This window comes from Vibrio gigantis, assembly GCF_024347515.1.
GTDB classification, from domain to species: Bacteria; Pseudomonadota; Gammaproteobacteria; order Enterobacterales; family Vibrionaceae; genus Vibrio; species Vibrio gigantis.
The window spans coordinates 1,729,771-1,960,456 of sequence record NZ_AP025492.1; the positions used below are offsets into that span (position 1 = coordinate 1,729,771).

Annotated in this window: 163 protein-coding genes and 1 riboswitch (1 of these 164 cut by a window edge); of the genes, 85 read left to right on the forward strand and 78 right to left on the reverse strand. The window is 44.9% G+C overall.

Annotated features, from left to right (window positions below; translation table 11 throughout):
- Window positions 1-100: 100 nt before the first annotated feature.
- Window positions 101-907, reverse strand: coding sequence for a substrate-binding domain-containing protein (locus OCV56_RS07925; protein ID WP_086711388.1), 807 nt, complete (start codon window positions 905-907; stop codon window positions 101-103).
- Window positions 908-1,210: 303 nt separating this feature from the next.
- Here OCV56_RS07925 and OCV56_RS07930 point away from each other — a divergent pair, with 303 nt between their 5' ends.
- The 3 genes from OCV56_RS07930 (at window position 1,211) to OCV56_RS07940 (ending at window position 6,571) form a co-directional block, all read left to right on the forward strand.
- Window positions 1,211-2,674, forward strand: coding sequence for a sigma-54-dependent transcriptional regulator (locus OCV56_RS07930; RefSeq protein WP_086711390.1), 1,464 nt, complete (start codon window positions 1,211-1,213; stop codon window positions 2,672-2,674).
- Window positions 2,664-4,691, forward strand: coding sequence for a sensor histidine kinase (locus OCV56_RS07935; protein WP_086711392.1), 2,028 nt, complete (start codon window positions 2,664-2,666; stop codon window positions 4,689-4,691). Before OCV56_RS07930 ends, OCV56_RS07935 begins: the two co-directional genes overlap by 11 nt.
- 260 nt (window positions 4,692-4,951) lie before the next feature.
- Window positions 4,952-6,571: a methyl-accepting chemotaxis protein gene (locus OCV56_RS07940; protein WP_086711393.1), complete on the forward strand. Its 1,620-nt coding sequence runs from the start codon at window positions 4,952-4,954 to the stop codon at window positions 6,569-6,571.
- Between the two features lie 141 nt (window positions 6,572-6,712).
- On the opposite strand, the gene OCV56_RS07945 is transcribed toward OCV56_RS07940, so the two are convergent.
- Together OCV56_RS07945 and OCV56_RS07950 are read right to left on the reverse strand one after the other, a co-directional pair.
- A complete protein-coding gene (locus OCV56_RS07945) occupies window positions 6,713-7,600 on the reverse strand; it encodes a mechanosensitive ion channel family protein (protein WP_048612067.1) in 888 nt (295 codons plus the stop codon).
- Between the two features lies 1 nt (window position 7,601).
- The gene (locus OCV56_RS07950) at window positions 7,602-9,947 is read right to left on the reverse strand and encodes an ATP-binding protein (RefSeq protein WP_086711395.1); all 2,346 of its coding nucleotides are present in this window, start codon (window positions 9,945-9,947) and stop codon (window positions 7,602-7,604) included.
- 451 nt (window positions 9,948-10,398) lie between these two features.
- On the opposite strand from OCV56_RS07950, the gene OCV56_RS07955 reads away from it, so the two are divergent.
- Window positions 10,399-11,982 (forward strand): ABC-F family ATPase, encoded by a 1,584-nt coding sequence (locus OCV56_RS07955; protein ID WP_086711529.1) that lies wholly within the window; start codon window positions 10,399-10,401, stop codon window positions 11,980-11,982.
- Window positions 11,983-12,113: 131 nt separating this feature from the next.
- Here OCV56_RS07955 and OCV56_RS07960 read toward each other — a convergent pair whose 3' ends face one another.
- The 10 genes from OCV56_RS07960 to OCV56_RS08005 form a co-directional block, all read right to left on the reverse strand.
- On the reverse strand, window positions 12,114-14,003 hold the full coding sequence (locus OCV56_RS07960; RefSeq protein ID WP_086711398.1) for a methyl-accepting chemotaxis protein: 1,890 nt from the start codon (window positions 14,001-14,003) through the stop codon (window positions 12,114-12,116).
- 315 nt (window positions 14,004-14,318) lie between these two features.
- Window positions 14,319-14,432: a cytochrome bd-I oxidase subunit CydX gene (gene cydX / locus OCV56_RS07965; RefSeq protein WP_086711400.1), complete on the reverse strand. Its 114-nt coding sequence runs from the start codon at window positions 14,430-14,432 to the stop codon at window positions 14,319-14,321.
- Window positions 14,433-14,458: 26 nt separating this feature from the next.
- Window positions 14,459-15,595, reverse strand: a complete 1,137-nt coding sequence (gene cydB, locus OCV56_RS07970; protein ID WP_086711402.1) for a cytochrome d ubiquinol oxidase subunit II — start codon at window positions 15,593-15,595, stop codon at window positions 14,459-14,461.
- 19 nt (window positions 15,596-15,614) lie between these two features.
- Window positions 15,615-17,189 carry a cytochrome ubiquinol oxidase subunit I gene (locus tag OCV56_RS07975; protein WP_086711404.1) on the reverse strand — a complete coding sequence of 525 codons (1,575 nt, stop codon included), beginning with the start codon at window positions 17,187-17,189 and terminating at the stop codon, window positions 15,615-15,617.
- 155 nt (window positions 17,190-17,344) lie between these two features.
- Window positions 17,345-17,953 (reverse strand): HvfX family Cu-binding RiPP maturation protein, encoded by a 609-nt coding sequence (locus OCV56_RS07980; protein ID WP_086711406.1) that lies wholly within the window; start codon window positions 17,951-17,953, stop codon window positions 17,345-17,347.
- Complete coding sequence (locus tag OCV56_RS07985) at window positions 17,953-18,717, reverse strand: HvfC/BufC family peptide modification chaperone (protein ID WP_086711408.1); 765 nt, start codon at window positions 18,715-18,717, stop codon at window positions 17,953-17,955. The genes OCV56_RS07980 and OCV56_RS07985 overlap by 1 nt, the downstream gene beginning before the upstream one ends.
- The gene (locus OCV56_RS07990) at window positions 18,710-19,594 is read right to left on the reverse strand and encodes a DUF692 domain-containing protein (RefSeq protein WP_086711531.1); all 885 of its coding nucleotides are present in this window, start codon (window positions 19,592-19,594) and stop codon (window positions 18,710-18,712) included. Before OCV56_RS07990 ends, OCV56_RS07985 begins: the two co-directional genes overlap by 8 nt.
- Before the next feature lie 101 nt (window positions 19,595-19,695).
- A complete protein-coding gene (locus OCV56_RS07995) occupies window positions 19,696-20,010 on the reverse strand; it encodes a hypothetical protein (protein WP_086711410.1) in 315 nt (104 codons plus the stop codon).
- Window positions 20,000-20,953: an MBL fold metallo-hydrolase gene (locus OCV56_RS08000; protein WP_086711533.1), complete on the reverse strand. Its 954-nt coding sequence runs from the start codon at window positions 20,951-20,953 to the stop codon at window positions 20,000-20,002. The genes OCV56_RS07995 and OCV56_RS08000 overlap by 11 nt, the downstream gene beginning before the upstream one ends.
- A gap of 387 nt (window positions 20,954-21,340) precedes the next feature.
- A complete protein-coding gene (locus OCV56_RS08005) occupies window positions 21,341-22,171 on the reverse strand; it encodes a formate dehydrogenase accessory sulfurtransferase FdhD (RefSeq protein WP_086711412.1) in 831 nt (276 codons plus the stop codon).
- 418 nt (window positions 22,172-22,589) lie between these two features.
- Between OCV56_RS08005 and OCV56_RS08010 the strand changes: the two genes are divergently transcribed.
- From OCV56_RS08010 to cobB, 11 genes are all read left to right on the forward strand, one after another.
- On the forward strand, window positions 22,590-23,051 hold the full coding sequence (locus OCV56_RS08010) for a DUF3305 domain-containing protein (RefSeq protein WP_086711414.1): 462 nt from the start codon (window positions 22,590-22,592) through the stop codon (window positions 23,049-23,051).
- Entirely contained in the window at window positions 23,041-23,688 is a 648-nt protein-coding gene (locus OCV56_RS08015; RefSeq protein WP_086711416.1) for a DUF3306 domain-containing protein, read from the forward strand. Before OCV56_RS08010 ends, OCV56_RS08015 begins: the two co-directional genes overlap by 11 nt.
- Before the next feature lie 301 nt (window positions 23,689-23,989).
- Window positions 23,990-25,657 (forward strand): 4Fe-4S dicluster domain-containing protein, encoded by a 1,668-nt coding sequence (locus tag OCV56_RS08020; RefSeq protein ID WP_086711418.1) that lies wholly within the window; start codon window positions 23,990-23,992, stop codon window positions 25,655-25,657.
- A gap of 9 nt (window positions 25,658-25,666) precedes the next feature.
- Entirely contained in the window at window positions 25,667-26,299 is a 633-nt protein-coding gene (locus OCV56_RS08025) for a TorD/DmsD family molecular chaperone (protein ID WP_086711420.1), read from the forward strand.
- 78 nt (window positions 26,300-26,377) lie between these two features.
- Window positions 26,378-26,587, forward strand: coding sequence for a twin-arginine translocation signal domain-containing protein (locus OCV56_RS08030; RefSeq protein WP_390903673.1), 210 nt, complete (start codon window positions 26,378-26,380; stop codon window positions 26,585-26,587).
- 10 nt (window positions 26,588-26,597) lie between these two features.
- Window positions 26,598-29,453 (forward strand): formate dehydrogenase subunit alpha, encoded by a 2,856-nt coding sequence (locus tag OCV56_RS08035; RefSeq protein WP_086711425.1) that lies wholly within the window; start codon window positions 26,598-26,600, stop codon window positions 29,451-29,453.
- Window positions 29,454-29,464: 11 nt separating this feature from the next.
- Window positions 29,465-30,073 (forward strand): formate dehydrogenase FDH3 subunit beta, encoded by a 609-nt coding sequence (gene fdh3B / locus OCV56_RS08040; RefSeq protein WP_004742271.1) that lies wholly within the window; start codon window positions 29,465-29,467, stop codon window positions 30,071-30,073.
- Window positions 30,074-30,086: 13 nt separating this feature from the next.
- On the forward strand, window positions 30,087-31,160 hold the full coding sequence (locus OCV56_RS08045) for a formate dehydrogenase subunit gamma (RefSeq protein ID WP_086711427.1): 1,074 nt from the start codon (window positions 30,087-30,089) through the stop codon (window positions 31,158-31,160).
- Window positions 31,144-31,560, forward strand: coding sequence for a hypothetical protein (locus OCV56_RS08050; protein WP_004742273.1), 417 nt, complete (start codon window positions 31,144-31,146; stop codon window positions 31,558-31,560). Before OCV56_RS08045 ends, OCV56_RS08050 begins: the two co-directional genes overlap by 17 nt.
- 383 nt (window positions 31,561-31,943) lie before the next feature.
- Window positions 31,944-33,164 carry an ammonium transporter gene (locus tag OCV56_RS08055; protein WP_086711429.1) on the forward strand — a complete coding sequence of 407 codons (1,221 nt, stop codon included), beginning with the start codon at window positions 31,944-31,946 and terminating at the stop codon, window positions 33,162-33,164.
- Between the two features lie 257 nt (window positions 33,165-33,421).
- The gene (gene cobB / locus OCV56_RS08060) at window positions 33,422-34,156 is read left to right on the forward strand and encodes a Sir2 family NAD+-dependent deacetylase (RefSeq protein ID WP_086711431.1); all 735 of its coding nucleotides are present in this window, start codon (window positions 33,422-33,424) and stop codon (window positions 34,154-34,156) included.
- 124 nt (window positions 34,157-34,280) lie between these two features.
- Here cobB and OCV56_RS08065 read toward each other — a convergent pair whose 3' ends face one another.
- From OCV56_RS08065 to potA, 6 genes are all read right to left on the reverse strand, one after another.
- Entirely contained in the window at window positions 34,281-35,081 is an 801-nt protein-coding gene (locus OCV56_RS08065; RefSeq protein WP_086711433.1) for a GGDEF domain-containing protein, read from the reverse strand.
- An 86-nt stretch (window positions 35,082-35,167) separates the two neighbouring features.
- Entirely contained in the window at window positions 35,168-36,205 is a 1,038-nt protein-coding gene (locus tag OCV56_RS08070) for an extracellular solute-binding protein (RefSeq protein ID WP_008217941.1), read from the reverse strand.
- A 210-nt stretch (window positions 36,206-36,415) separates the two neighbouring features.
- Complete coding sequence (locus OCV56_RS08075) at window positions 36,416-37,450, reverse strand: extracellular solute-binding protein (protein WP_086711436.1); 1,035 nt, start codon at window positions 37,448-37,450, stop codon at window positions 36,416-36,418.
- A 149-nt stretch (window positions 37,451-37,599) separates the two neighbouring features.
- Window positions 37,600-38,370 carry a spermidine/putrescine ABC transporter permease PotC gene (gene potC / locus OCV56_RS08080; protein WP_086711438.1) on the reverse strand — a complete coding sequence of 257 codons (771 nt, stop codon included), beginning with the start codon at window positions 38,368-38,370 and terminating at the stop codon, window positions 37,600-37,602.
- The gene (potB, locus tag OCV56_RS08085) at window positions 38,370-39,227 is read right to left on the reverse strand and encodes a spermidine/putrescine ABC transporter permease PotB (RefSeq protein ID WP_017059630.1); all 858 of its coding nucleotides are present in this window, start codon (window positions 39,225-39,227) and stop codon (window positions 38,370-38,372) included. The genes potC and potB overlap by 1 nt, the downstream gene beginning before the upstream one ends.
- The gene (gene potA / locus OCV56_RS08090; RefSeq protein WP_017059631.1) at window positions 39,211-40,326 is read right to left on the reverse strand and encodes a spermidine/putrescine ABC transporter ATP-binding protein PotA; all 1,116 of its coding nucleotides are present in this window, start codon (window positions 40,324-40,326) and stop codon (window positions 39,211-39,213) included. The genes potB and potA overlap by 17 nt, the downstream gene beginning before the upstream one ends.
- Before the next feature lie 329 nt (window positions 40,327-40,655).
- Between potA and OCV56_RS08095 the strand changes: the two genes are divergently transcribed.
- From OCV56_RS08095 to ttcA, 4 genes are all read left to right on the forward strand, one after another.
- Window positions 40,656-41,471 (forward strand): DUF2189 domain-containing protein, encoded by an 816-nt coding sequence (locus OCV56_RS08095; RefSeq protein ID WP_086711440.1) that lies wholly within the window; start codon window positions 40,656-40,658, stop codon window positions 41,469-41,471.
- Window positions 41,464-42,309 carry a glucosaminidase domain-containing protein gene (locus OCV56_RS08100; RefSeq protein ID WP_086711442.1) on the forward strand — a complete coding sequence of 282 codons (846 nt, stop codon included), beginning with the start codon at window positions 41,464-41,466 and terminating at the stop codon, window positions 42,307-42,309. Before OCV56_RS08095 ends, OCV56_RS08100 begins: the two co-directional genes overlap by 8 nt.
- A gap of 122 nt (window positions 42,310-42,431) precedes the next feature.
- On the forward strand, window positions 42,432-43,082 hold the full coding sequence (locus OCV56_RS08105; RefSeq protein ID WP_086711444.1) for a DUF2987 domain-containing protein: 651 nt from the start codon (window positions 42,432-42,434) through the stop codon (window positions 43,080-43,082).
- Window positions 43,083-43,372: 290 nt separating this feature from the next.
- Window positions 43,373-44,266, forward strand: a complete 894-nt coding sequence (gene ttcA, locus OCV56_RS08110; RefSeq protein ID WP_017059635.1) for a tRNA 2-thiocytidine(32) synthetase TtcA — start codon at window positions 43,373-43,375, stop codon at window positions 44,264-44,266.
- 121 nt (window positions 44,267-44,387) lie between these two features.
- Here ttcA and uspE read toward each other — a convergent pair whose 3' ends face one another.
- From uspE to ccoN, 10 genes are all read right to left on the reverse strand, one after another.
- On the reverse strand, window positions 44,388-45,338 hold the full coding sequence (gene uspE / locus OCV56_RS08115) for a universal stress protein UspE (protein WP_086711446.1): 951 nt from the start codon (window positions 45,336-45,338) through the stop codon (window positions 44,388-44,390).
- Between the two features lie 132 nt (window positions 45,339-45,470).
- On the reverse strand, window positions 45,471-46,217 hold the full coding sequence (locus OCV56_RS08120) for an FNR family transcription factor (protein WP_017632474.1): 747 nt from the start codon (window positions 46,215-46,217) through the stop codon (window positions 45,471-45,473).
- Between the two features lie 86 nt (window positions 46,218-46,303).
- Entirely contained in the window at window positions 46,304-46,978 is a 675-nt protein-coding gene (locus tag OCV56_RS08125) for a sulfite exporter TauE/SafE family protein (RefSeq protein WP_086711448.1), read from the reverse strand.
- Window positions 46,968-47,204 (reverse strand): cbb3-type cytochrome oxidase assembly protein CcoS, encoded by a 237-nt coding sequence (ccoS, locus tag OCV56_RS08130; protein ID WP_086711450.1) that lies wholly within the window; start codon window positions 47,202-47,204, stop codon window positions 46,968-46,970. The genes OCV56_RS08125 and ccoS overlap by 11 nt, the downstream gene beginning before the upstream one ends.
- Window positions 47,204-49,576, reverse strand: a complete 2,373-nt coding sequence (locus tag OCV56_RS08135; protein WP_086711452.1) for a heavy metal translocating P-type ATPase — start codon at window positions 49,574-49,576, stop codon at window positions 47,204-47,206. Before OCV56_RS08135 ends, ccoS begins: the two co-directional genes overlap by 1 nt.
- A gap of 5 nt (window positions 49,577-49,581) precedes the next feature.
- Entirely contained in the window at window positions 49,582-50,061 is a 480-nt protein-coding gene (locus tag OCV56_RS08140) for a FixH family protein (RefSeq protein ID WP_086711454.1), read from the reverse strand.
- Between the two features lie 85 nt (window positions 50,062-50,146).
- Window positions 50,147-51,121, reverse strand: coding sequence for a cytochrome-c oxidase, cbb3-type subunit III (gene ccoP / locus OCV56_RS08145; protein WP_086711456.1), 975 nt, complete (start codon window positions 51,119-51,121; stop codon window positions 50,147-50,149).
- Window positions 51,121-51,297 (reverse strand): CcoQ/FixQ family Cbb3-type cytochrome c oxidase assembly chaperone, encoded by a 177-nt coding sequence (locus OCV56_RS08150; protein ID WP_004742291.1) that lies wholly within the window; start codon window positions 51,295-51,297, stop codon window positions 51,121-51,123. Before OCV56_RS08150 ends, ccoP begins: the two co-directional genes overlap by 1 nt.
- Window positions 51,298-51,306: 9 nt before the next feature.
- Complete coding sequence (gene ccoO / locus OCV56_RS08155; RefSeq protein ID WP_004742292.1) at window positions 51,307-51,927, reverse strand: cytochrome-c oxidase, cbb3-type subunit II; 621 nt, start codon at window positions 51,925-51,927, stop codon at window positions 51,307-51,309.
- Between the two features lie 11 nt (window positions 51,928-51,938).
- Window positions 51,939-53,372 (reverse strand): cytochrome-c oxidase, cbb3-type subunit I, encoded by a 1,434-nt coding sequence (ccoN, locus tag OCV56_RS08160; protein WP_009846707.1) that lies wholly within the window; start codon window positions 53,370-53,372, stop codon window positions 51,939-51,941.
- A gap of 252 nt (window positions 53,373-53,624) precedes the next feature.
- Here ccoN and OCV56_RS08165 point away from each other — a divergent pair, with 252 nt between their 5' ends.
- The 4 genes from OCV56_RS08165 (at window position 53,625) to OCV56_RS08180 (ending at window position 58,748) form a co-directional block, all read left to right on the forward strand.
- Window positions 53,625-53,990, forward strand: a complete 366-nt coding sequence (locus OCV56_RS08165; RefSeq protein WP_086711458.1) for a hypothetical protein — start codon at window positions 53,625-53,627, stop codon at window positions 53,988-53,990.
- Between the two features lie 111 nt (window positions 53,991-54,101).
- Complete coding sequence (locus tag OCV56_RS08170) at window positions 54,102-55,286, forward strand: FIST signal transduction protein (protein ID WP_086711460.1); 1,185 nt, start codon at window positions 54,102-54,104, stop codon at window positions 55,284-55,286.
- Window positions 55,286-57,010 carry an ATP-binding protein gene (locus OCV56_RS08175; protein ID WP_086711462.1) on the forward strand — a complete coding sequence of 575 codons (1,725 nt, stop codon included), beginning with the start codon at window positions 55,286-55,288 and terminating at the stop codon, window positions 57,008-57,010. The genes OCV56_RS08170 and OCV56_RS08175 overlap by 1 nt, the downstream gene beginning before the upstream one ends.
- A gap of 1,135 nt (window positions 57,011-58,145) precedes the next feature.
- On the forward strand, window positions 58,146-58,748 hold the full coding sequence (locus OCV56_RS08180; protein ID WP_086711464.1) for a DUF2971 domain-containing protein: 603 nt from the start codon (window positions 58,146-58,148) through the stop codon (window positions 58,746-58,748).
- 97 nt (window positions 58,749-58,845) lie between these two features.
- Here the strand turns inward: OCV56_RS08180 and OCV56_RS08185 are convergent, their stop codons facing one another.
- The 4 genes from OCV56_RS08185 to matP all read right to left on the reverse strand — a co-directional run bounded on the left by OCV56_RS08185 (window position 58,846) and on the right by matP (window position 61,415).
- Window positions 58,846-60,066: a hypothetical protein gene (locus OCV56_RS08185; RefSeq protein ID WP_086711466.1), complete on the reverse strand. Its 1,221-nt coding sequence runs from the start codon at window positions 60,064-60,066 to the stop codon at window positions 58,846-58,848.
- A 144-nt stretch (window positions 60,067-60,210) separates the two neighbouring features.
- Window positions 60,211-60,522: a hypothetical protein gene (locus tag OCV56_RS08190; protein WP_086711468.1), complete on the reverse strand. Its 312-nt coding sequence runs from the start codon at window positions 60,520-60,522 to the stop codon at window positions 60,211-60,213.
- Window positions 60,523-60,627: 105 nt separating this feature from the next.
- On the reverse strand, window positions 60,628-60,936 hold the full coding sequence (locus OCV56_RS08195) for a DUF3634 family protein (RefSeq protein ID WP_086711470.1): 309 nt from the start codon (window positions 60,934-60,936) through the stop codon (window positions 60,628-60,630).
- 23 nt (window positions 60,937-60,959) lie between these two features.
- A complete protein-coding gene (gene matP, locus OCV56_RS08200) occupies window positions 60,960-61,415 on the reverse strand; it encodes a macrodomain Ter protein MatP (protein ID WP_086711473.1) in 456 nt (151 codons plus the stop codon).
- A 189-nt stretch (window positions 61,416-61,604) separates the two neighbouring features.
- Between matP and OCV56_RS08205 the strand changes: the two genes are divergently transcribed.
- Window positions 61,605-63,257 (forward strand): AAA family ATPase, encoded by a 1,653-nt coding sequence (locus OCV56_RS08205; RefSeq protein ID WP_086711475.1) that lies wholly within the window; start codon window positions 61,605-61,607, stop codon window positions 63,255-63,257.
- A gap of 70 nt (window positions 63,258-63,327) precedes the next feature.
- On the forward strand, window positions 63,328-63,843 hold the full coding sequence (gene fabA / locus OCV56_RS08210; protein WP_017059675.1) for a bifunctional 3-hydroxydecanoyl-ACP dehydratase/trans-2-decenoyl-ACP isomerase: 516 nt from the start codon (window positions 63,328-63,330) through the stop codon (window positions 63,841-63,843).
- A 251-nt stretch (window positions 63,844-64,094) separates the two neighbouring features.
- On the opposite strand, the gene rmf is transcribed toward fabA, so the two are convergent.
- From rmf to OCV56_RS08280, 14 genes are all read right to left on the reverse strand, one after another.
- Window positions 64,095-64,268 (reverse strand): ribosome modulation factor, encoded by a 174-nt coding sequence (rmf, locus tag OCV56_RS08215; protein ID WP_017059676.1) that lies wholly within the window; start codon window positions 64,266-64,268, stop codon window positions 64,095-64,097.
- 161 nt (window positions 64,269-64,429) lie between these two features.
- On the reverse strand, window positions 64,430-66,175 hold the full coding sequence (locus tag OCV56_RS08220) for a DUF3466 family protein (RefSeq protein ID WP_086711476.1): 1,746 nt from the start codon (window positions 66,173-66,175) through the stop codon (window positions 64,430-64,432).
- A 9-nt stretch (window positions 66,176-66,184) separates the two neighbouring features.
- Window positions 66,185-68,101, reverse strand: coding sequence for an ABC transporter ATP-binding protein (locus OCV56_RS08225; RefSeq protein WP_086711478.1), 1,917 nt, complete (start codon window positions 68,099-68,101; stop codon window positions 66,185-66,187).
- Window positions 68,079-68,297 (reverse strand): glutaredoxin family protein, encoded by a 219-nt coding sequence (locus OCV56_RS08230; protein WP_017057231.1) that lies wholly within the window; start codon window positions 68,295-68,297, stop codon window positions 68,079-68,081. Before OCV56_RS08230 ends, OCV56_RS08225 begins: the two co-directional genes overlap by 23 nt.
- A 67-nt stretch (window positions 68,298-68,364) precedes the next feature.
- Window positions 68,365-70,485: a bifunctional 23S rRNA (guanine(2069)-N(7))-methyltransferase RlmK/23S rRNA (guanine(2445)-N(2))-methyltransferase RlmL gene (rlmKL, locus tag OCV56_RS08235; protein WP_086711480.1), complete on the reverse strand. Its 2,121-nt coding sequence runs from the start codon at window positions 70,483-70,485 to the stop codon at window positions 68,365-68,367.
- Window positions 70,486-70,992: 507 nt separating this feature from the next.
- Window positions 70,993-71,541, reverse strand: coding sequence for a cell division protein ZapC (locus OCV56_RS08240; protein WP_050642973.1), 549 nt, complete (start codon window positions 71,539-71,541; stop codon window positions 70,993-70,995).
- 206 nt (window positions 71,542-71,747) lie between these two features.
- Complete coding sequence (gene pyrD, locus OCV56_RS08245) at window positions 71,748-72,758, reverse strand: quinone-dependent dihydroorotate dehydrogenase (RefSeq protein WP_086711482.1); 1,011 nt, start codon at window positions 72,756-72,758, stop codon at window positions 71,748-71,750.
- Window positions 72,759-73,068: 310 nt separating this feature from the next.
- On the reverse strand, window positions 73,069-77,910 hold the full coding sequence (locus OCV56_RS08250; protein WP_086711484.1) for an NAD-glutamate dehydrogenase: 4,842 nt from the start codon (window positions 77,908-77,910) through the stop codon (window positions 73,069-73,071).
- A gap of 228 nt (window positions 77,911-78,138) precedes the next feature.
- Window positions 78,139-78,357: a DUF2835 domain-containing protein gene (locus OCV56_RS08255; RefSeq protein ID WP_086711486.1), complete on the reverse strand. Its 219-nt coding sequence runs from the start codon at window positions 78,355-78,357 to the stop codon at window positions 78,139-78,141.
- A 206-nt stretch (window positions 78,358-78,563) separates the two neighbouring features.
- Window positions 78,564-81,170 (reverse strand): aminopeptidase N, encoded by a 2,607-nt coding sequence (pepN, locus tag OCV56_RS08260; protein WP_086711488.1) that lies wholly within the window; start codon window positions 81,168-81,170, stop codon window positions 78,564-78,566.
- A 218-nt stretch (window positions 81,171-81,388) separates the two neighbouring features.
- The gene (locus OCV56_RS08265; RefSeq protein WP_086711490.1) at window positions 81,389-82,072 is read right to left on the reverse strand and encodes a hypothetical protein; all 684 of its coding nucleotides are present in this window, start codon (window positions 82,070-82,072) and stop codon (window positions 81,389-81,391) included.
- A gap of 322 nt (window positions 82,073-82,394) precedes the next feature.
- Entirely contained in the window at window positions 82,395-84,389 is a 1,995-nt protein-coding gene (gene prc / locus OCV56_RS08270; RefSeq protein WP_086711492.1) for a carboxy terminal-processing peptidase, read from the reverse strand.
- 17 nt (window positions 84,390-84,406) lie between these two features.
- Complete coding sequence (proQ, locus tag OCV56_RS08275) at window positions 84,407-85,030, reverse strand: RNA chaperone ProQ (RefSeq protein ID WP_017057223.1); 624 nt, start codon at window positions 85,028-85,030, stop codon at window positions 84,407-84,409.
- 97 nt (window positions 85,031-85,127) lie between these two features.
- Window positions 85,128-85,619: a GAF domain-containing protein gene (locus OCV56_RS08280; RefSeq protein WP_086711493.1), complete on the reverse strand. Its 492-nt coding sequence runs from the start codon at window positions 85,617-85,619 to the stop codon at window positions 85,128-85,130.
- Window positions 85,620-85,708: 89 nt separating this feature from the next.
- Here OCV56_RS08280 and OCV56_RS08285 point away from each other — a divergent pair, with 89 nt between their 5' ends.
- From OCV56_RS08285 to rsmF, 4 genes are all read left to right on the forward strand, one after another.
- Window positions 85,709-87,505, forward strand: a complete 1,797-nt coding sequence (locus OCV56_RS08285) for an ABC transporter ATP-binding protein (protein ID WP_086711495.1) — start codon at window positions 85,709-85,711, stop codon at window positions 87,503-87,505.
- 78 nt (window positions 87,506-87,583) lie between these two features.
- A complete protein-coding gene (locus OCV56_RS08290; RefSeq protein ID WP_086711497.1) occupies window positions 87,584-88,867 on the forward strand; it encodes a paraquat-inducible protein A in 1,284 nt (427 codons plus the stop codon).
- Window positions 88,854-91,511 carry an MlaD family protein gene (locus OCV56_RS08295; RefSeq protein WP_086711499.1) on the forward strand — a complete coding sequence of 886 codons (2,658 nt, stop codon included), beginning with the start codon at window positions 88,854-88,856 and terminating at the stop codon, window positions 91,509-91,511. Before OCV56_RS08290 ends, OCV56_RS08295 begins: the two co-directional genes overlap by 14 nt.
- Window positions 91,512-91,660: 149 nt before the next feature.
- The gene (gene rsmF, locus OCV56_RS08300; protein WP_086711501.1) at window positions 91,661-93,082 is read left to right on the forward strand and encodes a 16S rRNA (cytosine(1407)-C(5))-methyltransferase RsmF; all 1,422 of its coding nucleotides are present in this window, start codon (window positions 91,661-91,663) and stop codon (window positions 93,080-93,082) included.
- Between the two features lie 297 nt (window positions 93,083-93,379).
- Here the strand turns inward: rsmF and OCV56_RS08305 are convergent, their stop codons facing one another.
- Window positions 93,380-94,288 carry a CvfB family protein gene (locus tag OCV56_RS08305; RefSeq protein WP_190960482.1) on the reverse strand — a complete coding sequence of 303 codons (909 nt, stop codon included), beginning with the start codon at window positions 94,286-94,288 and terminating at the stop codon, window positions 93,380-93,382.
- A gap of 28 nt (window positions 94,289-94,316) precedes the next feature.
- Between OCV56_RS08305 and OCV56_RS08310 the strand changes: the two genes are divergently transcribed.
- Window positions 94,317-95,672 carry a hypothetical protein gene (locus OCV56_RS08310; RefSeq protein WP_086711503.1) on the forward strand — a complete coding sequence of 452 codons (1,356 nt, stop codon included), beginning with the start codon at window positions 94,317-94,319 and terminating at the stop codon, window positions 95,670-95,672.
- 77 nt (window positions 95,673-95,749) lie between these two features.
- Here the strand turns inward: OCV56_RS08310 and OCV56_RS08315 are convergent, their stop codons facing one another.
- Together OCV56_RS08315 and OCV56_RS08320 are read right to left on the reverse strand one after the other, a co-directional pair.
- On the reverse strand, window positions 95,750-96,235 hold the full coding sequence (locus tag OCV56_RS08315) for a PaaI family thioesterase (protein WP_017082222.1): 486 nt from the start codon (window positions 96,233-96,235) through the stop codon (window positions 95,750-95,752).
- A gap of 177 nt (window positions 96,236-96,412) precedes the next feature.
- Entirely contained in the window at window positions 96,413-97,300 is an 888-nt protein-coding gene (locus OCV56_RS08320; RefSeq protein ID WP_086711505.1) for a putative PEP-binding protein, read from the reverse strand.
- 207 nt (window positions 97,301-97,507) lie between these two features.
- Here OCV56_RS08320 and OCV56_RS08325 point away from each other — a divergent pair, with 207 nt between their 5' ends.
- Entirely contained in the window at window positions 97,508-98,566 is a 1,059-nt protein-coding gene (locus tag OCV56_RS08325; RefSeq protein WP_060982093.1) for a 3-deoxy-7-phosphoheptulonate synthase, read from the forward strand.
- Between the two features lie 12 nt (window positions 98,567-98,578).
- Window positions 98,579-99,061 (forward strand): YajQ family cyclic di-GMP-binding protein, encoded by a 483-nt coding sequence (locus tag OCV56_RS08330; protein ID WP_019823223.1) that lies wholly within the window; start codon window positions 98,579-98,581, stop codon window positions 99,059-99,061.
- Between the two features lie 160 nt (window positions 99,062-99,221).
- Here OCV56_RS08330 and OCV56_RS08335 read toward each other — a convergent pair whose 3' ends face one another.
- Window positions 99,222-100,163 (reverse strand): precorrin-2 dehydrogenase/sirohydrochlorin ferrochelatase family protein, encoded by a 942-nt coding sequence (locus OCV56_RS08335; RefSeq protein WP_086711506.1) that lies wholly within the window; start codon window positions 100,161-100,163, stop codon window positions 99,222-99,224.
- Between the two features lie 480 nt (window positions 100,164-100,643).
- Between OCV56_RS08335 and OCV56_RS08340 the strand changes: the two genes are divergently transcribed.
- The 6 genes from OCV56_RS08340 to OCV56_RS08365 all read left to right on the forward strand — a co-directional run bounded on the left by OCV56_RS08340 (window position 100,644) and on the right by OCV56_RS08365 (window position 106,379).
- On the forward strand, window positions 100,644-101,672 hold the full coding sequence (locus tag OCV56_RS08340; protein WP_004733634.1) for an amino acid ABC transporter substrate-binding protein: 1,029 nt from the start codon (window positions 100,644-100,646) through the stop codon (window positions 101,670-101,672).
- A 146-nt stretch (window positions 101,673-101,818) separates the two neighbouring features.
- Window positions 101,819-103,024 (forward strand): amino acid ABC transporter permease, encoded by a 1,206-nt coding sequence (locus tag OCV56_RS08345; RefSeq protein WP_086711508.1) that lies wholly within the window; start codon window positions 101,819-101,821, stop codon window positions 103,022-103,024.
- Window position 103,025: 1 nt separating this feature from the next.
- Window positions 103,026-104,123 (forward strand): amino acid ABC transporter permease, encoded by a 1,098-nt coding sequence (locus tag OCV56_RS08350; protein ID WP_086711510.1) that lies wholly within the window; start codon window positions 103,026-103,028, stop codon window positions 104,121-104,123.
- 22 nt (window positions 104,124-104,145) lie between these two features.
- Entirely contained in the window at window positions 104,146-104,910 is a 765-nt protein-coding gene (locus OCV56_RS08355) for an amino acid ABC transporter ATP-binding protein (protein WP_004742336.1), read from the forward strand.
- A gap of 293 nt (window positions 104,911-105,203) precedes the next feature.
- Complete coding sequence (locus OCV56_RS08360) at window positions 105,204-105,869, forward strand: Bax inhibitor-1/YccA family protein (RefSeq protein WP_086711512.1); 666 nt, start codon at window positions 105,204-105,206, stop codon at window positions 105,867-105,869.
- 180 nt (window positions 105,870-106,049) lie between these two features.
- Window positions 106,050-106,379, forward strand: a complete 330-nt coding sequence (locus tag OCV56_RS08365) for a TusE/DsrC/DsvC family sulfur relay protein (protein ID WP_086711514.1) — start codon at window positions 106,050-106,052, stop codon at window positions 106,377-106,379.
- 59 nt (window positions 106,380-106,438) lie between these two features.
- Here the strand turns inward: OCV56_RS08365 and yccX are convergent, their stop codons facing one another.
- Window positions 106,439-106,726: an acylphosphatase gene (gene yccX / locus OCV56_RS08370; protein WP_086711516.1), complete on the reverse strand. Its 288-nt coding sequence runs from the start codon at window positions 106,724-106,726 to the stop codon at window positions 106,439-106,441.
- A gap of 88 nt (window positions 106,727-106,814) precedes the next feature.
- Between yccX and OCV56_RS08375 the strand changes: the two genes are divergently transcribed.
- Both OCV56_RS08375 and OCV56_RS08380 read left to right on the forward strand, forming a co-directional pair.
- Complete coding sequence (locus tag OCV56_RS08375) at window positions 106,815-108,218, forward strand: methyl-accepting chemotaxis protein (protein WP_086711518.1); 1,404 nt, start codon at window positions 106,815-106,817, stop codon at window positions 108,216-108,218.
- A gap of 129 nt (window positions 108,219-108,347) precedes the next feature.
- Window positions 108,348-109,541: a class I SAM-dependent methyltransferase gene (locus tag OCV56_RS08380; protein WP_086711520.1), complete on the forward strand. Its 1,194-nt coding sequence runs from the start codon at window positions 108,348-108,350 to the stop codon at window positions 109,539-109,541.
- A gap of 71 nt (window positions 109,542-109,612) precedes the next feature.
- Here OCV56_RS08380 and OCV56_RS08385 read toward each other — a convergent pair whose 3' ends face one another.
- Window positions 109,613-139,459, reverse strand: coding sequence for a VCBS domain-containing protein (locus OCV56_RS08385; RefSeq protein WP_261901406.1), 29,847 nt, complete (start codon window positions 139,457-139,459; stop codon window positions 109,613-109,615).
- Between the two features lie 403 nt (window positions 139,460-139,862).
- On the opposite strand from OCV56_RS08385, the gene OCV56_RS08390 reads away from it, so the two are divergent.
- The 4 genes from OCV56_RS08390 to OCV56_RS08405 all read left to right on the forward strand — a co-directional run bounded on the left by OCV56_RS08390 (window position 139,863) and on the right by OCV56_RS08405 (window position 144,469).
- Window positions 139,863-141,170: a TolC family outer membrane protein gene (locus tag OCV56_RS08390; protein WP_390903664.1), complete on the forward strand. Its 1,308-nt coding sequence runs from the start codon at window positions 139,863-139,865 to the stop codon at window positions 141,168-141,170.
- Window positions 141,170-141,787: an OmpA family protein gene (locus OCV56_RS08395; RefSeq protein ID WP_086713399.1), complete on the forward strand. Its 618-nt coding sequence runs from the start codon at window positions 141,170-141,172 to the stop codon at window positions 141,785-141,787. The genes OCV56_RS08390 and OCV56_RS08395 overlap by 1 nt, the downstream gene beginning before the upstream one ends.
- A gap of 135 nt (window positions 141,788-141,922) precedes the next feature.
- Window positions 141,923-142,273 carry a DUF2750 domain-containing protein gene (locus tag OCV56_RS08400; protein WP_086713398.1) on the forward strand — a complete coding sequence of 117 codons (351 nt, stop codon included), beginning with the start codon at window positions 141,923-141,925 and terminating at the stop codon, window positions 142,271-142,273.
- 354 nt (window positions 142,274-142,627) lie between these two features.
- Entirely contained in the window at window positions 142,628-144,469 is a 1,842-nt protein-coding gene (locus OCV56_RS08405; RefSeq protein WP_390903674.1) for a diguanylate cyclase, read from the forward strand.
- On the opposite strand, the gene queC is transcribed toward OCV56_RS08405, so the two are convergent.
- Window positions 144,429-145,124, reverse strand: coding sequence for a 7-cyano-7-deazaguanine synthase QueC (queC, locus tag OCV56_RS08410; protein ID WP_086713396.1), 696 nt, complete (start codon window positions 145,122-145,124; stop codon window positions 144,429-144,431). The two genes, OCV56_RS08405 and queC, sit on opposite strands and share 41 nt — an antisense overlap.
- A 63-nt stretch (window positions 145,125-145,187) precedes the next feature.
- Window positions 145,188-145,856: a 7-carboxy-7-deazaguanine synthase QueE gene (gene queE, locus OCV56_RS08415; RefSeq protein ID WP_315973283.1), complete on the reverse strand. Its 669-nt coding sequence runs from the start codon at window positions 145,854-145,856 to the stop codon at window positions 145,188-145,190.
- Window positions 145,857-146,040: 184 nt separating this feature from the next.
- Between queE and OCV56_RS08420 the strand changes: the two genes are divergently transcribed.
- Window positions 146,041-146,850 carry a Cof-type HAD-IIB family hydrolase gene (locus tag OCV56_RS08420; protein WP_086713394.1) on the forward strand — a complete coding sequence of 270 codons (810 nt, stop codon included), beginning with the start codon at window positions 146,041-146,043 and terminating at the stop codon, window positions 146,848-146,850.
- 73 nt (window positions 146,851-146,923) lie between these two features.
- Here OCV56_RS08420 and OCV56_RS08425 read toward each other — a convergent pair whose 3' ends face one another.
- From OCV56_RS08425 to OCV56_RS08475, 11 genes are all read right to left on the reverse strand, one after another.
- Window positions 146,924-148,336 carry a bifunctional NUDIX hydrolase/phosphatase PAP2 family protein gene (locus OCV56_RS08425; RefSeq protein ID WP_086713393.1) on the reverse strand — a complete coding sequence of 471 codons (1,413 nt, stop codon included), beginning with the start codon at window positions 148,334-148,336 and terminating at the stop codon, window positions 146,924-146,926.
- Window positions 148,337-148,419: 83 nt separating this feature from the next.
- A complete protein-coding gene (locus OCV56_RS08430) occupies window positions 148,420-148,899 on the reverse strand; it encodes a GNAT family N-acetyltransferase (RefSeq protein WP_086713392.1) in 480 nt (159 codons plus the stop codon).
- Window positions 148,900-149,089: 190 nt separating this feature from the next.
- The gene (locus OCV56_RS08435; RefSeq protein ID WP_086713391.1) at window positions 149,090-149,491 is read right to left on the reverse strand and encodes a glycine zipper domain-containing protein; all 402 of its coding nucleotides are present in this window, start codon (window positions 149,489-149,491) and stop codon (window positions 149,090-149,092) included.
- A 219-nt stretch (window positions 149,492-149,710) separates the two neighbouring features.
- Window positions 149,711-150,157, reverse strand: coding sequence for a hypothetical protein (locus OCV56_RS08440; protein WP_086713390.1), 447 nt, complete (start codon window positions 150,155-150,157; stop codon window positions 149,711-149,713).
- A gap of 131 nt (window positions 150,158-150,288) precedes the next feature.
- On the reverse strand, window positions 150,289-152,193 hold the full coding sequence (locus OCV56_RS08445; RefSeq protein ID WP_086713389.1) for a propionyl-CoA synthetase: 1,905 nt from the start codon (window positions 152,191-152,193) through the stop codon (window positions 150,289-150,291).
- A gap of 112 nt (window positions 152,194-152,305) precedes the next feature.
- A complete protein-coding gene (gene prpF, locus OCV56_RS08450; RefSeq protein ID WP_086713388.1) occupies window positions 152,306-153,478 on the reverse strand; it encodes a 2-methylaconitate cis-trans isomerase PrpF in 1,173 nt (390 codons plus the stop codon).
- A gap of 9 nt (window positions 153,479-153,487) precedes the next feature.
- Window positions 153,488-156,142 (reverse strand): Fe/S-dependent 2-methylisocitrate dehydratase AcnD, encoded by a 2,655-nt coding sequence (gene acnD / locus OCV56_RS08455; RefSeq protein ID WP_086713387.1) that lies wholly within the window; start codon window positions 156,140-156,142, stop codon window positions 153,488-153,490.
- Window positions 156,143-156,219: 77 nt separating this feature from the next.
- On the reverse strand, window positions 156,220-157,410 hold the full coding sequence (gene prpC, locus OCV56_RS08460) for a bifunctional 2-methylcitrate synthase/citrate synthase (RefSeq protein WP_086713386.1): 1,191 nt from the start codon (window positions 157,408-157,410) through the stop codon (window positions 156,220-156,222).
- A 159-nt stretch (window positions 157,411-157,569) separates the two neighbouring features.
- Window positions 157,570-158,466 (reverse strand): methylisocitrate lyase, encoded by an 897-nt coding sequence (gene prpB / locus OCV56_RS08465; RefSeq protein ID WP_086713385.1) that lies wholly within the window; start codon window positions 158,464-158,466, stop codon window positions 157,570-157,572.
- A 37-nt stretch (window positions 158,467-158,503) separates the two neighbouring features.
- Window positions 158,504-159,223 (reverse strand): GntR family transcriptional regulator, encoded by a 720-nt coding sequence (locus tag OCV56_RS08470; RefSeq protein WP_086713384.1) that lies wholly within the window; start codon window positions 159,221-159,223, stop codon window positions 158,504-158,506.
- Between the two features lie 376 nt (window positions 159,224-159,599).
- Window positions 159,600-162,773, reverse strand: a complete 3,174-nt coding sequence (locus OCV56_RS08475) for an HD domain-containing phosphohydrolase (protein ID WP_086713383.1) — start codon at window positions 162,771-162,773, stop codon at window positions 159,600-159,602.
- Window positions 162,774-163,145: 372 nt separating this feature from the next.
- Here OCV56_RS08475 and OCV56_RS08480 point away from each other — a divergent pair, with 372 nt between their 5' ends.
- From OCV56_RS08480 to OCV56_RS08580, 21 genes are all read left to right on the forward strand, one after another.
- Window positions 163,146-165,128 carry a type VI secretion system Vgr family protein gene (locus tag OCV56_RS08480; protein WP_086713382.1) on the forward strand — a complete coding sequence of 661 codons (1,983 nt, stop codon included), beginning with the start codon at window positions 163,146-163,148 and terminating at the stop codon, window positions 165,126-165,128.
- A gap of 60 nt (window positions 165,129-165,188) precedes the next feature.
- On the forward strand, window positions 165,189-165,749 hold the full coding sequence (locus tag OCV56_RS08485; RefSeq protein WP_086713381.1) for a DUF6931 family protein: 561 nt from the start codon (window positions 165,189-165,191) through the stop codon (window positions 165,747-165,749).
- 9 nt (window positions 165,750-165,758) lie between these two features.
- Window positions 165,759-166,058: a PAAR domain-containing protein gene (locus OCV56_RS08490; protein ID WP_017110734.1), complete on the forward strand. Its 300-nt coding sequence runs from the start codon at window positions 165,759-165,761 to the stop codon at window positions 166,056-166,058.
- 220 nt (window positions 166,059-166,278) lie between these two features.
- On the forward strand, window positions 166,279-167,724 hold the full coding sequence (locus OCV56_RS08495; protein WP_086713380.1) for a type VI secretion system protein TssA: 1,446 nt from the start codon (window positions 166,279-166,281) through the stop codon (window positions 167,722-167,724).
- A 31-nt stretch (window positions 167,725-167,755) separates the two neighbouring features.
- A complete protein-coding gene (locus tag OCV56_RS08500) occupies window positions 167,756-168,277 on the forward strand; it encodes an Hcp family type VI secretion system effector (RefSeq protein WP_086713379.1) in 522 nt (173 codons plus the stop codon).
- A 19-nt stretch (window positions 168,278-168,296) separates the two neighbouring features.
- Window positions 168,297-168,800: a type VI secretion system contractile sheath small subunit gene (gene tssB, locus OCV56_RS08505; RefSeq protein ID WP_086713378.1), complete on the forward strand. Its 504-nt coding sequence runs from the start codon at window positions 168,297-168,299 to the stop codon at window positions 168,798-168,800.
- Entirely contained in the window at window positions 168,800-170,278 is a 1,479-nt protein-coding gene (gene tssC / locus OCV56_RS08510; protein ID WP_086713377.1) for a type VI secretion system contractile sheath large subunit, read from the forward strand. The genes tssB and tssC overlap by 1 nt, the downstream gene beginning before the upstream one ends.
- Before the next feature lie 37 nt (window positions 170,279-170,315).
- Window positions 170,316-171,710 carry a type VI secretion system contractile sheath domain-containing protein gene (locus OCV56_RS08515; RefSeq protein WP_086713376.1) on the forward strand — a complete coding sequence of 465 codons (1,395 nt, stop codon included), beginning with the start codon at window positions 170,316-170,318 and terminating at the stop codon, window positions 171,708-171,710.
- The gene (gene tssE / locus OCV56_RS08520; RefSeq protein ID WP_086713375.1) at window positions 171,710-172,132 is read left to right on the forward strand and encodes a type VI secretion system baseplate subunit TssE; all 423 of its coding nucleotides are present in this window, start codon (window positions 171,710-171,712) and stop codon (window positions 172,130-172,132) included. The genes OCV56_RS08515 and tssE overlap by 1 nt, the downstream gene beginning before the upstream one ends.
- Complete coding sequence (gene tssF, locus OCV56_RS08525) at window positions 172,125-173,876, forward strand: type VI secretion system baseplate subunit TssF (protein ID WP_086713374.1); 1,752 nt, start codon at window positions 172,125-172,127, stop codon at window positions 173,874-173,876. Before tssE ends, tssF begins: the two co-directional genes overlap by 8 nt.
- A 64-nt stretch (window positions 173,877-173,940) precedes the next feature.
- A complete protein-coding gene (locus OCV56_RS08530) occupies window positions 173,941-174,873 on the forward strand; it encodes a type VI secretion system baseplate subunit TssG (protein ID WP_086713373.1) in 933 nt (310 codons plus the stop codon).
- A 47-nt stretch (window positions 174,874-174,920) separates the two neighbouring features.
- Window positions 174,921-177,533, forward strand: coding sequence for a type VI secretion system ATPase TssH (gene tssH, locus OCV56_RS08535; RefSeq protein ID WP_086713372.1), 2,613 nt, complete (start codon window positions 174,921-174,923; stop codon window positions 177,531-177,533).
- 10 nt (window positions 177,534-177,543) lie between these two features.
- A complete protein-coding gene (locus OCV56_RS08540) occupies window positions 177,544-180,114 on the forward strand; it encodes an MFS transporter (protein ID WP_086713371.1) in 2,571 nt (856 codons plus the stop codon).
- Entirely contained in the window at window positions 180,111-181,109 is a 999-nt protein-coding gene (locus OCV56_RS08545) for an ABC transporter substrate binding protein (RefSeq protein ID WP_086713370.1), read from the forward strand. Before OCV56_RS08540 ends, OCV56_RS08545 begins: the two co-directional genes overlap by 4 nt.
- Window positions 181,096-181,824 (forward strand): type 2 periplasmic-binding domain-containing protein, encoded by a 729-nt coding sequence (locus OCV56_RS08550; protein WP_086713369.1) that lies wholly within the window; start codon window positions 181,096-181,098, stop codon window positions 181,822-181,824. The genes OCV56_RS08545 and OCV56_RS08550 overlap by 14 nt, the downstream gene beginning before the upstream one ends.
- Before the next feature lie 3 nt (window positions 181,825-181,827).
- The gene (locus OCV56_RS08555) at window positions 181,828-182,775 is read left to right on the forward strand and encodes a type VI secretion system-associated FHA domain protein (RefSeq protein WP_086713368.1); all 948 of its coding nucleotides are present in this window, start codon (window positions 181,828-181,830) and stop codon (window positions 182,773-182,775) included.
- Window positions 182,772-183,260 (forward strand): type VI secretion system lipoprotein TssJ, encoded by a 489-nt coding sequence (tssJ, locus tag OCV56_RS08560; protein ID WP_086713367.1) that lies wholly within the window; start codon window positions 182,772-182,774, stop codon window positions 183,258-183,260. Before OCV56_RS08555 ends, tssJ begins: the two co-directional genes overlap by 4 nt.
- A gap of 41 nt (window positions 183,261-183,301) precedes the next feature.
- Window positions 183,302-184,633, forward strand: a complete 1,332-nt coding sequence (tssK, locus tag OCV56_RS08565; RefSeq protein WP_086713366.1) for a type VI secretion system baseplate subunit TssK — start codon at window positions 183,302-183,304, stop codon at window positions 184,631-184,633.
- Window positions 184,633-185,835 carry a type IVB secretion system protein IcmH/DotU gene (icmH, locus tag OCV56_RS08570; RefSeq protein WP_086713365.1) on the forward strand — a complete coding sequence of 401 codons (1,203 nt, stop codon included), beginning with the start codon at window positions 184,633-184,635 and terminating at the stop codon, window positions 185,833-185,835. The genes tssK and icmH overlap by 1 nt, the downstream gene beginning before the upstream one ends.
- A gap of 2 nt (window positions 185,836-185,837) precedes the next feature.
- On the forward strand, window positions 185,838-189,230 hold the full coding sequence (gene tssM / locus OCV56_RS08575) for a type VI secretion system membrane subunit TssM (protein WP_086713364.1): 3,393 nt from the start codon (window positions 185,838-185,840) through the stop codon (window positions 189,228-189,230).
- Window positions 189,220-189,954 (forward strand): protein kinase domain-containing protein, encoded by a 735-nt coding sequence (locus OCV56_RS08580; RefSeq protein WP_086713363.1) that lies wholly within the window; start codon window positions 189,220-189,222, stop codon window positions 189,952-189,954. The genes tssM and OCV56_RS08580 overlap by 11 nt, the downstream gene beginning before the upstream one ends.
- Window positions 189,955-190,032: 78 nt before the next feature.
- Here the strand turns inward: OCV56_RS08580 and OCV56_RS08585 are convergent, their stop codons facing one another.
- On the reverse strand, window positions 190,033-191,262 hold the full coding sequence (locus OCV56_RS08585; RefSeq protein WP_086713362.1) for a hypothetical protein: 1,230 nt from the start codon (window positions 191,260-191,262) through the stop codon (window positions 190,033-190,035).
- Between the two features lie 321 nt (window positions 191,263-191,583).
- Between OCV56_RS08585 and OCV56_RS08590 the strand changes: the two genes are divergently transcribed.
- The 7 genes from OCV56_RS08590 to OCV56_RS08620 all read left to right on the forward strand — a co-directional run bounded on the left by OCV56_RS08590 (window position 191,584) and on the right by OCV56_RS08620 (window position 201,272).
- Window positions 191,584-192,627, forward strand: a complete 1,044-nt coding sequence (locus OCV56_RS08590) for a response regulator (protein WP_086713361.1) — start codon at window positions 191,584-191,586, stop codon at window positions 192,625-192,627.
- A 32-nt stretch (window positions 192,628-192,659) separates the two neighbouring features.
- Complete coding sequence (locus OCV56_RS08595; protein WP_086713360.1) at window positions 192,660-196,316, forward strand: hybrid sensor histidine kinase/response regulator; 3,657 nt, start codon at window positions 192,660-192,662, stop codon at window positions 196,314-196,316.
- Window positions 196,317-196,610: 294 nt separating this feature from the next.
- Entirely contained in the window at window positions 196,611-197,582 is a 972-nt protein-coding gene (locus OCV56_RS08600) for a tripartite tricarboxylate transporter substrate binding protein (RefSeq protein WP_004738325.1), read from the forward strand.
- A 243-nt stretch (window positions 197,583-197,825) separates the two neighbouring features.
- Window positions 197,826-198,326 carry a tripartite tricarboxylate transporter TctB family protein gene (locus OCV56_RS08605; protein ID WP_041472791.1) on the forward strand — a complete coding sequence of 167 codons (501 nt, stop codon included), beginning with the start codon at window positions 197,826-197,828 and terminating at the stop codon, window positions 198,324-198,326.
- A 10-nt stretch (window positions 198,327-198,336) separates the two neighbouring features.
- Window positions 198,337-199,857: a tripartite tricarboxylate transporter permease gene (locus OCV56_RS08610; RefSeq protein ID WP_052878493.1), complete on the forward strand. Its 1,521-nt coding sequence runs from the start codon at window positions 198,337-198,339 to the stop codon at window positions 199,855-199,857.
- A gap of 192 nt (window positions 199,858-200,049) precedes the next feature.
- Window positions 200,050-200,808 (forward strand): sulfite exporter TauE/SafE family protein, encoded by a 759-nt coding sequence (locus OCV56_RS08615; RefSeq protein ID WP_086713359.1) that lies wholly within the window; start codon window positions 200,050-200,052, stop codon window positions 200,806-200,808.
- Between the two features lie 272 nt (window positions 200,809-201,080).
- Window positions 201,081-201,272, forward strand: coding sequence for a hypothetical protein (locus tag OCV56_RS08620; RefSeq protein ID WP_012603791.1), 192 nt, complete (start codon window positions 201,081-201,083; stop codon window positions 201,270-201,272).
- A 167-nt stretch (window positions 201,273-201,439) separates the two neighbouring features.
- Here OCV56_RS08620 and OCV56_RS08625 read toward each other — a convergent pair whose 3' ends face one another.
- The 3 genes from OCV56_RS08625 to OCV56_RS08635 all read right to left on the reverse strand — a co-directional run bounded on the left by OCV56_RS08625 (window position 201,440) and on the right by OCV56_RS08635 (window position 205,945).
- Entirely contained in the window at window positions 201,440-201,853 is a 414-nt protein-coding gene (locus tag OCV56_RS08625; protein ID WP_010438513.1) for a VF530 family protein, read from the reverse strand.
- Between the two features lie 308 nt (window positions 201,854-202,161).
- A complete protein-coding gene (locus OCV56_RS08630) occupies window positions 202,162-205,170 on the reverse strand; it encodes an efflux RND transporter permease subunit (protein ID WP_086713358.1) in 3,009 nt (1,002 codons plus the stop codon).
- Between the two features lie 10 nt (window positions 205,171-205,180).
- Complete coding sequence (locus tag OCV56_RS08635) at window positions 205,181-205,945, reverse strand: efflux RND transporter periplasmic adaptor subunit (protein ID WP_086713357.1); 765 nt, start codon at window positions 205,943-205,945, stop codon at window positions 205,181-205,183.
- Between the two features lie 345 nt (window positions 205,946-206,290).
- Here OCV56_RS08635 and OCV56_RS08640 point away from each other — a divergent pair, with 345 nt between their 5' ends.
- On the forward strand, window positions 206,291-207,451 hold the full coding sequence (locus OCV56_RS08640) for an HD-GYP domain-containing protein (RefSeq protein WP_086713356.1): 1,161 nt from the start codon (window positions 206,291-206,293) through the stop codon (window positions 207,449-207,451).
- Between the two features lie 126 nt (window positions 207,452-207,577).
- On the opposite strand, the gene gnd is transcribed toward OCV56_RS08640, so the two are convergent.
- The 5 genes from gnd to OCV56_RS08665 form a co-directional block, all read right to left on the reverse strand.
- On the reverse strand, window positions 207,578-209,026 hold the full coding sequence (gene gnd / locus OCV56_RS08645) for a decarboxylating NADP(+)-dependent phosphogluconate dehydrogenase (RefSeq protein ID WP_086713355.1): 1,449 nt from the start codon (window positions 209,024-209,026) through the stop codon (window positions 207,578-207,580).
- Window positions 209,027-209,055: 29 nt separating this feature from the next.
- A complete protein-coding gene (pgl, locus tag OCV56_RS08650) occupies window positions 209,056-209,772 on the reverse strand; it encodes a 6-phosphogluconolactonase (RefSeq protein WP_086713354.1) in 717 nt (238 codons plus the stop codon).
- Entirely contained in the window at window positions 209,769-211,271 is a 1,503-nt protein-coding gene (gene zwf / locus OCV56_RS08655) for a glucose-6-phosphate dehydrogenase (RefSeq protein ID WP_167373171.1), read from the reverse strand. The genes pgl and zwf overlap by 4 nt, the downstream gene beginning before the upstream one ends.
- A gap of 410 nt (window positions 211,272-211,681) precedes the next feature.
- Window positions 211,682-212,377 (reverse strand): response regulator, encoded by a 696-nt coding sequence (locus OCV56_RS08660; protein WP_086713352.1) that lies wholly within the window; start codon window positions 212,375-212,377, stop codon window positions 211,682-211,684.
- Window positions 212,378-212,446: 69 nt separating this feature from the next.
- The gene (locus tag OCV56_RS08665; RefSeq protein ID WP_086713351.1) at window positions 212,447-214,099 is read right to left on the reverse strand and encodes a sensor histidine kinase; all 1,653 of its coding nucleotides are present in this window, start codon (window positions 214,097-214,099) and stop codon (window positions 212,447-212,449) included.
- Between the two features lie 616 nt (window positions 214,100-214,715).
- On the opposite strand from OCV56_RS08665, the gene OCV56_RS08670 reads away from it, so the two are divergent.
- From OCV56_RS08670 to OCV56_RS08695, 6 genes are all read left to right on the forward strand, one after another.
- Complete coding sequence (locus tag OCV56_RS08670) at window positions 214,716-214,943, forward strand: hypothetical protein (RefSeq protein ID WP_008220782.1); 228 nt, start codon at window positions 214,716-214,718, stop codon at window positions 214,941-214,943.
- A gap of 221 nt (window positions 214,944-215,164) precedes the next feature.
- A complete protein-coding gene (locus OCV56_RS08675; RefSeq protein WP_086713350.1) occupies window positions 215,165-216,598 on the forward strand; it encodes a TolC family protein in 1,434 nt (477 codons plus the stop codon).
- Window positions 216,599-216,601: 3 nt separating this feature from the next.
- A complete protein-coding gene (locus OCV56_RS08680) occupies window positions 216,602-217,576 on the forward strand; it encodes an HlyD family secretion protein (protein ID WP_086713349.1) in 975 nt (324 codons plus the stop codon).
- Between the two features lie 7 nt (window positions 217,577-217,583).
- Window positions 217,584-218,810 carry an ABC transporter permease gene (locus OCV56_RS08685; protein ID WP_086713348.1) on the forward strand — a complete coding sequence of 409 codons (1,227 nt, stop codon included), beginning with the start codon at window positions 217,584-217,586 and terminating at the stop codon, window positions 218,808-218,810.
- The gene (locus OCV56_RS08690) at window positions 218,807-219,985 is read left to right on the forward strand and encodes an ABC transporter permease (protein WP_086713347.1); all 1,179 of its coding nucleotides are present in this window, start codon (window positions 218,807-218,809) and stop codon (window positions 219,983-219,985) included. The genes OCV56_RS08685 and OCV56_RS08690 overlap by 4 nt, the downstream gene beginning before the upstream one ends.
- 575 nt (window positions 219,986-220,560) lie before the next feature.
- Window positions 220,561-222,102 carry an alanine/glycine:cation symporter family protein gene (locus OCV56_RS08695; RefSeq protein WP_086713346.1) on the forward strand — a complete coding sequence of 514 codons (1,542 nt, stop codon included), beginning with the start codon at window positions 220,561-220,563 and terminating at the stop codon, window positions 222,100-222,102.
- 149 nt (window positions 222,103-222,251) lie between these two features.
- Here the strand turns inward: OCV56_RS08695 and OCV56_RS08700 are convergent, their stop codons facing one another.
- Both OCV56_RS08700 and OCV56_RS08705 read right to left on the reverse strand, forming a co-directional pair.
- Complete coding sequence (locus OCV56_RS08700) at window positions 222,252-222,416, reverse strand: hypothetical protein (protein WP_167373170.1); 165 nt, start codon at window positions 222,414-222,416, stop codon at window positions 222,252-222,254.
- Between the two features lie 323 nt (window positions 222,417-222,739).
- Window positions 222,740-223,474, reverse strand: a complete 735-nt coding sequence (locus OCV56_RS08705) for a chromosome partitioning protein ParA (protein ID WP_086713345.1) — start codon at window positions 223,472-223,474, stop codon at window positions 222,740-222,742.
- A gap of 580 nt (window positions 223,475-224,054) precedes the next feature.
- Window positions 224,055-224,174, forward strand: a riboswitch (glycine riboswitch).
- Window positions 224,175-224,302: 128 nt separating this feature from the next.
- Between OCV56_RS08705 and OCV56_RS08710 the strand changes: the two genes are divergently transcribed.
- The 4 genes from OCV56_RS08710 (at window position 224,303) to OCV56_RS08725 (ending at window position 229,354) form a co-directional block, all read left to right on the forward strand.
- Entirely contained in the window at window positions 224,303-225,673 is a 1,371-nt protein-coding gene (locus OCV56_RS08710) for an alanine/glycine:cation symporter family protein (protein WP_086713344.1), read from the forward strand.
- Between the two features lie 391 nt (window positions 225,674-226,064).
- On the forward strand, window positions 226,065-226,871 hold the full coding sequence (locus OCV56_RS08715) for a winged helix-turn-helix domain-containing protein (protein WP_086713343.1): 807 nt from the start codon (window positions 226,065-226,067) through the stop codon (window positions 226,869-226,871).
- Entirely contained in the window at window positions 226,868-227,329 is a 462-nt protein-coding gene (locus tag OCV56_RS08720) for a hypothetical protein (RefSeq protein ID WP_086713342.1), read from the forward strand. The genes OCV56_RS08715 and OCV56_RS08720 overlap by 4 nt, the downstream gene beginning before the upstream one ends.
- Before the next feature lie 549 nt (window positions 227,330-227,878).
- Window positions 227,879-229,354: an aerolysin family beta-barrel pore-forming toxin gene (locus OCV56_RS08725; RefSeq protein WP_086713341.1), complete on the forward strand. Its 1,476-nt coding sequence runs from the start codon at window positions 227,879-227,881 to the stop codon at window positions 229,352-229,354.
- Window positions 229,355-229,470: 116 nt separating this feature from the next.
- On the opposite strand, the gene OCV56_RS08730 is transcribed toward OCV56_RS08725, so the two are convergent.
- On the reverse strand, window positions 229,471-230,106 hold the full coding sequence (locus tag OCV56_RS08730) for a LysE family translocator (protein ID WP_086713340.1): 636 nt from the start codon (window positions 230,104-230,106) through the stop codon (window positions 229,471-229,473).
- A gap of 305 nt (window positions 230,107-230,411) precedes the next feature.
- On the opposite strand from OCV56_RS08730, the gene OCV56_RS08735 reads away from it, so the two are divergent.
- Window positions 230,412-230,686, forward strand: the beginning of a protein-coding gene (locus OCV56_RS08735) for a carboxypeptidase M32 (protein ID WP_086713339.1). 1,273 nt of this gene lie beyond the right edge of the window; only the first 275 of its 1,548 coding nucleotides appear in the window; its start codon is at window positions 230,412-230,414; its stop codon lies off the right edge, out of view.

Here is a 230,686-nt window from a genome sequence, read left to right on the forward strand (position 1 = left end):
GCCTCATTAACTGTTTAATAAAGCGTAGCGCTAATTGATTAATGTTGAACCTTTAGCGCTACTTTTTACTTAAAGAAAACGACTCTTCACTTACAACAAACTATTCTGCGCTTGCAACAAACAGTTGTTTACCGTGCAGTTTGAAGTCGTTAATCAGTTTCTGGCCTTTAGGGTTAACCAACCAATCACTGAATACTTTCGCTGCTTGGTAGTTAATGCTTGGGTAACGCTCAGGGTTAACAAGAATCACTTGGTAAGGGTTAAATAAGTTTTTGTCACCTTGGAAAAGGATTTTTAGGTCCAGTTTATTTTGGTAAGCCAGCCAAGTACCACGGTCTGTCATGGTGTAACCTTGCATCTCCGACGCCATGTTCAGAGTAGGGCCCATGCCTTGACCAACGCTGCGGTAACCGCCAAAGTTAGGCTCCATCTTAGTTTGAGCCCAGATACCCATTTCTTTCTTATGTGTACCTGAATCATCACCACGAGATACAAACGTCACGTTATTCGTCGCGATCGCTTTAAACACATCAGCTACAGCTTTTTGAGATTCAACTTTCGCAGGGTCACTTTCAGGACCAACGATAACAAAATCGTTGTACATCAGCTTACGAGGAAGTACGCCGTAGCCTTTTTCAACAAAGTTAGCTTCAGCTTTTGGAGCGTGGGTCATCACCAAATCCACATCACCGTTTTCGCCCATGCGAAGTGATTTACCTGTGCCTGCTGCTAAAACATCAACCTTGATACCGGAATCCTTTTCGAACTCAGGCAATAAGTAGTCCAGTAGACCAGAGTGATAAGTACTTGTCGTTGTCGCCAACTTGATATGAGTGATGTCTTCCGCGCTGCTAGCCGTGTAACTGACGATAGATAGAGCTGCAATAGTTAGGGGAATTGCTTTCATTATTATTATGTCCATTCTGTTATAAATGAATGACATGCCTTCAGTTCTAAAGGGCTCAAAAAAAGGCATGTGCATAAGACGCTAATTATTGTAATTAGAAATCTACACCTTATAAGCAATCTTAATGCCAATAAATCATGCATCAGATCTCATTAAATTGCTGTTATTTCGGACAAAACTGCGTCATTTACCTCGTTAAAATGAAACAAAACATGAGCTAGGACAAAATGTCGCACATTGTCCCTGTTGAACAAAAGGTTAATTGGTACACTCTGTCCCAACTTTCCCTAACGGCTGCTCATTATGTCTTTACCTAGTTCAAACGCCTCTAACCTCAATCCAAACACTTTGACCCAATATCAGGCGTTTTCTGTCCTAGTGGTCGATGATGAAATTGGTATGCAGGCAATTTTAAAGAAAGCACTAGGGAAGTTCTTTGGCAAGGTATCCAGTGCGGGGTCGGTAGAAGAGGCTGAAACGCTGCGCTCGAACGAACATTTTGATCTGATTGTTCTTGATATCAACCTACCAGGACGTTCTGGCATTGAGTGGGAAGAGGCGTTTAATGACAATGACAAACGCGCCGATGTGATTTTCATGACGGGTTATGCTGATCTAGAGATGACCATATCTGCACTTAAGCTTGGTGCGTCAGATTTTATTCTTAAGCCATTCAACCTCGAACAGATGATACAAGCGGTTCTGCGTTGTATGGATAAGCGACTCGACCAAAGAATGCAGTACGCGTTAAAGCGTGATGTTAGTCGTCATATCAAGACCGAATTGATCGGCAATTCAGACAAGACCAAACAGCTTAAACTGTTGATCAGTCAATTTGCACCATCAAGAGCATCGGTGTTAATAGAAGGTGAGTCAGGTACGGGTAAAGAGTTGGTTGCGCGTGGTGTACATGAAGCCAGCAAACGCACCGGACCATTTGTACCAATCAACTGTGGTGCGATAGCTCCGGAGCTTCTCGAAAGTGAATTGTTTGGACACACCTCTGGCGCATTTACTGGTGCGAAGAAAAACCGTGAGGGTCTGTTCAGAGTCGCAAGTGGTGGCACCTTGTTCCTTGATGAAATAGGTGAAATGCCACTGCCAATGCAAGCTGCGTTGTTACGTGTGTTAGAACAAAGAACGATTCGTCCAGTCGGTAGCGAGAAGGAAATTGCCGTTGATGTACGCGTGGTGGCAGCAACCAACAGAAATCTTCAGGAAGAGGTTGATAAAGGGCACTTTCGCCGCGATCTGTTCTACCGACTCAATGTACTTAAGATTGATGTTGTGCCACTAAGAGAACGCCCATCAGACTTGATTGAGCTTGTTCCATATTTCACTCGTCTATTGTCGAATGAACTTGGCATGCCCGTTCCCAATTGGGCACATGAAGATATCTTGGCGATGAATGAATACGAATGGCCGGGGAATATACGTGAACTTAAAAACTTAGTCGAACGATGCATTCTTTTAGACAAGCCACCAGCACACTATTGGCGCGAGATTAATGGCGATCCGGTACCTGCAAGCATTTCAGTGACAGTGTCACATGGTGCGGAAATACCAAACTTAAATAATGCAGACGCTGCCGAGGGTTACCCAAACACTTGGACACTGAAAGAAGTAGAGAAATCTCACATAGAACAACTTGTGAGCTTCCATGACGGCAATAAATCAGCGGCTGCGAGAGATCTTGGCGTCGCTCGTAAAACCCTAGAGCGTAAATATAAAGATTGGAACACAGAAGGCTCTGAATATGCCGATTAGACGCCATTGGTGGTCAAAGTGGGCGTTCCGGTTCAAAACCATGGTTCGCTATCGCTTACTATTCCTAACATCTGCTCCGATCATTCTTACGTTGTGTGCGCTTGTGGCTATCACACTGTATTGGTCTGTTCATTACACGTGGCAGGGGGCACTGATTGATGTTGATGAGCGCTTAGACGTGGCAGAGAACAGTATTCACTTGATTCAAAATCAGCAGGCATACAACGTTCGTGCGTTTGCTGAGTCTTATAATTTCCGCGTCAAACTCGGGAGTGATATTTCTAAAAAGGATCTCACGCGTTGGGTTTCTGAAAACAAATCTCGCTATGAGCTCGACTTTCTGCGCTGGCGCAGTGTCGAAAGTATGGCAAAGAAACTCGAATATCTAAATTTGACTCACAAGTCTTCGTTTTTCAGCGTCTTAAGCCGTAGCGAACTCAATCATCTCGATCGGGATCTTGCTAAAAAAGCGGAAGTTCCGATGCTTAATGGCCAAGAAGTTGAGACCCGCGGATTGGTAAGTCGAACCGTCGTATCCGTAAAAGATGGCAATGATAATGTAATTGGTTTTCTTGATGGTGGGATTTTGCTTAATAACAGCACGCAACTTGTCGACCAAATCAGCAATCTTATCTATCCCCAAAGAGAAGACTTTAATCGTCATGTCGGTACCGTCACTGTCTTCCTTGATGATCTTCGTGTGAGCACCAACGTTCCTTTAAGCAGTGAAGACAGTGTAGGGCGGGCCATTGGTACGCGCGTTTCTCATGAGGTTCACTCAAAAGTCCTGAACGAAGGCAAAGAGTGGCTAGATCGAGCGTATGTTTACGATGCTTGGTACATCACGGCTTACCAACCGATCCACGACCAGTTTAATAACGTAATAGGCATGCTGTATACCGGCTATCTAATATGGCCGCTCATTGAAACTTACCTGACTAACCTTGGCGAAATCAGCATTATCATTGTGTTGCTGTTGCTTGCTTCTGGGTTGATCGTTCACCGTGGTGCTCGGGATCTTTTCGACCCAATTGAAAGAATTCATAAAGTGGTGAAGCTCGTGCAATTGGGTAAGGACAAACGTATCGGTACGTTAGGCTTGGATGACCAACACGAGCTTACTCTGCTCGCCAAACAGTTCGACAAGATGCTAGATCTGCTGCACGAACGTAATCAAGAGATTCAACAAGCGGCGTTAGAACTCGAGTGTAAAGTTCACTCTCGTACCGCCAGTTTGAAAGAGAAAACTGAAGAACTGGAACTGCATATCAAGCTTCTCAATCAAGCCCGAGATAAGCTGGTGGTTAATGAAAAGCTAGCAGCACTCGGTGAACTCACGGCAGGCATTGCTCATGAGATCAATAACCCAACGGCAGTTATTCTTGGCAATGTTGAACTGATGAAGTTTGAACTCGGTGATGAAGTGGGCCGTGTCGATGAAGAGGTCCACGCTATCATGGAACAGATTGACCGAATTCGAAATATTACCCGAAGCCTACTTCAATACAGCCGACATGGCGGCGTACAAGACGAAATCACGTGGCAGCATATCAATCCAATTGTGGACGAAAGTATTACGCTCGTAAAAACTGGCGCGAAGAAGAAAGGCATTGTGTATGTCTCGCAATTGAATGCTAGAACCTCCGTAGAAGTGAACCGAAACCAATTGCTGCAGATTCTGGTTAACCTACAAATGAATGCGATTCATGCAATGGATGGACAGGGCACGTTAACGATTTCAAGTGAAGACTGGGTTGAAAATGGCGTGTCTCATGGGGCTATTGTTCATGTCCAAGATGAAGGCTGTGGCATCAAGGAAGAGCAGTTAAAGCGCATCTTCTCACCATTTTATACCACCAAACGCGACGGCACTGGCTTAGGCTTATCAGTATCTCAGAGTATTCTGAGTCAAATTGGCGGCGAGATACGCGTAGAATCTAAAGTGGGTAAAGGAAGCCGTTTTAGTATTTACCTTCAACAAAAAGCGACACCTCAATTATTGGTGTCGAATCTCTAAGTTAATTTTACCGGCTGTCACTCGACAGTTGCACTAAGTGCTTGGCTGTTATTTGAGTTTTCAGCCCAAGCACGAAAATCCCGCACTACTAATCTATCGCAAGCGAGATCTCAACCTCTGCTGATTTGACGAGCACCTCTTTTTGCTTATGTAACACAGTGTATATCTTTCGATCTTGATGCATATCATCTGAACTGTACGAAATTTTGATACCTTGGCCGAAAATCCATAATCAAAACAAATAATAAAGTCAGTCAGCTATGAAATTAAGTAACCTATCTATCAAATCAAAACTCGTCTCCATCGTCATTCTATCGGTTGTTCTCTTGGTAATGGCGTCCACTTTTAATCTAATGCAACAGCGCGCTAGCTCCTTGGAAGAGCGGCAAGATAAACTCAGTGCTCAAGTCGAAACAGCAGTAAGCTTAGCTCAACACTATTATGACCAACGAAATATCCTTGGCGAAGAGACAGCAAAGAAACAAGCACTTCAAGTCATTGAGACGCTTCGCTATGACAGCACCAACTATTTTTGGATCTTAAACCAACAACTCAACATTATTAGTCATCCCCTTAAGCCAGAACTCAATGGCAAGAATGCGGGTAACTTAAGAGACGGTGCGGGCAAGTACCACTGGCGTGAGATGGTGACCATCTCTCAAACTGCACAACAGAAAGGCTTTCTTGACTACCAATGGAAGAGCCCGAATGGAGAGTTAAAAGATAAGATATCGTACGTACAACTTTTTCCTGAATGGAATTGGGTGCTAGGTTCTGGAATATTGGTCGCTGATATTCAAGATGCATTCTACGCGTTGGCGATTAAAGAAGGAATGGTTGCGGTTGTGTTGTCTGGCCTACTGTTTGCAATGGGCTACGCGATATCCAATAACATCCTTGTACCTCTTAATAAGCTTATCGATAACACCCATAAGATTGCCGATGGCGACCTTCGTGTACGTATGAACATGACGCGCAAAGATGAGCTGGGTGATATGAGCCAACAGATCGACACCATGCTTGATAAGCTGCAAAGTACACTACGTACCGCTAATGAATCTGCGGATCTATCGAGCAATATGGCAAGTCACATTGCTCAAGCGAGTGAAGAGGCGGCGACCAGTGTCAACTCGCAACATGCTCAGCTTGAATTATTGTCTACTGCGATGACAGAAATGAGCGCCACTATTTCAGATGTCGCGGTCAACGCAGAGAGCACGGCGGCAAGTACCAATAAAGTCGTCGATCATGCCAACCAAAACGATGACAACATGCAGGTCACTTCTAAAACTATCTCTCAAGTTTCAGAGAACATCTCTACGGCTAACGAATTGGTAAGAGACCTACAATCCGGCGTAAGCGAGATAAGTCAAGTTGTCAGCGTCATTCGTGATGTGTCAGAACAAACGAACTTATTAGCGCTTAACGCAGCAATAGAGGCCGCACGTGCAGGAGAGCAAGGAAGAGGGTTCGCGGTTGTCGCGGATGAAGTCCGTAATCTTGCTAGCCGCACTCAAAATTCAACGAACGAAGTTCAATCCACAATTGAAAAACTGACTCAACAAGCGGAACGCACCTTCAAAGCAATGCAAAGCAGCAATGAGAAGGTTGACCACAGTGTTGTCGCATCTAACGAGACTCGCCAACAACTTGATGTGATTGTGAATGAGCTTCACAACGCCAATGACATGGTCGCACAAATCGCAGCGGCTTCAGAACAGCAAAGTACGGTAGCAACTGAAATGAGTGAAAGTGTCACTGGGATTCACCTAGCTGCAAATGAAGTACTTCAGGCCTCACAATCGCTAGCAGAAGACAGCCAGAAAATGGCCAACACAACAGAGCACCTTACTGAACAGTTGAAATACTTTAAGGTATAAATCTAGCAGCCCTTACTCTTAGCGCAGACAAATCGAATAAAAAAACACCTCCGCACTCGAGATAAGTCCGGAGGTGTTTTCGTTTATTGGTATCTCGGGGATTAATCCAATCTCCGAACGTTAACCTTAAACCAGCTTCAATTAATGCGCTGCCACTGAAATCTTCGGTGGGTTGATGTTGTGCTTTTTGAACTCTTTCATCACACGCAAGGTAATGTCTGTTTCAAACAACTTTTCATAAGCTGTATCGACGACGTAAGCCTTACAAGTTAACTGTATCGCCAGGTAGTTATCCGTAATCGTCTGTTTAACCAGAACCGTAACAGGCTTAGGCAAGTGGATGTAGCGGCTTGAAGACGCAGCTTCTTGAATCAAATCACGGGCTAGGGTGATGTCTTCATCCATTCCTACGTAAAACGGAATCACGACCTGCATATCCAATGCACCATAGTTACCGCTCGTCGTCACTTCATTTAAGAACTTGTTGTTCGGGATGGTAATGATGTCGTCATTCAAAGTTCTCATACGCACAGAACGCAAACCAATAGTGATAATGTCCCCGTAGTTACCTTCGAACGTGACGCGGTCACCAACTTGGAAAGGTCTATCGATCATCACGGTGATACCTGCGATGAATGACGCTGCCAAGTCTTTAAGCGCAAAGCCAACGGATACAGCGAGGGTACCACCAATCAAAGCCAGAATTTGGTCGTTGATTCTAAAACTCATCATGAACACGATAAGACCGGTGCTCACGTAAATAAAGAACTGAGTAAACGACTGCAGTTTCTGTAGCAACATTCGATATTGCACAAACTGACTACCAAAACTGGTCACCATTGAGTTGATGAACTTGAGCAATAACCACATTGCAGCAATAACAATCATGGAGAAGAACACGCCGCTCCACCGCACAAGGCTAGCTATCTTTGAGATGTTTTCTACATTGGCTAACTCTTCCGTCGCAAAGGTCGGGAAGCTGACAGCACTTGCCAAGCCAACAAATAGTAGGATAAATAACTTCTTCATTTTACTTCACCAGTAGATGTTGACGGTCGAGAACGTTCGTAATATGGCGGAACCAGTGCTCAGAAATCCGAGCCTTTTCTTCATGCCAACCAATATAACCACGGCTTTCAAAGTAACGCAGAATACCCGTTATTTCTGCCGTGCTCAGTTGTGTACATTCAGATAAAACTTCCGGAGATGCGATTTCCAATTGCACGATAGAGCGCAATACAGCCAACATCGGTTTCGGCATATTCTCCAGTTCCTGCGCTTCCGGAACATGGAACAAACGCACCACGGCTTGATCTGTCTCTTTATTTCGGTTCAAAGAGAGTCGGAAGAAACGCAACGCAACGGTAGGGTTACCATCAGAGTAGTGCCACAAGATTCGATAGAAGCCTTGGCGTGCACGTTCTTCTTCACTCATATCATCTTGGTCCCATTGCTTAGGAACCACTAAGCCATCGAACGACAACGGCTTTTCAAGCTCCTTGTTAATACGGCTATTCAAAAGCTCACCAACTTGTTTTTCTGTCCAACGTGGAAGGAAACACACCAAGTCAAACAACAGGCGTTCGCCACGCGCTCTATCAACAAACCGCCAGCTCGATTTGGCAATCGATATCACGACACGGTGGTTCTTTTTAGAGCGACGCAGAAGGTTGGTTAAACGAATCAAATCAGACAAGCCACCGACCATTGGTTTCACCAGTCGTTGTGCGTTATCAATCGCAATCAGATACGTCGTATTGCTCTTACGCAAATGCGCCAAGATCTGAATCTCAGTGGCTTCTTCTTCCAAACCAATACTAACGGCAAGATGCGCTAAAAGTTCTTGGTAACCGGCATAAGGACAGCTCACATAAACGGGCTCTGCGTTAGAGACTTTGTGCAATAAAGTATAAAGCAGCGTCGTCGCGCCAACACCACGTTCGCCTGACACAATACAGATAGCAGGGCTGTCCGACATCAAGTAGCGAGACAGTTGCTTAATTTCGTCACCCGCATAATCAATTAGCGTGCTGTCGATATTACCCGGCAGAATGTATTCATAGGTTTGATCGCCTTTGATTCGAACCAAGTTTTGCTGATTTTTATTAAGATCAGACTGCTTAGCCACTTCGATTCTAAACAGATACGCCAAGGCTTGGCTAAACAGCGTGTAATTGGATAGCAATGCCATGATACGGTGTTGGAAGTTGTACACACTCAACCATACGATGCCAATTGCTGTCGCGAGTATATTCAGTAGGAAGGTATCTTTGCGGTTCACCGCCCAATTCACCCATACCGGACGATCGGAGATGTGTTGCAGAGTATCAAAGACTTTCGCTCGCCATAATCTGAGTACCGAAATGGTAACCAGTACAAACCAGAAAAACAGAGCGCTGTAGATCCAACTATAGATAGTGCCTTTGCCTAACGTAATACTCGAAATTTGCAGAGTCACACCCGCAACAATGAAGCTCCATACATAACGGCGAATAGTCGATAGACGAAGCGCGATCACTTCTTTATTAGATGTACGACCCAAGCGGTAGGCCAGTTCAAGAATAAAGCTGATGGCAATCGAACCACCTAGAATCCACCACGTGAAGATCTCGAGGAAAATCAGATGCTGTAGACTAGGGATACTCGAAAGTACCCTGAGTGAAAGGGTAATCGCAATGAGCCAAGCAATCGCACGATCAGCGCGACTGATATACCAGATTACCCTTACTAAGAAAGGAGGGTTCGTTTTCGCTTCAAGAAAATTAATTCTAAACAACTCGATCAAACGGGTGCTGTTAGCAAGCCACCACACTAAACCAAAGTAGATGAATAGCACTTTTAACGATGCACCAATCACTGGCACCGGCGAAATGAAGATGTCTTTAACAAGCGCTTTAAAGCTACGAATTTGGAAGTAAACAAGATACTCAATATTGAGCTTGGTTAATTCCCACTCTTGCTTAAATTGGGTAACACCATAAGGGCCAAAACCGGTTAAGCGCTCTTTGTTTGCAGAGTTTGTCTGTTCTAACAGGTCCTGCTTACTCACGTTCAAGCTATTCAAAGTGACGTAACTGGTTTGAACGGCAAACCATTGATCGGCGTCGTTGTTATCTCGGTAAGCTTTTATCTGTTGCTCGAAGGTTTTGATCTCTTGCTTTTGGACTCGCAGAACTTCGGCAAGTAAAATGTTGACCTGACGTCTATCCGACGCTTCCATAAAGAGAGGGTCGGGTAACGAATCAATTCGCTCATCAAGGGCAACAGCAGAATCGGATACCTGCGGCTGAGATTGTAAGTCATATTCCAAGTTGGCATGACTAGGCCAAGAGAGAATGGCCAAAGTGAGGATTAAGAAGCGCGATAGTGAACGCATAAAAGTCTCTTAGAATTATGAGGTTAGGATTACTATAGTTAGTTAATCTGACTTTGTGAAATCCAATCCGGTATCGGGGGCGAGTACTTTATTCCTGTTTCGACCGATTTTGTCATGAAATTGTCAGGGATTAGGCTAGTCTTGCCTATGTCCGCTGTTGCTTTGGTCAGGTTAGTTTCACCACGACCAATCAGCATGCGATATATTCAATGGTTGGCATGATTTAGGGCGTTATATGCCGCCAATTACAGGGTATTGTTCGATATTTTGTTTTTCTTGAAAATCGACGGATTTTAGGCAGCAAATTGAAAATCAAAAGTGTGAGTTAGCTCAAACTATGATTTGGCTGGGTTATCACTCACTTAATAGCGGGTAAATGCAATCAATACTTGCAGTTAAAGCCCTGAACAAGTAACGTTGCGACGTTTTTCACATTAAGAAGGTAATGGCATTGATCTCCACAGCAAATATCACCCAACAATTCGGCGCTAAGCCACTTTTCGAAAATATTTCAGTTAAGTTCGGCGAAGGCAACCGCTACGGTTTAATCGGCGCGAATGGCTGTGGTAAATCGACGTTCATGAAGATCCTATCTGGTGAACTAGAGCCGACTTCTGGCAACGTAAGCTACGATCCAAACGAGCGCGTTGCTAAGCTAAACCAAGACCAATTTGCTTACGAAGAATTCACGGTAATCGACACGGTTATCATGGGCCACAAAGAGCTTTGGGCTATTAAGCAAGAACGTGACCGTATTTACTCTTTGCCAGAAATGAGCGAAGAAGACGGCATGAAAGTGGCTGACCTTGAAGTTCAGTTCGCTGAAATGGACGGTTACATGGCAGAAGCGAAAGCGGGTGAGCTTCTTCTTGCTGTAGGTATTGAAGAGTCTATGCACTTCGGTCTAATGAGCGAAGTAGCACCAGGTTGGAAACTTCGTGTTCTATTGTCTCAAGTACTGTTTGCAGACCCGCATATCATGCTTCTTGACGAACCAACGAACAACCTGGATATGGACACGATCAAGTGGTTGGAAGATACGCTAAACCAACGTAACTGCACAATGATCATCATTTCGCACGACCGTCACTTCCTAAACTCTGTTTGTACACACATGGCTGACCTTGATTACGGCGAACTTCGTCTATTCCCAGGTAACTACGATGAGTACATGACGGCTGCGACTCAAGCTCGTGAACGTCTACTGTCTGACAACGCTAAGAAGAAAGCACAAATTGCTGAACTTCAAACGTTCGTATCTCGTTTCTCTGCTAACGCATCTAAAGCGAAGCAAGCAACATCTCGTGCTAAGCAAATCGATAAGATCCAACTAGACGAAGTTAAAGCGTCTAGCCGTCAAAACCCATTCATCCGTTTCGAACAGTCTAAAGAGCTATTCCGTAACGCACTTGTGGTTGAAAACCTATCTCAAGGTTTTGAGGAAGATCTTTACAACAAGTTCGATGCCATCTTCGAAGTAGGTGAGCGTGTTGCTATCATTGGTGAGAATGGTGTGGGTAAAACAACCCTGCTTAACACACTAGCGGGCGCTCTTGAGCCTCGCACTGGTGAATACAAGTGGTCTGAAAACTCAAACATCGGTTACTACGCTCAAGATCACGCACACGATTTCGAGACAGACATGAACCTGTTTGATTGGATGAGCCAATGGCGCCAAGAAGGCGAGGACGAGCAGGTAGTTCGTGGCTTCCTAGGTCGTATGCTATTTGGTCAAGACGACATTAAGAAATCTGTAAAGGTTATCTCTGGTGGTGAGCAAGGTCGTATGCTTCTTGGTAAGATCATGATGCATAAACCAAACATCCTGCTAATGGATGAACCAACAAACCACATGGATATGGAATCTATCGAAGCGCTTAACTTGGCTCTTGAGAACTACAAAGGCACATTGTTCTTCGTATCTCACGACCGTGTATTCGTAGACTCGCTTGCAACTCGTATCCTAGAAATCAAAGATGGCAAGATCAACGATTTCCGCGGTACTTACGCTGAGTTCTTGAAAGCACGTGGCTAATGCCGTGTAGCGACAGTTAATACGTAATAACACGTTAGTACGTATCAAAAAATCAGAAAGGCCTCCATCTAATCAATAAGATGGAGGCCTTTTGTTTTTCCTGTCGGTAATAGATTAAGGCGAACAGCGCACTAATACTTAAACTGCGCCACAATCTTTTCAAGTTTCACACTCACGCTCGAGACTTGTTCACTACAACGCACCGAGCCAGAAACCACAGTATAGGTGTCACTCGCAAGATGAGCGATATCAGTAATGTTTCGGTCAATCTCAACTGAAACCATCGATTGCTCTTCAGAAGCGGTTGAAATCTGACTGTTTAAGTCGAACATCTCACCAACTTGGAAGTGTATTCCTTCAATCGCGTTCACCACGTCTTTGGTTTGACTTTTCACAAGCTCAGTTTGTTCTAAGCTCGCTGACATCTTAGCAACGGTTTTATCAATCCCTGTGGTTAAACCATGAATCGTCGATTCTATTTGATGGGTTGAGTCGTTAGTCATTAACGATAGCTCTCTGACTTCCGACGCAACCACAGCGAACCCTCGTCCATGGTCGCCAGCACGTGCCGCTTCGATCGCTGCATTAAGTGCCAGTAGGTTAGTCTGCTCAGCAATACCTTGAATAGTAGTCACCACTTGATTGATTTCACGGCTCTGCTCTTCAAGCTGAACAATTAGAGCTTGCGACTCTGCAATGTTTTCTACCAAGACATGAATACTATCGTTGGTTGACTGTGTCTTTTGCAGCGCTTGATGGGCGTTCTCTTTTATCTTCTCGGCATTGGTTGCCGCATTTTCGATGTTCGCCGTCACTTCATTACTCGTCATGACTAATTCATTGACTGCCGTCGCTACCGATTCAGATTGCTGCTTTTGTTTCTCGGCATTGCTCATGCTTTTAATTGCCGCTTCTTCAGAGCTGCATGAGCTGTCGGTCAACACAGTCATCACGCCAGACAGCTCTTTAATATTGCCATGCAGTTTATTGATGAAGGTATCGAAGGAGTGCGCCAACTGAGCAAGTTCATCATTGCCTTTTGCGTTCATACGCACGGTTAAGTCGCCATCTCCATTCGCAATCGACTCCATCATCACGTTTATCGCTTTGATTCGCGCAAGTATGTTGCGACCGATGAATACCAACAACAAAGAGAGCAGAGCAACGATAGCCGCACCAAAAAGATGCAGCATATTTTTGGTGTGTGTACTTGCCGCTGTAATCGCTTGGCTTATCTGACTTTGTACTTCGTCAATTGCTTCTTCCGTTTGATGAACATTGCTACGCAAGGCGCCTCTAAGCCCCAATTCTGACGACAACCCTAAATTGCTATTAGCAATCAGTAGAGTTTCAACCGCGGCCTTATATTCGGAATACGCTTGCTCTATTGAAATCGATGTTTGGGAGTAGGGTTCAAACTCAACAAGAGCACTAATTAATGCCGCATATGTTTGGCTATTAATATGTGCAAGATAATGAAAGTCTTTTTCGATCAGTTCTAGCAGCGCAAGTTCCAGTGCCAAACTAGATTCTGATTCGATTGCTGATTTCAGTGCCGTTCTTTTTCCATCGAGTACCGCCACAAACCCCAAAGGTGCGGTTGTGCGTTCGATGTCGTTAACTTGATTGACGATCTGGTGGAACTGTTTCTGGTACTGATGAAGGGTATCGGAGATCTTAGTCATTTGCTCGGACAGATGAAGATTGTGCGAAGCTAGTGTTTGATTCAAAGTTACCAGCCTCTGATTCAATGTGTCGGCGGTTTTGTCGAAACGCTCTGCGTATTTTTGATCGTGACGGGATAAGAAATCTTTCTCATGCCGTCTCAGAGTTAACAAATCGACCGAGCTTCTAAGGTTTTCGGTCGCAGAACGCTCTAGCGATTCCAATTTCTCTAAGCTGAACTGCTCGTAGATCGCATATATCAAAACAGACACAAACAGGGTGAGGTTGATTAAAATAAACTTACTACGAATAGAAAGAGACAGCACACGTTGCTGAGGTTCCAGTGGATTGTTCATGGTTAACTCCCTTTAGCCGATGACGTTTTATATCCATCAATGTTTAATAGTTATTAGATATATTTAAATGATGAATATGTAACTAATAGCTTATGAGGTTATTAAAGCAAGGTTCACTGGTAGCAATACAGGCTGATTATCGTTGATTTGCGTTTACTCAGCTATTTGAGGTGACTCTTTTTCAATACGAAATGAAAAAGCCCTCATTAACATTAATGTCGGCAATCTTTAAGACCGCAGGCATCTCATTTAATGAAGGCTTTTGAGTTGTTTTGGTTAGTTTGCTTATTGTTTAACTAACACTTATCAGTGACTTTATCGATCAGTTTTTTGCTCATCTAAAAAGTCGGTGTGCTCTAACCAAAGCGCATTAATGATTCCAAATGCACTCGCTAGTAATACGCCTAACACCCAACATAAATACCACATAGGTTATCCTCCTATTTCATCTTTAATTAATACAGAGACGAGCTGTTATCGTGAATGTATTGACTGTCTATTCGGCCAAACATTTTGTAGTAACACCATGTTGTGTAACCTAAAATAATTGGCACTACGATAACTGCGACAACAGAGATAATACTCAGTGTTAACTGGCTCGATGTTCCGTCCCACAGCGTTAAACTGTGTGAAGGGATCAAGCTAGACGGCATGATCATCGGGAACAAAGCAACGCCTGCAGTTAGGACAATACACGCCAGCGATAAGCTTGATGATACGAAGGCGAACCCAGCACGATTAAGTCGCGTCATCAATGCACAACCCAGCATGCCGATGATACCAAGGGCAGGAATTACCCATAGTAGTGGGTGGGTTTCGTAGTTATGTAGCAGCAAGTCATCAAATTTCACGACATGTTTCAGCAACGGGTTAGAAACCGCATCAGTTACGATAGGGCTTGTAATGAGATAGCCCGGTAACGTGTAAGCAAATAAGCCGCCAGCCGCAAATAGTCCTGCGGTCACAAATGCCATACATGTGATAATTCTTTGTGCACGTAGCTTTAGATCACCTGTCGTTTTCATTTGTAAGAACGCAGCACCTTGAGTGATGACCATTGCTAAGCTCACTAAACCACAAAGGATTGGGAAGGGAGTTAATAGATCCCAGAAACCACCGTGGTATGTCATCATTAACAGTTCGTTAAATTCGAACGGAACACCGATCAATAAATTACCGAAGCCAACACCAAAGATAATCGGAGGAATAGAACCGCTTACTATCAATGCGGTATCACAAGCCTTTTTCCATTTTGGATTATCTATCTTAGCTCGATACTCCATACCTAGCGGTCTTAACCATAATGTCGCTAGAACCAATATCATTGCTAGATAAAACCCGGAAAACGCTGCCGCATAAACGGCTGGCCATATCGCTAGGATTGCACCACCTGCGGTCACCAACCATACTTGATTTCCGTCCCAGTGGGGCGCAATTGAATTAATCATTACTCGGCGATCGACTTCGGATTTCCCTAACACCGGCAGTAACGCAGCAACACCCATGTCGAAGCCGTCGGTAATAATAAAACCGATCAACAACACCCCAATAATTGCCCATGTGAACAGGCGAAGATTTTCATAATCAAACATCTGAATTCCTTAATGAAGATCAATAGATTTGTCTAGCTAGTTCGTTGTTTGATTGTTCATGATGGTAACGACCCGTTTTCAAAGCACTTGGTCCAAGTTTTGCGAATTTAACCATCAAGAACATTTCGACAATCAGGAAGAACGTATAAAGCACGTAAACTAACCCGATAGAGATCCACAAACTCGAAGCGGGTAAGTTAGAAGCCGCCATGTTTACTGGAAGGATTTCACCGATAGCCCAGGGTTGACGACCATACTCAGCCACAAACCAACCCGCTTCACATGCAATCCAAGGCAGTGGAATCGCACATACTGTCGCTTTCAGTAACCAACGACTGGTACCGATTTTACGACGGCAAATTTGGACAAAAGAAAGACCGATTATTGCGAATATCAATACGCCGCACACGACCATAAGTCGGAAGCTCCAGAACAGTGGGGCAACCGTTGGGATAGTATCTTTAGCCGCCTGTTTGATCTGTTGCTCTGTCGCGTCTACAACGGTGTCGCTGTATTTCTTGACTAACAGTCCATAGCCCAAATCGTGCTTAACCGTTTCAAACTCATCGATATTTTGCTGTGATTTGTCACCAGAACGGAGTTTCTCTAACAATCCATACGCTAGGATACCGTTTCGAACACGCTCTTCATTTTTTGCGAGGAGATCATGAATACCGATTACTGGTGTATCCAGAGAACGCGTTGCGATAATACCCATCACGTATGGGATCTTAATTGCGTAGTCCGTCTCCATTGTTTCTTGATTAGGGAAACCAAACAAAGTGAATGAGGCTGGAGCCTCCTCTGTGTGCCATTCTGCTTCGATAGCGGCTAGTTTCACTTGTTGCACATCACCAAGTTCATAACCAGATTCATCGCCAAGCATCACGGTAGAAACGATGGCTGCCATGCCAAATGCACTCGCTACTGCAAATGAACGACGAGCAAATGGTAAGTCTCGTCCCTTCAACATGTAGTAAGCACTGATCCCCATAATAAACAACGCACCCGTTGTGTAACCAGCCGCAACCGTATGAACAAACTTCACTTGGGTTACAGGGTTAAAGATAACTTCGATAAAATCAGTCATCTCCATACGCATAGTTTGAAAGTTAAACTCTGCGCCAACCGGGTTTTGCATCCAGCCATTGGCCATTAAGATCCATAAACCGGAGAAGTTTGAACCTAAGGCAGTCAACCACGTTACAGACAAGTGTTGACGCTTTGAAAGCTTGTCCCAGCCAAAGAAGAACATCCCGACGAGGGTCGACTCTAAGAAAAACGCAACAAGCGCTTCAATAGCGAGTGGGGCACCAAATATGTCGCCCACATAATGAGAGTAATAAGCCCAGTTAGTACCAAACTGGAATTCCATCGTTAAACCAGTAGCAACACCGATGGCGAAGTTGATACCGAATAATTTACCCCAAAACTTGGTCATGTCCTTGTAGATAGTTTTGTTGGTCATTACATACAATGATTCCATCACGGCGAGTAAAACCGAGAGACCAATGGTTAGGGGAACAAAAATAAAATGATAGAGAGCGGTACTTGCGAATTGAAACCGCGACAGATCGACGACATCTGTAAGCATAGAAACTCCTTCCCGCCACCAATGTGACGGGTGAGATTAGAGATTATAAGATGGTAATTAGAGATAACTAATTAGAAGTGATTTACTCAATTCAAAATGCGTTGATCGCCTTTGAATTGAGGTGTTGATATTTAAATTAAGCTTGAAGAATTCAGTTACCAGCGAAGAGCTTTCGTTTGTTTGTTTGCAAAGCGTTTACGTAGCCAGTAATCCACGCTCACGTAACGACCACCGCCGTAAACCAACAGTACAAGTAGCATGACAAAGTAAGTTCCGGCGAATTCCATGCCGTTATTCAGCATTACTGGGTCACCCAGTTCAGTAATGTAGTTATAGCGGCCTGGGAAGTTCACAGATAACCACTCGATAAAACCATTTAGACGAATGGTTGATTCCATACCACCAGTAGCAATAGCGTCCCAACCGTGTTTCCAGTGAACCATCGCACTTGCAACACTCATCATGAAAATCATAGGAATAGAAATCACACGAGTGAAAAGACCTAATGCGATACAAATACACCCTAGTACTTCCGTTGCAGCTGCAAGAAACGCCAATAACTCAGGGAAGGGAAGGTTAAGCCCACCATCTGCGGTTGAAGCACCAAACCAAGCAACCGTACCAGCGAACCCCAAGACTTTTGAGCGGGCACCGACGAAAATCACTGGAATCAGATACAAACGAACGGAAAGAAGGACTAGGTAATCGAATTTTTTACATTTTTCGAAGATTGAATCGAACCAATTGAGTGCTGACTTAATCATTATTTTTCTCCTAAAGAGTGAACACAAAGCAATTCAACTGCTGTGAAGTGTTCAACCCAATTAATAAACTCAAATCTTGCCAACTGTTGAGCTATATTTTCTTTAATATTGGCGAGAGTTTGATTTGGTTGTAGCTGAATCATTTGAATGATCGCCACATCTATTTCTCTTAGTTTTAATGTGTTTACGCGTTGGCTTGAATCTCGATAAATCGCGTAATAAATGGGGTGACGCCTTTGTGTTAAAAACGTCAGCGACTCACCATGGACAAGGAAAGGCACCTGCACGAGCTTCATTGTCTCATTCAGTAACACGTGCAATTTCTGATGATCTTCCTCCCCGAGAAGCTCATCATCCCGACCCAAACGCGACGCTTGTTTTGTTGAGTCGATTTCAACGCCGAACGCGCACCATTCGTATTCCAAGACCGCTAATTGATCGGAAGTCAGCTCGTAACCCGCAATTAAACTAGAGCTGTCTATTGGCTGAGTTCGACGCTGAATAAAACTGACAAACTCGGTCGCAATATGATGAAACTCCGGCTCTGATGCGTAATGCACAACGACAAATTCATCAACCAACATCAATAATTGGTCTTGGTCGACTTGCTGACAAAACAACGGGAAGGTGTTGTTCAACACACTGAACACGTTATCTCTAATAAACTCGCTGTAACGACACAGTGAGTTGTCTTCTAGAGGTGAGCGTATTAAGGCGGTCAAGGCCTCTGTTTGCGTCATCATCATGCTTGGCGGGTTATGCATACACCAACTCCTGATTTGAAGGTCGATGAACAACACCGGAGTCCAACACTTGACTGTGTATAGTTCGCAACTCCTCAGTGAGTACAACCAAAGGCGGTACGTTGTTGTCTCTCTCTAGCAATAACGGTTTACTGCCATGAAGAGAGAAGGTATACCTCGCCAAGTCAATCACAGCTTGCTGCACCTCCATACCATGGGTATCAAGTAGCGAGCTGTTACTTTCAACCGATTTGTCACTCTCCACTAAATGCCCTGCAATGTGGTAATAACGAATGGCTTCACTTGGCAACGTTTTAAGCATCTCAACCGCATCAAAGTGATGGTTTTGGCTATTAACGTAGAGATTGTTTATGTCGACCAACAACTCGCAGCCACTGCGACTTGCTATTTCACTGATAAACTCACCCTCAGGCATCTCGTCTCCGTAATCGTGGTAATAGGAGATGTTCTCCATCACTAGAGGACGTTGAATGATGTCTTGGACTTGCATGATCCTGTCAGCCAAGTAGCCAAGGTTTTCAGCTCGACGTGGCACGGGTAACAGTTCATAGAGATACCCTTGGCTATCGCGAGAAAAGCTCAAGTGTTCGCTATACACTTCGATATTCAAATCATCGAGAAACTGACCAACTTGACGTACAAACTTGGTATTAAGAGGCTGACAATCTCCAATGGATAAGCTTAAACCGTGTGCGATCAAAGGGTATTGCTTCGCTATATCCTGTAGTTGTTCGCGCTTAAGTCCGCCTATGCTCATCCAGTTTTCAGGAGCCAACTCCAAAAAATCAATATCAGGGTGCTTAGGGGAGCAAGCGAGCAATTCAATATGCTCACTTCGCAACCCAATGCCTTTGTCTGTATTTTGAATGGTTCGCACGTTAGGGATTAACTCTCTATTTTTTGAAGTTCGGTTGTTTAGTGCTCTATTACTTGATGAATGAACATCACTCGATGACGAGCCTTTGGCTTTATAGGTTTCTACTGGCCACATACACCACCAGTTACCTTGCTATTCACCAAGATCATGCGTTCTTTACTTGGTGATGTGCCTTCGCCAGTTAAACCACATTTACCATCACGAGCACGTACTAAACGGTCTTGTGGGTTGGTAGTGAGCTCTGCTTTTTCAAAGCGCTTCTCAGTACCACACTTACCTGCGGCACATTTACCACCATGGCCAGACGATGCTTTTGCTTCAACAGGAGCTTCTGCTGGAGCATCGGCAAAGGCCATTGCAGAATGAAGACTTATCGCTGAGGTAAGAGCGATTGATAACGCGATTTTATTGTTCATTTTCTTTATCCTTTACAGCAGACATAGGGAAGCTCGCAAGGTCGCGGCCAGACATGATTGGGCCATCGTAGTATTCACGCACAATCTTCACTGATTCAGACTTAAGCTTGAGTCCTAAACCCATCCAGTGGTTAAGCACCAACATTTTCGGATTGATCTCCTGGGCAATTTTGCCAATAACCGAAGGTTTCGCGTGCATGAATGAAGAGACACCATCGGCTTGTTCATGAATCGCCATTGGCATCATCATGATGTCAGCGCCACGAGCGAAGTCTAAGAAAGCAGGGTTGCTACCGTTTTGGTCTGCTGAAATCACCATCACGCCTTCTTCACTTTCTATTCGATAAGCGAGACAAGGCACATCACCATGAGGAATACCCAGAGCAGTGATCTTCAAACCATCTTTTTCGTAAACGACGGTTGGCACTGTGGATTGGTAGTCAACATCGGTAAGATTGACTGGGAATAAGCCATCGGTTCCATCGTATAAGCCAGCAAGGTAAGCATACGCACCATCTTCTGGGTCGAAATTGGCTTTGAAGTAGTTGCTTAAGCTAGGGAATGCAGAACCTGCTGTTGGACCAGAAATTTCAAGTGGTCTATCTCGGTCGAAGAAATAACCACCTTTAAGAAGTGCAGGTAGATCATTTACATGGTCTGTGTGGAAGTGAGTGATACCCATAAAGTCAAGATCTTCAAGCTTAGCTCCGGCCTGACCAAAGCGAAGGTATACACCGCCACCTGCATCGATCATGACTCGAGATTCTCCTTTCCACCAAACAATCTCTCCAGAAGATGCACGCAAGTCATCAGAGATTGGGCCGCCGGATCCGAGTATCTGTAATGTGAAATCCGTATCAACGGGTTTAACTTCGATAGCGTAACTGTTAGCCGCTAGCGTCAATCCGAGTGCTAACGCTAGCGCTTTTAAAGGCTGTTTCATATTGTCATCCAATTCTTTGTTTCTTATCTGTTTTTCTTTGAAGTGAGCATTCAAAGAAGTGAAACCTAAAACAAGCAGCACGATAAGTGCGTGCTTCGTTCTGTTCACGGAGCACAAGATAAAGAATTGTTAACGTTCGGTATATCCAGTAATTATGAAACCAACGTTAATGAAAACTTAACGAATGTATTAAGCGCGTCCTATTGCTGAATTAATGTTCAGCAAAGAGCTATAAGGTGAACTGGCTATTAAAGCCGTACGAATAGAATTATGTAAAAAGGGCGGAGATTACTTAAGGAGGCAAGTGGTATAGGGGAAACAAAAGAAAAGGTGCAAGCCAGAGCCTACACCTTATCCCAGTTCATCAGAAAATAGGGGGGAGACAACTTACGCTGATTGTTCACCTTTTACATCAAAATCGATCTTGTCTGCGCCCGTGAAGACTTGGAAGCGTAGACCTTTAGCTCGAGCAATCGTGGTGATACCGAACTTCTGCGCCAAATCTAAGCCCATTTGGGTCACGCCAGAACGTGATAGAAGAACAGGAATACCCATCTGCGCTACTTTGATTACCATTTCAGAGGTAAGGCGGCCTGTGGTGTAGAAGATCTTGTCTGCGCCATCTTCTTTGTTAAGCCACATCTCACCCGCAAGGGTATCAACGGCATTGTGACGACCTACATCTTCCACAAACGACAACACTTGGTCATCTTTGCACACCGCACAGCCGTGAACCGCACCCGCTTTCTTGTAGGTGTCGTTATAATGAGTTAGGGCTTCTAGAGCCGTATAGATTTCAGATTGCTTAATCTTGGTTTGAGGCACTTGGTAATCTTCCAACTGCTTCATCACGTTGCCATACATGGTGCCTTGACCACATCCAGACGTGACCGTTTTCTTCTTCAATGCTTGCTCGAGTTGGCTTGTGTCTTCTTTGGTGATAACAGCTGCAGAGCTCGTTTCCCAATCAATAATGATAGATTCAACAGCTTCTGGATCAGACAGGAAGCTTTGGTTTTTCAAATAACCTAAGACTAACGCTTCCGGGCGTGAACCCAATGTCATCAGAGTTACGATCTCTTTCCAGTTCAGCATTACCGTAAGAGGGCGCTCACAAGCGATTTGTTTTGTTAGCTTCTCACCATATTCATCAAACACTTCAACTTCGATGGTCTGAAGTGGGTTTTCACTGGTTTTTATTATGTTTGGTTTTACCACAGTCACGTCCTACTTAATGAGATAGCGATTTTATGAAATGGGCGTTAACAAGAGCAGCATAGCTCTCATTACTAAATGCGCTAGTTTGTATGTGTCGTTATCGCTCACGTTTCAATTATTAAACATGCGACAGCACGGCGAAGAGCGTTTGCAAATCTTATTCCAAAATAACGGGGATTCGTTGAAACATGAAGTATTAGATTAAAATAGCGCAAAATATGAGAGTTCACCGAGACTAGCTGTCTGAAATCAGCGCTATCGACTAACGTTATACAAGTAGCTTACGACAAAAGTAATAGAAACGCCGTAGGGCTCAACCTGTATTGGCGTGTTTATTGCTTTGTAGAGGGGATATGATTGTGCGAAGTACAAAATGTCCTACGTGTAATCAGAATAAAGAAAATCAATTGGGTGCAGTATGTCTGAGATAAAAGAATTCCAAGAACACTATGAAAAAACAGAATCAGCTTGGCCAATAGGTGTCCAAAGAATAGAGAAAGAGATCAAAACCGGCATTTGGGCAACGACTCAATGGGAACTCGTCGGTTTTGAATTGTCACCTGAAAATGAAACCCCAGACGTATGTTTGCTCCAGTTACACAAAGACGAACGTACCGATTACCGCTTCAATCTAAGCTCTCAGCAACCTAAGCTTTTCTTAGTTATGGATAATGTTGACTCTGGTAAACCTGTTATCCAATTGCTGACAGCATCACAAACGGTCGCTGGCCAGTACATGGATGGAGACAACCAAGTATTGTCTTACGACATGCCTTTACCTATACAAGCATGGATGGAAGCCTTTATAGGCCGTCACGGTGAGTTATTAGAAGCAAGACGTAAGAAACGCAAAGGGGCAGGTCGTTCTAATGGCAACTAACTTTTTTAGCCGTTGGTCTCAGCGAAAGCTCGATGAATCGACTGATAAAGCACTTGAAGTGGAACAAACACTTGAGGAAACACCTGTTGTTTCTTCTGATCCTGCTTCTCAAGCGCACGCATCTACTGAACAGCTAGCACCAAATGACCCAACTTCTATCGAGCCAACTGAAGCTTTAGAAGACACTGCTGACACTAGAGAGTCGGCATCAGAGGCTACTGAAGAGCTGTCTATGGCTCAATTATTGGTATCAGAAGCATCAGAAAGCGTAAAAAAAGCCGCATTACGTAAATTATTTCTCTCAGAAGAGTTTAACGTACGTGATGGCTTAGACGATTACGATGACGATTACAGTAATCTTAAGTCACTTTCTGAAGGTGTCGCTGAAAGCTTACGTGATTGGGTAAAAGAGAAGGCAGAAGAAGAAACGTCAAGCGAACAAGAACAAGTTACTGAAAATAAAGAAGAAGATTCAGTTAACAACGCTGAAGAAGCGGAATCAGATCTTGTTGAAAGTGACGAAATTGCGGGGCAACAAAAAGAACTGTATAAAAACACAGTATCGGATAATTTCGACACCGGCGCTATCGAAAATGATCCAAAAGAGGTGGGACAAAATATACCACACAAAGAATAGGTACATTTTGACTAAACACTCAATGAACCGCTTGCGACAAAATGTCCCAAGCGGTTTTTTTATTATCAATATCGATTTAAATTTAATCTAATCCATTGAAAATATTGAATTATTAAATTGGCACGGCATTTGCTAAAACTAGTCCATTATCGACTTTTTTGTAGATAACTCGCGTAAACTTGACGAGTGAATGAATAGTCAACGAGACCATAAGTTGTTAACTGATTACTCAGCAAGTTCTCCAACGCTAACTACAATGAAGATTGAACAGATTATCCATATCCAAAAATGGAACTGAGCAATGCTTAAACAATTATTAGAACAAGCAACTTCAAATAACGCAAAGGCGAGGCTGTATGCGTTTGAGAATACCGTTGAGTTAACAAACCTAATTCCACCGACAGTCAGTTATGAAAGTGGTGGTAATACGCTAATTATTGGTCCAACTGCGATCATCGAAAGTGCTGCGGCTCAATTGCCTCAGTTAACAAGCCTGACACTACTTTCAACAGACGGTGCGAAAACGACCAATGCTGAGTCAGAGCTTTACTATGCAAACGCTGTTCAGGTTTCTGGATTCCTTGGTACGTTCGAAGTTCTAATCGAAAACAAAGGTCTAACCAATAACCTTGCAAAAGTAGCAATCAATCATGACTGTTTTGATGTGGTTCTGGATTTATGTCTGAATAGCTGCATGACAGAAGAAGTGCCTGTTCCTGGTTATTACCCGGTAGGGCGCGGCTATCCAAAACTGGCTGAAGCGTTAGAAGAAATTCCTACGTTAATGGGCACGTTTGATAAGCCTAAGTTCTTCCGTTTGGACACAGACCTATGTGCACACAGTTCTCGTGGTGTTAAAGGTTGTGAGCGTTGTGTTGATGCTTGTCCTGCTGGCGCACTCTCAAGTGAAGGCTCTGATAAGACGGGTCACAAGATTGAGATCAACCCTTACCTATGCCAAGGCGTGGGTACTTGTGCAACGAGCTGTCCTACTGAAGCCATTACCTATGCACTTCCAAACCCTGACGATACTCAAAAGTTCATTGAACGTACGCTAGCTAACTACGAGCAAGCGGGCGGTTTGGATCCAATCGTACTTATCTGTAGCTCACGTCATGAAACCTACAATGTGATGGCGATCAAAGCACTACCGGATAACGTGATTCCGATTGTTGTCGAAGAGCTGCCATCGATTGGTATCGATACTTGGTTTGCAGCATTGGTTAATGGTGCGACTCAGGTTCTGTTTGCAGCGTCTCGCTTTATGCCAGAAACCATCATTCGTGTTCTGAATAATGAAGTAGGGATCGCTCAAGAGCTACTAGACCAAATCGGTATTCCGAAAGAAACCATCGACATTCTGTACTTAGAATCTCTACGTGAAGGTCCTCCAACTCTATGTGTTGACTCGTTCGACCTTGCACTTGGCGATCTTCAAGGCAATAAGCGTCAACGTCTATTCACTGCACTTGATGCGATGTCTTCGTCTCGTATTCCAGTTGAGAACATTGTTGAGCTTCCTTCTAATGCGCCATACGGCACGGTTTCGTGTGAAAGCAAAGATTGTACTTTGTGTATGAGTTGTGTGGCTGTGTGTCCAACACGTGCTCTGCATACCGATGGTGCTTCTCCATCACTTAAGTTTGTCGAACAAGACTGTATTCAATGTGGTCTGTGTGAAAAGGCATGTCCTGAGAATGTTCTCACTCTGACACCTCGTATGAATTGGGTGAAAGAAGAACGTCAACAAGCGGTTGTGATTCATGAAGAGAAAGCCGCGGAATGTTTACGTTGTCATAAGCCATTCGCACCACAGTCTATGATTGACATGTTACAGAATAAGTTACGTGGTCACTCTCATTTCTCAGATGAGACAGCAATTAATCGTATTGCGATGTGTGAAGACTGTCGTGTGGTGGACATGTTCGATTCAATGGCTCAAGACCCATTGAAACAATTGAAATACTAGGAGTTGGCCTTGGATACTCATTTAGAACAAGAACAGACACTAAGAACTGAAATCTATCTGGTTCTTTCTGCATTGTTTCGTAGCGCACCTTCTGAAGAGGTGATCAACTTTCTAAAGACGCTAGACATTGAAGCATCAGAAAGCGCAATGCAGAAAGCTTGGATTGCCATTCAACAAGCGGCAACAGAATCAAACCGCGAAGCACTAGAAGATGAATATCAAGACTTGTTCATCGGCATTGGTCGCGGAGAGGTCGTTCCATTTGGTTCTTGGCATCGCACGGGCGCCATGATGGAAAAACCATTGGCTGACATTCGTCATGATTTAGAGCTTCTAGGCATTGAGCGTGATGATCAAGTGAAAGAGCCAGAAGATCACATCGCGGCACTTTGTGAAGTGATGGCGATGCTAACGGCTGAGGAAGAAGCACTGCAACAAGCGGTATTCAATAAACACCTTGGCCCTTGGTTCAACTCTTTCACGCGCCAGCTTGCAGGGGCAGAAAGCGCGAACTTCTACAAATCGGCCGCTCAGCTTTGTGAAGCATTCTTAACGTTAGAACAAGTGCGTTTTAGCGTGAATACAAAAAGCAGTAAGCACAAATTAAAGATTGATGTGAAAAACGTCACTGATTACGAGTAATCGAGCAGTACGCGATTATATCGATAGAGGGGCATTAAGCCTCCAAAAAAAGATCTACCGTAAGGTAAGGAAGCAATGATGAAAGATAATAAAGATAATAAAGATATAAATACAAGCCGTAGGGATCTACTCAAAGGCTTGACGACTGCAGCCGTTGCTGGTGCCGTTGTCGCTGGTACAACTAAAGTGGCAACCGCTTCAGAAACTGTTGAAATTTCGAAAGAAGACGTGAAGAAGACTGGCTATCGTGAAACGCAACACATTCGCGATTACTACGACACACTTTAGGAGATAACGGATGAAACTTGTCAAACGCTCCGATAGTGTGAGCAAAGAAACCAATCAGCTAGGTGTGTCTCGACGTGCCTTCATGAAAAATACTTCATTAGCTGCTGGTGGCGCAGTCGTAGGCGCAAGTCTATTTGCACCAGGCATGATGAAGAAAGCACAGGCTAAATCAGTCGATCCAGAAGCGAAAACAGAAGTAAAACGTACTATCTGTTCTCACTGTTCTGTGGGCTGTGGTATTTACGCTGAAGTTCAAAACGGTGTTTGGACAGGTCAAGAGCCTGCATTTGATCACCCATTTAACGCTGGTGGACACTGTGCGAAAGGTGCAGCACTTCGTGAGCACGGCCACGGTGAACGTCGTCTTAAATACCCAATGAAATTGGAAGGCGGTAAGTGGAAGAAGCTTTCTTGGGAACAAGCGATTGAAGAGATCGGTAACAAAGCGCTAGAACTTCGTAAAGAGTCTGGCCCTGATTCAGTTTACTTCCTAGGTAGTGCGAAACACAGTAACGAGCAAGCTTACGCATTCCGTAAGATGGCATCGCTTTGGGGCACGAACAACGTTGACCACCAAGCGCGTATTTGTCACTCAACCACAGTAGCCGGTGTTGCAAACACTTGGGGTTACGGTGCAATGACAAACTCGTTCAATGACATGCACAACTGTAAATCGATGCTGTTCATTGGTTCAAACCCTGCAGAAGCTCACCCAGTAGCGATGCAACACATCTTGATCGCGAAAGAGAAGAACAACTGTAAGATCGTTGTTGCGGATCCTCGTCGTACGCGTACTGCTGCGAAATCAGATCACTACGTTTCTCTTCGTCCAGGTTCTGACGTTGCGTTTATCTGGGGTGTGTTATGGCACGTCTTTGCAAACCAATGGGAAGACAAAGAGTTCATAAAACAACGTGTATTCGGCATGGACGAGATCCGTGAAGAAGTTGCGAAATGGAACCCAGCAGAAGTTGAACGTGTAACTGGTGTTAGTGAAAAAGACGTATACCACACAGCGAAACTACTTTCTGAGAACCGTCCGGGTTGTATCGTTTGGTGTATGGGTGGTACTCAACACACGACTGGTAACAACAACACGCGCGCTTACTGTGTACTTGAGCTTGCACTAGGTAACATCGGTAAATCAGGCGGCGGTGCAAACATCTTCCGTGGTCACGATAACGTACAGGGCGCAACTGACCTTGGCGTACTTTCTGACACACTTCCCGGCTACTACGGCTTGTCTGAAGGTTCTTGGCGTCACTGGTCAAAAGTTTGGGATATCGACTTTGACTGGGTGAAAGGCCGTTTCGACGACAACGCATACGGTGGTCAAAAACCAATGAACAGTGCAGGTATTCCTGTATCTCGTTGGGTTGATGGCGTACTTGAAGACAAAGACAAGATTCGTCAGCGCGAAAACATCCGTGCCATGTTCTACTGGGGTCACGCGGTGAACTCTCAGACTCGTGGTCCAGAGATGAAGAAGGCGATGCAGAAGCTGGATATGATGGTTATTGTTGACCCATACCCAACGGTTGCAGCGGTAATGAACGATCGTACCGACGGCGTTTACCTGCTACCAGCAACGACTCAATTTGAAACCTACGGCAGTGTAACGGCTTCAAACCGTTCTCTACAATGGCGTGACAAAGTCGTTGAGCCTCTGTTCGAATCTAAGCCTGACCACGAAATCATGTACCTGCTTTCTAAGAAGCTTGGTTTCTCTGATCAGCTGTTCAAAAACATTCGAGTTGAGAACAACCAACCTCTGATTGAAGACATTACACGTGAATTCAACAAAGGTATGTGGACGATTGGTTACACAGGCCAAAGCCCTGAGCGCCTGAAAGAGCACCAACAGAACTGGCATACGTTCCACAAAACGTCTCTAGAAGCAGAAGGCGGCCCAGCAAATGGCGAGACTTACGGTCTACCTTGGCCATGTTGGGGCACCCCAGAGATGAAACACCCTGGTACACACATCCTTTACGATACGTCTAAGACGGTTGCTGAAGGTGGTGGTAACTTCCGTACTCGTTTCGGTGTTGAGTTTGAAGGTCAAAGCCTACTTGCTGAAGACAGCTACTCGAAAGGCAGCGAAATTAAAGACGGTTACCCAGAGTTCAGTGACAAACTACTTAAACAACTGGGTTGGTGGGATGATCTAACTGCAGAAGAGAAAGCGTCTGCTGAAGGCAAAAACTGGAAGACTGACGTTTCAGGTGGTATCCAACGTGTGGCCATTAAACACGGTTGTATCCCATTTGGTAATGCGAAAGCACGTGCAATTGTTTGGACATTCCCAGACCGTGTACCACTGCACCGTGAGCCGCTTTACACGCCACGTCGCGACCTAGTTGCTGATTACCCAACGTGGGACGACAAAGAAGCGATCTTCCGTGTTCCTACGCTTTACAAGTCGATTCAAGAGCAAGACAAATCTGGTGAATACCCGATTATTCTGACTTCTGGTCGTCTGGTTGAGTACGAAGGTGGTGGTGAAGAGACACGTTCAAACCCATGGCTAGCGGAACTTCAGCAAGAGATGTTTGTTGAAGTGAACCCTAAAGACGCAAACGACATCGGCTTTAAAGACGGTGATGATGTTTGGGTTGAAGGTGCTGAGAAAGGCCGCATCAAGGTGAAAGCGATGGTAACACGTCGTGTTAAACCTGGTTTGGCGTTCATCCCATTCCACTTCGGTGGTAAGTTCCAAGGTGAAGATTTGCGTTCTAAGTACCCAGAAGGCACTGATCCTTACGTTATTGGTGAAGCTGCTAACACAGCAACCACTTATGGTTACGACCCTGTCACGTTGATGCAGGAAACGAAAGTAACCCTTTGTAATATTCGTAAAGCGTAAGGAGTCTTAAAATGGCTAGAATGAAATTTCTTTGTGACACCAAGCGTTGTATCGAATGTAACGGTTGTGTGACTGCATGTAAGAATGAAAATGATGATGCTCTGGAATGGGGTATTCAACGTCGTCGCGTTGTGACATTGAACGATGGCGAACCGGGTGAAAACTCAATCTCAGTAGCGTGTATGCACTGTACTGATGCACCGTGTATGGCAGTTTGTCCTGCAGACTGTTTTGAACACACAGAAGACGGTATCGTGCTTCACAACAAAGATCTTTGTATCGGTTGTGGTTACTGTTTGTTTGCTTGTCCGTTTGGCGCACCTCAATTCCCTAAACAGGAAGCGTTTGGTGAGCGCGGTAAGATGGACAAATGTACCTTCTGTGCTGGCGGCCCTGAAACAGAACCAGGTTCTGTAGAAGAACGTCAGAAGTACGGTGCGAACCGTATTGCTGAAGGTAAACTTCCAATGTGTGCTTCACTATGTTCTACCAAAGCACTGCTTGCGGGCGACGCAGAGAAAGTTTCTGATGTTTTCCGTCAACGTGTTGTTGAACGTGGTGCGAAAGGCGCGGGCTGGACAGACGGTAATGACCTGTCTTACGACGCAACTAAGAGCTAAGTAGGAGAGACATATGCTTACAATGTTTAAGCGTCTCTTCCTTGTTGTGCTGCCAATGTTGGCAGCACTAACAATGCTTTCTCCTATGAGTCATGCATCTGAGACGAACTCATCACAAACTCAAGCAAGCTCAGCTGAAAGAGAAGTGGTTCAACTTGCTGGTGCGGATTACTGGCGACAAGTTAGAGATGGACAATCAGGTTACACCACATCTCAGTCTCCTGAGCATGGCGTACTCATCAGTACTCCAGGTCAAACTTGGTACATCTTAAAAGAGAAGTGGATGTCACCAGCTGGTGCTGTGGCTATCTTTGGCAGTATTGCTTTTGTCACTCTGATGTACGTAGTGATTGGTCCATTGATGCTCAGTGCACCAAGAACAGGCCGTAAGATCAAACGTTGGTCTCGACTGGATCGTGCATTGCACTGGAGCATGGCGTTTACCTTCCTGACACTGGCGTTCAGTGGTTTGATGCTGGTTTATGGTAAACACTTCTTGAAGCCATACATCCCAACGGATCTATGGGGCTTCATCGTTCTACTGGCTAAGCAATACCATAACTACATCGGCCCAATTTTCTATGTGCTGTTGATGGCTGTTCTTATCAAGTGGTGGCGCAAGTCGATCTTTAAGAAAGTGGATATCCAGTGGTTCTTGAAACTTGGCGGTATGGTAGGGAAGCATAAAGGTTCTCACCCGTCTGCAGAGTTCTCAAATGCCGGTGAAAAAGCGCTGTTCTGGCTACTTATCGTTATGGGTAGTGTCGCTGCAATCAGTGGTTTGGTATTGGACTTCCCAATCTTTGGTCAAACTCGCCGTGATATGGAGCTTTCAAACTTAGTTCATATGTTGGCGGCTCTGATCCTTATCTGTGGTTTCGTGTTCCACATCTATATCGGCCTGTTCGGTATGGAAGGCGCACTAGAAGGCATGGTAACGGGTGAAGTTGATGAAACCTGGGCGAAAGAGCACCATGACCTTTGGTACAACGAAGTGATGGAAGAAGAGAAAAACGGTGTTGAACAAAACGCTAATGTCGCAACAGAGAAGAGTGAAGGGGTGAATAAGAATGAACAAACCTCATAAAGGTATTTGGGTTGCTTACATCCTAAGCTGTTTCACACCATTTACTTGTCTTATCTCTGGTGTGATTGCAATTATCTACGCGGGCTATCGTTTGGATAAAGGCGAAGACGGCGAAGTCGTTGATACGCATTACTATGGCTTAATCCGCTCGTTCTTCTTGAACCTAACCTTCTTTGTGGTTCTTATCGTAACGGTAGCAACCTCAAACGGCGTGTTAATCGGCGTGAACGATTACTGGTATCAAAACCATATTATCGATGATATTGCTTACTACATTCCATATGTAGGTATGTTATTCGGTGGGGTTGCGATTGTGGTTTGGTTTATCCGTATGTATCAAGGTATGCAGCGTTTAAGTCAAAATCTACCGCAAAACCCGTCTACAGGACCAAACCTGTAACGCCAGTGCGTTAGCTAAAGCTCGAAAGCAAAGCCCAGTGATTATTTCACTGGGCTTTTTGTTTTTAGGTCTCCGGCTAGAGACATAGCCGTCAGTTGCGTTCGATCTCTATATCCAGACCCACTCATTGATCGCCTCAATATGGTGCAACTCCCTTATTTGGTGCAGTTGGCGTTGTTATTTTTCCGATATTTAAGGTCCATAAAAGTGCACCTAAATATTTAGTCTATAATAATCAGCAGCTTAAAAATAAAATCTGTTGCACGAAAATTACCCTTCACACTTGGAACACATCTTGCGTTCACTGTTGAGTCTTTAATTAATTACAACATTGGATCGCACGATATCAGTGCAAATCAGATAAAGCGAAGGAGAATGCTTTAATGAGTGAAACGGTGACTCAAGTTCATAGTGCAGTACAAACCCTTACCCAAAGTTCAGATACTTTATTCCTACTACTCGGCGCAATCATGGTCTTCTTGATGCACGCTGGCTTTGCTTTTCTCGAAGTCGGTACTGTAAGAAAGAAGAACCAAGTCAACGCGCTGGTTAAGATCCTTTCCGACTTTGGTGTCTCCGCCATCGCTTATTTCTTTATCGGTTATTGGGTGGCTTACGGCGCGCACTTTTTTGCCGACGCTGAAACGCTCTCACAAGGTAATGGATACGAGCTGGTTAAGTTCTTCTTTCTAATGACCTTTGCCGCAGCAATTCCTGCGATTGTTTCTGGTGGTATCGCAGAACGTGCACGTTTCTATCCAATTTTGATCGCGACACTGTTTATCGTTGGTTTCATCTACCCATTTTTTGAAGGCATCATTTGGAACGGTAACTTTGGCTTCCAAGATTGGCTAGAAGGCCAATTTGGTTACGGATTCCATGACTTTGCGGGCTCTGTTGTCGTTCACGGCGTTGGCGGTTGGATTGCATTGGTTGCAGTTTACTTCCTCGGCATGCGTAAAGGCCGTATCCGAGCTGGCAAACACACTAACTTCGCACCATCGAACATTCCTTTCTTAGCGCTTGGTTCGTGGATCTTATGTGTTGGTTGGTTTGGCTTCAACGTGATGTCTGCACAAGCTATCAATGGCATCAGCGGCCTAGTTGCGATGAATTCATTAATGGCAATGGTCGGCGGTATTCTAGCGGCTTTAGTCGCAGGTAAAAATGACCCAGGCTTTATCCATAATGGTCCTTTGGCTGGTCTAGTAGCCATTTGTGCAGGTTCAGACTTAATGCACCCATTAGGCGCGTTAGTGACTGGCGGCGTGGCAGGCGCATTGTTTGTTTACCTGTTCACGTACATGCAAAACAAAACACGGATTGATGATGTATTAGGTGTGTGGCCTCTACACGGCGTATGTGGCGCTTGGGGTGGCATTGCAGCTGGTATCTTCGGTCAACAGGCTTTCTGGGGCCTAGGCGGCGTGAGCTTTGCTTCTCAGGTAGTTGGTACTTTGGCGGGTATCACCGTGGCTCTAGTTGGCGCACTCATTGTTTATGGTGTATTGAGCAAAATGACTGGCTTGCGTTTAAGCGAAGAAGACGAATTTAATGGTGCAGACCTTTCAATCCATAAGATCTCTTCTATCAATGAAGATTAGCACTGGGCACTGCCATTAGTTTTAAGCTCTTCGGTACACATCAGTTAAACCAATACTAGGCGGCTTCGGCCGCTTTTTTGTGTTTATTGAAATCAGTCGGAGAGTTTTATTGAAAAGTTAAGTAAACGACTAGCGAGTTATGTCACAAATAGCCAATGAATTCAGTTGCCTAAGACTATGGTCTAATCCCTAAAACTATTGTTGGAATTTGAACAGTGCTAAGCTGTTACAAAGTGACATATTGAAAAGGACGTTGTATGCATTTCCCATATCGAAATATCGTAATTCTTACTGGCGCTGGCATCTCTGCGGAGTCGGGGATACAAACATTCCGAGCACAAGACGGGCTATGGGAAAACCATAAAATCGAAGATGTCGCGACGCCTGAAGGGTTCGTAAAAGATCCAGACCTAGTGCAAGCTTTCTACAACAAACGTCGTCACGGCTTACAAAGCGAAAGTATCTTACCTAATGCGGCTCACAAAGCCCTAGGGGAGCTTGAAGACAAACTTGATGGCAACGTTACTATCATCACGCAAAACATCGACAACCTGCACGAGAGAGGCGGTAGCAACAACATTATTCACATGCATGGCGAACTTTTGAAAGCACGTTGCAGTGAATCCAATCAAGTTATCGAGCATAAAGGTGACATCGAAACAGGTGAACTTTGTCACTGCTGCCAAATCCCTGCTCAAATGCGTCCACATATTGTTTGGTTTGGTGAAATGCCATTGAGAATGGGTGACATCTATTCAGCACTCGAAGAAGCCGATCTGTTTATCTCAATCGGTACATCTGGTGTGGTGTATCCAGCAGCTGGCTTTGTACATGATGCGAAAATGCATGGCGCGCACACGATAGAAATCAACCTTGAACCGAGTGCTGTAGAGAGTGAATTTGAAGAGAAACGCTACGGTAAAGCGAGTATCGAAGTACCAAAACTGGTGAGTGAGCTGTTGTCGGTTGAGAGAGGCTCTTTAACCGCTTAATCAACACTGTCACTGTTGAATGAATATAAAACGGAAGCAAACGCATGTCTGACTACAAATGAGAGCTCAGAGAAGTGTTTGCTTTTTTATTAACCTGACGGTTTGAAATCTTACCGTGAGCCGATTAAACGTCAGCGGCGACTGAGCGTCGAGCTTCCTTCATCGCATACATGGCTTTATCTGATTCTTCCAACGCTCGTTGAAAGTTCTCTTGGTTCGTCATTTCAATACCGTAAGAAAAAGAGATGTTTTCACCGTGAAGCAGGTTACTGACTTGGCTCACGAACTCACCACCACGACCCAATTGCGCAGTCGCGACAAACTCATCACCACCAACACGAAACACCATCTCATCTTCTAAAACCGCTTGGCTAAGTGCTTGAGAGAAGCGAACTATCATCAAATCACCAACTTTATGGCCTTTACAGTCATTCACCTTTTTTAAACCATCTAAATCGAAATAGATGAGCTCAAATTCTTTCAGTCTTATCGCATCAAACTTCTTACGATTATATAAGCCTGTTAGCTCATCTTGCTTGCTTTGATCTTTCAGTTGAGTGGTAAGTTCGGTAATACCGTAGGCGATAAGCAGAAAGGCGATCTGCAATAAGCCATCTTCGAGGAAAGTATCGAGCAATTCGTTTCTGTCTGCCCATTCATCGAGGTGTTTCAGCTCTGTGGTCACATCATAGAATAGGTTGAAAATAAGCAGCAATGCGCCATAACGAAGGATCTTATGCGGACGAATAGCGTGACGGGCAACATAGTAGATATAAATAGTAATCACGAGAGTGTTCGTTTCGAAAAACAGGTCGTAATTAGACTCTATGTGGATGAATGAGCTCAATCCTAGCATCAAGAATGACGCCACGAGCATCAGAGTCACAACTAATAAGATGGGGTTCGCTGGCATGTTAAATCGCACTTTATACTGTTTATATCTAATGTTATATAAAGTGTAGATAAAAATAAAGCGGCTTACGCCGCTTTAGTAACTAATCAGTAACAAACTTAGTTGTTTACTTTTAGTTTTTGGAAGTACTCGTCATAAATGACGCTCGCTTCGCCAACTTCATCTTGCCAAACGCCGTTATCCATCACTGATTGTGGTGGGAAAACGTTCTTGTCTTCAGCAAATTCTTTTGGAAGAAGAGGGTAAGCGGTTTTCACCGGAGTCGGGTAGCCGATCTCTAGAGCAATTTTAGCTGCGTTCTCTGGGCGAAGAAGGAAGTCGATCATTTTATGAGCCGCTTCGATGTTCTTTGCACCTGAAGGAATAGCTAGGCTATCCATCCAGAAGATAGCGCCTTTCTCTGGCCAGATGATATCAATCGTTGCGCCTTCTTGGCGTGCCATGTAAGCAGAACCATTCCAAAGCATACCAAGAGACACTTCACCTGCAAGGTAAGGGTTCGCTGGGAAATCTGAGTTAAATACCAATACGTTTGGCATTAGCTTACGAAGTTCTTCGTAGGCTTCTTTGATCTCTTCAGGGTTAGTTGTGTTTGGAGAGTAACCCAACTTAGATAATGCGATATGGAAAACCTCACGAGAGTCGTCCATCATCATCAGCTGACCTTCCCACTGTGTATCCCACAGGTCGCCCCAGTTTTTCACTGAAGATTTGTCTAGCATATCTGAGTTGATACCAATGCCCGTTGCACCCCAAATGTATGGGATAGAGTAGTTATTGCTTGGGTCAAATGGCTTATCTAAGTAGTTTGGATCCAAATCAGCAAAGTGGCTTAGCTTGGTTTTATCAAGCTCTTGAAGCATGCCTTCTTTACGCATCTTAGAAACGAAGTAAGTAGAAGGAACAACTAGGTCATAACCCGTACCTTGAGTTTTTAACTTAGCGTACATGCTTTCGTTAGACTCATAAGTAGAGTAATAAACTTTAATGCCCGTCTCTTTTGTGAAGTCTTCTAGCACTTCATTTGGAATATATTCAGACCAGTTGTAAAAATACAATTCTTGGTCAGCTGCGAAAGAGGGTGTAGAAAGTAAAGTAGCAGCACACAATGCGCCGGTATACAGTGTTTTTTTCATTACTGTTCCGTTCATTTGTTTGATTTGGAGCTGGGTAGTGACCCAAAGTAAAAGGATTTCGAAAAATCGCGCTATATTATAGCAGTGAAAAAATAAAATAGGCAGCCTAAGCTGCCTATTCATTGATATTCTTCTTTTTAACTTGTTGATTATCTACATCGTCTTGTTAAGTAAACCTGCGACTTACTCGCGATTAAATAATAAGCTAAGTTACTGGCCTGCTTTAAGTTTCATGAAGTAATCTTCATACTTCACTGTCTTATCACCAACCGCGGCTTGCCATTCAACACGGTCAAGATCTTCTTGCGATGGGAACAGCGCTGGGCTGTCTTTAAACTTCTCGTTAGACGCTTTAACTGCAGTTAGGTAGCCTGTGTCACGAGAAATTTGCTCAGCGATTTCAGGGCGAAGTAGGAAGTCGATCATCTTATGAGCCGCTTCTACGTTTGTTGCGCCAGAGCTGATTGCAAAGTTATCAACCCAACCGATGCCGCCTTCTTTAGGGAACACCAGTTTAATTGGTAAACCTTCGTTTTGAGCCGCTGCTGCAGAACCGTTCCAAAGCATTCCAAGACCGACTTCACCAGACATGTATGGCGCGCCTGGGTTGTCTGAGTTAAATACTAGAACGTTAGGCATTAGCTTTTGTAGCTCAGCGTACGCTTCGTCGATCTCTTTCTCATTAGTTGTGTTACCTGAGTAACCTAACTTACGTAGAGCAATGTGGAACACTTCACGGGTGTCATCCATCATCATTAGTTGACCTTCGAGCTCAGGCTTCCATAAATCAGCCCAGCTTTGAAAATCTTCTGGATCGTACATGTCTGTATTCACAGCAAGACCAGTGATCGCAACAACGTGTGGAATAGAGTAGTCGTTGTTTGGATCGTATGGCTTATCCAAGTAGTTTGTATCCAGATTTTTGAAGTTGTTCAACTTCGTTTTGTCGATCTTTTGTAACATACCTTCGTCGCGCATCTTAGATACGAAGTAAGTCGACGGCACAACTAGGTCATAACCTTTGTTGTGTGTTTTTAGCTTTGCGTACAAGGTTTCGTTAGACTCGTAAGTCGAGTAAATCACCTTGATGCCAGTTTCATCGGTGAACTTTTCTAGGATCTCACTGTTGATGTAAGGTCCCCAGTTCATGAATACCAATTCTTTGTTATCTTTCGCAAAAGACGGTGCAGATAACATTGAAAGCGCACATGCACTACCAGCTAATAGAGTAGCCCATTTTTTCATTGACGTTAGCTCCAAACTAAACGTTGCCCTCAGGCAGTAGATAGAAAAACAGAATGGCGATTTACCATTCTGTTTATGATTAACACTTTTTGTAGAACATGAAGTTTCTCAACTTCTTATCAAGTCAGCCTCGTTAAAGAGTAGGAGGCTTACTTAATTTTCTCTCTCGCTAACAACTGAGAAATAATCACCAATATTAGCGACACCACTAACATCACTGTTGCTAGGGCGTTGACCTCTGGAGAGATACCTACTTTAACCATAGAGTAAATCTTCAGTGGCAAGATTTCATACGTAGGGCCAGTTACGAAAGAACTGATGATCACATCATCTAAAGAGAGTGTGAAGCTCAATAACCAACCCGCAGCAACCGCTGGCTTAGCAAGAGGCAGGATGATCTGCTTTAGAATCGTCCATTCACTTGCACCTAAGTCTTTTGCTGCTTCTAGCATTTTTACATCAAAGCCATTCAAGCGACTGTAAACCGTAACAACAACAAACGGCAGACAGAAGGTAATGTGCGCTGCAAGTAGGGTAAAGAACCCCAGTTGCACACCCATTACTAAGAACAGTGCAAGAAGCGAAATCGCCATTACGATATCAGGTGACATCATTACGATGAACAGCATGCCATTGACTGCGCCTTTACCTTTGAATTGGTAACGGAATAGGGCTACTGCTGTCAGGCTTCCGACAATCGTTGCGGCTGTTGCTGAGAACACCGCTACGTTGATCGAGTGCCACGCAGCCTGCATTAGGCTGTCGTTGTTAATTAGCGCGTCATACCACTTAGTGGTAAAGCCACCCCATTTCATACCAAACTTATTGGCATTAAACGAGTTAGCTATCAATACGATAATAGGTAGATATAGGAAGGCGTATACCAGCGCCATAAAGCTGAACTTAACTGTGCGACCCATTAGTCTAGCTCCACTTTCTTGTTCAATAGCTTACCTGCTCGGTAGTAGGCATACAGCATCACAGCCATTGCCATGGTCAGTGCGATACTCGTCGCTGCGCCAAACGGCCAGTCTCGAGCGTTGAGCACCTGGCTCTTAATCACGTTACCAATCAATAGGTTTTTAGCTCCACCTAATAGGTCAGAGATGTAGAACATGCCTAACGCAGGCAGTAGCACCAACAAGCAGCCGCCGATAATACCTGGCATTGTTAGTGGCAGTACGACTTTCAATAGCGTTTGCAGTTTGTTCGCACCTAAATCTTTAGCCGCTTCTAAGTACGTATCGTCCAGTTTTTCAATCGCTGAATACAGCGGAAGAATCATGAACGGAAGTAGGATGTATACCAAACCGATCATTACAGCGGTTTCTGAGTACATGATACGTAGCGGTTTATCGATGATATCTAGCGCTAACAAACTTTTGTTCAAGACACCTTGCGTACCCAGTACAATTTTCAATCCGTACGTACGAATCAAAGAGTTAGTCCAAAATGGAACAATCACTAGGAACAACATGATTGGACGCCACTTCGCAGGCATTTTTGCCACGATATAAGCGAACGGGTAACCAATAATTAAACAAAGTAGGGTTGCGACAATTGCCATATAGAAAGAGTGCATCAACACTTTAAAATACAGCGGGTCAGCCAAACGCACGTAGTTATCGAGAGTAAAGGTCATCTCGATCAAGTTCGCTTCATCACGAGTTAAGAAGCTAGTACCGATGATCATGATGTTTGGAATCATCACGAACAGCACTAACCAACCTGTGATTAAAGCAACAATTGCGTTTTGTAAATTAAACTTCTTGCTCATCTTCTAATACCACTTCCCAGCTCTCAACCCAAGTTACTGCAACTTTTTGGCCCAGTGAGTGATCAACATCAGGGTCATCTTCGTTGAAGAATTCGCTAACCATGACACGCATACCAGATTCAAGTTCTACGACTGAATCTAATGTCATGCCTTTATAGGTTCGCTCGACAATATGGCCAACAATACCGCGCTGCTCAGACTCTTTAATTTCTTCGATACGAAGATCTTCAGGGCGAAGCAATACTTGCAGTTTTTGACCCGGTGTTACGTCTTTATCGTGATAGATAATGGACTCTTCACCTTCGATTGTCGCAACAATGCGTTTTTCATCTTGACGAGATTTCGCTGTCGCTTCGAATACGTTAATTTCACCAATGAAGCGCGCAACGAATAGGTTCTTAGGCTCTTCGTAGATCTCTCTTGGTGTGCCATCTTGTTCAATCACGCCATCACGCATAACAATAATGCGGTCAGACATAGACAGCGCTTCTTCTTGGTCATGCGTTACAAAAATGAACGTGATACCAAGTTGGCGTTGTAATTGTTTCAGCTCGATTTGCATCTGTTTACGTAACTTGTAATCAAGAGCAGATAGAGATTCATCCAATAGAAGAACTTTTGGCTTATTAACGACAGCACGAGCGATTGCGATACGTTGCTGTTGGCCGCCAGATAGCTGGTGTGGTTTTCGTTGTGCCATTTGTTCTAGGCGCACCATTTTTAAAGCATCCATTACACGAGGTTCAATCTCGCTGTTTGGAACTTTCTGCATGCGTAAGCCAAATGCCACATTGTCGAAAACGGTCATATGTGGGAATAGGGCATAGCTTTGGAATACAGTGTTTACATGCCTTTGTTCAGCAGGAACTTGGGTTACGTTTTGTTCAGCTAATAGTATTTGACCACTATCTGCCGTTTCAAAACCCGCAATCATTCTTAGTACGGTTGTTTTACCACAACCTGATGGGCCTAAAATCGTGAGAAACTCACCATGATTTACGTTTAAATCCAGATTGCCGATGACTTCCTTACCATCGAAACTTTTACTGATGCCAGTTAGCTGTACTACTGGCTTTCCTACTGATTTTTTAGCGTTCAACGTCTGTTTTTCTCCACCTTGGTTCTATTTGAGACCTGTTGCTATACACCTTTAAGGCGCGCATCATAATCACCAAAAACGTGAATTCAAAGCATTTTTTACCTTTCGAAGATAAAAAATTTCGCAGGTAAAAGTAAACATCCTTTACCATACTGTTATTTACTGGGTTTACACCCCGACAAGTGTCTAATTATTAACCATTAAGACGCAAAAGCAAGCCTTGTTACAGATTCATATTTTAGTTTGTATCCGACATATGAGTATAATGAAGGTAATTTTTTATCAATAAGTTAGGTCGCTTAGTTTAATTGGCGCACCTAGGTATCAATATGAACAACGACATCGAAAAAGATTTTAATTTGGGCGGTAGTATCAACCGTGCACTTTCTGGCGATTATGAGCTCAAAGCAACGGCTGTATTCCAAGAAGCTTGGAAACATACGATAAGTCACTTTCTTTCGTTCTCCCCTGCGATTATTGCTTTGATGTTCGTGCAACTGGCTATCTTTTATATCGCACTTAAACTGCAGCTTGGTGATCCCGCGGTTATCTTGGATGCGGTTATCGACCCAGAGTCATTTACGCCACAAATCGTTGAATCGATTTTTATTGCGAACTTTAGCTATGAGGTGATCAGCGCGCCGATCTATGCCGGTATTTGTTTAATGGCAATGAGTCACGCTGCTGGTCTACAAACTAAAGTTCGTCACATCGGAAAAGGTTTGCAGTTTACTGTTCCCGTTATTCTAGTGACTTTGTTTAGCCTAATGCTTCAAGGCATCGCAGGGATGATTCTGCCATTCTTGTCTATCTACTTCTCACTTGCGTTCAGCCATTCGATTCTGCTGATTTGTGATAAGAAAGTGCCGCCAATGCAATCGCTACTCCTTTCATTAAGAGCGGTAAACAAAAAGATCTTCGTAGTCGCGTCTATCTACCTAATGGTTATGTTGATGTTCATCGTGGCTGCGATGATGTATGGCATTGGCTTAATCTTTGTTCTTCCATTCTTCTTCCACGTGAAAGGTATCCTTTACCGTGAGATGTTTGGCATCAAGTTAAAACTGATTGCTTCAGATCGTCCAAAGGGCGATGACGATAACAACGACAGCAATAACAAAAACCCACAGGTGTTCGATGCATAAAAACACACAGGCAGGCGCAAGCAAATCACTTGCGCTTAAAGTGACTGCACTGGCTCTTGTTGGCTCTATTTCACTGGTTGGTCCTTATATTTACCAAGAAGAACGACGACGTACGACAGAGCAGAGCGCAAATTCAACTGATCAATTTGGCGACTTGACGGTTGCTTCGAGCACACCGAACTTCGCGGCTATCGAAGATGTCAACGAGAAAAAGGAGACGTTCTTTTCGTTTCTACGTCCAAGCATCAATATTGAAAACAAACGTATCACCAAAGAGCGCGCGTTTTTAACTAAGCTCTCTGAGTCTGGTTTAAGCCATATTGATTCTGAAGACGCGTCTTATGCGAAAAGGTTAGGGAAGTTGTATAGCTTACCTGTGCCCAGTGAAGGTTTGGATCAAGCATGGCTAATAGAGATGCTTAACCGCGTCAATGTACTGCCAGAAGCGCTCGTACTGACACAAGCAGCGAATGAGTCAGCGTGGGGAACATCGCGTTTCGCCACCAAAGCGAACAACTATTTCGGACACTGGTGTTACACCAAAGGTTGTGGGCTTGTTCCGCTACAACGTAACGAAGGCAGTTCGCATGAAGTCGCAACATTCTCTTCAAGCCAAGAATCAGTACACCGTTATTTCATGAACCTTAATCGCAACCGCGCTTACGCCGATTTAAGAGCGATTCGTGCAAAACTTGCTGCGCAAGGTGACGATCTTTTAACAACCGAAACTGCGACAGATCTCACTAATGGCTTATTAAAATATTCTGAGCGAGGTTCAGAGTATGTGACTGATTTACAAGCTATGATCCGTCACAACAAGGTATACTGGAAAAAGTAACTCGATCAGATAGTCATTTGGTGAGCTTAAACGGTAAGTTTGACCATATAACATCACAAAAAGAGCAGCTCATTGGCTGCTCTTTCTATTTATAAACGCTCAACTTCAACAAGATTATAATAATGAAAAAGACAGCACTCGCTTTATTAGCCTCATTAAGCCTTGGGGTTTCTCTTCCAGCTTCTGCACAAGAATACATGTTCACGTATTCTAAACTTTATACCCAGCTGAAAAACAACACCAAAGAAGGGCACGATGACGTCAAAGTTGCGGTCTTCTTTGTGGACCAACAAGCTCAAACAACCTGTCACATCAGCAAAGCGTGGATGGAAAAAGAAGAGCACTACGAAGAGCTAAAAGTCTCTTCCGCGAATGAACTGCTTCTGCCGGTAGATCAAAACCTGCGTTCAGCTAACCCTCTTATTTTTGTACAAACACAAGAACAAGAGTGTGCGTACTCTTTGGTCGTTATGACGCAAGCTCCTTTAGTTGGAACTGTTGAAGTTGCACAGATAGAAAGCCTATTACCACAGATGCAGGCGATGCTTGAAGACGTCAGCGGCATGTTCTCTGGCTGGTTCACGCCAGATATCCAAGGGTTAACGCTGGAGTTCGCTAATAAGCTTGAAGGCAACATCGAGCTTTCAAACGGCAAGCAAATACCAATCAAAAAAGGGCGAGCGAAATTCACCTTAGCGGAGTTGAATGGAACTGACAGCATCACGCTGCCAGAATCAACAGTTCGCGTATTGCCGTACATTCCCGCGCAATAATTTTTAGCAGAATCATTCCCCTAAGCTTTCATTACATACTTTAAAGCGGCCTAATCGAATAAGAGCAGGCTGCTTTTCTTTATCTGCGATATAAACCGAGATCTTGCTAAGACACGTTTCTCTATCCGCAGAGAGAGCTTATCGCACAATAAAAGCAGAATCTTTCTAATACTCCGCTTGTTTATCCTACCGTTACTATTTCAACATGAAATAAAAATCCGTATAATCCACGCCCTAAAACAGTCCCACTAGCAATCTACAGTCGGTAATACGACGGTGTGAGAGTCGCAATGAACCAAAACGATAATAGAAAAGAAACACTTGAATTCAACAAACTTCAGAAACGTCTGAGAAGAAATGTTGGAAATGCCATCATCGACTACAACATGATCGAAGAGAATGATGTGGTAATGGCATGTATTAGTGGCGGTAAAGATTCATTTGCGATGCTAGATATTTTGCTACGTTTGCGTGAAGCAGCACCAATCAAATTTGATGTTGTTGCTGTAAACCTAGACCAAAAACAACCTGGGTTCCCTGAGCACATTCTTCCTGAATACTTTGAAACGCTGAATATTCCTTACTACATCGTAGATAAAGACACGTACTCAGTGGTTAAAGAGAAAGTGCCAGAAGGCAAAACAACGTGTGGTCTATGTTCTCGCCTTCGTCGTGGTACTTTGTACTCATTCGCAGAGAAGATTGGCGCAACTAAGATCGCACTTGGTCACCACCTAGACGACATCGTTGAGACCATGTTCCTTAACATGTTCCACGGCGCTCGTCTTAAGGCTATGCCACCTAAGCTTCGTTCAGATGATGGTCGTAACGTTGTTATTCGTCCACTGACTTACTGCCGTGAAACGGACCTAATCAAATACGCTGAGCACAAAGAGTTCCCAATCATTCCTTGTAACCTATGTGGGTCACAAGAGAATCTACAGCGTCAGAACATTAAAGCGATGCTAATTGATTGGGATAAGAAAACGCCTGGTCGAGTTGAGAAGATCTTCAAGTCAATTCAGAACGTAAGCCCAAGTCAGCTAGCTGACCGCGAGCTGTTTGACTTCGTGAACCTTCCTCTAGACCGTAGTGAAGACCGCAAAGCATACGAATTCGAAGAAGCTGAAATCTCATCTTCAAACATTGATGAGTCAATGTTCATCGACGTGACGAACGTATAAAAGAACAATCGTTGTAGAGCGATATACGCATTCACAACAGACAAACAAAAACGCCTCAAGCAATCCTTGAGGCGTTTTTTTATGAGTTGAACTTACAGTAAAGCTCGTCTACTTAAACGCATTAACCTTTCGAAAGGTTAGGGTCTAATGGACTCACGTAACCAGACGGTTTAAGAGCCAACACATCACAGTTAATCTTGTCTATAACATGTTCCGCTGTATTACCAATAAACACAGCAGACAAGCCAGTACGACCCGTTGTTCCTAGGATCACCATCGCTGCGTTATTTTCAGAAGCTACTCGAGGAATAACATCTTCGGGTAAGCCTTGCTCAACCACAGTTTGCTCTTCACACATACCGTGCTTCTGGCGTAATGCTTTCATTGCCGTTAAGTGATGACCACGAACGGCGTCGGTATAAGACGTTGGATCAAACTCTGGCAGCTCAATGGTGATATTCGCAGGTGTCACCGGGTAAGCATTCACCAAGAACGGTTCAGCGTCCAGACGACCAGTGATCTCTAGTAACCTGTCGACCATCGTATCATTGAGCTCTAAATGAGCTTCTGTTTCGGAGCCTACGTGAACTGAAGCAAAAATCTTTGCTTGATCTGGCCAGAAATCATTTTTGACAAGTAGAACTGGGCTAGGGCACTTTCTTAAAAGATGCCAATCGGTTGGAGTGAAGATGACGGATTCCAAAGTATCGTGCTTACGCGTACCTTTAATCAAGATATCGTGCTCACCACTGTAAACCTCTGCGATGATCGCTTCATACGGACGGTTATGCCAGACCACTTGTACATTAAATTCAATAGAATCATCTAGGTAAGGTTCTGCGACTTTATTCATCCAAATTTCGCGTTGATGAATTACGCCTTTGCGCATTGCATCTCTCTCATCGATAGAGAGCATAGATGTCATTTCATACGAGAAGTCGTATATCGACAAAAAGAAAGTGATGTGGCTTGTTGAGGTGCTTTTCTTAGCAAGTTGGATAGCACGAACTAGAGCTGGTTGCTCGTCGTGGTTAATGTCTGCGACAACTAAAATTTTGTTATAGATACTCATAACTAAGCCTACTTTTTAGACCGAACATATAAATAATGTAGCGTAGTTATGGAGAGATTAAGAGAAATATAAGAGGTTTTTAGAGAGAAACATGATGTAGCTCATTATTGAACTACATCATTGATATCTAAACTATTCTTTTGAAACGCCAGCAAGTTCCATCAACGCATCGTGATCTTCGATAGTGATATATTTGCCTTTAACGCTCAAGATGTCAGCTTTTTGGAAACGGCCTAAAAGACGGCTGATTGTTTCAACAGTCAAACCAAGGTAGTTACCAATATCGCCGCGAGTCATCGTTAGGCGGAACTCACGCGGGCTGAAGCCACGTTGAGAGAAGCGAGTAGAAAGGTTGTAAAGGAATGCAGCAAGGCGCTCTTCCGCATTCTTCTTAGAAAGAAGCAGAATCATTTCTTGGTCACCTTTAATCTCGTTACTCATCAGGCGCATAATTTGCTGACGCAATTTAGGCATTTTTCCTGATAGGTCATCGAGAATCTCATATGGGATTTCACATACCATAGAAGTTTCTAGTGCTTGTGCGAAACTAGGGTGTAGGTCACCAGTAATCGCATCGAAGCCAACAAGATCGCCCGCTAGATGGAATGCAGTAATCTGCTCATCACCTTGCTCAGTAATCGTGTAGCTCTTGATCGTTCCAGAGCGAATAGCATATAGAGATTTAAGCTCGTCACCAGCTTTAAATAACTCTTGGCCTTTTTGAATAGGCTTCTTTCTCTCAATGATCTGATCAAGTTGGTCAAGCTCAGATTCATTCAAAGTAAACGGGATACAAAGCTGGCTAATACTACAATCCTGACAATGGATTGCACAGCCACCAGATTGGACACGTTTCGTTACAGGCTTTTCAGAAATCATAACAATCTTTCACTATTTGATATACGTCAATATTTTAGCATCCCTTTATCCAGTTGGGTAGTAAAAAAACCGGATTTAAAGAATGGCTATACGGTATAAATAATGAGCTGCAGCGCCATATATCCAGTGTAGAAACCGTAAATCAGGATTAAAATTGCGCCGAGTTGACGGAATAAGTCAGCTTGTTGCAATTTCTTGAGGAAATTAGCGCCCATACCAACCGTCAGCATCGCTGGAAGCGTCCCTAAACCGAAGGCAAGCATGATGCCCGCTCCGTTGTACCAACTTCCCGATACCGCAGCCCACGTTAGCATTGAGTAAACAAGACCACATGGAAGCCAACCCCAGATAAAACCAAAAGGCAGGGCGTGGCTTGGGTGTTTGAGCGGAAGAAAAGACTTACCGATTGGAGAGATATAACGCCAAAGCTTCTGGCCTACTTTTTCAAAGAACAACAAGCCGAACCACCATTTGCCAATGTATAAGCCTAAGATGATCATAAAGACAGCAGCAAACAGACGAAGCCAACCGAGCAAAGCATTAAAATCGCTGAGCTGGCCAATCGAAGAGATTGCTCCACCTATCACGCCACCAATCACGGCATAGCTTAATAAGCGTCCAAGGTTATAAAGGAGAGGGATAACAGGGGAAGGTTTGGCATTACCAATCGAAAGAAGCGACGCAATACCACCACACATTCCCATGCAGTGGCCCGCGCCGATCAATCCAACAACAAAAGCTCCGATCCAATCAGGCGTCATTATTCTTTTTATCTAAGTTAGGTTGGCTTTCGTTGTTAGCTTTCTCATTCTTGACAGGTTTGCTATCAGAATGGTTGTGAGCCTTTTCGTCTTCATCAAACAGAATGTTATGGCCTTGTCGCTCAAGGTCTTCAAACTGTTCACTCTTAACGGCCCATAGAAAGATACCGACAGCGATACATACAAGTACGATCGCGATTGGAATGAGTATGTATAAACTTTCCATTATTTACCTTGCTCTTTTAAAAGCCTTAACGAGTTAGACACAACAATAATAGAGCTAGCAGACATGCCTACAACGGCAATGTAAGGAGCAACCAAACCGGCCACGGCCAATGGTAGAATAAGCAGGTTATACCCCAACGACCACGCCAAGTTTTCGCGGATTATCTTACGCGTTTTTAGCGCCAAAGTACGCGACTTAAGTAATCTATCGAGCTTATCACCCAGTAACACCATATCTGCAGAGGCTTTTGCTACATCTGTACCACCACCCATCGCAACAGAAAGGTGAGCCCCCGCAAGAATAGGCGCATCGTTAATGCCATCGCCGACCATCATGGTAATGTCTTTTTCATCACGAGAGTTAAGGTAAGCAAGCTTATCCTCTGGCTTAGCATTCGCAACGATGTCGGTAATACCGATTTCTTCAGCAACAGGCTTCGCGTTTATCAAGGAGTCACCCGTCAGCAGGGTAGTTTTGATACCCGCTTCTTTAAATTGCTTAATGAACTCGATACTTTCTTTACGAATCGGATCTTCATAAGTAAATGTCGCGATATGGCGGCCAGCCAATGACAGGTAGATACCATTACTTTCGGAAGGTTGAGATTCACCAAGAATGAACTCACTGCTACCGATCGCTACTTCTTGACCATTCCACTCACCGGTAATACCCGAGCCAATCACGTTATTAACAGATTCTACTTCGATATCATCAGAAACATAGGTCTTAAACGCTTTAGCAATAGGGTGGTTCGCGTGTTGTTCCAGGCTTGCGGCAACTTGTAAACATGTCTCTTTATCAAGGTCTGAAAAGGTGTCTATTTGGCTGATACGAATATCACCCTCAGTCAATGTACCCGTCTTATCGATGATTAAGTGGTTTACTTTACACAAGGTTTCAAATACATGTCCTTTACGCAGCAAGATACCGAAGTTGCCCATACGAGAAGTAGAACAGGTAATCGCCGTCGGTGTCGCGAGTGACAGAGCGCAAGGACAGGTTGCTACCAATACCGAAAGCATGATCCAAAACGCGTCTTCTGGGCGAGTTTGGTGCCAGTAGAACCAAGTACCAAACGAGATAACCAGAATAACAGCAACAAAGTATCGAGCAACCACATCCGCAATCTCTGCGATGCGAGGCTTAGACAGTTGCGCTTCATCTTGTAGGCGTACGATATTGGAAATCACTGAATCTGCTTTAGACGTCATCACTTCCAATTCAAACGATTCATCACCATTCAATGTACCAGCAAAGACGGTATCGCCTTCATTCTTAACCACATGAATCGATTCACCAGTCAGCATGGACTCATCAATGTGGACTCGGCCAGACAGTACTTTGCCATCCGCAGGAATGTGTTCACCCGGTAGTACGAGGATCTGATCGCCTACTTTTAAGGTTTTAACTGGAACTTGTTCACCGTCTAATTTTGTCGCCATTGCAGGGACGAGCTTAAGCAGGTTACCACTTGCTGCCGCCGCTTTACGACGAGCGCGCATTTCAAGAAAACGACCAAGCAACAGGAAGAAGGTGAACATCGAAATCGATTCAAAGAACACTTCGCCTTTTTCTGTCACGGTCGCAACCAAGCTCGCCACGTAGGCAAACAGCAAAGCAATCGAAACAGGTACATCCATACCTAACGTTCGACCTTTGATGCTTCGCCATGCATTTATATAGAAAGGTAATGCAGAGTAGAGCAGAACCGGTGTCGCGAAGATTAAACTCACCCAACGGAAGTAGCTTTTGAATTCCGGCTCTAGGTTACCAAAGACTTCAAGATATAGAGCCACTGCAAGCATCATGACTTGCATAGTCGCTAGGCCAGCGACACCAAGGCGATACAAGTAGTTCTTCATTGAGCGGTGGTAGGCCGCTTCTTGTTGGTCGGCCTCGAAAGGCGCCGCTTTGTAGCCTAGGGTATGGATTGCCGATAACAACTCACTCAGTTTAACTTGTGTGTTGTCCCAGCTAAGTAGGGCGCGGTTGGTGGTGGTATTGACACGAATACTGCCCACCCCTTGTTTTGAAGAGACTTGTTTCTCAATTAGCCATGCACAAGCAGCGCAAGAAACACCTTCTAGTGACAATGTCACCTCAGAGGTATTTTCGGAGTTGCGAACGAATTCTAATTGAACATCTTCATTGTCGTAATGACTGAGTGCCAGCAGTTGCTCTGGCACTAAATCAGCTTTTTCAGCAGGAGCGGTACGATATTGGTAGTAAGAAACCAAACCGCTGTCAACGATTGTCTGGGCTACGGTTTCGCAACCCGGACAACACATCTTACGAGTCGATCCTAAGATCTCTACTTTAAAATCCGTTTCCGCTGGTACATCTTCACCGCAGTGATAACAGGATTCACACATAAGCTCTAGTTCGTTAGTTGAGTAGGAGTTTCAATAGGGAAGTTCATACGACCTTGCACTAACCATTCTTCGTCATGTGGCGTCAACTCAATGAACCATGGACCTTGCATTTCGTGGTCTAAAGTCAATGTGTAGTTGCCTTTTGCATCTGCGGTAAGTAACTGAGTGAAATCACGGTCAGGTAGCGTTCTATGAACGAACATCGCGCTAATAGCAGGGAAATGATCAAGTTTACCTTTGTCTAAAGTAATGATAACCGAGTTACCTTTCTCGTTAACTAAAGCTGATAAGCCTAATTCTTTAGCGATGTTAACTTTTGAAATATCGACATTAATGCCTTTTCCTTTTTTATAGTAATCCTCAGTCACTAGGTCTACAGAGTTCTGTGTAAACACAATAACCGTCATGATGGTCCAAATAACTACTGTCGCTGGCAACGCGATTAAGAACCACGGCCAAAACTGTTTATACCAAGGCTTTACCATAAAAAATATCTCAAAAAAGAATAAAAAGAAGGGGTTATAAAATAAAGGAAAGACAGCCTCTTAGAAAGAGGCTGTTATTGAAATGTTACTTATTATCTGAGTTGCTTAAGCTCCACACGTAAGATGAAACTAGCTGTACTTTGTCTTCGCCTAGAATGTCTTTCCAAGCAGGCATTACGCCAGAACGTCCGTACATAACTGTTTCAGTTACATCTGCGCGAGAATCGCCAAACAACCAATCGCGGTCAGTTAGGTCAGGAGCGCCAACAGCAGGGTTACCCTTACCATCCGTACCGTGACACGCAGCACACACTACGAAACGAGCTTTACCAGCTTCTGCTTCACGTGCGTTTACGCTACGACCAGAAAGGCTAAGCGTGTAGCTAACTACTTCTTTTACGCCTTCTTCGCCAAGCGCGTCTTTCCAACCAGGCATTTGACCAACACGACCGTGCATAACTGTTGTTACGATAGCCTCAGGCTCACCGCCATATAGCCATGCATCGTCAGTTAGGTTAGGGAAACCTTTCTGACCACGTGCATCAGAGCCGTGACACTGAGAACAGTTTTGCAAGAACAGACGTTGACCCACTTTGATTGCATCAGCATCTGATGCAATGTCAGGGATTGAACGTAAACCGTTTTCGTCGTGAGCTAGTTTTCTGAATGCTTCACCGAAGTAGGTGTCTGCATCATCAAGCTCTTTCGCGTACGCATCTAACTGTTTGTTTGCTTGAGCAGCAGCAATTGCTGAACGAGACTCTTCAATGCTACGAACTTCTTGATTTGAACTTGTCCAACCTAACAGGCCTTTAAAGTTTCCTAGGCCAGGGTATAGAGCAAGGTAAACCGCAGCAAAAACAATTGTACTGATGAAAAGGTATGTCCACCATTTTGGTAGTGGGTTGTTAAGCTCACGAATACCATCGTATTCATGGCCCATATCATGACCTTCTTCTACGCCTGTTTTGTCTTTAAAACACCAACGAAGTAAGACAGCACAACCAATTAGGGTACCAATCGTAATCGCACTAACCCAGATACTCCAGAATGTACTCATTACTTTGTCACTCCTTCATTTTTAGAACTTGTTGCTGGCTCGTCGTCAGCAAACACTAGGTTCGCGTCTTCGTCGAAACGTGATTTACGGTTTTTGCCGTATGCCCACCAAACGATACCGATGAAGCAAGCAAAAACAGTCACAGTCCAAACACTTTGAAATGTAATAATGTCCATAATTATTCCTTATTTCATTGCGTGGCCAAGCGATTGAAGGTAAGCGATGATTGCATCCATCTCTGTTTTTCCTTCAACATCTTGTTTAGCGTTAGCAATTTGTTCGTCTGTGTAAGGAACACCAAATTGATTACGGAAGAGTTCAAGCTTCTGTTGAGTCAATTTGCCATCAAGTACATTCTCAGCAAGCCATGGGAAACCAGGCATGTTTGATTCAGGAACAAGTTCACGAGGGTCGATAAGGTGAACACGGTGCCACTCATCAGAGTAACGATCACCAACACGCGCTAGATCAGGACCAGTACGCTTAGAACCCCATAGGAATGGATGTTCCCAAACGCTTTCGCCAGCTACAGAGTAGTGACCGTAACGTTCAGTCTCAGAGCGGAAAGGACGAATCATTTGGCTGTGACATACGTTACAACCTTCACGAATGTAGATATCACGACCTTCCATTTCTAGAGCAGAGTAAACACGTAGGTTTTCTACGGGTTCAGTTGTCTGCTTTTGGAAAATAAGAGGGGTAATTTCTACTAAAGCACCAAAACTGATAGCAATAACGATCAAGATCGCTAGTAGGCCTACGTTCTTCTCTACCAACTCATGGCGATTATTTGAATTTGAGCTCATTCTAAATCTCCTTAAGCCGGTTGAGGGATAGCTTTAAGGCTATCTTTAGGTGCAGAAACAGTTTTGTACGTGTTGTATGCCATTAAGAACATACCAGATAGGAAGATGAAACCACCTAAGAAACGTACAAAGTAGAACGGGTAAGAAGCTTCTACAGATTCAACGAAACTGTAAGTCAATGTACCGTCAGAGTTAACTGCACGCCACATCAGACCTTGCATCACACCAGAGATCCACATTGCAACAATGTAGAAAACCGTACCAATCGTTGCCAACCAGAAGTGAACATTGATTAGAGATACAGAATACATACGCTCTTGACCAAATAGTTTAGGAACTAAGTGGTAAACCGAACCGATAGAAACCATTGCAACCCAACCTAACGCACCAGAGTGAACGTGACCGATAGTCCAGTCCGTGTAGTGAGATAGTGCGTTAACCGTTTTGATTGCCATCATTGGGCCTTCGAAAGTCGACATGCCGTAGAATGATAGAGAAACGATTAGGAAACGTAGGATTGGGTCGTAGCGAAGCTTATGCCACGCACCAGATAGAGTCATAATACCGTTGATCATGCCACCCCAAGATGGAGCAAACAGAACCAAAGACATAACCATACCTAGAGATTGAGTCCAGTCAGGAAGTGCAGTGTAGTGTAGGTGGTGAGGACCAGCCCAGATATACAGAGACACGAGAGCCCAGAAGTGAACAATCGACAAACGGTAAGAATAAACAGGGCGACCAGCTTGTTTAGGAACGAAGTAGTACATCATACCTAGGAAACCAGCTGTCAATAGGAAGCCTACCGCATTGTGTCCGTACCACCATTGCACCATTGCATCAATCGCTCCGGAATAAATCGAGTACGATTTAAACGCAGATACAGGAACAGCTAGGCTGTTAACGATGTGCAACACGGCAACCGTGATGATGAAGGCTCCGAAGAACCAGTTTGCTACATAAATGTGCGATGTCTTACGTTTAATCATGGTTCCGAAGAACACGACCGCATAAGCTACCCACACAAGAGTAATAGCAATATCGATTGGCCATTCAAGTTCTGCGTATTCTTTACCAGAGGTTAAACCTAACGGTAAAGTAATTGCAGCGGACAGGATAATCGCTTGCCAACCCCAAAAGGTAAAGGCTACGAGAGGGCCACCAAAGAGACGCGTCTGACAGGTACGTTGTACAACATAATATGATGTTGCAAACAGCGCACTTGTACCGAACGCAAAAATAACCGCATTAGTATGCAGGGGACGTAAACGACTGTACGTCAACCACGGCGTATCAAAGTTTAGCTGTGGCCAAACTAATTGAGCGGCAATCAAAACACCAACGCCCATACCGACAATACCCCACAAAATTGTAACTAGGGTAAATTGACGGACGACCGTATAGTTGTAGTTTTGTTCAAGCTGCTTTTCTTGGCTCATTTGCATGCTTCCAATTTCTTATTTACTACACTTTACTTCCAACACGACTCACGTCGTAATGCCACCCAAATTAGAAAAGGAAATTCAGCCTATTCAGGGCTTTATTTCCACTTGCTGATTTTAAAAAAAAGTGGCATTTTCAACGCGACACTATACTTGAATTAACAAATCAATGACAGAGTAGTAACCTTACGCTTGGTCTGGAATTGGATTTTTATTTAAAAACTTTGAACTTTGTAACAAGGAGTAAAGATTATAATGGCGGCACAAAAGCTAACAAAAGGCAGGCTTGTTCAAATTATCGTCATGTTGATTATTTTAATAGCTGCATTTACTTGGAGAACAGTAACATACGATAATAACGAAACAGTAAGCTGTATAGTTTCAAAACCGTGTGAATTTGGTATTGATAATAATAATGTTTCGATTTCGGGCAATAGTCAGGGGTATTCAATTGAAACATCTAAAACTGGCAAATTTATCATTAACTATGATGGAAGCGGAGTTTTAGAATCGAAAGGGGCTTCATCTTGGCTTTTACAAACCAATGATAAGACTTCCTCAATAACGGTTACATTTCCACAACAGGTCATGACGTATACAGTAAGTCTCTCAAAAGAATAAAACTCAAAACTGAGCAACACCTCGCTCTTTGATAGAAATATTGACTAAACCAGTGAAACCTTGCGCATTAAAGTGTTATAAAGACAACATTAATAAAGTTTCCAGAACTCTATGAAATTTCTATCAAAAGTCTCTTATTCTCTAGATGATAAAATCGCCGTAGATGAACTGCTTCTTGGGGTAGAAAACCCCGAGGATATCGCTTGTCTCATTTGCTACTGCACAGAAGAGTACTCGACACTCGCTGTGCAGAGATATTTCGTAGATGCTCTCCCTAATATTCCAATACATGGATGCACGACATGCCATGGGATCATGACTGAAACTGGATTCCATTCAGGGCCTGTGATCGGTGTACTCATCATTTATGATTCAGGTATCAACGCTTACGGCACGGGCATCGAGCACTTCGGTGACTCCATAGACGCCAGCACCTTCAGCGCGATCGATAAAGCACTCAAGAACGCCAACCGAGAAGGTGAAATTCCCGATCTTATTTTGCTTCATTCCACTCCTGGTAATGAAGAGAAAGTGATGGCGGCTATCGATAAGAAATTCGGTACTGAAGTTCCAATTATCGGTGGTAGTGCTGCAGACAATCAGGTTTCTGGAAATTGGAGTCTCTTTACCGAAGAGTCACTCTCAATTAATGGCGTCTCATTAACCGTCTTTTTCTCCTCTCAGTCTATCTATTCATCATTCAGTGCAGGGCACACGCCTACGCGATACTCAGGAACCGTGACCAAAGTAAGAAATAGAATCTTGCTTGAGATAGACCACAGGCCAGCCGCCACGGTTTACAATGAGTGGACTAATTTCCATTTAGGTGGCAGTGACGACGGCTATATCTTTGAAAAGTCATCTGTCTATCCACTAGGCAGAAAAGTCGGTACATCTTACAACTATCCGTATTTCAAACTATCTCACTCAATTCGCGAAACGGAGTGCAACGGTATCGAGCTCTTTACGGATATCAGTGAAGGCGACACCATTTATTTGATGCAAGGTTCCAAACAACAATTGATCAGCCGCGCCGCGAACATCATTCACTCCTCGTACTACAACGATATGGATCTTGAAGAGAAATTAGGGGCGATCAATATATTTTGTGCCGGTCCAATGTTGAATCTAAAACAAGATATGGAGGAGGTTTGTGAGCAAATAAATCAAGCACTTAACGGGCTTCCTTACATATGTCCATTCACGTTTGGTGAGCAAGGTAGGCTATCTGGCGGTGAGAATGCACACGGGAATTTAATGGTATCGTCTGCAACGTTTTATAGGTTGAGAAAGTAATGGGGTCTGAAGGTCAAGAAGCGCTACAAGAAGCTCGTATTGAACTGCAAAAACTAAAAGCCCGTGAGCGAAAACTGGCTGAAGAGAACAGGGTGATCTTATCAACCATCTCAGCGATCAGTAAGGCGAGTAATATATCTGAGATATTCTCCAGCCTTGAGTTCGTACTTAAAAAGTACATTAAATTTGATGACTTTATAGTGGTATCAAGGGTAGGGAACGAAGGTAGCTTCAAAACCTTGCTAACCAATAACAAAGTCTTCGAACAGATGAATTGGAGCGATTGTGGCAAACTATCGCGAGTCATCAATGGTGAATGTGCCATCCTTTTCGAACCCAAATCTCTTGGGGAATTTAACTCTCTGCATCCCATTGTTCTCGACCAAATCAATTCAGTGCTGATTACTGGGATAGATAGTGGTCTAACACAGTCCGTTATCATTTTTATCCACTCAAATACTAAGCACTTTAGTATTGAAACCAAAGCCACACTAAACCGTTTCCGCCCGCTAATAGAGCGTGCTGTTTTCGATATTGAGAACAAAGAAAAGCTTGAAGCGACAGTTAGAGAACGTACTGCAGAACTAGTCACAGCAAGAAAAGACGCAGAAAGAGCTAACAAGGCCAAGTCTGAATTCCTCGCGATGATGAGTCACGAGTTGAGAACACCACTGAATGCTATCATTGGCTTAATCGACACACTAAAATCCACGTCACTCAACGAAGAACAACAGTCTATAGTTCTTAATATGAGCACGTCATCAGAGCTTCTATTGGCAATTATTAGTGACGTGTTGGACTTTTCTAAGATTGAATCTGGATGTTTCTCGCTAGCACCTCAATGGAGCAATGTAAGAGACACTGTAACTTTTGTATTGTCTGAACAAAAGAAGACAGCAGACGAAAAAGGTTTGTCGCTAACAGTAACAAGCGATATCCCTGAAGGCGAACTTCATTACATAGATCCAAGTCGCCTGGCACAAATCCTATTTAATCTGATTGGCAACGCGATTAAGTTCACTGAGCGTGGGCATGTCCACGTTTCTATCAAGTACCAGCAGAGCTCTTTCTATATAACGGTAGAAGACACCGGTATTGGCATTAGCTCGCAACAACTTTCGTCGCTATTCAGTCCATTTGTACAAGCTGATAGCACAATCACACGCAGATTTGGTGGCACTGGTTTAGGTTTGGCAATCACCAAAAGACTAGTTGAGCTGATGCGTGGACGTATATCGGTAGAGAGTGAGCCAGGAAAAGGTTCAAAATTCGAAGTACAGTTGCCAGTTCTTACCAGAGTTAAGAACAATCTGGCCAATAATGAAGACAATAAATGTTCACCCGAGTTAAGAAGCCGTTATTCGGTGTTAGTTGTCGAAGACAATCCGACGAATCAAATGGTCATTAAGTTAATCCTGACGCGACAAGGCCACAAAGTTTTCATCGCCAGCAACGGTGAAGAAGCAATTGGCTTTGTTGAAAAAGCCATTGACTCGATAGACATTATTTTAATGGATATGTCGATGCCTGTGATGGATGGACTAACCACAACCAAGCACATGAGAGATGCCAACATCAAAATACCAATCGTCGCACTAACAGCACACACATCAGTAGAAGACAAATGTTCGTGCTTAGACGTCGGTATGAATGATTTCGTGACCAAACCAGTAAGAACCAAAGAGATCACAGAAGCAATTGATCGATTAATGCTTGAAGTCTAATAAACGTATTCTTAATCGAAGATTAGGAAATATGTTTATTAGGTATTTTATGGTAAATAGTCTTACTGTTAAATAGAACGTCGATTCGGTAGATAAATAAGAGGCAGGGCGTCACACAAAGCGTTCTGCCTTATAAACACAGAAACCAATTTAACATAACGTACATAATGCGCAGTCATTATATGTAAAATCTGAGAGCTTTTCGAGTCTTATCCCTGGCAGATTTCACGTACAGAACCACTTAATTCATTCGCTCAACCATTTTATGGGTTTGACTACACGTTGATTCAAACTAACTCGCGCCACCTTGATTACATCAGCTAAACACTCTTACTGGCTCTTCGCCTAGCACCTGTTTAAATTAGCTCTTAGATGCTATCCATTCATTTCATTATTTAACTTTCAATTTCTGCTAACTTACAACCGATGGCTTCACCGCGTTGTGTGTAAATTTTGAAAGTAATCCTATTGTTGTGCTTTTAGTTCCCGGTTCATCTTCCAATTGCAACTGATAAAGCATTCAAAAACTCCAACACATTACTGAAACCTAATCTGACTTGCTGATTACTGATGTGGACTCTTTTAAGTTGAGCTAGCTTCAAGCTCTATCAATTAACGTTGCTCTCGTTATTTAAGATTCCATGAGCGTGTCTTTGATACTCAAACGACATTATTAAAAAGCTGCATTGCATTCAATGTATGTCCGTAGTTAATCGCACTGGCTGTAAATAAAAAATAAGTGACAACGCAACGCACGTGTCGATATTTCATCGCAAACCGCCTACGTTGGAGCTCGCTACAAGTTTTAATCCCTTTGAATAACAGATATTAACCCATTTGAATAAAGCCTTGCTCTTCAAAGCAGGATTTACTACCGGTTAAAGCCCCTGTTGTCTCGACTTAACAAACCAAAACGTTACGTTGTATCTTATCTAACATAGTCCTAGAAATCTTAAGGTCCGATATATGGCAAAATAAACCACTTAAACAGGCCACTATTTTGTGTTTAAATTTTGATCTATCAAACACTTATAATTAAAAATAAGGTGATTAAGCAATCAAATGCTGTGCACTCGGAGTGGCATTACCAATTAAAGTGTTAACATCAGAACATGTTGTGAACTAGGTGTTTGATATGTTACCTAAACTTTATAAGTTCAGATCGCTCCACGATAGAAATATACAGTCTATATCTGAGTGCTCGTTATGGTTTGATTACGCTAAAACCTTTAATAACCCTTTTGAATTCAACAGCCTGTGCGACACAAACCTTCAAAATAATTTCAAGATCATGTGTTTCTCTCAATCAAGCGACCATCCAATACTATGGTCGCAGTATGGTGACAACTTTAAAGGTATGTGTATCGAGTACGACCTTAACCGTTATAACGGCGAGGTAAATCTCAACTGCTTTAAAGTCCAGTATGAAGACAAACCTAGTATGTTCAACTCGGCATCGCTAAGTGGGTTGCAAACATCAAGGCTGGGAGCTGAGATGTTCACAGTTAAGCATTCTAATTGGCGTTATGAAAAGGAATACCGCTGGGTATTGCCTGATGACGAGATGATTGGCAATAAGCTGCACCTTAATAGAGAATGCCTTAGCTCGGTGATTCTCTCAGAGCACGCTCCTGCCGACAGAAAGTTGAAAGTTCTGATGACTTGTCAGCGCCTTGGAATACCCGTTAAGCACGCAATTGCCAAGCAAGAGTCATTTACATTCGAAGTGGTCAGTTAGGCGGAGTCTAACCCTACTGTTTATTGTTAAAGCCAGCATTCAAATAAAGTTACAGCGCAACAAAAAAGAGAGCCACATTAATGCGGCTCACTTTTTATTACATGTTCACCGTCAGCTTTCCCGGTACGCTAGCCTTCATTTGTTGAATTGTCGCGATTGACATTTGAACTGTAGAAAACCAATAAGGTCGATGTTTAGCGTTAAACAGTTTGCTATTATTTAACGCTTCGAAAATAGAAAACTTTCTACCTTGAGCCAGAGCCGCACCATAAAGCGTTCGCTCAAGTACAGGTACATCATCCACTTCTTCAAGAAGTGCCCTCTTGATAAATTGATTACTTGGGCTCCAATCAATGAATTCGACGAGCTTTTTAAGTAGTTTAAGTTCTAACTGCTCTACCATAGACTCAAGAAACTGGGGATTTGGGATAACTTCAGCACAAGCATAATATTCGTCATGCTTGTCACTTGCTTCACGGTAACCAAGCATCGTTTTTACCAATGCGTCTTCAAACGTTGAAGAAAAGTGGTTATAAATCAAGAACAAAGGCATAATTCTCAAAACACCAAGTAAAATTCCTACGTTAGGATCATTGACAGGTGTTTCTTGAAGTCGAATTCGTGTTGCATTGGAAGTCGCCACTAAATGTTGCCAAACCTTAGGCGTGATATGTTTAATATTTGCATCATTCCACTTAATCAGCTTCTGGCTCATTAGCAATGGAAACAATAAACGGCAATTTTCAATACCTATCTGCTGTGCCGCAACCTTAGGGTCAAGAATAATCTTGGACTTTTTACCGTATTTCTTAGAAAACTCTGGATTGGAAACAAACTCGATTAAATTTGAGCTCAACATTCGATTCGTTTCTAAAACCTGATACAACTTAGAAAAGCTTAAAGATGGCGAATACGCAACACTAGCGAATTGATTGTAATCTGGTAGTTCTGGGAACAAAGAGCTTATTAAGGTACCTTCAAGCTTCTCAAGCATTAGGGCCGAGGCAGCATTGCTAACATCGTCTATCACGTATCGTAAGGTTTGCTGCTTCGCGTTGACTTTCTCACGATGAGCATTGATTCTATCTTGTTCACAGCGTAATAAAATACGTTGGTTGTGGGATATGCGGTCAGCTTCATCAAATATAACACTATCACAATACCTATTTTCTAAACTTAGTAACGTGTCTACTGTAGATTGTACAAGCTTATATTCTGGTGAGATTAACCATCGATTAAAGCGAGCTTCAACATTGATTGAGACTTTCCTTGAGGTCTCAATCACTTCAGGGGTATAACTTTTATTTGCTAACAACAACCGTGACTTTCCTTTGCGGTAAATACTCTTGTGTGGGCATATCCTGCCTTCATAACAAAACTAATATTAATAGAAATTAGAGATTGGTTCACGGAATTGTTTCAATGCAATGAATATAATTTAGTTATAGTGCATTACTTATGGCTAATGAGTGATATGTAGTCGGATATACTTTTCTGGAAAACGGTATTTGAAGTTTTTCTTCTTCGGTAAGTGTTTTTTCGCCTGCTTGCAAACTTTACTATCACCAGACGTTCTCACCTTTTTGATTCTTGCGTAACCTTTAGAGTGCTTCATCTCAATCATCAGGTCACAATAGCCATCGAAAATAACATCACCCTTGTTGAGCCCTTTCATAATGGTGACTTTTATTTTTTTGGCTACAGGATTAACCAATGCATCGTCAGCAAAAGCGCCTGGGGATAAAAAACACAATAGGAATACTAGATATCGCATACTGCTCTCTCGTTGTTGAACGTGAGAACAGTATGCGTAGATTTAAGAGAAATGAAGAATTAACTTAGTATGACGATTGACCAGCTAACACGTAACTCTCAACGATTACGCTTTCTTTGAACCTTTTGACTTGAAACCATTATGTGGGAACACGTTGCGAATACGTTGCTGTACGTTTTTAGGCACATCTTTAGTGAACTTGAGATTATAACCAGAGCGTTTTGCATACACTTTTAACTCACCTTTAAAGGCGTTGTTATGACAAATTTCTTGAAGGTTATGCTTAAAGCTCGGTGGAAGATGACCTTTAACTTGTTCGATCGTCCCATCACTAAATTTGATTTTTAATACTGGTCGGTCAATAGCGACTAACCAAAAAACCAACACTGCACCGATTAAGATTACGTACATCATAATGTCACCACTACTGTTGATGTTTATTTATCGTCAGAAAGAAGCTTGCTTAGATCTTCTTTAAGGCTGGTCACCGTCTTGCTGGCCTGTTCACTACGAGACGCTTCGCTAACCAAATACTCGATGGCATCAGATAGCGTACAGCCAAGCTCATTCGCTCGTTGAGATAACTTTTCCCATACACGGTAATCAAGATCGATTGATTTCTTCTTTGTGTGAACTTGTTCAGCATTGAAATGGCGTTTTCGTTTAGCTCGGATCGCTTGTTTAAGCTTGTTATCAAGCTCAGGAGACATGTTATTGGATATCCACTCAAGAACGCCTGTGGGTTGATGTTCGAGCTTCAACAAAGCTTGTACCGCAACGTCAGCTTCACTTGAATCAATGTGACGGGTGATCGACTCACCTTCTTTCCATTTTTTGACCAAATAGTTCCATTTCCAACCACATTCCAAGTTTTCAAGTTGCTGATATTTCATGTCTAATCTCGAAAGTTAATTCTAGTGACAGCGTAACCCAAAATAGGCTATTTAACAATTATTGTCTTGAAAGAATAGACCAAGATCATACTTATATTAGCTTAGTGATTAGTAACTACAACATAGAGCTACAAGCGGGATCGGTTTTTCTATATACTCCCTACCTCATTATCATAATCAGAAACTTAAATGACTCAAGTAGATTGGCGACATGTGACGCCTCAGTACGACGAATATAGCGCTCAATTAGAGCAATTCCCTGACATCTCGCCTTTCCCGTTTTCAGATATCCAACATAGATTCAAAGATGCGTTAACCCGCTTTGTCCGTTTGTCTAACCTTTCGCGTGTTTTACTTGTAAACGCTCCGGACAATTCGATCTATCGTCAAATGATTGTTGAATCACTAGTCAATACTTTGAATGATCACACTCTACCGGTTATAAAAACTGAGTCTTTAAATGCTGCCTCTTTGTTTGACCAAGTTCAATCGAAAGACGGTAAAGTTATTGCGAAAAAACCAGGCCTACTGGCTAGAGCGAACAACGGCTACCTGATCGTTTCAGCGAACTTGATCTTGGCAAACCCAGGAAGCTGGTTATTGCTTAAATCTGCACTACTTGGTGAAGCCGTAGAACCTATTAGCAGCAACCCTGAGCACTTAAATCAATCGCCAACGTTACCTCTTACTTACAACATTAAATTGATTGTAGTTGGAGACAGGGCTCAATTAGGTGACCTTGATTATCTAGATAGCGATATTCAAACCGGGTTTTGCTTATTTAGCGAAATTGAACAGGATATCAAGCTCTCTGAAGAAACTTTGACTCAATATCTTGGTTACCTTAAGTGGCTTCAGCAACGCTATCAACTGCCAACCATCACGCAACAAGCCTTGACGGGAATTCTTACTGCTGGAGCTAGAGAGACCGAAGACCAAAGCTATATTCCATTATGCCCTATTTGGCACAATGCGTTATTGAACGAAGCTCTGATTGAAGCCGACAATGGTGAGATTGATATTCACCATATCCAACAAGCTCAACAGCATAAATACAACCGTGAGTCGTATCTACCAGAACGCGCTCTTGACGATATTCGAGATGGTCAAGTCATAATCGAAACTGAGGGTGAACAAGTTGGTCAAGTTAATGGCCTGACTGTGATCGACGTCCCAGGGCACCCTGTCTCTTATGGTGAACCAGCAAGGATTTCCTGCGTTATTCACTTTGGCGATGGGGATATTGCCGATGTCGAGCGCAAAGCCGAGCTAGGTGGTAATCTTCATGCTAAAGGTATGATGATCATGCAAGCATTTGTGAGCAGCGCGCTAAACCTTGAGGATCCTTTGCCATACGCAGCTTCCGTGGTATTTGAGCAGTCGTATTGCGAAGTAGACGGCGATAGTGCTTCTCTTGCAGAGCTTTGCTCTTTGGTGAGTGCTTTGTCTGAATACCCAATTAATCAACAAATTGCAGTTACTGGTGCAGTAGACCAATTTGGTCGTGTACAAGCGGTTGGCGGACTAAACGAGAAAATCGAAGGCTTCTACCACGTATGTAAGCACAACGGCCTAACTGGCGAACAAGGTGTGATCCTTCCTAGATCGAATTTGAGACACCTCGCACTGAAACCTGACCTTATCGATAGCATTAAGAATGAAGAATTCCATATTTGGTCTGTGTCTAATGTAGACGAAGCAATTCCTCTCATTATGAACAAGCCATTTAGAGACGATGAACAAGAAAGCGTTCTGAGCAAAATTGCAGAACGTATTGAAAATTTTGAAAGACATGAGCACCCTATTGGAATCGTTGGACGCATTAAAAACTGGTTCGTCTAGTACTGATCGGACTTGTTTAGCGTACACGTGTTCACTAATATGCACCTATCAAAAATCGGAGTAATTGATAATGCAAAACAAACGTGATTCTTACACTCGCGAAGAGCTTCTAGCATCAAGCCAAGGCGAACTATGGCCACAAGGCCCTCAACTACCAGCACCGAACATGTTAATGATGGATCGCATCACTAAAATGTCAGAAACTGAAGGTGATTACGGTAAAGGTTTAGTTCTTGCTGAGCTGGATATTACTCCTGACCTATGGTTTTTCGATTGCCACTTCCCAGGTGACCCTGTAATGCCTGGTTGCCTAGGCCTTGACGCAATGTGGCAACTTGTTGGCTTCTACCTTGGTTGGGTTGGCGGCGAAGGTAAAGGCCGTGCTTTAGGTGTTGGCGAAGTGAAATTCACAGGTCAAATCCTTCCTACTGCGAAAAAAGTAACTTACGAGATCCACATGAAGCGTGTTGTTAACCGCCGCCTAGTCATGGGCCTTGCAGATGGTCGCGTACTTGTTGATGGCAAAGAGATCTATGTCGCTAAAGATCTGAAAGTTGGCCTTTTCCAAGATACGTCAGCATTTTAATCTATTAATTAGATTTTAAATAAAGCAGCTAGTAGCTGCTTTATTTTCACCCCAACAACTTTAGTTATAGTGCATTAAGTGAATGCTGATTAAATTTGAAATAGGTTAAGTCCACCAGCGATACGTCTATCATAATGGAACTATTGCTTCATGCTGCTACATAGGCTCTTGGCGCCTTTCAGAAATGAACAAGGCTCCATAAGTTGTAATTAACAAAAATGGAGCCCTGATTTTAATTCTTCGTACCCTATCTACTTATAGAGACCTGATTGCTTATCATCTTTGGCATCTCGCCAACCACCTAACCAATAAGACCGAGAATCCATTTGGCTATATGGGCAAGCTTCTTGCGACCTACCGTTTAAACCAGCCTTGTAACCTTGAGATTGTGCTCGTTCTAGTCGATCACGCTTTTGTCTCTTCATAGTGCAGTCCTCATACGGGTGTTCCATTTACTAACATACAATGATTACAACTTAACGGAGCTTTTGTGACTCCAATTTTAAGAATCGATCAGTTTTCAACTTTTCTCAAGGTGAAAAAAAGCCCGAATTCAGAATTGTGAACTCGGGCTCAAGAGATACAATTATTTAAATTTTCTGCGGAACCCTAATAGACCAAGTATAGTCAAAGTTAACCAACCGAGACCAGCGCCTTGGCGATCAACTTTTTCTGTGTCCATACTACGAGTCTGAATATCAGCTTGGGTTGCACCTGCAATAGGCACAAGCTTAACTGCTACAACCTCTTCTACTGCGTTAGACGCTGCGCCACCGCAGTATGAGTTATGTGCAGTTGTATCATACGCTTGAGGCTGTCCTCCTACTGTACATTTGATAGCAGTAGCGGAAATAACACCAGCATCGTTGATGTCTGAAGCATCTATAATACGGAAATGATTGTTAGCATCAGAGTAATCTTGTCCATCTAGGTTTGCACCGTTTGTTAGATCATCTAGCCACCACGCTTTGTTCTCAAATAGTGCAATTCTTGATGTATCAGTGCCGGTCGCTTGATACGGGTAAATAAAACCACGATGACGGCGCTCACTCCCATCAACTTCACGAGTTGTTTCTGCGTCAACTTGTCCTACGAACTCATTGAAATTATTAACAGATTTTGCTTCACCGCCTGCGCCAGTAAAGAAAATAGAGCTTTGCAAATTAAAATTGGCTGTAGGTGTCTGACCGTTTTCACCAATCTTTTCTACAACAAATACTTTATTTGCAGCCGAACCACTTTCAGGAACATATCCATTTCGCTTCGCGTAACCTATGGCCAACAAGTTTTTGTTTATATCGGTCACTACAGAGTTACTGTATCTAGCATCATCATTCGATGAGCCAGAATTAACCTCTGCTCCAGACACTTGTTTTGTAACCCAAGTCGCTCTTGAAAGGTCTAAAGAGTCACTAATGAATATACTAGCGTTCATATCCTGTAAGTCGCCACTACCATTAGCGGTGTTATAACCAACACCATAAATCAAAGAATCTTTTATTGTTAGAGCTCTCATACTGCCCTGAGCCAAATACTGCCCTTCTTGTGCAGCACCACCTCTAATCCAATCCAACTCTTTTGTCGTGGTACCATCCCAAATAGCTGCTTTAGAACTAAATACAGCACCATCATCATTAGTTTGATTGGTAGAAATACTACCGAAATTATATGTAGTATTTCCTTCTGTCAGACTACCCCATGCCCTAGTCTCTGAGCCGTTATCTGAAGGAGGAGTTGTAGTTGTAATCGCTGTATTACGAAGATCATTTCCGTTAGATTTGATACCTAAGGGCTTAGCATTTTCATCTAAAGAGTTTATGACTGTATTAGTAACATCAAACTCAGCTCCGTCTTCAATAAAAGCTTGTGCATTTAGGTAACTCAGGTCGTTTCTCTCTTTGCTCCAGGTAGACCAGCGACTAGAAGCCCAACTTTCACAAGTTGAGTACTTAAGTTCTCGATAACAATAGTTCTCAAAGTCATCATATTCTTGGATGTACCCAAATGAAGCATCCATCGCAAATGGAACTTCTTCACGATAACTAACGCCTTCAACGGTGTTACGAGTTTCACCAGCAAGTTTAAATGTATCGTCCGCACAGTTAGTTGCATTAGAATCAAAGCAACCTAGAGGTAGCTCATCATCAGGTAGTGCTGGCAATTCTGCGTTAACGTTTACAGCTTTACCAGGTTGAATAGCTACACCAAAAATCTCAGACGCACCTGTAATCGAAGGGGTAACTTCAACTACCTTGTAAAGCGCAGCGTTGGTATTAGTTGCAGCAAACACTAATGCTGCAACTGTTGTTAATTTAAATTTAGTACAAGTCATTATTACTTCTTAACTTTCCTGTTGTAGTGCCTCAAGCTCTTCCCAGCGCTCAAAAGCAACTTCAAGCTCCTGCTCTGCTGCAGATAGCCTATCTAATACTGGTTGTGTCTGCTCTACAGATTTTGAAAAGAAGCTTGGATCGTTGACTTCTTCCTGAAGAGTTTCAATTTGAGTTTCCAATTCTTCTAAACGCATTGGTAGCGCTTCTAGTTCTCGTTGTAGCTTATACGATAACTTCTTAGGTTTAGCCTTAACTGGCGTAGTTTTGGGAGTTTCCTCAACTACTTTCTCAGGCTTTGATGGCTTTTCAACCTGTCGGTACTCTAATGCCTGCTTTCTTTGCTGCTGAGCATCATGGTAACCACCAACAAATTCTTCGATAACGCCGTTACCTTCGAAGATCCAACTTGTCATAACTGTGTTATCAACAAACTGACGATCGTGGCTCACTAAAAGAAGCGTACCCTGATAGTTGGCAAGCAAATCTTCTAAAAGTTCCAAAGTTTCGATATCTAGATCGTTGGTTGGCTCGTCGAGAATCAATAAATTGTTCGACTTAAGGAAGATACGAGCTAATAACAGGCGGTTTTTCTCACCACCAGACAGTGCCTTAACAGGAGTACGAGCACGTTTTGGAGAGAATAAGAAATCTTGTAAGTAGCTGAGGGCATGACGCTCACGACCACCTACAGTGACTTCTTGCTTACCATCCGCTAGGTTATCAATTACAGACTTCTCAGGGTCTAGGATTTCACGGTATTGGTCGAAGTAAGCCACTTCAAGCTTAGTACCGCAATGTAGACGACCTGAATCTGGCTTAAGTTGATCAAGCAGCAGTTTAAGTACCGTACTCTTACCACAGCCATTAGGGCCAATTAGAGCGATACGATCGCCACGCATGATGTTGAAGCTAAAGTCTTTAACAATCTCTTTTCCTTCAAAACCAAAGTTAAGGTTTTCAGCTTCGAATACAATCTTGCCTGAACGCTGACCATCATCGATTTGGATAACGGCTTTACCCTGCACTTCACGACGATTCAAACGCTCTTCACGCAGCTTCTTAAGCGCACGTACACGGCCTTCGTTACGAGTACGACGAGCTTTGATGCCCTGACGAATCCATACTTCTTCCTGAGCGAGCTTCTTATCGAATTCGGCGTTTTGCATTTCTTCAACACGAAGCGCTTCTTCTTTTTCCACAAGGTAGTTTTCGTAATCACCCGGGAAAGAGCTCAATTTACCGCGATCAAGATCGACAATACGTGTTGCCATCGATTTAATGAACGCACGGTCATGCGAGATAAAGATGATTGAACCACGGAAGTCTTTCAAAAAGCCTTCTAACCATTCAATGGTCGCAACATCCAAGTGGTTAGTCGGTTCGTCTAGTAGAAGCACGTCAGGGTCACACACAAGTGCACGAGCAAGCGCTGCTTTACGTTGCCAACCACCGGATAAATCGGTCAGTTTTGTTTCAGCCGTTAGCTTAAGTGCAGCCAATACGTTGCTTACGCGATCTTCAAAGCGCCATGCATTAGCATGATCCAGTTGTTCCTGAACACGAGTAAGACGGTTTAAATTCTTTTCACTTGGGTCTGTTGCGATTAGATCCAGAAGATCATGGTAGATCTTCAGCTGCTCACCAATTTCAGCTAAGCCACCAGCAACGTAGTCATAAACAGTGCCTTGTTCATTACGCGGTGGATCTTGCTCAAGGCGAGATACGACGACATCTTGCGTGATTTGCATCTTGCCGTCGTCCATGATGATGTTCCCAGATAGGATTTTCATCAATGTCGACTTACCAGCGCCGTTGCGCCCTACTAAACATACACGTTCGTTTTCTTGCAGCGCGAAGTCCGCACGATCTAATAATGGGTGATCGCCAAACGCTAATTGCCCATTATGAATTGTAAGTAATGCCATTCTTCTTTAACCAATCATTAAGTTCTAACAAGCCAAATGGCCAGTTAAGCTCTGAGCTTTGAGAAAGGTCAGAGCTTTCAAATTTGAGCACCGGAATAGTGACCCCGTAACGGGAAAAGAGCTCATCATCAAATGCAATGTCGACAACGTTGACGTGATGGCTAATGTTTAACTGTTCCGTGAGTTGGAATGCCATCTCACATAGATGGCACCCTTCTGTACTGTAGAGAGTCAGCACTATATATCCTTATACAATCTCTTAACTACCTATGTGTAATCAACCAGCAGTTATGAATGTGCTTGTTGCGAGAGAAGTCCAATGGAAGTGTCTTAGCGGAGATGTTCTGAGCCTTAAGACCTAACTCATCGAGAGCTTCCAAATCCATTTTGAAGTGGCGCTTGTTGTTAGAGAACACAATCGTGCCTTCTTCACGAAGAAGACGCTTAAGGTTTTCCATCAACTGAATGTGATCACGTTGAACATCGAAAGATTGATCCATACGCTTTGAGTTTGAGAACGTTGGTGGATCAATGAAGATTAGATCGTAAGAACCCTGCTCTTTAGCTAACCATTGCAGACAGTCAGCTTGAACAAACTGATGTTGACGACCAACACGACCGTTAAGCTCCATGTTCTCTTTTGCCCACTCTAGGTAGGTATTAGACATGTCTACTGTTGTTGTAGAGCGTGCACCGCCCACAGCAGCATGCACAGATGCACTGCCTGTGTAAGCAAACAAGTTAAGGAAATCTTTACCTGCGGCCATCTCCCCGATACGACGACGAGTGATCTTATGATCGAGGAACAAGCCTGTATCTAAGTAATCGTGAAGGTTAACAATCAGCTTAACGCCGTATTCGTTCACTTCTAGGTTCGATGAGTCTTGAGCCAATTTCTGGTATTGAGAACGACCTTTCTGTTTCTGACGAACTTTCAGCACAACGTTGTTTGCTTCAACACCTGTCACTTGAATAGAGGCGCGGATGATATCGGTTAAGCGACGTTTTGCTTTCTCTTCCGGAACATCTTTAGGCGCTGCGTATTCTTGAATCACAAGGTGCCCTGGGTATACATCGATCGCTACATTGTATTCTGGTAAGTCAGCATCGTAGATACGGTAACAATCTAATTGCTCTTTCTTAGCCCACTTACCGATTTTACCGATGTTCTTTTTAAGACGGTTTGCGAAATCAGGTGCAATCAACTGCTCTTGGTCGCCAGTTGGACGCTCTGACATCGGACGGTCTGAAATTGAGTAGTTCTTTTGGTGACACGGTAACGCACCATTGTTCAATTTGAACTGTTTGTCGGCACGCATGCGTAAGCAGCTGAGTAGCTCATCTGAGCTAGAGAAGATAGATGCGTTGCAACCACCAAATTCAGCTTTAAGCTGTGCACCGAATGCGGTGTAAAGTGCAATAAGACCAGGCTCTGTGCCTAGACGCTCACCATAAGGCGGGTTAGAAACAATCACACCATCAGTAAATTCCGTAGGACGTTTAAGCTTTGCTGCATCACCGACTTCAAATTCAATCAGATCTTCTACGCCAGCACGACGAGCATTGTCGCGCGCTGTTTTGATCATACGTTCGTCATTGTCGTAACCATAGAACTTACACTCTACTTTCTTAACGCCACGACGGCCTTGAACGTTCGCTTCAGCTTTAACTTCAGCCCAAAGTTCAGGTTCGAAATCTTCTAATGATTCAAAACACCATTTCTGACGTTTAACACCTGGTGCTAGGTTTGCAGCCATCATTGCAGCTTCAATCACTAACGTACCTGAACCACACATAGGGTCTAAGAAAGGTTTCGTTGCATCCCAACCACTACGAAGAAGGATTGCAGCAGCTAGTGTTTCACGCAACGGAGCACGACCTGATTCTGGACGGTAACCACGTTGGTGAAGACCGCTGCCCACCATATCAACACCAAGAATCGCTTTATCACGGTGTAGACGAACGTGAATACGAACATCTGGGTTCTCTTTGCTGATAGAAGGACGAGGCAAAGACTTCTTCTCGAAGCAATCAACAACGGCATCTTTTACTTTCATCGCACCGTATTGGCTATTACGGATTTCGTTGTTCGTACCATTGAAGTCAACAACGAAACGCTTAGAGCTATGGAATTGATTTACCCAGTTAACCGCAGTGGTTGATAGGTACAAATCCATGTCGTCCGTACAAGTGAATTCAGAAAGGACACGTACAAATCGAGAAGCCAAACGGCTCCACAAACAACAACGATAAATTTGCTCATTGGTCGCTTTGAATTTAACACCTGCTTGAACAGGTTTTGCGTTTGTAATCCCTAGTTGGGTTAGTTCTTCAACTAATAAATTCTCAAGGCCGTTTGAGGTAACCGCTAGATATTGATTCATAGTGTTCTTTTATTGATAAAAATGAGCTCGATTATACCTGAATTTGTAACTAGAGCATCACACTAAACGCGTCTTTTCATTGAATCTTTCGACTAACTGGCTAGCAAATGCACAGTCTTGAAGCGATCGCTTACCCACATCCCCTTAGAACACAAGACCTATCAAACCAACTCCATTTCTGATCATTTCTTAACCAAAGAAACAATGTGAATTTATATTCATCCCAAAATTGGTATATACCAATGATGATTTATAGGTGAAATTTAACTACAAAAGGCCAAAAACAGGGAATAAAGGCGGTAGATTTACTCTTCTGGCGATGAAAATGGGCAGAAATTAAGGTGAAAAAATAGTCGTAAGTTCACTATTTAAATGGTTAAGCAGTGATGTATTTATCAGGATGAGGTTTTTTAGGCACAAAAAAATCGGCTATTAAGCCGATTCTGAGGAAGGTTTATACGTTTGTGTGCTGCGATGCGTGGTAGAAATGATGTGCTAGATTGGAGGTTAACCTACCATCGCTATGTGCGTCTGATGAAGGATAGCATTCGCGTCTATCATTCTATCGTGCATCACCTTGATTGAGTCTCCAAATCGCAGTCCTTTTGAAGGCGTTAACAGGAACTCTTCTAGGTCGACAAATGCACATAGGCTCGCACACTCTCCTACTTCTAATACAATGAAATACCCTAAGCTATGCTCGTTATTCATTTGTACAATATCCCCTTCTTGAGGATATTCATGGCCAGTGCCTTGTGAGTCGAAGAACCAACTCTTAGGCTGTACAGGCTTATGGAAACGCTTTGCTGCCACACAATAGAGTGCCAGTTCAGCTTGACGAGGCTCAGACAGTTCTAAGCCAGAAATTTGTTCTTTGAAGGTTTGGTATGAAGATGCGTCATCAACGGTGAATTCATTATCTCTAAACGCGCAGTCCACCAGCTTATTACGGACCAGATTCGTTTTGAAAATCATATCCTCTCCGAGGTTTAGCATTAATGAACATTGCTGCTCATCGTAATACCAACTCCATGTATCGCTAGGTTTAAGCATCATTTCGTCTCACACTGTTGAACCATTCCATTAGGTAAAACGCAAAATTACCTTCAATTACAGTAATTTTACTGAGCAATAGGCAAAAAAAAAGAGGAAATGAATTCCTCTTTCTTATTGCTTTTCTCTACAACTCAGTGAGTTACAGTGTCTCTTTTATTAAGACGATGCCAGATTGTCGCTTTTCAGAAATAAAAGCGTCTTGCCGTTTAAAGATTTTTAACGATATCGCCTACAAGGCCTGGACCTTTGTAAATGAAACCAGAGTAAACTTGTACAAGCTTAGCGCCTGCCATCATTTTCTCTTTTGCAGCAACATACGAATCAACACCACCTACCCCGATGATCGGCAGTTGGTCACCAAGCTCTTGATAAAGTTTACGAACAACTTCAGTACTGCGAGATTGAACTGGACGTCCACTTAGGCCACCCGCTTCGTCGCAATGCTTCATGCCTTCAACGATTGAACGATCCAATGTAGTGTTTGTTGCGATCACACCATCGATCTTATTCTTGATCAATGATTCACAAATTTGACTGATTTCATCGTCACTTAGATCCGGAGCAATCTTAAGAGCAAGAGGAACATATTTACCATGCTTCTGTTCTAGTTCAGATTGTTTCGTTTTCAGTTCAGACAATAGATCGTCTAGTGCTTCGCCGTATTGAAGAGAACGAAGTCCTGGAGTGTTTGGTGAAGAGATGTTCACAGCAATGTAACCAGCGTATTGATATACCTTCTCCATACAGATCAAGTAATCTTCAGCGCCCTTTTCAATTGGTGTGTCTTTGTTTTTACCGATGTTGATGCCTAAGATGCCGTCGTAGTTCGACTTCTTAACATTCTCAACAAGGTTATCTACGCCTAGGTTGTTAAAGCCCATGCGGTTGATGATGCCTTCAGCTTCAACGAGACGGAACAAACGAGGTTTGTCGTTACCCGCTTGCGGACGTGGAGTAACAGTCCCTACTTCTACGAAACCAAAACCCATTGCGCCAAATGCATCGATACATTCGCCGTTTTTGTCTAGGCCAGCCGCAAGACCAACTGGGTTTTTAAAAGTAAGACCCATGCACTCTACAGGTCGGTGAGGTAATTGTTGGCGATACAAAAGATCAATAGGTGTGCCTGTGAAGCGTTTGAAATTTTGAATTGCAAGATCATGTGCCTTTTCGGCATCAAGTTGGAAAAAGCCAGTTCTGGCTAGACGGTAAAGCATTGTGCCTCCGATAGAAAAAAGCCCCGTGTAAACGGGGCGATATTATTTACTTATTTACCCAACTATTCAATCTATTACTGACTGTAAGGGTAAGATAATCGAGTTTGCTAACGAATGAGGTTCATTATTAAGCAAACGTTACCGTTTCAAGCTCAGATTATTCATTTGGAACATTCTCTATATCTCAGTCATCAACTTCAATTGCACAGTCGAACTTGTTCGAATAATGAATCGAGCAAAAGCTGTTTAGCCAAACGAAAAAGGCAGACCTAATGGCCTGCCCTTATAGTTTTTCGTTTCTATCTAACGATTAGTCTTTCGACATACAGTTTAGATTCAGTAGCATCAATTCACGTAACGCCACTGAGAACTTGGCAAACTCATGAACAGAACCCACTTTGAATTCGTTCAAGATGCTTTCCCAACGATGAAGAGAAACTGAGTTGCTTTCCATCCAGTCGTCCAATGCTTTAATAACATCTAAGTCTGAACCACAGCCGCAGTTAAGAACTTGGCCAGTTAACTGACGTTGCTGCCAATCCAGATCTTCTCTGAATGCAGCACGTGCCAGCGCTTGCCAGTTGTTGTCTACCGCTTGGCCATTGATTTGCTTCAAGAACCAGTGCAGAGACAAACGGTCGCCAAGGTTGAAATAAAGCTTAGACGCTTGCTGTACTGTTTTACCCGTTTCACGAGCCACTGTGGATATATCCAGTGCTGAGTACAAGCTAGACAAACGAGCCACTGAATTCGCCAGTTCTGCCGTTACACCCTGATCAATCCATACCTGAGCCATTGCTTGGTGCTCTTCTACTTCTGAAGCCACTAGGTTTTCATCCAGTTTCTCAGTAATAGCAACCACATCACCTTGGTAAAGTTCAATCAATGCATTCACTGATTGTTTACCAGTACGGTTTCTTAGCAACCAACGCGCTAGACGACGCAGCGTGCGGCGCACGTGGTAAAGCAACTCGTATTGAGCTTCAGAACTTGAGATATTATCCAGTTCACGAATGCTCTTAAGCACTTTGCCCAAGCCGTAGATCTCACGAGATGCCGCGTAAGCATTCGCAATATCAACAATGTTTGCGCCCGTCTCTTCTTGCAAACGAGTCACGAAGTTACAACCCATTTCGTTAACCATTTGGTTTGCAAGTGCGGTCGCAATGATCTCAGCACGCAGTGGATGGTTATCCATGTGTTGAGAATAGTTACGGCGTAACTCAGTTGGGAAGTACTGCATTAACTGTTGAGCATGGAATTCATCATTCGCAATATCATCACTCACAAGATCTTCTTTCAGTACCATTTTTCCGTAAGCGATCAATACTGATAGTTCTGGTCTTGTTAGCGCTTGGCCTAGCTTCTCACGTTCTAGAAGCGTTTCGTCATCTGGGATGTATTCCAAGCCACGATCCAAGTACCCTGCTTTCTCCATTGTGTGGATGAAGCGGATTTGCTCTTTCACTAAGCCGACACCTTGATGCTCAGTAACAGAGATAGACTCAGCTTGGCAGTAAGCATCATCGAGTACGATTTCGCCAACTTCGTCTTCCATCGACTCAAGCACTTGGTTACGTTGTTTAACTGTAAGATCGCCATTCGATACTAAGCCATTCAAGAAGATCTTAATGTTTACTTCGTTATCCGAACAGTCAACACCACCAACGTTATCAACGAAGTCCGTATTAACTCGACCGCCAGTAAGAGCGTATTCGATACGACCCAGTTGAGTCATACCTAAGTTACCGCCTTCACCAACTACCTTAGCTTTCAGGTCACGGCCATCGATACGTAGCACGTCATTTGCACGGTCACCTACATCAGTATGAGTCTCGTTTGAAGATTTAACGTAAGTACCGATACCGCCGTTCCAAAGTAGATCAACCTGCATAGACAAGATCGCTTTGATCAAATCATTCGGTGCCATTGATGCTTTCTTGGTACCCAGCATTTTCTGAATTTCAGGCGTTAGAGAAATAGACTTCGCTCGACGAGAGAAGATGCCACCACCTTGAGAAATCAAGTCTTTATTGTAATCTTCCCAGCTTGAGCGAGGCAGATTAAACAGACGATCACGTTCTACCCAGCTTGATGCTGAATCTGGATTCGGGTCAATGAAGATGTGCATGTGGTTAAATGCCGCTTGCATACGAATGTGCTTCGATAGCAGCATACCGTTACCAAACACGTCACCCGCCATATCACCTACACCGATCGCAGTGAAATCTGTCGTTTGGCAGTTGATGCCCATTTCACGGAAGTGACGCTTAACCGATTCCCAGCCACCTTTCGCGGTGATACCCATCGCTTTGTGGTCGTAACCGTTAGAGCCACCCGATGCAAATGCATCACCTAGCCAGAAGTTGTACTCGTCAGATACTGAGTTCGCTAGATCTGAGAATGTCGCGGTACCTTTATCAGCTGCAACAACCAAGTACGGATCATCTTCATCGTGACGAACAACGCTCTTAGGTGGGATAACCTCACCTTCGATGATGTTGTCTGATACATCTAGTAGTGCACGGATGAAGCGCTTGTAACAGCGTTGACCTTCCGCAAAAATCTCGTCACGGCCAGACATCATGTGTTGACGCTTACAAACGAAACCACCTTTAGCACCAACAGGAACAATCACGGTGTTCTTAACTTGTTGTGCTTTAACTAGGCCTAGAATCTCAGTACGGAAATCCTCTTGACGGTCTGACCAACGTAAACCACCACGAGCTACTTTACCGCCACGTAGGTGCACACCTTCTATGTCTGGTGCGTAAACGAAGATTTCAAACGCAGGAACCGGCGCTGGGATATCTGGAATCTCGCTTGGTCTCATTTTCAGAGCCAACCAAGGTTTAGACTGCTTGTTCTCGTCTACTTGGTAGTAGTTAGTACGAAGCGTTGCAGTGATCATTTCCATGTAGCGACGAATGATACGATCATCATCCAAGCTTTCTACATGATCCAATTGTTCAGTGATCTTCTTAATAAGATCTTGTTGGCCTTTCGCGCTGCCCTTCAGTTTCGGATCAAAACGCTTACCGAATAAGCTCACTAACCCTTTTGCTAAATCTGGGTAATGAGACAATGTGTCTTCAATGTATTGTTGACTGAATGGGAAACCCACTTGACGCATGTAACGAGCATAAGCGCGTAAGATTGAGATTTCACGGCCAGATAGACCTGCGCCCAACACCAAACGGTTGAAACCATCGCTGTCTAACTCACCCGCCCAAATTGCTGCAAAGGCTTGTTGGAAAAGATCACGAGCTTCACGAAGATCAATGGTCTTATCGCTCTTGTGCAGCATAGAGAAATCAAGGATCCAATATGTCACACCGTTGGTTTTACGCACTTCATATGGAGATTCACCGATAACGCGTAGGCCAAAGTTTTCAAGCATTGGCATCACATCAGAAAGGTGAATTGGCTCATCACTGTGGTAGAACAACTTCAAACGAACTGCTTTAGAATCTGCCGCTTCTTCTTGCGGACGGTAAAAAAGCATGCCCAGTTTGTTGTCTTCGCTCAGTGCTTCTAAACGCTCGATGTCCGCTACTGCAGAACCTGGCATCATGTCTTCTTTGTACGAACGTGGGAATGCACGCATGTACTCTTTCGACAATGGAAGCCCTTTGCTCTCACCGAAGTTTGCAATGATTGATTCAGACAGGCGGTCATCCCAAGTAGACGATACTTCCATTAAATTTTGCTCAATTGTTTTCACGTCCACATCCATGTTGTTGTTATCAACACGAACAATATAGTGCGTTCTCGCCAGTGGGCTTTCAGAGAAGTACGTTGTAAATTCAACCTCTTCTTCACAACCAAAGTACTGCTTCAAGATGCGTTGTGTTTGACGACGAAGTTCAGTGTTGTAACGATCTTTTGTTACGTAAACCATACAGCTGAAGAAACGGCCAAACGGGTCTTTGCGAACGAACAGACGCAGAAGATCACGATCTTGCATTTGAACTACGCCAGTACCCACTTCAAGTAACTCTTCTTCTCGAGCTTGAAGCAGTTCATCACGTGGGTAGTTTTCAAGAATATTGTGCAGAGCTTTGTAAGAGTACGAACCCTCACGGTAACCACTCGCATCTAAGATACGTTCTACTTTCTCGCGAACTAGAGGAATCGTTTCAACGGTTTGGTTATAAACGGCAGAAGTGTATAGACCAGTGAAGCGATGCTCACCAATTACCTTACCGTTCTTATCGAATTTCTTAATGCCGATGTAGTCGTTGTAAGCTGGGCGGTGAATGCGTGAAGCCGTGTTGCCCTTCGTTACGATAAGTACATACGGTTTCTTCGCTTCTAAACGTGCCGAGTCCGAAAACTCAGACAGCTTAACGTTGCGTACACGATCTGAATTCGCGAACAAACCAAGGCCTTGCTCCTTAGTCGGTTGCAGTTCAGTATCACCATTTACAGAGACAAGGTCGTATTCCTTGTAACCCATAAACGTAAAGTTGTGCTCGCCTAACCAACGAAGGAAAGCCAGAGTTTCATCGAAGCGTTGAGCATCTACCGGAATTGTCTCTTTTTGCTTTTCAACTTGGTTGGTGACTTCTTTCAGTCTTTCAACCATTTTTAGCCAGTCGTTAACAACAAGGCCAGTATCAGTAAAGATATCCAGCAGTTCTGTTTTAAGTGCTGTCATCTCTGCTTTGCTGCTAAGACGGTCAACCTCAATATGGAAAAGCGATTGGAACACACCTTCATCGTTACTCACACCGACAACACTTCCTGAGTCAGAACGAGAAATTTGAGTTGGGTTGTGAAGCATAAGGTGAGAAGAGAGATCGAGGCGAGTCAATGCCATTTTTACAGAATCAACGAGGAATGGGCTATCTGGTACCACTATCTCAACGATAGTGTGAGTAGACTGCCAACCTTGACGACTTACTGTCGGGTTAAAAACACGAACAGAAATTTCGTCGGCTTTCTTTTCATTGATGTGATGCCATAAGCTAACTACAGCACCGTATAAATCGGATTCGTTTCTCTGAGTTAGGTCGTCGTGAGAAACGTTACTAAACAAGTGTTGAGCAAGTTGAGTTACGAGAGGTCGATGAGCAAGGTCAAGTTTGTCTTGAATCAGCTTGTAAACTTTTTCAAGTAAAACTGGAACCACAGTTTCACGTGCGGTCATAGTCACACTCCACAATTAGAATTATATTTTATTATTAGGGGGATCACTTAATCTGGTGTTTGAATCGTGCCATTGAGCGCTTTTCTACTAACGAGTTAAGCAAAGGTAATGCATTCATTTATTGTAAAAGCATTATTGAGAAATAGTTAATTGTTTTGGAGGTGGTAAGAGGTGAAATGTTTGATTATGTGATTAAGATTCCTTTTAACTCACTAGGCACGCCAAGGTTTACAGAGCTTCCAACTTAATAAACTTATTTTTTTGGTCAGTTGTCAGTCTAAACTGCCCTCTAACCCCTATTTGTGTAAGAAATGGTCTGAACCGAGTTGCAGGTAACTGTAAACGTAATCCGGTTGTTGTTATCACTTGAACTTTACTTGCGGCACCAGAATAACTGGCCAAAAACTGCTGATATGAGATGTTAAGTTGGAAAATATAGTGATTCATACAATACCTGTATAAGTATACAGTACCAGTGTTTTTTGGCACTTAACGATGTCTAACGGTGAAACTGAGCTTGAAACTGCTCTAGCTTATCGAAAATTCGATGAACCAGAAACAAAAAATCAGTGGCAGATATTCTCTACCACTGATGACTTTTCTTTATAAGTAAACAGCTTATAAGTAAGCCGTTAACCTTGAGAAGGCATAACTTAAGCTTCTAGTGCTTTTGTTACTTTCTCAAATAGATCTTTTGCTAAGTTATCCATGCCTTTCAATGTCTCAAGTTCCTGCTTGATAAGCGCTTGGCGCTCATCATCGTACTTACGGAATTTAAGAAGTGGATCAATCAGACGTGAAGCTACTTGCGGGTTACTGCTGTTTAGCTCACGTAAGATCTCACCTGCAAACGCATACCCCTGACCAGATTTTTCATGGAACTGCACTGGGTTCATGTTTAAGAACGAACCTACTAAGTTACGTGTACGGTTTGGGTTCTTTAAGCTGAACGCTTGATGTGACATAGACTCTTTGATCACCTCAAGCGCATTTGAACTTGGGTTCGTACCTTGCAGAGCAAACCACTTATCCATCACAAGACCATCGTGTTTCCACTTGTCGCTGTAATCTGCCATCAGTGTTTCACGACATGCCAGTTGTGCGCTGTTTGCCGCGCCCATCGCTGCCATTGTGTCTGTCATGTTGTTTGCCTGCTGGTACATTGCAACAACCAATTCGTTACCCTGCTCTGTATGTGCTAAGTAACTTAGGCAAACTTTACGCAAAGTGCGCTTACCAATCGAATCGTGATCGATTGTGTATTCTGCTAGTGCATTGCTGTGGTAAACCGCGGCCAGTTCGTCTTCAAGTTCTGTTGCCAGTGTTACCTTCATTGAGTTCAGCACAGATGCAACAGCATCAATATCAACACGATCGTACCAACCTGATACTTCGTTGTGGCTTGGCAATGAAAGCATCTCTGCGATAAAGGCAGGCTCTAGCGAATCACTCAGTAGTACGCCACGGAATGCATCAACCACAGAATCAGAAAGTGCAAACGCTTCGCCTTGTTGAACTTTTTCAACATTGCTGCGGATGTATTTGGCCAATAGCATTTGACCTGCATCCCAACGAGAGAACTCATTGCGGGCGTTCACCATCAAGAAGATAAGTTCTTCATCTGAATAGTTGTACTCCAATTTCACTGGCGCAGAGAATTCACGAAGTAGTGATGGGATTGGTTGTTCAGAAACGTTTTCAAACACGAAAGTCTGTTCCGCTTCTTTCACATCTAATACGTTATGAACTGGCTTTCCGTTACATTGTAACTCAATGACATCACCCGAAGCGCTGTACAGCTCGATATCTAGAGGGATATGCAGAGCCTGCTTCTCAGTTTGCTCATGCGTTGGCGCTGTTACTTGGCGAGTTGTTAACGTGTATTGTTTCTTATCTGCATCGTAGTGACTTTCAACAGAAAGCGTCGGCGTACCAGACTGGCTGTACCATAAACGGAACTGAGACAAATCAACACCCGATGCGTCTTCCATTGCTGCGACGAAATCTTCACATGTTGCAGCCGTACCATCGTGACGTTCGAAGTACAGCTTCATTCCTTTTTGGAAACCATCTTCGCCTAACAGCGTGTGGATCATACGGATCACTTCACTGCCCTTTTCGTAAACTGTCAAAGTATAGAAATTATTCATTTCTATCACTTTTTCTGGACGAATTGGGTGAGACATTGGGCTAGCATCTTCTGCGAATTGTGGTCCGCGAATGATACGTACATTGTTGATACGGTTTACTGCGCGAGAACCAAGGTCAGACGAGAATTCTTGGTCACGGAATACGGTTAAGCCTTCTTTCAAGCTCAGCTGGAACCAATCGCGACAAGTCACTCGGTTACCTGTCCAGTTATGGAAATATTCATGACCGATTACTGCTTCAATACCTAGGTAATCTGTATCCGTTGCTGTTTGGTCGTTTGCTAAAACGAACTTCGAGTTGAATACGTTCAGGCCTTTGTTTTCCATCGCACCCATGTTGAAGAAATCAACGGCTACGATCATGTAGATATCTAGGTCGTATTCAAGATTGAAACGCTCTTCGTCCCACTTCATTGAGTTAATCAAAGAAACCATCGCGTGGTTAGCTCTGTCTAGGTTGCCTTTGTCGACAAAGATTTCTAGATCAACTTTGCGGCCTGATTGCGTAGTATAAGCATCACGGAGTACATCGAAATCACCGGCTACTAGTGCAAACAGATACGCTGGTTTTGGATGCGGGTCTTGCCACTTCACCCAATGACGACCATTTTCAGCTTCGCCTTCAGCTACACGGTTACCATTACTTAATAAGAATGGGTTTTCTGCTTTGTCTGCGATCACCGTTGTAGTGAATTTAGCCAATACATCCGGGCGATCCATGTAGTAAGTAATACGGCGGAAACCTTCGGCTTCACACTGAGTACAGAAAGCGCCGCCCGACTTGTACAAGCCTTCAAGTGCGCTGTTCCCTTCAGGGTTAACTTCAGTAACGATGGTTAGAGTAAATTCTTTTGGAAGGTCAGTTAGCGTAAGTTGCGTTTCGGACTGCTCGAACTTCGTCCATTCATTGCCTTCAACCAAAACAGAAACCAACTTCAAGCCTTCACCATCAAGTACTAATGTCGAGCTGTCTTTCTCCTGCTTAACACTAGAAACAGCCGTAACAATGGATGCAGAGTCGTACAAATCGAAAGTAAGATCGATTTCAGAAATAGTGTGAGATGGTGATTGATAATCTTTACGATACTTGGCTTGAGGTGTATGTGCCATGACGGGTTCCTTTTGATCGTTATACGTAATTATTTTTTAACTGTATATATCTAAAGGTTGAGCGCCAATAAAACAAGGGGAATATTAAAAAAAGGAGGCATTGTAAGAAAATGCCTCCATGTTTTGCTATTTTATCAATCAAATCAGACAGGAATGCCTAAGAAATGAACTGTGCACAATATTATTAACGAGTACGACTTTACTGCTAAAACTCACAATTATCGGATGCGATTAAGTACCGCAAACATGTCTCCCTCTTCACCTTGCAGCGTTAACACATCGCTGTTCAGTGTATATCGAGTACCGTGTTCACCGTTCTCATAAAGTAACACTAACTGGTCACCTTCGGTGTAATACACCCCGCGACGAATGACTTCACCGCCTTCTTCGTCTGATACTCGGAACATGAATATAAAGTCAGGTTGAAGAACCAAATCCATTTTTTGAATGTTACTCGCACGTAAATCGCTTCCAGACAGTTCTGCACTCGACCAGATACCCGCCAGTGCATTTGGCAAAGCCTTGGTGAACATAACACCGTTAAGGTTTAGCATGTTGTGATTGCTGCTGTACGCATAAACCTGAGGTTCTGAGGTATTCAAACCCAAAATGATCGTGTCTTCATTGGCGTTATACAAACCTTCCCAATGATCCACACTGTAATCTTTCTTTTGGATATCAATGGTGAATGAGTAGTTTGAGTCAAGAGTAAGCTTGATCGCTCTAAAGTTTTCAGTACCTTGCTCAGGATCTGGATTCATCAAATACCAATCACCAAGCAATAAAGGAAGGTCAAAATGGGATAGATTGCTATCACTTTTCGATTGTTGGGTGCTCGAAGCTACCTCACTTCCAAAAGCAACAAAACTCAAACAAGATAAAAATAGTAGAATCCATTTCATAAGCGTCCCCTCGTTTTCTTTAAGCTTAGGCACGTAATGAATAGAATGCGAAAAAATATGATCCAAGTCACTAAATTTTAAGTGCGAAGTAACTTAAATGTCATTATCACTCGAAAAGTAACACTCAAGTTTTATTGTTTTCTCGATGCACTTCACAGTTGGTAATCAGATAACAACCGTTCTGGGAAAAGTTAAAAAACCAAGGAAAATGCCGTTAGCATCACATCGTTCAAGGTAATAACACAGGCATAAAAAAAGCGAGCCTAAGCTCACTTTTTAAATTATGCGTCTTTAAACAATCACCTTTTAACAGGTGTTTGATCTATTTTTTGATCATATCCAGCATGATAGCAACTGATTCATCAAGATAAGCATCCGGAGCTTCGTAGTCTTTTGGAATATCATCCAACGTTTTAAATGCCTCTAACTTAGCGGCTTTTTGACGTTGGTTAATACGATCTAGACGAAGCACATCCGCATCATCACTCTCTTGTTGACGAACCTTTTCATTAAGAGAAAGGTCATTGTCGTCTTTATCTGCCTTATATTTTTCAATATCTTGCGCGATAAAGCCAAATTCCATGTCTGTTGCGATACGAGCTTGGTGTTTAGCGGTCAAAGCTGCGATTTGCTCATCGTTACGCTGTAACACTGAGTACTTCGCTTTGTCGATGCTGTCCCAAGGAAGAGCGTTGTCTTCAACACTTTCACCAGTATCTGCAGGATCAATTGGCGTTGGATAAGCAATATCAGGCACTACGCCCTTGTTTTGCGTACTACCACCATTGATTCGGTAGAATTTCTGGATTGTGTATTGAACGTAGCCCAACTCTTTATCGAATAAATCATAAATATGATTCAAAGAACGATGCTGTTGCACAGTTCCTTTACCGAAAGAGTTTTCACCCAAGATGATTGCACGGCCATAATCTTGCATCGCTGCTGCAAAGATTTCAGATGCTGAAGCACTGTAGCGATTCACCAATACCGTTAGCGGGCCTTGGTAGCTAATTTGGCCATCAGTATCGCTGTTCACTTTAACACGACCGTAGCTATCACGAACCTGAACAACAGGTCCCTCTTTGATAAACAGACCAGAGAGCTCGGTTGCTTCAGTCAGTGCACCACCGCCGTTGTTTCGAAGGTCAACAATAATACCTTCAACACCTTGCTCTTTAAGCTCAGTGATCAGTTTATCGGTATCTTTAGAAAGGCCAACGTAGAAACTTGGTACTTCTAGTACACCAATCTTCTTGCCGTCTTTCTCGATCACTTCTGATTTAACAGCGCGGTCTTCTAAACGAATCTTATCGCGAACAATTGTTACAACGTGACTTTTTGCATCTTTACCATCTGGCAAGATCTGTAGCTTAACTTTAGTCCCTTTCGGGCCTTTGATCAGTTGTACTACATCGTCTAAACGCCAGCCGATAACATCAACAATCTCTTCGCCATCCTGACCAACACCGACAATACGGTCGCCATCACTCAGTTGTTTGCTGTTTGACGCAGGGCCACCAGCAACTAAAGAGCGAATAACTGTGTAATCATCTGTCATCTGAAGCACAGCACCAATACCTTCTAGAGATAGATTCATCTCAGATTGGAATTGTTCTGCATTTCTTGGAGAAAGGTAACTGGTGTGCGGATCAACTTCACGCGCGAATGCGTTCATGTAGATCTGGAAAGCATCTTCGTTATGCGATTGCGTAATACGCTTCATCGCATTGTTGTAACGCTTTTCCAAAACTTCTTGAATCTCTGGCCACTCTTTACCAGTAAGTTTTAGATTCAACGCATCGTATTTAACGCGCTTTCTCCAAAGCTCATTCACTTCAGCGATATCTTTTGGCCACTCTGCTTCACTACGATTGAGCTCAATACTTTCATCGGTATCAAACTTAATCTCGGTATCTAGCAAAGACAATGCATACTGAAAACGTTCAAAACGCTTCTGCATGGACAAATTATAAACATCGAAAGCAATCTGGTTATCGCCTGCTTTTAACTGGTCATCAATTTGTTTAGATGCCGCAGAAAAAGAGTCAATATCAGATTGAGTGAAGATATTACGATTATAATCCAGCATCTCTAAGTAGCGATTAAAGATAGCTTGAGAGAAATCATCGTTGAGATTGAAGTGTTTATAGTGAGAACGAGTAAATCGAGAAGTAACACGTTTACTAGCAGTTTCGTGTTGGACCTCAGGAGCGAGTAGAGGTAAATCGTCCTGATCTAATTTGGCTTCGAGAGCCTGAGCTGAAGCTGCTAGCCAAAAGCTAGCAGCAATCAGTGTCAATTTTGAACGGCATTTCATGCGTAGGAGTATCTCCTTTAAGCGCGCAAGTGCTCCGCTTTAACAACCATTTGTAGGCCGTTTGCTAACTGAACACGCACATCTTCCTTATTGATTTCAACAATGGTCGCAGCCATGTTTCCTTTACCCATGTTCACATTTACTTCTTTGCCAGCGATAAATTCGTCAGCGTTCAAAGCGCGTGTTTCTACAGGCTTTTCTACTTTTGGTGCTTTAGGCGCTTGACGACGAGGCTGTTGAGCTTTCTTCGCCTTAGGTTTCGCTTTGCCTTCTTCACGAGCTTTTTGTGCTTGTTCTTTACGACGAGCTTGAACTTTCGCTTTGCTTTCTGCAAGTGTAGCTTTAGCGTGTTCAACGTGCTCTTCTTCTAGTGTGCCACACGCGTTGCCGTCTAGGTCAACACGTTCTGCACCAGCTTTTACGCCGTGCAGGTAACGCCATGATGATGTGTACTGTCTTAACGCTGCACGAAGCTGAGTCTTACTTACTTTTTCGTCTTCATTTAGACGTTCAGCAAGATCTTGAAAAATACCAATTTTAAGTGGCTTCGCTTCACCTTCTAAAGTAAAGCATTTAGGGAAACATTCAGCAATATATGCGATAACTTCTTTGCTGTTTTTTAACTTTTCAGTGTTTTCCATGTGGGTTCCTGGTTTTTGCGGTTTTCCGCGAGCATTAAGAAAATATTTTTACGTATTATAGAGAGATGCTTGGGAAAAACCACAGTAAGAGAATAATTTATGCCTTGTTCGCGTGCGAATTAAGCAGCTTTTCCACTTCTGCCATGAAAAATGTTAATCCGTCCTCGTCAATTTGAGAAAAACGGCCAATATTTGGGCTGTCGATATCAAGAACACCCGCTATTTTTCCGCCAATAGAGAACGGAATAACGATTTCTGAGTTACTTGCAGCGTCACAAGCGATGTGACCTTCAAACTCATGAACATCATGAATGCGCTGAACTGTATTCGTCGCAACCGCAGTTCCACACACTCCACGCCCTACCGGAATTCGCACACAAGCAGGTTGACCTTGGAAAGGACCCAGTACAAGTTCGTCTTTTTCCTTAGCTTGATCCTGCTTCATTAAATAGAAACCCGCCCAGTTCAATTCATCCAATTCCATGAATAATAAAGAACTGATATTAGCAAGATTAGCAGTTAGATCGGTTTCTGATTCAATTAATGCAACGGCTTGTTTGGTTAAGCGTTGGTAATGTTCTATTTTCATATTAACTTCCAATTAAATTGAGACTTCCATTATCAAGAGAACGCAGTAGAATGCGGCCATCAAACTAAATAGGACTTATTCTCATTACAATGAACAATTCAGAAGACACTATTAGCCGTTCTTGGTTAATAACTCAAGTAAAAAAACACAAGTCCAAATTACTGTTTGCTAACATTATTGCCATATTTGCAACTCTCATTAGTGTCCCTATCCCGTTGCTCATGCCATTAATGGTTGATGAAGTATTACTTGATAAACCTGCTTCAGGCTTAGAGATGATGAACTACCTACTTCCATCATCGTTACAGACACCAACTGGTTATATAGCACTGACTTTGCTGTTAGTGATTATCATGCGGACCGCTAGCCAAGCATTGAACATTCTGCAAGGACGCCAGTTTACGCTCGTGTCCAAAACAATTACCTATCAAATGCGTAGCAAGATGATAGATAAGCTTGGCCGCATCAGTATTCGACAATACGAAACCAAAGGCAGCGGCGGTATCAACGCCCACCTAATAACAGACATAGAGACAATAGATAAGTTCATTGGCTCGACTCTATCTAAGTTCTTAATTAGCTTCTTAACCGTGTTCGGCACCGCGATCGTACTGTTGTGGTTAGAGTGGCGTTTAGGATTGTTCATTTTACTGGTCAATCCTGTTGTGATTTATTTCTCCCGTAAACTAGGCAGCAGGGTTAAACACCTTAAAAAGTACGAGAACCAATCTTTCGAGCGGTTCCAAAACCGTTTGGTGGAAACCTTAGATGGCATTTACCAACTGCGTGCAGCGAATAAAGAACGCATCTTTCTCGATGAGCTTAAGGTGCAAGCAAACCAAGTAAGAATCGATGCCGACAAGTACGCTTGGCAATCTGAAGCTGCTGGCCGAGTTTCGTTTCTACTCTTTTTATTAGGTTTCGAGCTTTTCCGTGCTGTCGCTATGCTAATGGTGTTGTTCAGTGACTTAACCATCGGTCAGATTTTCGCGGTATTTGGCTACTTATGGTTTATGTTGGGCCCGGTTCAAGAGTTGTTAGGGATTCAATTCTCTTGGTATAGCGCAAAGGCAGCACTGTACCGCATCAATGATCTTCTTCTATTGGAAGAAGAGAAGCGCCCTATTAGCAAAGTGAACCCATTTAATGAAGATCAAGAAGTGACAGTCGACATCGAAGACGTTACATTTTCTTACACATTAGAAAACACTGTTTTAAATAGGCTCTCGCTACATATCCCAGCAGGTAAGAAAGTCGCTTTGGTTGGGGCTAGTGGCGGAGGTAAATCTACGTTAATCCAGTTGTTAATTGGGGTTTATCAAGCGGACTCTGGTTGCATTCGCTATAACGGCGAAACCACCGACGACATCAGCTTTGATGTAATACGCAATCAAATTGCCGTTGTTTTACAACAACCTATACTCTTTAACGATACATTAAGGCATAATCTGACCCTTGGTGCTGAATACGATGAAATGTCGCTATGGCGTGCGCTTGAAGTCGCGCAAATGCAAGATGTCATCAAACAGCTGAGTAATGGCTTAGATACTCAAATTGGTAGGAATGGCGTTCGACTGTCTGGTGGTCAACGACAACGTCTTGCCATTGCCCGTATGGTGCTGAGCAATCCTAAGTTTGTTATTCTTGATGAAGCGACATCTGCACTCGATACAGCAACAGAGTCAGCGCTGCATAAAGCGTTGAGCGAGTTTTTGAAAGATCGTACAACTTTGATAGTGGCTCATCGATTATCAGCGGTGAAACAAGCCGATCTAATCTATGTTTTAGAAGATGGACAAGTCACACAGACGGGAACACATGGTGAATTGGTTGAACAACAAGGACTCTATCAAACACTCTACGGCAGTGTGCAATCGCACGCCTGATGTTTATTGTTCTAGGAATTTAAGTCCGTTTAGTTCTAAGTATTTAAGCCAGCTTAAAAACCTAATTGCCGTTTCAACTTGGGAGGTCGCGTGACCTCCCCATCCGTAACTAACCCTTTATCAACAAAACACCAATGCGACAGCAGCTCAGTGCGCCTTTGTCAGGGCTGCGAACTTCCCATAAACAAAATGGACATCCCGTTAGGGAAATCCGCTTACTGCCCAAGATGCGGCACTCAGCTTTATAGAGGCGGCACCCCTAGCCTGTCTGGAAACCTAGCAATCGCCGTCACTTGTTTGTTGTTATTTATCCCTTCTCACTTTTTCGACTTTATTAGCATCCGTCTCATTGGGGTGATGATACCTGCGACTCTGCCATCTGGTGTATTTACCTTAATGGGTGAAGGCTTCCCGCTACTTGGCTTGTTAATCTTATTCTGTAGCTCCATCGCACCGCTGCTGGTTTGTACTTCTGTTCTTATAAGCCACCTATCACTTCGCTTCGGACTGTTTACGCCGTTTCGCTATTCGCTGGCCATTATCCAAACTCTTAAGCATTGGATGATGTTAGATGTGTTCTTAGTTAGCGTCGCTATCTCGTGCTTTAAACTACAAGATTACTCAGATATCTTTGTTGGCCCTGGTTTGGTTGGCCTGATTCTTCTGCAGCTTTTCAGCGTATTGCTGGTAAGCCGTATCAGTGTACGTCGCTACTGGGAAGCTTGGGCAAAAGAGTCTGACTACTCTTTTGCTGAAAGTAAGAACGTTCATTGTCACAACTGCCACCTGTCTCAGCCTGACGGTCATACTTGTGTTCGTTGTCACCACGATTTATATCACCGCAAGCCTTACTCTATACAGAAGACTTGGGCTCTGCTGTTTGCTGCATCCGTGGCTATCGTGCCCGCTAACGTCATTCCTATTTCTATCCTTATTACTAACGGACAAAGGCTAGAAGACACAATAATTTCCGGTGTCGCTTCCCTGATTAATAGTGATATGTATGGCATCGCTGCGATCATTTTCATTGCCAGTATCGTCGTGCCCGTCGCTAAAATACTAGGCCTTGCCTACATCTTAATATGTATCAAGATGAAGCGCGCCGTTTACCATAGACAACGCATGACCATCTATTTCATTGTAAAATGGGTGGGAAAATGGTCAGTGATGGATCTGTTCGTTATTTCGATCATGATGACCTTAGTCGACCGTGGACAAATTTTAAACTTTACACCAGGTTATGGTGCAGTCGCTTTTGGCGTCGTAGTTGTGCTCACGATGCTAGCAGCGGAAAGCTTAGATCCTAGGCTAATTTGGGATAACTACACCTCTAAAGATGAGTCAGTGAATGAACAACGATAACCAATCACAAACATCATATTCACCAGAAGTAAGGAAAAACAAAGGCATCTCTCCTTTGTGGATTCTGCCGATATTAACCGTCGCATTAGCCGGTTGGTTGGTCATGAAATCGATACACGATGCCGGGCAACGTGTGCAGATTTACTTCTCAGATGCCGCAGGTTTAATTGCAGGTCGAACAACGATTCGTTACCAAGGCTTAGAGGTGGGTATGGTGCGCGACATCACTTTATCCAAAGACCTATCGAGCATCTATGTCGATGCTGACATCTACCCAGAAGCGAAGAAGCTACTTTCAAAGGGCACACGTTTCTGGCTCGTAAAACCGACAGCGAGTTTGTCTGGTATCTCCGGATTAGACGCGCTTGTTTCGGGTAACTACATTGCTATTCACCCTAGCGAAACAAAAGAAGAACCTGAAACCGTTTTTCAAGCGTTAGAATCATCCCCTTCTGACTTACTGGCTTCTGAAGGTTTGAATATTTCACTGACGACCAAAGATCTGGGCGGCGTGTCTGTTGGTTCTCAAATCGTTTACCGTAAAATCCCAATTGGCGAGGTTTACAACTATCAATTAAACGACAACGCTAAATCTGTCACTATTCAAGCGTCCATCAAAGACGAATATAGCCACATCATTACCGACCAAAGCCGTTTTTGGAATGTCAGTGGTTTAGGTGCAAGCATTGGTTTTTCTGGTGTTGATGTTCGCTTAGAGAGCTTAAGTGCCCTATTAGGTGGCTCTATCGCCGTAGACTCTCCAGGAGAAGGCGAACCGGTTGAGATGAACACCAAGTTCAAACTCTACCCAGATTTGAAAACAGCAGGTCGTGGTATCTCTATTAAGATCGCGGTTCCAGACGACAACAAGATCAGTGCGACGGGTGCTCCCATCATGTATCGCGGCATTGAAATCGGTCAAATCACGGATTTATCGCTCAGTGAAGGACGTGAAAACGTGGTTGCATCTGCCGCTATCCAACCGGCATTCAGTGACTTTTTAAATAGCGGCAGTAAATTCGTTTTAGAAGAGGCTGAACTGTCACTTACTGGCATGAAGAACATTGCCAACTTAGTGACAGGTAACTTTTTAACCTTGGTACCGGGCGAAGGTGAAAAAGCACGTCGATTTACTGCGATCCGCAAAAATGAATTCAGTCAGGAGCAAGAGAAATCCGTTGCGATTCGCTTAACATCAAACAATTCGTTCGGGTTAGATGTCGGCACACAACTGCTCTACAAAGGCATTGCCGTTGGCTCTATCATCCAAGTAGGTCTAGTTGACGGTGTGGGTACCGGCTCTGACAAACATGAAGTGTTCATGGACGCACTTATCGATAATGAATACGCGCACCTTATCAAGAGTCACAACCGATTCTTCGTTACTGGCAGTGCGACCGCAGAGCTAACCGAATCAGGCTTAAGTGTCACGGTTCCACCAGCAAAACAGCTTCTTACTGGCTCGATTAGCTTTGTGAGTGAAGGTAAATCTGAAGCTAGAACGGACTACCAACTTTTCCAAAGTAAGTCGCTAGCAGAAATCGCCAAGTTTAATCAATCTGGTTCCAAAACACTTTCGCTATTTGCGAGTGAGTTGCCTTCAATTTCTAAAGGCAGCCCGCTACTTTACCGCAACCTACAAGTAGGTAGTATTTCTGATTTTCAGCTTGCTGACGGTGGTGTAAGAATCAAAGTCACGATCGAAAATCGTTACACGCACTTACTCAATAAAAATACAGTTTTCTGGAACCGTTCCGGCGTTGAGGTTGATGCGTCGCTATCGGGCATCAGTATTAAAGCTGCACCGGTTAAAACCCTTATTCAAGGTGGTATTGCTTTTGACTCTCTACCGGGAATCGACAACAAACTCGGTGATGTGTGGAAGCTTTACAAAGATTCTAAATCCGCGCGAAAGTTTGGCCGTGCGATCACGATCACCTCTTCTGGCGATCAAGAAGTCAGCAAGGGCATGGCGATCAAATATCAAGGTGTCACTGTTGGTGAAGTTACTTTGGTAATTCCGAATTTTAACAAGGGCGGCATTGAAATTACCGCTCGTATCTTACCGGAGTACGTAGACAAAGTTGCTGTGGCGAACAGTCACTTCTGGTTGGCAGAACCAGAGATCGGCCTAAACGGCATCAAAAACGTCTCTGCGCTGCTATCTAAGCACATCAACGTAGATCCGGGCAAAGGTGAAAGAAACACGAAATTTAGACTTAGCAAAGGACCAGTGCAGCCTGAAGGCAAGATATTCCAACTGCAAAGCGAAACGCGTGGCTCAGTATCTGAAGGCACACCAATCCTATTCCGTGAACTAGAAATCGGTAGTGTTATTGATGTTAAGCTAGGCGAATTTGCTGACCGCATCATATCTACGATCCAAATAGAGCCTGACTATGCGTATCTAATCCGAGCAAACACCGTGTTCTGGAACGTATCGGGCGTCGATGTCTCTATTGGCCTGTCTGGCGCAAACATCAAAGCAGGTACGGTAGACAGTTTGTTAAGAGGTGGAATTACGTTCTCAACGCCACCGACGAATGAACTTCAACCAGTCGCAAGCGAAGACCAATCTTTCTACCTCTATCCTCAAGCTGAAGATGAGTGGAAATCATGGAGAACCGCAATTCCTCGCCCATAGAGTGAATCCCCAGACGTTTCACTAAGATTAGTTCTTCATCAAAATGCAGCCATTAGGCTGCATTTTTGTTGTTTGCTGCAAATATGGTTTAGGACGGCCTCATTTTGCTTTAAACTCCACGCATTAATGCAATAAATCGAGATACTCTTTTGCACGCTAACGTATATATTCCTGAAGAATTCCTAACGCACATTGAAACAATCATGCCTAGCCATCTAGATATGGCTTCTTTTGTCGCGTCATGCCAAAAACCACTTCGTAAAAGTATTCGAATCAACACATTGAAAATCAGTGTTGAAGACTTCCTAGTGCGAGCAAAAGAAAAAGGTTGGGAACTGGAGCCTGTACCTTGGTGTGAATCGGGCTTTTGGATTACGGCTGACGAAAGTGAAACGCCATTAGGTAATACGGCGGAGCACATGTCTGGTCTTTTTTACATCCAAGAAGCCAGTTCTATGATGCCACCTTCGGCACTTTTCCAAGGCGAAGCTAATTACCAAGCTGTGTTAGACACAGCAGCGGCTCCTGGTTCTAAAACAACGCAAATCGCTGCTCTAATGAACAACAGCGGTGTGTTGGTTGCCAATGAATACGCAGCAAGCCGAGTGAAAGTCCTTCACGCTAACATTGAACGTTGTGGCGTTCGCAATGCCGCATTGAGTAACTTTGATGGGCGAGTTTTCGGTGGATGGCTACCTGAACAGTTTGATGCTGTGCTGCTAGACGCGCCCTGCTCAGGCGAAGGTACCATTCGTAAAGACGCTGATGCGATGAAGAACTGGACGTATCAATCTGTAGTCGATATTGCAGACACTCAAAAAGACCTCATCGAAAGTGCATTCCATGCTCTCAAACCTAATGGTGTTCTGGTTTACTCAACGTGCACCCTAAGCACGGAAGAGAACCAACAAGTGTGTCATCACCTAAAAGAGACCTTTGGTGACGCGGTTGAATTTGAATCTCTAGAATCACTGTTTGAAGACGCTAAAGCGACAACGACAGAGGAAGGTTTCCTTCATATCTTCCCACAGGTGTATGACTCTGAAGGTTTCTTCGTTGCTCGTATCAGAAAACTAGCGTCTGTGACACCACCAGAAGTTAAAAAGCGTATGGGTAAATTCCCATTTGAAAAATTATCAAAGAAAACTCATCAAGAAGTCGCTGAACAGCTTCTAAGCGCACTAGATATCGAATTACCAAGTGACACTCAGGTATGGACTCGAGACAAAGACGTTTGGCTATTTCCAGAAGCGCTAGAGCCGATGATCGGTGAGTTCCGTTTCTCTCGTATGGGCATCAAGATCGCAGAAACCCATAAAAAAGGTTATCGCTGGCAGCACCAAGTTGCGACGACGCTCGCAACAGGCAATGAAGCTAATGTTGTAGAACTCAGTATTGACGATGCTCGTGAATGGTTCATGGGACGAGATGTTCGTCCAGAAGGCTTGTCAGGCAAAGGAGAAGTACTAGTGAAGTACAATGGTGCAATCATCGGCCTTGGTAAGTGGGTTGGCAACCGAGTTAAGAACGGTTTACCACGAGAACTAGTGCGCGATAAAAACCTTTTCTAAAAGCTCTCGCGCTGGATACATATTGATAAACAAAAAGCCCAAACAACGTTAATTGTTTGGGCTTTTTCTATTCTATCGCCATGCAGTTCTATGAGTGAGCACTTTTAAATCAACAACTAATTACATAAATGTCAATTCAAGTCACTATTTCCAATGAGAAAAATCGCACTTTGGGAAATATAAACTAGACTTCAATCTAATAGTCAAAAACTAAAACGATTAGCGTAGGCTCTTCGGAGCCCTTTCCCCTAAGCCCAAACAGGAAGGTTTGGGCTTTTTTTTGACCGACAGGTTCGCTTATTTAACTAAGCTGATGCCTTCTTTGTCGATAGTGATCTTGCCAGATTTGTACAAACCACCAATTGTTTTCTTGAAAGTACCTTTACTGGTTCTGAATGCAGAGAAAATAGCATCCGGTGAAGATTTATCATTCAGTGGCAAGAAGCCACCTTTCTTTTCAAGCAAGTCTAGAACCTTAGTACTTAGGTCATCCATCTTAGCTACACCAATCTTCTGAAGAGACAGGTCAATCTTACCGTCTTCTTCACGAACATTTTTAATGTAACCTTTCAGTGTTTTACCGATGAACAGCTTACCGATGATATCAGATGGGAAAATCATACCCCAGTGCTCGCCATTTACGATTGCTTTGTAACCCAATTGGCTACGTTCAGCAATGATAAGATCCACTTGCTCGTTTTGCTTATAAGTCGCAGGCGTGTTGTCTAACCACTTGTTGAACTTTGTTGTACCTACAATGCGGCTAGATGCTTTATCAATATACACATATACTAAGATTGACTGACCTTCGTTTAAACGGCCACGTTGCTCGCTGAAAGGAACCAGTAAGTCTTTACCTTTCACGCCCCAATTCATGAATGCACCAGTGCTGTTTACACCTTCAACGGTCATCAAGCCAAACTGCCCTACTTGAGCAATCGGTTTTTCAGTCGTTGCAGCGATCTGGTTGTCGGAATCAATGTATAAGAAAACATCTAACTTTTGACCAATTTCAACACCTTCAGGAGTAAATCGTTTCGGCAGCAACACGGTTCCATAGTCGCTAGCGTCAAGGAATACACCGAAGTCTGCTTGTTTTACTACTTCTAAGTTGTTTATTTGACCAATATTAATCATCAAGATTGTCTCTACTTTAAATTTGGCGGAGATTATACGTGATCTCTGATATGCTTTCGCTAGTTTCATTCATATTTTTACATTCTAGGAGCCATCGTTGATCACCGTTGATAAACAAGATGCGATAACACTTAAAATTAACCATGCCATGGCTAAAACAAAAAAGCTCGACATGGACGTTTATCTATTCATTCCCGGTGAACTTGGACTGACTCCTGAAGTGCTTTCTGAAAGCGCATTTTTCTACAGCTCGATCACTCAAAAACGTGCGTATTACAGTGATAAAACACTACTGCCATTGGTACACAGCCGTTTGGCAAAACGTGGACGACTGTCTACCACTCAATACCGTGTAAGCTTGAGCTTATTCGCCTACCAATATGTTATCGCGTTAGACAAAGCAGTAAGCAGCCTTAATAAAAATGATAGTGACGACGTAACCGCTGATGAAGTGGATGAAGTCATTGAGCTCGCGTTAGACATTTTGAAAAAGCTTCGTCGTAGTATTCCTTATGAAGAGAACCTAAAACGCTACTACGCAAATATTGATAACTACCTATCTTGGTACACTGAGCAAAAGTTCTTATCGCTTGTATCTCATATGCCACGTGGCAGCGAATATTCCACAATTAAAGAGCGTCTCTTAACTCTCTGTGATAAGGAAACCGCCCACCGTAAACTCAACCGCTACAACTCAGCTAAAGTTCGAGAAGACGTAACCCGTTTGAGTAACAAGATGCGACTACTGCGACGTTTGATTGAACACCCTATCGTGCTTAAAGAAAAGACCACCTCGATGGGTAAAAACGTTAAACGAGCAGTGAAAGGTATCGCAACTGGCTTAGTTATGGTGGTCGTGACCACAACTGTCATATTGGCCCGTGATTTCTTAGGTGAGATTACGGCATCTTTCATCGTATCGATGTCATTTATCTACGCATTGCGTGAGATTTTCAAAGACGATTTGAGAGACATTCTTTGGCGCTGGCTGCGTAAAGGCAAACCTAAATGGAAGCGTCGTTACTATGACCCAACGACCAACAAGTCAGTAGGCCATAAACTGGAATGGTTGGACTACGCGAATTTTTCTAAGTTAGCAGACCGTATTCAATCAATACGCAAGAAACGTGTGGTTCAACGTGAAGAGCAAGTCTTACACTATCGTTCACATACAGAGATGTCGACATCGACATTTATGAGTGGTTATGAAGAGACCCGTGAAACGTTATCTATCAGCCTAAGAGCACTGACACGATTGATGGATAAGGGGTCAAATAAGATCTATCGCTTGAATGAAGGGCAAGTTAGCCGAGAATCAGTAGAAAAGCGCCACTTGCTCAACCTGATCATTAAAGAAAATAATCACGATAACAAACCAACTTACTACCGTTGGAAAATTGTAATGAACCGTTCAAAGATCGTGGACATTGAGCAAATCACTCAAGAGTCTTAACCTTGATTGCGGTATGTGTATATTCAATTCACATACCGCTCTTGCCACTGATTCTAAAATACCCAGCCTCTTTCAAGCTATTTTCTAGATGGGACTTTCTTAATTGAAAGCGTTAGCGTGAACTCAGCCATCGGCTCATCACCATGCAAAGATGGGCAAGTTGCGATAATGGTTACAGGTTGATTGACTCGCTCCCCAGTAGACATGGTTTCTGCCAGCATAGTGTTGATCAACTCACCATCGTTACAAGTGAAATGCACATCGCCTTCCGGACGCTTTAAGAAATTGCCCGTCACCTCTTTGAATGCCAACGAAATCTTTTCACCTTGCTGTTGCGACTTACTCATCGCAAGAAAGCCACCCGCTACATCAGCACCCACAGCCAACACACCAAAATACATGCTATTAAGGTGGTTCTTCGTTCGTCTTTTTAGAGGGATCTTCACCTCAACATGTTGGTTATCCAGTGCGAGCAATTTTGGTCTACATAACCAGATCAGAGGCACTTTGAAAAAACCAAACATGCTCAAGTAGAAATTTGCTTTTTGTAGAGGGGTCAACATTCGGGTTACCTAGTCAAATCAGTCATCAGACCAGTTAATCGATTAGCAATGAACATGTCAAAAAAATGTTACAAAAAAGAGATATCATCGCATAATGATATCTCTTTCATTCTCAGACTTTTAGCGCTTAAGACCTACTTATCCTACGAATTGATTTAATCAAACAATAAGCTAATTTTATGCCGTAACGACTGTTTGTACACCGTCAAGATCAGCAATATAACCTTGTAGACGAGGGTAATCCACCAAGCCTTGAGTTACTAATAGTACTGGCTTCTTCGCATGCAGCGTTGCCTTAACAATCATATCCAACAAGGTAATAACAGCCTCGTTTTGAGGATCAAAAGCGTGTAGCTGAGCTTCATTTTGCTTATCTACGCCTAAAGTGAAAGACGCCAAGCTATCAACGTTCACCACAACACCATCAAAGTAATGCAATAGACGTTCACTTAGTAGAACGGCAGATGGTACATCACACGAGAACAGTACTTTCAAACCATTAAGGCCACGCGGTAAGCCTTGCTCGGCAAGCAGATCAATAATCTTAGCGGCATCGCTCAATGCTCGTACATACGGCACAACCACTTCAACGTTAATACCCTGCTCTCGCAACGTTTTAATGACCTGACACTCTAGAGCGAAAGCCTTGCTGTACTCTGGAGTTGCGTAGCGAGCAACACCACGAACGCCTAGCGCTGGGTTAACTTCTTCAGTTTCACAGTTCCCGCCAAGTAGCGAACGGAAGCCATAGCTGTCAGCACTGCTTAATGCGATACGAACAGAAGCGTGATTTGGCTGAACGGCAGCTTGGATCGCAATCACTAAGGTCGAAACAAAATGCTCATCGACCGTTTTATCGCCAAGGATCGCATTTAAAGACGTTTTTTCAATATCGGTCAGTGTATCTAAGTGACTTTCGACACTTGGGTGGTAAAAGACACGATCCATCACCAATTCTGATAATGAAACGTATAAGTGGTTGGAATTATTATTATCGTTGTAAGAAGGCAGCACATCACCTAAGACAAGTTCTGGGTGCAAAGTGCTTTGATTTTCTTGAGTCATTGCTGCTCCAGCATTTTTATGTTGTGTTCAAACGAAAATACCGATAGCTGCCTGTTAATACAAGTGAAAATCCCTTAATTGGCGCTGGCCTGCTGATAAAAATAAGAATATTAGCAATAACTGAGATAACTTTGACTCAAGAGAGTTTATTCCTCTGTTCAATTCCGTTATCTTAACCACTTCGCAATAGAATAAAAAAGCTATCACATGCCATTAAAAACTGATGAGTTGAGAACCCAAGCTCTGGGTCCTATGCCAACTCCTGCCGAACTAGGCAATGCACACCCTATTACTGACGACGTTGCTGAGCGCATTAAAAATTCTCGCCGCCAAATCGAAGATATCTTAACTGGTCGTGATAATCGTTTATTAGTTATCGTAGGTCCTTGTTCTGTTCACGATACAGATGCGGCACTTGATTACGCCGAGCGCCTAAGTCAAATTCAGGACCAGTATAAAGATGAACTGTTCGTTGTAATGAGAACTTACTTCGAAAAGCCCCGTACGGTTGTAGGTTGGAAGGGTTTGATTACCGATCCTAACCTTGATGGTTCATATGCACTTGAAACCGGCTTGAACAAAGCCCGTAAGCTTCTGCTAGATATCAACAAGCTTGGTCTAGCTACCGCGACCGAATTCCTTGATATGATCACAGGTCAATACATTGCGGACCTTATCACTTGGGGAGCGATTGGCGCTCGTACAACTGAATCTCAGATTCACCGTGAAATGGCTTCTGCACTGTCTTGCCCAGTTGGCTTTAAGAATGCGACCAACGGCAACATCAAGATTGCTATCGATGCAATTCGTGCAGCCCATGCTTCACACTATTTTTACTCTCCAGATAAGAATGGCCGCATGACGGTTTACCGCACTTCTGGCAACCCATACGGTCACGTTATTCTACGTGGTGGTGATAAAGGCCCTAACTTCGACGCTGAATCTGTAGATACCGCATGTAAGCAATTGGCTGAATTCGATCTACCTCAACGTTTGGTTGTAGACTTTAGCCACGCTAACTGTCAGAAACAACACCGTAAACAGTTAGAAGTTGCACAAGACATTTGTGAGCAAATTAAATCTAACAAGAACCAAATTGCAGGCATCATGGCGGAAAGCTTCATTATTGAAGGCAACCAGCCAATGACAGACATCAACAACCTAGAATATGGTAAATCGATTACTGACCCATGCCTAAGCTGGGAAGATACTGCAACAATGCTAGACATGCTTGCGACAGCAATTAAAGATAGAAACTTAGCTTAAGGAAACAACACAATGCCATCATTTGACATTATCTCTGAAGTAGAAGCAGTAGAACTGCGTAACGCGGTAGACAACGCAAACCGTGAACTATCGACTCGTTTCGATTTCCGCGGCGTTGAGGCAAGCTTTGATTACAAAGATGAATCAGTAAAATTGACTGCTCAAGACGATTTTCAACTGAAGCAAATGCGCGATATCCTTCGCAGCAACCTAACAAAGCGTAATGTTGATCCTAACGCGATGGAAGCGAAAGCGGCAGACCAAACAGGTCGCACTTGGCACCAAACGGTTATCTTTAAGCAAGGCATTGAAACCGATGTAGCTAAGAAAATCGTTAAGCTAATCAAAGACAATAAAGTTAAAGTTCAAGCGGCTATCCAAGGCGAAAAAGTTCGTGTTACAGGCAAAAAGCGTGATGACCTACAAGCGGTTATGGCACTTGTACGTAACGGTGAACTTGGTCAACCTTTCCAGTTTGACAACTTCCGTGACTAATTAATCTGGCTATCTGTAGCAGCTCTTTTTCGCTACTTACTAATCAGTTTAATGCGGCACTTAAAATAGCAAAAAGCCACTTCTTTATCGGAAGTGGCTTTTTATTTATCTAAGCGTTGTTACTAGCGTGTTAGACGCCAGCATGAAGACCGCCTACTTCTTAACTCAACACCTTGGCAGAAGACAGCTTCAGGTCTTTGCCTACCAGTAAATTGAATTCAACACTCGCTGGTGGAATAAACACACACACTCGCAATTTCTCGGCTCTCGCTTGCTCAAGCTTGGTCGACAGTTCTCCACTATCAGCATAACCTTCTCTCTCTGCATCTCGGCGACACAGGTCAACAAATTCAAAGGGGCAATTGCTCGGTGAAAGCACTAGCTCTGCCTCTTGCATTAAACGTAAAGCTTTCATGGAAAGCAACTCAACGTCTTGCTCGAATTCAATCCAAGTAACCTGCCCTTCGCTATCAATACCTTCCACTAACGCTTGCTGGTAGTAAGACTCTAGCTGCTCTCTGTCTGTCACCTGCTCAATAAAACTGGATGATAAAAAGCGCTCCCAAAACTTACGACGTTCATCAACGGTAGGAAATGAATCTTTAATAGAATTGCGTTTTGATGCACCAAAGTCTGCTATCAAACCTATATTTTGTGGCAATACTGTTTCGAGTTTTTCTCTGATATTTCTTACCAAGACAGGAGATGCACCACCACTAGAGATGGCAATTTGGATTCTTCCACGATTAATCATTGATGGAGTAATAAAGTCACAGTAGGGTAAATCATCGACGACATTGACAAGAATACCCAATTTTTTTGCATCATTATGTACTTGATGATTTAGACTTGGGTTGTCTGTTGTCGCCCATACCTGCAGGTAATCTTTCGATATGATCTGTGATGAGTAAAAGTTTTGCACCCAGTGAAGTTTGTGATCATCGACAAGCTGCTTTAAGTACGGTGCTACCTTGGGAGACACCAAAGTCACATCAGCCCCAGCTCGTAGCAAGCTGTCGACTTTACGGCAAGCAACCTCACCCCCACCAACCACCAAGATTGGCTTATTCTCTACATCCAAAAACATTGGGAAATAACGCATGTTCTTCCTTGAGACTACTTCAATAACTATTCAGCCATGCTACCAAATTTGGAGCATATTCATAACTATCGAAGTGTAATAAAAATATTTATTGACCAAATTTCAATCTTTTTTAAGGGTAATGCTCCACCAGCGTGACATTCATTCAGAATATATATCTATTCGATTATCAATATAAAACTCTAAATCTCGTTGCACCAACAGTGTGAACCGCTGCACTATTTACATTCAGTTAACATTTGGTCATTCTAATTGTGTTCGGATTTGTGATTTCATTCAAAATTCTTTTTAAATTATACATTTGTGAAACTACGGATCCTTTCCTAACCTTATAAACAGTTGTTTAAATCGCACACAGTTTCATTTGCAAAATGCAACTCGTTTAATTTGAGCAACAAGGTCATAGAAAACGCAACACACAAAAGAAACTCAAACGAGCACGAGTATCAGGTGTCACCTGGTTAACAAGGAAGGATACAAATGACAAATAAACTAACACTTCTTGCTTCAGTAGTAGCTGCATCAACTGCGATGATGGCAACATCGGCATCAGCGGCAGAAAGCACTCTGGACAAAGTCACATCTCAAGGTTTTCTAACTTGTGGGGTAAGTACCGGTCTTCCAGGGTTCTCTAACCCTAACTCAAAAGGTGAATGGGAAGGAATTGATGTTGAGTATTGTCAGGCTCTTGCAGCGGCTGTACTCGGTGACAAGACTAAAGTTAAGTATGTACCTCTAACAGCAAAAGAGCGTTTTACTGCGCTTCAATCTGGCGAAATCGACGTACTGTCTCGTAACACAACATGGACGCTACATCGTGACACTGCTCTAGGTCTGAACTTCGTAGGCGTTAACTACTACGATGGCCAAGGCTTCATGGTTAAAAAAGAACTTGGCCTGACAAGTGCTCAAGAACTTGATGGCGCTTCTGTATGTGTTCAATCAGGTACAACGACTGAACTTAACCTAGCCGATTACTTCCGTAACAGTGGCATGTCTTACAAGCCAGTGGTATTCGATACGGCAGCACAAACATCTAAAGGTTTCGACGCAGGTCGTTGTGACGTGCTAACTACCGACCAATCTGGTCTATACGCACTTCGCCTAAACCTAGCGGATCCTAAATCTGCACAAGTACTTCCTGAAATCATCTCTAAAGAACCTTTAGGCCCTGTTGTTCGTCAAGATGATGATAAGTGGTTTAACGTTGCTAAATGGACTCTTTCAGCAATGATTAACGCGGAAGAATACGGAATCTCTTCTAAAAACGCGGACGAAATGCTTAAGTCAAAAGATCCAAACATCAAGCGTATTCTTGGTGTAGACGGTCCTAAAGGTAAAGGCCTTGGCATTCGTGACGACTGGGGTTACCAAGTAATTAAGCAAGTTGGTAACTACGGTGAGAGTTTTGAACGTACTGTTGGTACAGGTTCTCCACTTCAAATCTCTCGTGGTGTAAATGCATTATGGAATGCGGGCGGCTTTATGTACGCTCCACCAATCCGTTAATAGCACCTACGTGATTACTTGTTCGTAGCCGTTGCTATCACGCACATGTTGTGTGGTAGCAACAAACAGAAAATGAATATTTGAGTAACACGATTTAGGGCGGTTTTTCCGCCCTAACTGTTAAATGGATTTGAGGTTATTGCAGTATGAAACCTAACAACACTCTTACTCCTTCCCAGGAAAAGCCTGAAGCAAAAAGTGCCAACCTATTATACAACCCGACTTTCCGATCTGTTGTTTTTCAGATCATCGCCATCGGAGCACTCGGCGCTTTCTTCTACACCATCGTAAATAATGCCCTTACCAACCTTGATGCCCGAGGCATTGCCACTGGTTTTGACTTTCTAAGTCAAGAAGCCGGGTTTGGTATCGGATTAACTCTCGTTGAATATGACGAAACCTTCTCTTATGGTCGAACGTTTGTTGTCGGCTTATTAAATACCGCCCTAGTTTCAGTGCTAGGTATTATTTTAGCCACCGTTCTTGGCTTCAGTATGGGTATCGCTCGATTATCTTCCAACTGGTTGGTTAGCCGATGTGCAGCGGTTTACATTGAAATCTTCCGAAATATCCCTCTATTACTTCAAATTTTCTTTTGGTATTTCGCCGTTCTTCAAGCTCTACCATCAGCTCGTCAAAGTCTGAGTCTGGGTGAAGCCATCTTCTTGAATGTTCGTGGCTTATATTTCCCGGCTCCTGTTTTAGAGCAAGGAAGTAGCTTCGTTGTTGCTGCATTGATCATCGGTATTATCGCCACTGTGATCATCAATATTTGGGCTAACAACAAACAGAAATTGACTGGGCAACAAACACCCATGTTTCGCATCGCTGCTAGTTTGATCCTTGGTTTACCTCTGGTTGTTTATTTTGTTATGGGTATGCCTATTTCGGCTGAATACCCTGCTCTGAAAGGCTTTAACTTTAAAGGCGGCATCAGCATCATCCCTGAGCTTGCAGCCCTTGTGTTAGCTCTCAGTATCTATACGGCATCTTTCATTGCAGAGATCGTTCGTTCGGGTATTAATGCGGTGAACCATGGTCAAACAGAGGCTGCAATGTCTTTGGGGCTGCCACGATCTCGCACACTTAAGCTGGTTATTATCCCGCAAGCTTTACGTATCATCATTCCACCGCTTACGAGTCAATACTTAAACTTAACCAAGAACTCGTCGCTAGCAATGGCGATTGGTTACCCTGACCTAGTTTCAGTATTCGCAGGCACAACGCTTAACCAAACAGGTCAAGCGATTGAAATCATTGCTATGACCATGGGCGTATACCTAACTCTGAGCTTATTGACCTCCGCGTTAATGAATATCTATAACCGTAAAGTCGCATTGGTGGAGAGATAATATGAGCACACATCAATTTCAACCTGATCTTCCGCCTCCCGCTAACACGGTAGGTATGGTTGGCTGGTTAAGGAAAAATCTCTTTAACGGCCCTATTAACAGCGTAGTAACACTGATTTTAGGTTACATCGCATTCTCATTACTTTGGGCAACCTTTGACTGGGCATTCTTGAATGCAGACTGGGTCGGTACGACTCGTGATGCATGTACGAGTGACGGTGCGTGCTGGGTATTCATCAGCGTTCGTTGGGATCAGTTCATGTATGGCTTCTACCCTGAAGCTGAGCTGTGGCGCCCTCGCCTTTTCTACGCAACGTTAGCCATTTTCGTCGCTTTATTGGCTTATGAAAAAACACCTAAGCGCACGTGGATTTGGTTGTTCTTCGTAAACATCTACCCATTTCTAATTGCTGGTTTGTTATACGGCGGTGTATTTGGCTTAGAGGTTGTTGATACCCATAAATGGGGCGGACTACTGGTTACGCTGATCATCGCGTTAGTTGGTATTGTGGTTTCGCTTCCTATCGGTGTTGCTCTTGCACTTGGACGTCGTTCAGAGATGCCGATCATTCGCAGTATCTGTACTGTGTATATCGAAATCTGGCGTGGCGTTCCTCTTATTACTGTGCTGTTCATGGCGTCGGTAATGTTACCTCTATTCCTAGCTGCAGGGTCTGAAACCGATAAGCTAATCCGTGCTCTTGTTGGTGTGGTGTTGTTTAGTGCAGCTTATATGGCGGAGGTTATTCGTGGCGGTCTACAAGCGATACCTAAAGGCCAATACGAAGCAGCAGATGCTCTGGGTCTAACCTATTGGAAAAAGATGGGGCTGATTATTCTTCCTCAAGCGTTGAAAATAACGATTCCATCAATCGTGAACACATTCATTGGCCTATTTAAAGACACCAGTCTTGTACTTATCATCGGTATGTTTGATGTGTTGGGTATTGGCCAAGCAGCGAATACCGACCCTGAGTGGTTAGGCTTCGCAACAGAAAGTTATGTATTTGTCGCGTTAGTGTTCTGGGTGTTCTGTTTTGGCATGTCGAGGTACTCGATATGGCTAGAAAACAGACTTCACACCGGTCACAAACGATAGTTAATAAGATCAAGGACGTATTATGACGCAACAACTAAACCCAGAATCGCAAGAGTTGATGATTGAACTTAAAGACATGAACAAGTGGTACGGTGAGTTTCACGTGCTTAAGAACATCAACCTAGAAGTTAAAAAAGGCGAGAAAATCGTTATCTGTGGCCCTTCTGGCTCAGGAAAATCAACGATGATTCGTTGTATCAACAGACTAGAAGAGCACCAAAAAGGTCATATCTTCGTTTCAGGAAATGAACTGACAGAAGACCTCAAGAACATCGAAGCGGTTCGCCGAGATGTTGGCATGTGTTTCCAGCACTTCAACCTGTTCCCGCATCTTACGGTATTAGAAAACTGTACTCTGGCACCAATTTGGGTAAAAAAGATGCCAAAAGAAGAAGCTGAAGCGATTGCAATGAAATACCTAGAGCGTGTGAAAATCCCTGAGCAAGCGGACAAGTTTCCAGGTCAGCTTTCAGGTGGTCAGCAACAGCGTGTAGCTATCGCCCGCTCTTTGTGTATGAACCCTCAAGTGATGCTGTTTGATGAACCAACGTCGGCACTTGATCCAGAAATGGTTCGTGAGGTGTTAGACGTGATGGTTGAGCTTGCAGAAGAAGGCATGACGATGCTCTGTGTAACGCACGAGATGGGCTTTGCTAAAGAGGTCGCGGATCGCGTTATCTTCATGGATGCGGGTGAAATCATAGAAGAGAACAACCCTGTCGACTTCTTTGAAAACCCACAATCAGACAGAACGCAGAACTTCTTAAGCCAAATCTTACACCATTAATGTGTTATGATGCATAAACTACAGAGGCGGCTTAGGTCGCCTCTTTATTTTTCAAAGCTATAGATAGTTTTTAAAGTTTTAAGTAACTGAATAGATCGACCAAAGGGTGAACATCGTACTTAGCTATACTTAATTACAGTCTAAAGAAATACTTTGTTACACCTTCAGAAACACTTAACCGACTATTTTGATTATTATTTTATGTATACAAGAGGAATGAAAGACTTGATTTTTCGAACTTTCACCCCCATAAATGTACTAATAACTATTGAAGTCACCTTACGAGGAAGATTATGAACAGCCCTATGTTTTCACGCACAGCATCTCAAGAAAGTGCTCTGCAAACCAATAAAGTGTTGCGTAACACCTACGCTCTACTGTCTATGACACTACTTTGGTCTGCTGTTGTAGCAGGCGTATCTATGGCGATGAACCTTCCTCGTCCTGGTCTTATCATCATGCTAGTTGGCTTTTACGGCCTACTTTTCTTAACTGAAAAGAACCGTGACAACAGCATGGGTCTAGTCTTTACGTTCCTGTTCACAGGTTTCTTAGGCTACACCATTGGTCCAATCTTAAACATGTACGTTGGCGCAGGCATGGGTGATGTCATCCTAACTGCACTTGGCGGTACGGCACTGGCGTTTATGGGTGCTTCAGCTTACGCACTAACAACTAAGCGTGACCTGTCATTCCTTAACGGCATGCTACTAGCTGGCTTCGTTGTACTACTTGTAGGTATGGTTGCAAACATCTTCCTACAAATGCCTATACTATCATTGGCAATGAGCGGGATGTTCATCCTATTCTCGACTGGTGTTATCTTGCTTACAACGCAAAACATCATTCGTGGCGGTGAAACTAACTACATCTCTGCAACGATTAGCTTGTACGTATCAATCTACAACATCTTCATCAGCCTACTAAGCATTCTAGGCATCATGGGTAGCGACGACTAATCGCCCCCATAACTGGATAATATCTAGCCCAAGAGCGTAGCTCTTGGGCTTTTTTGTATCTATCCGCACCAGAATTCTTTAGATAGCTACAATATTTCTTGAGATCGTTATAAATCTATTGAGAAAAGTAAACTTGGTCATGTACCCTATCCGCATAGTTAATTGGATTCTGGATTAAACATGTTTGAATATAACGGCAAGCAAATCGAAACCGACGCTCAAGGCTACCTATTGGATTACACGCAATGGGAAGAAGGTATGATTGAAATTCTTGCTCAAGACGAAGCTATTGAACTTACGGATGCGCACTTAGAAGTCGTACATTTTGTAAGGAGCTTTTACGAAGAGTTCAACACCTCTCCAGCAGTTCGCATGCTAGTAAAAGCAATGGAAAAAGCACACGGCCCAGAAAAAGGCAACAGCAAGTACCTATTCAAGTTATTCAAGGAAGGCCCAGCTAAACAAGCGACTAAACTCGCAGGTCTACCAAAACCAGCGAAATGCTTGTAAATACAAACCCGCCTTAAACTATTAAATTACGCTCGACATAAATACTGTAGTGCCTATAACTACAGTATTTTGAACACCCCTACGCGAACGTCCTGGCGCTCACTATCTTTAACTTGTTGCATCATGACCTTATCTACTGTTGCGCTCGAAGGGCCAATATTAAGCCAAGCATGTAACTTCTCTATTTGCTGACTTTCTCCGACAGCTAACACTTCAACTCGACCATCATTTAAGTTCTTCGCATAGCCTGAAAGACCCATAGCTTGCGCTTGTCTGCTGGTGTGATAACGAAAGCCAACACACTGAACTACGCCTGACACGACAAAAATATATTGTGAACTTTCCATAACGTTGCCTCATAAATTGTATGAATGATATAGTTGAGCCTCTATTCATTCACCACTTATTGGTGGACTTACTTCGAGTATAACGATTATGAAAGAAATCCCATTTCGTTGGATTGACAAATATCTCATTCACCTAAAAATCCAAGAAAAGTTCTATCTACTCTTCTTATTGCCTCTTATAGCCCTGGTTATATTAACTCTCGTTTTAGATAGTGCCGCGGACTCTTTGCTTGCTCATCTTTATCAAGAAGAAATGCTCCTGATGAAAGGGCTTATCGAAGCGGGTCAATTGACTAAAGACCAAGTTGCTCAGCTTGTCAGCAGCTCTGAAACCATCTCTTTAGGCTACGGTGCTGGTTCTGTTTCAGTTATGAATGGTGCATTCAGCCTAGTTGCCAATCATGACCAAAATCTTTGGTCTGCTCTGTCAACCACTCAAGTTTCTATCATCGCTGTGACGCTAACACTTATTGCGCTTGGCGTTTACTACATCATGACCTTCATCGGTGGTGCGATGTTCTCTATGAACAAAGCCTTAAACACCCTAGCGAATGGAGACTTAACTTGCCGCATGAACTACTTCTTAGTACGCGACGAATTCAGTGAAATCGCTATTACAATCGATAAAGTCGCCGAGCGTGAACAAAATATGGTTCTCTCAATCCAAGAGTCTGTCGCTCTCATGCAGCAGATCAGCTCAGACTTAAACCAATCGACACAACAAAGCTCAGACATTTCAGGTAATCAACAAGAGCACCTGAATAGCCTCGCGAGCGCAACCGAACAAATGGCAGCTACGATTCGCGAAGTCGCTAACCTTGCTCATGAGTCTAGCTCACAAACAATGGACGCTCGTGGCGTTGCTCAGAGTGGTCAAGTCAAGGTGTCAAATACATTGCAGTCTATCTCTAGCCTATCTCAAGAGATCCAATCCGCTTCACAAGCAGTAGAAGAGCTCGATGCCAACGCGGCGCAGATCGATGAGGTGGTTGCAACCATTAATGGTATCTCGGAGCAGACTAACCTATTAGCACTGAATGCTGCCATTGAAGCTGCACGTGCTGGTGAGCAAGGTCGCGGATTTGCTGTTGTTGCCGATGAAGTTCGAGCCCTTGCTGGTCGTACTCAACAGGCGACAGTTGAAATCCAAAGCATGATTGAGTCATTACAACGTAACAGCCAATCACTGACCAAACTAATGGAAGTAACGGTGAACAATGCTAATGAAGGCCAAACACTGATGTCGGAAGTGAACGTTGAGATTGGTTCACTAGCTGAAAAGAACCAGTCTATTTCTGATAGCAGTACTCAAATTGCCACCGCGGCTGAAGAACAAGGCGTAGTAGCTGATAGCATTGCACAAAGTGTCGAAGAGATTCGCCATCAATCAGATAATATCTGCGAGATGATCAGTAAGAGTAATTCAAATGTTGACCAACTTCGTAAACAAAGCGATACGATGGAAGGTTTGCTAACAGGTCTTAAAGCTTAATACTGGTAACTAACCAATATGTATTAGTTAATCATTACTAGGGCTGCTTCTGCAGCCCTTTCTTATTTGCTTTTCACCTGTACTTCCCCGACAATACCCCTCCTTCAAATTCAACAAACAGAGTAAATTATGACTCCTTCAATTCATCTAGCTAAAGGCCGAGATAAATCACTACGCCGCAAACACCCTTGGGTATTTTCTCGCGGTATCGATAAGGTCGAAGGCGAACCAAAACAAGGTGAAACTGTAGACGTATATGCTCAAAATGGTCAGTGGCTTGCAAAAGCGGCTTACTCACCAGAATCTCAAATTCGAGCTCGTGTTTGGACATTTGAAAAAGAAGAAATCAACAAGGCGTTCTTCGTAAAACGAATTCAAGACGCAAAATCTTTACGTGAAGACATCATTGAGCGTGACGGCCTTACCGGCTACCGCCTTAGCGCAGCAGAGTCTGATGGCCTGCCAGGCATCACTATCGACAAGTATCAAGACTTCCTTGTTTGCCAACTACTAAGTGCTGGCGCTGAGTTTAACAAAAGCGTATTGGTTGAAGCATTAATCGAGTGCTTCCCTGGCTGCAACATCTACGAGCGTTCAGATGTAGCAGTTCGTAAAAAAGAAGGCCTAGAACAAGTTGTCGGCGTTCTTCACGGTGAAGAGCCACCAAAATCTATCGTGATTGAAGAGAATGGCGTTAAAATCAGCGTGAACATTATGGAAGGCCACAAAACGGGCTTTTACATGGATCAGCGTGATAGCCGCAAAGAATCTATGAAGTACGTTAAAGGTAAAGATGTCCTTAACTGTTTTTCATACACGGGTGGTTTTGGTCTTTACGCGCTGAAAGGTGATGCAAAGCGTGTGATCAACGCAGATGTATCTCAACTAGCTCTTGATACAGCTAAGCTCAACGCTGAACTTAACGAGTTTGATATCTCGAAAAAGCGCGCAGTATTCCTAAACGCTGACGTATTCAAACTACTTCGCGAATACCGTGACCAAGGCACTAAGTTTGACGTAGTGATCATGGATCCACCAAAGTTTGTTTCAAGCAAGAACAACTTAACTTCAGGTGCTAACGGCTACAAAGACGTTAACATGCTTGCGATGCAAATCCTAAAACCAGGTGGCACTCTACTCACCTACTCTTGCTCAGGCTTAATGGGCACAGATTTGTTCCAAAAGATCATCGCCGACGCAGCACTAGATGCAGGCCGCACTGTTAAATTCGTCGAGCGCTTTGAGCAAGCTGCCGACCACCTAACGGACACTGCCTATCCAGAAGGTTTCTACCTAAAAGGCTTCGCTTGTAAGGTGCTTTAATTTTAGCACCTTAGAATCAAGCTTCTATAGCAAAATAGACGCATTAAAAAGGGCCTTTCGGCCCTTTTTTGTTATTGGTCTGGTAAGTTCACAAAGAGCTGATTAACCAAGTTACTCAAATCGCTACTTATCACACTGCCATCACCTTGAGCGTTCACAGAATCAAACTGATTTCCCGTATTATCGAGGACAATCGTTTGTGTCTGGCCGCTATTACCCGCATCTTCAGAAATAGTGATAACCAAATCTTTATCTCCGCCACCATTATCAACTTTCTCAATAGTGATATGCTCAAGTAGATCTGACATTGTATTTTCAGTAGGCAGCAATAGTGAAATATCTAAGTGGTCTTCACCTAAAGCAAAATCGGTAATGGTATCAACATCACCTCGGAAAGGCTCATCGACCCATTTGAACAAATCGTCGTCCTCCCCTCCGGTCAAAATATCATCTCCAATTCCACCAATTAGTGTATCGTCACCACCTTGGCCATAGAGGATATCATCGCCTAATCCACCGGTAATGGTATCATCGCCACCACGCGTATCGCTGTCTGCATTAAACAACTCATGGTTATCTTTAATATATTCGTAGATTTCCATGTCTGTAGGTTCTGTACCATTCAACATCTGTAAGAACGTTGTTAGAGCTTCCATACCCGAACCATCAGCTAACTCATCTGGACGAACAAGGCCATTATCACCCCATGGCAAGTTATCTGTATTGATAACATCACCAAACAAAATGTCGTTGCCGGCACCGCCGCTTAGGTCATCATTACCTACAGGTAGTAGCGTAATTTCGTTGCTACCTTCCTCAAGTGCGGCATCTAAGCCTTGACTTGACTGAACGATTTCAACGTCGCCTGTCGTACTTGTTACCGTCTTGATTGCAAAGTTGTCTAAGTATACGTCTGCAGTATATCCGCTTTGGTCTTCATAAACAGAGAGTACTAACTGGTACTTACCTTCATGAAGTAGATCTGTTTCAATCGAGCCAGTACTACTTCCAGATGAGACACTTACCCATGCTTGAGTTTGTTCATCAAACTTCTGAACACTCCAGCCAAACACATCGCCGCCACCAAAATAGCTACCCTGTGATGCATCGAATGTCAGTACTGACGCTTCGCCGCTAGCAACAACAAACTCAGGGCTGATCATCGAAGCTGAGCTATTAATATCACCCGTATCGGTTAGCAAGATGCTTGAGTTAGTCAGTACTGCTGTGCCACCGGAAACCGCAAAGTTCTCAAGGCTCCAAGGTTCACCGGTACTAGAGCTAAAGTTTGCAAGTTGCGTTGTAGTTGATGAATACGTGTACGAAGAACCATTGTCACTAACGAAGTGCTCTAATATTTCAGAATCAATACCATCTCCGATACCTATCGTTCTAACTTTTGATACATCCGCTAGCTCATCGAAAGCAGTAACAGAATCAGCAAACTCATCAAATTGGGTAGTAGAGCCGCTGCTGTTTGAACTGTTCGACACAGTTGGTTTCCCATCAGTTAAGAAGAACGTTAAGTTTTCATAACTCGATGGTTGGTCATCATCAGCAAACCAACCTTTAGCAGAATCAAACGCAGACTCATAGTTAGTTGCGCCATCCGCAGTCAAATCATTGATCGCTGAGTTAACTGTCTGCTCTAAGTCTGACTCTTCTAAGTTCTGCAAGTCTATTTCTATACTCGCGCTCGACTCGAAACCAATTAACGCTAAATTAATAATACCTGGATGAGACGCGATATCTGCCAACATAGCAATGAGTGACGCTTTAACCGCATCTAACTTCGACTGGCTGCTATTACTATTGAGTGCGTCTCTCATACTTCCCGACGTATCAACAACCAAAGCAATATTATAGTTAGTTGGTGCGACAGAGTTATCAACTACACCACCAGTATCGCCAAACAACACATCATCACCGCTAAAGCCGATGATCGTGTTATCTCCGTTTTCGCTGCCTGAGCTAGGCGCAATTACGGTACCGGTTTGAGTGTCAGCAAACACTTCTGAGTCAACAGCTTGCCCTTGGTCATCGACCTCGTAAGCACCTGCTGTAACAGTCAGAACTGGCGCTGTATCGACTGGTGCTTCAACAATGACTGTTAACTTCCCTTCACTATCTAACTCAGCTGGATCAATAACCCAGGTTCCATCAGCTTGTTTAGTACCTGTCGAGAGTGTTACATCGGAAGGTACATCACTCACGACCAATGAACTTACTTGCTCGCTACCGTCGTTGTCATTTAGATCGATATCAATGTTAAGTTCATAAACCTCAGCAACTTTAACTAGGTTACCGCTCTGAACTTCAAACTTGCCGTCAGAGAAATACAACGACTCGATACTATAAAAGTCGTGATTTGCATTCCCTGTTCCAGTATGAGTTAAGCGAAAATCTGGAGCTCCGACTGTACTAAAGGTGTAGTCTGTACTTTGGCCTGTTAGGTAAGCTACATCATTGCCTGAACCACCATAGTATGCGGTGCTCGTTGTTGGGCTACGTGAAATAAGAACATCATCGCCAGATTCTCCAGTATCATCTCCCAACAGGTTAATGCTTGTTGATGCATCTATACCGCCGACCAAAATGTCACTACCGTCGCCGCCTTGTAGGTTTTCAGAAACAACGCCAAGACCACCGTCATTGCCGACAATAATGTCATCGCCTTCTCGGCCAAGTACCTGCATATGATCGCCACTGTTGTATACAACAGTATCATTGCCACCAAGGGCATCTAGCCAAGCACCACTTGTAGTCTGAAGATGGTTGTCGTCGCCATCAGCAGTTGGGTCTACTGTCTTGTTCGCCAAGCTAGATTCAATGCTTGCAACAATAGAGTCAGCAACATTTCCACTAACACTGGTTAAATTGGCGGCAACCGCCAATCCATTACTAATTGGCGCAACTGTTGCTGTTACCGTTGCACTACTAGTCAGACCTGAACTATCAACAATGGTATATGTGAACGACGCACTACCCGTCACATTACTATTTGGCGTGAAGGAGATCTCACCACTGTTTTGATCGTATAAGACTGTTCCATCAACTGAACTAAATCCATCCGCGACAATCGTAAAGGTGTCACCGGTATTTGGATCGTAATCGTTAGCAAGAAGCAGTGACGAATCTACAGTTAAAGTTTCACCCTCTTTTACAGACAGAACATCACCAATCAATGGGAAGTCATTTAAGTCATGCTCACCATTGTTGTAATTACCATTGCCATCAACCGTACCAAGATTGATGTCTAGATTAGCAGCGCCACCTTGGTCCCAATAAACGATTTCAATTGAATGATAACCATCACTGTCAATCGTAAATGCATCATGCAAAGCAGTAGTAGATGACTGATTCTGATCAACAGTAGCAACTGCCACACCATCAATTAATATCGTGTAGCCATCATCAGCGGTCACTTTAAATGCATAATCACCGACTTCTAAATAGACTGAACCACTCATTTGAACAACACCGTCAGTATGAGCACCAACTGCACCTTCTACAGAGCCAGAGTCATCATTTAAGAAGTCTTCAAACTGACTTTGAGAGCTCAAGCCATTGTTATTTCCATTTAGCGTATAGTTGATATCTTTGGCGTCGAAGGTTAGGTCAGCTTCTTTGCTAGCAATAACATTCAACGCATCTTGAACCGAATCAATATTGCCATTAACACTATCATTTGAGCTGTAATAGTATCCAGATAGACCACCAAAGACAGACACGGTGTCGTCTTGAGCAACTGGATTAGCATTAGTTGTATTTGGTGTAATAGTAAGTTGAGCGACTTCGTCACTAATTAGACCGCTAGAATCCACTGACTGATAATCAATTTCTTCAGAGAGATCAGCACTAACTACATCAACGCCTTTAAGCGTGATATTGGAGTTCTTATTAGGACTATCAGAACCATCCTGAGTAGTGAATACTCTTAATTCTGTAAACCCTCCATCGACTTCGATGTTAACTGTCGCATTCCCGTTGCTATCGATAGTTAGTCCGTTTTCACCAGACTCATCACTATCAAAGTAGAAAGTCCCAACGACATTACCATTTTCATCAAGTGCAATAGCTTCGATGCGGCCACCGGCGTTATTACCAGCAAAATAATTGCCATATACACTGCCAAACTCAATGTTAGCTTCAGTAATAGAAGCACCAGTCGCAGAGTAATCTATAGAAATGTACTCTTGGGACCCACCAGTTACAACGTCAAGTTCACCTTGCGTAGAATTAGCATTCTTCGAAACCCCAAACCCATCCTCTTGGCCGCTATCATCATAAACTAGGTAGCCAGGTGTACTACTAATATTGTCGCCAACAGGAGACGCACCGTTGTAAAGTCCCGCACTAATAACAACACTACTCTCTAGATAGCTAACGCTAGAGGTGCCACTTCCTACTTGATTTTCGAAAGTACTAGCAACGAAATCTAAGTTATCGACAGCATTCTGGTCTTGCTCGTATTCGATTTGAGCATCACTACTGATAATGTCACCAGCTTCAATCAATACTTTGTTTCCACCACTGACGTCATAAAGATTGCCAAATAAAGGCTCTTCAAGAATCTTAACATCAACAGGTGTACCGGCAGTGTCATCTTCGATGTCCCCAACGTTATCTTGAGAACCAGACTGACCACCATCAAACGTAAAGAACGCTTCATCTTGGTTGTCTAAGGTTACTGAGAAGTCGTTGGCTGTTGGCACATCGTTGCTGCCCGTGATGTTCACGGTGATCGTTTCGCTCGCCGTGCCATCTTTTGAGGTCACAACCAAGCTGTCCGTTGCCGCATCGTTGGCATTCAGAGCATCGGCTTTGCTTTCATCTAGCGTATAAGTCCACGCGCCTGTGCTGGCGTTGAACGTGAACGTGCCGTAAGTACCTTCTAGGCTCGCTGGCTCTTGGAACACAGCTTCGCCATCGTCCACATCGCTTACGGTCAACTGACCACTTGCGCTGTTGTCGCCGGCCACGTCTTTACCCGCTTCCACAACCGTGGTGTCTTCACTGTCCGACGCGGTGATGGTCGCACCATCGTTGCTGCCCGTGATGTTCACGGTGATCGTTTCGCTCGCCGTGCCATCTTTTGAGGTCACAACCAAGCTGTCCGTTGCCGCATCGTTGGCATTCAGAGCATCGGCTTTGCTTTCATCTAGCGTATAAGTCCACGCGCCTGTGCTGGCGTTGAACGTGAACGTGCCGTAAGTACCTTCTAGGCTCGCTGGCTCTTGGAACACAGCTTCGCCATCGTCCACATCGCTTACGGTCAACTGACCACTTGCGCTGTTGTCGCCGGCCACGTCTTTACCCGCTTCCACAACCGTGGTGTCTTCACTGTCCGACGCGGTGATGGTCGCACCATCGTTGCTGCCCGTGATGTTCACGGTGATCGTTTCGCTCGCCGTGCCATCTTTTGAGGTCACAACCAAGCTGTCCGTTGCCGCATCGTTGGCATTCAGAGCATCGGCTTTGCTTTCATCTAGCGTATAAGTCCACGCGCCTGTGCTGGCGTTGAACGTGAACGTGCCGTAAGTACCTTCTAGGCTCGCTGGCTCTTGGAACACAGCTTCGCCATCGTCCACATCGCTTACGGTCAACTGACCACTTGCGCTGTTGTCGCCGGCCACGTCTTTACCCGCTTCCACAACCGTGGTGTCTTCACTGTCCGACGCGGTGATGGTCGCACCATCGTTGCTGCCCGTGATGTTCACGGTGATCGTTTCGCTCGCCGTGCCATCTTTTGAGGTCACAACCAAGCTGTCCGTTGCCGCATCGTTGGCATTCAGAGCATCGGCTTTGCTTTCATCTAGCGTATAAGTCCACGCGCCTGTGCTGGCGTTGAACGTGAACGTGCCGTAAGTACCTTCTAGGCTCGCTGGCTCTTGGAACACAGCTTCGCCATCGTCCACATCGCTTACGGTCAACTGACCACTTGCGCTGTTGTCGCCGGCCACGTCTTTACCCGCTTCCACAACCGTGGTGTCTTCACTGTCCGACGCGGTGATGGTCGCACCATCGTTGCTGCCCGTGATGTTCACGGTGATCGTTTCGCTCGCCGTGCCATCTTTTGAGGTCACAACCAAGCTGTCCGTTGCCGCATCGTTGGCATTCAGAGCATCGGCTTTGCTTTCATCTAGCGTATAAGTCCACGCGCCTGTGCTGGCGTTGAACGTGAACGTGCCGTAAGTACCTTCTAGGCTCGCTGGCTCTTGGAACACAGCTTCGCCATCGTCCACATCGCTTACGGTCAACTGACCACTTGCGCTGTTGTCGCCGGCCACGTCTTTACCCGCTTCCACAACCGTGGTGTCTTCACTGTCCGACGCGGTGATGGTCGCACCATCGTTGCTGCCCGTGATGTTCACGGTGATCGTTTCGCTCGCCGTGCCATCTTTTGAGGTCACAACCAAGCTGTCCGTTGCCGCATCGTTGGCATTCAGAGCATCGGCTTTGCTTTCATCTAGCGTATAAGTCCACGCGCCTGTGCTGGCGTTGAACGTGAACGTGCCGTAAGTACCTTCTAGGCTCGCTGGCTCTTGGAACACAGCTTCGCCATCGTCCACATCGCTTACGGTCAACTGACCACTTGCGCTGTTGTCGCCGGCCACGTCTTTACCCGCTTCCACAACCGTGGTGTCTTCACTGTCCGACGCGGTGATGGTCGCACCATCGTTGCTGCCCGTGATGTTCACGGTGATCGTTTCGCTCGCCGTGCCATCTTTTGAGGTCACAACCAAGCTGTCCGTTGCCGCATCGTTGGCATTCAGAGCATCGGCTTTGCTTTCATCTAGCGTATAAGTCCACGCGCCTGTGCTGGCGTTGAACGTGAACGTGCCGTAAGTACCTTCTAGGCTCGCTGGCTCTTGGAACACAGCTTCGCCATCGTCCACATCGCTTACGGTCAACTGACCACTTGCGCTGTTGTCGCCGGCCACGTCTTTACCCGCTTCCACAACCGTGGTGTCTTCACTGTCCGACGCGGTGATGGTCGCACCATCGTTGCTGCCCGTGATGTTCACGGTGATCGTTTCGCTCGCCGTGCCATCTTTTGAGGTCACAACCAAGCTGTCCGTTGCCGCATCGTTGGCATTCAGAGCATCGGCTTTGCTTTCATCTAGCGTATAAGTCCACGCGCCTGTGCTGGCGTTGAACGTGAACGTGCCGTAAGTACCTTCTAGGCTCGCTGGCTCTTGGAACACAGCTTCGCCATCGTCCACATCGCTTACGGTCAACTGACCACTTGCGCTGTTGTCGCCGGCCACGTCTTTACCCGCTTCCACAACCGTGGTGTCTTCACTGTCCGACGCGGTGATGGTCGCACCATCGTTGCTGCCCGTGATGTTCACGGTGATCGTTTCGCTCGCCGTGCCATCTTTTGAGGTCACAACCAAGCTGTCCGTTGCCGCATCGTTGGCATTCAGAGCATCGGCTTTGCTTTCATCTAGCGTATAAGTCCACGCGCCTGTGCTGGCGTTGAACGTGAACGTGCCGTAAGTACCTTCTAGGCTCGCTGGCTCTTGGAACACAGCTTCGCCATCGTCCACATCGCTTACGGTCAACTGACCACTTGCGCTGTTGTCGCCGGCCACGTCTTTACCCGCTTCCACAACCGTGGTGTCTTCACTGTCCGACGCGGTGATGGTCGCACCATCGTTGCTGCCCGTGATGTTCACGGTGATCGTTTCGCTCGCCGTGCCATCTTTTGAGGTCACAACCAAGCTGTCCGTTGCCGCATCGTTGGCATTCAGAGCATCGGCTTTGCTTTCATCTAGCGTATAAGTCCACGCGCCTGTGCTGGCGTTGAACGTGAACGTGCCGTAAGTACCTTCTAGGCTCGCTGGCTCTTGGAACACAGCTTCGCCATCGTCCACATCGCTTACGGTCAACTGACCACTTGCGCTGTTGTCGCCGGCCACGTCTTTACCCGCTTCCACAACCGTGGTGTCTTCACTGTCCGACGCGGTGATGGTCGCACCATCGTTGCTGCCCGTGATGTTCACGGTGATCGTTTCGCTCGCCGTGCCATCTTTTGAGGTCACAACCAAGCTGTCCGTTGCCGCATCGTTGGCATTCAGAGCATCGGCTTTGCTTTCATCTAGCGTATAAGTCCACGCGCCTGTGCTGGCGTTGAACGTGAACGTGCCGTAAGTACCTTCTAGGCTCGCTGGCTCTTGGAACACAGCTTCGCCATCGTCCACATCGCTTACGGTCAACTGACCACTTGCGCTGTTGTCGCCGGCCACGTCTTTACCCGCTTCCACAACCGTGGTGTCTTCACTGTCCGACGCGGTGATGGTCGCACCATCGTTGCTGCCCGTGATGTTCACGGTGATCGTTTCGCTCGCCGTGCCATCTTTTGAGGTCACAACCAAGCTGTCCGTTGCCGCATCGTTGGCATTCAGAGCATCGGCTTTGCTTTCATCTAGCGTATAAGTCCACGCGCCTGTGCTGGCGTTGAACGTGAACGTGCCGTAAGTACCTTCTAGGCTCGCTGGCTCTTGGAACACAGCTTCGCCATCGTCCACATCGCTTACGGTCAACTGACCACTTGCGCTGTTGTCGCCGGCCACGTCTTTACCCGCTTCCACAACCGTGGTGTCTTCACTGTCCGACGCGGTGATGGTCGCACCATCGTTGCTGCCCGTGATGTTCACGGTGATCGTTTCGCTCGCCGTGCCATCTTTTGAGGTCACAACCAAGCTGTCCGTTGCCGCATCGTTGGCATTCAGAGCATCGGCTTTGCTTTCATCTAGCGTATAAGTCCACGCGCCTGTGCTGGCGTTGAACGTGAACGTGCCGTAAGTACCTTCTAGGCTCGCTGGCTCTTGGAACACAGCTTCGCCATCGTCCACATCGCTTACGGTCAACTGACCACTTGCGCTGTTGTCGCCGGCCACGTCTTTACCCGCTTCCACAACCGTGGTGTCTTCACTGTCCGACGCGGTGATGGTCGCACCATCGTTGCTGCCCGTGATGTTCACGGTGATCGTTTCGCTCGCCGTGCCATCTTTTGAGGTCACAACCAAGCTGTCCGTTGCCGCATCGTTGGCATTCAGAGCATCGGCTTTGCTTTCATCTAGCGTATAAGTCCACGCGCCTGTGCTGGCGTTGAACGTGAACGTGCCGTAAGTACCTTCTAGGCTCGCTGGCTCTTGGAACACAGCTTCGCCATCGTCCACATCGCTTACGGTCAACTGACCACTTGCGCTGTTGTCGCCGGCCACGTCTTTACCCGCTTCCACAACCGTGGTGTCTTCACTGTCCGACGCGGTGATGGTCGCACCATCGTTGCTGCCCGTGATGTTCACGGTGATCGTTTCGCTCGCCGTGCCATCTTTTGAGGTCACAACCAAGCTGTCCGTTGCCGCATCGTTGGCATTCAGAGCATCGGCTTTGCTTTCATCTAGCGTATAAGTCCACGCGCCTGTGCTGGCGTTGAACGTGAACGTGCCGTAAGTACCTTCTAGGCTCGCTGGCTCTTGGAACACAGCTTCGCCATCGTCCACATCGCTTACGGTCAACTGACCACTTGCGCTGTTGTCGCCGGCCACGTCTTTACCCGCTTCCACAACCGTGGTGTCTTCACTGTCCGACGCGGTGATGGTCGCACCATCGTTGCTGCCCGTGATGTTCACGGTGATCGTTTCGCTCGCCGTGCCATCTTTTGAGGTCACAACCAAGCTGTCCGTTGCCGCATCGTTGGCATTCAGAGCATCGGCTTTGCTTTCATCTAGCGTATAAGTCCACGCGCCTGTGCTGGCGTTGAACGTGAACGTGCCGTAAGTACCTTCTAGGCTCGCTGGCTCTTGGAACACAGCTTCGCCATCGTCCACATCGCTTACGGTCAACTGACCACTTGCGCTGTTGTCGCCGGCCACGTCTTTACCCGCTTCCACAACCGTGGTGTCTTCACTGTCCGACGCGGTGATGGTCGCACCATCGTTGCTGCCCGTGATGTTCACGGTGATCGTTTCGCTCGCCGTGCCATCTTTTGAGGTCACAACCAAGCTGTCCGTTGCCGCATCGTTGGCATTCAGAGCATCGGCTTTGCTTTCATCTAGCGTATAAGTCCACGCGCCTGTGCTGGCGTTGAACGTGAACGTGCCGTAAGTACCTTCTAGGCTCGCTGGCTCTTGGAACACAGCTTCGCCATCGTCCACATCGCTTACGGTCAACTGACCACTTGCGCTGTTGTCGCCGGCCACGTCTTTACCCGCTTCCACAACCGTGGTGTCTTCACTGTCCGACGCGGTGATGGTCGCACCATCGTTGCTGCCCGTGATGTTCACGGTGATCGTTTCGCTCGCCGTGCCATCTTTTGAGGTCACAACCAAGCTGTCCGTTGCCGCATCGTTGGCATTCAGAGCATCGGCTTTGCTTTCATCTAGCGTATAAGTCCACGCGCCTGTGCTGGCGTTGAACGTGAACGTGCCGTAAGTACCTTCTAGGCTCGCTGGCTCTTGGAACACAGCTTCGCCATCGTCCACATCGCTTACGGTCAACTGACCACTTGCGCTGTTGTCGCCGGCCACGTCTTTACCCGCTTCCACAACCGTGGTGTCTTCACTGTCCGACGCGGTGATGGTCGCACCATCGTTGCTGCCCGTGATGTTCACGGTGATCGTTTCGCTCGCCGTGCCATCTTTTGAGGTCACAACCAAGCTGTCCGTTGCCGCATCGTTGGCATTCAGAGCATCGGCTTTGCTTTCATCTAGCGTATAAGTCCACGCGCCTGTGCTGGCGTTGAACGTGAACGTGCCGTAAGTACCTTCTAGGCTCGCTGGCTCTTGGAACACAGCTTCGCCATCGTCCACATCGCTTACGGTCAACTGACCACTTGCGCTGTTGTCGCCGGCCACGTCTTTACCCGCTTCCACAACCGTGGTGTCTTCACTGTCCGACGCGGTGATGGTCGCACCATCGTTGCTGCCCGTGATGTTCACGGTGATCGTTTCGCTCGCCGTGCCATCTTTTGAGGTCACAACCAAGCTGTCCGTTGCCGCATCGTTGGCATTCAGAGCATCGGCTTTGCTTTCATCTAGCGTATAAGTCCACGCGCCTGTGCTGGCGTTGAACGTGAACGTGCCGTAAGTACCTTCTAGGCTCGCTGGCTCTTGGAACACAGCTTCGCCATCGTCCACATCGCTTACGGTCAACTGACCACTTGCGCTGTTGTCGCCGGCCACGTCTTTACCCGCTTCCACAACCGTGGTGTCTTCACTGTCCGACGCGGTGATGGTCGCACCATCGTTGCTGCCCGTGATGTTCACGGTGATCGTTTCGCTCGCCGTGCCATCTTTTGAGGTCACAACCAAGCTGTCCGTTGCCGCATCGTTGGCATTCAGAGCATCGGCTTTGCTTTCATCTAGCGTATAAGTCCACGCGCCTGTGCTGGCGTTGAACGTGAACGTGCCGTAAGTACCTTCTAGGCTCGCTGGCTCTTGGAACACAGCTTCGCCATCGTCCACATCGCTTACGGTCAACTGACCACTTGCGCTGTTGTCGCCGGCCACGTCTTTACCCGCTTCCACAACCGTGGTGTCTTCACTGTCCGACGCGGTGATGGTCGCACCATCGTTGCTGCCCGTGATGTTCACGGTGATCGTTTCGCTCGCCGTGCCATCTTTTGAGGTCACAACCAAGCTGTCCGTTGCCGCATCGTTGGCATTCAGAGCATCGGCTTTGCTTTCATCTAGCGTATAAGTCCACGCGCCTGTGCTGGCGTTGAACGTGAACGTGCCGTAAGTACCTTCTAGGCTCGCTGGCTCTTGGAACACAGCTTCGCCATCGTCCACATCGCTTACGGTCAACTGACCACTTGCGCTGTTGTCGCCGGCCACGTCTTTACCCGCTTCCACAACCGTGGTGTCTTCACTGTCCGACGCGGTGATGGTCGCACCATCGTTGCTGCCCGTGATGTTCACGGTGATCGTTTCGCTCGCCGTGCCATCTTTTGAGGTCACAACCAAGCTGTCCGTTGCCGCATCGTTGGCATTCAGAGCATCGGCTTTGCTTTCATCTAGCGTATAAGTCCACGCGCCTGTGCTGGCGTTGAACGTGAACGTGCCGTAAGTACCTTCTAGGCTCGCTGGCTCTTGGAACACAGCTTCGCCATCGTCCACATCGCTTACGGTCAACTGACCACTTGCGCTGTTGTCGCCGGCCACGTCTTTACCCGCTTCCACAACCGTGGTGTCTTCACTGTCCGACGCGGTGATGGTCGCACCATCGTTGCTGCCCGTGATGTTCACGGTGATCGTTTCGCTCGCCGTGCCATCTTTTGAGGTCACAACCAAGCTGTCCGTTGCCGCATCGTTGGCATTCAGAGCATCGGCTTTGCTTTCATCTAGCGTATAAGTCCACGCGCCTGTGCTGGCGTTGAACGTGAACGTGCCGTAAGTACCTTCTAGGCTCGCTGGCTCTTGGAACACAGCTTCGCCATCGTCCACATCGCTTACGGTCAACTGACCACTTGCGCTGTTGTCGCCGGCCACGTCTTTACCCGCTTCCACAACCGTGGTGTCTTCACTGTCCGACGCGGTGATGGTCGCACCATCGTTGCTGCCCGTGATGTTCACGGTGATCGTTTCGCTCGCCGTGCCATCTTTTGAGGTCACAACCAAGCTGTCCGTTGCCGCATCGTTGGCATTCAGAGCATCGGCTTTGCTTTCATCTAGCGTATAAGTCCACGCGCCTGTGCTGGCGTTGAACGTGAACGTGCCGTAAGTACCTTCTAGGCTCGCTGGCTCTTGGAACACAGCTTCGCCATCGTCCACATCGCTTACGGTCAACTGACCACTTGCGCTGTTGTCGCCGGCCACGTCTTTACCCGCTTCCACAACCGTGGTGTCTTCACTGTCCGACGCGGTGATGGTCGCACCATCGTTGCTGCCCGTGATGTTCACGGTGATCGTTTCGCTCGCCGTGCCATCTTTTGAGGTCACAACCAAGCTGTCCGTTGCCGCATCGTTGGCATTCAGAGCATCGGCTTTGCTTTCATCTAGCGTATAAGTCCACGCGCCTGTGCTGGCGTTGAACGTGAACGTGCCGTAAGTACCTTCTAGGCTCGCTGGCTCTTGGAACACAGCTTCGCCATCGTCCACATCGCTTACGGTCAACTGACCACTTGCGCTGTTGTCGCCGGCCACGTCTTTACCCGCTTCCACAACCGTGGTGTCTTCACTGTCCGACGCGGTGATGGTCGCACCATCGTTGCTGCCCGTGATGTTCACGGTGATCGTTTCGCTCGCCGTGCCATCTTTTGAGGTCACAACCAAGCTGTCCGTTGCCGCATCGTTGGCATTCAGAGCATCGGCTTTGCTTTCATCTAGCGTATAAGTCCACGCGCCTGTGCTGGCGTTGAACGTGAACGTGCCGTAAGTACCTTCTAGGCTCGCTGGCTCTTGGAACACAGCTTCGCCATCGTCCACATCGCTTACGGTCAACTGACCACTTGCGCTGTTGTCGCCGGCCACGTCTTTACCCGCTTCCACAACCGTGGTGTCTTCACTGTCCGACGCGGTGATGGTCGCACCATCGTTGCTGCCCGTGATGTTCACGGTGATCGTTTCGCTCGCCGTGCCATCTTTTGAGGTCACAACCAAGCTGTCCGTTGCCGCATCGTTGGCATTCAGAGCATCGGCTTTGCTTTCATCTAGCGTATAAGTCCACGCGCCTGTGCTGGCGTTGAACGTGAACGTGCCGTAAGTACCTTCTAGGCTCGCTGGCTCTTGGAACACAGCTTCGCCATCGTCCACATCGCTTACGGTCAACTGACCACTTGCGCTGTTGTCGCCGGCCACGTCTTTACCCGCTTCCACAACCGTGGTGTCTTCACTGTCCGACGCGGTGATGGTCGCACCATCGTTGCTGCCCGTGATGTTCACGGTGATCGTTTCGCTCGCCGTGCCATCTTTTGAGGTCACAACCAAGCTGTCCGTTGCCGCATCGTTGGCATTCAGAGCATCGGCTTTGCTTTCATCTAGCGTATAAGTCCACGCGCCTGTGCTGGCGTTGAACGTGAACGTGCCGTAAGTACCTTCTAGGCTCGCTGGCTCTTGGAACACAGCTTCGCCATCGTCCACATCGCTTACGGTCAACTGACCACTTGCGCTGTTGTCGCCGGCCACGTCTTTACCCGCTTCCACAACCGTGGTGTCTTCACTGTCCGACGCGGTGATGGTCGCACCATCGTTGCTGCCCGTGATGTTCACGGTGATCGTTTCGCTCGCCGTGCCATCTTTTGAGGTCACAACCAAGCTGTCCGTTGCCGCATCGTTGGCATTCAGAGCATCGGCTTTGCTTTCATCTAGCGTATAAGTCCACGCGCCTGTGCTGGCGTTGAACGTGAACGTGCCGTAAGTACCTTCTAGGCTCGCTGGCTCTTGGAACACAGCTTCGCCATCGTCCACATCGCTTACGGTCAACTGACCACTTGCGCTGTTGTCGCCGGCCACGTCTTTACCCGCTTCCACAACCGTGGTGTCTTCACTGTCCGACGCGGTGATGGTCGCACCATCGTTGCTGCCCGTGATGTTCACGGTGATCGTTTCGCTCGCCGTGCCATCTTTTGAGGTCACAACCAAGCTGTCCGTTGCCGCATCGTTGGCATTCAGAGCATCGGCTTTGCTTTCATCTAGCGTATAAGTCCACGCGCCTGTGCTGGCGTTGAACGTGAACGTGCCGTAAGTACCTTCTAGGCTCGCTGGCTCTTGGAACACAGCTTCGCCATCGTCCACATCGCTTACGGTCAACTGACCACTTGCGCTGTTGTCGCCGGCCACGTCTTTACCCGCTTCCACAACCGTGGTGTCTTCACTGTCCGACGCGGTGATGGTCGCACCATCGTTGCTGCCCGTGATGTTCACGGTGATCGTTTCGCTCGCCGTGCCATCTTTTGAGGTCACAACCAAGCTGTCCGTTGCCGCATCGTTGGCATTCAGAGCATCGGCTTTGCTTTCATCTAGCGTATAAGTCCACGCGCCTGTGCTGGCGTTGAACGTGAACGTGCCGTAAGTACCTTCTAGGCTCGCTGGCTCTTGGAACACAGCTTCGCCATCGTCCACATCGCTTACGGTCAACTGACCACTTGCGCTGTTGTCGCCGGCCACGTCTTTACCCGCTTCCACAACCGTGGTGTCTTCACTGTCCGACGCGGTGATGGTCGCACCATCGTTGCTGCCCGTGATGTTCACGGTGATCGTTTCGCTCGCCGTGCCATCTTTTGAGGTCACAACCAAGCTGTCCGTTGCCGCATCGTTGGCATTCAGAGCATCGGCTTTGCTTTCATCTAGCGTATAAGTCCACGCGCCTGTGCTGGCGTTGAACGTGAACGTGCCGTAAGTACCTTCTAGGCTCGCTGGCTCTTGGAACACAGCTTCGCCATCGTCCACATCGCTTACGGTCAACTGACCACTTGCGCTGTTGTCGCCGGCCACGTCTTTACCCGCTTCCACAACCGTGGTGTCTTCACTGTCCGACGCGGTGATGGTCGCACCATCGTTGCTGCCCGTGATGTTCACGGTGATCGTTTCGCTCGCCGTGCCATCTTTTGAGGTCACAACCAAGCTGTCCGTTGCCGCATCGTTGGCATTCAGAGCATCGGCTTTGCTTTCATCTAGCGTATAAGTCCACGCGCCTGTGCTGGCGTTGAACGTGAACGTGCCGTAAGTACCTTCTAGGCTCGCTGGCTCTTGGAACACAGCTTCGCCATCGTCCACATCGCTTACGGTCAACTGACCACTTGCGCTGTTGTCGCCGGCCACGTCTTTACCCGCTTCCACAACCGTGGTGTCTTCACTGTCCGACGCGGTGATGGTCGCACCATCGTTGCTGCCCGTGATGTTCACGGTGATCGTTTCGCTCGCCGTGCCATCTTTTGAGGTCACAACCAAGCTGTCCGTTGCCGCATCGTTGGCATTCAGAGCATCGGCTTTGCTTTCATCTAGCGTATAAGTCCACGCGCCTGTGCTGGCGTTGAACGTGAACGTGCCGTAAGTACCTTCTAGGCTCGCTGGCTCTTGGAACACAGCTTCGCCATCGTCCACATCGCTTACGGTCAACTGACCACTTGCGCTGTTGTCGCCGGCCACGTCTTTACCCGCTTCCACAACCGTGGTGTCTTCACTGTCCGACGCGGTGATGGTCGCACCATCGTTGCTGCCCGTGATGTTCACGGTGATCGTTTCGCTCGCCGTGCCATCTTTTGAGGTCACAACCAAGCTGTCCGTTGCCGCATCGTTGGCATTCAGAGCATCGGCTTTGCTTTCATCTAGCGTATAAGTCCACGCGCCTGTGCTGGCGTTGAACGTGAACGTGCCGTAAGTACCTTCTAGGCTCGCTGGCTCTTGGAACACAGCTTCGCCATCGTCCACATCGCTTACGGTCAACTGACCACTTGCGCTGTTGTCGCCGGCCACGTCTTTACCCGCTTCCACAACCGTGGTGTCTTCACTGTCCGACGCGGTGATGGTCGCACCATCGTTGCTGCCCGTGATGTTCACGGTGATCGTTTCGCTCGCCGTGCCATCTTTTGAGGTCACAACCAAGCTGTCCGTTGCCGCATCGTTGGCATTCAGAGCATCGGCTTTGCTTTCATCTAGCGTATAAGTCCACGCGCCTGTGCTGGCGTTGAACGTGAACGTGCCGTAAGTACCTTCTAGGCTCGCTGGCTCTTGGAACACAGCTTCGCCATCGTCCACATCGCTTACGGTCAACTGACCACTTGCGCTGTTGTCGCCGGCCACGTCTTTACCCGCTTCCACAACCGTGGTGTCTTCACTGTCCGACGCGGTGATGGTCGCACCATCGTTGCTGCCCGTGATGTTCACGGTGATCGTTTCGCTCGCCGTGCCATCTTTTGAGGTCACAACCAAGCTGTCCGTTGCCGCATCGTTGGCATTCAGAGCATCGGCTTTGCTTTCATCTAGCGTATAAGTCCACGCGCCTGTGCTGGCGTTGAACGTGAACGTGCCGTAAGTACCTTCTAGGCTCGCTGGCTCTTGGAACACAGCTTCGCCATCGTCCACATCGCTTACGGTCAACTGACCACTTGCGCTGTTGTCGCCGGCCACGTCTTTACCCGCTTCCACAACCGTGGTGTCTTCACTGTCCGACGCGGTGATGGTCGCACCATCGTTGCTGCCCGTGATGTTCACGGTGATCGTTTCGCTCGCCGTGCCATCTTTTGAGGTCACAACCAAGCTGTCCGTTGCCGCATCGTTGGCATTCAGAGCATCGGCTTTGCTTTCATCTAGCGTATAAGTCCACGCGCCTGTGCTGGCGTTGAACGTGAACGTGCCGTAAGTACCTTCTAGGCTCGCTGGCTCTTGGAACACAGCTTCGCCATCGTCCACATCGCTTACGGTCAACTGACCACTTGCGCTGTTGTCGCCGGCCACGTCTTTACCCGCTTCCACAACCGTGGTGTCTTCACTGTCCGACGCGGTGATGGTCGCACCATCGTTGCTGCCCGTGATGTTCACGGTGATCGTTTCGCTCGCCGTGCCATCTTTTGAGGTCACAACCAAGCTGTCCGTTGCCGCATCGTTGGCATTCAGAGCATCGGCTTTGCTTTCATCTAGCGTATAAGTCCACGCGCCTGTGCTGGCGTTGAACGTGAACGTGCCGTAAGTACCTTCTAGGCTCGCTGGCTCTTGGAACACAGCTTCGCCATCGTCCACATCGCTTACGGTCAACTGACCACTTGCGCTGTTGTCGCCGGCCACGTCTTTACCCGCTTCCACAACCGTGGTGTCTTCACTGTCCGACGCGGTGATGGTCGCACCATCGTTGCTGCCCGTGATGTTCACGGTGATCGTTTCGCTCGCCGTGCCATCTTTTGAGGTCACAACCAAGCTGTCCGTTGCCGCATCGTTGGCATTCAGAGCATCGGCTTTGCTTTCATCTAGCGTATAAGTCCACGCGCCTGTGCTGGCGTTGAACGTGAACGTGCCGTAAGTACCTTCTAGGCTCGCTGGCTCTTGGAACACAGCTTCGCCATCGTCCACATCGCTTACGGTCAACTGACCACTTGCGCTGTTGTCGCCGGCCACGTCTTTACCCGCTTCCACAACCGTGGTGTCTTCACTGTCCGACGCGGTGATGGTCGCACCATCGTTGCTGCCCGTGATGTTCACGGTGATCGTTTCGCTCGCCGTGCCATCTTTTGAGGTCACAACCAAGCTGTCCGTTGCCGCATCGTTGGCATTCAGAGCATCGGCTTTGCTTTCATCTAGCGTATAAGTCCACGCGCCTGTGCTGGCGTTGAACGTGAACGTGCCGTAAGTACCTTCTAGGCTCGCTGGCTCTTGGAACACAGCTTCGCCATCGTCCACATCGCTTACGGTCAACTGACCACTTGCGCTGTTGTCGCCGGCCACGTCTTTACCCGCTTCCACAACCGTGGTGTCTTCACTGTCCGACGCGGTGATGGTCGCACCATCGTTGCTGCCCGTGATGTTCACGGTGATCGTTTCGCTCGCCGTGCCATCTTTTGAGGTCACAACCAAGCTGTCCGTTGCCGCATCGTTGGCATTCAGAGCATCGGCTTTGCTTTCATCTAGCGTATAAGTCCACGCGCCTGTGCTGGCGTTGAACGTGAACGTGCCGTAAGTACCTTCTAGGCTCGCTGGCTCTTGGAACACAGCTTCGCCATCGTCCACATCGCTTACGGTCAACTGACCACTTGCGCTGTTGTCGCCGGCCACGTCTTTACCCGCTTCCACAACCGTGGTGTCTTCACTGTCCGACGCGGTGATGGTCGCACCATCGTTGCTGCCCGTGATGTTCACGGTGATCGTTTCGCTCGCCGTGCCATCTTTTGAGGTCACAACCAAGCTGTCCGTTGCCGCATCGTTGGCATTCAGAGCATCGGCTTTGCTTTCATCTAGCGTATAAGTCCACGCGCCTGTGCTGGCGTTGAACGTGAACGTGCCGTAAGTACCTTCTAGGCTCGCTGGCTCTTGGAACACAGCTTCGCCATCGTCCACATCGCTTACGGTCAACTGACCACTTGCGCTGTTGTCGCCGGCCACGTCTTTACCCGCTTCCACAACCGTGGTGTCTTCACTGTCCGACGCGGTGATGGTCGCACCATCGTTGCTGCCCGTGATGTTCACGGTGATCGTTTCGCTCGCCGTGCCATCTTTTGAGGTCACAACCAAGCTGTCCGTTGCCGCATCGTTGGCATTCAGAGCATCGGCTTTGCTTTCATCTAGCGTATAAGTCCACGCGCCTGTGCTGGCGTTGAACGTGAACGTGCCGTAAGTACCTTCTAGGCTCGCTGGCTCTTGGAACACAGCTTCGCCATCGTCCACATCGCTTACGGTCAACTGACCACTTGCGCTGTTGTCGCCGGCCACGTCTTTACCCGCTTCCACAACCGTGGTGTCTTCACTGTCCGACGCGGTGATGGTCGCACCATCGTTGCTGCCCGTGATGTTCACGGTGATCGTTTCGCTCGCCGTGCCATCTTTTGAGGTCACAACCAAGCTGTCCGTTGCCGCATCGTTGGCATTCAGAGCATCGGCTTTGCTTTCATCTAGCGTATAAGTCCACGCGCCTGTGCTGGCGTTGAACGTGAACGTGCCGTAAGTACCTTCTAGGCTCGCTGGCTCTTGGAACACAGCTTCGCCATCGTCCACATCGCTTACGGTCAACTGACCACTTGCGCTGTTGTCGCCGGCCACGTCTTTACCCGCTTCCACAACCGTGGTGTCTTCACTGTCCGACGCGGTGATGGTCGCACCATCGTTGCTGCCCGTGATGTTCACGGTGATCGTTTCGCTCGCCGTGCCATCTTTTGAGGTCACAACCAAGCTGTCCGTTGCCGCATCGTTGGCATTCAGAGCATCGGCTTTGCTTTCATCTAGCGTATAAGTCCACGCGCCTGTGCTGGCGTTGAACGTGAACGTGCCGTAAGTACCTTCTAGGCTCGCTGGCTCTTGGAACACAGCTTCGCCATCGTCCACATCGCTTACGGTCAACTGACCACTTGCGCTGTTGTCGCCGGCCACGTCTTTACCCGCTTCCACAACCGTGGTGTCTTCACTGTCCGACGCGGTGATGGTCGCACCATCGTTGCTGCCCGTGATGTTCACGGTGATCGTTTCGCTCGCCGTGCCATCTTTTGAGGTCACAACCAAGCTGTCCGTTGCCGCATCGTTGGCATTCAGAGCATCGGCTTTGCTTTCATCTAGCGTATAAGTCCACGCGCCTGTGCTGGCGTTGAACGTGAACGTGCCGTAAGTACCTTCTAGGCTCGCTGGCTCTTGGAACACAGCTTCGCCATCGTCCACATCGCTTACGGTCAACTGACCACTTGCGCTGTTGTCGCCGGCCACGTCTTTACCCGCTTCCACAACCGTGGTGTCTTCACTGTCCGACGCGGTGATGGTCGCACCATCGTTGCTGCCCGTGATGTTCACGGTGATCGTTTCGCTCGCCGTGCCATCTTTTGAGGTCACAACCAAGCTGTCCGTTGCCGCATCGTTGGCATTCAGAGCATCGGCTTTGCTTTCATCTAGCGTATAAGTCCACGCGCCTGTGCTGGCGTTGAACGTGAACGTGCCGTAAGTACCTTCTAGGCTCGCTGGCTCTTGGAACACAGCTTCGCCATCGTCCACATCGCTTACGGTCAACTGACCACTTGCGCTGTTGTCGCCGGCCACGTCTTTACCCGCTTCCACAACCGTGGTGTCTTCACTGTCCGACGCGGTGATGGTCGCACCATCGTTGCTGCCCGTGATGTTCACGGTGATCGTTTCGCTCGCCGTGCCATCTTTTGAGGTCACAACCAAGCTGTCCGTTGCCGCATCGTTGGCATTCAGAGCATCGGCTTTGCTTTCATCTAGCGTATAAGTCCACGCGCCTGTGCTGGCGTTGAACGTGAACGTGCCGTAAGTACCTTCTAGGCTCGCTGGCTCTTGGAACACAGCTTCGCCATCGTCCACATCGCTTACGGTCAACTGACCACTTGCGCTGTTGTCGCCGGCCACGTCTTTACCCGCTTCCACAACCGTGGTGTCTTCACTGTCCGACGCGGTGATGGTCGCACCATCGTTGCTGCCCGTGATGTTCACGGTGATCGTTTCGCTCGCCGTGCCATCTTTTGAGGTCACAACCAAGCTGTCCGTTGCCGCATCGTTGGCATTCAGAGCATCGGCTTTGCTTTCATCTAGCGTATAAGTCCACGCGCCTGTGCTGGCGTTGAACGTGAACGTGCCGTAAGTACCTTCTAGGCTCGCTGGCTCTTGGAACACAGCTTCGCCATCGTCCACATCGCTTACGGTCAACTGACCACTTGCGCTGTTGTCGCCGGCCACGTCTTTACCCGCTTCCACAACCGTGGTGTCTTCACTGTCCGACGCGGTGATGGTCGCACCATCGTTGCTGCCCGTGATGTTCACGGTGATCGTTTCGCTCGCCGTGCCATCTTTTGAGGTCACAACCAAGCTGTCCGTTGCCGCATCGTTGGCATTCAGAGCATCGGCTTTGCTTTCATCTAGCGTATAAGTCCACGCGCCTGTGCTGGCGTTGAACGTGAACGTGCCGTAAGTACCTTCTAGGCTCGCTGGCTCTTGGAACACAGCTTCGCCATCGTCCACATCGCTTACGGTCAACTGACCACTTGCGCTGTTGTCGCCGGCCACGTCTTTACCCGCTTCCACAACCGTGGTGTCTTCACTGTCCGACGCGGTGATGGTCGCACCATCGTTGCTGCCCGTGATGTTCACGGTGATCGTTTCGCTCGCCGTGCCATCTTTTGAGGTCACAACCAAGCTGTCCGTTGCCGCATCGTTGGCATTCAGAGCATCGGCTTTGCTTTCATCTAGCGTATAAGTCCACGCGCCTGTGCTGGCGTTGAACGTGAACGTGCCGTAAGTACCTTCTAGGCTCGCTGGCTCTTGGAACACAGCTTCGCCATCGTCCACATCGCTTACGGTCAACTGACCACTTGCGCTGTTGTCGCCGGCCACGTCTTTACCCGCTTCCACAACCGTGGTGTCTTCACTGTCCGACGCGGTGATGGTCGCACCATCGTTGCTGCCCGTGATGTTCACGGTGATCGTTTCGCTCGCCGTGCCATCTTTTGAGGTCACAACCAAGCTGTCCGTTGCCGCATCGTTGGCATTCAGAGCATCGGCTTTGCTTTCATCTAGCGTATAAGTCCACGCGCCTGTGCTGGCGTTGAACGTGAACGTGCCGTAAGTACCTTCTAGGCTCGCTGGCTCTTGGAACACAGCTTCGCCATCGTCCACATCGCTTACGGTCAACTGACCACTTGCGCTGTTGTCGCCGGCCACGTCTTTACCCGCTTCCACAACCGTGGTGTCTTCACTGTCCGACGCGGTGATGGTCGCACCATCGTTGCTGCCCGTGATGTTCACGGTGATCGTTTCGCTCGCCGTGCCATCTTTTGAGGTCACAACCAAGCTGTCCGTTGCCGCATCGTTGGCATTCAGAGCATCGGCTTTGCTTTCATCTAGCGTATAAGTCCACGCGCCTGTGCTGGCGTTGAACGTGAACGTGCCGTAAGTACCTTCTAGGCTCGCTGGCTCTTGGAACACAGCTTCGCCATCGTCCACATCGCTTACGGTCAACTGACCACTTGCGCTGTTGTCGCCGGCCACGTCTTTACCCGCTTCCACAACCGTGGTGTCTTCACTGTCCGACGCGGTGATGGTCGCACCATCGTTGCTGCCCGTGATGTTCACGGTGATCGTTTCGCTCGCCGTGCCATCTTTTGAGGTCACAACCAAGCTGTCCGTTGCCGCATCGTTGGCATTCAGAGCATCGGCTTTGCTTTCATCTAGCGTATAAGTCCACGCGCCTGTGCTGGCGTTGAACGTGAACGTGCCGTAAGTACCTTCTAGGCTCGCTGGCTCTTGGAACACAGCTTCGCCATCGTCCACATCGCTTACGGTCAACTGACCACTTGCGCTGTTGTCGCCGGCCACGTCTTTACCCGCTTCCACAACCGTGGTGTCTTCACTGTCCGACGCGGTGATGGTCGCACCATCGTTGCTGCCCGTGATGTTCACGGTGATCGTTTCGCTCGCCGTGCCATCTTTTGAGGTCACAACCAAGCTGTCCGTTGCCGCATCGTTGGCATTCAGAGCATCGGCTTTGCTTTCATCTAGCGTATAAGTCCACGCGCCTGTGCTGGCGTTGAACGTGAACGTGCCGTAAGTACCTTCTAGGCTCGCTGGCTCTTGGAACACAGCTTCGCCATCGTCCACATCGCTTACGGTCAACTGACCACTTGCGCTGTTGTCGCCGGCCACGTCTTTACCCGCTTCCACAACCGTGGTGTCTTCACTGTCCGACGCGGTGATGGTCGCACCATCGTTGCTGCCCGTGATGTTCACGGTGATCGTTTCGCTCGCCGTGCCATCTTTTGAGGTCACAACCAAGCTGTCCGTTGCCGCATCGTTGGCATTCAGAGCATCGGCTTTGCTTTCATCTAGCGTATAAGTCCACGCGCCTGTGCTGGCGTTGAACGTGAACGTGCCGTAAGTACCTTCTAGGCTCGCTGGCTCTTGGAACACAGCTTCGCCATCGTCCACATCGCTTACGGTCAACTGACCACTTGCGCTGTTGTCGCCGGCCACGTCTTTACCCGCTTCCACAACCGTGGTGTCTTCACTGTCCGACGCGGTGATGGTCGCACCATCGTTGCTGCCCGTGATGTTCACGGTGATCGTTTCGCTCGCCGTGCCATCTTTTGAGGTCACAACCAAGCTGTCCGTTGCCGCATCGTTGGCATTCAGAGCATCGGCTTTGCTTTCATCTAGCGTATAAGTCCACGCGCCTGTGCTGGCGTTGAACGTGAACGTGCCGTAAGTACCTTCTAGGCTCGCTGGCTCTTGGAACACAGCTTCGCCATCGTCCACATCGCTTACGGTCAACTGACCACTTGCGCTGTTGTCGCCGGCCACGTCTTTCACAATGCCGCTATCATCACCTGTGATTTTTGCTACGTCATTCGCACCGTCGATGGTGATCTTGATGATTTGTGTATCTTTGCCATCCGCCGTCCCAACCGTGTAGGTTTCGACGATGCTTTCACCTACATTCAGGCCTTGTACAGTGTCGTTCTCCAACACGTACGTCCAGTTGCCCTCGGCATCGATGGTCAACGTACCTAGTTGAGCACCGCCATCCACTGTGCTGTTCGTGAACATTGGCATGGTGTTGAACGCACCATCGCCATCCGCATCAGCCACGGTCAAGCTGCCGGTCACTTCAAGCTGAACACCGTCTGTCGCTGCATCGGTATCCACGTCTTCCGTCACTTCGCCTGTCGCGCTGTCGCCCGTTTCTAGTGTGATTTCTGAGTCGTCTATTACTGGATTTACACCAACATTCACCGTCAGTGTATCTGTACCGCCTTGACCATCAGAAACGATAACTGTAAAGCTATCGCTACCGTTGTAATCAGCGTTTGGAGTGTAGGTCCAGTTGCCGTTTTCATCGACCGTCACTGAACCATTAGATGGATCGCTGCCTTTTGAGAAGCTTAGTGAGTCATTGTCACCATCTGATGCAGAAAGAGACCCGCTGACTGGCGTATCTTCGTCAGTCGTGACGGCAACACTGTCACCAAGTGGGTCGCCGTTACTATCAACCAGCGTTGGGGTGTCATTTACAGGAGTCACACCAACATTCACCGTCAGTGTATCTGTACCGCCTTGACCGTCAGAAACGATAACTGTGAAGCTATCGCTGCCGTTGTAATCAGCGTTTGGGGTGTAGGTCCAGTTGCCGTTTTCATCAACGGTCACTGAACCATTAGATGGATCGCTGCCTTTTGAGAAGCTAAGTGAGTCATTGTCACCATCTGATGCAGAAAGAGACCCGCTGACTGGCGTATCTTCGTCAGTCGTGACGGCAACACTGTCACCGAGTGGGTCGCCATTGCTATCAACCAGCGCTGGGGCGTCATTTACGGGAGTCACACCAACATTCACTGTCAGTGTATCTGTACCGCCTTGACCGTCAGAAACGATAACTGTGAAGCTATCGCTGCCGTTGTAATCAGCGTTTGGTGTGTAGGTCCAGTTGCCGTTTTCATCAACGGTCACTGAACCGTTAGACGGATCGCTGCCTTTTGAGAAGCTTAGTGAGTCATTGTCACCATCGGAGGCAGAAAGAGACCCGCTGACTGGCGTATCTTCGTCAGTCGTGACGGCAACACTGCCACCAAGTGGGTCGCCGTTACTATCAACAAGCGTTGGGGTGTCATTTACAGGAGTCACACCAACATTCACCGTCAGTGTATCTGTACCGCCTTGACCATCAGAAACGATAACTGTGAAGCTATCGCTGCCGTTGTAATCAGCGTTTGGAGTGTAGGTCCAGTTGCCGTTTTCATCGACCGTCACTGAACCATTAGATGGATCGCTGCCTTTTGAGAAGCTTAGTGAGTCATTGTCACCATCTGATGCAGAAAGAGACCCGCTGACTGGCGTATCTTCGTCAGTCGTGACGGCAACACTGTCACCAAGTGGGTCGCCGTTACTATCAACCAGCGTTGGGGTGTCATTTACAGGAGTCACACCAACATTCACCGTCAGTGTATCTGTACCGCCTTGACCATCAGAAACGATAACTGTGAAGCTATCGCTGCCGTTGTAATCAGCGTTTGGTGTGTAGGTCCAGTTGCCGTTTTCATCGACCGTCACTGAACCATTAGATGGATCGCTGCCTTTTGAGAAGCTTAGTGAGTCGCTGTCACCATCGGAGGCAGAAAGAGACCCGCTGACTGGCGTATCTTCATCAGTCGTGACGGCAACACTGTCACCGAGTGGGTCGCCATTGCTATCAACCAGCGTTGGGGTGTCATTTACGGGAGTCACACCAACATTCACCGTCAGTGTATCTGTACCGCCTTGACCGTCAGAAACGATAACTGTGAAGCTATCGCTGCCGTTGTAATCAGCGTTTGGGGTGTAGGTCCAGTTGCCGTTTTCATCAACGGTCACTGAACCATTAGATGGATCGCTGCCTTTTGAGAAGCTAAGTGAGTCATTGTCACCATCTGATGCAGAAAGAGACCCGCTGACTGGCGTATCTTCGTCAGTCGTGACGGCAACACTGTCACCGAGTGGGTCGCCATTGCTATCAACCAGCGCTGGGGCGTCATTTACGGGAGTCACACCAACATTCACTGTCAGTGTATCTGTACCGCCTTGACCGTCAGAAACGATAACTGTGAAGCTATCGCTGCCGTTGTAATCAGCGTTTGGTGTGTAGGTCCAGTTGCCGTTTTCATCAACGGTCACTGAACCGTTAGACGGATCGCTGCCTTTTGAGAAGCTTAGTGAGTCATTGTCACCATCGGAGGCAGAAAGAGACCCGCTGACTGGCGTATCTTCGTCAGTCGTGACGGCAACACTGCCACCAAGTGGGTCGCCGTTACTATCAACAAGCGTTGGGGTGTCATTTACAGGAGTCACACCAACATTCACCGTCAGTGTATCTGTACCGCCTTGACCATCAGAAACGATAACTGTGAAGCTATCGCTGCCGTTGTAATCAGCGTTTGGAGTGTAGGTCCAGTTGCCGTTTTCATCGACCGTCACTGAACCATTAGATGGATCGCTGCCTTTTGAGAAGCTTAGTGAGTCATTGTCACCATCTGATGCAGAAAGAGACCCGCTGACTGGCGTATCTTCGTCAGTCGTGACGGCAACACTGTCACCAAGTGGGTCGCCGTTACTATCAACCAGCGTTGGGGTGTCATTTACAGGAGTCACACCAACATTCACCGTCAGTGTATCTGTACCGCCTTGACCATCAGAAACGATAACTGTGAAGCTATCGCTGCCGTTGTAATCAGCGTTTGGTGTGTAGGTCCAGTTGCCGTTTTCATCGACCGTCACTGAACCATTAGATGGATCGCTGCCTTTTGAGAAGCTTAGTGAGTCGCTGTCACCATCGGAGGCAGAAAGAGACCCGCTGACTGGCGTATCTTCATCAGTCGTGACGGCAACACTGTCACCGAGTGGGTCGCCATTGCTATCAACCAGCGTTGGGGTGTCATTTACGGGAGTCACACCAACATTCACCGTCAGTGTATCTGTACCGCCTTGACCGTCAGAAACGATAACTGTGAAGCTATCGCTGCCGTTGTAATCAGCGTTTGGGGTGTAGGTCCAGTTGCCGTTTTCATCAACGGTCACTGAACCATTAGATGGATCGCTGCCTTTTGAGAAGCTAAGTGAGTCATTGTCACCATCTGATGCAGAAAGAGACCCGCTGACTGGCGTATCTTCGTCAGTCGTGACGGCAACACTGTCACCGAGTGGGTCGCCATTGCTATCAACCAGCGCTGGGGCGTCATTTACGGGAGTCACACCAACATTCACTGTCAGTGTATCTGTACCGCCTTGACCGTCAGAAACGATAACTGTGAAGCTATCGCTGCCGTTGTAATCAGCGTTTGGTGTGTAGGTCCAGTTGCCGTTTTCATCAACGGTCACTGAACCGTTAGACGGATCGCTGCCTTTTGAGAAGCTTAGTGAGTCATTGTCACCATCGGAGGCAGAAAGAGACCCGCTGACTGGCGTATCTTCGTCAGTCGTGACGGCAACACTGCCACCAAGTGGGTCGCCGTTACTATCAACAAGCGTTGGGGTGTCATTTACAGGAGTCACACCAACATTCACCGTCAGTGTATCTGTACCGCCTTGACCATCAGAAACGATAACTGTGAAGCTATCGCTGCCGTTGTAATCAGCGTTTGGAGTGTAGGTCCAGTTGCCGTTTTCATCGACCGTCACTGAACCATTAGATGGATCGCTGCCTTTTGAGAAGCTTAGTGAGTCATTGTCACCATCTGATGCAGAAAGAGACCCGCTGACTGGCGTATCTTCGTCAGTCGTGACGGCAACACTGTCACCAAGTGGGTCGCCGTTACTATCAACCAGCGTTGGGGTGTCATTTACAGGAGTCACACCAACATTCACCGTCAGTGTATCTGTACCGCCTTGACCATCAGAAACGATAACTGTGAAGCTATCGCTGCCGTTGTAATCAGCGTTTGGTGTGTAGGTCCAGTTGCCGTTTTCATCGACCGTCACTGAACCATTAGATGGATCGCTGCCTTTTGAGAAGCTTAGTGAGTCGCTGTCACCATCGGAGGCAGAAAGAGACCCGCTGACTGGCGTATCTTCATCAGTCGTGACGGCAACACTGTCACCGAGTGGGTCGCCATTGCTATCAACCAGCGTTGGGGTGTCATTTACAGGAGTCACACCAACATTCACCGTCAGTGTATCTGTACCGCCTTGACCATCAGAAACGATAACTGTGAAGCTATCGCTGCCGTTGTAATCAGCGTTTGGAGTGTAGGTCCAGTTGCCGTTTTCATCGACCGTCACTGAACCATTAGATGGATCGCTGCCTTTTGAGAAGCTTAGTGAGTCATTGTCACCATCTGATGCAGAAAGAGACCCGCTGACTGGCGTATCTTCGTCAGTCGTGACGGCAACACTGTCACCAAGTGGGTCGCCGTTACTATCAACCAGCGTTGGGGTGTCATTTACAGGAGTCACACCAACATTCACCGTCAGTGTATCTGTACCGCCTTGACCATCAGAAACGATAACTGTGAAGCTATCGCTGCCGTTGTAATCAGCGTTTGGTGTGTAGGTCCAGTTGCCGTTTTCATCGACCGTCACTGAACCATTAGATGGATCGCTGCCTTTTGAGAAGCTTAGTGAGTCGCTGTCACCATCGGAGGCAGAAAGAGACCCGCTGACTGGCGTATCTTCATCAGTCGTGACGGCAACACTGTCACCGAGTGGGTCGCCATTGCTATCAACCAGCGTTGGGGTGTCATTTACGGGAGTCACACCAACATTCACCGTCAGTGTATCTGTACCGCCTTGACCGTCAGAAACGATAACTGTGAAGCTATCGCTGCCGTTGTAATCAGCGTTTGGGGTGTAGGTCCAGTTGCCGTTTTCATCAACGGTCACTGAACCATTAGATGGATCGCTGCCTTTTGAGAAGCTAAGTGAGTCATTGTCACCATCTGATGCAGAAAGAGACCCGCTGACTGGCGTATCTTCGTCAGTCGTGACGGCAACACTGTCACCGAGTGGGTCGCCATTGCTATCAACCAGCGCTGGGGCGTCATTTACGGGAGTCACACCAACATTCACTGTCAGTGTATCTGTACCGCCTTGACCGTCAGAAACGATAACTGTGAAGCTATCGCTGCCGTTGTAATCAGCGTTTGGTGTGTAGGTCCAGTTGCCGTCACTATTTAAAACAACAGAGCCGTGGTCGGGAGATTGTGACAAGCTAAAAGTAAGAGCGTCATTATCGTCATCAGAAGCACTTAATGTACCGCTAATAGGCGTATCTTCGTCAGTAGTGAAAGAAACAGTATCTCCGACAACGACATTGTTGGAATCTGTAAATAGAGGGGTGCTATTAAATTGGGTTGGAGATTCTGAAATAGAGCGATAGGCATCAAGAAGGCTCAAGCTTTGGGTGCGAGATAGACCAAGCGCCTCAAATCCCGTAGTAACAAACTCTGTATTAGGAATCGTTTCTTCACCATCACGCTCAATAGTTCCGCTAGAAGCCAAACTTGAGCCGTTTTGCCCAGCTGCCGTTGCGAACTCTTCGCCTAATTCTGTTGGGTCTTGACCTTCTTCTAAGACTGCAAAAATATTTGCTATGTCTTGGTCAAGCTCAACTTCCCCACCTTCTTCTGGTGAGAAGCGTTTCGCTGAAACCTTAGGACTATTGGATTCATTTGAGGATTCAAGAACAACATCCCCAGCTTGTAGTGGTTGGCTTTCTTCTAAGACTTTAATCGTACCATCTACCGAGATAACAATGCGCTGGCCAAGTGCTAAGGCACCGCCCAAATTCAATGTTGTCATGTCCATATAAACCCCTAAAAAAGCATTTCTTGTCATTAACGTCAAAATAGTGACATTATATTTATAATATTAGTTAAAATATAACACTTAAAGTCATATAATTCCTAGTTATGAATCTAGTATTTAACAACTAGAGTGACGAGCTAATGACGGCGATCACATCGCATAACAATCTTAGTGCTCACTCCAGCAATATAAGTTATTGTGTTTGCGATAGATAATAGATTTATAAACGTAAAATTGACGTGTATAAAAACACCGTAAAACGCACACTGATCGGTTAACATTTTGACAACCATTTGCGAACGCCAGCTTAGCGATCGTGATTTTTTTGGCGGTTCATCTAAATTTCGTATATAACAGCGCGAATTCAAGACTTAGATGTGAGCTAATTTGAGGGAGATGCACATTGAATAGGCTTCAAAAGACAACATTGGGGTTAGCTATAAGTTTGAGCTTACCGACGACAGCACAAACCCTGGAGCAAGCCGTTGCGTTCACTTTAGAAAGTAATCCTGAAATCAAAAGTGCTTATAATGAATATGTCAGTAAGCGATATCTTAATGATGCTTCTGGTGGCGCTTATCGTCCAAGTATAGACTTGGATGGAGGAATCGGATACGAACATACCGACCTTGCAACCAATCAAAACACGACCGATCTGACACGAAAAGAAGCGACCATTACGTTAACCCAACTAATATGGGATGGCGCGAATACATCAAATGATATCGATCGTACCGCGGCTGATGCAGAATCTGTGCGCTATCAATTGCTATCTAACGCGCAAGATATCGCTTTAGAAGTCACTAAGGTTTATCTTGATGCAGTTAAAGCCTATGAAGTGCTGTCACTGTCAGAAAACAACCTATCGACACACAAAGAGATTTATAGTGACATTCGTAAGCGTGTTGAGTCTGGTATTGGCTCAACGGCAGATATGTCACAAGTAGAGGCTCGTATTGCGAAGGCACACGGGAACTTACTTGCTGCGCAAAATAACCTTTTTGATACCCATACTCAATTTAAAAGGCTTGTAGGCCAATCTCCGTTAGGATTAACCTTCCCTCGTGCAGATGCTGGCGCAATTCCTTACACCGTCGATGGCGCACTAGCGAAAGCGTTTAATCAACACCCAGTAATTAAGATTGCACAAGCGGATGTGGATTCAGCGAAATTTCAGTACAAACAATCTAAAAGCACCAACTACCCGACCGTCTCTTTTGAAGCGGCTCAAACCTGGCGTGATGATGCCGGTGGTACTAAAGGTAGTAGCGATGAGTTCTCAGCAATGGTTCGTTTGAGATATAACCTCTATAACGGAGGCTCAGATCAAGACCGCGCAGAAAGTGCAGCCTACCAATTGAATAAAGCCAAGGATCTTCGCGAGAGTACTTATCGAAACGTCGAAGAGAGTTTACGCCTTTCATGGAGCGCACTTGATTTAACCGTTCAACAAAAAGAATTTCTATCTGACCACGTAGACTCAGCATCAGACACCGTTATTTCGTATGAGAAGCAGTACCGTATTGGCAAACGTACCCTTCTCGACTTACTTAATACCGAGAATGAACTGTTCGAGGCCCGTAAAGGATATTTGGATGCCAAGTATGATGAACAATACGCTAAGTACCGAGTGATGAACGCAACAGGAAACCTGTTAACCGGACTACGCGTCGAAACCCCTCAAGAATGGAATGAAAAGGTAGAATACTAATGAAGCTGATAAAAACTGTATTTCCGCTTTGTATCATGGTGCTCTCTACCAATGCTTCAGCTGAAACAAGCGATGAAGAGTTTGAATATCGAGCTCTTCCTGAGATCACACAAATTTATGATCTCGAAGATGATGATAATGATGGCGTAATCAATGCTCGTGATTTGTGTGCCGATACACAAATTGGCGCTGAAATAGATAACGACGGTTGTGGATCATACTTTGAATCTACTGAGCAAAAAGAGCTTCACATACTCTTCGCCAATAACTCTACTGAAATTAACCCGGTTTTTCTTGGGCAAATACGCCAGATGGCTGCATTTTTGAAGCGTTATGAAAGCACGAGTATTGAATTACAAGGTTATGCCAGTAAAGTGGGCAATGCCGCACACAACTTGAAGCTGTCAAAAGAGCGCGCTGCTCATGTAAAACGAGCTCTGAACAGCAATGGTATACAACCGTCTAGAGTCAATATCGTCGGTCATGGTGATTCAGACTTCAGCAGTGATGACACCCAAATTAACCATGCACTTCACCGCAAAGTTGTCGCTTCTGTTGTTGGATTCAAAGGAAACATTAAAGAAGAGTGGCACATCTTCACCAAAATTAAAAAGTAGGCTCTCCCTGTTTTCACCATGCTGACAGCTTATCTTAAGTTAACGTTTCAGTATGGTGATAATTCCTTGAATAGCATGTACCTAAGCCGTCTATAATGTTAATCTTGCCTCGTTATCAACATAGAGAATTAATCCATGAGCAAACTAACAGCTGATACTCAAGCAAATCTAGAACTTTTCGTTTCTGAAACACAAGAAACTAAACTGGTATGGGGCCTTCGTAATGAAGAAGGTTGGCTAGCATGTGACTCAAGTGAATTCGAAAACAGCGAAGTGATGCCTTTCTGGTCTTCAAAAGAAGACGCTCAAACTCACAACGTTGAAGAGTGGGCTGACTTCGAAGTATTAGAAATTCCGCTAGACATCTTTGTGGAAGATTGGCTGCTGACTCTTGCTGAAGACGGCGTTTTAGTTGGAACTAACTGGAATGCATCGCTAGACGGTAAAGAGCTTGAGCCTTCTGACCTAGCGAAATTATACATCTAATTTCAAGTATCGGCCGTACGAATCGTATGGCCGATATATCTCTGATAAAACTGAATAAATTAGAGATCTAGTTCTCAATACCTTTCACAAACACCCCTCAAAATTTGAAGCAAGATCAAACTAATCATAAAATAACGTTCTTTATCTGATTGATAGTTCCTTGTGACTCGTTCGATTCTCCTTAGCTTTATATTATTGGTTAGCTTTGCTACACACAGCCAACTAGTCACTCCAAGTCGTTTTTCAGACTCATCTATCACTTTGCCAAGTGCGGCTAGTATCGACACTCCAAATGCTGATTGGAATGCACTCTATCTCACGACATTGAGTCACTCTCCCTCCCGCGCACTGACCATGCTTCAGTCACGCTACACGAGTTCAAGGTCGTATGGTGAGAAGCTCTACTTGTCAGTTCTGCTGTATGAATACATGAGCGAGCGAGATCAACCATTTTATGGTATTGCATCTAACGACAGTGAATATCAAACAATAGAGCAAGAATTTGTTGCCGCTCTCATTGAAGACAGTCAAGGACAGTATGAACTCTCACAACAACGCTTCCTGATGCTGTTAGCAAAAATGCAATCGCGTAGCGATTCAACCGGCAAAGCACTGCTCAAGTACCAACTATGTCGCTCCCTCAATGAACAAGCCAAATATCATCAAGCAAACTACTATTGCTCGGGGCTTGAGTCAGACTTACATGATGCCATCGACCCTGTGCTGCCTAAGTTTATTACTTATCGGGTCATCGCTAATAATCATCATTTTCGTAGTGACTACCATACAGCGTTAAATACCTATCTCACCTTGATCAAGGTATTTCCAAAAGGACATGATATCTCTGGGGTTTACAACGATATTGGTAACTTACTCAAAGAGCTAAAACAGTATGAAAAATCAGCTCAATACCTAAAGGAAGCGCTTGCCCTTAGAGCCGATGCTTCCAACCTAATGAAGGCTCAGGTTCATCACAGCCTTGCTGATCTCTACTTGAATCAAAGCCAAAGCGACTTAGCGATTCATCATTTTGAAAAAGCGCATAGATTACTAAGCGAATCATCGCATAACTATGGCATCGCACTCACTAGCTTAGGGCTCGGTAAAGCCTATACGCAGACACAAGATTATGATTTAGCACGAAGCTATTTAATAGAGTCACTCGAGGCTGCCAATGGATTGACAAATGATGGGATTCGTATCAATGCTTATCTGGCAGTGAGTGATATGTTCGAAGATAAAAAGCTGATGGCTGAGGCACTTAATTATGCCGAACAAGCTTTGAGGTTAGCGGAACAGGTATCAAGACACAAATACACAGCTCAAGCTCTGCTTCAATTATCTGAAATACACAAGGCGCTTAATGATTACCAACAAGCGTTTATCTATTATCAACAATATTCATCCATTCAGATGGAAGCGCGAGATACAGACAACCGACTCGCGCTCGAGGCACTCGATATTGCTCATACCAAATATGAACAGGAACTAGAGAAATCCTTACTGCTACACCAAGCGAACATTGACCGCCTTCATATCGAAAAAATGGAACGCCAACGCTGGGTTTACAACATCATTGTGATTCTATTGTTATGTGGCGCGAGTTTTATGGTGTTCGCGAATAAAACAATTCGCTCAAAAGCTTCGATTGACGCTATGACCAAAGCATACAACAGAACTGAAATCATACGACGAATTAAACGGGTGAAACGTTCACAAGAAACGAATAAACAGCATATTCTAATTTTATTAGACTTAGATAAGTTCAAGAAAATCAATGATGAGCATGGTCACCCTACCGGTGATAGAGCACTCGTCCATATCAGCAGACAAATCAGAAAGCACTTGATGAGCGGAGAGTTGTTTGGTCGTTTAGGTGGTGAAGAGTTTGTAATAATGCTGACAGACACCACTCCATCGGAAGTAAGGGAACGTGTTGAAGAGTTGCACTATGCAATCTCAAGCAGCGTTTTTCTATCAGAAAGTAAGAAGCCACTTAATGTAACCGCGAGTTTTGCTTACTTAGCAACCTCAAACGCATTAAGTGACTTCGATGAGCTTTATTCAGTGCTTGACCAAGCTCTATATCAGGCTAAAAGTAACGGTCGAAACTGTATTATTGATGCGTATAACGAACCCATTGACCTACCTGAGATTATTTATTCTCAGCCTGCTTACGAACCAGTTCAGCCATAATAGATTCGCGATCACCTAGGTAGTCGTTAAGACCAACTTTTCTCAGCTCACATGCCGGACAATCGCCACAGCCATCGCCGATGATGCCGTTGTAACAAGTCAGGGTTTTATTGCGCACAAGCTCAAGTGCTGAGTATTGATCGGCTAAGGCCCAAGTTTCAGCCTTGTTTAGCCACATTAGTGGCGTTTTAATATCCAGCGTCTTGTCCATACCTTGTACTAGCGCAGAGTTCATCGCTTTTACAAAGTCATTGCGACAATCAGGGTAGCCAGAGAAATCCGTCTCGCATACACCAGTAATCACCGTTTCTGCGCCAATTTGATATGCGTAAATACCAGAAAGCGTTAAGAACAGAATGTTACGACCAGGAACAAACGAGTTCGGTAAACCGTTCTCTTGCAGTTCATGAGAAACAGGAATATCGTCACGAGTTAAAGAGCTGATAGCTAGCTCATTTAATAGAGTCACATCCATCACTTTGTGCGCTTTCACGCCTAACTCTTTAGCTAATGATTCAGCGACTTCGATCTCTAGCTTATGACGCTGACCATAGTCAAACGTAATCGCGTGAACTTCATCATACTCTTTCAATGCTTGAACTAGACACGTGGTTGAGTCTTGACCACCACTAAATACTACAACTGCTTTTTTCATTTCCATTCCTACCTAAAACTGACGAGCTTTCTACAACGGGTAAGCACTCTACAAAGTCATAAACTATGCGATGCTCAAATATTTATGAGTTTGAATCGATAAACGCCAATTGCGCTCAATACAGGTATCAATACAAAGCTTCGTCGCACGATCTTTTTGGCTAATTGGTTGTAGAGCAATCACTGTATCGTCAGATACTTCTGCTCGTTCCAGTAAGCCATCAAGTTGCTCAATGTCCTTACCTGTTCCTACTGGGTGCTTAATTTCGTTAGCACGCTGCAAAGCACTGTTTAAGATTTCCAGTTTCGCTTTCATTGCCACTTTAGGTGACACCGTAACCCAAGTATCAGGCGTGGCTTTGACCTCTGATGTACCGCTAGTCTCAATTTGGCAGCGACAACCGTGTTTCTCAAATGCTTCAGTAAGAGGGACAAGATCATAAATACATGGTTCACCACCCGTAATTACAATGTGTTTAGCGGTGTAACCTTGCTTAGTGTATTCATTCACGATTCCTTGAGCATCAATAGAAGACCAAGTCGGTGAATCCTCTGTCTTAACCATGATATCACCAAGGCTCGTCTCGTCTTCTGGCAAAGCTTCCCATGTCTGTTTGGTATCACACCAAGAACAGCCTACAGGGCAAATTTGCAAACGAACAAAAACAGCAGGAACGCCGGTAAACACGCCCTCACCCTGGATGGTTTCAAACATTTCGTTAATCTTGTACAACTTTCCCTCAGCTCAATCATTTGATGAAATTAATCAACCGCAGACCTTAAAGCACTTGCCTCTTTTGGTCAAACAAATGAGTACTGATAAATCACTTGATCAAAGCCCTAGCCTAGCGTTTCAAGTTCCCTTATCCTTTCGCCCATTAGATTTCGTTAGCTTTTTATTTTTAGTAAGGAACAACATGTACAAACTGATCGCTCTTGATATGGACGGTACGCTGCTCAACAGTGACAAAGTAATTTCTCAAGAGAACAAAGACGCTATTGCCAAGGCTCGTACTGCGGGTGTGAAGGTCGTTCTGGCTTCTGGCCGCCCTTTAGAAGGCATGCAAAGCAAACTCGATGAGCTTTCAATTAATGGCGAGGATGACTTTGTACTCTTCTACAATGGCTCTATGGTTCAGAATGTATCAACAAAAGAGAGCATTCATAGCGAGATCAGTAATGGTAAAGCCGCAAAAGAAATCGCAGCACTTGCCGAGCAGCTTGGGGGCTATGTCCATGCATTCAGCAAAGTTCATGGTTTAATTACACCTGAGAACAACGAATACACCGGCATTGAGGCAAGCATTAACGGCTTAGAGATTACCGAGTTCGATTTTTCTCAGTTGGAAGACGACCATGAAATCATTAAAACCATGATTGTTGCTGAGCCAACGAAACTGACAGACATCATCAGTAAATTGCCACAAGAGCTCAAGAATCAGTTTACTATTGTTCAGAGCGCACCTTTCTTCTTAGAGTTCCTAAATCCTAACTCAAACAAAGGTGTCGGTATTGAAGCTATTGCCAAACACTTAGGCATTACAGCCGAAGAAGTGATCTGTATGGGCGATGCTGAAAATGACCACCATATGCTGGAATACGCGGGCCTTGGCATTGCAATGGACAACGCGATGGAAGAAACCAAGAAAATCGCTGATCATATCACCGCAAGCAACGACGACCATGGTGTAGCGGTCGCGATCGAAAAGTTCATCTTCAACTCTTAACGATTAGATGCCATATCATTGATACTAAAAAGGCTGTGCACTGCACAGCCTTTTTTATTTAACAGTTCATTGGCTATTTTCTTGCCCAAGGCAAACGAAATGCCACTACACCAAACAAAATCAAGATAGGGAAACGAAGCGTATCGACGACAAATGAAGCGATACCACTAAATGAAACAAAGCTCCCAGCCCAGCTAATCAACAGATTTCCCGCTAACAACATCACCATAACACCAAGCACGATCTTAAATGAGAACTGGCCGGTTAAAGGTTTAGAATCCGTTAACGTTACCAAGCAAGCGATGGTCATTAAAATAGCGACCCAGAATGAGAACGTTGGCAATGGCCAGATAACCGTAAGTACGATTGATAGCAGGCATAGGCCCCACCACACGCCTTTGGAACTCAATAGCACACTAATATCAACATCGGGTTTACTATCTAGTCTTACTATATGCCAAGTCGTTAAGGCGCCTAACAAACCACCCATCAAAACATCGCTGAAAAACGCACTACCTATGTAAGCTTTGAAAAGCATAATCCAAAGTAGCCCAGCAAGTACTATCAGTATCGATTTCTGTTCGAAGAGACGTTTCAACTTCCACAACACCAACAAAGTCAAACTCACCCATAGCGCTGCCAACAAACTTGGAAAACTGTAACCACTGCTCATAACTAGCTTCAATGTTGGAAGATAAGCGTGTGGGCGTGGGAAACCGAACCCTTGGTGCGCTATCAAAGTCAGCAGTGTCACCGATATCAAAGTGAAACCGAACTTCAACGCAAAATTGCGACCAAAATGACAAGCGATTAATGGCAAGATCACAATGAAAGCCCATGGTTTTGCGAGTAGATCGGTCAATAAAACCGTATTAGAAAAAATACTAGGTAGGTTATCGAACATGTTTTGCAGCGAAACAATCCAACCTAGTTCAACTTGATGAACTTTTGGCGCTGCACCCACCAGTTCCGTTACATAAGTCACAGGTTGGTTTGTCGCCGAAAGAAACAGCTCATTAATCTCAGACCACTGTTCCGGATAACGGTATTGATTTGCTGGCAATGCAGTCGGAGGAAGTAACATCGCCCTACTCACTTCCACTCCATAATGAGGAGCGAACCAAATGGGAAGCTCAAAGCCACCCAACTCATTTCGAGCTTGATAGCTGATGACTTCAGAATCAGAGATACAATCATAAACAACCGCACTGTCGGTGTAGCCGAGTACATCACCAACCGTTACAGATAGCCCTGCTTCTTCCCAAGTTTCACGTTGCGCTGCAATAGCTGGATCTTCACCAGAAACAACCGTGCCTCCCGGTAAAGACAATTGCCCGGTGATCAACTCATCAACCAACACAATTTGGTTATCAGCGCGTACTACACACAATGCGCCCGCAATATGATCGGGCAAGGTGTTATTCGCCCAAACGGAAGTAGTACTCAACAGAGAAAGAATAAGAACCAATAGATATCGAATAAACAACGAATTTACCTACAAATAATGAAAGAAATTGAGACTGCTATCGCAGTTGAACTATTGTAATGAAACACACGCCAAATCGCTGTCTATGTTTTGTGCAAAGCCTTTCTCATCCATTGAATGTGAGGTGTGAACCCCATTTTTTGATAGAAGTCCTTGGCAGGCGAATTAAAATCCCAAACCTCAACGAACACTTGCGTTACACCATAGTCATCAAAAGTTGATTCAATACGTTGAAACAACATCTGCGCCACGTCTGCTTTCCGGTATTCAGGAAGAACAAAAAGCTCATCCACACTACCCATTTGAACCGGCTTACTCACTGTAGAGATCAGCTCACAAAAGTGCCCTGATATGAATCCAACGATTAACTGGCCTTTGAGCGCCACATACACTAAGCACTCTGGATCATCTAAGTACCTTGCAATACTCTTTTCCTGCTCGATCTCTTCTGCTGTTTTAAAGTGCTCAGGGCAGGCAATATGATGGTGGTGGTGAAGATCAAACATCAACTCATTCAGTTGTTCTAGATCGGTGTGTGTTGCGGCCCTTAGGGTGACATTCATGACGAGTACAGTTCTCAAACGAGTTAATATCTAAATTGAGTCTAGTTTACTTGCCATTGATATCTATACAAGTGATTGAAATAATTCGTGGTTTGGAGAGGGTGTTTTAGATACGAAAATGACCACATTATCGTGGCCATTTAGTCTTGAGTTGGTTCATTCCAGAACTTAACGAACGAGTGCTATTACATTAAACACCATCATCCTGTTTTTCTTTTTTAAGCTCTGCAAGCTGTTGCTCTAACTCAATCAGCTTAATTTCTGCTTCAACTTCGGCGACTCGCTTCTCCGCGTCAGTTCGGTTGTCTTGTGACAAGCCATCAGCTGTAACTTGCGTTCTTTGAGCATTTCTAGCGTCGTCTGTATCTTTCATAGAACCAGCAACACCACCAGTCACACCACCTAATGCTGCGCCTTTAACCGCTAAGCTGGCATCTCCAGTCAGTGCACCTGCTGTTGCTCCCAATAAAGCACCGCCTACCGCACCACGATTTCGAGCAGCGTTCTCATTTTCATTGTCCATTGCTGGCGACGTGCAACCAGAAAGAGTCGCAACCAAGGTAGCTAAAAGAATAGGTTTGATGAATTTCATAAGAGTCTCGCTTCGTTCTTCGTTTGGATTGAAGCCATCTTAAAGAGAAGCGTAAATGAGATAAATAAAGCCAAGTTTAGACAAAACATAATACTCAGCTATGTATTAGCCAAACAACACATAGTTAAAAATCAAGGTATAGTCTCCATGCCCCTCATTAGTCGAAAACAAAAAAGCGACCGATAAGGTCGCCTATATCATTTCTGTTTAACCGAGCTTTTAGCCTTTGGACCAAAAGTTCTGCATATTCTCTGCTGTCGGTGGTGGTCGTACGCCACAATCACGATAATGGTACTTATCACCGATACCCAGTATCTTGCCATTTTCTTCATCAATCATCGCAGCGACTTGAACACCATCTTCCACGTGACGAGTCAGTACAACAATTTCGCTCGCTCTTTCCGCCCTAACAGCGCCCAGTATTTGATATTCGTAACGACCTTTCCTTGAATTGACGATCATTTTTGAGTTAATAGGATCAGCGTCATACCCAGCACCAATGTCAAACACCGCTTGGTACAACTTAACTCCTGTCTTCGAAATACATTGGAAGACCTTAGGGTGGCTTAAGGGCTCTAGCAGTGCTCTACTCGCTTCATCCTTTGAAACACTTGCGTTAGCTAAACTACTAGCAAATAAAGTCATTAACAAAAGATAAGCTCGCATAAAAAAGACCTCATTATTGGTTTGATAACAAGGCCATAGTAAACACGTTAGAACAACAGATGAATAAACAAGAGTTTAGATAAAGCATAACGAGTTGTTATGCTTTATCTATTAAAGACTAAAAGCTCGTTCTATTTGCCCAGCTTTTCAGCAATTTCGGTTAAGCTTGTTGGATCATCAATCGTCGAAGGCACCACGTACTGTTCACCTTCAGCAATTTGACGAATGGTTCTACGCAAAATCTTACCCGAGCGAGTTTTAGGCAACCTCTCGACCACCAAAGCTTGCTTGAAACAGGCGACAGCACCAATCTCATTTCGGACCTTACCAACTAACTCCGCTTGAAGGTCATCGCCATCCACTTTCACGCCGTCTTTTAGTACAACTAGCCCAAGCGGTAGCTGACCTTTAAGCTCATCGTGAATACCAACCACAGCACATTCAGCAATGGCAGGGTGACCACCAACGATTTCTTCCATCTCACCCGTAGACAAACGGTGCCCCGCCACATTTATCACATCGTCAATACGACCCATGATAAATAGATAACCATCTTCATCAAGATAACCGCCATCACCCGAGACATAATAACCTGGGAACTGGCTCAAATAACCAGATTCAAACCGATCATGATTACGCCATACCGTAGGTAAACAACCAGGCGGTAATGGTCGTTTGAGTGCCACAAAACCTTGTTGATTCGTTTGTGCTATTTCACCCAACTCATTGAGGATCTCCACTTGATAACCGGGTACAGGCTTGGTTGAAGAGCCCGCTTTCACAGGCAAAGACTCAAGCCCCGTCGGATTTGCGGAAATCGCCCAACCCGTCTCCGTTTGCCACCAGTGATCGATAACCGGTTTGCTCGTGTGAGATTCGACCCAGTCCAATGTTGGCGGGTCTAAACGTTCACCTGCCATGAAAATAGACTTGAGTGATGATAAGTCATACTTGTTGAGCAACTCTCCTTCGGGATCTTCCTTCTTAATTGCCCGGAAGGCCGTTGGTGCCGAGAAAAGCACATCGACATTATACTCTTCACACACGCGCCAGAAAGCACCCGGATCAGGCGTCCGCACTGGCTTACCTTCAAACAGAATCGTGGTGCAGCCATGAATCAGTGGTGCGTAGACAATATAAGAATGCCCAACTACCCAACCCACATCGGAAGCCGCCCAAAATACACCGTCTTGCGGCATATTGTAGATGGTACTCATCGAGTATTTCATCGCGACCGCATGGCCACCATTATCGCGGACAACGCCTTTGGGTTTGCCCGTTGTGCCAGAGGTATACAGAATATATAACGGATCCGTTGCCAAAACAGGTACACATTCATGAGGCTCAGCGCCAACAACAGCTTGTTGCCAATGCAAGTCACGCTCATGGCTGAGTTCTGCAAGGCATTGTTCCCTCTGGAAAACTACGACTTTCTCAGGTTTCCAACGGCTGTCCATGATTGCTCGGTCAACCATCGGTTTATACGGTAAAACTTTGTTGATTTCGATACCACATGACGCAGTCATCAATACCTTTGGCTCGGCATCTTCAATTCGTACTGCAAGCTCATGCGGAGCAAAACCACCAAACACCACAGAGTGAACGGCACCTAACCTTGCGCATGCAAGCATTGCCATCGCGGCTTCAGGAATCATTGGCATGTAGATCACCACACGATCGCCTTTGGTTACGCCTTGCTCGGCAAGCATTCCAGCCGTTTTTGCCACTTGTTCGCGGAGTTCATTATAAGAATAAGAGGTCTTAATGCCCGTTACTGGCGAATCATAAATAAGCGCAACCTTGTCACCGCGTCCATGTTCACAATGATAATCCAGCGCTAACCAACAGGTATTCATTACCCCGTCAGGAAACCAGCGTTCGATTCCATTCTCGTCGGCTTGTAGGATGTTTTTGGGTGGTTCAAACCAATCAATGGCTTGCGATTGTGTTTTCCAGAAAGATTGAGGATCGTTTAGTGACCATTGATATTCAGTGTCGTAACCCGTGTTACCGTCTATTCGATTTGTAGCAGACATAATGTCTCCTCCATGATTTGTCCATTACGCCAAGCGCCCAGCGCTAACTGGCTCACTTGAGTGCACTCTTCTCTGCATGCTCAGCTGTTACTAGCACAGCCGCAGCATCGCTTTATTTAGAAAAAGGCACGCGAATGGCACCTTCCATGATCACTCGGGCGCTACGACTCATGATCGCCCTCTCGATCTTCCATCCATTTTCAGCCTGCATCGCTTTAGCCCCCACCTTTAACGTTCCTGATGGATGACCAAAAGTCACAAAGTCATGAGAGCCTCCTCCCGCCGCTAAATTCACTAGCGTACCCGGCACACTTGCAGCTGAAGCAATCGCAACCGCAGCAGTGCCCATCATGGCATGATGCAGCTGCCCCATAGACAGAGCACGGACCAAAAGATCTGTATCAGCGACGGCAACTGCCTTGCCACTTGAAGCTTGATACGCTTGAGGCTTGGCCACAAAGGCGACCTTTGGAGTGTGCTGGCGTGATTCCGCTTGTTCCAGTGAATCAATAAGCCCCATCGCAACTGCGCCATGCGCTCGGATAGACTCAAACATTTCTAGGGCTTTTGGATCACTGTTGATATCTGATTGAAGCTCTGTGCCCTTATAGTCAACCGATTCTGCATCAATAAAAATGGTCGGTATTCCCGCATTAATATAAGTCGCCTTGATGCAACCTAGATCTGGAACATCTAAGAAATCGACCACATTTCCTGTAGGGAACATTGATCCACTCCCATCTGCCGGGTCCAGAAAATCGACCTGAATTTCAGCGGCTGGGAAAGTGACACCATCGAGCTCAAAATCTCCCAACTCTTTGACTTCACCATCCATGATAGGCACATGAACAATAATGGTTTTCTCTATGTTCACTTGCCATACTCGCACTTCGACCACACCATTTTCTGGAATACGACTTGAATCAATCAAACCACTGTGAATAGCGAACGGACCAATTGCCGCAGACAAGTTGCCGCAGTTACCACTCCAATCAATAAATGGCTTATCAATGGCTACCTGGCCAAAGAGATAATCAACATCGTGACCAGCTTTACCACTCTTCGACACGATGACGGTTTTGCTGGTGCTGGACGTCGCGCCTCCCATACCATCGGTTTGCTTACCATAAGGATCTGGGCTGCCAATAACACGCAGAAGAAACTCGTCTCTCGCAGCCCCCGCAACTCGTGCAGCTTCTGGTAAGTCATTCAGGCAGAAGAAAACACCTTTGCTGGTTCCCCCACGCATATAAGTTGCCGGGACTTTTATCTGTTTAACGTTCATCGCTAGCTCCTATTGCGCGAGAAAGTCTTTGGCAAAGCGTTGTAATACGCCACCAGCGCTATACACACTCACTTCGTCTGCCGTATCCAATCTACACGTCACTGGCACATCAAGTTTTTCACCGCTTTTGCGAGTAATGACCAACGCCAAATCTGAACCCGCCTGAATGTCGCCATACACATCGTAAAGTTCAGTACCATCAAGTTGTAAGGTGTTGCGGTCCGTCCCCTCTTTGAATTGCAGAGGTAAGACGCCCATACCGACTAAATTGGTTCTGTGTATTCGCTCAAATCCTTCAGCGACGATCACTTCAACACCCGCTAATCGCACGCCTTTAGCCGCCCAGTCGCGTGATGAACCTTGTCCATAGTCTGCGCCAGCAACAACAATCAAAGGCTGATTACGGTTCATGTAGGTTTCGATCGCTTCCCACATGCGAGTTACTTCTCCCTCGGGCTCAACTCGTGCCAATGAACCCTGCACCACGTTCCCTGACTCTCTGACCATTTCATTGAAAAGTTTCGGGTTAGCAAAGGTCGCTCTTTGTGCAGTTAAATGGTCGCCTCGGTGAGTCGCATACGAGTTAAAGTCCTCTTCTGGAACGTCCATTTTTGCGAGATATTCACCCGCCGCACTTGAGGCTAGAATCGCATTTGATGGCGAGAGATGATCGGTGGTGATATTGTCACCTAAAATGGCTAGAGGTCTCATACCAGCAAGGTTTCGTTCACCTGCGAGCGCACCTTCCCAATAAGGCGGTCTGCGAATATAAGTGCTCTTAGGTCGCCAATCGTATAGCGGCTCACTGCTTAGCTGCTCATCATCTGGCTGGAACATTTTCACGTAAATTTGTTGGAATTGTTGTGGTTTTACATGCTCGCCAACAACCGCATCGATCTCCGCATCACTCGGCCACAAGTCACTTAAATAGATAGGGTTGCCGTTGCTGTCTGCGCCTAGGCTGTCCTTCTCGATATCAAAACGAATCGTGCCAGCCAAGGCATAAGCAACCACCAATGGCGGTGACGCTAGGAAAGCTTGTTTAGCATAGGGATGGATTCGACCATCAAAGTTTCGATTTCCTGATAACACCGCAGTGGAATAGAGGTCGCGCTCAATGATCTCTTGTTGAATTTGCGGATCCAATGCCCCGCTCATACCATTACAAGTCGTACATGCATAGCCGACAATGCCGAAACCCAACTGCTCCAGTTCTGGGAGCAAACCTGCTGACTCTAGATAGAGCTTGGCGACTTTAGATCCTGGCGCAAATGACGTTTTCACCCATGGCTTACGAACCAAACCAAGTTGATTGGCTTTTTTCGCCACTAGTCCCGCTGCTACCACGTTTCTTGGGTTACTGGTATTGGTGCAAGAGGTAATCGCGGCGATAATTACCGCGCCATCTGGCATTTGCTCTTCGCTATATTGTTCAGCGTGTTGCGCTTTCCAAGAGGCTTGACTAATACCTTGCTGGGCAAGTTTACTGGTTGGTAAGCGGCGATGAGGGTTCGAAGGTCCTGCAAGGTTTCGCTCAACTTTCGATAAATCAAACTCGAGTACACGCTCATATTGAGCCGAATCGAGATCATCCGCCCACAGTCCGGTTTGCTTAGCGTAAAGCTCAACTAACTCTACCTGCTCAGGCTCACGACCCGTCAACTTAAGGTATTGAATGGTCTGTTCATCGATGTAGAACATGCCCGCAGTCGCCCCGTATTCAGGCGTCATGTTTGAGATAGTCGCACGATCACCAATAGTCAGTGCACGAGCACCTTCACCGAAGAATTCCAAGTAGCTTGAAACTACTCTTTCATTGCGAAGAAACTCAGTAATAGCAAGCACAATATCGGTTGCTGTAATGCCTTCTTGTCGCTGACCAGTCAGTTTTACGCCCACGATATCTGGCAAACGCATCATCGAAGGGCGACCGAGCATCACTGTCTCGGCTTCCAATCCACCGACACCAATCGCAATAACGCCCAGCGCATCAACATGAGGTGTGTGGCTGTCGGTGCCAACACAAGTATCAGGGAACGCGATACCTTGTTTAGATTGAATAACCGGAGACATCTTTTCCAGATTAATCTGGTGCATAATTCCATTGCCCGCAGGAATCACACTGACGTTTTTAAACGCCGTTTTACACCATTCAATGAAATGAAATCGGTCTTCGTTGCGACGCTCTTCAATTGCTCGGTTTTTATCAAACGCTTCGCTATCAAACCCCGCATGCTCTACAGCTAGAGAGTGATCCACAATCAGTTGAGTTTCGACCACTGGGTTTACTTTGGCCGGATCCCCACCTTGGTCAGCAATCGCATCTCTTAAGCCCGCTAAATCAACCAAAGCGGTTTGACCCAGAATGTCATGACACACGACACGCGCTGGATACCAAGGAAAGTCTAAGTCGCTCTTGCGCTCGATGATTTGTTTCAAGCTATCTTCAAGAGCAGCGGGATTACAGCGTCTTACCAATTGCTCCGCCAATACTCTCGACGTATAAGGCAAGGTTTTATAGCTACCCGGAGATATCGCGTCTACCGCTTCACGGGCATCGAAATATTCTAAGCTAGTTCCCGGTAGAACCTTTCTGTATTGGCTATTTTCAATACCTATATTTTGATCAAGGCTCTGGTTTTTCTCAATTTTCACATCAGACATACATACACCATTATCTAAAATTCTATTCATTGGCTCTCAAGGACAACTCGATAATGAGTCGCCTGGAGACAAAAGGATTAACGTAAATGAATAGGCAGCCAGTCTTGATGCTCTGGCCCGGTGTAGTCCGCACTTGGACGAATGATGCGGTTGTTTTCTCTTTGCTCGAACACGTGTGCTGTCCAACCTGTAAGACGACTCATCACAAAGATAGGCGTAAATAGTTTGGTAGGAATATCCATGAAGTGATAGGCAGAAGCATGAAAGAAATCCGCATTACAGAACAAGCCTTTTTCACGCTTCATTACCGCTTCAACGCGTTCAGATACCGCGTAAAGCTGCTCGTCGCCAACTTCTTGTGCTAGCTCTTTTGACCAACGTTTAATCAGCGCGTTACGTGGGTCACTCTCACGATAAATCGCGTGACCGAAGCCCATGATCTTATCTTTATTGGCAAGCATCTTCATGATGTTCGCTTCAGCTTCATCAGCGGTTTTCCAATCTTGGATCATTTCCATTGCCGCTTCATTCGCACCGCCATGTAAAGGGCCTCTTAATGTGCCTATCGCTGCAGTTACACACGAATGAATATCTGATAGTGTTGATGCACAAACACGAGCTGCAAAGGTAGAAGCATTAAATTCATGCTCTGCGTAAAGCGTAAGCGAACAGTGCATGACCTTCTTGTGTAGTTCACTCGGCGCTTTGTCCGTTAGCATCTTCAAGAAGTAGCCTCCCAAACATGATTCGCTTTGGTCCTGTGTATCAATTCGCACACCATCGTGACTGAAGCGATACCAATAGCAGATAATGGCAGGGAAAAGTGCAAGCATACGTTCTGTTGCTGATAGCTGCTCAGAAAAGTCAGATTCTTGCTCTAAGTTACCCAACATTGAGCAACCTGTTCTCATCACATCCATAGGGTGAGCGTCTGCAGGGATAAGTTCTAAAGCGGCTTTCAACGGATCAGGCAAGCCACGTAAACCAATCAACAATGTTTTGTAGTCGTCTAACTCTTTTTCACTAGGTAAATGACCTCTTAGTAGCAGGTGTGCTACTTCTTCAAATTGAGCATGATTCGCAAGGTCAGTTATGTCATAACCACGGTAAGTTAGACCCGTTCCTGATTTGCCAACCGTACATAGCGCCGTCGACCCCGCGCTTTGCCCTCGTAGACCGGCACCACCAATCGCTGGCGCTGAACTTGTTTGTTGGTTTACTGCTGAAGCATTATCGACAGTTGCTTGATCACTCAAAGATACAGACATGATGAACTCCTTTTCTGGGTTAGCCGCCCTGCACTCTTTGGTGCTGACTATTTATATTCAGTGACCGCAACTATCTCATTCGATTTCACGGCCCCGATGTGGCTGACTAACCATTCACGTTATTGGATTAAGTTGATGTTTTAATGTTTGAAACTGTGTTTATTCTTCACTCGAAAACAATTGATCCAGCTTGTTCTCGTAGTCGTGGTAATTCAGGTGTTCATAGAGCTCTTTACGAGTTTGCATTGAATCCAACAGTGATTCCTGATTACCTTCAACTAGCAAGTGCTTATAAACATTCTCTGCCGCTTTGTTCATTGCGCGGAATGCACTGAGTGGATAAAGCACCATGTCGACATGAGATTGCGCTAACTCTTTGCAGTTGTAGAGTGGGGTTTGTCCAAATTCAGTGATATTGGCCAAGATTGGCACATGCTTACCTGTTGCTGATTTGAGCGCTTCAGAGAACTTCACGTATTGGTCCAGCTGGTTCATCGCTTCAGGGAAGATCATGTCAGCACCCGCTTCAACACACGCAATCGCGCGTTCAATCGCACTGTCGATGCCTTCTACGGCCAGTGCATCGGTACGAGCCATGATCACAAAGCTCTCATCGGTTCTTGCATCGGTTGCCGCTTTTACTCGATCGACCATTTCCTGTTGGCTAACAATCGCTTTGTTTGGTCGGTGACCACATCGCTTCTGAGCCACTTGGTCTTCCATGTGAATGGCAGCAGCGCCTGCTTTTTCCATCGCTCGAATGGTTCGTGCAATATTAAACGCCCCACCAAATCCAGTATCAATATCCACCAGCAAAGGTAAATCACAGGCGTTGGTAATGCGTTCCACATCCACCAATACATCGTTCAATGTGGTGATACCCAGATCAGGCAAACCGTAAGACGCATTGGCGATACCTCCACCAGACAAGTAGATAGCCTGATGACCCAAGTTCTTTGCCATCATCGCGCAATACGGATTCACCGTGCCGACGATCTGCAGTGGATCATTGTCTTGCACAGCTTGGCGGAACTTCGCTCCTGCTGATAACTTCATAATGACGCTCCCTGTTTAATGTTTATTTTGTAAGTTTTTAATCCACACCTTTGGATTGAATTTGTTGTTCGATAAGCAGACGACTACCGGATATGTGTCGACGCATCAGCATTTCTGCTAGCTCTTCATCACGGTTACGGATTGCTTGTAGGATATATTTGTGTTCATCAAGCGCCTCTTTTGGTCGAGATTGTGCACGTGGCGATTGGTAGCGATACATGCGTAGTAAGTGGTAAAGCTCATCACACAGTAGAGAAATGAGTTTGCTGTTGCGGCTGGCTTTTATGATTCGATAATGGAAATCGAAATCGCCGTGTTGATGGAAATAGGAAGAACCCTCTACTTCATCGATATGTTTGGAATGTGTCGACAATAATCCTTCAAGCCCGATAAGCTCTTCTTGTGTGATGTGTCTTGCTGCTAGCCTTGCAGCCATGCCTTCTAGAGCCTCGCGAACCGCGTAAAGCTCAAGTAGCTTGTCAGCAGAAAAGGTAATCACTCGTGCGCCAACATGAGGAATCCGCTCAATCAGCCCTAACCCTTCGACGCGCATAATCGCCTCACGTAATGGTCCTCGACTGACTTCGAAGCGTTTAGCTAACTCAGGTTCAGAGATCTTGCTGCCCGGAGCTAAATCACCGTTGACTATCGCTTCAACCAAGTATTCCGTCAGGCTTTCTGACTTGGTATTTTCTTTGTCACCAACACGCGTTTTTGTGTTGGCGCTTAAGGTAAGATCTTTTATCGCAGTATCCATATTCACTCTGCTCACTTCTCATTGTTGAACTCAAACTGTCAACAATTTAACAACATAAACATAAAATACACGATCAAATTGTCGACAATCAAGATAATTGTCGACAATTTAGACTAAGGTAGTATTTTATTTAAGCAACAAGAACACACGACCACAAGACACCTATAAACAGTAAGTAATTGTCTTATTTAGATAAATCTTTAAAGCAACCAATCCACTTCTGTACTTACGCTCAAACTAGCCGCTAAAACCTGTCGACAATTAAGCCTCAATTAGGAAAACAAGCGTTATTTGCGTCAGCATGCCCACCAAAATGCAGACATAAAAAAGGCGCACCCATGTACGCCTTTTCTTCATGAAGCTATCTAGCACGTAGCTAGGCTATCTGACGAGTCACTTCTAGATATTTGTTGATATCTACAAAATCGATTTGCTCTGGTTTCAAATACTCCTGCGCATAACGAATATGCGTACCACTCGTTAGGAACAGCCTAAACAATTCCAGATCGATGTGCTCATCTAATGCCATTTTATACATGATGTCGACAGCAACACTGATAGGCTTCGCTTTCTTATAAGGTCTATCAGCAGCGGTCAACGCCTCAAAAATATCCGATATAACCAGGATACGTTCAGGAATTGAAAGGTCTTCAGCAGTCAACTTTCTTGGATAGCCTGTACCTTTTAGCGTTTCATGGTGAGTCGACGCATAACGCGGTACGCGGCTTAACTCTTTCGGGAATGGCAGGTTTTCAAGCATTTTGATGGTGCCCAACATATGCTCATTGATTTTGAATCGATCTTCAGCCGTCAAGGTGCCACGAGCAATACACAAGTTGTAGACCTCACCGAGATTATATAGATGTTCAGGCACATCCATTTTTATCTGATGCTTTGGATCGAACTCTAATGGTCGGTCTCGTTTCACTATGTGTTCTGGTCTATCACTTAAAAGCTGCTCTATAGCAGGTAAGCTTGAGCTAGGTACCCGATTCATCGCCTCTATTGGTGATAAACCTAATTGGTCATCAAAGTTACGCGTCCAAGTCGTTTCAGCGATAGAACGAATACGAGCGACCTTATCATCACTCATAAATTCACCACCCACATTAGATGTAGCGACAAACGCAAAATCGTCTTGTAGCTTTTGCTTCGTTAAAGCTAACTCTTCGGCTATCTGATCCGTTGGTAACTCACCTTCAAGTTGCTTCCGCAAAGCCGTAATTTCTGCATCACGCCAAAGCACCTCAAATCGTGTTCTCACCTCATGAATACGGTTATAGTTCGCTTCTAGCTTAGAGCCTTTATCCACGATATGTTCAGGTGTTGTGATCTTTCCGCAATCATGCAGCCACGCAGCAATTCTAAACTCACGACGTTCATCGTCATTTTCAAATTTAAAGTCTTTAAAGTAGTCTGATTGAGACTTTTCAGCCGCTTCTGCCAACATCAAACCGAGCTCAGGCACACGGTTACAATGCCCTGCAGTGTAAGCAGACTTGTCATCGATGGCTTGCGCGATAAGTTTAATAAAGGATTCGACGAAGGCTTCCTGCGTTTGTTCGTGCTGCTTTATTTCAGCAGCCATGTCTTTAACCGCTACAGATAGCTCCCACACTTCTTTAATACGCGTATCAAGCACCGTCACGCTATCATAATCGCGCAGTTTCACCTTGTTGGTTTCAGCTTCAAGTTGGCGAATCGGCCGAACAATCGGCGCGCCAAAGATCCACGCAACAGGCAAGGTGAGACTCATTAATAGAACCGTCACGCCAATTGAGGTCGCTACTCGCTTATTGACTGCGCTGTATATTTCAGTTTCAGGGATGGCTACCGCAAAATACTCTGAGTAGTGCTCACCCGTATCGATCTTCTTCAAATATAGGTGTTTAAGTTCACCATTGAGGTTTAGCTCAACCATTTCACCTTCAACAGTCGCTGTTGCCGTTTTTTCATAGAGTTCCGTGTAAGGAATCGTCGTACCAGCATTCAAAGCCTGATGATCAAACCACTTTTGAGCTAACGCCGTTTTCTGCTCATCAGTAAGCGACTGGATGGCTTGGTTGATGATAGGTAACAGCTGTTGGTGTTTATTCTGCAATACAATATGGAATTGATTAGGATAGTCTGTTTTTAGATCAAGCAGCGCTTCACTTACTTTCAAGTTCTGATGGAAGAACTTATCTAATGAAAATGACAGTACAGGCTTAACATCAATTACCGCAAAAACCTCTCCGTTGTCGACAGCGTCTAGCGCTGCCTCAATATCCATAAACTCCAAAAGCCTAATATTTGGGAAGTCAGATCTTAATTTCGGTGTAATTGACCATCCAGATAAAATGGCGACGCTCTTTCCATCAAGCTCTTGGTAGTTAATTACTGCTGGGGTGTCACTCTTCGTGACTACAGCAAACGGTAGTTCATAAATCGGGTCAGTGTATAAACCGATAATGCCGTTACTTTCGTAATTTTGAACCGAGTGTAAGCCATCAATACTGCCCTCTTGGAATTTGCCAGTTAACTCCGCCCACGAAAAGCCATTTACAAATTCGAACTGAACTCCACTCATCTCACTGATCATTTTCAATAGATCAATCGCATAGCCGTGTGGTTTTCCTGATACCGAAAAATCCATCGGTCCCCAGTCACTTTGATTTGAAAACAATAGAGGCGATGTATTGTCTATTATGGTTTTTTGCTGTGCAGACCAGTTAATTTGGTTAGCTTGAGGGAGTGTGTTACTCGACTGATAATTGCGATTAGACGCGATGATGTTGCCTGACCTTGAATAAAGGAAAGACTCAACTTTACTGTCTTCATCCAAATCCAACGCACTCGCAGAAAGCTTACTCGCTAACGAAGACAAAACAATATCAATCCCTATCACATGTTGAGTGTCGCTCACTGCTTTGGATTCAAACGCTAATGAATATGTTTGGCCTGTGATTTGAAGGTGTTGAAATAAATAAGGCTGGGTTTTCTCGACAGTCTCGGTATTGGCAGAGACATACCAAGGTCTTGTGGTTGGAAAGTAGTTGCTTGGCTCTGTCTTAGAATCTCTAAGATTAAAATCCAAATCATAGTATTTGGTGGTACGAATCCTACCTTGATCTTGGTTACGGATTTCAATGACTACCCAACGGTCGCTATTCTGTGCGCCTATCTTATCTCTAACATGAGGTGATGATTCCAAGTTAATAATTTGGAAAAAGTTGTCGTTAGATGAACCGAGATAAATGCTGTAGAAGAGAGGATTATCTTTTATCGCCTCAGACAGAATCCCACGCGATTCTTCTCTGGATATTTGATGGCTGATAGATCGATGCACAGCAGAAAGCAAGCGTGCTGTGTTAATCGCGTCTGAGTCGACGTTACCTATATAGTCACTTAAATCTTGAGACACCATCGTCAGTTTTGACAAGGTATGCTCAGTTGCCATCTTTTTGCTGAAGTAATATTGAAGTGATACAGCAACAATTGCCGTAAGTACCGTTGCAAGTAAAAACATCCCGCCAACGGTGACCCGTAATGAGATTTTTGTGTTTGTCATTATTCTATCCTTGAATAACTACTAGCCTAGAAATGTAACACGCTAGCAATATCTCTATTATTACTACGCGACACCATCGCTATCAACACATTATTCTATATATTAATTAAGATATCCCTATATCCCTCTCTACGTCGCAATATTCTTGAATTTAAATGACAGTTAACAATATAAATTAACATGCAATTACCACAATTAAATTAATGATATTTACTTTCATAAAATAGAAAGACCTCACGCCTTTGTCATTACGGCTATTATATTATTTACTTTATGCTATAAATTTAGATATAAAACATTAACATTTAGTCAGTTCGTTAGTATTGACATGAACTTATGTCGAGACACCTTCGAGCATTATCAGGCGAGCCTATGACGGATAATTTCTCCCCTTCTGCCAGCACCATTGTGGCAAAAGACTCTAAAAACAATGAGCATGCAGTCAGCGAGTTGACTATTTCTGAATATTTATCAAAGCCGTTTAAAATAGAATTAACGCTCATATCTAAAAGCTTTGTTATCGACGACCAGCTTGGACAAAAGCTCGCGGTTACAAGATTTGTCAATGATACCGATAACCTAACCGCTACCCGAGTTTTTAACGGTATTGTTACGCAAGTTCAGCTGTTAGGTATGGACAGTAACCTGCAATATTCAAGTTACCGCGTCACTCTTAGACCTTGGTTCTGGTTGCTAAAACACACCCACTCATTTCGTGTTTACCAAAGCCAATCAACCAAAGACATCGTTTCAGATGTATTAACTCAAGCGGGCTTTAGCGGATCCTTTAAAACAGGAACCATGCCCTCTTCCAAACGAGAATATTGTGTCCAGTACAATGAAAGTGACTTCGACTTCGTCACTCGTTTATTAGCTGAAGAAGGCGTTCATTACTTTTTCCAACACAGCGATTCTGAACACCTGATGATGCTCCAAGACGCCCAGAGTCCATTTCAAAAATCAGATGCCAGTAAAATGGATATGATTGAGACGCCTTCTGGAAGCAATCCTTTAATAGATAGATGGATGCCACAAGGTCAGTTTCATGGTGCAAGTATTGAGCTCACTGCTTATGACTACTCACAAAGCAAGCTGGTGAGTAGTAAAGAGAAGAAATCGAGTCACAAGATCGCGAACAACACCAAATTAACCAAACAATACTATCCAAACCTTGGTATCACCGGTGGAATGGAAGATCTTGCCAGCAACCTAGTCAAACGACGGATTGAACAACTAGAGCAAAGCTATCAAACCGTAGAAGCCAAAGCTGAACACGATTCATTTGAATTAGGCACTTGGTTTTCATTGTCTTCCCATTTAGACAAGTCTCAACTGGGCGATTATTTGGTTACAGAGCTTCACATTCGGTACAACACAGATAATCACTGTGAGACCAAACTTACCCTGCTCGATACATCGGTTCCTAATTACCCTTCCCCGAGAGACAAGGCAAAAATTCACGGTCTCCAAAGCGCGATTGTAGCAGGCAGTACTGCGGGTGAAATCAATCAAGATGATCAAGGTCGAGTTCGAATCCAGTTTCATTGGGATACTGAAGCTTCGGGTGACAAAACCAGTTGTTATGTCCGTGTCGCTCAAATGATGGCAGGCAGCGGCTATGGTGCTCAATTTATCCCAAGAGTGGGACAAGAAGTCTTAGTGAGCTTTATCGATGGTGATCCAGACCAACCTATTATCACAGGCAGTGTCTATAACAGTAAAAATCCTCCGCCTTACAAAGAAGCAAACTCAACCAAAACAGGCATCAGCACTAAACTAAGTGGATTAGCCAATGAACTCTATTTTGATGATAAGAAAGACAATGAGCTCATGTACATGCATGCCACCAAAGATTTCACCAAGGAAGTAGAAAACAACCTAACTGAAACCATCAAAGGTGAATTGCTTCAGAAGACGACCAAGCAAGTGACAGTCTCTACAGAGGACAACTACACACTGACTTCAGACAAAGCGATCAGTGAAAAAGGTAAATCCATCTCGTTAGAAGCCGATGACAAAATTGAGCTAACCGTTGGATCAAGCAAAATTACCATGTCTTCCTCTTCGATTAGCATTGAAGCCAGTAACATTGACATCAAAGCCAGCAGCGCGCTCAACCTCGAAGGGATGAACGTGACCAGCAAGGCAACATCGGCGAACAAAATATCAGGCGTAACCACAGCCCTCGAAGCAACAAGCTCTAACAGTATCAAAGGCCTTAGTGTGGCGATTAAAGCAGATACCACCCTTTCCGCTGAGGGCTCACTGAGTGCCGAGTTTAAATCTGGCTTAAAAGGTACATTCGATGGGGGTGTTATGGGTGAGCTAAAAGGTGCAATTGTTAAGGTGAACTAGCAGATTCAAGTCGCTAACACTTAAACCGGACCACAGCACAAATTTAGGTAGAACGAAAACATGTATAAAAAGATCCCGTATCAAACAGGCCGGCAATTACTCGACCGGTTCTCTAGCTCAGACGAAGCTCAAGCACTGATCGATGAAGATCTCAGCATCAACGACTCCATTGAAGCTTTGTTAGAGAACGAACTTTACTTCGAGTTGATTCAACTTCTTGCTCACGGGCTTCCCGTTCGTGAAGCTATTTGGTGGGGAGCGCATACACTCGATGCAAGAAATGACGTGTGGTCTACCATGCAAAAGCAATGTATCTCTACAGCAAAAGCTTGGGTTAAATCGCCATCAGAAGAGCAAAGGCGCAAGAGTGAACTATTCTCAAACAAGCTCAATTTAAATTGTGGCCCATCCTGGTTGGCGCAAGCGGTATTTTGGAACGGGTCTGGCAGTATTGTGGCACCAGATTTGCCAACGGTTCTCCCAGATCCTTTTCTATACTCTAAGGCAGTAGCTGGCGCGATTAACCACTCGGCAGCGCTACCAAATTGGGACAAAACAGACGAGTACTACAAAAAATCCATTGGCATAGCGCTTGAGCTTGCCAAGGGAAGCAAAGCATAGGAGTTACCGATGACATTAGCCGCACGACTAACCGACATGCATGTATGCCCAATGCAAACACCTGCTGTCCCCCCTATCCCGCATGTTGGCGGACCAATCAGTGGGCCCGGTGTTCCGACTGTTCTGATTGGTAATATGCCTGCAGCAACACTCGGCGACATGTGCGTCTGTGTTGGTCCTCCTGATAGCATCATCAAAGGCAGCGCGACAGTTCTCATTATGAGCAAACCTGCCGCTCGTATGGGCGATACCACAAGCCACGGTGGCACTATTGTCTTAGGTATGCCAACAGTGATGATTGGAGGCTAAACACCTTACATTTCATAGGGTTTCACAAAACCGTGACATCGGTCCACTTTTTTAGATGAAGTTCAAAGTTTTAAGTAAATATCTATTTTACATGAGACTTTTCACAAAAAAGCTCTAGAATTAATAAATGTTAACAAGTGTTTACGAAACATAAGGAATATGTATCAAATGTGACACTTTGTGCGATCGGAATAACAAATAGATTTTTTACAGGATGTATATGACAGAAATCGCCGACCTACTTGTTCCAATCTCGGATGATGCGCCCTCTGGCTCTTATTTGAAATTAGATCGAAGTGCCTATCGCAGTTTAAGAAACGTTTACAATAGCGCTCAATCGTCGTTCAGACAGTTAGTTGAGACGCCTGATGCATCCTCAGATCCAGCCTTGGTTGACGCCAACACGGATAACTGGGCTGAGCTACGAAAAGTCTCAGAAGAAACACTCATTTCTCAGTCGAAAGACTTGGAAATATTAGGCTGGTATATTACCAGTCAGCTTTTTACTCCTAGCCCATTCGAAAACCTTGCGAATACTCTCCCTGCTTTAAACCAATTTATCGACCAATTCTGGGATACGCTAAACCCGATGCCACCAGAAGCGAAGCTAAAAGCTTCAGATGAGGCTGGAAAAGCAAAAGAGATTGTAGAATTCAGAACCAAGCCCTTACTTCAACTCGTTGGTGAGTCCGTTGATACAAGCTCTGTTTATGTACCCTTTCAAATGCTCGACTTCTGTGCCGGCGTTACCTATGGCGATTACTTGATTGCTGAACGTAAAGGCAACATAAACGAACTGAAAGAATCCGCTTTAGGCGCATTTGACCAAAGCGTTTCTGAAACGCTTTTTCAACTGGCAAGTATCTACAACGAACTAGAACTGGTAGAGAAAAGCTTGGCGGAAAAATGCCAAGCAGTAGGTGCAACCCTAATCAGTTTTAACTTTATCAAGACTAACGTTCGTGACCTCATCAAGGCGATACACTTTCTAGTGGGTGAAAAATTCACACCTTGGCCTTTAGATGACGATTTCCATGTGCTCCAAGCCTCGTCAGAAGTCGCAATAGAAAACGATTCGATACCTGCGGCATTAGAACAAAGTGATGTGGCCCCTACTGACGCTAATTCAGCGACAACAGTCAGCCAAGATTTCGGGCAAGCAGCCCAAACAAGCCAAGCACAATCTCGTGCGTCAAATGTTCAGTTAACTCAGAATCAAGTTCAAGCTGTCGTTCAGAACGTATCGAGCATCAACGGTATTGTGAATCGTGATCATGCCTTCCAAGAGATTAGAAAGATCGCCGAATACTTTAAAGAGACTGAACCTCATAGCCCTATCGCATTCTTACTCGAGCGCTCTATTCGTTGGGGATATATGAGCTTTCCTGAGTTGCTCCAAGAGATGATCGGCAATGAACAAAATGTGATTGCCCAAATCAATCAAATGACCGGAATGGACAACCTAGACAAGATGGATTTGTCAGGTAAATCGGTTCCTGTAATGACTTCTGCTCCGGAGGCAACTCCGCCAGCAAAACCGACTATTGAAGAGCCAGCGAATGTCACGTCAGTTCCCGATAGTTCAAATAGCACCTCAGATACAAACCAAACATCTGAATCTACTTCCGACTCATCATCGAGCAGCCTGCAAGATTTTGAGTGGTAAAGCACATTAATGCGTCAGCAAGGAGAAAGTAATGGCTTCTATTTTTATGAGAATTGATGGTACGACACCAAAAGGTGCAGCAACCGTAGAAAAAATCGGCGGCAAAGATGGTTTCTTTGCTCTTGATAGTATTTCTTGGAGCGCTGTTCGTGGTGTTGGTATCGATGTAGGTAATGCGAACAATGCGGACCAAGGTATGGTTGCTCTTGGTGAAGTCAACATGACTCGTGGCTGTGATGGTGCAACACCACATCTAACCACATTCTTATACGCGCCAGGTCCAGAAGGTCGCACTGTTGAAATCGTGATGACAAAACCAAACCGTGAAGGTTCTGGTGCTGATCCATACCTAATTCTAACGCTAAAAATGGCTCGTATGTCTAGCTATAACATGTCAGGTACTGACGGTTCCCTTCCGAGCGAATCTTTCAGCTTAACCTACACCGAGATTTCTAAGGCTTACTACATTGAAGCAGACGGCGGTAAGATCGAGAAAGGCCCTGAGGTTGGCTTCGATGCTACTACAGCTAAAGTCACTTCGACTGCTAAGTAATTAAACAAGGAGAGTTACCGTGGCACTAAATTCCCAACATAAACGCGTAAGTAAGAACCGCGTAAGTATTACCTATGACGTTGAGACTAATGGCGCTGTAGAAACCAAAGAGCTCCCTTTTGTTGTTGGGGTTATTGGTGACTACTCAGGCCATAAACAAGACAAAGAAGAAGTGGAAGATCGTACCTTCTACAACGTTGATAAAGACAATTTCGACACAGTAATGAAGCGCGTTGGCCCTGAACTATCCCTAAAAGTAGATAACGTACTTGCTGGCGATGACAGCCAATTTGAAGCAAACCTTAAGTTCGATTCAATGAAAGACTTCGAACCTGAAGCGATCATCGAACAGGTTGAACCGCTTAAGAAGCTTGTCGAAACCCGCAATCAACTGAAGGTACTTCTTTCTAAAGCCGATCGTTCTCGCGACCTAGAGAAACTGCTGAAAGAAGTTCTACAAAGTGCAGATACGATCAATGCTCTTTCTGATGAGCTTGGCATTAAAGAAGAAGGAGCTGAGTAATGAGTACTGAAACTGAAAATCAAGCGCAACCGGAAGCTGCTGAAGGCTCACTGAGCTTTCTAGACCGTGCGATTGAAGCTACCACTCAAACTCCCGCAGACACCACCAAAGAGCTGTTTTCTGTTCTAACAGAGCAGGCGCTTTCAGGCACAGTGACGTGGGATAAAAACGTTACAAAAACCATCGAAAACGCGATTTCAGAGATTGATAAAAAGCTATCCAAGCAACTGTCTGAAGTGATGCAGCAAAAAGATCTGCAAAAACTGGAAGGCTCTTGGCGTGGTCTACAAAAGCTGGTTAAAGAGAGCGAACTTGGCCGTGATCTGAAAATCAAAATGGTCGATTTCACCCAAGAAGAGCTGCTTGACCAATTTGAAGATGCACCTGCAATTGACCGTAGCCCACTATTCAATGCCGTTTACCAAGGTGAATTTGGTACAGCCGGCGGTGAACCTTATGGAACCTTCATTGGTGACTACGAGTTCAGTGCAAAAGATGAAGATGTTGCACTGCTTCGTTACATGGGCGAAGTTGCTGCTGCCTGTCACGCTCCATTCGTTGCTGCTGCAAATGCAGAAATGTTCGAATTTAATGATTTCCAAACCTTCTCTGAAGGTAAACCTGTTGCTGCAGGCTTCGACTCTCCAGCTTACGCAGCATGGAACTCATTCCGTGAGAGCGATGATGCGCGATACGTAACACTCACACTTCCACGAACGCTTGCTCGTCTACCTTATGGCGGAAAAGGCTTGAGTACTGATGTGTTTGCTTACGAAGAGCTCGACACAGATATGGATGGCAACCCTAAACCTAAGAGCAATGATCAGCTAGTTTGGTCAAATGCAGCGTATGATCTTGGTCTTAAAATGACTCAAGCTTACACGGCTTCTGGTTGGTGTACTTCGATTCGCGGTCTTGATAACGGTGGTAAGGTAGAAAACCTACCAAACCTAACGTACAAGTCTGAAGCTGGCGACCTACTGCAACAGTGTCCAACTGAAGTAAACCTAACAGATGAGCGTGAAAAAGAGCTGTCTGATCTTGGTTTCCTTCCTTTAGTTCACTATAAGAGTTCTAACTACGCCGTGTTCATTGGCGGTCAAACTACACAGAAGCCTAAAACCTTCACTGACCCTGACGCAACAGCAAACGCTGCGATCTCTGCTCGCCTACCTTATATCATGGCAAGTAGCCGTATCGCTCACTACCTGAAAGTAATGGGCCGAGACAAGCTAGGTTCGAACCTTGAAGCGCCTGACATTAAGCGTGAGCTTCAACTATGGATTGACCAGTACACCAATGCTGGTGCAATTGGTAACGAGCAACGTGCAAAAACCCCTCTTTGTGAATCTCGCATCGAAGTGGTTGAGCAACCTGGTAAGCCAGGTGCCTACTCTGCAGTCGCTCACCTAAGACCTTGGCTACAACTTGAAGAACTGACCACTTCAGTTCGAATGGTTGCTAAGATTCCTGGCTAATAGGGATTTGGCCGGAGCAATCCGGCCAAAATTTTGTATGAAGTTAAATACAGAATGGCAAAACAAATTCAACCAATTAGATGACACAGATAATTCCTTTTTAAAAGAGGCTTTATCTCTGCTATCTGAGCTAGACCAACACTGCTTACGCTCTAAATCCTCACTAATTTCATTGATATCGACACTAATATCAAAAATCGATAACGCACTCAGTTTACAACTCGATGAAGTTATCCATGATTCGGAGTTTCAAAAGCTAGAACGTAATTGGCTTAGCCTGCAACAACTCGCCTCCCTACCCGTTAGCTATCAAAGAGCACATGTAAAGCTTCTTGATATGAACTGGGAAGAGATATCCAGCGACGTTAACCAAGCATACTCAACTAAATCCAGTGACCTGTACAATAAGATAGGTAACAACGAGCTGAATACCCTAGGGGGACATCCGTTTGGTTGTATCGCTTTTAGCCACCCTATTTCTATGGATATCGATTTTGATGCTGAATACGACGACTTGTTTACCTTGGAGCTACTTGGAAAATTAGGAGAAGCGACACTCTGTCCAATGCTGTTTTCTCCAGTGCCTACTTTTTTTGGTGAAAGCGGCGCCGACTGGCTTTCAGATATCGAACGTATCAATAAGATTCTTTCAGGCCCCGATTATACCGCGTGGCAAGAACTCCGCGCTAAACCGAGTTCGCGCTTCATTGGTATGGCGCTACCTCAAGTTCGAATCAGAGAAGCTTATAAAAATCGAAGAGCCGGGTTTATTTATAACGAACAAGGGAACGGTGCGTGGGGGTTAGCCAACATGGTGCTCGCTACTACTGTTATGCGAGAGTTCCACCGCGTGAATTGGTTCGGTTTTTTAAAATCTCGCTGGAACGACAAGCTTCAAGGCGCGGTTATCAATCTGCCTGTGAACCACTATTTCGAGAGTTACCTACAAAAGCCAGTCACCGACATTAGTTTGTTCGGTCAACTATCTAACTTCTATGCGCAAAGTGGTTTCATTCCACTCGCTAAAAGCCCATTGACTGACAAGTTCTACTTCAACGGTAACAATTCGATTTGGCAATGTGGGCAAAGTGACAATGACAAAGTCCTTACTCAGATTCAAACCACACTGATGTCCTGCAGAATCGCGCATTACTTAAAAGTTCAAGTAAGAGAAATGATCGGCAGCTTCAATAACGCGACAGAGTGTGAACTGTTCTTAACACACTGGATAGAAAAATTCTCAAGCAACGTGTCGTTTGCTAACGAAGAAACTCTGTCGAAATACCCATTGAGCTTTGCCAAAGTTAGTGTCACAGAGTCGAGCTCTCAATCTGGTAGCTTCGCTTGTACTTTGCGCATTGTGCCTCAATACCAGTTTGACTATTTCAGTGGTGAAGTGGTGCTAACCACCGACCTAAATGAGGTGGCGTAATGAGTTTCTGGACTACCTTTGTTAGCGATTCTAAACCGTACCAAGATGCTGAGATAGAGGACATCAAATTCCATCTCACCAAACTTTTAGAGGCGGAAGCCTCGCTAACTGACATTGACAACCGATTAGTTGAAGTAAACCGTTCAAATTTGAAGTTCGGTATCGAAGATATTCAGTTACTCAGTGCAACACTAGAAAAAACACAACTCACGCTAAGAATCGAAAATTGGATTAAAAGCTTTGAGCCACGCTTACACAACATTTCTGTCGAGCTTGGCGAGCGAAAAGAAGGCGATAACTCATTGTCGTTCAACATCATCGCCAAAGTAAAAACCAGCCATGGTGAACAAGACCTTATCTTTGATTCAAAAATCGCATTAAGCGACTTAACGACCTCTCTGGAAGAAGATAACTATGACTGAACCTATTATGCGGTACTTTGAGCAAGAGCTGGCGTTTGTTCGCCGTTCATTGGGACAGTTTGGTCAGGAGTATCCTACACACGCTGAAAAGCTCAATATTCATCAGGGTAAAATCGAAGACCCAAGCATGGCTCGCCTGCTTGACGGTGTTGCCCTTTTGAATGCAAAAGTCGAAAAGAAACTCTCGGAGCAGTTACCAGAAGTCATCGAAGGGATTCTCGGTGTTTTGTACCCTTCGTACATTCAAACCGTACCGAGCGTTGCGTACCTTGAGCTGCTAGCCGAAGATGGTCCCATTGAATCCAGTACTTTGCCAAAAGGTTCACTGTTTTCGAGCACCAACACCAAAAACGAGTGCCTATTCAGGACCGTCGATGAATTAAAAATCTCGCCGTTTAGCCTAAGTAACATTAAAGCTTTAAGCGCCCCATTTAGTTTCAACAGGCCCAAAATGGCCAGTCAAAGTAACGCTGTTGTCCAAATATCACTCAGCACTGGTGATCCAGAAACTCACTTCAGTCACTTGGAACTTAATGACCTAGACTTCTTCGTCAAAGGCTTTGAGAACAACGCAGACTCTCTCGTTGAATTGCTACTCAACAACACCTTGTCGATTTCAATCTCTGATAGTGAATGCGCTCAACACGTCACCCTTGATAGCCACCAGCTAAAGAACCGAATTAGCGACCTAGAATTTAAGTTTCTGCCCGAGCACGGCAATCAGTTCACTGGCTACCAACTGATCAACGAATTCTTCTTTTTCAAAGAGAAGCGTCAGTTCTTTAGGCTCAAGAACTTCGCACAATACGCGAGCCAGTTTGATGGGTCGGAAATCGTGATCAACTTATTTATGTCTTCACTGCCGTCTGAATTCATCCGCTTGTTCAATAAAGATGTTATCAAGCTAAATGTTATGCCTGCGGTTAATCTGTTTGAGCAAACTGGTGAGCCTATTTCTTACGACCATCGAACTCTTTCAGTTCCCGTCAATGCCGATGCTCATAGCGACAACAATATCGAAATCATAGAGATTCAAGATGTTTACGAAATTACACCTAATGGAGAGATCCCATTAGTTCCTCTCTTTAAAGAGAAATATACCCACAATCGGCGATACGATTATTGGCAAAGTAAACACAATCACTTTGGTGAAATGAGCATTGCGATATCACTTTCAGATACGCCAACGGCTGAATTCAGCAAGCTACTTGGTACACGCTTACTGTGCACAAATGGTAAGCAAGCCTGCGGGGTGAGTGGCACGTTAGAATGCCTAGAGAGCATTGATTTACCAGGTGACTTTTCACCTATTTATCCGCCTTCAGCGCCAATCACTAAAGAAGTTGATCAGAATGTTCACTGGGAATTTATCAGCTTATTGAACACCAACTTTTCGTCCTTAGTGCAGTCGAGTAACCCGGTAGCCGACCTTAAGCACATGCTGAGCTTATGCAGCCGAGAGCAAGTATCAAGTGCTGAAATTCAGATGATTCACTCAATTACCTTTAATTCGCAAGTTTCTGCGATTCGTGTGCTTGGTAAAAACGTATTCTCACCCGGTACCGAGATTGAATTAACTTTAGATGCAACAGGCCCCTACTTGGCATTTGCTGATGTACTAAACCGTTTCTTCCAACAATTTTGTAGTTTTGACCGATACATTCAACTCAAGATCCGCATCTATGGCCGAGATGGTATCGTCAAAAAGTATCCTAAAATCCATGGTAGCCAATTGTGTTTGTAACAGTGCAAACGTCCACTAGTGTCCAAACTGGACATCACGAAAGTGCTTGTCATAAGGAGGCGCGATGAAGCCTTTCGTTCAAGATCTTGCTAATCAGCCTGAAAAGTATGACTTCACTCAGGCAATGAGACTATTGGAACAATTACAAGCGCAAAGCACCACACCGTTTCAAATTCAATTAAAGTCTGAAGCGATGCCAACTGGTAATCCCCAAGAGATTCAGTACTTCTCATTAAAAGGGAATAAGGCAAAGCTCAGATTGGCGAAACAAGCGCTTTCAGGCGTCAAAGGTGTCATACCAAATTATATTTACGAAGAGTTATTAGCAGCGATACACAATGAAGATCATTCGTTGCAGGACTTTTTGGATGTGTTCAACCAGCGACACTATGAGATTACCTATCGAACCAATGCACGACGTTGGTTATTGGTAGAAAGCGAGCAAAACCCCAAAAAAACGGCCTTGTTAAACCACTTTGCAGCGCTTGGGAAAGAGCACTCAGAGTACCTGCAATACTCGCTTCTTTTGAGCCAGCAAAGCCGCAGCCTGACCACATTGAAGAAGATCCTTAATGACTATTTTCCCTATGCCATCGACGTTGAATGCAAAGCGTTTGAAAGGCGCTTATTGCCAGCAGACTCGCTAACTCGTATTGGTGCCGATCGTGATTTCAATAGTCGCTTAGGTCAAGGCTTTTTAGTCGGTAGAACCTGTCTCGCTCACTTCAATAATCTGAATATTTTTGTGACCCCGAAAAACCGTACCGAGTTTCTCGAAATACAACAAGATGATCAATTTGCTAAAGCCGTATTGTCTTTAACGCAATATTACTTAAAAGACAGCACGCCAGTTGCCATTTATTCGAACGTTAAACGTTCGTACTTAACCAGGCCGCGTTTATCAAGCAAGGTTTCTATAGCCGCTCAATTAGGTGAAATCGACTACCTTGCGCCTGAACGTAGCCCTAATGAGACCGTAAAGATTTTGCTTTTGTAGTTCATAAATACGGAATATGTAGATTATAGAGATACAAGGAATTGACTATGACACAAGTAACTCTCACTAACTTAGTAGGAAAACTTTCTCCCGAACTCAAGCAAGCGCTGGAAGCGTCTGCGGGGGCGGCAATGAATCAAGGCGTTGGCGCGATAGAAACAGAACACTGGATTCTACAGCTTATTTCGCAAAAAGATCCCAAACTGATGGCTTTATGTGAATCGCAAAAGCTTTCATTAGACGCCTTGGTTAATGAACTGACGAAGAAAGTTTCCATGTTGGCGAAAGGGAATGAAGGTCAGCCTACATTGAGTCATGGTCTCACGGAGTTAATCAAAGATGCTTGGATGATTGCATCGGTTAACTACGGTCACGGAGAGATCGTCAGCTTGCATCTAATCCAAGCACTCATGCAGCAAAATGTTTTAGGGGTCAGCACCCTTCAACTCGAAACACTCAGCAGCGTGTCACTCGAGTCTCTGCAAGGCTTGATCAAGAAAACTCCGATTGCACGCAACACAGCTGCTCCTTCGGCTAGCGGTTCTGTTGATACCACTCCAGCGGGTAACGATGCATTAAGCAAGTACACCGTTAATCTGACGCAACAAGCACTTGACGGAAACATCGACCCTATTTCGGGCCGTAATGCTGAAGTAAGAAAAGCGATTGATATCTTATGTCGTAAGCGTCAGAACAACCCGATTATGGTCGGTGAACCCGGCGTAGGTAAGACCGCGGTTGTCGAAGGTCTAGCTTTAAGAATCGCGGCAGATGAAGTACCAAGCGCACTACAAGGGGTGCAAATCCATTCACTGGACCTTGGGTTGCTTCAAGCAGGCGCTAGCGTTAAGGGTGAGTTTGAGAACCGCCTAAAAGATGTCATCAACGAAGTAAAAAACTCTGAAGTGCCGATCATTGTGTTCATTGATGAGGCCCACACGCTTATTGGTGCCGGTGGCGCAGCAGGACAGAACGATGCTGCTAACCTTCTCAAACCAGCACTAGCTCGTGGTGAATTCAAAACCATTGCCGCGACAACGTGGGCAGAATATAAGAAGTATTTTGAAAAAGACCCAGCACTGACACGCCGCTTCCAAGTCGTCACCATTGAAGAGCCGAACGCCGAAGATGCAATGCAGATGCTTCGTGGCGTTGCCGCTTCACTGCAAGCTCACCATGGTGCGTTTATCGCTGAATCCGCAATTGAAGCTGCGGTTAATCTATCTATTCGTTACCTACCAAGTCGCCAACTACCAGACAAAGCCATCAGCCTGCTTGATACCGCCAGTGCTCGAATAGCACTGACTCAAGGTGCTAAACCTGAGGTTCTGGAAACGCTAGAGCAAACTATTCGTTACCAAGAAAATGAAAAGTCAGCGCTCGAAAAGGAAGATGCCCTATTCTCAAATAGCGCAGAAGTCATCAAAGAACTGGCACAATCTATCGAAGAAAACCAACAAGCATTAGCTGCGTATTACACACGTTGGGAAAAAGAGATTGAATTGGTCGATCAAATCAAAACAGTTCAACAAGAGATCACTGAAGAACAAGAGCAAGATGCAGTCGATGCCACCAAGCAGAAGCAACTTGATACTCTGCGAACAGAATTAGCAGACTTGCAAGGTGAAGAGCCTTTGGTTTATGCCATGGTTGACGACAACACCATCGCGCAAGTGATTGCCAATTGGACAGGTATCCCAGTTGGCAACATGATGAGCGATGAAATCGCTAAGTTACTTACCTTAGAAGACGAACTCAATACCCGAGTCATTGGTCAAGATGTTGCGAAGAACGAGCTCGCAAAAGCGATTCGTATCTCTAGAGCAGGTTTGACCGATAATCGTAAACCTATTGGTGTGTTCTTAATGTGTGGCCCAAGTGGTGTGGGTAAAACCGAAACCGCCATGGCACTCGCGGAGCAACTGTACGGAGGTAGCAACGACCTTACTGTAATCAACATGACCGAGTTTAAGGAAGAGCATAAGATCTCTATGTTGCTTGGCTCACCAGCGGGTTACGTCGGCTTTGGTGAAGGCGGTGTGTTAACAGAAGCGATTCGACGCAATCCTTACTCAGTGCTGCTGTTAGATGAAATGGAAAAAGCGCACCCTGGCGTGCATGACCTGTTTTACCAAATCTTCGATAAAGGCCATATCAAAGACAGCGAAGGCCGAACGGTTGACTTCAAAAACACCATTATCATCATGACCTCGAACGCCGCTGATCAAGCTATCTGTGATGTCTGTGCTAAGACTACAGACCGTATCGACAACGACGAGCTACTGGAGGCGATTCGTCCCGACTTGCAACAGTACTTTAAGCCCGCTTTCTTAGGGCGAACTACTATTGTTCCTTACTACCCGCTTAATGATGAAGAGCTAGCGAAGATCACCGAGATATCGCTTAATCGCATCAAGAAGAAGCTGGCAGAGCAATATCAAGCGTCGTTCACATGGGATGCTGACTTCATTAAGTTTGTTGTGGATCGCAATACAGATCCAACTACGGGCGGCCGTGCTGTCGAGCAAATCATTAACCGCTCTCTGATGCCTAGGTTGGCTGAAGAGTGTATCGGGCGTTTAAGCCGCAGCGAACCTATTACTCATGTGTCGGTCAGCGCGACAAACAACAGCGCCGATTTCGATTTAACGATTAAATAGGCCTTAGCTAATGAGCAGTAAGAAGACTAGCCAAACCTTGACCAAACCTTCATTACTTAACCTGTCGCTTCGGGTTAAGTTGATGTTTGCCATCATGGCGGTCTTGCTGTTCTCTATCGCGTTAAACGCCACACTGAACTATTTCAATTTTGAAAAAAGACTGACTGAAACGTCTGATTCTATCTATGAGATAGTGTTAGAGGAGACGCATAACGATATTAACCAAGCGATCAGCTTAGGCTTACCTCTGTCTGCCATCTCCAATATTCAGAATATGCTAGATCGTCGCCTCCAAATTGTTGATGGTATTACAGCTTTGGTGGTTGTCTCTACCTCTGGAGAGCAACTGTTTGGCACCGGAGAAGGAAATCAGCAAAGTGATCGTCAGCTATCGCTTGATATCACCAACTCTTTTGGCTTAGTCGAAGGCCAGGTAAAACTCTACTACTCCACCACCCTATTAGAACAGCAAAAGACCTTCTTACTTAAACTTCAGTTCCTCTATTCGGCAATTTGGATACTACTCTCTTGCCTGTTTGCCTTTGTCGCCTTGAAGTACCTATTGAAAGGTATTGTAGGCCGAGTCAAAGGCGCAACTGCAATATTTGAATCCGCTACCGACTCGGATGAATTACTGCCAACGATTACCCGAGCTCACAAGGCGCTGCAATCCCCGAACTCATTGTCTAAGTTTGAGAAGTTGAAAAACAAGCACTTTCCGGTGTTTATCATCTCCCTCGCAATCTTACTTACCATCATCGCCAACTTAGGGGTTTCATACCAATCTCTAGATAAGTTTTCTCAGATATACGAAATCAAGCTTGAACAGAAATCAAACCTAATTGGCGATTCGTTAAATCAAATGATAAAGGGACTCCTTGATAAGGGAGTGCCTGACGACAGACTGTATGGCTTAGAAGAGGAGTTTGCGTTCTTCGTCGATCATCACAGCGAAATTCTATCTATTAACTTTCAAGGGCAATCTGGTACGACGTATCGCTATCCTGAGGTTTATGTGGAACACCCTTCTATTCGCGAGTCTACGTTCACGCTCAATAACAGCCACACGATTCAGTTGAATGTCACGACCGACAACAATTTGATCATCAACCTGCTCAAAGAGAGTGTCATGGATATGATTACCGTGTTGGTTGCCTCTTGCCTTGTAGTGGCCGAAATCATTCTGTTCATGTGTAACTTCATGATCATCTCACCTTGGAATCAGGTAAAGCGTGTCTTTATGCTGGTCAACAGAGACATTGTGAATCATCTTGCGAAGATCTCGACTCGAGATGAGATTGGTAAACTGCTCAATCTCACCAACCAAGCAATCACCAAACTGAATCCCAACCAACCATCTCAAGATATTGATAAACAAGATTTTCGATTCATTCGCTTGCCGCTATTTTTACTAGTGTTCTCTGAAGCCTCTTCGCTGGCATTCTTTCCAACGTTTGTCTCTTCATTAGAAAATACCACTGGCTGGATACCTGAAAATCTAGTGACCAGTTTACCTATTTCCTTGTTCATGCTGTGCTGGGCAATCTCACTGCCATTCGCGGGCTATTGGTCAGACAAAGTAGGTAGAAGGCATTCGTTAATCACGGGTGGACTCATTACGTGTATCGGCCTAGTGGCTACTGCTTTCATTCAATCACTTGAATTGTTGTTGATCGCTCGTGCCTTTACCGCGGTTGGTTACGGCATCGTGTTTATTTCAGCTCAAGGTTATGTCTCTGATACCACGAATGACTCGAACCGAACAAAAGGCATGGCGACCTTCCTGTCGTCGTTCTTCTCTGGTTCTCTATGCGGTGCTGCGATTGGTGGGATCCTTGCGGAAAAACTCGGCTATTCAGAAACCTTTATGCTAGCTGGATTGTTAGCCACGCTCAGCGTGCTGTTGGTTTATGTATTCTTTGAAAAGTCCAATAGCAGTAATTCAAGTAAACCCGTTAAGTTGCAAGACTTCAAACTGCTGTTGAGTAACAAGTACTTCGCGTTAATTACTGTCTTCAGTGCTATCCCCGCAAAGATAGTCCTTACAGGCTTCCTTTATTACATCTGCCCTGTTTACCTTCAGTTTCTTGGGGAAAGTAGCTCTGTATCGGGACGCGTAATCATGGCTTATGGCCTCGCGATCATTCTAATTTCACCGTTGAGTGCCATTTTAGTCGACAAGCTCAAAAACAAAATGGCGTTTATCTTCATTGGTGGACTACTGTCTGCGCTCGCCCTACTCAACTTCTACTTCTTCCAAGGTACATTGGGGCTGCTTCTGATCGTTATTATCATTGGTATTGCACACGGGATCTGTGTTTCTCCTCAAATACCTTTAGTCATCGACCTACTTTCTGGACAAGGTATCGAGAAAGGTAAAATCATCGGTATCTTTAGGCTTACAGAGCGTATCGGTAATATCGCAGGGCCAATGTTAGCCGGCGTGAGCTTAAGTATTTTCGGTTACGACCAAACCATTATTATATTTGGCGCTTCCCTGCTCGTAAGTTCATTAAGCTTGATTCTGTTCTTCTCAATCTTTTTAAAGGCTGACAAACATAAGCTAGGAGTTCAATCATGAAAATGATCGTGTTCATTCTAAGCTTTATTTTGATGATTCCTGCAGCGTTCGCTAATAGCGATGAAAAACACGTCATTCTCTTATTGTGGCGGGGAGTGACAGATGCTGAGCAAGGCTTCATGGACTATTTATCTCAGCATGTGGATGTGCGATTCACGATATTAGATGCCAACCGAGATAAGGCAGAACTCAAGCAACACATCAAAGATTTAGAATATAAAAACGCAGATCTTATATATTCATTTGGTACCACTATCACACTGAATTTATTGGGTACCTACTCCAAACCTAGTGATTTTAGAACAAACAATACGACACCAGTCGTGTTTAGTATTGTTACCGACCCCGTCGGTTCTAATTTAATTTCTGATTTATCTTCGAAAGATAGAAATTTTACGGGTGTCTCACATATTGTCCCTCATGAAATACAGTTCAAAGCCATTGATAAACTGAATAACATTTCTAGCCTTGGGGTTATATATAACGTTGATGAAAATAATTCGGTTATCACCGCAAATAAAATGATGGAGTTATCGGAAATTTATAATAAGCGTGTTATGTTGTACCCATTAAACATTGATAAAAGTAAGTCAAACAGCGACTTAATTAACCTCACGATAAATAATATGAAACGTGATGGTGTCGATATGGCTTACTTACCCCCTGATTCATACATCATCACCCAAGGAGGGGAAGTCGTATCAGGGTTACATTCGAAGGGTATCCCAACATTCTCGGCCACTGAGAGCCCGATAAGAAAGCATAAAGCCTTGTTTGGTATCGTGAGTCGTTACTACAACGTTGGTCAATTTGCGGGATACAAAGCGAAGAACATTTTGAAAGGAACTCAAAAAGCTTCAGACATATCAATAGAGTCACTCAGCCAATATTCTTATATTGTGAATATCGAAGCCGCACAGAAGCTCGACTATTACCCGCCAGTGTCTATATTGAAAATCTCTGAAGTGATAGGAAACTCTAATGATGTTAACTAGAGCCTCTACCATCAGATTATCGATAGCCACTCTTATCCTCTCGGCATCTTGGTCGATGAGCGCTTTCGCTCAACTTAAAATTGGGCCATCAAGGCTTTTACTAACCACTCAAGATTGGCCGCCCTACCAAAGTTATGAAAACGCTACGATGCAAGGCATTGCTTTAGACAAAGTGAAGTGTGCCTTGGGCAAGATGGGACAACCCTACCAGCTAACAATGACCACTTGGTCTGATGCACAGCTGCGTGTTCATAGTGGCAGCCAGCATGGATTTTTCGTTGCGACACGAACATCAGAACGTGATGAGTATGCGACGCTTTCAGCGCCAATCGCTAAACAAACTTTGAATTGGTATTTTGGTCCAGGAGTGGAGCCGAAGGTTGATGAATTGTCAAAGTTAAACCTAAACTTTTCTGCCAAATTTGGCTCAAACAAATGGTTTTGGCTAAAACGTAACGGATTTAACGTCGTTAAGCAGCCACGAGATGCTAAAGTATTACTAAGACTTTTAAAACAAAGGGAAATTGATGTTGTTTTAGAAGATGAGTTGGTATTCAAACGGGAGCTAGAACATGCCTCATTACCACTCGATTACTTCAATTCGACGAACTTAGATACCAAGGATATGGGGGTCTACTTTTCGAATCGATTTCTTAAAACCTACTCAGGTTTCCTAGACAGTTTTAACGCAGCCATATCCAAGTGCAAGGAGTAGCCATTGTCCATCAGTGTCCACATGATTTCTGTACCTGCTGAAGAGGTTGTTTCCTCTAGAGTGTCGTATCTGCCAGAAAGTGGCGGAAGCTTAGGTCGTTCTCCGTCATGTGATATTGCGCTTCCAGACCAAACAAAATGGATTTCTCGTACTCACTGTCAACTGTACCCAACGGATCGCGGTTACGTGATTAAAGACATCAGTAACAATGGTGTTTCGTTAAACGACAAATCACTGGCAAAAGAGAAAGAGTACGTTATTACTGATGGCGACATCATCAAACTAGGTGGTTACACACTGCTGGTTAGCCTATTAAGTACACCTAAGGTTGAGTCAACGAACAACAAACAGGATGACACTTTCATAGAACCTTTCAATTTAAAACTGGATGACAGCGACACTGACTTCCTCGATGAAGCACCAGAAGTTGCATCGACAAAAAAAGCATCAAACTTCTCTTCAAAAAATGTGTTGAGTGATGACCCGTTCTCTTCTGATCCATTTGAGGATCTGGACGATGAACAAGTTGTTCCGAACATTGAAGTGGATGAAATCGCTCATGGCGACACCAGCACCCTATCCTCTGCAGAATTAGAGTATTTGCCCGTCAATATCGAGAACAACACTCGAATTGAAGAGTCGATCGACAAACTCATTACGTTAACAGAGAAGAATCAACAGTATTTACAGAACCCACAGCTACAGCAAAAAGCGCTGTTCGACGCATTAGAACAAACGGTTGATCAGTTCTTGAATGAGTTTGCACCAAAGCAGCTTGAGAACCAGTTTAGTGAATACGTGAGTAGCGGTATTTTTACCAACAAAGATAAAAAATATTGGAAAATCTACAGAAAGCACTTCCAACACCGCCAAGACAACGGAGATTTCAGACGTCAGTTCAAAGCGCTGTTTATGGAGAACATGCAAAAGCAAAGTGAGGAGAGAGAATGAAACGTCTCATACTATTATCGCTTTGTTTACTGATCACAGCATGTTCTTCATCGGAGCCTGCTCCTGTTGTCACTCAATACTCGCTGACCGTTAAAGCGGATGCGACAGTCAACCAATACAACGACGACCAAGCCAACCCTGTTGTGGTTAGGCTTTACCAATTAACGGATCAACAACTGTTCAAACAACTTCCGTTTATAGATTTGTACAACAATGACCTGCAGCTATTGGCGGCAAACTTAGTTTCAAAACAGGTATTACCGATTGTACTACCTAACTCAGAGCAAAAGCTGACGTTAGACGTCAACAAGAACACGCAATACATTGCAGCTCTGGTCGAATTCGCTGATTACCAGAATGGCACAACCAAGACCGTTTTGATGATGCCTTCCGATCCAGAGCAAACCTTAGAGTTAACGATTACAGGGAAGAAAGCAGAGTTAGCCGTGATACAGCCTGACTCCAGCTGGTGGCAAATCTTTTAATAAAAAAGCCAAGATATAAAAATAATAGAAAAGGATTTTACGTGGACGCTTTCAAAAAAGTAGTTTGGCAAGAAGGGATGTTTATTGCTCCTCAGCACTTTCAGCAGCAAGACCGTTACGTGCAAAACTACATTCGTCAGAATATCGAAACACTGGCTGGTTTTGCCCCTTTCTTCGGCATCACCGAGTTAGTACTTAACCACGATCTATTAAAGATCGGTAAACTCTCAATCCCGAGCTGTTCCGGCGTGTTCCCTGATGGCACTCAGTTTAACCTCAAGCAAGAAATCGTTGTCGATATCCCACAAGGCACTATCGAAACCGTGGTCTATCTTGCACTGCCAATCTCTTTGCAAGGTAACAATGATTACAGCGAAGATGGTCAAGAACAAAGCCGTTACATCACTCGTTCAATCAATGTTTTCGATACCTCAACCTCAGAAAACGCCAGCGTCGAAGTTGATGTCGCACAACTCAACATCGGCCTCAAGTTCGCTGGAGAAGACACCTCTGGTTTTACCCTAATTCCAGTCGCTAAGATCCTAGAAATCAGCGATTCCGACGAAGTGATGTTGGATCGTGCCTTTATTCCAGCTTGTTTGCACTATGGCGCGTCGACGCTGCTTAGCGAACGAGTCAAAGAGATTCATGCACTGGTAAGTAACCGTGCTCAAAACCTTTTGAAACGCATCGAAGCTGGCCAAGGGCAGAAAAGCCCGCAGTCTATGATGCAAGACTTCCTTTGGTTGCAAACGCTCAACACGTGGTTACCGTGGTTCGAATTAACCATTAGCAACACCAAGTACCCAACTCACGAGCTGTATTCAAAGCTAAAGCAGTTTGAAGCTCAAGTGATGGCGCTAACACCAGCGATCCCCGCTCAATGTCAGCCCCTAAAATACGATAAGCTTTACGACAACTTTAACCCACTGTTTTCAAGCTTAAGAAACCTGCTGACTCTCGTTCAACAAGATTCTGTCATCGAGTTCAAATGGGACATATCTCTGTTTGAAAAACGCCGCTTACTTCGCACCCTTATCAAAGATCCAAGCAGCGTGTACAACCGTCGCTTCGTTCTGAGTGTGAAGTCCGATATCAGCAGCACAGAGTTAAATGAACTGTTCCCTATTTCCGCTAAGCTCAGCAGTAACAATAAGATTGTGGAACTGGTTCGAAGCTCCCTTTCTGGTATCTCATTAACCCCACTGCCTATTGCGCCAAGTGAGCTTAAACCAATGCAAGGTGTCGCTTATTTTGAGGTCGATACCAAAGATCGAAACTGGCTCGATATGCTCGACACTCGCGATGCCATTGCGCTGCATGTTGATGCTCGGATACCAACTCTCGAAGTTGTTCTTTACGCGTTGAGATAATGGCTATGGATTATTTAGACGAAGAAACACTCGTCATCGATAAAGCATCAAAAGGCTCTGCCAATACAGAGTCTGACCAGGCTTTCTCTAAATTAGTCGCGGTGCACTCCACCAGCGCCCAAGAAGAGTTTCTGCGTCACTTTGATAAAGCAGAGAATCAACTGATCAATATCAGCAGTGATTTACTGACCAAAACACTCAAGATCTCAACCTTATCTGAACCAGATGATTTAACCGTTTTCCGTGAGCAATTTATTCAGGGCATTAACGACATCAAGGCTCAAGCGACCGAGTTAACCTACCCTGTTGCTGTTATTGATAAGCTCTGCTTTTTGTATGCCGTGGTGATTGATGAGTTCATCATTTATACCGAGTGGGGAGAGAAACGAGGCTGGGAAAATAAAACCCTACTGAGTGAACTGTTTGGTATGCGTAACGGTGGTGAGCTGTTCTTCTCTGTTGCCGAAAAAGCAGCAAGACAGCCTCACAAACTCATTGATCTTCTTGAGATCGTTTATCTCTTCATCAATATCGGATTCAAAGGACAATATCGTGAAGGTGGTGCTGAGCAACTAAAGGCGTTTGTCCATCAATTAGAACAGACCATCAGCCAGTATCGCACTGTGAGCGGCGTTCACTGCCGCACTAAAGTTAAGCTCCCAGAAGTAAGAAAACCGACTCGACGTAAGCGATACTTCATTACAAGTTTGTTTTTCTTTTGTTTGATAGCAACCAGTTTCGGGCTCACTGAGTTTTGGTATACAAAAACCTATACCCAGCGAGCTCGCGATTTCACCTTTTTGCCTAACTTTAGCGAGCGCTACGTATTATCTGGTGAAGTCAAAGACATCGTATTTATTAGCCAAGACAACGATCTTGAATCACCACCTCGTCATGCAAGTAAGGCCCAAGCGGTTGAGACATCACAGGTTACCAGCTTAGCGCCAAGCACGGCGAATTGGTTGGTTCAATTAGCGACGTTCTCTAGTAAGAAAAATGCCCAAGCTTTTATCAACAATCTGTCGCCATCAGCTTATGAACCAATCATCTCGCCGTACAAGAAATACTACCGAGTGATATTGAGAGCGAACACCTCAGAAGAAGCGAGAAAAACCAAAGCATGGTATGTCGAAAACGACCAGATAAATGCCATTATCGTTCGCACTTCTGCGCATGACTTAAACAAGGAAGAGTCTAACTGATTATGCCGGATGCAAAACCAAACAAGTCAGGTAACGTAAAGAAAACGGTAGGGATCTCAGCCTTAGCCTCTGTCGCGTTTTTTACTGTCGCTTCTAGCGTCATTCTGTTAACACCCCTCAATGCTTATCTGGTTTGGGCGCTTGCCACGGCTGCCATTTTATCAACCTTGGTTGGTGTCATTTGCTACTGGGTAGTAATTAAGCGCAGCGCAAAATCACAAGAAGAGTCACTAGACAAAGAGCTGATTCAGAAACGACAAAAGCAGCTGGCTAACCATTTCAAGCGTATGATAAGTGGACAAAAACGTAAGACACGTTTAACCAGCCGCTATGACCAGCCTATCTATTTGCTGTTAAGCCAAAATCCGAACAAAGACAAAAGCATCATCACGCAAATGGGTTATGAGGCGTATAAGCTTGACGACTTTGGCAATGACATCGAATTCCCTATCCTATTTTGGGTTAGCGAGCATTCGATTTTAGTCTCTATCAGTATGGGTGAAGACCAACACCCTGAATATCTAAAAACACTCAGTCAGTCTCTAACCGCATGGCGACCAAGACAAGCGGCTAACGGCTTGCTGCTCACGACTGACGTGTCATCGCTATTAGAGAACAACGAGCAAATTACCCAACAGGCTGATGAACTCAAGTCGACCATTAAGACATTTAACCAAGCGTTTGGTGTTAGCCTACCGATTTATAACGTTATCTCAAACATGGGAAGTATCAGTGATTTCTGTCAGTTCTTCTCTGCTTTTGATGAGTCAAAGAGAGACGAAGTGTTTGGCGCGACAGCCCCGTATTCCAAACACGGCGGTATCGATGCCGATTGGTTTAATGATGAATATGACCACTTAATCAGTGAACTGATTGCCAATATGAGCAATGCACTTGCTGGGCAGTTGAATCAAGATTATCGAAACTCCATCGCGAGCGCCCCATTCCAGTTTGGTTTATTGAAACAGAACTTGTGGTTGTTTTTAAATCGCCTATACCGCGGAGAACAACTCAGCGATGCACTTCAGTTTAGAGGGTTTTACTTCACTCATGATGGTCAAAGCTCCGCACAATCAGACTTACTGGCAAGCACTGTCTCCTATTCTTTCGGTCACGAGCACTATCAACAGAACGAGCAAATCCCGGTAAACCAAACCTTGTTTGCCCAATACTTGATGACGCATGTGATCTTGGCGGAGCACGAACTGGTTGGCGTGAACAAACGTAAAGAGAATACTCTTCTGGTTAACCAAGTGCTGTTTACACTCTCTTGGATAGGTTTGCTCGCCGCTGTGTTACTGGTGATTAAGTTTGATTTTGATTTCCAGAACCAACGTGAGACCAGAGCCGACGTGATGCTTGAGCGTTATAAGGAAGCGATCTCTGCATCTCCTTATGACATCGAGAACATGGCCGATAACATCCCGAACCTGTTCTCACTGCAAAGAATCTACAACCTCTACAATCAGCCAGAACCTTGGTATACCTTACCATTTATGCCTAATCCAAGTATTAAGGCAGAGGTCGAAGAGGCGTATTTCGCCGAGTTACAGCAAGTTCTAATCCCTTCAATGGAAAACACGCTGGAGAAAGATCTCTTCGTCTATGTGAACTTAGAAGATCAGTCACAAACCCTCTCTTTGCTGAATAACTATCGCTTACTCTTCAGCAAAGACAGAACAAACGTACAAGAGCTTAAAAACTACTACGTTCGTACGCTGCAAGATCAAGGTGAAGCCGACAGCGTCAACATTGCTCAACTCGAAGTGCTGTTGGATGACATCTTTGCCCGTAATCTGACTCCAGTTAAATCAAACCATGATTTAGAAAGTTTAGCTAAGAAGGTCATCACTCAAACCGGTATTGAGACGCTGCTGTACGAACACATTCAGAGCTCACCAGATTACTCAAAACGTGTCGATATTCGTGGCGAACTGGGTGATAACTTCAATTCGGTATTCAAATTCTCACCAAGTTTTGCCGGCTACTTGGTTCCATATATCTATACACCAACCGGCTTTAATGAACTCGACTTATCGGTAAACTCCCCGACTTTAATGTCTGCATTACAATCTTATGAAGGCGTGGCGGGCGCGTACCCTAGCGCATTGGAGCTTCACCGTATTAGCCGAGAGCTCAAGCAGACTTACCAAAACGATTACATTAACTATTGGCGTGACCTAATTCGTAATGTCGAAGTCAAAGAAGTTGCCGACCCGACACAATTAAAAAATGCATTAGCTAGCCTATCTGAAGCAAGCAATAACCCAATCGTTAGCCTGTATTCAACGATTGCTAAATACACCTATGTGGAACTTGAAATCCCCGCTCAGGATGACAAAAAACAAGACCCTGCAAGCATGCCGATTCAAGATCCTGATAAAAAGGAATCCGCTCGTCAGATATCACTCAGCTTCCAAGCCTACAAAAAGCAAGTTACCGCTAATGACCAAGGTAAAAAGCCAATAGACAACCTACTTACAGCGTTTATCAACGCGAATAAGTGGGGAGATAAGTTTTACGAGGCTAAAGAGCCCCAGAAGGTCGCCTTTGATACGCTATCTGCGACTCTACAGGCTGGTAATCCTATTGCTTCACTCGCGAGCTTGTCCAGCAATCACCTAGAAGCCGCTGAAGAACTCGTGAACAAAGTGGTTCATCAAAGCAATGAAACCGTGATGTCACTGGCTCATGATTATCTTAATACCGCTTGGTCGAACGAGATCTACCAGCCTTATCAACAACGTTTAGCTTCGTTTTATCCGTTCAATCGAAAATCAAAATCTGACGTGAGTGTCGCCGACGTTAAAGCCTTCTTCGTGACCAATGGAATCGTCGATAAGTTCCACCAGACTCGCCTCAATGGTTTCATCAAGAACAGTGATGAAGCGCCCTATTTGCCGGGTTTACTACCGAGGACTGGGTTGTCGATTACACCTGACGTTTGGACAATGATGGATAAAGCGGCTGATATTAAAAGTGCCCTGTTTTTGGCCGATCCGTCCAATGTGTTGATCAATTTCCAATTGAAAGCCGTCGATATGACACCGAACATTACGGAGTTTTCCATCATATCTGATAAACCTATCTTCACTTACCGACACGGCCCAACGCTTTGGAGCCAACAATCATGGCAAGGTGATGCGAAGTTTATCGAAAAACTCGGTGTTCAACTCAATGCTCAAGACTCAACCATAGGCCAAGATACTGTGAAAGGTACATGGAGCTGGTTCCGCTTATTTGGGCCAAACGTGAACTTTACGTCTGCTCAAAATACTCAAGTTGAATTCGTCTATGGAGACAGCAAAGTTAAGCTCACCATCAAAACCCAAGGCCAGTCAAACCCATTTGTACCAGGGTTCTTCTCAGGGTTCTCTCTGCCAAGTGGAATTTAATAGTGCTCCGTCTAATAGCTCGCCCTCTCTACCGAGGCGAGCTAAACCCACCGAAGGTGATGTTTCTTCTAACCGGAAGAGTTCCACTGATGAACAGCTCAGACGCACGCTCCAAAAGCATGGCTATACCGACCTTACTCGCTTAAGCTCGCGAGTATTTAAAGCTCAGCATCGTAGCTGTGGATGGGTCACCATCAAATATGCTCACAAACTAAAACACCGCCACTATCTAAAACAAGAGGCAGAGTTTCTTTATTCCAACACTGATTTAGATACACAAGACACTTACCCAAAATATCTCGACTACTTTTCTAGCCACCAACACGACTTTCTCGTACTTTCTCACATCAATGGTCAAACACTACTGGAGATGTTAAGCGACTCAAAGATGACTGATCATTCGTCTTGTCAATTCATTAGCTCACTAGAAACCGCTATAAACCAAATCCATAAACTGGGATTCGTTCATGGTGATCTCAAGCCGTCCAATATAGTCATCAGCGAACAAGGACGGGCGCATCTTATCGACTTTGGGTCTGTCACCCAAATGGGAATGGATAGAGACAAGCTTCGCTTTAATAGCTACACCCCTCGATATTCTAGAGAGCACACTATCACCAGCAAATTGGACGATTGGTTCGCACTTGCGGTGATATTGGAATCACTGTCGGATGTAAGAAGCTTACCGAGCCGCTACCAGGTCTTTCTCAAACAGCACCACTAACCCAACGGTATCGGCAGACACAAAAAAGCGGATGACCAATCATCCGCATTTATTCGATTTAACAGAAACTGATTGTCGTTATTCAGGAACCAACAGAGATTCCAAACCACCAGCCACTGTTGCAGCGAGTGCTTTAGGTGCCAGGCTCTCTTTTACGCTCTCTTTGATCGTCGTGCCATTGAAGAAATTCTTAACCTGCTGTTTTCTTACTGCTTTAGTAAATGCTTTTTCATCAGTTCCCGGTATAAAGTTAGGCTCACCGCGTGCAGCATTGAGCACCTGTTTCACACCTGGCTTGTTACTCTCCAATGCAATTTCACTATTGGCAATAAACGCCTTCGCCTCTTCTTGCAGAGTAGCGTAAGCACTCAGGGTCGACTTCTGGAAAGACAACTTTATAACAGAAGGATCTGTATTCACTTTAAAACCAAACTTTCGCTTAATTCTGCGCGTTAAACGAGTCTTCATGTTTGGCGGTGGTGGCGTAATGTCGGTTATTGATAAGAAGTTATATGGAGAGCTATAACACGGCATGCACACCATGTATGACGCAATCACGGGGATCTCTTCCATTTTCATCTTGAACCAATCACGGAAGAAGTTAGCGCCGATTACATCTCTCTTTTGATTAAGCATCAGACACTCTTGCTTAAACTTACGAAACTTTCTTTCCATTACCCATTTGTCGTATAAGCCGCGGAAAAAATTAAAAATAGATAGGACAGCTTTAACAATACTGGTGACGGTCGCACCAATACCAGAACTCGCTAAGTTAATTGCAATCACACCACCATGCGCTAATGCGATCATTGAATCTTGAACAGCAACAGCGCGGATCTCGCCACGAATTTTATCTATTACATCGGCGCCCACGCGAGTGGTTGTCATCGAGCTCAAGTGACGAGTTTTATGATTGTTTGCCGCTTTACCTAAAGCGGAGTAAATTCGACTGGCTGCCTCTTTAATATCATCAATAGCAGGTGCTAAATCTGCGAAGATCTTCTTAACCAAGCTAGGGATCATGCTTAGTATTTGAGCTTTTATGTCATCCATCGCAATGCTGGTGATGCTCTTCGCATAATCTAAGAACTTCTCTTTGATTTGCTCGGTAATATTTTCAATCATCCCTGCGAGGCTTGTTCCACTCCCTGTCACAGCCTCTGTTATGGTACCGGTTAAACTGTCTACTTCTGTTGCCGCAGCCACGGCAATTTTAACTTTGTCGATTTTGGTTACACCCACCAAATCTGCGTTCGCGAACAGCGATAGCATATCTTTCTGAATGAGAGTCAGCCCACTATTTGGCATCACACGTTCTCCCTGTAACAAGTCCACTGTAAATTTGAAAAGTTACTTGAACGACTAAGTACCTCTGAAAAGCTCGAGGTTTATAAACTTCAACCTGAACAATTCAACCCTGATCGCACTACGACACAATCCATGCCGTTATTCTTTGTTAAATAAAGGTTAACATATAAAATATCTATTCATATTAAGGAAGTCTATTTTTTACTCTCAGATTCCAAAAACCACAATTAACCCTCCGAAAATCATGCATTTCCACCAAATTCCACTACGCTTTATTAGCATGGAATACAGCAATCTGATTAAATTTTTTAGGGACGAAAAATGAATCAAATTACGACAGACAAGCCTATTGTTCTGGTAGTCGACGATATCCCAGATAATATCCATACCCTCTCAGGGATCCTAAACGATGAGTTTAAAATTAAAGCTGCTACGTCCGGTGCAAAAGCTTTAAAAATCGCCACTTCATCACCGAAACCACACCTTATTCTTCTTGATATTATGATGCCGGGAATGGATGGCTATGAGGTATGTCGCCGACTTAAAAGTGACCCGGTCACTGCGGATATCCCCGTTATCTTTGTTACTGCGAAAACCGATGTCGTCGATGAACAAAAGGGGTTTGAACTTGGCGCCGTTGATTACATCACCAAGCCAGTGAGCCCTCCAATAGTGAAAGCTCGTGTGGTGACTCATATTTCTCTCTATGACCAAAACTTAGCGCTTTCTCAAAAAGTGAGGCTGAGAACAGAAGCGTTAGCCATGAGTAGACTCGAGATTATCCGAAAACTGGGGCGCGCAGCGGAATACAAAGATAATGAAACCGGTATGCACGTTGTACGAATGAGCTACTACTCCAAAATTCTTGCCCAGCAGCTCGACGTCAGTGATGAGTGGGTCGAACTTCTTTTCCAAGCTGCACCAATGCATGACATCGGTAAAATTGGTATCCCCGACTCTATTCTTGGGAAACCTGGAAAGCTCGATGCGGACGAATGGGCAATTATGCAAACCCACGTCACCATTGGCGGCGATATCATTGGAGACAACGACTCTAAGCTGCTGAAACTCGCTCAAGAAATTGCTCTTTACCACCATGAAAAATGGGATGGCAGTGGCTACCCTCACAAACTTTCAGGCGAAGATATCCCGTTAAGCGCACGTATTGTCGCTATTGCCGACGTATTTGATGCACTCACTAGCGAGCGACCATACAAACAAGCTTGGCCAATCGAAAAAGCGATAGGCCTGATACAAGAAGAAGCTGGCCAGCACTTTGACCCTAACTTGGTGCCGATCTTCATTAGTAAGCTCGACGAGATGCTCACCATCAAAGACTCTTTTACTGATGAACTAGAACACTAAGTACGCTGGTACTTTATGAACACAGGTACTTTATGAATACTGTTTCTAAATTTGCTACTGACTCAAAAATAATCTTAGTCTCTTTTATCGTAGCCACCATAGTGCTCTTTTCGGTGGCAGTTGCTGCGTGGTTTAACCTAAACAATCGTTTTGTTGGTATCGAGGACTACGCCGTAAGTACTCAGCTGCTTACCTCTCTTGATAAGCTTCGAGTCCACGAACTCTCTTTTAGTAATGAGCGTAAGCCTCAATCAGCACAGCTCTTTAACAAGGAAGCCGAGCTGACGAAACTGCTAGTCGAAACCTTTGCGACGCATAATAACGATCAACATGCACAACTTTCACTTGAAAGATATCTAGACCAATTCAGGCAATACACTGAGTTAATTGAATTAAGTGACACAGCTCGCGACCGTATGAACCGAAAGTCACTGGCGGCGACGGATCTTCTCACCGAGATGCAAAGCTCTCACAAAGACACGATCAATACTGTTAGCCAAGACGTGAAGCAGCTTAGAATATTAAGTGAAGATCAAGCCTATAGAGTAATGAAAATTGGTGGGCTCACAACACTCAGTGCCAAAGTTCAAAACTTAGAAAAGGAATTTCTGCTGACTGGTTCGCCACAAAAGTATGCGTTAACCAAGATTGAAATCCAGAAGGTATCAGCATTAATTACTCAGCTTAAAAACGAGGTCACAGACCCACAAGGCACGGAGTTACTACAAACCGTCCAACAAGCTCAGAACCGTTACTACACCAACTTGGTTCAACTACAAGGCTTGTCGAGGTCAGCGGTGCAACTCAAAACATCCATCACTAAACAAATATCTCGCAGTGGCATAGAATTATCACGCGCTTCAACGGATCTTAATGAGCAACAACAACGGTTGTTAACCGATCTCAACCAACAGATTGGGCATGCTCAAGCTCGCCTTTCATCTCAGCTTTCAATTGGTGAAAACCTGTTGGTGATTCAAACGCTATTGAGTCAATCAGAGCAGCTTAACCGTGACTTTTCATTGGCTAAACCAGATGACCAATCGGTGATATCAGAACAAGTCTTTACTTTGATCGGTGAAATGCAGTCTGTGTCACTCACAGCGGCTGACATTCTGACGTTATACGCACCTGAAATGAATATCACCGCATTTGATCAACACGTGGCATTTTACGAAGCTGAGTTTTCTAACCTAGCCAGATCTCAGCTACTCAGCCATCAAGTTTTGAAAGAGATGAACGCCAATTTCACTCAACTACACGACTTAGTCTCCGAAGCTTATATAGCAAAAAGTGACAGCGTAAAAGACTCTTCGAGTGTCTCTTTCCATCTTGCAATTGGTGGCTTGATCTTCTTCTTTATCATTATCTTGATGGGCTTACTCGCCAACAAAGCACATTCGGCCTTAGAAGCTTTCGCACACAGTCTAGCCGAAGCAAGAGATGAGGCCGATGCCGCAAACCAAGCAAAATCCGACTTCCTCGCTAATATGAGTCACGAAATTCGCACACCAATGAACGCCATCATTGGCATGAGTTATCTCGCATTAAAAACTGATTTAACCAAGGCGCAGCGTAACTATATTCACAAAGTGAAGCTCTCGTCCGATACCCTACTCGGTCTAATCAATGACATTCTCGACTTCTCGAAAATCGAAGCCGGTAAGTTAGATATAGAAAACGTCGATTTTCATCTCGAGAATGTACTCGATAACATCACCAACCTGGTCGGTCTACGAGCATCTGAACGAGGGCTCGAACTGCTCATCCAAGTTGATAGAGACGTACCAACTAACCTTATCGGTGACCCACTCAGATTAGGACAGATACTGATCAACCTCAGCAATAATGCCGTTAAGTTTACAGAGAAAGGCGAAGTGAAAATCTCCATATCAGTTGCTGAAAGACAAGGGGATGATATCAAACTGAAGCTTGCCGTTTCAGACAGTGGCATTGGTATGACGCAGGAGCAAGCAGACAAGCTGTTCAACAAATTCACTCAAGCCGATAGCTCTACTACACGAAAATACGGCGGTACAGGCCTAGGCTTGGCGATCAGTAAGGAGCTTAGCCAACTCATGGGTGGGGACATTCAAGTCTCGACTGAGCTTGGCAAAGGTTCAACCTTCTCCTTCACCATCTCAACACGCGTGAGCCACTCTATTACGCAAAACCGCATTGTGGTGCCAGCCTCGATTAATCACCTAAAAGTGCTAGTAGTCGATGACAACGCGAGTGCACGTTTAATCGTCGGCGACATCTTAGAGTCCCTAAAATTGACGCCAACGCTATGCGCTTCTGTCGATGAAGCCATTGTAGAACTGCATTCAGCTGACGATAAAAATGAGCCGTTTGACTTGATTATCTCAGATTGGAAAATGCCTAAACGTGATGGGGTTGATCTACTTGCAGAACTGAACAAAGGCTTGTCGCTATCGACAGCACCTAAAATTATGATGCTAACCGCTTATGGCCGAGAAGAATTAGCCGAAGCCATTACTATAAGAGGCTTTGAGGTTCCGAGTATTTTAGACAAGCCTATCACCTCTTCTCACCTCTATGACTCCATCGTGTCTCTTTATGGGCTTGATTCAGATCGCGTCTCTCGTAGCGAATTGGAGCAACAGAATCAGCTTGCGAATGTTCAACAACTGGCTGGTTCTAACATCTTGTTGGTTGAAGACAACGAAATAAACCAAGAGCTCGCGACAGAGCTATTAGAAGGCCAACAGATCCAAGTGACGGTCGCAGAGAATGGTCAGCAAGCCATCGAACTTTACCAAAAAGCAATCGCTGATGACGCCCCTTTCGATGGCATTTTAATGGACTGCCAAATGCCAATTATGGATGGTTATGAAGCAACACAGTACATTCGTAACGAGATAAAAGACACTAAAACGCCTATTATCGCCATGACCGCGAACGTGATGGAACGAGATAAAGAGAAAGCGCTGAGTTGTGGTATGAGCGACATCATCGCCAAACCGATCGATGTCGGATCAATGTTCGCCACATTAGCCAACTGGATTTCACCGGCTAATCCCGTGCAGTTCACAACACCTACTCTACCAGCCGATACTAAGTCACAAGATACCGTTGTAACGCTACCTATCATTGATGGTTTAGATACTGACATAGGATTGCTACGAGCCAGCAATAACCACCAACTGTATTGGAAGTTATTGAATCGCTTTGTTGAAGCCTATCCAGACAAAGAAGCTTTAAACACTGAACTCACGAGCAGTGCCCAAGCTCGCTATTTACACACTCTAAAAGGCGTTGCGGGTAACCTAGGCGCGACTGAGTTGCACGCGCTATGTGAGAAGCTTGAGTCGAAACCTGCAGACTCGGAACTCATGGAACAAGTGATCACAACAACTGTCGAGTTAAGCCAAGCGCTGGTACAGTCATTCGATAAGTCAAACCCACCTGCTGATGAAAAAACTGACCAATCACGGAATATCGATTCCGCATCTGGGCAGACAAACATCGCGCTGTATAAAGCACTACTCGAAGCCATCGCCAATGACGACACTGAAGCACTGACCATAGTTCTGAACATTGAGAGTAGCACTGAGATTGGATTATCAGCCTCAGAGTTCAAGAAATTAGAAAACTCGTTAGAGGAATTTGACTTTGATACGGCTTCTGAAGTGTTAAGAGGCTCTTCCTTAGCCACTGAAACTTAAAGATATTCATCAACGATGAATCAATAGGTAAAGAGAGCTCAGTTAGCTCTCTTTTTTTATTCCTAGATTACCGATATCGCGACATCTCAAAGCTTTCATCCTCCGTGAACTTTATGAACTTTATTCACCCAATGTTCTTTATTCTCAATATCGCCGCATTGAAGACATTTTATTAACACACCGTTAACTTTAACTTCATCTGCTGAGCAACACCCAAAAGTGATGTTTAGCAGCTAGATATAAAACATAAGTTTCTCTCCATTGAAGAGATCCCCTACATAAGGAACGTGAACCATGTTCAAGGCACTGAAACCTACTCTTGCGGCTTCTATTATCGCAGCAACCTTTTCTTTCAACACTTTTGCTGCAGACGTAGAAAAAATCCACTTCCTAATCCCTGGCGGCGCTGGTGGCGGTTGGGATATGACAGCACGTGGTACTGGTGATGTACTGGTGAAATCAGACATCGTAGAAAATGTCTCTTTCCAAAACCTATCTGGTGGCGGCGGCGGTAAAGCTATTGCTCACCTAATTGAAACGGCACAACGTCAAGAAGACACATTGATGGTGAATTCTACCCCTATCGTTGTTCGCTCGCTAACGGGTATCTTCCCTCAATCTTTCCGCGACCTAACACCGGTTGCTGCAACGATTGCTGACTATGGTGCGATCGTTGCGTCTGCGGATTCTAAATACAACACTTGGGAAGACGTGGTAAAAGAATTCGAAAGTAACCCTCGTAAGGTAAAAATCGCTGGTGGCTCTGCGCGAGGCAGTATGGATCACCTAGTAGTTGCAGCGGCATTTAAAGGCGAAGGCTTTGATGCTAAGAAAGTTCGTTATATTGCCTACGATGCAGGTGGTAAAGCGATGGCAGCACTGCTTTCTGGTGAGACACAACTCCTATCAACCGGTCTTGGTGAAGTTCTAGAGATGTCTAAATCTGGACAAGTAAAAGTACTGGCAGTAACGGCGCCAAAACGTCTTGAAGCAGCACCAGATATCCCAACACTGACTGAGTACGGCAATGAAACTGTATTTGCGAACTGGCGTGGCTTCTTCGCGGCTCCAAACACTAGCCAAGCGAAAATCGATGAGTGGAACGAAGCGTTAGGCAAAATGTACAAAACCGATGAGTGGCAAGTGGTTCGTGACCGTAATGGTTGGATCGATAACTACAAAGCCGACAAAGACTTCTACGCCTTCTTAGAAGATCAAGAAAAACAGATGGGCGACCTAATGCGTGAGCTAGGGTTCTTGAAGTAACCAATAACGATAGAGGGTCATAGTGCCCTCTTACTCTTTCCTTGTTTCGCCGTACATGAGTTAACTAAAACTCCTTTGTTTATTCGTAGCATGTTGCTAAAGCTTGTTGATTCGTTGTAGATGCAAGCGGCTTACCCAAGCCATGTAATTCGCTCACCTTTGGTTAGTGATCCCAGACATTCTTCATTAACTCGCTCGTGTACGGCTTTTTTACTTTTTATACCACCCCAAATGGAGTTGGATATGTCGGACTTACCAACCAAATTTCTGAGTAAGGAATCTTTGCTTTCGAAGGATCGCATCGGAGCCATGATCTTTATGCTGGCGTGCTTGTGCTATGGCTACCAAACCACGCTGATTCCTTTGTTTCCCGGTGACGAGTACGAACCCTTCACAGCAAGAACGTTACCTACACTGTTGACGTTTATTGGCATCGGCCTTTCATTGATCCTACTAATAACAGGACAACCGGATAAGAAAGTCACATGCGACACAACACCGTTGAACTGGAAACTGCTCATCGGTTTCTTGGTGTTAATGGCATTGTACGGTGTTGGACTGACTTATCTTGGCTTTGTTTTAGCAACCAGCTTCTTTTTACTTGCGGGCTTTTACCTATTGGGCGAGCGTCGTAAGGCTGTTTTATTTGGCGCGTCATTTCCTTTCGTTATCGCGTTCTTTCTTCTATTAACTCAAGGCTTAGATATCTACCTAGAGCCTGGTTTAATCTTCACTCTTTGGTAGGGACAACATTATGTTAGACGGAATTTTACAAGGACTTTCGACCGCTGTGATGCCAATGAACATCATGATGGTAATTGTGGGCTGTTTCGTTGGCACCTTCATCGGGATGCTACCGGGACTCGGGCCAATTTCAGCGATCGCGTTGATGATCCCTATTACATACGGCCTAGACCCTTCTTCTGGCCTAATCTTGATGGCTGGTGTCTACTATGGCGCTGTATTTGGTGGTTCTACATCATCAATCTTAATCAATGCTCCAGGTTGTTCTTCAACGGTAGTAACCGCGTTTGATGGCTACCCGATGGCTCAAAAAGGTCAAGCAGGTAAAGCGCTGGCACTCGCAGCTTACTCTTCTTTCACAGGCGGTACGCTTTCAGCAATAATGCTTTTGATTGCAGCTCCAGCTCTAGCAAGCGTGTCATTGAGCTTCCAATCTTCAGACTACTTTGCATTGATGCTATTAGGTTTATCTGCTGTAGCTGCGTTTGCAGGCCCAGGTCAGGTGATCAAAGCTTGGATGATGACCATTCTCGGTTTGATGCTATCAACCGTAGGTATCGACAAAGGGGTTGGCGTTGAACGTTTCACTTTTGGCCTAACGGATCTTATGGATGGCTTCAGCTTCCTATTATTAGCGATGGCAACTTTTGCGCTAGGTGAAACCTTGATGGGTATTCTTAAGCCAGAGCAAGACACCAGCGCAGAAGAAAGCAAAAAGATGTCAGACATCGGCAGCATGAAGGTCACCAAAGAAGAGTTCAAAGAAGTTGCGCCTGTTTCGATTCGCTCCTCTATTCTAGGTTTTTTTACCGGTGTATTACCGGGCGCAGGTGCCACTATTGCGGCATTCCTAAGTTACGGTATGGAGCGTAGCCTAGCGCCAAAAGACAAGCAGAAAGAGTTCGGTAAAGGTAGCATTCGTGGTCTTGTTGCTCCTGAATCAGCAAACAACGCGGCTTCAAGTGGCTCATTCGTTCCGCTACTAACGCTTGGTATTCCGGGCTCTGGTACAACCGCGATTATGCTTGGTGCGTTAATTGCCTACGGTATTCAGCCTGGCCCGCGTTTGTTCGTTGAACATCCAGATGTATTTTGGTCTGTAATCATCTCTATGTACTTTGGCAACATCGTACTGGTTATTTTGAATCTGCCTTTAATCCCTTACATCTCTAAACTGCTAGCAGTACCAAGAACAGTGCTACTACCAATGATTATCTTCTTCTCAATCACAGGCGTGTACTTGGTGTCATTTAACACGATGGACGTATTTGTGATGCTACTGGTTGCAATGGCAGCGATAGCGCTAAGACTGGCCAATTTCCCACTCGCGCCACTACTGTTAGGCTTCATATTGGGAGGTTTGATGGAAGAAAACTTGAGACGTGCATTGATGATCAGCGATGGTGAACTGAACTTCTTATGGGAACGCCCAATAACCATGACGTTCACTATTCTAGCGGTGTTGGTACTGTCTAGCCCAATTCTAGTGAAACTGTTTAAGAGCTTTAGAGCGAAACCGGTCGAAGTATAAAGCTCGACTAAAACAACTAAACCTCAACGAAAGGAGCCATTGGCTCCTTTTTTAATTTAGCAGCACAATTCGAGCCAACGGTTAAAGATGGTAGCAAACTCACAAACCTATCTTTACAACACACATAGCGCTGATATTCATAACAAATTCAAGTAAGGTAACCAGTTAGTTTACATATTGGATTCTAAAACTATGGATTGGTTGATTCTATTCTTATCAGGTGTGATTGGCGGTGTGCTTAACTCCATTGCGGGTGGCGGCAGCTTCATCACCTTCCCTGCTCTATTATTTGCAGGAGTTCCACCCATCGCAGCCAACGCGACCAATACCTTTGCTTCATGCGCTGGATATATTAGCGGAGCCTACGCTCTGCGCCACGAAATTCAATCTGGTACTAAGCAGCTAAAACTGACCATTGCTTTATGTGTAATTGGTGGAGGCATAGGTGCTTTCTTACTGCTCCACACACCTGAAGCTCTGTTCACTCAATCCGTTCCTTGGCTACTACTGTTTGCTGCTCTGCTATTCACGTTTGGTGGCACACTCAATAAATGGCTGAAACAAGCAACAGCAAAACATAAACACGCCACCAGCGCAGGCGCATTCTTTTCCGCTTTATTGCTTTTGATTGTTTGTATCTACGGTGGGTATTTTAATGCAGGTTTAGGGATTGTGACATTGAGCTACTTGGCGCTGGCTGGTTACACCAACATCAACGTGATGAATGGCATCAAACTGCTCGTGTCCGCGTGTGCCTCGCTCGCTGCGATCGTGTTTTTTATCATCAATGGCTCGATTGATTGGCCGTCTGGCATGGCCGTATTATTGGGTACATTGGTTGGTGGTTATTATTCAGCAAAAATCTCTCGCCGCATCCCTCAACAATATGTCCGTACCACAGTGATCATCGCTAGCTTTTTGATCACCGCTTACTTTTTTTATACCAACTAGGCTCTGTGCTATGTAGGTACTATACAAACTAAGTTCTATGCTAACTAGAAATTCTGAGCTCCAAGACTAGCAGCGCGAAGACCGACCGAAAATATTTGCCTTTTCGATACCTATCTCGCTATTTTATTGCTTATAAAATAGGCAAAACCAAATATGTGAGACGAGTCCTTCAATTAGCAAATTTGATAATAATTTATACTATTTTTTAGCCTTTCTTTTGAACAAAGTGGGATAATTCTCCTGTCGAAAATGAGACTTCATTAGGAGGCGTTATGAACACTAAACTCGGTCATGTCATGTCATCAAGTCGACTCATTTGCTTTGTCGCTTTTCTTGCCGCCACATTCGCGTGGATTCTCAAAATGCCCGCTCTGTTTTCTGTGTCAGCGCTATTCTTACTGATCAGCGCCATTGTCTATGTCGTTGACCTTTGGAAGAATCAAAGAAAGAACCGCGAAGCTTAAGGCAAACGACTAAAGCGACACGCATTAAAAAAGGAGCGCTTAGGCTCCTTTTGTATTTTATGCTTATCGCTTTAGTTGATTAGACTATTTCGACGGCTTTTCTAACGACGCTTTTCTATTAACGACGTCCTTTACTAGCGACGCACTTTACTAGCGACGCCTTTCTATTAACGACGGAAATTACGACCGTTGCCGCCACGACGCTCTTTAAATGCAGATGCAGCTTTAGCTTGTGAAGCGTGGATAGACTCTACCGTCAATTCCATAGGTTCACGAGGCTCTAATCCGTGACGGAATGTACGTGAACGCGGAGGCATCTGGTATTCGATGTCCGACGCTTTAGGCATACGCTTAAAACGGTAAAGGTAGAAGTTTTCAACCTTTTCACGAGCCCACTCTGTTTTTTTCAAATATTTAACGGCACTTGCAACGGTTGGCTTTGTGTTAAAGCAGTTCATACGCATTGCTGCGTCCAAAATTTCCCAACCATAATGATCCACTAATTCAGTGATCATCGTTTCTAGCTTCAAGCCGTGCAGCGGGTTATTTTGCTGCAGTTCAATTCTTTCTTCTTCAGTCATCTCTTTACCTTTTCACAACCTAAACCGAGTTGGGCTCTGAATTCTACTTGGCACGCCATCATCAATAATGCCTACCAATGTATTTCTATGGGACTGTCCGTTTCCCCTATCACTTCCTTTATGATGGCATAAAGCGAACCAGTATCCTAACTATCTACTCTTTATATTTTAGTAAGTAGACTTAAATGACTCAATTTCCACCAGTCATTCACTTATTTCACGATAGGGGCCGCTAAAATACAAAAAAGAGAGAGCTTCAATTGCCCTCTCTTTAATGATTTATCGTTTAATGTCGCTTAATTCACAACCTAAATAGTCATTTTCCATCTCGATATCACGACATACAAGCAAGGAACAATGAACAATACGATTGGCACAGAGAATAGTAGGCCATAGCCTAAGGTTAATGCCATTGGCCCCATATACACATCTGCCCCGCCAATACCATAAGCCAAAGGTAACAAGCCAACGACTGTCGTTACAGAAGTCAATAAGATTGGCCTTAAACGAGTTTTTGCAGCTTGAATCACAGCTTGAGTGATCTCCATACCTTGGTCTCGTAAGTCATTAATTCTAACTATCAACACCAAGGAGTTGTTGACCACTACCCCACACATACCAAGCGCACCGATTAAGGCGAATAACGAGATAGGCTGCATATGAAGAAATAGCGCCATCAAAGAGGCGACCAAAGCAAAAGGGATAACTGAGATAACCAGTAACGGCTGAACCAACGAACCGAACATTATGGCTAGCACAAAGTAGATCCCGAGAATGGCGGATGGAAAAGCAACCACAATTCCCCCTAGTGCTTCTTCAGTTGCTTCCACTTCACCACCAATATCCAACATGACATCAGAGTTTATTTGACCTTTCACGGCTTCCCATAGCTCATCTGTGATTTCATCAGGATCAAGCGCATTACCCTCTACTTGAGCGGTAACCAACACCTGTCGGTCGCCATTGAAATGCAAGATGATACGTTCTGCTTGAGTATATCGTACGTGAGCCAATCGACTTAAAGGTACTTGAGTTCCGTCCGCGGTATAGATCTTGGTATTTCGCAATTTCTCAAGGTTACGGTAGCGTTCTGTTAATATGACTCGAAGCCCAACCTCTTCATCACCAATCCAAGTCGTCGACACCTTCTCGCCATCAAATGCTACGCGCAAGGTAGTCGCCAAATCATCTACAGTTAAACCATAGCGAGCGAGCCACTCGTATTGAGGTACAATTTCAAGCTGTTGATCTTTAAGCTCTTCATTGTTCGTCACGTTACTCAGGCCGCTGTGTTGCCCCAACCACGCTTCAATCACTTGAACAGCATGATCACGAGACTCCTTGTTTTGACCAATCACACGTACTTCTACAGGCTCACCGGGAGGTGCTCCACCCGCATCTACTGTAAATTTAATAAACGGGACAGAAGTAATCTCACTGAGCTTGTCGCTTAACTCGTCCGCGATAACGTCTGCGGTTCTCTCTCTATCTTCCGCATTGGTTAAATTAATTAGTCCTGTGCTTACTGGCGTCGAATAGGTCATTTCATAACTCAGCATTTCCGAATCAGGCAAAGCACTAATCGCTTCCTCAACTTGACGATGTGCTGCTCGTACCTTATCCATTGGAGTGCCAGGTTTAACTTCTGTGTACACCTCTATGTATTTTGCCGCTTGAGCAGGAAAGAAATCTAACCTAAGTGTTGCAACTATAGCTCCGCTAGCTCCTAACATAAGCAACGCGAATAAAACGACTTTAAACTTGTGTTGCAACGCACGAGTAAGAATCGCTTCATAACGAGTCACCACTTTATTGAACACATCTATCTTGCGAGTGTTTAAGTTTGGTTTTTTAAGAGCATCGGCTAAGTGAGCTGGCAACGTAACCGTGCACTCAAACCAAGAAAACGTCAGAGCCATAATGACAGTTAGAGGTATGACCGCAATCTCCATCCCTAGCTCTCCCGGAATAAAGAAGATTGGGATAAACACGAGGATCGTAGTGGTTAAGCTTGCCAGAACTGGCTTATAGACTTTTAGCGTGCCCTCAATGGCGGCATCCAGTGGCGATGCACCTTTCTCTCTTTCGCTGTAAATACTTTCTGCAACGATTACCGAGTCATCGACAATAATACCGATAACGAGTAAGAGAGCAGCCAAGCTTATTGCATCTAAGGTCATCCCCATTCCAGGGATTAAAGCCAAGACGCCAAAAATACAGAAAGGAATAGAGACAGCGACCCAGAAAGCAACCTGACGCATCAGAGCCATACCCAACACGATTAATACGAGAACTAGACCTAAACCGCCGTTGCTCGCAACGATAGAGAACTTATCTTCCATGTCTTTAGCAAGGTTAATCGACGTATGAAAATCGAACTTACCACCATGCTTTTCGCGTTCAATATCGAGTGTATCTAATACCGCACTAATAGCGGTGCGTACATCTGCGTTAGCCGTCTTAGTGATATTAAATAAAATCGCTTGTTGGTTGTTAATCATGCCGTATTCAGTGGCTTTCTCGAACCCATCAGTGACCGTTGCGATATCTTGAACTCGTACTAGCCCACCATCAGGCAGAACACGAATGATGGTGTCTTCTAGCTCTTTTGCACTGGTCACCTGCGTTAAGGTAACAAGACGATGCTCTGACTTCCACGATTCGACAACACCACCTGATAACGATAAATTTCGACTGTTTACCGATGTCATAATGTCGTCAAACGTGAGGTTGTAGCGACTCGCTTTGCTTGGATCTACCTCAATCCAAAACTCTCGTTCACGAAAGCCAGACATAGTTGCAGTCCCAATACCTGATATCGATTTGATTCGTTTTTCAAGCTGACGGGCATACTGCTGAAGATCGCTGTAATTACCAGTTGTCGTTACACCAAAACGTAAGACTTCAAAGGACGAGGTGCTTTCCTGGAGAACAAGCGGAGGGTCTGAGATATCTTTCGGTAACCCACTGACTCGATCAACCGCTTGCTGAATTTTACGTACTACATCTGCGATATCAGCATCTTCAGCGACCTCCAGTAAAATCAGTGAAGTCCCCTCTGTTGATTCCGATGTCATTTCGCGGATGTTTTGCACCCCACGCAGCTCTTTTTCAATTTTATTGGTAATGTTCAGTTCAATGTCTTGCGGTGAAGCACCTGGATAATGGGTAACAATCTCAACTTCTGGAAAGGCCACTTCTGGGTCTTCTTGCATCTTAATAATGCTCAATGAAGCAATACCTACCGCAAAAACCATCATTGTAATTACCCGAGCCAAAAAGCCTCGAGCCGCAAAGTAGCTAATAATATGTCTCATCGACTACTCCTTAGTTGAGTGTACTTGCATGCAGGGACATCCCCGGCTTAATAAGGCTATCTTCGTTTGGAATTTCAATATCGATTGGGTAAGCCATTAAACCTTGGTCGAGATTGATACCAATACGTTTTATATTTGCTCTAACTTTAATCTCAGGATTAACGTCACTCCACAAATTCAGCTCCTGCCCAACAGATAATTCAGCCAGATCGTGCTCGCTAGCCAATAAACGAACAATGATATTGTTAACGTCTGCAACGCTATAAAGTAGATTTCCTTTCTCAACCCATGAGCCTTGCTCTACATTGCGTTTCACAACGTAGCCGTTTATCTCAGAATTGATTTGGGTGTGCGTAAAGTTGTCGGTGGCTTTTTCTAGGTCTATCTGTGCCAATTTGACACGGGCTTTTGCCGCTTGAAGGTCAGCTAAGGCGATATCGAGCTCGTGCTGCGACAAGCTCTTTTTCGCTTTTAGTTCTTTATAACGAGTGTAGATACTGCTTTTGATTTTTAGGTCAGCTTTAACCAATTCCAAATTTGCTTGTTGACGACGGACTTCCAATTTGAAATCACTATCTTCAAGGATAATTAAAGATTGTCCTTGTTGAATCGGCTCGCCAAGTTGAAATGGATGGCTCTCTACAACACCGCTAACCTGTGCCACAACATCTTGAGATTGTTGTGCGATCGCGTGCCCAATTAAGTCAACGGCGAATGCACTACCGCTTTGAAAAGATATGGCCGCCATAGCCGACAGCACTGCTAGTTTTTTCATATTTTTATCTCCGACAGAGTCTATTTATAGTCAGAGTAAAATGATTGGCGTGAATATTTTGTATAGTAATCTTTGGTTGAAAAGAGACTTAACATATTGATATTTAAGTCAGTGAGCACAGCCATCCACTTATCTTTAATATTCACATTTAGTGAATTTAACGATGTCTAATCTACTGGCTTAACACATTTACAGGAAACACAATGAAATAACGACTGTTTGAGTGATGGCATAACCATTTATCAAAATACCGTATTACATTTTAACAACACGATGCTATGTTTAGACATGGTATAGAAACCTATAAATGACGATATTAAACAATGATATAACTATAAATAAAGGTTGGCTTTGACCATGTTTGACTACTCCCAAATCAGCAGAGTAGCCGCCCAAGATAAAGATATTATCAGCATCGTTGATGATCTCTTTCGGCTAGCTCGCGAACATTACCCCATATTATCTCGGCTTTCGGTCGTGCTGTGCAGTGAAAACAGAGCATCAAATTACTTTGTGTCAGACACTCTGTGCCAAGAAGCGCAACACCGCTATATCGAACAAGAACTTAAGCCAGAATCGGCTTTATCTCGAATGGCAGAATCTTTAGATACTCGAATCATCAACGACCTCACCACGATAAGCCCGACCAAACAAATATCTCACCTACTCGAACTCGGCCACCAAAGCAGTTACACAACGCCTATTCATCATCAAGAAAGTAATCTTGGGTTTGTGTTTATCAATGCTTCATCAACGGGATTTTTTGCGAACCAGCATATTCAATGTGATATCGCCTATCTCACTCAAGTAATCTCCAGTCTTTTCGTTCAATGGTTTGAGCGGCAGCGTCACTTTCAATCCTCTTTAGCGATCGCTTTAAATATGGGTCATGCTCGAGACCCAGAAACCAAAGAACACCTGATTCGAATGGGTAAATACAGTGAACAAATTGCTCGCACTCTATCGCACACAAGAAGAGACATTACACACCAATTCATTCATCGAATTCGGCTGTACGCGCCCTTTCACGACATAGGAAAATATCGAATACCAGATAAGGTGTTATTCAGTAGCGCGCGCTTCAATGAAGAAGAAAGAGCCATCATGAACAACCACACCTTATATGGCGAAGAAATGATTGACGATGTCGTGGCTCTGTCGCATTGCAGTTCTATGTGTTCTGACGAAATACAGTTCATAAAGAATATCGTGCGTCATCATCATGAACGGTTTGATGGCACAGGGTTACCCGACGCTTTGAGTAACACAGCAATACCACTAGAAGCGAGAATCGTGACGTTAGCCGATGTGTTTGATGCACTGATGAGTAAAAGAGCCTACAAGCACGCGTGGACACTCGATGAAGTGATGGAATACATTGAAGAACAGAACGGTTCAATGTTCGACCCAGAATGTGTTGAGGCCCTTAAACAGAACCTAGACGACTTTATGGCAATTCGGGAGCAATACAACGACGATGCTCAGTCGCAGGTCATGATGGCTTGAGCTATAACTTCTTAGTTCTGTCGGTCCAAGAAAACGCAAACCAATAAAAAAGGATGCCACTGAGGCATCCTTTTTCTATTTTCAGCTTACAGAACAAAAACGTTCTTTACTGATTCTAACTAACGATTATACGTCGTAAGTTGTAGAAGCAGTGTCACCGCCTGTACCAGTCCAGTTTGTGTGGAAGAATTCACCACGTGGACGGTCAGTACGCTCATAAGTGTGAGCACCGAAGTAGTCACGCTGAGCTTGTAGAAGGTTAGCTGGCAGACGAGCTGTTGTGTAACCGTCTAAGAACGAAAGTGCAGAGATAGTACATGGCATTGGGATACCAGCCTCTAGCGACTTCGCAGAAACCTTACGCCACGCTACTAGGCTGCTTTGTAGGATGTTCTTGAAGTACTCATCAGAGCCTAGGAATGCGATATCTGGGTTCGCTTCGTATGCATCACGGATGTTGCCTAGGAAAGCAGAACGGATGATACAACCGCCACGCCACATTAGAGCAACGTTACCGTAGTTTAGATCCCAACCATTTTCGTTCGACGCTTCACGCATAAGCATGAAACCTTGAGCGTAAGAGATGATCTTAGAAGCCAGTAGAGCTTGACGTAATGCGTCAACCCATTCTTGCTTATCGCCTTCAACTGGAGTGATTGTCTTCTCAAACAAAGCTTCAGCTTCAACACGTTGGTCTTTAAGAGCAGACAGGCAACGAGAGAATACAGACTCAGAGATCAGTGTTAGAGGAATACCTAGGTCTAGTGCGTTGATACCCGTCCATTTACCAGTACCTTTTTGGCCTGCAGTGTCTAGGATCTTCTCAACTAGCGCTTCACCGTCTTCATCTTTGTAGCCAAGGATGTCTGCAGTGATTTCAACTAGGTAGCTGTCTAGCTCAGTCTTGTTCCAGTCAGCGAATACTGCTTGCATCTCGTCAGCAGACATACCTAGGCCATCTTTCATGAATTGGTATGCTTCAGTGATAAGCTGCATGTCACCGTATTCGATGCCGTTGTGTACCATCTTAACGAAGTGACCAGCACCATCGTTACCAACCCAGTCACAACAAGGCTCACCAGCGTCAGTTTTTGCAGAGATACCTTGGAAGATTGGCTTAACCGCTTCCCAAGCTTCAGCCGCGCCGCCTGGCATGATTGAAGGACCGAAACGAGCACCTTCTTCGCCACCAGATACGCCAGTACCGATGAAGTGGATGCCTTTCTCACGACAATGCGCTACACGACGGTTAGTATCTGGGTAGTTAGTGTTACCACCATCAATGATGATGTCGCCTTCGTCTAGAAGTGGGATCAGGTTTTCGATGAACGTGTCTACAACGTCACCAGCACGAACCATAAGCATCACTTTACGTGGCGCTTCTAGCTTCTCAACTAGCTCTTCTAGAGAGTAAGCACCAACAATGTTAGTACCTTTAGCTGGACCTTCTAGGAACTCGTCTACTTTCGCAGCAGTACGGTTGTGAGCCACAACTTTGAAGCCGTGGTCGTTCATGTTTAGGATAAGGTTCTGACCCATTACTGCTAGGCCAATTACACCGATATCACCTTTCATTATTTATATCTCCTTGCGGCTATTCGCACTTATGCGATAGCACTTGCTGCATTTGAATCTAGGAACCACTCTGTTTCGCCAGTTTTAGACTGGATTTTCGCTGCCGGATAAGGCAACTCTGAAGCAGGAGTAGTATGAATTTCTTTAACGATCTCAACTTTACCTGCACCCAGTACTAGGTAGCTGATTCGTTTTGCTGCTTCTAAAACTTTTGCTGTTTTAGAAACACGGATTTGACCAGACTCAGGGTGAGAAGCCAGTACAGATAGGTTCTCATCTTGGTAGTTTGTTGCACCCGGGAATAGTGAAGCCGTGTGGCCGTCAGCGCCAACACCGAGCAGAATCCAATCGAAAACAGGCGTGCCATTTTCACAAGGAATCACATCAGCCATCTCTTTAGCAAAGCGCTCAGCTTCTGCTTTAGGCTCATCTTCACCACGAATACGGTGGATGTTCTCAGCAGGAAGGTTTACTTGAGAGAATAGAAGTGCGTTCGCTTCACCGAAGTTGCTTTCAGCGTCGTCTGGTGCAACGCAACGTTCGTCGCCCCACCAGAAATGAAGGTTATTCCATTGGATACCTTCTGCGTATGGCGCCTGTGCCAACAGTTTGAATAGCATTTTTGGCGTGCTGCCACCTGAAAGTGAAATATGAACAGGTTTGCCCTGCTCACTGTACGCTTTCATTTCATTTGCTAGGGTTTCAACAACCAATTCTGGCGTTGCAAAGATCTTGTGGTTGATCATAGTTCGCAGTAATCCGTGTCTGTTAGGTTTTTACATGGGAAACGCCATGCACGGCCACCACGCTGAAGAAGCTCATCCGCTTCTTGCGGGCCCCAAGTACCACAAGCATAGCCAAACAGTGCTTGAGGATCTTGTTTAAAGTCTAAGATTGGTTGAACGTACTTCCAACATGCTTCTACCGCATCGGTACGTGCAAACAGAGTCGCATCACCGTTTAGTGCATCAAGAAGAAGACGCTCATAAGCCGTTAGCATTTGAGTTTCAGGCAAGTCAGAGTAAGAGAAGTTCATCTTAACTTCTTTTGCTTTAAATCCTGCACCAGGCTCTTTCAAGCCAAAGCTCATCTGAATACCTTCATCCGGTTGGATACGGATAATCAGTTTGTTTTCAGGTGCATCTTGACCAAATACTGGGTGCGGTGTGTTCTTAAAGTGAATCACGATTTCCGTTACGCGTGTTGGTAAACGTTTACCCGTACGCACGTAGAACGGAACGCCATTCCAACGCCAGTTGTTGATGTGTGCTTTCAAGCCGATGTAAGTCTCGGTGCGAGAATCGTCGGCAACACCGTGCTCTTCACGGTAGCCTAGCAAATGCTGGCCACGAACGTCAGAAGCTGTGTACTGACCAAGAACGAGATCGTTACGAAGATCTTCTTCCTCAAGAGGCTTCAGACACTGAAGTACTTTAACCACTTCGTCACGAATAGAGTCAGCGTTAATTTGTGCTGGTGGCTCCATGCCCACCATTGCTAACACTTGTAGCAAGTGGTTTTGGAACATATCACGAACTGCGCCAGAACCATCGTAGTAACCGCCACGTTCTTCCACACCAAGGAACTCAGCGCCTGTGATTTCAACGTAATCAATGAAGTTACGGTTCCATAGTGGTTCAAACATCGCGTTTGAGAAACGAAGCACTAGAAGGTTTTGAACCGTTTCTTTACCAAGGTAATGGTCGATACGGTAGATCTGGTGTTCTTGGAAGTGATGATGGATCTCTTCATCTAACGCTTGAGCAGAAGCTAAGTCGTAACCAAATGGTTTCTCGATGATCAGACGGCGCCAGCCGTTAGATTCATCGTTAAGGCCATGCGCAGCAAGGTTTGCTGGGATAACACCGTACAGACTTGGCGGCGTTGCCAAGTAGAACAAAGTGTTATGGTTTTCGAATTGGTAGTCTTGTTCAAGCTTGTCTAGACGTTGTGCTAAACGAGCATAGTCGTCTACATCTGAAGTGTTGATCGCTTGGTAATGCAGATGTTCAATAAATGCATTCAGCGTCTCTGGTTCAGTTTTTTCCATTTCCTGAAGAGACTTCTTCAGCTTCTCACGGTAAGACTCATCGCTGTACTCAGTACGGCTCACTCCAAGAATCGCAAAGGATTCTGGTAGTTGATTGCTAGCATACAGGTGGTATAGAGCAGGAATTAACTTGCGGTAAGTTAGATCTCCCGACGCACCAAAAATAACGATGCTGCTGTTTTCAGGTATTACCATCATCTTTCCTATAAAAACAAGGTTTTTAGTATTCGCCAAAGGTATCAGCGACATACGAAAATAGATAATAGGTCTTAACTATTACATCAATAGTAAGCGCCTATTAAATTTGAGAATGCGTTTGGTAAACGAGGGTGAAAGCTATCACCTCTATTCGGGACAGTATTGTCTATGACTATTTGATTTACATCAACCACTGTGAAAGCAATCGATTAAATATTAACTTATTTCGAACAAATTCTAATCGATAGTTCAGTTCATTTAGCTCTAGGGAGAAACAAATCGGCATTCTCAAACATTGTAGCCAAGAAAGAACGGTATCTGGTCGGTGGAGTGTGCAATAGAAAACAGAGAGGTAGGTAAAACCAGCTTATTCAACTGGCTTTATATTTATTTTGACAGTGTCGTGTTTATCTTTGCGCTTTGTTGTAGCAGCGCTCCGGGCGACCGACGGTACCGTAATTTAAGTCCGCGACTAACTCACCAGTCGTAATCAAAAATTCCAAATAGCGCCTAGCGGTGGTTCTGCTTGCACCAATTCGTTCACCGGCTTCATCAGCAGTAATGTTGACGGCATCAGCTTGTCGAAAAATGGCTCTGATCTTATCCAACGTCACGCCATCAATCCCTTTAGGTAAGGTTGATACCTTGCCTGAGTTCGCTTTAGCATTAGCTTGCAGCATCTTATCAACCAAACCTTGGTTCAAATCAGACACACTTTCAAACTCTTGCTGTTGCGATTGGTACTTTTTCAGTGCCGCTTCCAAACGAGGAAACATTACCGGTTTCAATAGATAGTCGACCACTCCACCGCGCATTGCTTGTTGCAGAGTATCCACATCTCGAGCAGCAGTAATCAAGATAACATCACAGCCTTGATTGCTTCCGCGAACGTGATTAAGAATATCAAGCCCACACCCGTCCGGAAGATACACATCTAATAGCACCAAATCAGGTTTTAAGATGTCTAGCTGCATGAGTGCTTCAGACTGTGTGGTGGCAATTCCGACCACGTCAAAGCCACCCATCTGCTCCAAATAACGATGATGAAGCTCTGCAATCGCAATATCATCTTCAATGACCATGACTCTCGTGATTGCGTTCATTTATGTTCTTCCTTTAACCATGCTTTTTCCGTCACGATGACCTTCATAAGATCGCTTCGTGCTTAATTATTATTGTTCTTCTTTTGGCAGATAAACCGTCATTCGCGTGCCAAAATCGTGGTTGCCGACCATTTCAAGCTGCCCTTGATATCGGTCTGCCAATTGCTTAATCAGATACAAACCAACACCGCGATTTTGCTTCGCTTTGCTTGATACACCTTTTTCGGTGAGTGCTTTGGTCGCCAAGTTTTTCGGTAAACCACACCCTTTGTCTTCTACTTCTACGATAATTTCATTGCCAAAATCACTGATTGAAACTTCAACAACCCGACGCGCAGGAGCAATTTGACCTTCTTGCTTAATAGCCGTCATAGTGGCATCAAAGGCGTTATCAATCAGGTTGCCAAGAATGGTGACAACGTCATCTGCGTTCAGCCAACTAGGCAGCGCTTCAAGCCTTGAGCCTTCTTCAACTTTAAGCTCTAAGCCTATTTCTCGCGCGCGCTCCGTTTTCCCAAGGAGCATGCCCGCGATAAGTGGGTCTTTAACGGTTTCACGCAAGAACTCGATCAAGCTTTGATAATGCTCCGTTTCTTGGCCAATCAGTTGCTGTACTGAATCCAATTCGCCCATCTGAATCAAGCCACTGATGGTGTTAAGCTTGTTTTGATGCTCATGGGTTTGTGAACGTAGTAGATCGGCATACTCTTTGGTTTGTGAGAGCTGGTCTGTTAAATCGTTGATTTCATCTCGCAATCGGAAACTGGATACTGCCCCGACCACCTCACCCGCAACTATAATTGGGCTTCGGTTAGCAATGATTCGTTTATTATTCAGGTACAGCTCAACATCGTGGTCAGTGTCGCCAGTGGATAACAAGTGTTCTAAATCACTGCCTGCCAATACATCAGAAAGGCGCTGTTGGTTGAGTGCTTTATCCCTGTCTATTGATAAAATATCGCAAGCACTCTTATTAATAGAACGCAAAATGCCGTTCTTATCGATACTTAAAATGCCCTCTTTCACTGTACTCATAGTCACATCGAGTTCTACATATAAGCGGCCAATCTCTTCGGGCTCAAAGCCCAAAATAGCACGCTGGAAGCGCCGAGATACATAACTCGAAATCACTGCATTAACGGCAACCACCAGCAACGCCATCACAATCAAAAAGGCTAAGTAAGGTTCGATTCTGTCTTGCAAAGAATCCAATAGATAGCCAACCGAGACCACACCAATAACGGCGCCTTGCGGATCTTTAACTGCAGATTTACCACGAACAGAAAATCCAAGCGACCCTTTAGCCGTCGACACATAAGACTCGCCCAAAACCAATGCTTTTTGGTTATCGCCACCACGCATTGGTTTACCGAGCCTGTCATCATAAGGGTGAATCAGGCGGATACCTTTATCATCACCCACAACAATAAACGCCGCGCCAATGAGCTGGGTAAGGTTACGAAATTTAACTTGGGTTTCTTCAGACAGAAGGTAAGGCTTACCATTAGGATCCACCGTTCCATTTTCTTGAATAATGCTGGTGACAAGTGGTGATTCAGATAGAAATTCAGCAACACCTAACGCTTTCAAACCCATCTCTTGTTCTTGAGATTGTTTGATGTAGTAAAAGCCAGCCGCTGCAAGAATCAAAAGTTCAACGAGGCCAGTGACCGTCATGATAATCAGCAACCTTTTACGGAAACTGATACTGCTCCATTTCATATTCCACCGTCCCTAGTGTTAGACGATCAATGTTAACACCAAGTTAATCGCATAACCTTTCTAGGTACGCGAATTTGTGACTGTTACTCAACTAAATAATTGAGCAGATTGTTAATTGATAATCCTTTACGTTGTTCACCTCGAACAATCGTTCACTTTTAGAACGAATTAGCTTAAAAACCAAAATAAACGAATAAATATTGAGCTAGATCACTAAGCTTTTAGATGTTTTTTAGGTTGTTTAAAATAAATACAATTATAATGGTTGCATATGAAGAAGTTTATTGTTGTCTGGCCACAAGTCGTGATTTCAAACTGCGCTCTAAATCGAAATTTCGACTAACAAAAAGGCAACAACTCTTCACTCACTGGACGTACCAAAAAGTATAAGTTGTACGCTGGCCGTTACGAATGATGAACAAACGGATTTAGTATTCTCTCCTATCCATCATCACTATTTTCATACTCGGCTAGCCAGACAACGACGAGGTGACTGATAAAAGCAGCACCCAATTATAAAGCATTGATGAGCAGGAAGTATCGGTCAGTGTCAACGTCCAATAGAAACAGGATAAAAAACATAACGTATAAACATTGTTGAAAAGGAAACCAGGCAATGAAACGCGATAATTTTGGAATCTGCCTAACAAAGGCTATGTTGTTCAAAAACTTACAATCTACTTTCACTCATGTCAGAGCATATGAGAAGAACGAGACATCCCCGCTCGATCTAAAAGTATTGTTAGCTTTCCCGCAAATGTCAGGTAGAGATTTATTACAAACGATGCAAGGTTCAAGACAATTGGTATGGCGCGCCGATCACCATTGTCCTAGCTTTAAATAAGCCACTTCATTTTGTAAAAAACACTTCTATACTGAACTTAAAAAGCACGCTTATGCGTGCTTTTTAAGTTTCATGTTGATTGATATTCACATCACCTTATCTTGTTCACACTTGATTAACGAGTTATGAGAATTTTTATTCATATGAGACAATCTATTCAAGACAAATCACTATCGCCCTGTTAACATTAGAGTTAATACTCTAATTGGTATTTAATTCAGATGACCAGACCAAAATTCCGATACCTTGCGATCGCCAGTATGCTTCTCGGCACCATGACTTCGCCAGGCTATGCAGCTCCACTCACTTTTTCTGAAGCGTGGCAAATATTACAAGAAAACAACAACTCTCTTGCGGCTCAACAAGCTAACGTTGAGCGTTATCAACACCTTCAAAATGCAACCGGAAGCCTTAACCTGCCTTCTGTAACACTAGGCGCGAACTACACTCACCTTGATAGTGATGTGACCATCAATGGCGAACAGTTCAGCGATAGCTTAAGTGGTGTTAACCCTACCGTGTCTGCAATACTACGACCATTAATTGGCGGAGTAACATCAACCATCACCGAGCAAGACATCTTCAGCTCTTCTATTCGTGCAATTTGGCCGATCTTTACGGGCGGACGAATTACCGCAGCACAAACCGCAGCCGAAGGTAAAAGCGAAGAAGCGCAAAGCCAGTTGTTGATGGAGAAGCAAGCTCGTTATGAAGACTTAAGCAAATACTACTTCTCAGTGATCTTAGCGGAAGACGTTGTAAAAACGCGTCAAGCTGTAGAAGCAGGCTTAACTCAGCACCGAGATTTCGCTATCAAGATGGAACAACAAGGGCAAATCGCACGCGTAGAACGCTTGCAAGCGGATGCTTCTTTGGATAAAGCGATTGTCGAGCGTACGAAAGCTCAGAATGATCTTAAAATTGCTCAATTGGCTCTGACTCAGATCCTGAGTCAAAGTGAAAGTGTAGAGCCCTCTGAACAACTGTTTATCAATAAGAGCCTGCCTCATATGGATGTGTTCATTGACCAAACATTGATGACCTACCCCGGCCTTAAGATCCTCGATGCAAAAGAGAAACAAGCAAGCAGCTTGATCAAAGCTGAGAAAGGCAAGTACTACCCAGAGGTCTATCTTTACGGAGATTACAACCTGTATGAAGATGACTCTCTAGCCAGCGAAATGAAACCTGATTGGTTAGTTGGTATTGGTGTGAATGTTCCACTACTTGATACCTCTGGTCGTTCCGACAAAGTCGCCGCCGCTCAAAGCGCCGTATCACAGGTTCAATTCCTTAAGTCACAAGCCAAGCAAGACTTAACCGTGTTAGTACAGAAGACTTATCTTGAAGCGAACCAAGCGATTGAAGAGGTTCAAGGCCTAAACTCAAGCCTGTCTTTGGCTCAAGAAAACCTATTGCTTCGTAAAAAAGCCTTCACACAAGGGCTTTCAAACTCGCTAGAAGTAGTTGACGCAGAACTCTATCTTGCAAGCATTAAAACCCAACAATCTGCTGCACGCTTCAAATACCTTATTTCTCTCAACAAGCTTTTGGCGCTCACCAGCGAAATGAATGCTTACTCGAGTTACTTAACCTCTTCTGTTCCGTCTGATTTCGATTCAAAAGCAGACACCAATAGCCAGTCAAAAGGATAATTCATGAAACCTATTAAGCCCCTTTTTCTATCTTTAATTGGTATCGGCGTTATTGGCTGGGTCGGATACAGTTTTTACCAAGCTTATCAACCTCAGCCTGTTAAGCTTCAAGGTCAAATCGATGCACAGCAATACAGCATCTCATCGAAAGTACCTGGCAGAATTGACGAAATATTCGTGCGTAAAGGTGATTCGGTTGAAAAAGGCGAATTGATCTTTTCTCTTCTCAGCCCTGAGATAGATGCGAAGCTAGAACAAGCAAAAGCCGGTCAAAAAGCCGCTGGCGCATTAGCACAAGAAGCAGAAAATGGCGCACGCACACAACAGATCCAAGCTGCGAAAGACCAATGGTTGAAAGCAAAAGCGGCTGCCGATTTGATGGACAAAACTTACCAACGTGTAAACAACCTTTACAACGATGGTGTGGTTGCCGAACAGAAGCGTGATGAAGCCAAAACTCAGTGGCAAGCGTCGAAGTACACCGAAAGCGCTGCGTTCCAAATGTATCAATTGGCGCAAGAGGGCGCTCGTGACGAAACCAAAGTGGCAGCCGCTCAAAAAGCGTTAATGGCAGCAGGCGCAGTGGCAGAAGTTGAAGCTTACGCAAAAGACACACAAATCCATAGCTGGTTTAATGGTGAAGTATCTCAAGTGCTATTAAGCAGCGGCGAACTTGCACCACAAGGCTTCCCTGTTGTCACTGTTATCGACACCAACGATGCTTGGGCAGTGCTCAATGTACGTGAAGATATGCTTAAGCATTTCGAGAAAGGCAGCCAGTTTGAAGCATACCTCCCGGCTCTAGATAAGTCATTGACTTTCCAGGTCACGCACATCGCCGTAATGGGTGATTTCGCAACTTGGCGTTCAACAGACGCAGCACAAGGCTTCGACTTACGTACTTTTGAAGTAGAAGCGCATCCTGTCGATACCAATGAAACACTGCGTATGGGCATGAGCCTTGTGGTTGAGCTTTAGGTGACGCATGTCTGCTAACTCTCAATCAACTGAGCATCTTAGAACGAAGAGTACCTTGCTTAGGCAGTGGGCGATTGTCCGCAAAGACAAGTGGTTGTTGTCTTGCCTAACTTGGATCCCTTTACTGCTTGCTGCCAGTATCTGGCTGATTTTTTCACAAGGAATCGCTCGTGACTTGCCGGTTGCGGTGGTTGACTTGGAACACAGCCAGATTTCGCAGCAGTTCACACGCCTTGTTGATACATCACCAACGCTGCAAGTCACTCAAAAATACAGCTCTGCAAGTGAAGCGGCGAAAGCGATGATCGAACGCGATATCTATGGTTATGTTGTGATACCAAGACACTTTGATCGCGACCTTTATCTTGGTTTAAACCCACAAGTATCAGTGTTTTACAACAGCCAATTTATCTTGATCGGTAAACTGGTGAACTCTGCGTTGTTGCAGGCTCAGGGGACTTTCAACGCGCAACTTGAAGTCATGAAACAGCTGTCACACGGTGATACCACGGTTCAATCAGCCTTAGGCCAAGCTGTCACAGTGCAAAGCCAGATCACACCACTATTCAACAAGAACACCAGTTATGCTCAGTTCCTGGTGTCTGCGGTTATCCCTGCTCTTTGGCAGATCATGGTTGTGGTGGGCACGATATTGGTTTTGACGGCGAACGTTAGAGCTCGTGGTCTTCACGCTTGGTTATCCAACGCCCCGATCAAGTCATTAGCGTCCACATTAACACCATACCTTGTCTTATTTTTGATGTTTGGTATCGCGTTTAGCTTTTGGTTCTATGTCTTCTTAGGCTGGCCGTTTAACGGCAGCTTTGTGGCATTGACCATTGCCCAACTGCTTACCGTCATTAGCTGTATCATCATGGGTTGTTTGTTTTTCTTTTTAACACTCGATCCAGCCAGGGCGATGAGCTTCGCGGGTGCTTTCACCGCACCAAGCTTCGCGTTCATGGGGATTACGTTCCCAGTAACAGACATGAACACGGCGGCTCAAGTTTGGAGAAGCTTACTGCCAGTGAGTCACTACATCGAGGTACAAACGGCGCAATCCAGCTATGGCGCAAGCGCGGCACAATCGCTAATCAACCTCTCTTCTATGTTGTGGTACGTGGTTCCTGCTTTCGTGGTGATGTTGTTAATTAAGAAACACTTGGCGCAATCAGCTCTATCTGCACAAGCAACACAGCCAGAACCATCAGCACCAAAAGGAGTAAAACGATGAGCTTTACTCAACTACTCAAGCAAGAATTCTTAGCGGTACTGCGCAACCCTGTCGTACTTCTTACGGTATTCGGTGGTGTGGTCTTCTATTCATTCTTGTATCCGTTACCTTACGCGAACCAAGTCCCCCAACAACTGAAAGCCTCGGTTGTGAACTTAGATAAGAGTCAAAGTAGCTACCAATTAGAACGAATGGTAGATGCTACCTCTCAAATCGAGTTGGTCCGTCGAGACTCCACTATCGCCGATGCAAAACAAGCCGTACTTAACCAAGAGATTGGTGGATTCCTCGTCATTCCAGAAGACTTCTATAAAGACTTACTTCTTGGTAAGAGCCCGACGCTTTCTTACGCTGGTGATGCTTCTTACTTCTTGGTCTACGGAACCATTGTTGAAGGGCTTGCCAAAGCTGGAGGTACGTTAGCTGCGCAAGTTAAGGTCAGTCATTTGTTAGTCGAAGGTGTGCCTTTAGAATCGGCCGCCAAAGGCTACAGTGCATTTAGCTTGAACCTAAAACCAACGTTCAATAGTCGTATGGGATACATTGATTACGTGGTTCCAGCCGTCTTTGTGTTGATCCTGCAACAAACCTTAGCCATGGCTTCTGGTTTAGTTGGTGCGACCCAAAATGCTCAATCGACGTTTGGCTATTGGAGTAAAACCTCTCCGGCGAAATTGATGCTTGCTCGCTGTTGTACCTTAGTCGGCATTTACTATTTGTTGTCGATGTACTACTTCGGTGCAAGCTTTTCGATGTATGGGATCAACCTACTCGGCTCCATAATACAGATCTTGACCTTACTTCTCCCCTTCTTACTAGCAAGCTGTTTGATTGGAATTTTTATTGGTGAGCTAGTGCCACGAAGAGAGTTAGTCACGGTTGTTGTGTTAATCAGTTCAATGCCACTGATCTTCTCTTCAGGTTTTATCTGGCCGATTGAAATGATGCCTGAATGGTTGGTACTGTTATCACAACTGTTTCCAAGCACACCTGCTATCCAAGGTTTCTTAGCGCTGAATCAGATGGGCGCTTCGTGGCAAGAGGTAGCACCTCAATGGACGCTATTATGGGGACAAGTTGTTCTATGGGGTTCGTTGCTGGCAATTAAGCTCTACCACAAATCCAGTAAAAGCAATGCCGGCAATAGTAAAGGCAACAGCCATCGAGCCGTTTAGTTTTATGTTTTAGCGGAAAGTACTCATACTTTCCGCTCATCGAAAGCCATTAAAAAAGCCCTGATAATGAGCTTTTTTAATGGCCTCTGACTGACAAAGTCACCAGTCACCAGTCACCAGTCACCGAATGTTTAAACGCGCTCCCCGAACATATCAAATATTCAAACTCGCCTCCTTTCGTATTATTCATCACTCTGAACCTCCCGTAATTCGTTTCTATAAGAGCGACTTCATATGCTTTTTCCTACCTAAAAAGCATCGACTTATTCCCAAACAATGACAAAACCCGAACAATTGTAAATTTATTGTAAAAATTTCTTTGTTGGCATTATTTTTATGTATAGGATTATCATTAGGACTTGGTAACCCGAATACCATAGTCTTATTGGTGCACATACCAAAAGGATATCCATATAAAGCAAGATCAGTACTTATATTTATTTCGTTTTTCGACTTAGCTACAGCCGTTTATGTTGCCGTCAAATGAAGTAGATAAGCCACTGAAATATACAAAGCAAATAGAAAACAAACACAACAGCAACAAACATAATTTAATAAAAAAGACAGGGAAAACCATGAAAAACATACGTGAATTATTTTTTGGGTTTATATTATTATTTAGTTCCAGTGCATTTGCAGAAGAAGGATCATTTAACCAAACTATCAGTAACTTAAGTCAAAGTGTTGATGGATTTTTCAACGAATACACAGGTTGGTTCGTTGGACTCATATTTAAAAGTGTACCGATTGGTGAAGCAAACTTCCCCGTGATTGTTGGTTGGCTCTTGCTCGCAGCGATCATCTTTACTGTTTACTTTGGCTTTGTTCAATTTAAACGTGTCGGCATGGCCATAGACATTATTAAAGGTAAGTATACTGATCCTAACTCTAAAGAGGACGGCGAGGTTTCTCACTTTCAAGCGTTAACCACAGCGCTTTCTGGTACTGTCGGACTTGGTAATATTGCCGGTGTAGGTGCTGCACTTGCGATTGGTGGTCCTGGCGCAACATTCTGGATGATTTTGTGTGGCCTTCTGGGTATGGCTTCTAAGTTCTGTGAGTGTACCTTAGGTGTGAAATACCGAACTATCCTGCCTTCAGGCGTTGTTTCAGGTGGTCCAATGTACTACCTAAGCCAAGGTCTTGGTGAAAGAGGTTTAGGCGGATTAGGTAAAGTGCTCGCTGTTGGTTTCGCATTAATGTGTATTTTGGGCGCATTGGGCGGCGGTAACATGTTCCAAGCTAACCAAGCACACGCCATGTTAACTTACGCATTTGATGTACCGAGTGAATACGGTGTAATCACAGGCCTTGTACTAGCCGCTTTAGTTTTCTCTGTAATTGTTGGTGGTATGCCTTCTATTGCATCGGTAACAGAAAAAGTTGTTCCTTGGATGGCTGCTCTGTATATCGGTATGGCTGTGGTTGTTATCGGTTCTAACCTTGATCAAGTTGGTCCTGCGTTCAGCGCAATCTTTACAGGTGCATTTACTGGTGAAGGTGTAGTTGGTGGATTCATTGGCGCATTAATTCAAGGCTTGAAGCGTGCAACGTTCTCGAACGAAGCAGGTGTAGGTTCAGCAGCTATCGCTCACTCAGCAGTTAAAACAAAAGAACCAATCACTGAAGGTCTAGTATCACTATTAGAACCATTCGTTGATACGGTAATCATTTGTACAATGACAGCATTGGTTATCACTATCGCTGGTCTAAACGTAGGTCCATTCGATGGTTCTGGTTTAACGGGTGTAACTCTTACTGCTGCATCGTTTACTGAAACGGCAGAAGTGTTCAAATACACACTCGCTCTCGCGGTAATCATGTTTGCGTTTTCTACCATGATCTCTTGGTCGTACTACGGTCTTAAGGCTTGGACTTACCTATTTGGCGAAGGAAAAACAACAGAGCTGATTTTTAAAGTGATGTTCTGTGTGTTTGTTGTTATCGGTGCGACAATTCAATTTGGCGCGGTAATCGACTTCTCTGATGCGGCTATATTTGCGATGTCTATCTTTAACATTCTTGGTCTGTACTTCTTGATGCCAGTTGTGAAGAAAGAACTACAATCGTTTGTTGCTCGCGTGAAATCAGGTGAAATCAAAACGTATGAGAAATAACGTTTAGTGGAGTGATGCTACTCAAATAAACGAGACTGTTCTAAAAATTTTTGTAAGACCCTTTGCTTGAGAAAGTGAGAACAGTACTGCAATTAATCTAAAATCCCTACCAGCTTTGCTTGTGGGGATTTTTTGTCTGAATTGTTAGGCTACTCGCTATCTTCAATACCCTTCTCGCTCTTTTCAGAATCATGCTCAATTTTCACACAACGACCCAATTCTTCTACTTCGATCATCTTTTTTTCCGCTAATGGCGAGTTACAATCATCGAAGCAATAAGCTACGGTGCAATTCTCACAAAGATACTCTGGCATCACTCCATCCCTCGTGTTCGAAGCGGTCAAAATGCAAGTTAGCAATTGACTGCGTGCTCATCCTGAACATCACTATTATGCAGCGACTCTGATCCAAAAAAATGTATGCAAAGTCATTTAATAGACAACAAGTAACATATCATTGTGGTTATACGCAGCTATTCACAAATACCTAAGTAAACAATGAAAAGAATCAAATAATCAATAATGAGAAAGCGACGACTCTTTGATCTCGAGAAAAAGCAAAACGCCCACATTACGTGTGTGATGTGGGCGTTTGAATCTTGACTGTAAACTAACTGTAGGTTGGATAAGCTATTCGCTTATAAACCCATCTCTTCGGTTAGCGTTTTGATTTGCTTGAGATCCATGGTGTGAACTTCAATCATTTGTCGGATATCACTTAGACGAGAGTTCGCGTTATCTTGCTTCTCACAAGCGTCAGACTTCGCGTCCCAAGACGTACCATCTAAGAACACATCACACGCTTTCTTCAATGATCCTAGGTTCTGCTCAATGGTATCTCTTTCTTTCTCAAGCTTTTCTAGCTCTTGAGATATTTGTAATTCTTTTCGGAAAAGCTCGCGAGAACGCTCAAACAAGGTCGACTGCATATCCGCCTGACGGTTTAGCTTTTGATTATCTTGCTCAGTTTTATCGAGCGTATGCTTTTGTTCGTTTAACTGTTGTTCTAGCGAGTAATTCGCCTTCTCTAAAACTGCAGATTGCTTCGCTAACTCTTGGAGTTCTTTTTGGTGCTCTTCCGCTTGTTTTGCTAGTGCAACTTCTACTTTTGCGTCGATCTCGGTATCGACTTTTGCCACCTTAGCTTCAACCGACGTCATCAATTCTGTTTTACTGTCGCGCACTTCTTGGTAACGGGTTTCGAGTACCTGATAAGTGGACTCCCACTTCGAAGCCGTCACTGTAGAACCGATTAAGCCACCCAGAGCTAAACCTATAACCGCAGCAATGCCTATATACAGTTGACTGCGCTTATCGCGTTCCTCAATAACAACCACTTCATCTTGTTCGCTTTGTCCAGATTGCTGGTTCACTAGCGGGTACTCCCAAAAATTTGTTTAACGTTACGCAGTCACTAATTCTACGGCCAGTTACACCTTTGCTTAAGTCTTAAGCTTTGCTAACTCGTCCATAGTAACTTGCCACAGACAGATTTAACGAGTTAACTCTGAAATCATCAGGCTGGCAGTATATAAAAGGAAGCTGCTGACGATAACTATCACTACCCCTTTTTGCAGTTTTTCGTTTGTCCTGTAACGAAATAGTACAAATGCCAAAGCCAATAAAAAAACAATCGCTATTAGTCGAGTCATAACTCCTCCTTGTTTCTCTATTTTATACCATTTAAATAAGCAAGTTACGTCAGAGACTCGTTGTTTGATCATTTAGTTGAACAACATTTGTTCAAACAGATATTTTGTAGCTGACATCACATTTTATATGTTCTAGGATACGTCTACAGATTACCTGATAAGTCAGGTAATTGTTCCAATGAAGACTGCAGGAGAGTGGCTTTTAACTAAAACTTAACATTTAGTTAGATAAACCCGCCGAAGAAGTAAATCTTTCAGGTGCTTTATGCTGGAGAAATCCAGAAAAGTGAGGACTGTCGTTGGAGGAACCTCTGGAGAGAACCGTTAGATCGGTCGCCGAAGGAGCAAGCTTAGTGCCCGTTACTTATCTATAAGTGATTCGCTAAGTGAAACTCTCAGGCAAAAGGACAGAGGAGTGGAAAGCAACAGCCTTAATTAACAAAAGAATTCTATCTAGAAATCCGTATGTATTAAGTAGTGCTCCTGATCCCTGTGATCTGCACTGCCTTCCCTCTTCTCCTTAAATTTTTAATTTATTAAGGGGAATCTATGAACCACCTACAAGCTACACTACAAACCATCAACCAATTCGTTTGGGGACCACCACTGCTTATTCTGCTAGTGGGTACAGGTATCTACTTTACTTTTCGCTTAGGCCTACTCCAGTTTAGACACCTCCCAACCGCGCTAAAAATGGTATTCAGCAAAGACAAATCTGGTACGGGTGACGTATCAAGTTTTGCCGCTTTGTGTACCGCGCTTTCCGCAACCATTGGTACAGGTAACATCGTTGGTGTAGCGACCGCAATCAAGATTGGTGGCCCTGGTGCCCTATTCTGGATGTGGCTTGCCGCTGTATTTGGTATGGCGACCAAATACGCAGAATGTCTACTTGCTGTTAAGTACCGCAGAACCGATAGCAATGGCGAAATGGTTGGCGGCCCTATGTACTACCTTCAATACGGAGTGGGCTCACGAATCTTGGCGGTAATGTTCGCTGTTTTCGCGCTCGGTGTTGCTTGCTTCGGTATTGGTACCTTCCCACAGGTAAACGCTATCTTAGACGCAACTCAAATCTCATTTGGCGCTTCGCGTGAAATGTCAGCGGTTGTTCTCACAATATTAGTGGCGGTTGTAACCCTTGGCGGTATTCAATCTATCGCTAAGGTGGCAGGGAAAGTCGTTCCTACGATGGCGGTTATGTACGTCGTCGCATGTTTAAGCGTTCTGGTTTCAAATGCAGACCAGCTATTGAATGCCATTACCCTTGTTGTTACCTCTGCGTTTACCAACACAGCAGCAACAGGCGGTTTCTTTGGTGCGAGCATCATGCTTGCCATCCAATCTGGTATTGCTCGTGGTGTATTCTCTAACGAGTCAGGCCTAGGTAGTGCTCCAATGGCTGCGGCGGCTGCAAAAACAGATTCATGCGTAAAACAAGGTCTTGTCTCTATGACGGGCACCTTCTTCGATACCATCATCATTTGTACAATGACAGGTTTGGCGCTTATCTTAACGGGCGCTTGGCAAACTGACCTGTCTGGTGCTGCGATGACCACTCATGCATTCGCCGTTGGTTTGAATGCAGACACCCTTGGCCCTATGTTGGTTTCTGTTGGCCTGATCTTCTTTGCGTTTACAACAATTTTAGGCTGGAACTACTACGGTGAGCGCTGCGTTGTGTTCTTACTAGGTACCAAAGCAGTATTGCCTTACAAGATAATATTCATCGCATTAGTCGCTTCTGGAGCGTTTCTAAAGCTCGATATGATCTGGATAATGGCCGATATCGTGAATGGCCTAATGGCAATTCCAAACTTAATCGGACTGATCCTACTGCGCCACGTTGTTATCGAAGAAACCAAGTTATTCTTCAAACCTTTAACGTCTTCAAAGGATTGTGAAGCTGTTAAAGCGTAATCGAAACTGATTGAACCAAAGCCCGCACTCAAGTGCGGGCTTTTTTATACCCATTCGATACTTAAACTGACTAAATTATTACTATCGTATACCCACAAATAAAATAAGATATTTATTCGACCGTTGTTCTAATTAAATTAGACACAAAAATTAAGCCAATGGCCTCTATTTAAAAACTCCCTAATAAAATCAAAACTTAATTAGATGTTACTTATATTTAACAGATTGTGACTAGATAGCAGAGTTTCTTTCATAAAAAATGAAGATTGCTTTTGTTTTAACCACGCAAAAACACACCAGAATAAAACATGTGACTTTAATTCATATAATAGTCAGTTTATAGTCATCTAAATTGTTGAGAGAATTATAATAAAAATAAAACGTTGGCTATATGATCAGATTTGACCCGATTAAAAACCGTATTTATAACGACGAACGTTCTATTAAAATAGGATATCGTGAAACTCGCGTTTTAGAGTTATTACTTAAAAACTCACCCGAGATTGTGAACAAACAAGATATTATTAGTTTCGCATGGGGAAGCGAGTTCATTGGGGATACGTCACTTGCGAAATGTATCAGTTTGCTTCGCCAAGGATTTGTTAAACTTGGCATCAGAGAAACACCCATCGTCACAGTGCCAAAGGTCGGTTACCGCCTCATCGACGAATGCGTCTTCATCGACTCGCAACCACAAAGCGAAACCACTCTTCCTCTCACTCCTGTCAGCGACCAAGGTCCGGTCGTTCACAGTAGTATTGGTGTCTCTATTTCCAGCAACCATACAACTGAATCCAAATCGACTTCACTTACTTACTCTCAGGTCAGCTTATACAAAAACAGGATGTGTTATTTCATAACGGGTTGTTTACTGTTGTCCTCGGCATTATTGGCTTTTGCTAAGGTTCACGATAAAAGCCTTGGGGATATCACGCCCTTTAACCGGCTTAATGAACAATGGGTTGGGCAGGTCCAAGTTTTTCAGGAAACAGAAGTGTCCTTGAGCCCAGAACTAGAGGCTATTCTCTACAAATACCAATGTGATTGCGTGGCATACATCAGCGATGAGCCCGGCTATTCAGAACTCTCCATACTCAACAAGACGACACGTCAGTCCATCAATATCTTTTACACAGCCACGCAATTAGATCGAGCGAGTGAAGAGATAAAATTATTCCTAAAGAGAGGCCAATTATGATGCCATTTGTAGCTCTGTTTTCCTCGTTAGCGTTATTGATTGGTATATGGAGTATTCCTTCTGCTCCCCCCCAAGAAGAGCACCGTTATCAACATAGCGTGGTAGATCTTGTGTTAGATGGAAATGTATTACGGACCGATGGACTCACCAAAATAAGTGATAACGAGGTTCTACACCTAATGTCCGTCCAAGATGACAGCATGCCCGACCCGATTGTTCTACGGTTTAGAGGTGAGGCTGGCCCTTCTCAATCCCTATTCTTTTCAATAGCTGGTACTATCGACTTAGTCTCCGTGCAAAAAATAAACAAAGCGATGAATGATAGCTTATTGTCGCCCTACCTGCTTATCAACAATGACCCTTTAACACTGAAGGTTGATATATTAAGCTCAAATGATCTGTTTGCGATCATTCGGACATGTAATAATGGAAGAACACAACTGTTGGCTAAACGATAATTTGTCGCCGTTTCGCCACCAGTTAAATTCACTTTATTTTAATTAACATCGTTCTGAATATTACACATAAAAAATGGATGGTTATATTTATTAGTGCATCAATAAATATCTCTTAATTTTTGAATGTTCAATTAATCGAATGTTTAAAACAACGGATTAAATTTAAGCATCCAGTCTCATTCACCGCTTCACTGTTGATATTTACATCAAATAAAAACGATGTGAATAATATGTCTGCTCTCGTACTTAACCATTCATTTCACTCGCGATAGACCACGTCAAAAGCTATTTGACGTTAATGTATCAATCATAACTCCTCATTTTTCTAAAAACGATTTGAGCCCCATCAAACAATTTACGTTTAGTTGCATACACTTTCACCTTAAAAATACTAATAACAATATAACCAATTGAATTAACTTGGTAATTTAATTCAACCCTTTTCAGTATCTATCTATTTATCAACATGAAAAAGTGAACTTGTCTTGTTAACTGCACGGCACACAAAACATTATCAAAATAGAAAAATTACAAATGAGGGAATTGTTAATGATCACAGTAAACAGAAGTCTCTTAGCAACCGCAGTGTTGTCTGTTCTATCAACCGGTGTAAACGCAAAGATTTACCCAGACCAAATAGTGTTTGACCAACTTGGTGAAGATGTATGTCGCTCTGGCTATCGCCCGTTAGACCGTTATGAAGCCGAAGAGCAGAAGAGTGCTTTGGTTGCTCGTATGGGCACTTGGCAGATCACCGGGTTAAAAGGAAACTGGGTGATCATGGGACCTGGTTATCATGGCGAAATTAAACAATCAAGCAGTGGGTCAACGTTCTGTTATCCAAACAACGACCAATCTGAAATCCCTAACTATTCCGCGAAATCGGTTCAGGAAGGTAGCGAAATCGATGTTCAGTATGAATTAGTGAACAACCGTAACGACTTTGTTCGCCCATTAAGCTACTTAGCCCACAATCTAGGTTACGCTTGGGTTGGAGGTAATAACAGTCAGTACGTTGGCGAAGACATGACGATAAAGCGCTCTGGCGACAGCTGGGTAATACAAGGAAATAACAATGGTTCTTGTAGTGGCTATCGATGTGGGGAAAAAACCAAAATCACTGTCGACAATTTTGCCTACACCGTTAACGATGACAACTTTTGGCATGGTGATGTTGTCGAGTCAGATCGTGAACTAGTGAAAACGGTTTACGCGACGGCAAGAAACAACAGCAATATCGCGCAACAAGTGGTGGTCGACCTAAAAGTAGACGAATCAACAAACTGGTCGAAAACGAACAGTTATGGGTTCTCACAGAGCGTTCAAACAGAGAACACTTTCAAATGGCCTTTGGTTGGCGAAACTAAGCTCACCGTTAAGTTCGAAGCCAACCAAAGCTTTGCTGAAACCAACGGCAACTCCACTAGCGAGCAAGTAACACTTCAAGCTCGTCCTATGGTTCCAGCAAACTCAGAGCTACCGATTCGAGTTGAGCTGTATCGTTCAAGTATCTCTTACCCGTACCGATTCAACGCTGATATTAGCTACGATGTTGAATTCAATGGCTTCCTTCGTTGGGGTGGCAACGCGTGGCACTCCCATCCAGATAACCGCCCGTACAAGGCTCATACCTTCACGATGGGTCGTGGTAGCAGCGAATCTGCCGACATTCGCTACCAATGGGATCACCGTTACATCCCAGGTGAAACAAAATGGTGGGATTGGGGCTGGGCGATTAAAGAAGCTGGCTTATCAAGCATGCAATACGCGACTGGCGGAAGCTTGCGCCCATTCCACTCTTACGTGTCTGGTGATTTCTACGCTGAATCTCAATTTGCCGGCACCATTGAGATTGGCCAAGCGACACCGATTGCCAACAATCTACGCAGCAAAAGAAGTACTGATTCCGTCAACGAAACTACTGAGCGCATTGGCGACATCGAAGTCACCACCAACTTTAACGCAGATGAGTTGAGTGATTTAGGTTTCGAGGGTGCTGAGATGAACATTAGCGTTGTTGAATAACACAATGGCTCACCTCTAATATTCGATTTGCCAAAACACTCGATTTACCATACAGACAAAAGCCCACGACAGGTCGTGGGCTTTCATATATTCATGTTCAAGTAGAAAACAGTGAACTACATAGGCTCTTCCATTAAAAGCTTAACGCCTAGCCCCACTAGTACCATGCCAGTCACGCCTTCCATCCACTTCATAAAACTCGCATTCTTGAGCAAGTTTTTAGCCGAGTTCAATGCACCAGCTAAACCACATTGCCACACCATCGCAATCATAAAGTGGACTGAAGCCATCAACATAGATTGCAATAAAGGCGAGCCTTCAGGGTTTACAAATTGAGGCAGAAAAGCCAAATAGAAAACCGCTGTTTTCGGGTTAAGCACATTAGATAAGAAACCTTCACGCAAAGAACGTTTTGCACTGTAAGCTTGATGAGCTTGCTCGCCAACCTTCAGACCGCCGCCATTTTTCATCAAAGCTCGTAAACTGCTTAAGCCAAGCCAGATTAGGTAAACTGCACCCACCATTTTAACTGCTTGAAAGAGTTCAGCGGACTGAGCAAGGATTGCAGAAATACCCACCGCAGAGAAAAAAGCGTGCACATACAATCCGCTACAAATACCAAAGCTGGTCATCACACCGTCAGATAAGCCAGATCGACTGGTGTTGCGAATCACCAATGCCGTATCTAAACCCGGCGTTAGCGTTAAAATAGTGATGGCAATCAGAAATGCCTCAAAGTTCAAAATATCCATATCATTGTCATTCTTGTTCAGCGATCTATCATCAATACCGTGTATCTGAACAATTCGCAAGCAACAATTGCCACCAGCTATACAAGTCACTGATTTTGTGCACAATGGTACAGTTTAATTTGTTAACAAATAGTAAATTACTGGCATATCACTGCCCTACCTTGTTTAGGCTATATCTTCTACTGAGAAGAACAGCCTCAGAAACAAAGTGAAGTGACCAACTTCAAAGTACTAAACATCGAGATGCCCCTTAAACTGATGCAGCCTTATGGGTCATTTAAAGAAACCAAACTAAGAGTAGTCAAATGAGCGCATTCAAAAAACTAGTCGAACACTCTCAAAAATGTTCACGCTTTCAACACCTAGCCTCCATCTGTGGTTGGGACCAAGCTTCCATGATGCCTGCTGGTGGTAACCAAGCACGTAGCGAAGCGATGGCCGAGCTTTCTGTTCATATTCACGGCTTAATGACTCAGCCACAGCTTGGCGATTGGATTGCAGACGCTGAAAACGAAGCACTGAACAACGAGCAACAATCGTCCCTACGTGAAATCAAACGCCAATGGCAACAAGCTAACCT

Bases quoted from the DNA above. Each gene is read 5' to 3' on its own strand.
- OCV56_RS07925 (WP_086711388.1), bottom strand. From the start codon at position 907: ATGAAAGCAATTCCCCTAACTATTGCAGCTCTATCTATCGTCAGTTAC.
- OCV56_RS07930 (WP_086711390.1), top strand. From the start codon at position 1,211: ATGTCTTTACCTAGTTCAAACGCCTCTAACCTCAATCCAAACACTTTG.
- OCV56_RS07935 (WP_086711392.1), top strand. From the start codon at position 2,664: ATGCCGATTAGACGCCATTGGTGGTCAAAGTGGGCGTTCCGGTTCAAA.
- OCV56_RS07940 (WP_086711393.1), top strand. From the start codon at position 4,952: ATGAAATTAAGTAACCTATCTATCAAATCAAAACTCGTCTCCATCGTC.
- OCV56_RS07945 (WP_048612067.1), bottom strand. From the start codon at position 7,600: ATGAAGAAGTTATTTATCCTACTATTTGTTGGCTTGGCAAGTGCTGTC.
- OCV56_RS07950 (WP_086711395.1), bottom strand. From the start codon at position 9,947: ATGCGTTCACTATCGCGCTTCTTAATCCTCACTTTGGCCATTCTCTCT.
- OCV56_RS07960 (WP_086711398.1), bottom strand. From the start codon at position 14,003: ATGAACAATCCACTGGAACCTCAGCAACGTGTGCTGTCTCTTTCTATT.
- cydX (WP_086711400.1), bottom strand. From the start codon at position 14,432: ATGTGGTATTTATGTTGGGTGTTAGGCGTATTACTAGCGAGTGCATTT.
- cydB (WP_086711402.1), bottom strand. From the start codon at position 15,595: ATGTTTGATTATGAAAATCTTCGCCTGTTCACATGGGCAATTATTGGG.
- OCV56_RS07975 (WP_086711404.1), bottom strand. From the start codon at position 17,189: ATGCTTACAGATGTCGTCGATCTGTCGCGGTTTCAATTCGCAAGTACC.
- OCV56_RS07980 (WP_086711406.1), bottom strand. From the start codon at position 17,953: ATGATTAAGTCAGCACTCAATTGGTTCGATTCAATCTTCGAAAAATGT.
- OCV56_RS07985 (WP_086711408.1), bottom strand. From the start codon at position 18,717: ATGCATAACCCGCCAAGCATGATGATGACGCAAACAGAGGCCTTGACC.
- OCV56_RS07995 (WP_086711410.1), bottom strand. From the start codon at position 20,010: ATGAACAATAAAATCGCGTTATCAATCGCTCTTACCTCAGCGATAAGT.
- OCV56_RS08000 (WP_086711533.1), bottom strand. From the start codon at position 20,953: ATGAAACAGCCTTTAAAAGCGCTAGCGTTAGCACTCGGATTGACGCTA.
- OCV56_RS08010 (WP_086711414.1), top strand. From the start codon at position 22,590: ATGTCTGAGATAAAAGAATTCCAAGAACACTATGAAAAAACAGAATCA.
- OCV56_RS08015 (WP_086711416.1), top strand. From the start codon at position 23,041: ATGGCAACTAACTTTTTTAGCCGTTGGTCTCAGCGAAAGCTCGATGAA.
- OCV56_RS08020 (WP_086711418.1), top strand. From the start codon at position 23,990: ATGCTTAAACAATTATTAGAACAAGCAACTTCAAATAACGCAAAGGCG.
- OCV56_RS08030 (WP_390903673.1), top strand. From the start codon at position 26,378: ATGAAAGATAATAAAGATAATAAAGATATAAATACAAGCCGTAGGGAT.
- OCV56_RS08035 (WP_086711425.1), top strand. From the start codon at position 26,598: ATGAAACTTGTCAAACGCTCCGATAGTGTGAGCAAAGAAACCAATCAG.
- fdh3B (WP_004742271.1), top strand. From the start codon at position 29,465: ATGGCTAGAATGAAATTTCTTTGTGACACCAAGCGTTGTATCGAATGT.
- OCV56_RS08045 (WP_086711427.1), top strand. From the start codon at position 30,087: ATGCTTACAATGTTTAAGCGTCTCTTCCTTGTTGTGCTGCCAATGTTG.
- OCV56_RS08050 (WP_004742273.1), top strand. From the start codon at position 31,144: ATGAACAAACCTCATAAAGGTATTTGGGTTGCTTACATCCTAAGCTGT.
- OCV56_RS08055 (WP_086711429.1), top strand. From the start codon at position 31,944: ATGAGTGAAACGGTGACTCAAGTTCATAGTGCAGTACAAACCCTTACC.
- cobB (WP_086711431.1), top strand. From the start codon at position 33,422: ATGCATTTCCCATATCGAAATATCGTAATTCTTACTGGCGCTGGCATC.
- OCV56_RS08070 (WP_008217941.1), bottom strand. From the start codon at position 36,205: ATGAAAAAAACACTGTATACCGGCGCATTGTGTGCTGCTACTTTACTT.
- OCV56_RS08075 (WP_086711436.1), bottom strand. From the start codon at position 37,450: ATGAAAAAATGGGCTACTCTATTAGCTGGTAGTGCATGTGCGCTTTCA.
- potC (WP_086711438.1), bottom strand. From the start codon at position 38,370: ATGGGTCGCACAGTTAAGTTCAGCTTTATGGCGCTGGTATACGCCTTC.
- potB (WP_017059630.1), bottom strand. From the start codon at position 39,227: ATGAGCAAGAAGTTTAATTTACAAAACGCAATTGTTGCTTTAATCACA.
- OCV56_RS08095 (WP_086711440.1), top strand. From the start codon at position 40,656: ATGAACAACGACATCGAAAAAGATTTTAATTTGGGCGGTAGTATCAAC.
- OCV56_RS08100 (WP_086711442.1), top strand. From the start codon at position 41,464: ATGCATAAAAACACACAGGCAGGCGCAAGCAAATCACTTGCGCTTAAA.
- OCV56_RS08105 (WP_086711444.1), top strand. From the start codon at position 42,432: ATGAAAAAGACAGCACTCGCTTTATTAGCCTCATTAAGCCTTGGGGTT.
- ttcA (WP_017059635.1), top strand. From the start codon at position 43,373: ATGAACCAAAACGATAATAGAAAAGAAACACTTGAATTCAACAAACTT.
- uspE (WP_086711446.1), bottom strand. From the start codon at position 45,338: ATGAGTATCTATAACAAAATTTTAGTTGTCGCAGACATTAACCACGAC.
- OCV56_RS08120 (WP_017632474.1), bottom strand. From the start codon at position 46,217: ATGATTTCTGAAAAGCCTGTAACGAAACGTGTCCAATCTGGTGGCTGT.
- OCV56_RS08125 (WP_086711448.1), bottom strand. From the start codon at position 46,978: ATGACGCCTGATTGGATCGGAGCTTTTGTTGTTGGATTGATCGGCGCG.
- ccoS (WP_086711450.1), bottom strand. From the start codon at position 47,204: ATGGAAAGTTTATACATACTCATTCCAATCGCGATCGTACTTGTATGT.
- OCV56_RS08135 (WP_086711452.1), bottom strand. From the start codon at position 49,576: ATGTGTGAATCCTGTTATCACTGCGGTGAAGATGTACCAGCGGAAACG.
- OCV56_RS08140 (WP_086711454.1), bottom strand. From the start codon at position 50,061: ATGGTAAAGCCTTGGTATAAACAGTTTTGGCCGTGGTTCTTAATCGCG.
- ccoP (WP_086711456.1), bottom strand. From the start codon at position 51,121: ATGAGTACATTCTGGAGTATCTGGGTTAGTGCGATTACGATTGGTACC.
- OCV56_RS08150 (WP_004742291.1), bottom strand. From the start codon at position 51,297: ATGGACATTATTACATTTCAAAGTGTTTGGACTGTGACTGTTTTTGCT.
- ccoO (WP_004742292.1), bottom strand. From the start codon at position 51,927: ATGAGCTCAAATTCAAATAATCGCCATGAGTTGGTAGAGAAGAACGTA.
- ccoN (WP_009846707.1), bottom strand. From the start codon at position 53,372: ATGCAAATGAGCCAAGAAAAGCAGCTTGAACAAAACTACAACTATACG.
- OCV56_RS08165 (WP_086711458.1), top strand. From the start codon at position 53,625: ATGGCGGCACAAAAGCTAACAAAAGGCAGGCTTGTTCAAATTATCGTC.
- OCV56_RS08170 (WP_086711460.1), top strand. From the start codon at position 54,102: ATGAAATTTCTATCAAAAGTCTCTTATTCTCTAGATGATAAAATCGCC.
- OCV56_RS08175 (WP_086711462.1), top strand. From the start codon at position 55,286: ATGGGGTCTGAAGGTCAAGAAGCGCTACAAGAAGCTCGTATTGAACTG.
- OCV56_RS08180 (WP_086711464.1), top strand. From the start codon at position 58,146: ATGTTACCTAAACTTTATAAGTTCAGATCGCTCCACGATAGAAATATA.
- OCV56_RS08190 (WP_086711468.1), bottom strand. From the start codon at position 60,522: ATGCGATATCTAGTATTCCTATTGTGTTTTTTATCCCCAGGCGCTTTT.
- OCV56_RS08195 (WP_086711470.1), bottom strand. From the start codon at position 60,936: ATGATGTACGTAATCTTAATCGGTGCAGTGTTGGTTTTTTGGTTAGTC.
- matP (WP_086711473.1), bottom strand. From the start codon at position 61,415: ATGAAATATCAGCAACTTGAAAACTTGGAATGTGGTTGGAAATGGAAC.
- OCV56_RS08205 (WP_086711475.1), top strand. From the start codon at position 61,605: ATGACTCAAGTAGATTGGCGACATGTGACGCCTCAGTACGACGAATAT.
- fabA (WP_017059675.1), top strand. From the start codon at position 63,328: ATGCAAAACAAACGTGATTCTTACACTCGCGAAGAGCTTCTAGCATCA.
- rmf (WP_017059676.1), bottom strand. From the start codon at position 64,268: ATGAAGAGACAAAAGCGTGATCGACTAGAACGAGCACAATCTCAAGGT.
- OCV56_RS08220 (WP_086711476.1), bottom strand. From the start codon at position 66,175: ATGACTTGTACTAAATTTAAATTAACAACAGTTGCAGCATTAGTGTTT.
- OCV56_RS08225 (WP_086711478.1), bottom strand. From the start codon at position 68,101: ATGGCATTACTTACAATTCATAATGGGCAATTAGCGTTTGGCGATCAC.
- OCV56_RS08230 (WP_017057231.1), bottom strand. From the start codon at position 68,297: ATGGCATTCCAACTCACGGAACAGTTAAACATTAGCCATCACGTCAAC.
- rlmKL (WP_086711480.1), bottom strand. From the start codon at position 70,485: ATGAATCAATATCTAGCGGTTACCTCAAACGGCCTTGAGAATTTATTA.
- OCV56_RS08240 (WP_050642973.1), bottom strand. From the start codon at position 71,541: ATGATGCTTAAACCTAGCGATACATGGAGTTGGTATTACGATGAGCAG.
- pyrD (WP_086711482.1), bottom strand. From the start codon at position 72,758: ATGCTTTACCGTCTAGCCAGAACTGGCTTTTTCCAACTTGATGCCGAA.
- OCV56_RS08250 (WP_086711484.1), bottom strand. From the start codon at position 77,910: ATGACCGCACGTGAAACTGTGGTTCCAGTTTTACTTGAAAAAGTTTAC.
- OCV56_RS08255 (WP_086711486.1), bottom strand. From the start codon at position 78,357: ATGAATCACTATATTTTCCAACTTAACATCTCATATCAGCAGTTTTTG.
- pepN (WP_086711488.1), bottom strand. From the start codon at position 81,170: ATGGCACATACACCTCAAGCCAAGTATCGTAAAGATTATCAATCACCA.
- OCV56_RS08265 (WP_086711490.1), bottom strand. From the start codon at position 82,072: ATGAAATGGATTCTACTATTTTTATCTTGTTTGAGTTTTGTTGCTTTT.
- prc (WP_086711492.1), bottom strand. From the start codon at position 84,389: ATGAAATGCCGTTCAAAATTGACACTGATTGCTGCTAGCTTTTGGCTA.
- proQ (WP_017057223.1), bottom strand. From the start codon at position 85,030: ATGGAAAACACTGAAAAGTTAAAAAACAGCAAAGAAGTTATCGCATAT.
- OCV56_RS08280 (WP_086711493.1), bottom strand. From the start codon at position 85,619: ATGAAAATAGAACATTACCAACGCTTAACCAAACAAGCCGTTGCATTA.
- OCV56_RS08285 (WP_086711495.1), top strand. From the start codon at position 85,709: ATGAACAATTCAGAAGACACTATTAGCCGTTCTTGGTTAATAACTCAA.
- OCV56_RS08295 (WP_086711499.1), top strand. From the start codon at position 88,854: ATGAACAACGATAACCAATCACAAACATCATATTCACCAGAAGTAAGG.
- OCV56_RS08305 (WP_190960482.1), bottom strand. From the start codon at position 94,288: ATGAAACTAGCGAAAGCATATCAGAGATCACGTATAATCTCCGCCAAA.
- OCV56_RS08315 (WP_017082222.1), bottom strand. From the start codon at position 96,235: ATGTTGACCCCTCTACAAAAAGCAAATTTCTACTTGAGCATGTTTGGT.
- OCV56_RS08320 (WP_086711505.1), bottom strand. From the start codon at position 97,300: ATGACTCAAGAAAATCAAAGCACTTTGCACCCAGAACTTGTCTTAGGT.
- OCV56_RS08325 (WP_060982093.1), top strand. From the start codon at position 97,508: ATGCCATTAAAAACTGATGAGTTGAGAACCCAAGCTCTGGGTCCTATG.
- OCV56_RS08330 (WP_019823223.1), top strand. From the start codon at position 98,579: ATGCCATCATTTGACATTATCTCTGAAGTAGAAGCAGTAGAACTGCGT.
- OCV56_RS08335 (WP_086711506.1), bottom strand. From the start codon at position 100,163: ATGCGTTATTTCCCAATGTTTTTGGATGTAGAGAATAAGCCAATCTTG.
- OCV56_RS08340 (WP_004733634.1), top strand. From the start codon at position 100,644: ATGACAAATAAACTAACACTTCTTGCTTCAGTAGTAGCTGCATCAACT.
- OCV56_RS08345 (WP_086711508.1), top strand. From the start codon at position 101,819: ATGAAACCTAACAACACTCTTACTCCTTCCCAGGAAAAGCCTGAAGCA.
- OCV56_RS08350 (WP_086711510.1), top strand. From the start codon at position 103,026: ATGAGCACACATCAATTTCAACCTGATCTTCCGCCTCCCGCTAACACG.
- OCV56_RS08355 (WP_004742336.1), top strand. From the start codon at position 104,146: ATGACGCAACAACTAAACCCAGAATCGCAAGAGTTGATGATTGAACTT.
- OCV56_RS08360 (WP_086711512.1), top strand. From the start codon at position 105,204: ATGAACAGCCCTATGTTTTCACGCACAGCATCTCAAGAAAGTGCTCTG.
- OCV56_RS08365 (WP_086711514.1), top strand. From the start codon at position 106,050: ATGTTTGAATATAACGGCAAGCAAATCGAAACCGACGCTCAAGGCTAC.
- yccX (WP_086711516.1), bottom strand. From the start codon at position 106,726: ATGGAAAGTTCACAATATATTTTTGTCGTGTCAGGCGTAGTTCAGTGT.
- OCV56_RS08375 (WP_086711518.1), top strand. From the start codon at position 106,815: ATGAAAGAAATCCCATTTCGTTGGATTGACAAATATCTCATTCACCTA.
- OCV56_RS08380 (WP_086711520.1), top strand. From the start codon at position 108,348: ATGACTCCTTCAATTCATCTAGCTAAAGGCCGAGATAAATCACTACGC.
- OCV56_RS08385 (WP_261901406.1), bottom strand. From the start codon at position 139,459: ATGGACATGACAACATTGAATTTGGGCGGTGCCTTAGCACTTGGCCAG.
- OCV56_RS08395 (WP_086713399.1), top strand. From the start codon at position 141,170: ATGAAGCTGATAAAAACTGTATTTCCGCTTTGTATCATGGTGCTCTCT.
- OCV56_RS08400 (WP_086713398.1), top strand. From the start codon at position 141,923: ATGAGCAAACTAACAGCTGATACTCAAGCAAATCTAGAACTTTTCGTT.
- OCV56_RS08405 (WP_390903674.1), top strand. From the start codon at position 142,628: ATGCTTCAGTCACGCTACACGAGTTCAAGGTCGTATGGTGAGAAGCTC.
- queC (WP_086713396.1), bottom strand. From the start codon at position 145,124: ATGAAAAAAGCAGTTGTAGTATTTAGTGGTGGTCAAGACTCAACCACG.
- OCV56_RS08420 (WP_086713394.1), top strand. From the start codon at position 146,041: ATGTACAAACTGATCGCTCTTGATATGGACGGTACGCTGCTCAACAGT.
- OCV56_RS08430 (WP_086713392.1), bottom strand. From the start codon at position 148,899: ATGAATGTCACCCTAAGGGCCGCAACACACACCGATCTAGAACAACTG.
- OCV56_RS08435 (WP_086713391.1), bottom strand. From the start codon at position 149,491: ATGAAATTCATCAAACCTATTCTTTTAGCTACCTTGGTTGCGACTCTT.
- OCV56_RS08440 (WP_086713390.1), bottom strand. From the start codon at position 150,157: ATGCGAGCTTATCTTTTGTTAATGACTTTATTTGCTAGTAGTTTAGCT.
- OCV56_RS08445 (WP_086713389.1), bottom strand. From the start codon at position 152,193: ATGTCTGCTACAAATCGAATAGACGGTAACACGGGTTACGACACTGAA.
- prpF (WP_086713388.1), bottom strand. From the start codon at position 153,478: ATGAACGTTAAACAGATAAAAGTCCCGGCAACTTATATGCGTGGGGGA.
- acnD (WP_086713387.1), bottom strand. From the start codon at position 156,142: ATGTCTGATGTGAAAATTGAGAAAAACCAGAGCCTTGATCAAAATATA.
- prpC (WP_086713386.1), bottom strand. From the start codon at position 157,410: ATGTCTGTATCTTTGAGTGATCAAGCAACTGTCGATAATGCTTCAGCA.
- prpB (WP_086713385.1), bottom strand. From the start codon at position 158,466: ATGAAGTTATCAGCAGGAGCGAAGTTCCGCCAAGCTGTGCAAGACAAT.
- OCV56_RS08470 (WP_086713384.1), bottom strand. From the start codon at position 159,223: ATGGATACTGCGATAAAAGATCTTACCTTAAGCGCCAACACAAAAACG.
- OCV56_RS08475 (WP_086713383.1), bottom strand. From the start codon at position 162,773: ATGACAAACACAAAAATCTCATTACGGGTCACCGTTGGCGGGATGTTT.
- OCV56_RS08480 (WP_086713382.1), top strand. From the start codon at position 163,146: ATGACGGATAATTTCTCCCCTTCTGCCAGCACCATTGTGGCAAAAGAC.
- OCV56_RS08485 (WP_086713381.1), top strand. From the start codon at position 165,189: ATGTATAAAAAGATCCCGTATCAAACAGGCCGGCAATTACTCGACCGG.
- OCV56_RS08490 (WP_017110734.1), top strand. From the start codon at position 165,759: ATGACATTAGCCGCACGACTAACCGACATGCATGTATGCCCAATGCAA.
- OCV56_RS08495 (WP_086713380.1), top strand. From the start codon at position 166,279: ATGACAGAAATCGCCGACCTACTTGTTCCAATCTCGGATGATGCGCCC.
- OCV56_RS08500 (WP_086713379.1), top strand. From the start codon at position 167,756: ATGGCTTCTATTTTTATGAGAATTGATGGTACGACACCAAAAGGTGCA.
- tssC (WP_086713377.1), top strand. From the start codon at position 168,800: ATGAGTACTGAAACTGAAAATCAAGCGCAACCGGAAGCTGCTGAAGGC.
- OCV56_RS08515 (WP_086713376.1), top strand. From the start codon at position 170,316: ATGAAGTTAAATACAGAATGGCAAAACAAATTCAACCAATTAGATGAC.
- tssE (WP_086713375.1), top strand. From the start codon at position 171,710: ATGAGTTTCTGGACTACCTTTGTTAGCGATTCTAAACCGTACCAAGAT.
- tssF (WP_086713374.1), top strand. From the start codon at position 172,125: ATGACTGAACCTATTATGCGGTACTTTGAGCAAGAGCTGGCGTTTGTT.
- OCV56_RS08530 (WP_086713373.1), top strand. From the start codon at position 173,941: ATGAAGCCTTTCGTTCAAGATCTTGCTAATCAGCCTGAAAAGTATGAC.
- tssH (WP_086713372.1), top strand. From the start codon at position 174,921: ATGACACAAGTAACTCTCACTAACTTAGTAGGAAAACTTTCTCCCGAA.
- OCV56_RS08540 (WP_086713371.1), top strand. From the start codon at position 177,544: ATGAGCAGTAAGAAGACTAGCCAAACCTTGACCAAACCTTCATTACTT.
- OCV56_RS08545 (WP_086713370.1), top strand. From the start codon at position 180,111: ATGAAAATGATCGTGTTCATTCTAAGCTTTATTTTGATGATTCCTGCA.
- OCV56_RS08550 (WP_086713369.1), top strand. From the start codon at position 181,096: ATGATGTTAACTAGAGCCTCTACCATCAGATTATCGATAGCCACTCTT.
- tssJ (WP_086713367.1), top strand. From the start codon at position 182,772: ATGAAACGTCTCATACTATTATCGCTTTGTTTACTGATCACAGCATGT.
- icmH (WP_086713365.1), top strand. From the start codon at position 184,633: ATGGCTATGGATTATTTAGACGAAGAAACACTCGTCATCGATAAAGCA.
- tssM (WP_086713364.1), top strand. From the start codon at position 185,838: ATGCCGGATGCAAAACCAAACAAGTCAGGTAACGTAAAGAAAACGGTA.
- OCV56_RS08585 (WP_086713362.1), bottom strand. From the start codon at position 191,262: ATGCCAAATAGTGGGCTGACTCTCATTCAGAAAGATATGCTATCGCTG.
- OCV56_RS08590 (WP_086713361.1), top strand. From the start codon at position 191,584: ATGAATCAAATTACGACAGACAAGCCTATTGTTCTGGTAGTCGACGAT.
- OCV56_RS08595 (WP_086713360.1), top strand. From the start codon at position 192,660: ATGAATACTGTTTCTAAATTTGCTACTGACTCAAAAATAATCTTAGTC.
- OCV56_RS08600 (WP_004738325.1), top strand. From the start codon at position 196,611: ATGTTCAAGGCACTGAAACCTACTCTTGCGGCTTCTATTATCGCAGCA.
- OCV56_RS08605 (WP_041472791.1), top strand. From the start codon at position 197,826: ATGTCGGACTTACCAACCAAATTTCTGAGTAAGGAATCTTTGCTTTCG.
- OCV56_RS08610 (WP_052878493.1), top strand. From the start codon at position 198,337: ATGTTAGACGGAATTTTACAAGGACTTTCGACCGCTGTGATGCCAATG.
- OCV56_RS08615 (WP_086713359.1), top strand. From the start codon at position 200,050: ATGGATTGGTTGATTCTATTCTTATCAGGTGTGATTGGCGGTGTGCTT.
- OCV56_RS08620 (WP_012603791.1), top strand. From the start codon at position 201,081: ATGAACACTAAACTCGGTCATGTCATGTCATCAAGTCGACTCATTTGC.
- OCV56_RS08625 (WP_010438513.1), bottom strand. From the start codon at position 201,853: ATGACTGAAGAAGAAAGAATTGAACTGCAGCAAAATAACCCGCTGCAC.
- OCV56_RS08630 (WP_086713358.1), bottom strand. From the start codon at position 205,170: ATGAGACATATTATTAGCTACTTTGCGGCTCGAGGCTTTTTGGCTCGG.
- OCV56_RS08635 (WP_086713357.1), bottom strand. From the start codon at position 205,945: ATGAAAAAACTAGCAGTGCTGTCGGCTATGGCGGCCATATCTTTTCAA.
- gnd (WP_086713355.1), bottom strand. From the start codon at position 209,026: ATGAAAGGTGATATCGGTGTAATTGGCCTAGCAGTAATGGGTCAGAAC.
- pgl (WP_086713354.1), bottom strand. From the start codon at position 209,772: ATGATCAACCACAAGATCTTTGCAACGCCAGAATTGGTTGTTGAAACC.
- zwf (WP_167373171.1), bottom strand. From the start codon at position 211,271: ATGGTAATACCTGAAAACAGCAGCATCGTTATTTTTGGTGCGTCGGGA.
- OCV56_RS08660 (WP_086713352.1), bottom strand. From the start codon at position 212,377: ATGAACGCAATCACGAGAGTCATGGTCATTGAAGATGATATTGCGATT.
- OCV56_RS08665 (WP_086713351.1), bottom strand. From the start codon at position 214,099: ATGAAATGGAGCAGTATCAGTTTCCGTAAAAGGTTGCTGATTATCATG.
- OCV56_RS08670 (WP_008220782.1), top strand. From the start codon at position 214,716: ATGAAACGCGATAATTTTGGAATCTGCCTAACAAAGGCTATGTTGTTC.
- OCV56_RS08675 (WP_086713350.1), top strand. From the start codon at position 215,165: ATGACCAGACCAAAATTCCGATACCTTGCGATCGCCAGTATGCTTCTC.
- OCV56_RS08680 (WP_086713349.1), top strand. From the start codon at position 216,602: ATGAAACCTATTAAGCCCCTTTTTCTATCTTTAATTGGTATCGGCGTT.
- OCV56_RS08685 (WP_086713348.1), top strand. From the start codon at position 217,584: ATGTCTGCTAACTCTCAATCAACTGAGCATCTTAGAACGAAGAGTACC.
- OCV56_RS08690 (WP_086713347.1), top strand. From the start codon at position 218,807: ATGAGCTTTACTCAACTACTCAAGCAAGAATTCTTAGCGGTACTGCGC.
- OCV56_RS08695 (WP_086713346.1), top strand. From the start codon at position 220,561: ATGAAAAACATACGTGAATTATTTTTTGGGTTTATATTATTATTTAGT.
- OCV56_RS08700 (WP_167373170.1), bottom strand. From the start codon at position 222,416: ATGCCAGAGTATCTTTGTGAGAATTGCACCGTAGCTTATTGCTTCGAT.
- OCV56_RS08710 (WP_086713344.1), top strand. From the start codon at position 224,303: ATGAACCACCTACAAGCTACACTACAAACCATCAACCAATTCGTTTGG.
- OCV56_RS08715 (WP_086713343.1), top strand. From the start codon at position 226,065: ATGATCAGATTTGACCCGATTAAAAACCGTATTTATAACGACGAACGT.
- OCV56_RS08720 (WP_086713342.1), top strand. From the start codon at position 226,868: ATGATGCCATTTGTAGCTCTGTTTTCCTCGTTAGCGTTATTGATTGGT.
- OCV56_RS08725 (WP_086713341.1), top strand. From the start codon at position 227,879: ATGATCACAGTAAACAGAAGTCTCTTAGCAACCGCAGTGTTGTCTGTT.
- OCV56_RS08730 (WP_086713340.1), bottom strand. From the start codon at position 230,106: ATGGATATTTTGAACTTTGAGGCATTTCTGATTGCCATCACTATTTTA.